Annotated in this window: 146 protein-coding genes, 3 tRNA genes, 1 pseudogene and 1 riboswitch; of the genes and pseudogenes, 93 read left to right on the top strand and 57 right to left on the bottom strand. The window is 63.8% G+C overall.

Going from position 1 to position 168898, the window contains the following annotated elements:
• Together FHP91_RS18230 and FHP91_RS18225 are read left to right on the top strand one after the other, a co-directional pair.
• Positions 1 to 5898: immunoglobulin-like domain-containing protein (locus tag FHP91_RS18230; RefSeq protein WP_144310926.1), on the top strand; the 5898-nt coding region annotated here is incomplete at its 5' end.
• A gap of 49 nt (positions 5899 to 5947) precedes the next feature.
• Positions 5948 to 6268: a hypothetical protein gene (locus FHP91_RS18225; protein ID WP_144179446.1), complete on the top strand. Its 321-nt coding sequence runs from the start codon at positions 5948 to 5950 to the stop codon at positions 6266 to 6268.
• A gap of 69 nt (positions 6269 to 6337) precedes the next feature.
• Here the strand turns inward: FHP91_RS18225 and FHP91_RS18220 are convergent, their stop codons facing one another.
• Together FHP91_RS18220 and FHP91_RS18215 are read right to left on the bottom strand one after the other, a co-directional pair.
• A complete protein-coding gene (locus tag FHP91_RS18220; protein ID WP_144310925.1) occupies positions 6338 to 8284 on the bottom strand; it encodes a bifunctional diguanylate cyclase/phosphodiesterase in 1947 nt (648 codons plus the stop codon).
• Between the two features lie 28 nt (positions 8285 to 8312).
• Positions 8313 to 9020 carry a transglutaminase-like cysteine peptidase gene (locus FHP91_RS18215; protein WP_186301623.1) on the bottom strand — a complete coding sequence of 236 codons (708 nt, stop codon included), beginning with the start codon at positions 9018 to 9020 and terminating at the stop codon, positions 8313 to 8315.
• 198 nt (positions 9021 to 9218) lie between these two features.
• On the opposite strand from FHP91_RS18215, the gene FHP91_RS18210 reads away from it, so the two are divergent.
• Together FHP91_RS18210 and fumC are read left to right on the top strand one after the other, a co-directional pair.
• Entirely contained in the window at positions 9219 to 11009 is a 1791-nt protein-coding gene (locus FHP91_RS18210; RefSeq protein WP_144310924.1) for a TolC family outer membrane protein, read from the top strand.
• A gap of 117 nt (positions 11010 to 11126) precedes the next feature.
• Positions 11127 to 12503: a class II fumarate hydratase gene (gene fumC / locus FHP91_RS18205; protein WP_144310923.1), complete on the top strand. Its 1377-nt coding sequence runs from the start codon at positions 11127 to 11129 to the stop codon at positions 12501 to 12503.
• 9 nt (positions 12504 to 12512) lie between these two features.
• On the opposite strand, the gene FHP91_RS18200 is transcribed toward fumC, so the two are convergent.
• Positions 12513 to 13775 (bottom strand): peptidase U32 family protein, encoded by a 1263-nt coding sequence (locus tag FHP91_RS18200; RefSeq protein ID WP_144310922.1) that lies wholly within the window; start codon positions 13773 to 13775, stop codon positions 12513 to 12515.
• Between the two features lie 146 nt (positions 13776 to 13921).
• Here FHP91_RS18200 and FHP91_RS18195 point away from each other — a divergent pair, with 146 nt between their 5' ends.
• The 10 genes from FHP91_RS18195 (at position 13922) to grxD (ending at position 22882) form a co-directional block, all read left to right on the top strand.
• Positions 13922 to 14224, top strand: a complete 303-nt coding sequence (locus FHP91_RS18195) for a hypothetical protein (RefSeq protein ID WP_144310921.1) — start codon at positions 13922 to 13924, stop codon at positions 14222 to 14224.
• Between the two features lie 261 nt (positions 14225 to 14485).
• Positions 14486 to 14776, top strand: coding sequence for a co-chaperone GroES (gene groES / locus FHP91_RS18190; protein ID WP_144179452.1), 291 nt, complete (start codon positions 14486 to 14488; stop codon positions 14774 to 14776).
• A 55-nt stretch (positions 14777 to 14831) separates the two neighbouring features.
• The gene (gene groL / locus FHP91_RS18185) at positions 14832 to 16478 is read left to right on the top strand and encodes a chaperonin GroEL (protein ID WP_144179453.1); all 1647 of its coding nucleotides are present in this window, start codon (positions 14832 to 14834) and stop codon (positions 16476 to 16478) included.
• Positions 16479 to 16782: 304 nt separating this feature from the next.
• Positions 16783 to 17457: a response regulator transcription factor gene (locus tag FHP91_RS18180; protein WP_144310920.1), complete on the top strand. Its 675-nt coding sequence runs from the start codon at positions 16783 to 16785 to the stop codon at positions 17455 to 17457.
• Between the two features lie 73 nt (positions 17458 to 17530).
• Positions 17531 to 18985: a sensor histidine kinase gene (locus FHP91_RS18175; protein ID WP_144310938.1), complete on the top strand. Its 1455-nt coding sequence runs from the start codon at positions 17531 to 17533 to the stop codon at positions 18983 to 18985.
• Positions 18986 to 19063: 78 nt separating this feature from the next.
• Positions 19064 to 19139: transfer RNA gene (locus FHP91_RS18170), tRNA-Phe, on the top strand.
• Positions 19140 to 19309: 170 nt separating this feature from the next.
• Positions 19310 to 20566 (top strand): glutamyl-tRNA reductase, encoded by a 1257-nt coding sequence (gene hemA / locus FHP91_RS18165; protein WP_144310919.1) that lies wholly within the window; start codon positions 19310 to 19312, stop codon positions 20564 to 20566.
• A 44-nt stretch (positions 20567 to 20610) separates the two neighbouring features.
• Positions 20611 to 21696 carry a peptide chain release factor 1 gene (prfA, locus tag FHP91_RS18160; RefSeq protein ID WP_144310918.1) on the top strand — a complete coding sequence of 362 codons (1086 nt, stop codon included), beginning with the start codon at positions 20611 to 20613 and terminating at the stop codon, positions 21694 to 21696.
• A complete protein-coding gene (gene prmC / locus FHP91_RS18155) occupies positions 21683 to 22528 on the top strand; it encodes a peptide chain release factor N(5)-glutamine methyltransferase (RefSeq protein ID WP_144310917.1) in 846 nt (281 codons plus the stop codon). Before prfA ends, prmC begins: the two co-directional genes overlap by 14 nt.
• Positions 22529 to 22567: 39 nt before the next feature.
• Positions 22568 to 22882 carry a Grx4 family monothiol glutaredoxin gene (gene grxD / locus FHP91_RS18150; RefSeq protein ID WP_144179458.1) on the top strand — a complete coding sequence of 105 codons (315 nt, stop codon included), beginning with the start codon at positions 22568 to 22570 and terminating at the stop codon, positions 22880 to 22882.
• Positions 22883 to 22919: 37 nt separating this feature from the next.
• On the opposite strand, the gene FHP91_RS18145 is transcribed toward grxD, so the two are convergent.
• The 5 genes from FHP91_RS18145 to argH form a co-directional block, all read right to left on the bottom strand.
• Positions 22920 to 24020: a nucleotidyltransferase domain-containing protein gene (locus tag FHP91_RS18145; RefSeq protein ID WP_144310916.1), complete on the bottom strand. Its 1101-nt coding sequence runs from the start codon at positions 24018 to 24020 to the stop codon at positions 22920 to 22922.
• A gap of 3 nt (positions 24021 to 24023) precedes the next feature.
• On the bottom strand, positions 24024 to 24884 hold the full coding sequence (locus FHP91_RS18140; RefSeq protein WP_144310915.1) for an HprK-related kinase A: 861 nt from the start codon (positions 24882 to 24884) through the stop codon (positions 24024 to 24026).
• Between the two features lie 317 nt (positions 24885 to 25201).
• A complete protein-coding gene (locus FHP91_RS18135) occupies positions 25202 to 25903 on the bottom strand; it encodes a hypothetical protein (RefSeq protein ID WP_144310914.1) in 702 nt (233 codons plus the stop codon).
• 287 nt (positions 25904 to 26190) lie between these two features.
• Positions 26191 to 27471 carry a serine/threonine-protein kinase gene (locus FHP91_RS18130; RefSeq protein ID WP_144310913.1) on the bottom strand — a complete coding sequence of 427 codons (1281 nt, stop codon included), beginning with the start codon at positions 27469 to 27471 and terminating at the stop codon, positions 26191 to 26193.
• A 13-nt stretch (positions 27472 to 27484) separates the two neighbouring features.
• Positions 27485 to 28888, bottom strand: a complete 1404-nt coding sequence (gene argH / locus FHP91_RS18125) for an argininosuccinate lyase (protein WP_144310912.1) — start codon at positions 28886 to 28888, stop codon at positions 27485 to 27487.
• A gap of 229 nt (positions 28889 to 29117) precedes the next feature.
• Between argH and FHP91_RS18120 the strand changes: the two genes are divergently transcribed.
• Together FHP91_RS18120 and FHP91_RS18115 are read left to right on the top strand one after the other, a co-directional pair.
• Complete coding sequence (locus tag FHP91_RS18120; RefSeq protein ID WP_246116363.1) at positions 29118 to 30023, top strand: sensor histidine kinase; 906 nt, start codon at positions 29118 to 29120, stop codon at positions 30021 to 30023.
• Complete coding sequence (locus tag FHP91_RS18115) at positions 30020 to 30763, top strand: LytR/AlgR family response regulator transcription factor (RefSeq protein WP_144310911.1); 744 nt, start codon at positions 30020 to 30022, stop codon at positions 30761 to 30763. Before FHP91_RS18120 ends, FHP91_RS18115 begins: the two co-directional genes overlap by 4 nt.
• Before the next feature lie 11 nt (positions 30764 to 30774).
• Here FHP91_RS18115 and FHP91_RS18110 read toward each other — a convergent pair whose 3' ends face one another.
• Positions 30775 to 31170: a hypothetical protein gene (locus FHP91_RS18110; protein WP_144310910.1), complete on the bottom strand. Its 396-nt coding sequence runs from the start codon at positions 31168 to 31170 to the stop codon at positions 30775 to 30777.
• A gap of 234 nt (positions 31171 to 31404) precedes the next feature.
• Positions 31405 to 34152: a phosphoenolpyruvate carboxylase gene (ppc, locus tag FHP91_RS18105; protein ID WP_144310909.1), complete on the bottom strand. Its 2748-nt coding sequence runs from the start codon at positions 34150 to 34152 to the stop codon at positions 31405 to 31407.
• Between the two features lie 185 nt (positions 34153 to 34337).
• Here ppc and hemC point away from each other — a divergent pair, with 185 nt between their 5' ends.
• From hemC to FHP91_RS18085, 4 genes are read left to right on the top strand one after another with little or no spacing between them, the layout of a single operon-like run.
• Positions 34338 to 35282, top strand: a complete 945-nt coding sequence (hemC, locus tag FHP91_RS18100; protein WP_246116362.1) for a hydroxymethylbilane synthase — start codon at positions 34338 to 34340, stop codon at positions 35280 to 35282.
• A 9-nt stretch (positions 35283 to 35291) separates the two neighbouring features.
• A complete protein-coding gene (locus tag FHP91_RS18095; protein WP_144310908.1) occupies positions 35292 to 36083 on the top strand; it encodes a uroporphyrinogen-III synthase in 792 nt (263 codons plus the stop codon).
• Positions 36084 to 36098: 15 nt separating this feature from the next.
• A complete protein-coding gene (locus tag FHP91_RS18090; RefSeq protein WP_144310907.1) occupies positions 36099 to 37367 on the top strand; it encodes a uroporphyrinogen-III C-methyltransferase in 1269 nt (422 codons plus the stop codon).
• Between the two features lie 5 nt (positions 37368 to 37372).
• Positions 37373 to 38587 (top strand): heme biosynthesis HemY N-terminal domain-containing protein, encoded by a 1215-nt coding sequence (locus FHP91_RS18085; RefSeq protein WP_144310906.1) that lies wholly within the window; start codon positions 37373 to 37375, stop codon positions 38585 to 38587.
• A gap of 53 nt (positions 38588 to 38640) precedes the next feature.
• Here the strand turns inward: FHP91_RS18085 and hemF are convergent, their stop codons facing one another.
• The 9 genes from hemF to FHP91_RS18040 all read right to left on the bottom strand — a co-directional run bounded on the left by hemF (position 38641) and on the right by FHP91_RS18040 (position 48711).
• Entirely contained in the window at positions 38641 to 39540 is a 900-nt protein-coding gene (gene hemF / locus FHP91_RS18080; protein WP_144310905.1) for an oxygen-dependent coproporphyrinogen oxidase, read from the bottom strand.
• On the bottom strand, positions 39537 to 40805 hold the full coding sequence (gene purD / locus FHP91_RS18075) for a phosphoribosylamine--glycine ligase (protein ID WP_144310904.1): 1269 nt from the start codon (positions 40803 to 40805) through the stop codon (positions 39537 to 39539). The genes hemF and purD overlap by 4 nt, the downstream gene beginning before the upstream one ends.
• A 58-nt stretch (positions 40806 to 40863) precedes the next feature.
• The gene (gene purH / locus FHP91_RS18070; protein WP_144310903.1) at positions 40864 to 42444 is read right to left on the bottom strand and encodes a bifunctional phosphoribosylaminoimidazolecarboxamide formyltransferase/IMP cyclohydrolase; all 1581 of its coding nucleotides are present in this window, start codon (positions 42442 to 42444) and stop codon (positions 40864 to 40866) included.
• A gap of 29 nt (positions 42445 to 42473) precedes the next feature.
• A complete protein-coding gene (locus FHP91_RS18065; RefSeq protein WP_144179473.1) occupies positions 42474 to 42710 on the bottom strand; it encodes a helix-turn-helix domain-containing protein in 237 nt (78 codons plus the stop codon).
• Positions 42707 to 43729 carry a tRNA dihydrouridine synthase DusB gene (dusB, locus tag FHP91_RS18060; protein ID WP_144310902.1) on the bottom strand — a complete coding sequence of 341 codons (1023 nt, stop codon included), beginning with the start codon at positions 43727 to 43729 and terminating at the stop codon, positions 42707 to 42709. The genes FHP91_RS18065 and dusB overlap by 4 nt, the downstream gene beginning before the upstream one ends.
• Before the next feature lie 792 nt (positions 43730 to 44521).
• The gene (locus FHP91_RS18055) at positions 44522 to 45661 is read right to left on the bottom strand and encodes an FAD-dependent monooxygenase (RefSeq protein ID WP_144310901.1); all 1140 of its coding nucleotides are present in this window, start codon (positions 45659 to 45661) and stop codon (positions 44522 to 44524) included.
• On the bottom strand, positions 45658 to 46980 hold the full coding sequence (locus tag FHP91_RS18050; protein WP_144310900.1) for an aminopeptidase P N-terminal domain-containing protein: 1323 nt from the start codon (positions 46978 to 46980) through the stop codon (positions 45658 to 45660). Before FHP91_RS18050 ends, FHP91_RS18055 begins: the two co-directional genes overlap by 4 nt.
• Before the next feature lie 25 nt (positions 46981 to 47005).
• Positions 47006 to 47695, bottom strand: a complete 690-nt coding sequence (gene murU, locus FHP91_RS18045) for an N-acetylmuramate alpha-1-phosphate uridylyltransferase MurU (protein ID WP_144310936.1) — start codon at positions 47693 to 47695, stop codon at positions 47006 to 47008.
• Between the two features lie 17 nt (positions 47696 to 47712).
• Positions 47713 to 48711 carry an aminoglycoside phosphotransferase family protein gene (locus FHP91_RS18040; protein ID WP_144310899.1) on the bottom strand — a complete coding sequence of 333 codons (999 nt, stop codon included), beginning with the start codon at positions 48709 to 48711 and terminating at the stop codon, positions 47713 to 47715.
• A gap of 109 nt (positions 48712 to 48820) precedes the next feature.
• On the opposite strand from FHP91_RS18040, the gene FHP91_RS18035 reads away from it, so the two are divergent.
• From FHP91_RS18035 to rsmA, 4 genes are read left to right on the top strand one after another with little or no spacing between them, the layout of a single operon-like run.
• Entirely contained in the window at positions 48821 to 51238 is a 2418-nt protein-coding gene (locus tag FHP91_RS18035; protein WP_246116361.1) for an LPS-assembly protein LptD, read from the top strand.
• A 34-nt stretch (positions 51239 to 51272) separates the two neighbouring features.
• Complete coding sequence (locus FHP91_RS18030) at positions 51273 to 52586, top strand: peptidylprolyl isomerase (RefSeq protein ID WP_144310898.1); 1314 nt, start codon at positions 51273 to 51275, stop codon at positions 52584 to 52586.
• Between the two features lie 11 nt (positions 52587 to 52597).
• Entirely contained in the window at positions 52598 to 53590 is a 993-nt protein-coding gene (gene pdxA / locus FHP91_RS18025) for a 4-hydroxythreonine-4-phosphate dehydrogenase PdxA (protein ID WP_144310897.1), read from the top strand.
• Positions 53587 to 54366: a 16S rRNA (adenine(1518)-N(6)/adenine(1519)-N(6))-dimethyltransferase RsmA gene (gene rsmA / locus FHP91_RS18020; protein WP_144310896.1), complete on the top strand. Its 780-nt coding sequence runs from the start codon at positions 53587 to 53589 to the stop codon at positions 54364 to 54366. Before pdxA ends, rsmA begins: the two co-directional genes overlap by 4 nt.
• 50 nt (positions 54367 to 54416) lie before the next feature.
• Here the strand turns inward: rsmA and FHP91_RS18015 are convergent, their stop codons facing one another.
• A complete protein-coding gene (locus FHP91_RS18015) occupies positions 54417 to 54608 on the bottom strand; it encodes a YgaP family membrane protein (protein WP_144310895.1) in 192 nt (63 codons plus the stop codon).
• 368 nt (positions 54609 to 54976) lie between these two features.
• Here FHP91_RS18015 and FHP91_RS18010 point away from each other — a divergent pair, with 368 nt between their 5' ends.
• The 3 genes from FHP91_RS18010 to FHP91_RS18000 all read left to right on the top strand — a co-directional run bounded on the left by FHP91_RS18010 (position 54977) and on the right by FHP91_RS18000 (position 60730).
• A complete protein-coding gene (locus FHP91_RS18010) occupies positions 54977 to 57970 on the top strand; it encodes an EAL domain-containing protein (protein WP_222105246.1) in 2994 nt (997 codons plus the stop codon).
• A 155-nt stretch (positions 57971 to 58125) separates the two neighbouring features.
• Positions 58126 to 59751: a methyl-accepting chemotaxis protein gene (locus FHP91_RS18005; protein ID WP_144310893.1), complete on the top strand. Its 1626-nt coding sequence runs from the start codon at positions 58126 to 58128 to the stop codon at positions 59749 to 59751.
• A 91-nt stretch (positions 59752 to 59842) separates the two neighbouring features.
• Positions 59843 to 60730 (top strand): toll/interleukin-1 receptor domain-containing protein, encoded by an 888-nt coding sequence (locus FHP91_RS18000; protein WP_144310892.1) that lies wholly within the window; start codon positions 59843 to 59845, stop codon positions 60728 to 60730.
• Positions 60731 to 60734: 4 nt separating this feature from the next.
• Here FHP91_RS18000 and FHP91_RS17995 read toward each other — a convergent pair whose 3' ends face one another.
• From FHP91_RS17995 to FHP91_RS17970, 6 genes and pseudogenes are all read right to left on the bottom strand, one after another.
• Positions 60735 to 61388 carry a Crp/Fnr family transcriptional regulator gene (locus FHP91_RS17995; protein WP_144179486.1) on the bottom strand — a complete coding sequence of 218 codons (654 nt, stop codon included), beginning with the start codon at positions 61386 to 61388 and terminating at the stop codon, positions 60735 to 60737.
• 7 nt (positions 61389 to 61395) lie between these two features.
• Positions 61396 to 62109 carry an alpha/beta fold hydrolase gene (locus FHP91_RS17990; protein ID WP_186301620.1) on the bottom strand — a complete coding sequence of 238 codons (714 nt, stop codon included), beginning with the start codon at positions 62107 to 62109 and terminating at the stop codon, positions 61396 to 61398.
• Complete coding sequence (gene xth / locus FHP91_RS17985) at positions 62106 to 62867, bottom strand: exodeoxyribonuclease III (RefSeq protein ID WP_144310890.1); 762 nt, start codon at positions 62865 to 62867, stop codon at positions 62106 to 62108. Before xth ends, FHP91_RS17990 begins: the two co-directional genes overlap by 4 nt.
• A 242-nt stretch (positions 62868 to 63109) precedes the next feature.
• Positions 63110 to 63640: a GGDEF domain-containing protein gene (locus FHP91_RS17980; protein ID WP_186301619.1), complete on the bottom strand. Its 531-nt coding sequence runs from the start codon at positions 63638 to 63640 to the stop codon at positions 63110 to 63112.
• A gap of 111 nt (positions 63641 to 63751) precedes the next feature.
• Positions 63752 to 64282, bottom strand: coding sequence for a cobalamin B12-binding domain-containing protein (locus tag FHP91_RS17975; protein WP_144310888.1), 531 nt, complete (start codon positions 64280 to 64282; stop codon positions 63752 to 63754).
• A gap of 8 nt (positions 64283 to 64290) precedes the next feature.
• Positions 64291 to 64527, bottom strand: a pseudogene (locus tag FHP91_RS17970) (antibiotic biosynthesis monooxygenase family protein); the annotation flags it as partial.
• A gap of 226 nt (positions 64528 to 64753) precedes the next feature.
• Here FHP91_RS17970 and FHP91_RS17965 point away from each other — a divergent pair.
• A complete protein-coding gene (locus FHP91_RS17965) occupies positions 64754 to 66550 on the top strand; it encodes an EAL domain-containing protein (protein WP_144310886.1) in 1797 nt (598 codons plus the stop codon).
• Between the two features lie 19 nt (positions 66551 to 66569).
• Here the strand turns inward: FHP91_RS17965 and FHP91_RS17960 are convergent, their stop codons facing one another.
• The 3 genes from FHP91_RS17960 to FHP91_RS17950 form a co-directional block, all read right to left on the bottom strand.
• On the bottom strand, positions 66570 to 68639 hold the full coding sequence (locus tag FHP91_RS17960) for a M3 family metallopeptidase (protein WP_144310885.1): 2070 nt from the start codon (positions 68637 to 68639) through the stop codon (positions 66570 to 66572).
• Positions 68640 to 68782: 143 nt separating this feature from the next.
• Positions 68783 to 69556, bottom strand: coding sequence for a DUF2189 domain-containing protein (locus tag FHP91_RS17955; RefSeq protein WP_144310884.1), 774 nt, complete (start codon positions 69554 to 69556; stop codon positions 68783 to 68785).
• 97 nt (positions 69557 to 69653) lie between these two features.
• Positions 69654 to 70589 (bottom strand): phosphoribosylaminoimidazolesuccinocarboxamide synthase, encoded by a 936-nt coding sequence (locus tag FHP91_RS17950; RefSeq protein WP_144310883.1) that lies wholly within the window; start codon positions 70587 to 70589, stop codon positions 69654 to 69656.
• Positions 70590 to 70852: 263 nt separating this feature from the next.
• Between FHP91_RS17950 and FHP91_RS17945 the strand changes: the two genes are divergently transcribed.
• Positions 70853 to 71071 carry a glycine zipper 2TM domain-containing protein gene (locus FHP91_RS17945; protein WP_144310882.1) on the top strand — a complete coding sequence of 73 codons (219 nt, stop codon included), beginning with the start codon at positions 70853 to 70855 and terminating at the stop codon, positions 71069 to 71071.
• A gap of 62 nt (positions 71072 to 71133) precedes the next feature.
• On the opposite strand, the gene FHP91_RS17940 is transcribed toward FHP91_RS17945, so the two are convergent.
• From FHP91_RS17940 to pyk, 5 genes are all read right to left on the bottom strand, one after another.
• Entirely contained in the window at positions 71134 to 72426 is a 1293-nt protein-coding gene (locus tag FHP91_RS17940) for a DUF3422 family protein (RefSeq protein WP_144310881.1), read from the bottom strand.
• Between the two features lie 93 nt (positions 72427 to 72519).
• Positions 72520 to 72948, bottom strand: a complete 429-nt coding sequence (locus tag FHP91_RS17935) for a gamma-glutamylcyclotransferase family protein (protein ID WP_144310880.1) — start codon at positions 72946 to 72948, stop codon at positions 72520 to 72522.
• Positions 72949 to 73009: 61 nt separating this feature from the next.
• A complete protein-coding gene (gene fba, locus FHP91_RS17930; protein ID WP_144179500.1) occupies positions 73010 to 74074 on the bottom strand; it encodes a class II fructose-bisphosphate aldolase in 1065 nt (354 codons plus the stop codon).
• A 98-nt stretch (positions 74075 to 74172) separates the two neighbouring features.
• Positions 74173 to 74925 carry a 5,6-dimethylbenzimidazole synthase gene (gene bluB / locus FHP91_RS17925; RefSeq protein ID WP_144310879.1) on the bottom strand — a complete coding sequence of 251 codons (753 nt, stop codon included), beginning with the start codon at positions 74923 to 74925 and terminating at the stop codon, positions 74173 to 74175.
• A gap of 48 nt (positions 74926 to 74973) precedes the next feature.
• Positions 74974 to 75181: riboswitch (cobalamin riboswitch) on the bottom strand.
• A 141-nt stretch (positions 75182 to 75322) separates the two neighbouring features.
• On the bottom strand, positions 75323 to 76768 hold the full coding sequence (gene pyk / locus FHP91_RS17920) for a pyruvate kinase (protein WP_144310878.1): 1446 nt from the start codon (positions 76766 to 76768) through the stop codon (positions 75323 to 75325).
• Positions 76769 to 77011: 243 nt separating this feature from the next.
• On the opposite strand from pyk, the gene FHP91_RS17915 reads away from it, so the two are divergent.
• The 11 genes from FHP91_RS17915 (at position 77012) to FHP91_RS17865 (ending at position 86654) form a co-directional block, all read left to right on the top strand.
• On the top strand, positions 77012 to 77779 hold the full coding sequence (locus tag FHP91_RS17915) for an SDR family NAD(P)-dependent oxidoreductase (protein WP_144310877.1): 768 nt from the start codon (positions 77012 to 77014) through the stop codon (positions 77777 to 77779).
• Positions 77780 to 77920: 141 nt separating this feature from the next.
• Entirely contained in the window at positions 77921 to 80389 is a 2469-nt protein-coding gene (locus FHP91_RS17910) for a heavy metal translocating P-type ATPase (RefSeq protein ID WP_144310876.1), read from the top strand.
• A 2-nt stretch (positions 80390 to 80391) separates the two neighbouring features.
• The gene (ccoS, locus tag FHP91_RS17905) at positions 80392 to 80607 is read left to right on the top strand and encodes a cbb3-type cytochrome oxidase assembly protein CcoS (protein WP_144310875.1); all 216 of its coding nucleotides are present in this window, start codon (positions 80392 to 80394) and stop codon (positions 80605 to 80607) included.
• Positions 80608 to 80970: 363 nt separating this feature from the next.
• Positions 80971 to 82395: a cytochrome-c oxidase, cbb3-type subunit I gene (ccoN, locus tag FHP91_RS17900; RefSeq protein ID WP_144310874.1), complete on the top strand. Its 1425-nt coding sequence runs from the start codon at positions 80971 to 80973 to the stop codon at positions 82393 to 82395.
• 15 nt (positions 82396 to 82410) lie between these two features.
• A complete protein-coding gene (gene ccoO, locus FHP91_RS17895) occupies positions 82411 to 83031 on the top strand; it encodes a cytochrome-c oxidase, cbb3-type subunit II (protein WP_144179507.1) in 621 nt (206 codons plus the stop codon).
• 17 nt (positions 83032 to 83048) lie between these two features.
• Positions 83049 to 83231, top strand: a complete 183-nt coding sequence (locus FHP91_RS17890) for a cbb3-type cytochrome oxidase subunit 3 (RefSeq protein ID WP_144179508.1) — start codon at positions 83049 to 83051, stop codon at positions 83229 to 83231.
• Between the two features lie 4 nt (positions 83232 to 83235).
• Entirely contained in the window at positions 83236 to 84156 is a 921-nt protein-coding gene (gene ccoP, locus FHP91_RS17885; RefSeq protein WP_144179509.1) for a cytochrome-c oxidase, cbb3-type subunit III, read from the top strand.
• 93 nt (positions 84157 to 84249) lie between these two features.
• On the top strand, positions 84250 to 85701 hold the full coding sequence (ccoG, locus tag FHP91_RS17880; protein ID WP_144310873.1) for a cytochrome c oxidase accessory protein CcoG: 1452 nt from the start codon (positions 84250 to 84252) through the stop codon (positions 85699 to 85701).
• An 8-nt stretch (positions 85702 to 85709) separates the two neighbouring features.
• Complete coding sequence (locus tag FHP91_RS17875; protein ID WP_186301618.1) at positions 85710 to 86213, top strand: FixH family protein; 504 nt, start codon at positions 85710 to 85712, stop codon at positions 86211 to 86213.
• A 12-nt stretch (positions 86214 to 86225) separates the two neighbouring features.
• The gene (locus FHP91_RS17870; RefSeq protein WP_144310871.1) at positions 86226 to 86372 is read left to right on the top strand and encodes a DUF3149 domain-containing protein; all 147 of its coding nucleotides are present in this window, start codon (positions 86226 to 86228) and stop codon (positions 86370 to 86372) included.
• 36 nt (positions 86373 to 86408) lie between these two features.
• On the top strand, positions 86409 to 86654 hold the full coding sequence (locus FHP91_RS17865; protein WP_144310870.1) for a hypothetical protein: 246 nt from the start codon (positions 86409 to 86411) through the stop codon (positions 86652 to 86654).
• A 133-nt stretch (positions 86655 to 86787) separates the two neighbouring features.
• Here FHP91_RS17865 and FHP91_RS17860 read toward each other — a convergent pair whose 3' ends face one another.
• On the bottom strand, positions 86788 to 87378 hold the full coding sequence (locus FHP91_RS17860) for a hemerythrin domain-containing protein (RefSeq protein WP_144310869.1): 591 nt from the start codon (positions 87376 to 87378) through the stop codon (positions 86788 to 86790).
• 16 nt (positions 87379 to 87394) lie between these two features.
• Complete coding sequence (locus FHP91_RS17855) at positions 87395 to 87838, bottom strand: universal stress protein (protein WP_144179515.1); 444 nt, start codon at positions 87836 to 87838, stop codon at positions 87395 to 87397.
• Positions 87839 to 88098: 260 nt separating this feature from the next.
• Between FHP91_RS17855 and FHP91_RS17850 the strand changes: the two genes are divergently transcribed.
• The 5 genes from FHP91_RS17850 (at position 88099) to FHP91_RS17830 (ending at position 92259) form a co-directional block, all read left to right on the top strand.
• On the top strand, positions 88099 to 89754 hold the full coding sequence (locus FHP91_RS17850; protein WP_246116368.1) for a PHA/PHB synthase family protein: 1656 nt from the start codon (positions 88099 to 88101) through the stop codon (positions 89752 to 89754).
• A 199-nt stretch (positions 89755 to 89953) separates the two neighbouring features.
• Positions 89954 to 90142, top strand: a complete 189-nt coding sequence (locus tag FHP91_RS17845; RefSeq protein ID WP_144310867.1) for a hypothetical protein — start codon at positions 89954 to 89956, stop codon at positions 90140 to 90142.
• Between the two features lie 118 nt (positions 90143 to 90260).
• Complete coding sequence (locus FHP91_RS17840) at positions 90261 to 90710, top strand: hemerythrin domain-containing protein (RefSeq protein ID WP_144310934.1); 450 nt, start codon at positions 90261 to 90263, stop codon at positions 90708 to 90710.
• Positions 90707 to 90946, top strand: a complete 240-nt coding sequence (locus FHP91_RS17835; protein ID WP_144179517.1) for a DUF2249 domain-containing protein — start codon at positions 90707 to 90709, stop codon at positions 90944 to 90946. Before FHP91_RS17840 ends, FHP91_RS17835 begins: the two co-directional genes overlap by 4 nt.
• A gap of 71 nt (positions 90947 to 91017) precedes the next feature.
• Positions 91018 to 92259: a hypothetical protein gene (locus FHP91_RS17830; RefSeq protein WP_144310866.1), complete on the top strand. Its 1242-nt coding sequence runs from the start codon at positions 91018 to 91020 to the stop codon at positions 92257 to 92259.
• Here the strand turns inward: FHP91_RS17830 and FHP91_RS17825 are convergent.
• Positions 92247 to 92939, bottom strand: coding sequence for a Crp/Fnr family transcriptional regulator (locus FHP91_RS17825; RefSeq protein WP_144179519.1), 693 nt, complete (start codon positions 92937 to 92939; stop codon positions 92247 to 92249). The genes FHP91_RS17830 and FHP91_RS17825 overlap by 13 nt on opposite strands.
• 81 nt (positions 92940 to 93020) lie before the next feature.
• Here FHP91_RS17825 and FHP91_RS17820 point away from each other — a divergent pair, with 81 nt between their 5' ends.
• From FHP91_RS17820 to FHP91_RS17810, 3 genes are read left to right on the top strand one after another with little or no spacing between them, the layout of a single operon-like run.
• A complete protein-coding gene (locus FHP91_RS17820; protein ID WP_144310865.1) occupies positions 93021 to 94238 on the top strand; it encodes an NnrS family protein in 1218 nt (405 codons plus the stop codon).
• A gap of 5 nt (positions 94239 to 94243) precedes the next feature.
• Entirely contained in the window at positions 94244 to 94630 is a 387-nt protein-coding gene (locus FHP91_RS17815) for a SirB2 family protein (RefSeq protein ID WP_144310864.1), read from the top strand.
• Positions 94631 to 94640: 10 nt separating this feature from the next.
• Positions 94641 to 95183 (top strand): hemerythrin domain-containing protein, encoded by a 543-nt coding sequence (locus FHP91_RS17810; RefSeq protein ID WP_144310863.1) that lies wholly within the window; start codon positions 94641 to 94643, stop codon positions 95181 to 95183.
• Here FHP91_RS17810 and fnr read toward each other — a convergent pair whose 3' ends face one another.
• Positions 95184 to 95927 carry a fumarate/nitrate reduction transcriptional regulator Fnr gene (fnr, locus tag FHP91_RS17805; RefSeq protein WP_144179523.1) on the bottom strand — a complete coding sequence of 248 codons (744 nt, stop codon included), beginning with the start codon at positions 95925 to 95927 and terminating at the stop codon, positions 95184 to 95186.
• Positions 95928 to 96041: 114 nt separating this feature from the next.
• Between fnr and hemN the strand changes: the two genes are divergently transcribed.
• The 3 genes from hemN (at position 96042) to FHP91_RS17790 (ending at position 98701) form a co-directional block, all read left to right on the top strand.
• A complete protein-coding gene (hemN, locus tag FHP91_RS17800; protein WP_144310862.1) occupies positions 96042 to 97433 on the top strand; it encodes an oxygen-independent coproporphyrinogen III oxidase in 1392 nt (463 codons plus the stop codon).
• Positions 97434 to 97533: 100 nt separating this feature from the next.
• On the top strand, positions 97534 to 98241 hold the full coding sequence (locus tag FHP91_RS17795; protein ID WP_144179525.1) for a sulfite exporter TauE/SafE family protein: 708 nt from the start codon (positions 97534 to 97536) through the stop codon (positions 98239 to 98241).
• Positions 98242 to 98317: 76 nt separating this feature from the next.
• Positions 98318 to 98701, top strand: coding sequence for a rhodanese-like domain-containing protein (locus FHP91_RS17790; protein ID WP_144310861.1), 384 nt, complete (start codon positions 98318 to 98320; stop codon positions 98699 to 98701).
• Here the strand turns inward: FHP91_RS17790 and FHP91_RS17785 are convergent.
• On the bottom strand, positions 98674 to 99114 hold the full coding sequence (locus tag FHP91_RS17785) for a MerR family transcriptional regulator (protein WP_144310860.1): 441 nt from the start codon (positions 99112 to 99114) through the stop codon (positions 98674 to 98676). The genes FHP91_RS17790 and FHP91_RS17785 overlap by 28 nt on opposite strands.
• A 62-nt stretch (positions 99115 to 99176) precedes the next feature.
• Between FHP91_RS17785 and FHP91_RS17780 the strand changes: the two genes are divergently transcribed.
• Positions 99177 to 101573: a heavy metal translocating P-type ATPase gene (locus tag FHP91_RS17780; protein WP_144310859.1), complete on the top strand. Its 2397-nt coding sequence runs from the start codon at positions 99177 to 99179 to the stop codon at positions 101571 to 101573.
• Positions 101574 to 101594: 21 nt separating this feature from the next.
• On the top strand, positions 101595 to 101801 hold the full coding sequence (locus tag FHP91_RS17775; RefSeq protein ID WP_144310858.1) for a heavy-metal-associated domain-containing protein: 207 nt from the start codon (positions 101595 to 101597) through the stop codon (positions 101799 to 101801).
• Here the strand turns inward: FHP91_RS17775 and FHP91_RS17770 are convergent.
• Positions 101765 to 104701: an EAL domain-containing protein gene (locus FHP91_RS17770; RefSeq protein WP_186301617.1), complete on the bottom strand. Its 2937-nt coding sequence runs from the start codon at positions 104699 to 104701 to the stop codon at positions 101765 to 101767. The two genes, FHP91_RS17775 and FHP91_RS17770, sit on opposite strands and share 37 nt — an antisense overlap.
• A 182-nt stretch (positions 104702 to 104883) precedes the next feature.
• On the opposite strand from FHP91_RS17770, the gene ppa reads away from it, so the two are divergent.
• Positions 104884 to 105408 (top strand): inorganic diphosphatase, encoded by a 525-nt coding sequence (gene ppa / locus FHP91_RS17765; RefSeq protein ID WP_144179531.1) that lies wholly within the window; start codon positions 104884 to 104886, stop codon positions 105406 to 105408.
• A 45-nt stretch (positions 105409 to 105453) separates the two neighbouring features.
• On the opposite strand, the gene FHP91_RS17760 is transcribed toward ppa, so the two are convergent.
• Positions 105454 to 106590, bottom strand: coding sequence for a GNAT family N-acetyltransferase (locus tag FHP91_RS17760; RefSeq protein WP_144310856.1), 1137 nt, complete (start codon positions 106588 to 106590; stop codon positions 105454 to 105456).
• Between the two features lie 214 nt (positions 106591 to 106804).
• Here FHP91_RS17760 and FHP91_RS17750 point away from each other — a divergent pair, with 214 nt between their 5' ends.
• On the top strand, positions 106805 to 108421 hold the full coding sequence (locus FHP91_RS17750) for an NAD+ synthase (RefSeq protein WP_144310854.1): 1617 nt from the start codon (positions 106805 to 106807) through the stop codon (positions 108419 to 108421).
• A 31-nt stretch (positions 108422 to 108452) separates the two neighbouring features.
• The gene (locus FHP91_RS17745; RefSeq protein WP_144310853.1) at positions 108453 to 108791 is read left to right on the top strand and encodes a P-II family nitrogen regulator; all 339 of its coding nucleotides are present in this window, start codon (positions 108453 to 108455) and stop codon (positions 108789 to 108791) included.
• Positions 108792 to 108846: 55 nt separating this feature from the next.
• Here the strand turns inward: FHP91_RS17745 and FHP91_RS17740 are convergent, their stop codons facing one another.
• Both FHP91_RS17740 and trxB read right to left on the bottom strand, forming a co-directional pair.
• Entirely contained in the window at positions 108847 to 109836 is a 990-nt protein-coding gene (locus FHP91_RS17740; RefSeq protein ID WP_144310852.1) for a Smr/MutS family protein, read from the bottom strand.
• Between the two features lie 4 nt (positions 109837 to 109840).
• Positions 109841 to 110800: a thioredoxin-disulfide reductase gene (trxB, locus tag FHP91_RS17735; RefSeq protein ID WP_144310851.1), complete on the bottom strand. Its 960-nt coding sequence runs from the start codon at positions 110798 to 110800 to the stop codon at positions 109841 to 109843.
• 226 nt (positions 110801 to 111026) lie between these two features.
• On the opposite strand from trxB, the gene FHP91_RS17730 reads away from it, so the two are divergent.
• From FHP91_RS17730 to FHP91_RS17715, 4 genes are all read left to right on the top strand, one after another.
• On the top strand, positions 111027 to 111698 hold the full coding sequence (locus tag FHP91_RS17730) for a Crp/Fnr family transcriptional regulator (RefSeq protein WP_144310850.1): 672 nt from the start codon (positions 111027 to 111029) through the stop codon (positions 111696 to 111698).
• Between the two features lie 132 nt (positions 111699 to 111830).
• On the top strand, positions 111831 to 114122 hold the full coding sequence (locus FHP91_RS17725; RefSeq protein ID WP_144310849.1) for a DNA translocase FtsK: 2292 nt from the start codon (positions 111831 to 111833) through the stop codon (positions 114120 to 114122).
• 9 nt (positions 114123 to 114131) lie between these two features.
• The gene (gene lolA, locus FHP91_RS17720) at positions 114132 to 114758 is read left to right on the top strand and encodes an outer membrane lipoprotein chaperone LolA (protein WP_246116367.1); all 627 of its coding nucleotides are present in this window, start codon (positions 114132 to 114134) and stop codon (positions 114756 to 114758) included.
• Between the two features lie 12 nt (positions 114759 to 114770).
• Positions 114771 to 116114, top strand: coding sequence for a replication-associated recombination protein A (locus tag FHP91_RS17715; RefSeq protein ID WP_186301616.1), 1344 nt, complete (start codon positions 114771 to 114773; stop codon positions 116112 to 116114).
• 21 nt (positions 116115 to 116135) lie between these two features.
• Here FHP91_RS17715 and FHP91_RS17710 read toward each other — a convergent pair whose 3' ends face one another.
• Complete coding sequence (locus FHP91_RS17710; RefSeq protein WP_144179540.1) at positions 116136 to 116399, bottom strand: hypothetical protein; 264 nt, start codon at positions 116397 to 116399, stop codon at positions 116136 to 116138.
• A 211-nt stretch (positions 116400 to 116610) separates the two neighbouring features.
• On the opposite strand from FHP91_RS17710, the gene serS reads away from it, so the two are divergent.
• On the top strand, positions 116611 to 117897 hold the full coding sequence (gene serS, locus FHP91_RS17705) for a serine--tRNA ligase (protein ID WP_144310848.1): 1287 nt from the start codon (positions 116611 to 116613) through the stop codon (positions 117895 to 117897).
• On the opposite strand, the gene mltF is transcribed toward serS, so the two are convergent.
• A complete protein-coding gene (gene mltF / locus FHP91_RS17700) occupies positions 117858 to 119297 on the bottom strand; it encodes a membrane-bound lytic murein transglycosylase MltF (RefSeq protein ID WP_144310847.1) in 1440 nt (479 codons plus the stop codon). The genes serS and mltF overlap by 40 nt on opposite strands.
• A gap of 147 nt (positions 119298 to 119444) precedes the next feature.
• Here mltF and FHP91_RS17695 point away from each other — a divergent pair, with 147 nt between their 5' ends.
• Positions 119445 to 119795 carry a carboxymuconolactone decarboxylase family protein gene (locus FHP91_RS17695; protein ID WP_186300392.1) on the top strand — a complete coding sequence of 117 codons (351 nt, stop codon included), beginning with the start codon at positions 119445 to 119447 and terminating at the stop codon, positions 119793 to 119795.
• A 55-nt stretch (positions 119796 to 119850) separates the two neighbouring features.
• Positions 119851 to 119940, top strand: a tRNA-Ser gene (locus tag FHP91_RS17690).
• A 74-nt stretch (positions 119941 to 120014) separates the two neighbouring features.
• Here the strand turns inward: FHP91_RS17690 and FHP91_RS17685 are convergent.
• Complete coding sequence (locus tag FHP91_RS17685; protein WP_144310845.1) at positions 120015 to 122084, bottom strand: 3-hydroxybutyrate oligomer hydrolase family protein; 2070 nt, start codon at positions 122082 to 122084, stop codon at positions 120015 to 120017.
• Between the two features lie 197 nt (positions 122085 to 122281).
• Here FHP91_RS17685 and FHP91_RS17680 point away from each other — a divergent pair, with 197 nt between their 5' ends.
• Positions 122282 to 122995: a helix-turn-helix transcriptional regulator gene (locus tag FHP91_RS17680; protein WP_186301615.1), complete on the top strand. Its 714-nt coding sequence runs from the start codon at positions 122282 to 122284 to the stop codon at positions 122993 to 122995.
• A 64-nt stretch (positions 122996 to 123059) separates the two neighbouring features.
• Here the strand turns inward: FHP91_RS17680 and FHP91_RS17675 are convergent, their stop codons facing one another.
• Positions 123060 to 124958, bottom strand: coding sequence for a PhoX family protein (locus tag FHP91_RS17675; RefSeq protein WP_144310843.1), 1899 nt, complete (start codon positions 124956 to 124958; stop codon positions 123060 to 123062).
• 436 nt (positions 124959 to 125394) lie between these two features.
• On the opposite strand from FHP91_RS17675, the gene FHP91_RS17670 reads away from it, so the two are divergent.
• The 4 genes from FHP91_RS17670 (at position 125395) to FHP91_RS17655 (ending at position 131974) form a co-directional block, all read left to right on the top strand.
• On the top strand, positions 125395 to 128172 hold the full coding sequence (locus FHP91_RS17670; RefSeq protein WP_186301614.1) for a two-partner secretion domain-containing protein: 2778 nt from the start codon (positions 125395 to 125397) through the stop codon (positions 128170 to 128172).
• 39 nt (positions 128173 to 128211) lie between these two features.
• Positions 128212 to 129873 (top strand): ShlB/FhaC/HecB family hemolysin secretion/activation protein, encoded by a 1662-nt coding sequence (locus FHP91_RS17665; protein WP_144310841.1) that lies wholly within the window; start codon positions 128212 to 128214, stop codon positions 129871 to 129873.
• A gap of 213 nt (positions 129874 to 130086) precedes the next feature.
• Entirely contained in the window at positions 130087 to 130920 is an 834-nt protein-coding gene (locus FHP91_RS17660) for a PhzF family phenazine biosynthesis protein (protein WP_144310840.1), read from the top strand.
• A gap of 151 nt (positions 130921 to 131071) precedes the next feature.
• Complete coding sequence (locus FHP91_RS17655; protein WP_144310839.1) at positions 131072 to 131974, top strand: NAD(P)-dependent oxidoreductase; 903 nt, start codon at positions 131072 to 131074, stop codon at positions 131972 to 131974.
• A 170-nt stretch (positions 131975 to 132144) separates the two neighbouring features.
• Here FHP91_RS17655 and ggt read toward each other — a convergent pair whose 3' ends face one another.
• The 4 genes from ggt to FHP91_RS17635 all read right to left on the bottom strand — a co-directional run bounded on the left by ggt (position 132145) and on the right by FHP91_RS17635 (position 136726).
• A complete protein-coding gene (gene ggt, locus FHP91_RS17650; RefSeq protein WP_144310838.1) occupies positions 132145 to 134019 on the bottom strand; it encodes a gamma-glutamyltransferase in 1875 nt (624 codons plus the stop codon).
• A 273-nt stretch (positions 134020 to 134292) separates the two neighbouring features.
• On the bottom strand, positions 134293 to 134523 hold the full coding sequence (locus tag FHP91_RS17645) for a thioredoxin family protein (protein ID WP_144310837.1): 231 nt from the start codon (positions 134521 to 134523) through the stop codon (positions 134293 to 134295).
• Between the two features lie 39 nt (positions 134524 to 134562).
• Entirely contained in the window at positions 134563 to 136122 is a 1560-nt protein-coding gene (locus tag FHP91_RS17640) for a permease (protein WP_246116366.1), read from the bottom strand.
• Positions 136013 to 136726 (bottom strand): transposase, encoded by a 714-nt coding sequence (locus FHP91_RS17635; protein WP_144310836.1) that lies wholly within the window; start codon positions 136724 to 136726, stop codon positions 136013 to 136015. The genes FHP91_RS17640 and FHP91_RS17635 overlap by 110 nt, the downstream gene beginning before the upstream one ends.
• A 137-nt stretch (positions 136727 to 136863) precedes the next feature.
• Between FHP91_RS17635 and FHP91_RS21755 the strand changes: the two genes are divergently transcribed.
• Positions 136864 to 137268 (top strand): hypothetical protein, encoded by a 405-nt coding sequence (locus tag FHP91_RS21755; RefSeq protein WP_246116356.1) that lies wholly within the window; start codon positions 136864 to 136866, stop codon positions 137266 to 137268.
• A gap of 222 nt (positions 137269 to 137490) precedes the next feature.
• On the opposite strand, the gene FHP91_RS17625 is transcribed toward FHP91_RS21755, so the two are convergent.
• A complete protein-coding gene (locus FHP91_RS17625) occupies positions 137491 to 138798 on the bottom strand; it encodes an RHS repeat-associated core domain-containing protein (protein ID WP_144310835.1) in 1308 nt (435 codons plus the stop codon).
• 183 nt (positions 138799 to 138981) lie between these two features.
• Between FHP91_RS17625 and FHP91_RS21740 the strand changes: the two genes are divergently transcribed.
• Positions 138982 to 139398, top strand: coding sequence for an HYD1 signature containing ADP-ribosyltransferase family protein (locus FHP91_RS21740; protein WP_222105248.1), 417 nt, complete (start codon positions 138982 to 138984; stop codon positions 139396 to 139398).
• 353 nt (positions 139399 to 139751) lie between these two features.
• Here FHP91_RS21740 and FHP91_RS17610 read toward each other — a convergent pair whose 3' ends face one another.
• Both FHP91_RS17610 and FHP91_RS21200 read right to left on the bottom strand, forming a co-directional pair.
• Complete coding sequence (locus tag FHP91_RS17610; RefSeq protein WP_246116355.1) at positions 139752 to 140384, bottom strand: lytic transglycosylase domain-containing protein; 633 nt, start codon at positions 140382 to 140384, stop codon at positions 139752 to 139754.
• Positions 140368 to 140541, bottom strand: coding sequence for a hypothetical protein (locus tag FHP91_RS21200; protein WP_186301613.1), 174 nt, complete (start codon positions 140539 to 140541; stop codon positions 140368 to 140370). Before FHP91_RS21200 ends, FHP91_RS17610 begins: the two co-directional genes overlap by 17 nt.
• Before the next feature lie 361 nt (positions 140542 to 140902).
• Between FHP91_RS21200 and gspG the strand changes: the two genes are divergently transcribed.
• From gspG to FHP91_RS17555, 11 genes are all read left to right on the top strand, one after another.
• Positions 140903 to 141343: a type II secretion system major pseudopilin GspG gene (gene gspG, locus FHP91_RS21370; RefSeq protein ID WP_391527581.1), complete on the top strand. Its 441-nt coding sequence runs from the start codon at positions 140903 to 140905 to the stop codon at positions 141341 to 141343.
• Positions 141343 to 142518: a type II secretion system F family protein gene (locus tag FHP91_RS17600; protein ID WP_144310832.1), complete on the top strand. Its 1176-nt coding sequence runs from the start codon at positions 141343 to 141345 to the stop codon at positions 142516 to 142518. Before gspG ends, FHP91_RS17600 begins: the two co-directional genes overlap by 1 nt.
• Positions 142515 to 144173, top strand: coding sequence for a GspE/PulE family protein (locus tag FHP91_RS17595; RefSeq protein WP_144310831.1), 1659 nt, complete (start codon positions 142515 to 142517; stop codon positions 144171 to 144173). Before FHP91_RS17600 ends, FHP91_RS17595 begins: the two co-directional genes overlap by 4 nt.
• Positions 144154 to 144849 (top strand): hypothetical protein, encoded by a 696-nt coding sequence (locus FHP91_RS17590; RefSeq protein ID WP_144310830.1) that lies wholly within the window; start codon positions 144154 to 144156, stop codon positions 144847 to 144849. Before FHP91_RS17595 ends, FHP91_RS17590 begins: the two co-directional genes overlap by 20 nt.
• A complete protein-coding gene (locus FHP91_RS17585) occupies positions 144846 to 145370 on the top strand; it encodes a hypothetical protein (RefSeq protein WP_144310829.1) in 525 nt (174 codons plus the stop codon). The genes FHP91_RS17590 and FHP91_RS17585 overlap by 4 nt, the downstream gene beginning before the upstream one ends.
• Positions 145367 to 145930: a hypothetical protein gene (locus FHP91_RS17580; protein ID WP_144310828.1), complete on the top strand. Its 564-nt coding sequence runs from the start codon at positions 145367 to 145369 to the stop codon at positions 145928 to 145930. Before FHP91_RS17585 ends, FHP91_RS17580 begins: the two co-directional genes overlap by 4 nt.
• Positions 145927 to 146421: a hypothetical protein gene (locus FHP91_RS17575; protein ID WP_144310827.1), complete on the top strand. Its 495-nt coding sequence runs from the start codon at positions 145927 to 145929 to the stop codon at positions 146419 to 146421. The genes FHP91_RS17580 and FHP91_RS17575 overlap by 4 nt, the downstream gene beginning before the upstream one ends.
• Positions 146418 to 148739: a secretin N-terminal domain-containing protein gene (locus FHP91_RS17570; RefSeq protein ID WP_246116354.1), complete on the top strand. Its 2322-nt coding sequence runs from the start codon at positions 146418 to 146420 to the stop codon at positions 148737 to 148739. Before FHP91_RS17575 ends, FHP91_RS17570 begins: the two co-directional genes overlap by 4 nt.
• 332 nt (positions 148740 to 149071) lie before the next feature.
• Positions 149072 to 149596, top strand: a complete 525-nt coding sequence (locus tag FHP91_RS21520; RefSeq protein WP_144310826.1) for a type II secretion system protein — start codon at positions 149072 to 149074, stop codon at positions 149594 to 149596.
• A gap of 5 nt (positions 149597 to 149601) precedes the next feature.
• Positions 149602 to 149970, top strand: a complete 369-nt coding sequence (locus tag FHP91_RS17560; RefSeq protein ID WP_391527580.1) for a type II secretion system protein — start codon at positions 149602 to 149604, stop codon at positions 149968 to 149970.
• 5 nt (positions 149971 to 149975) lie between these two features.
• Entirely contained in the window at positions 149976 to 150524 is a 549-nt protein-coding gene (locus FHP91_RS17555; RefSeq protein ID WP_144310824.1) for a type II secretion system protein, read from the top strand.
• 192 nt (positions 150525 to 150716) lie between these two features.
• Here the strand turns inward: FHP91_RS17555 and FHP91_RS17550 are convergent, their stop codons facing one another.
• Positions 150717 to 152249 (bottom strand): fumarate hydratase, encoded by a 1533-nt coding sequence (locus FHP91_RS17550; RefSeq protein ID WP_144310823.1) that lies wholly within the window; start codon positions 152247 to 152249, stop codon positions 150717 to 150719.
• A 306-nt stretch (positions 152250 to 152555) separates the two neighbouring features.
• On the opposite strand from FHP91_RS17550, the gene acs reads away from it, so the two are divergent.
• From acs to FHP91_RS17515, 7 genes are all read left to right on the top strand, one after another.
• Positions 152556 to 154517, top strand: a complete 1962-nt coding sequence (gene acs, locus FHP91_RS17545) for an acetate--CoA ligase (protein ID WP_144310822.1) — start codon at positions 152556 to 152558, stop codon at positions 154515 to 154517.
• A gap of 207 nt (positions 154518 to 154724) precedes the next feature.
• Positions 154725 to 154922: a hypothetical protein gene (locus tag FHP91_RS17540; RefSeq protein ID WP_144310821.1), complete on the top strand. Its 198-nt coding sequence runs from the start codon at positions 154725 to 154727 to the stop codon at positions 154920 to 154922.
• A 9-nt stretch (positions 154923 to 154931) separates the two neighbouring features.
• Positions 154932 to 157670 carry a sensor histidine kinase gene (locus FHP91_RS17535; RefSeq protein ID WP_144310820.1) on the top strand — a complete coding sequence of 913 codons (2739 nt, stop codon included), beginning with the start codon at positions 154932 to 154934 and terminating at the stop codon, positions 157668 to 157670.
• Between the two features lie 55 nt (positions 157671 to 157725).
• Complete coding sequence (locus tag FHP91_RS17530) at positions 157726 to 158106, top strand: response regulator transcription factor (protein WP_144310819.1); 381 nt, start codon at positions 157726 to 157728, stop codon at positions 158104 to 158106.
• Complete coding sequence (locus FHP91_RS17525; RefSeq protein ID WP_144310818.1) at positions 158103 to 160271, top strand: exonuclease domain-containing protein; 2169 nt, start codon at positions 158103 to 158105, stop codon at positions 160269 to 160271. The genes FHP91_RS17530 and FHP91_RS17525 overlap by 4 nt, the downstream gene beginning before the upstream one ends.
• A gap of 158 nt (positions 160272 to 160429) precedes the next feature.
• Positions 160430 to 162466 (top strand): sodium:solute symporter family protein, encoded by a 2037-nt coding sequence (locus FHP91_RS17520; RefSeq protein ID WP_144310817.1) that lies wholly within the window; start codon positions 160430 to 160432, stop codon positions 162464 to 162466.
• A gap of 76 nt (positions 162467 to 162542) precedes the next feature.
• A tRNA-Ser gene (locus FHP91_RS17515) sits at positions 162543 to 162633 on the top strand.
• 101 nt (positions 162634 to 162734) lie between these two features.
• Here the strand turns inward: FHP91_RS17515 and FHP91_RS17510 are convergent.
• On the bottom strand, positions 162735 to 164129 hold the full coding sequence (locus FHP91_RS17510; RefSeq protein WP_144310816.1) for a GTPase/DUF3482 domain-containing protein: 1395 nt from the start codon (positions 164127 to 164129) through the stop codon (positions 162735 to 162737).
• A complete protein-coding gene (locus FHP91_RS17505) occupies positions 164122 to 165456 on the bottom strand; it encodes a DUF2868 domain-containing protein (protein ID WP_186301611.1) in 1335 nt (444 codons plus the stop codon). The genes FHP91_RS17510 and FHP91_RS17505 overlap by 8 nt, the downstream gene beginning before the upstream one ends.
• A gap of 266 nt (positions 165457 to 165722) precedes the next feature.
• On the opposite strand from FHP91_RS17505, the gene rpsF reads away from it, so the two are divergent.
• The 5 genes from rpsF (at position 165723) to dnaB (ending at position 168713) form a co-directional block, all read left to right on the top strand.
• Positions 165723 to 166115, top strand: a complete 393-nt coding sequence (gene rpsF / locus FHP91_RS17500; protein ID WP_144310814.1) for a 30S ribosomal protein S6 — start codon at positions 165723 to 165725, stop codon at positions 166113 to 166115.
• 6 nt (positions 166116 to 166121) lie between these two features.
• Positions 166122 to 166454, top strand: coding sequence for a primosomal replication protein N (gene priB, locus FHP91_RS17495; RefSeq protein WP_281281806.1), 333 nt, complete (start codon positions 166122 to 166124; stop codon positions 166452 to 166454).
• A complete protein-coding gene (rpsR, locus tag FHP91_RS17490) occupies positions 166426 to 166695 on the top strand; it encodes a 30S ribosomal protein S18 (RefSeq protein WP_144180192.1) in 270 nt (89 codons plus the stop codon). The genes priB and rpsR overlap by 29 nt, the downstream gene beginning before the upstream one ends.
• A 15-nt stretch (positions 166696 to 166710) precedes the next feature.
• Positions 166711 to 167163, top strand: coding sequence for a 50S ribosomal protein L9 (gene rplI / locus FHP91_RS17485; RefSeq protein ID WP_144180188.1), 453 nt, complete (start codon positions 166711 to 166713; stop codon positions 167161 to 167163).
• Positions 167164 to 167345: 182 nt separating this feature from the next.
• Positions 167346 to 168713, top strand: a complete 1368-nt coding sequence (dnaB, locus tag FHP91_RS17480) for a replicative DNA helicase (protein ID WP_144180185.1) — start codon at positions 167346 to 167348, stop codon at positions 168711 to 168713.
• Positions 168714 to 168898: the final 185 nt, after the last annotated feature.

The raw sequence follows: 168898 nt of genomic DNA, 5'->3' as shown, positions 1-168898 counted from the left end.
GCCGGCGCCACCAGCGCAACCTTCACCGTATCGACGCTCGACGACGCCTACGCCGACAGCGGCGAGACCTTCACCGCCAGCATCGCCAGCACCTCGGGTGGTGGCTACGAGAACCTCGTGGTTGGCACCAGCAGCGTGACCACGACCATCCTCGACCAGGTCGGCAGCGACAACCCGCCGGGAGCCGAAGACACCGCCACGATCAGCATCGCCGGTGCCGCCAGCGTCGTCGAAGGCGAAGTTGCTACCTACACCGTGTCGGTCGACAAGGCCCCGGCCTCGGCGTTGACCGTGAATGTGGTGACGGGTCATGTCACCACCGACAACGGCGACCTGGTCCCGGTGACCACCGCCGTGACCATCGCCGCCGGCGCCACCAGCGCGAGCTTCACCCTCACGACGCTGGACGACGCCTACGCTGACAGCGGCGAGACCTTCACCGCCAGCATCGCCAGCACCACCGGCGGCGGCTACGAGAACCTCGTGGTTGGCACCAGCGGCGTGACCACCACCATCCTCGACCAGACCGGTAGCGACAATCCTCCGGGAGCCGAGGACACCGCGACCATCAGCATCGCTGGCGCCGCCAGCGTGGTCGAAGGCGAACAAACGATTTACACCGTGTCGGTCGACAAGGCCCCGGCCTCGGCGCTGACCGTGAATGTGGTGACGGGTCATGTCACCACCGACAACGGCGACCTCGTCCCGGTGACCCAGGCGGTGACCATCGCCGCCGGCGCCACCAGCGCGAGCTTCACCGTCACGACGCTCGACGACGCCTACGCCGACAGCGGCGAGACCTTCACCGCCAGCATCGCCAGCACCTCGGGTGGTGGCTACGAGAACCTGGTTGTTGGCACCAGCAGCGTGACTACGACCATCCTTGACCAGACCGGCTCGGACAATCCTCCGGGAGCCGAGGACACCGCCACGATCAGCATCGCCGGCGCCGCCAGCGTCGTCGAAGGCGAAGTGGCTACCTACACCGTCTCGGTCGACAAGACCCCGGCCTCGGCCCTGACGGTCAACGTCGTCACCGGCCACGTCACCACCGACAACGGCGACCTGGTCCCGGTGACCACCGCCGTGACCATCGCCGCCGGCGCCACCAGCGCGAGCTTCACCGTCACGACGCTCGACGACGCCTACGCCGACAGCGGCGAGACCTTCACCGCCAGCATCGCCAGCACCACCGGCGGCGGCTACGAAAACCTCGTCGTCGGCACCTCAAGTGTCACCACCACCATCCTCGACCAAACCGGCTCCGACGATCCTCCGGGAGCTGAAGACACCGCGACCATCAACCTCAGCGGTCCGGACGTTGTCGCTGAAGGGGCGAGCGCGACCTACACGGTGACTTTGGACAAGGCGCCGACGACGGCGGTGACCTTGAACGTGACGCTCACCCACGTCGATACGGTGTCGGGCGACATCACCAGCGTGCCGGCGACGGTGACGATCGTCGCAGGGGTGACCACAGCGACCTTCGATGTGAGCACCTTTGACGACGCGATTCAGGAGCCGGGCGAAAGCTACAGTGTTTCAATCGCGCTGCCTGGCGTGCCGGGTGGTGGTTTCGAGAACCTGGTGATCGGCACGGGCAGCAAGACGACCCAGATCCTCGATAACGATCCGGATGCAGTCAATGACGTGATCAGTACCAATGAAGATGTGCCGGTCGTGATCGCGGTCCGTGGTAACGATACCGACCCCAATGGCGATCCGCTGACGGTCACTGCGGTGACCCAAGGAACAAACGGGACGGTGGTGATCGATGGTGCCACGGGCAATCCGCTTTACACGCCGAACCCCAATTTCTTCGGCTCCGACACCTTTACCTACACCATCACCGACGGCAACGGAGGTTTTGACACGGCGACCGTGACGGTCAATGTGGTTTCGGTCAACGACGTGCCGATCGCAGTCGCCGACACCAACACGGTGAGCGAAGATGCGGTGAGCGTGTCGGGCGATGTCACGCCGGGGACGCCGACGCAAGACCGCGACATCGATGGTGATGTGCTGACGGTGGTTGGTGTGGCGGCGGGTACGCCGGGCACGCCGCCGTCGGGCAGTGTTGGAACCTCGGTCGCAGGCACTTATGGTGCGGTCACCATCAACGGCGACGGCAGCTATACCTATGTGCCGGGCGCCGGTGCGCAGGCGTTGTCGGCTGGACAGACGGCCAACGATGTCTTTACCTATCGCATCAGTGACGGCAATGGCGGCTTTGCGCAGACGACGCTGACCATCACGGTCACTGGCGTCAACGACGTGCCGCTCGGTCGTGACGAGACGGTGACGACGGCCGAGGATGTGGCTTACGTGTTTTCGCTGGCCAACTTCCAGATGAATGACGCGGAGGATGGCAACCCGAGCAACCCGACTTCGGTGCGGATTGATTCTCTGCCGGCGGATGGTTCGCTGACACTCAATGGGGTGGCAGTAACCGTTGGCCAGGTGCTGAGCGGCGCGAGCATCAGCGCGGGCCAGTTGGTCTTTACGCCGGCACCGCAGGCTAACGGCAACAACTACGCCAATTTCGACTTCAGTGTGCGTGATAGCTCCGGCTTGTTTGATCCGGCGCCGAACACCGTGACGGTCAACGTGACGCCGGTGGACGACGGCGCGCCGCTGGCGGCCAACGATGCGTTCATGACTACCGCGAATACGCCGATCATCATCACCACGGGCCAGTTGCTGGCCAACGACGTCTTGCGCGACCACGCCACCATCACCAGTGTGAGCCCGGTGAGCAGCGGTACGCTGACCGACAACGGCAACGGCACCTGGACTTATGTGTCGCCGACTGCCGGCCCGGCCATCTTCACCTACACACTCACTGACGACGACGGTCAGACCAGCACGGCCACGGTGAATCTGACCGTGGTGAGCGGACGCGATGATCTGGCGACCGTGTATGAAAGTGGTTTGGCGGCGGGCTCGGGCGGCGGTGCCACCATCGTGTCGGGCAACCTGTTTGCCAACGACGGCGGCGGCACGACGCTGTTCAGTATTGGTGGTGTGACGGATGGCGGTGCGGGCGATATGGACTCGCGCGCTGGCTATATTTCCATCGATACGGCGATCGGCAATCTGATCGTCGATACGGCGGGAGCAAATGCGGGTGACTACACCTACACCTTGCTCGACCGCGCCGACAACAGTGCGCCGGCCAATGACCTGAGCGTGACCGAGGTGTTCAACTACACCTCCAACGCCACCTCGGCCGCGCTGCGCATCAACGTGATTGACGATGCGCCGCTGTCCTTCGACCGTACGGTACAGGTGTCCGAAGACCAGGTGCCCAGCTACAACCTGGTGCTGGTGCTCGACGTGTCCGGTTCGATGGACATTGCGTCGGCTGCCGGTGAAGTTCGCCAGATCAATCCTGACGGAACCATCACCATCACCACCCGTCTGCAGATGGCCAAGGACGCCATGAAGGAACTGGTGGCGGAGTACTACAACCAGGCGCAGAGCGTCTCGGTAACGCTGATTACCTTTGATAGCTCGGCGACCATCGTCAACCCGGGTGCGCCGCTGACTGACAAGAACGCGACGCTGGCGGCAATTGATGGCCTGGATGGCTCCGGCGGTACCAACTACGAAAGCGCGCTGGGTGCCGTGCAAACCGCCTTTGGCACCATCGACCCGAGCCTGAAGAACACGCTGTACTTCATCTCGGATGGCGAGCCCTCCGTGGGCAACCTCACCGATCCGGCCGGTGCGTCGGGCTATACCACCTGGATTGCCAACAACTCGGTGGATGCCTATGCGGTCGGTATCGGTACCGGCATCGCCAACACCGGCCCGCTGAACTCGATCCACAACGTCGACGCCGATGGCGACGGCGTGGTCGACCCCGCGATCATCGTGCCCGACCTCAACGATCTGGACTCCGCGCTGTTGTCCACCGTGCCGACCGCTTACGGCGGCAACGTGGTGAGTAACGCCAACGTGGGCAACGTGCTGGGTGCCGACGGCGGCTACGTGCAGACCATCGAGATCATGCTCGACAGCAACAATGACGGCACGCCGGACCAGCTGGTCACCTTTACCTACAACGCGGTGTCGAACCAGGTCTCGCAGAACAGCAGCTTCTTGACGGGTTACCCGGTGGCGGGCGACCTGGTGACCTTGTCGACCGGCCAGGGTTTTGACTTGGGGACGCTGACCTTCAACTTCAAGACGGGCGACTACACTTTCTTTACCAATGGCTCGGCAACAGAAGGCGACAGCTTTGAGCTGCGCTTCGTGGCGCGCGACAACGACGGCGATGTTTCGCCATCGACGTTGTTGCGCGTTGAAGTCGTCGACGGTCAGCCGATTGCGCGGCCGGACTCCGACACGCTGCTGGCCAACCAGACGCATTTCGAAGGCAACGTGATCTCCGGGCTTGGCACTGACGGTGGTTTGCCGCAAGGGCAGCAAGTGGCCAGCTTCTCGGCCGGGGGCGGCGGGGTGGACAAGGCCGTCGATGGTGCGGAAGTTACCTCCGTAACCTTCAAGGGCGTGACCTACGACCTGACCACCAACGCCTCCGGCAGCGGGGCAGGCTTCACCTGGACGGTCAACAACGGTCAGCTGAGCTGGACCGCGACCAGTGGCGGTTCGTCTCTGGTGTTCAGCAAGACCGGCTTCTACGATTACACGCCGCCGACGGTTGATGTGCCCGTGACGCCGACCAGCGCACCGGTGACGACCTGGTTCAACACGTCGAGCAATGCCACGGCCAACGGTGTGTTGTTGTCGGGAGTGAGCCGCACGGGCGCTGCACAAACGCTGAGCTACAACAACGCGAGCGGGACTTCCAACGACGGTGTTGGTGTCAGTGGCGGCGGTTCCAGTAGCCGTCTCGACAACCTTGAGACCTTGGTGGTGCGCTTCAATCAGGGCATCCATACGCAAGGTGTTCAGGATGTGAGCTTTGTGGTGGCAACCAGTGCCAGTAACCTGGGCTCGACGAGCGGCACGGTGCGCGCGCTGACCTACAGTGTGTTCGATGTGGCCGGCAACTTGCTGGGCCGCTTCTACAGCACCAACGAAGGCGTCGTGACGCTGCCGTCCGAGTACAGCAATATCGGGTGGATCGAGATCGAGGCTAACAGTGCAGCCGAGGCCCGGATCACCAGCGTCAGCTTCGAGTCAGTGCAGCCCAGCGTTGCCGCGGCAGTCGCGCCGGTTGAAATCGGCTACACGCTGACTGATTCGGATGGCGATACCAGCAGTGCCGTGCTGACGACCCGCATCATTTCCAACAGCATCTTTGGCGATGACACGAATGACACCCTGACGGGCACGACGGGCAACGATCGTATCGTCGCTGGCGCCGGCAACGACGTTGTCAACGGTGGCGCGGGCCATGACATTCTCGAAGGGGGCGCTGGCAATGACACGCTCAACGGCGGCGATGGCAATGACGTGTTGCGCGGTGGTACGGGCAGCGACACGCTGGTCGGTGGCGCCGGCAACGATGTGTTGTCGGGCGGCGAGGGCAACGACGTGCTGACCGGCGGCCTCGGCGCCGATGTGTTCGAATGGACGCTGGCGGCTCGCGGCGTGTCGGGGACACCGTCAGTCGATCGTGTGACCGACTTCGATACCGCATCGGTGGCCTCTGGGGGCGACGCGCTGGATCTGCGTGACCTGCTGCAGGGCGAGCAACACCTTGGCAACGACGCAGGCTCGCTGCTCAACTACCTGCACTTCTCGCAAAGCGGTGGAAATACCATCGTGCATGTGAGCAGCAACGGCGGCTTTACCGGTGGCTACAGCGCCGGCAAGGAAGATGCCACCATCACGCTCGACGGGGTCAACCTGTTCAGCGGCGGTCTGAGCTCCGACCAGCAAGTCATTCAGGATCTGCTGTCGAAGGGCAAGCTGATTACCGACTGATAGGGTGCAGCCCGGCGGGTGCCGGGCTGCCGCCACCAAGGAGCCACCCATGGTTTTTGTCAAACGTGATGCAGAAGGGCACATCGTTTCGGCGAGTCTGACGCAGGATGCAGCGCATCCCGAGTTGGCCGATGCGAGCGATCCGGCCGTGGCCGGCTTTGCCCGCGCCCTGATGGGCGAAGATCCGTTGGCCGATTCGGACATGCGCCTGGTGCGGGTGCTCGAAGACGTGATTGATCTGCTGATCAGTCGCGACGTGATTCGCTTTACCGACCTGCCGCAAGCGGCGCAGTCCAAGCTCATGGAGCGCCGCTCGATGCGTCAGTCGCGCGGTGGTCTGGATTTGCTGGGGGGCGATGATTTCGTCTGAAGTACAGACCGAGCCTATATAAAGAAACACCCCCGCCGCGGCGGGGGTGTTTCTTTTCGGGGGTTGTACTCAGTTGCGGATGCCCGGCCCGGTGAGCCCGTCGAAACCGAGCGCGTCCAGCTGCTCCGCCTCGGTGTGCGTGGTGACCCCTTCGGCGATGACCTGCATGCCCATGGTGTGGGCGATGGTCGCCAGGCCGCGCAGGAAGGTCTGGTTTCCGGGGTTCTGATCGATGCCGCGGATGACGGCCGCGCTGATCTTGAGGTAGTCGAGCCCGACGTCGTGCAGCTCGCCGATGCGGCACACCTGCTGGCTCACATGCTCCAGGCCGATGTGACAGCCCAGCGGCTTGAGCCGCCGGCACAGCGCGCGGAACTCGATGCTGTGCCGGAAGGCCGCGCCTTCGGGCAGGTCAATCCACAGTTGCTGCGCTGCCGCAGGTTGGGCGCTCAGCAACTCGGCGATCCGGCTGATGGTCGGCGCGTGGCACATGGATTCGGCCGACAGGTTGATGCACACCCCGGTGCCTTGTTTGACGATCAGAGCCAGCGCCTGTTCAGCTACGGTTTCGTCGATGCGCGAGAGCAGGCCGCAACGCGTGGCCCAGGGCAGGACGTCGCCCGCGGTGAGCTCCAGGTCATCGGTCGGGTGCTGCATGCGCACCGGGGTCTCGATGTGAAGGAGCTCGCGGTGGCGGTTCATGACCGGGAACTGCGCCAAGTGGAAGCGACCGGTGTCCAGCGCTTGCGCGATCAGCGCACGCCAGCCGGCCAGATCCGTGGCCGGGCGGGTCGCCGGATTGACGTGCTCGATCTGCGGCTGCGTGTCGGGCAGCAGTTCGGAGCGATCGAGCGCGACGTCGGCGTGAGCGAGCAGTTGCGGCAGCGCGTCGCCGCGTTGATAGCACGCGATGCCGACAGGCAGGGCCCGGTAAGCGTCCGGCAGGCTGTTGCTGACGGCCAGTTCGAGCTGCTCGGTGAGTGTGCTGGCGAGCACGTCTGGCGTGTCGAGCGCCGGTGCGAGGATGGCGAAGTCAGTCCCGTTGAGGCGTCCGATGAGCCAGGCACCGTCGTCGGGGAGCATCGCTTTGAGGCTGTCGGCAAGCTTGCGCAGCAGCGCGTCGGTGGTCGCCCGGCCGAGTGATTCATTGAGCTGGATGAGGTGCGTCAGGCGCACGATCACCAATGCGCCGTGGCGGGGTGCGGTGTCGCTCTCAAGGGTGTGGGCCACCTGGGCCAGGAAGTGCTCGCGGTTGAGCAAGCCGCTCACCGCATCGTGCTGAACCGCTTGGCGCAGCCCTTCGAGTCGGGCGGATTCCTCTTCGAGCATGGTGCGCACGCGGTTGCTGAGGGTGTTCATGGCGGTGACCACAGTGGCAAACTCCGGTGTGTCGGGCGTGTCGGTGCTGATGAAGCGGCGCTCGCCGATGGCGCGTGCCTGATCAACCACGCGATCGAGCGGGCGGAGCAGTGTGCGCAGCAACACACTGCCCAGCGCGCAGATCAGCAGCGCGCCCGCGACGAACCAGGTCAGCAGTTGCAGCGTGCCCTGCCACAGGCTGCTGTAGGCAAAGGCCGGATCGCTCTTGAGTATCAAGGTGGCAAACGGTGTCCAGCCATCGCTGATCAGGCCCTTGGCCGGTTCCGAGCGAATCGGCACCAATGCCCGGAACCATGCGGGCGCTTGTGCGTCGGCTGAGCCGGGCGCGGCGCTGGCGATGGCCGCGGTGTCGATGCTGCGCTCCATGATCACGGTCTGATTGGCGGGCTCGACCAGTCGGATGAATTCGTAGTGGCTGTTGTCGAACTGCGCCGCCAGCAGCAACTCCAGCGTGGTCGGATCTTTGGGCAGCTGGGTCATGGCCAGCGCCAGCGCGTTGGCGTTGTCGAGGTTCTTGCGGTGCAACTCCTGCTGGAGGTAGTCGCGCGCCGACAAGGTGCTGACGACAAAGCTGACGCCGAGCGCGGTAAGCATCACCACCACAGTGGCGAGCCAGAGTTGTTTGATCAAAGACATGACCGGGTCCTTGTGAAAGCTGCGTACATCATTGTTCGAATCCTTCGTCGCGCAAGCGGGCGATCAGATCGCGCCAGCGCGACAGGCGCTCTGAGGGGCGGGCGGCCGCGCTGCTTGAACCCGCCACCCACAGACCACTGCTGTTGAAACTGAACACCGGGAACAGATCGGTGCGGCGAGAGGCCGGCTGAATGTCGCCGACCAGGTTGTCGAGCACCAGCGGTTCGCTGGTCGGCGTGTCGAAGTAGCCCAGCACCATGTGCGCCTGGGTCAGCGAACTGCGTTCGCCGCCGATTTTGGCGCGGACATAGATCAGACGCAATTTTTCGTCGGGCACGCCGAGCAGACGCAGTGACAGATACTTTGCAATCACGAAGTCTTCGCAGTCGCCGGCACGCTTGGCGAGGGTTTCGAGCGGCGTCGCCCAGTAGTCTTTTTGCTGCCAGACCACGATGTCGTCGAGGAACTGAACCTGACGGTTGAAGAAGGCGTTGGTCTCGCGCAACTGCTCGGCTTCGGGCTTGTCCTGCAGCTGCGCCATTGACGCGCGCCAGTGTTGAACGCGGCCGACAACCTGGTCGTCATAGCGCTGGCGCGCGGTCTGCTCGACCTTGTCGAGCCCGGGATTTGCGATCGCCAGCAGGCACACCGCCACGCCCGCCAGCGCGTGACAAAGCCCCCGCGCCAGCTTGCGGGTCCGCGGGCGAAGGCTGAAGCCTGCGGCCGGGTTGGTCACGTCAGAAGCGCTTTGTCATAACGGGGAGTCGGGCGCAGCAAATGAAAACAAAGGTGAATTAACGCGAAGTTTCAACGATTAGTGTCTGCCGAATCACAACTTTATTACGGTACTCATGAATTGGTTGGGCTAACATCGGCCGCTATCGCTTTCCTCCAATCCGTTGTTTAACGGACTGCCGACGCCATTTTTAAGACTATGAAAAAAATATCCCACCTGTCTGCCGTCGCTGCGCTCGCCTTGTTGCCCCTGACCTTGCAGGCCGTGCCCGCCGAATCACTCCGCGAAGCCGTGCAACGTGCGGTGGTCAGCAACCCTGAAGTTCAGGCGCGCTGGCATGCCTATCTGGCCGCCGAAGAGGAGCAGGATGTGGCACGCGGTGGTTATTTCCCGCGGGTTGACCTGACGGCCGGCATTGGCCGCGAGCGCCAGAGCGACCCAGGGATTGCCGATCGCAATTACACCCGGCGCGGTGCGACGCTCTCGCTGAACCAGATGGTCTATGACGGCTTTGCCACGCAGAGTGAAGTCGCCCGGCTGGGGCACGCCAAGCTCACCCGCTATTTTGAAATCCTTGATGCCTCCGAGTCCGTGGCAGGCGAAACCGTCCGCGCCTATGCTGACGTGCTGCGCTATCGCGATCTGGTGCAACTGGCGCAAGAGAACTTCCTGCGCCACAAGGAAGTGTTCGATCAGATTGAAGAGCGCGCCAGCGCCGGCGTGGGCCGCCGCGTCGACCTCGAGCAGGCTGGTGGTCGTCTGGCGCTGGCAGAGTCCAATCTGCTGACCGAAGCCTCCAACCTGCACGATGTGAGCTCCCGCTACCAGCGCCTTGTCGGCGAGTTGCCGGGCGATACGCTTCAGCCGATCGGCCGTCTGGCTGAGCAACTGCCGCCGTCGGTGGCTGACGCGCTGCGTCTGGCCTACGAGGGCCATCCGGCGTTTCATGCTGCGGTCGAAAGCGTGCGCGCGGCAACTGAAGAGGCCAAGGGCAAAGAGGCCGCCTACCAGCCGCGCGTCGATCTGCGTGCTCGTCAGAGCGTGGACTACAACACCGATGGCGTGGATGGTCGGCATGGTGACAGCGTCGTCGAGCTGGTAATGAACTTCAATTTGTTCAAGGGCGGCTCCGATCGCGCCACCGTGCGCCAGTTCGCGCAGCGTCTGAATCAGGCCAAGGATCTGCGCGACAAGTCCTGCCGTGACATTCGCCAGACCTTGTCGATTGCCTATAACGATGTGCAGCGCCTCGCCGAGCAGCTCAAGTATCTCAACCAGCATCAGCTGTCGATCTCCAAGGCGCGCGAGGCCTATCGCAAGCAGTTCGATATTGGCCAGCGGACGCTGCTCGATCTGCTCGATACCGAAAATGAATACTTCCAGGCGCGCCGCGCCTATGTGAATGGCGACTACGATCACAAAGTGGCCGAGGCCCGCACGCTGGGCGGCATGGGCAAGCTCCTGCCCAGTCTGCAGGTGGCGCGTGAAGACCTGCCTGCACTGAGCGATCTGGCCAAGGAACGCGAAGCTGTCGCACCGTCCGCTGCCTGCCCGGCCGAAGCGCCCGAGCCCAGCGCCGTGCTGAAACTGCTGGGTCAAGCCAAGCCGGCCGCCGTTGCTGCGCCTGCGCCTGAGCCGAAGGCCGAGAGCGTGGCCAGCGATCTGGCCGATGCGACCGCCAAGTGGGCCGCCGCGTGGGCTGCCAAAGACTACGATGCGTATCGCGCCTTCTATGGCAAAGACTTTGTGCCTGCTGAAGGTCAGTCGATGGCCGCCTGGGAGAAGCAGCGCCGGGTGCGTTTGGCCAAACAAGGCAACATCTCGGTGGGCGTGGCTGAACTGCGGGTCGAGAAGCTGGGCCCGGATGTGGCTGCGACGGTCTTCCGTCAAACTTATCGCGCCAACGACTATCAGGACGTGGTCGTCAAGCGCCTGGAATGGGCGCGGGTCGATGGCCAGTGGCGCATCCAGCGCGAAATCGCCGAATAAGCCACAGTAGCGTGTCATCGTCGGCGGGCCCTTCGGGGCCCGCTTTGTTTTTGTGCCGACTCGAACGAAGTCTTGTTTCGCGCCTCCAAGCTTCTACAAGAGATACGGGAGTACGTGATGGCACGCACCGAACACGACAGCCTTGGCCCGGTCGAGGTGGCCGATACGGCCTTGTGGGGCGCCCAGACCGAGCGGGCGCGAGCGCATTTTCAGATTGGTCATGGGCGCATGCCCTTGGCGTTGATTCGCGCGCTGGCGCAAGTCAAGGCGGCAGCAGCCGGTGCCAATGCCGAGCTTGGTCGGCTTGATGTATCACTGGCGGCGGCGATTGTCTCGGCAGCGGATGAGGTTATCGACGGCCAGCATGACGCGCATTTTCCGCTGCCGGTGTGGCAGACCGGCTCGGGCACCCAGACCCATATGAACATGAACGAGGTGCTGGCCAACCGGGCCTCCGAGTTGCTTGGTGGAGCGCGTGGGGCGGAGCGCCGGGTGCATCCGAACGACCATGTGAATCTGGGGCAATCATCAAACGATGTGTTTCCGACCGCCATGCATGTGGCGGTGTCGGTGGCAGTGGCCGAGGCGCTGCTGCCCGCGCTGACGCAGCTGCGTGTGTCGCTCGCGAGCCGGGTGGTCGAGTTTTCCGATATCGTCAAGATTGGCCGAACGCACTTGCAGGACGCCACGCCGCTGACGCTGGGTCAGGTGTTTTCGGGTTACGTGGCGCAGCTGGATCTGGCGGCGCTGGCGATTGCGCAGACGCAGCCTGCGGTGCTCGCGCTGGCGATCGGCGGTACCGCGGTGGGCACCGGGCTGAATACGCCGAAGGCCTTCGGCTCGGCGGTGGCCACGCGGCTGGCTGAAGTCACGGGACTCGCCTTTGTGTGTGCCGACAACCGCTTCGCCGCGCTGGCCGGGCATGAGCCGCTGGTGGCCTTGCATGGCGCGCTCAAGACCTTGGCCGCAGCGCTCTACAAGATTGCGAATGATTTGCGCTGGCTGGCCAGTGGCCCGCGCTGCGGTATCGGGGAGTTGAGTTTGCCGGCAAACGAGCCGGGCAGTTCGATCATGCCGGGCAAGGTGAACCCGACTCAGTGCGAGGCGCTGACCATGGTGTGCACCCGGGTTTTCGGCAACGATGTGACGGTGGGCATGGCTGGCGCCGCCGGTAATTTTGAGCTGAACGTGTTCAAACCGGTGATTGCGCAGGCCGTGCTTGAGAGCCTGGAACTGCTGGCCGACAGTATGCGTAGTTTCGAGCAGCACTGCGTGGCGGGGCTGACGGCCAACCGTGAGCGCATTGATGATCTGCTGGCGCGCTCCCTGATGCTGGTGACCGCGCTCACCCCGCATATTGGTTACGACGCAGCGGCGGCGATCGCCAAACAGGCGCATGCCGAGGGCTTGAGCCTGCGCGAGGCGGCGCTGCGCTCCGGCGCACTCAGCGGCGAGGACTTCGATCGCTGGGTGCGGCCGGCCGATATGGTCTAGCGCGTGGGCTTAAACGTAGCGCGCCACAAAGGCGCCGACGCTCTCGGCGGGCAGCGGCAGCCACACGCGATGGCCGCTGCCGGGGGCGACGTCGACGGCATCGCCCGTGGCGTTTTCCATCCGGGTGATCTGGATGTCGCGGTTGCCGCTGGGCAGGATCAGCTCGATGCGATCGCCGACGCTGAACTTGTTTTTGACGTTGATCTCGACCAGGCCGCGCGCCGCGTCGTAGGCGACGACATCGCCCACGTACTGGCTGCGCTCCGATTCCGAATGCCCGCGCAGGTAGTTCTGCGTGTCGGCCGGGGTGTGGCGCTGGTAGAAGCCGTCGGTATAGCCGCGGTTGGCCAGGCCTTCGAGCTGGCCGAGCAGAGCGGGGTCGAGGCTGCGGCCGGCGGCGGCGTCGTCGATGGCCTGGCGGTAGGTCTGGCAGGTGCGCGCCACGTAATAGGGGCTCTTGGTGCGGCCCTCGATCTTGAGCGAATCGACGCCGATCTCGACTAGCCGTTGCACATGCTCGATGGCGCGCAGATCCTTGGAGTTGAGGATGTAAGTGCCGTGCTCGTCTTCCTCGATGGGCATGTAGCTGCCCTGACGTTTCTCGCGTTCTTCAATCACGTACACATCGCCGCTGGCGTCTTCGGCCGCCGGCTTGACGTTGAAGTCCCAGCGGCAGGAGTTGGTGCAGGTGCCTTGGTTGGGGTCGCGGTGGTTGAAGTAACCCGATAGCAGGCAGCGGCCCGAGTAGGCGATGCACAGCGCGCCATGCACGAACACTTCCAGTTCGGTGTCCGGGCAGGCCTGACGGATCTCGGCGATCTGGTCGAGCGAGAGCTCGCGCGACAGAATCACCCGACTCACGCCGGCCTGCTTCCAGAAACGCACGGCGGCGGCATTGACCGTGTTGGCCTGCACCGACAGGTGGATCTCCATCTCCGGCCAGGTCTCGCGCACCAGCATGATCAGGCCGGGGTCAGACATGATCATGGCGTCGGGCTTGAGGGCGATGGCGGGGGCCATGTCGTCGAGATAGGTCTTCAGTTTTGCGCCGTGCGGAAAGATATTCGACACCAGAAAGAAGCGATGACCCCGCGCGTGAGTGCGGGCGATGCCCTGCGCCAGCACGTCGATGTCGCCAAAGTCGTTGTTGCGCACGCGTAGCGAGTAGCGCGGCTGGCCCGCGTAGATCGCCGTCGCGCCATAGGCGAAAGCGGTGTCGAGCATGGTCAGGGAACCCGCGGGGGCGAGCAGTTCGGGCGTGCGCAGCGACATTCGGGGGACTTCCTTTTGGGGGACTGCGATTATACCGGCACGGCCACGGCCTTCCGTCGCGATCCGTCGGGCGGAAGGTGGCGGGCAGGCCGGCGGGCAACTAAGGTAAAACTGCCACGGCATATCAGTCGTGGGGAGTGTTTGCCGTGTCTTGCCGTGTGCCTTTCCTGATACTGGTGTGTGTGCTTGCGCTGCCGATGGACGTTAGCGCGCGCGGGCGCTATGTGGTGGTCAATGGCCAAGTGCTTGGCCCGGCGGCCGTGGCCCGGCTCGACCGCGCGGCGTGTGCGCGCATCCCCGACGGGCGCTACTGGATCGATATGCGCTCCGGCGTCTGGGGCTATGAAGGCGGCGTGCCGCAAGGGCGCGTCGGTGACAATTGCCAGCAACGGCGCAAGAGCCTGTCGGAGCGCGGCCTGCTCTATAGTCCGGGCGAGTTGATGCGTTAGGCCGCATCGCCCGGCGCGACATGCCTGGCGTGCCGCGTCGCCGATCGGACGGGGCCGTACCATCAGGCGGGCACCGTGCTGCCACCAAGGCCGAAAAATTCTTTTCATGTCCCGACTTGAAATCACCCGGGGCCGTCCCTATTATTAGCACTCGTTGGCAGGGAGTGCTAACAACCGGGCTTGTAGATCGCCGGTTCTCTGTTTTCCCTAAGCGCGGCACTGAGCCGCAAGCAATCGAATTTGTTCCAAGGAGAGAACTCGATGAAAATTCGTCCTTTGCATGATCGCGTCATCGTCAAGCGTATTGAAGCCGAGCGCACCACGGCCAGTGGCATCGTGATTCCGGATTCCGCCGGCGAGAAGCCCGATCAGGGCGAAGTTCTGGCTGTCGGCAACGGCAAGATCCAGGACAACGGCGAAGTGCGTCCGATGGCCGTCAAGGTTGGTGACCGTGTGCTGTTCGGCAAGTATGCCGGCCAGGGCGTCAAGGTCGAAGGCGAGGAAGTCCTCGTCATGCGCGAAGAAGACATCATGGGCGTGATCGAGGCCTGAGGCCTGTCCGCTACCACGTTCAACGCAATTCACAGTATTCAGCTAGGAGTTAAATATGCCTGCTAAGGAAGTTAAATTCGGCGATTCCGCCCGTGCCCGTATGGTCGAAGGCGTCAATATTCTGGCCAACGCGGTCAAAGTGACGCTGGGCCCGAAAGGCCGCAACGTGGTGCTCGAGCGCTCTTACGGCGCCCCCACCGTGACCAAGGACGGTGTGTCGGTGGCCAAGGAAATCGAACTGAAAGACAAGTTCGAGAACATGGGCGCCCAGATGGTCAAGGAAGTCGCTTCCAAGACCTCCGACGTGGCCGGTGACGGCACCACGACGGCGACCGTGCTGGCCCAGGCCATCGTTCGCGAAGGCATGAAGTTCGTTGCCGCCGGCATGAACCCGATGGACCTCAAGCGCGGTATCGACAAGGCTGTGCTGGCCACGCTCGAAGAGCTGAAGAACCTGTCCAAGCCCTGCTCGACCACCAAGGAAATCGCTCAGGTCGGTTCGATCTCGGCAAACTCCGACGGCGACATCGGCGAGATCATCGCTACCGCCATGGAAAAAGTCGGCAAGGAAGGCGTGATCACCGTTGAAGACGGCAAGTCCCTGCAGAATGAGCTCGACGTTGTCGAAGGCATGCAGTTCGACCGCGGCTACCTGAGCCCGTACTTCATCAACAACCCGGACAAGCAAGTTGCTGTTCTGGAAGACCCGTTCATTCTGCTGTTTGACAAGAAGATCTCCAACATCCGCGATCTGCTGCCGGTGCTCGAGCAAGTCGCCAAGTCCAGCCGTCCGCTGCTGATCGTTGCCGAAGATGTCGAGGGCGAAGCCCTGGCCACCCTGGTGGTGAACAACATGCGCGGCATCCTCAAGACCTGCGCCGTCAAGGCCCCGGGCTTTGGTGACCGTCGCAAGGCCATGCTCGAAGACATCGCCATCCTGACCGGTGGTCAGGTGATCGCTGAAGAAGTCGGTCTGTCGCTGGAAAAAGCCACCCTGGAAGATCTGGGTCAGGCCAAGCGCATCGAAATCGGCAAGGAAAACACCATCCTGATCGACGGCGCCGGCAACACCGAAGCCATCGAAGCGCGCGTCAAGCAGATCCGTGTTCAGATCGAAGAAGCTTCATCTGACTACGACCGCGAGAAGCTGCAGGAGCGTGTGGCCAAGCTGGCTGGCGGCGTGGCCGTCATCAAGGTTGGCGCAGCGACCGAAGTCGAAATGAAAGAGAAGAAGGCACGCGTTGAAGACGCGCTGCACGCCACCCGTGCTGCCGTGGAAGAAGGCATTGTGGCCGGCGGTGGCGTTGCCCTGCTGCGTGCCCGCGCCAACCTGGCCGGCATGAAAGGCGACAACCATGACCAGGACGCTGGTATCACCATCGTGCTGCGCGCCATGGAAGAGCCGCTGCGCCAGATCGTGGCCAACGCCGGTGACGAGCCGTCTGTCGTTGTGAACAAGGTTGCTGAAGGTTCGGGCAACTTCGGTTACAACGCCGGTACTGGTGAGTACGGCGATCTGGTCGAGATGGGCGTGCTGGACCCGACCAAGGTGACCCGCACCGCACTGCAGAACGCCGCTTCGGTGGCCGGTCTGATGCTGACCACCGACTGCATGGTCGGCGAGCTGCCGGAAGACAAGCCCTCGATGCCCGACATGGGCGGCATGGGCGGTATGGGTGGAATGGGCGGCATGGGCATGTAATTGCCCAGGCGCCATTTGCCTCGAAAGCCCCGCTCCGGCGGGGCTTTTTCGTGGACCGCCGCGCCGTCGTAGAAGCGTCGTGCGGCATCAAGGCGTGCGCGTGCGAAGACGAACCGCCCGGGGACGCGCAAGCGTGGGATAATCGAGCGGAAAAAAGCGGCAGGGAGCGAACCGATGCTTATTCGCGGCAGCTCCCTGGAGCAAGAAATCCGGAAGATTTCTGGCTCCCGAAGACCGAGTAAAGGAGAACAGCGGGATCCAAGTTATCGATTTCCGCTTACGTCAAACTTACAGTCTATCCAGCATGCGAATACTTCTAGCGGAAGACGATCCGGTTATCGCCGATGGCCTGATCAGGGCGCTCAAGCGCGCGGGCTATGCCGTCGATCATGTGTCGGCCGGGTCGGAGGCGGATACCGCCCTGTTGGGGCAGTCTTACGACCTTGTCATTCTTGATCTCGGGCTGCCGAAGCTGCCGGGTATTGAGGTGCTGAAGCGCTTGCGCGGTCGGAAGTCCGCCACGCCGGTGCTGATTCTCACCGCCCAGGACGGTGTCGACGACCGCGTCCGAGGGCTGGACGCTGGGGCCGACGACTATCTCACCAAACCCTTTGCGCTTCCCGAGCTGGAGGCGCGCGTGCGTGCCTTGACCCGCCGGGGCACCGGCCAGCCGCGTTGCATTGAGCTCGGCTCCCTGAGTTACGACCAGGCGGACCGGGTGGTCAAGATTGCCGCGCAGGTGGTTGAGTTTTCGGCGCGCGAAATGGGCTTGCTGGAGATTTTCATCTTGCGCGCCGGGCGGCTCGTGAGCAAGGATCAACTCGTCGATCAGCTGTGCGGGTGGGGCGAAGAAGTGTCGAACAATGCCATCGAAGTGTATGTGCACCGCCTGCGCAAAAAACTCGAAGCCAGCGGCGTGCGCATCGTGACGGTGCGCGGCCTGGGCTATTGCCTGGAAAAACCCGAGGACGCCGCGTGACCGGTTCCGCCGGCAGCCTGGGAGGCGGTCGCCGAAGTGGGGTGGGGCGGTGATCTCCAAGGCCGCCCGCGCCATGCGCGCCGACAAGGCGGCGTCCAAGGAAGAGCGCAAGGGCGGGCAATTCAATTCGCTGTTTGGCGAGATTCTCGACTGGATGCTCGCGCCGCTGCTGTTTTTGTGGCCGATCTCCATCATCGTCACTCACAACGTCGCCGACAACATCGCCAACGAGCCCTACGACCGCGCCATGGCGGAGAGTGTTCGCACGCTGGCGCGTTTGGTCGTGCTGGACGACAAAGCGGTTCGCGTCGACTTCCCTGCGCCGCCACGGGTGTTGTTCCGTGCCGACCGCGACGATACCGTCTATTACCAGGTGGCCGATCATCAGGGCGAAGTCGTTGCCGGCGATTGGGAGATTCCCTGGGTACCGCCGCCGATCAGGCTGTTGCCGGATGATGTGCTCTATCGCGATGCGGTGATCCAGGGTGAAGAGGTGCGTGTGGCCTATCAGTTCATGCGCACTTATCCCGAGCCCAGCAGTCCGCTGGTGCTGGTGCAGATTGCCGAGACGCGCAATAAGCGGGCCGAACTCGCTTCGCGCGTGGTCACCGGGGTGTTGCTGCCGCAGTTCGCCATCATTCCATTAGCGGTCATTCTGGTGTGGGTGGGCCTGTCGCGGGGGATTTCGCCGCTGAATCGCTTGCAGGGCGTGATTCGTCGCCGTCGGCCCACCGATCTGGCGCCGATCTCGACCGCCGGTGTGCCTGAAGAATTGCGGCCGCTGATTGTCGCCTTCAACGACATGATGGCGCGCCTTGAAGAAAACCTGCAGGCGCAGCAACGCTTCATTGCCGACGCCGCGCACCAGATGCGAACCCCGCTCACCGGGCTGCGCATGCAGACCGAGCTGGCGCTGAACGAGTCCGACCCCGAGATGCTGCACGAAGCGCTGACCCGCATCGCGCTTAGTACGCAGCGCGCCAGCCACCTGATCAACCAGCTGCTCACGCTCGCCCGGGCCGAATCCAGTTCGGAAAAAATCTATGCGGTCGATCGTGTCGACCTCGAAATGCTGGTGCGTGAGGTGGCGCTCGACCTCTACCCCCGGGCGCAGATCAAGAATATCGACCTGGGCGTGGAAGACACGGGCTGGCCGCTGCTGATCGACGGCAACCCGGTTCTGTTGCGTGAAATGATCATGAACCTGATGGACAACGCCATCAAGTACACCCCCGTGGGGGGGCGGGTGACCGCACGCACCCAGGCGACGGAATTTGCCATTCTCGAGGTCGAGGATACTGGCGCCGGAATCCCCGAGGAAGATCGCGAGCGCGTCTTCGAACGTTTTTACCGGGTGCTTGGCAGTGGTGAGGATGGTTCGGGTCTCGGATTGCCGATCGTGCGTGAGATTGCCGAGTTGCATCGTGCCACGGTGACACTCAAGTCCAGTCCCACAGGCACGGGGACGCTGGCCCAGGTGATCTTCCCGCGCAGCTATACGCGGCGACTAACTGCCGACGCGTCATGAGACGGAATGCCGCCCACAAAAAACAGTGTCGGGGTGTTTGACGCGGCAAATTATTCAGCTATAATGCGCCCTCTTTTGGGCCAGTTAGCTCAGTTGGTAGAGCAGCGGATTGAAAATCCGCGTGTCCTTGGTTCGATTCCGAGACTGGCCACCAAAATACCAAAAACGCCGATCCGCTGGATCGGCGTTTTTCTTTTTGGTCGCGCGTTTTTCGCAACAAGGCGTGCGTCGCCGCCTTGGCCGACTCGGCTGACAATGCTCAAGCTTTGGCAGTAGGGCCGGGTGATATAATTCGCGCTCCGTTTGCCCCAGATCATCCGCTGCATGCCTCTTTTCGCGCTTGGCTTGAATCACCACACGGCACCGCTTGCCATTCGAGAGCGCGTGTCGTTTCAGCCTGAGCGTCTTCTGGGCGCGCTCAAGGATCTGACCTCGGTGCAGGTGCAGGAGGCTGCAATTCTGTCGACCTGTAATCGAACCGAGCTTTACTTCTCAACCGATACCCCTGAGTTCGCCGCTGACTGGTTGGCGCGCTACCACGACCTGCCGCTGGCAGACATGGCGCCCTATTTGTACACCTATCCCGCGCACGACGCCGTCCGCCATGTGTTTCGGGTGGCCAGCGGGTTGGATTCGATGGTGCTCGGCGAGCCGCAGATTCTCGGCCAGGTCAAAGATGCCGTTCGCCACGCCGAAGAGGCAGGCACGCTGGGCACCACGCTTCATCAGCTGTTTCAGCGCACCTTTTCGGTTGCCAAAGAGGTGCGCTCCAGCACGGCGATTGGCGCCAATGTGGTGTCGATGGCGGCGGCGTCGGTGCATCTGGCCGAGCGCATTTTTGAACGCATGGCGGATCAAAGGGTGCTGTTCATCGGCGCTGGTGAAATGATCGAGCTGTGCGCGGCGCACTTCGCCGGCACCAAGCCGCGCCGCTTGACCATTGCCAACCGCACCGAAGCGCGTGCGCAGGGGCTGGCCGATCGCTTTGGCGGTGACACCTTGCGCCTCGACCTGATCGGCGACGTGATGGCCCAGTACGACGTGATCGTGTCCTGTACGGCTGCGCCCTTGCCGATCATTGGCCTCGGCATGGTCGAGCGTGCGCTCAAGGCGCGTCGCCATCGGCCGATGGTGATGGTCGATCTGGCGGTGCCGCGCGACATCGAACGCGAGATCGGCGATCTGGACGACGTGTTTCTCTACACCGTTGATGATCTGGCCCAGCTCGTGGCCTCCGGCAAGGAGACGCGCCAGTCGGCCGTGGTAGAGGCCGAAGTCATCATCGACGAGCGTGTGCGCGGATTTTTCTCGTGGCTCGAAGGGCGTGACGCGGTCCCGGTGATCCGGGCGCTGCGCGAAGAGGCCGAGCGGGTGCGCCAGCAGGAGCTGATGCGTGCGGCCAAGCGCCTGGCCAAGGGCGACGACCCGCAGAAGGTGCTTGAGGCCTTGAGCCAGGGCATCACCAACAAGCTGATTCACGGCCCGTCGCGCTATCTCAACCAGGCCGAAGGCGACGCGCTGGCCGAAGCCGGGCGCGTGGTCAGCACCTTGTTCCAGCTCGATCGCGACGATCGTCACTAGCTGAACTCTTTTGAGGTGCGCCGGCGACGGCGTGCCGGACCCCTATGAAGCTATCCATTCGCGACAAACTCGAGCAGTTGGCGGTCCGCCTTGAAGAGCTGGATCGCCAGATGTCTGACGGCTCGGTGCCGCTCGATGGTGCCACCTTGCGCCGGCTTGGCCAGGAGCGCGCCGAACTTGAGCCGGCGGTGCAGGCTTACGCCGATTTTCGCCAGGCGGAGCAGGACGCCGCCGCGGCGCGCGAGATGCTCTCCGACCCCGAGATGGCCGCGCTGGCGCGAGAGGAGATTGACGCCTGCGAAGCGCGTCTTGAGGCGCTGGAGAAGTCGCTGCAGGCGGCGCTGCTGCCCAAGGACCCCGATGACGGCCGCAATCTGTTCCTCGAAGTGCGCGCCGGCACGGGCGGCGAAGAGGCGGCGCTGTTTGCCAGCGATTTGCTGCGCATGTATCTGCGCTATGCCGAGTCCCGGCGCTGGAAGGTTGAGTCCGTCTCGTTGTCCGAGTCGGAACTGGGGGGGGTCAAGGAAGCGGTGGTCCGCATTCTGGGCGATGGCGCCTACGCTCGGCTCAAGTTCGAATCGGGCGGCCATCGCGTGCAGCGCGTACCGGCGACGGAAACCCAGGGGCGGATTCATACCTCGGCGTGCACCGTGGCGGTGATGCCCGAGGCCGATGAAATCGAAGAGGTGGCGTTGAATCCGGCCGACCTGCGGATCGACACCTATCGCGCCAGCGGCGCGGGCGGCCAGCACATCAACAAGACCGATTCGGCGGTGCGCATCACCCACTTGCCGACGGGCATCGTCGTTGAGTGTCAGGACGACCGCTCCCAGCACCGCAACAAGGCGCAGGCCATGTCGGTGCTGGCGGCGCGGATTCGCGATGTGCAGCAGCGGGCGCGGCATGAGTCCGAAGCGGCGACCCGCAAGTCACTGGTGGGGAGCGGTGATCGCTCGGAGCGCATCCGCACCTACAATTTTCCGCAGGGCCGGGTCACCGACCATCGCATCAATCTCACGTTGTACAAGCTCGACGCCATTCTGGAAGGCGCGCTGGACGAAATCATTGATGCGCTGACGGCCGAGCATCAGGCCGACCAACTCGCCGCTCTGGCTGATGACGAGCGTTGAGAGCATCGGCAGCGCACTGGCCGCCTGTCGGGGCCGGATTGACCGCGTCGATGCCCGTATCCTGTTGGCCGAAGTCATCGGCCGGCCGGCCAGCTATTTGGTGGCCTATCCGGAAGTGCCGCTGACGGTCGAGCAGCAGCACCGCTTCGCCGGTTGGGTGGCGCGGCGCGAACACGGCGAACCGGTGGCCTATCTGGTGGGCTCGCGCGAATTCTACGGTCGGCGCTTTGAGGTCTCGCCGGCAGTGTTGATTCCGCGGCCGGAGACCGAAGGGCTGGTGGAGTTGGCGAAAGATGCGTTCCCGACAGCGCCGAGAGCGGTGCTCGACCTGGGCACCGGCAGCGGCGCGATTGCCATCACGCTGGCCTTGCTGTGGCCGGACGCCGAGGTGATGGCGGTGGACCGCTCAGCCGAAGCCTTGGCCGTGGCGACGCGCAATGCGCATCAACTGGGCGCCAGGGTCCGCTTTGCCGAAAGCGACTGGTTCTCAGCGGTACCGGCAGCCATGCGCTTTGATCTGATCGTTTCCAATCCACCTTATGTGGCCGCGGGCGACCCGCATCTGGCCGAAGGCGATGTACGTTTCGAACCCGCGTCTGCCCTGGCCGCCGGGCCGGACGGGCTCGATGATATCCGGCGAATTGCCGCGGAGAGTGGCCCGAGGCTTGCGCCGGACGCTTGTCTTTTTATCGAGCACGGCTACGATCAAGCGGAGGCGGTGAGTGCCATTCTGCGTCGGTCGGGCCTTAAGCGCGTGCAGAGTTGGCCGGACCTGGCGGGGATTCCTCGCGTCACCGGGGGCTGGCTTGACGCTTCGGCGGACGAGGCCTAAAATTTCCCGACTTATTAACTCAACTATTCGAGTATCCCCATGAGCGTCCAAGACCAGATCCGTGAGCAAGTCACCTCCAACCCGGTAGTCCTGTACATGAAGGGCACGCCGCAGTTCCCGCAGTGCGGCTTCTCCGCGACCGTGGCGCAGATCCTCAAGCTCTGTGGTCTGCAAGAGTACGCGTCGGTGAACGTGCTGGCCGATGAACAAATCCGTCAGGGCATCAAGGAATACGCCAACTGGCCGACCATTCCGCAGCTCTACATCAACGGCGAATTCGTTGGTGGTTGCGACATCCTGCGTGAGATGTACGAAAACGGCGAGTTGCAAGAGATGCTGAAGTCAGTGAAATAAACCGTTGAAGTCACTGATTTTTGTACAAACAGGGGGCTCAGGCCCCCTGTTCGTTTTTCGGGCCCGCTCCCGACGCAAGGCTCAGGCGTTGCCAGGCCTTGCGTGATAAATGCTGCACCAGAAGTCGCGGTGGCATGCGTAGCCAGTGTGAGCGAATGTAGATAAGCAATTGTGCGGCAAGGCTTCGCAGGGGCGGTCGGCCTTCTGGGTCTGGGACGATCGCCGCATCGTAGAGCCCTGCAAGTCGTCGAATCGCTGCGGCATCGGCATCGGCGCCTGCAAGTCGCAGGACGAGCGATTCGGGGACCGGTGTATCAAAGAACTGTCGCGCTAGCATCAGGCAGAGGGCCACGGGCGCGGCGAGGTCATGGAGCTGGGCCCGGTCGCCGAGCCGGTCCCAGAAGTCTGGTGAGTCGGCATGTTCGCGTAGCAGCGAGTCGATATCATCGAGGTCACGAAGCGCGTTGTGCAATTCGCCTTCATGGGCCAGGTGGCACATGCTGTGGATGATCAGGTCCTCGTCGCAGGGAATCCTGAGCGACCGGTGCCCGGGTAGCGGTTTCGAGTGTGCAATGATGGCGTCGGCATCGGGGTGGCTGCGTGCCGTCAGCGGCAGGATGGTGTGATGGACGTCGATGACCGTGCCCCGGCGGACGTGGATCATGGGTGGGAGCTCATGCATCCACTCCCGGTAGTAGCGCTGGTCATACGCCTCTGATTTCATCTGGGTCCAGCCGCCGGCCATCAGGCGAATCTCGACTTTGCCGAGACTGCCGGGCGGTACCAGGACGTCGATGTCGCCGAAGAGTCGTCCGACCCCGGCGGCCTTCCGACCCAGTACATATGCGGCACCTTTAAGCAGCACGACGGGTTCGCCAGTTTGAGCCAGCGTGGCATCGATGCATTGAGCTTCCCAGGCGACCGAGTGGTGCTGGCGCTCGCTCAGCAGGCGTGCGCCTTCGAGGTGACGCAAGGGGGCCGCGGGCACGGAAACGTTCGCTGCATGCAGGCGTTGTGCCAGTTTGCCGAGCAGGTTGGCGTTGCGGGCCGTGGCGATAAACTCGGTCCAGCCGCTCGGTGACAGTGCCGTGGTGCGTTGCGGATGCTTAAGTAGCTCAAGAAGAGATGCGCGGTTCATGCGTCAGTCCTGTTGCGTGACTTGTGCCACAAGTTCGAGCGCATCGGATGTTGATCCGTATTCGATCTGATGGCAGTCGACGTTGCCGAGCAGGGCGCACAGTGCGCGGAAACCGATTTCTCCCATCCGCTCTTGGTTGAAAGACTGCTCTCCGATAAGAACGAAGGCCTCGGCATGGCTAACGGGCGACACCTGGTGGCCCTCTCCTGGGGCGAACTGAGGGAAGATCAACCAGCGTGGTCGCGCTGGCTGGCAGGCGTTCTCGATTGCGTCGAGTTTGGGCGCCGCGTGAGCGACCGTACCCTTCCGTGTGTCCAGATAGCGTTTGCCGACGCGTGCGCCCGGAAATTGTCCGACGATGTCGATGGATGTGTTTTTGAGACTGATGGGGCGCGGGTTTGCGATCAGCATGCCGCTGGCTGGATCGAGTATGGCCAATTCATCCGATAGCAGTCGCCAGCCGCGCAGGTGACAAAGCGCCGCGCACAAGGTACTTTTTCCCGCGCCGGGAAACCCGGGGAGAATGATGGCGCTGCCATTTTTCTCGAGGACGGCGGCGTGAAAGACGACGAAACCGAGCGAGCGGCTCGCGATCGTCCAGTTCAGGCCCCACTCGAACATGGGGGCGGCCTGGTTGACCGGCAATGGCAGGAAAGGGTTTTGGTCGTCAACCAGAAAACGGGCTTGCGGTCGCCAAAACCGGTGAGCCCCTAGGCCTGGGAGCAGGCGGATGTCGAAGTCAACAAAGGCGTCCCGCGGCTTCTCGCAATCGCGGTAGAAAAATTCAAGATGTTCGAGCACGCTCGCAAAGGGAGAGCGAACCCGGACGACGAACGGGGCAATTCTCAGCGTGGTATCAAGCACACGCGACTCCGGATGGACCAATTTGGCATTGGATACTATCCCAGTGCCAAAATGCCAAGTGCGGAAAGTTCCTCCGTGAGCCGAAGTTTGGTGGCAGCATCGACGCCATCGACATCAAGCTGGTGCATTCTCATGGGGTGCTCTGCGCTGATAAGACGGCCTACGAGAGCCCGAGCGCTGGCCGTTACAACCCAGTAGTCACCGGAATTTCTGTCGAACAAGACTGAGGCGTCGTCGCCGGGCCATACGGGTGAAAGCATAAGGCTTCGCCCGCGGGCCAATGATACATAGTCGTCATTCGCCGAGGCGGTCATTGACTACGGATTCTTTTTACACATCTGCAATTCGACATCAGCGTTGATGTCGTACATTTGACTGACGTAGGCGACAAAGTCAGCGGGGAGCATTGCATTGCTTCCGCAACTCATTCCGGAGGGGCAATATACGCCGCCGGTAAGGAGCGTGTCTCCGATGTCGATAACTTGCTGGGGCGTCATTGCGTAGTCATTAAAAGCGAGGGAGTTCAGGTATACCGCGATCAGATGCCAAAGCAGGTCGCCCTCGTTAATGCCGGCGTCCTTGGGGAATGCCAGAACGCCCCAAAGCCCCCAATGACTTGGTACGGGCGCGCTCGGAAATATGTCGCGTACAAGGGTGCCCTGATCGGCAATATTTTCGGGGCCAATTTTTCCGAGGCCAGTTGGACAGGCGTCGACATCCTTGAGTATTGCGGGATTCGCGCTTTTCCAGGCCGAGAAGTGCTGCGGATTCCGCCAGAAGCCCGGTGAGCGACCACCAGAGCACATTTGGGGGTCGCCGGGGCGCGGACTGGTGTTGCCACTGATCATTGCTGATGGGCTTTTGCAGACACCGGTTCCGAGAGCCGTCTTTGCCTGAACGGACAGTAACACCCCGACCCCGCCAGCGGCTGCGCCCAAAATGCGGCGTCGCTTCAGCTGCGGCGTTTGCGCGACATCGGGTGTGTGTTCTTCGTGGGTGGTGTTCTCAATATTTTTCATGCTGGTTCCATTGGGTGGCATCCGTGTAGTGAGCACGAGTGATGCAACAGAGCGACCATTAGATTTGTAGTTAATCTAGCAAAATCCGAGCCTGCGCGATTTGTTGTTGTAGGTTGTTGATCCAATTGGATTTTCTGTTTTCTTTGTCTGCCAGCTCGATATTTGTGTAAAAACTGCCGACATGCCAGTTCAGATCTGATGCCCGGTGATTTGATCCTAGCATCGTGATGCCAGCGTTGTGACCGAGTTGTAGTGTCGGTGTGATGAATCGCACCGGACGGGCTCCATCAGATGTTGGCCACCCGCGCACTCGTCATCGACAGCCTCCCGGCGAGCACCTCGAGAAAGGCCTTGTAGAAGTGCATGCGGCAGGTGTCCGAGGCGCGCTGCAGGGCGCGAGCGCGGATGGTGATGACTTCGATCTCGGTGGTGGCTTCGACCGAGGCGGTGCGCAGGCCGCTGCCGGGGGCGAAGACGGCCATTTCGCCAAAGCAGTCGCCAGGGGTGAGCAGATGGAGGAGGCGGTCGTGTTTTTTGACGCGGGCTTCACCGCTGGCGAGGAAGCAGAAGTGGTCGCCGGGCTCGCCTTCCTTGAGCAGCGTGGTACCGGGTTCGGCAAAGCGCCATTCGGAGAAACGCACGATTTCCCAGAGTTCGACATCGGTGAATTCGCGAAAGAAGGGCAGGCGGCGCAGGGTCTGAAATTTCTGAGTGTCGGAGATGACGCGCTTGCGGTTGCCGAGGCCGATGTTGCGAAAGGCGTGGGCCAGATCGTGAGAGAACTCGACCCAGTTCTGGTAGCGGTCGTCGAGTGATTTTTGCATCGCACGGCGCACGATGGCATCGAGTTCGGCGGGCACGTCGGCGCGCAGGGCGATCGGTGAGGGCGGCGTCTCGTGGGCGATGCGGTAGAGCAGGCTGTAGTTGTTGGTGGCTTCAAAGGGCAGCCGGCCAGTCAGCAGTTGGTACATCACCACGCCGAGCGAGTAGATGTCGGTCTGGTGGTTGAGCGGCATCTCGCGCACTTGCTGTGGCGACATGTAGGCGGGCGAGCCGACGCCAGAGATTTGGGTGGTATCGGCGGCGTTGAGCAGCGCGGCGCCGAAGTCGGAGAGCTTGATGTCTTGCCCGTCAGGATCTTCGAGCAGGATGTTGGCCGGTTTGATGTCGCGGTGGGTGATGCCCTGGTGGTAGGCGTAGTCAAGGGCGCGAGTGGCCTTGAAGATGATCTCGATCACGCGATCAAAGGGCAGCAGCCGATCGGGCCGGCAGAAAGGCTCGAGCGTGCCGCCGGGCACGTATTCCATCACCACATAGCCATGATCGCCTTCGACGGTGGCGTCGTAGATTTGCGCGATGTGCGGGTGAAACAGGCGGCCGGCGAGCGAGGCTTCGTTGATCAGCAGGTGCCGATAGAGGCGGCCGCGCTCGGGGTCTTTGAGGACTTCGGGGTAGAACTGCTTGACGGCGACGTCGCGCTGGGTGAAGGCGTCGTAGGCCAGATAGACCGCACTGGTGGCACCTTCTCCCAGCAGTTGCCGGAGTTCGTACTTGCCAATGCGGTCCATGATCGGCCGCGGGTCAGCCGAGCGCAGCGCGGGCGCGTGCGATGGCGGCTCGCACCTGGGCGGGCGCGGTGCCGCCGATGTGGTTGCGGCTATCGAGTGCGCCTTCGACGGTGAGGACCTGGTAGATATCTTCGTCGATCAACTCGGAGAAGTTGCGCAGGTCGGGCAGCGGCAAGTCGGGCAGGTCGCAGCCACGCTCTTCGGCCGATCGCACCGCGCGGGCGACAACTTCGTGGGCGTCACGGAAGGGCAGACCTTTTTTGACGAGGTAGTCGGCCAGGTCGGTGGCGGTGGCAAAGCCCTGGGTGAGGGCGTCGCGCATGGCGTCGGCCTTGACGCGGATGCCGGTGATCATGTCGGCATAGATGCGCAGGGTGTCGATGAGCGTGTCGGCGGTGTCGAACAGTGGCTCCTTGTCTTCCTGGTTGTCCTTGTTGTAGGCCAGGGGCTGGCCTTTCATCAGGGTCAGCAGGCTGATCAGGCTGCCATTGACGCGGCCGGTCTTGCCACGCACCAGCTCGGGTACGTCGGGGTTTTTCTTCTGCGGCATGATCGAGCTGCCGGTGCAGAAGCGGTCGGCCAGGTCGATGAAGCCCACGCGCGGGCTCATCCACAGGATCAGCTCTTCGGAGAAGCGCGAGAGGTGGACCATCAGCAAGGCGGCGTTGGCGCAGAATTCGATGGCGAAGTCGCGATCCGAGACGGCATCGAGCGAGTTTTCGCACACGCCGTCGAACTCCAGTTCGCGGGCAACAAACTCGCGATCGATCGGGAAAGAGGTGCCGGCCAGTGCGGCGGCACCCAGTGGTAGACGGTTGACCCGCTTGCGGCAGTCGGCAAAGCGCTCGGCGTCGCGACGGCTCATTTCGTAATAGGCCATCAGATGGTGGCCAAAGGTGACCGGCTGGGCCACCTGCAGGTGGGTGAAGCCCGGCAGCGGCGTGGCGGCATGGGTTTCGGCCAGATCGAGCAGGGCGCGCTGGTAGTCGGTGAGCAGGGCAAGGATCTGGTCAATCGCGTCGCGCAGCCACAGGCGGATGTCGGTAGCGACCTGGTCGTTGCGGCTGCGGCCCGTGTGCAGGCGCTTGCCGGCATCGCCGATCAGGGCGGTGAGGCGTTTTTCGATATTGAGGTGGACGTCTTCGTCCTGCAGCGACCAGGCGAACTCGCCGCGCTCGATTTCATCGCGAACCTGGCTCAGCCCGCGCTCGATGTCGGCGAGGTCGTCGGTGCCGATGATGCCCTGACGCGCGAGCATCTTGGCATGCGCCAGCGAGCCGCGGATGTCTTGCGCAGCCATGCGCTGATCGAAGAAGACGGATGCGGTATACCGCATCACCAGTGCCGATACCGGTTCGGAAAATCGGCCGGACCACGCCTTGCTGACGTCATCCCGATTGGATTGCTGATCTGCCATAATGCCCAGAATACTTTATGAAAAGTGGTTCGATGGGATGTTGCCCGCCGGTTCGGCGGCGACCCTGCCGGCCCCTTGTCTCACATGAGAGCGCATGGCCGTGGTGTCCCCCGGAAAGACGCAAAGTATAAGTCAAAAGCCCAAGGCGCTTGCCATTCACGGCGCCTTGCCGGACTTTCGCAACATCGGCGTGATGCTCCGCGTGATTCTGCTCGTCAACGCCCTGGCGATGGCCACCGTGGTGCTGCACAGCCGTGCCGGGGCTGAAATCGTCCCCGCTGGCGTGGCCTGGGCGGGGTGGCTGGAGTTGCCGCTGTTCATCACCATATTGCTGCTCTACGTGATTCAGCCCGTGCTGGTGCGCCTCGCGCCGGGGCGCTTCTGGCCGGCGGTGATGGCGGTCATTGCCTTGGTGGCCGTATTCGCCTATCCGCCATTTGGCGCTCCGTCGGGCGTGGCCTTCTGGCGCTGGATGGGGTGGAGTATCTTGGCGTCATGCGCCGTGATGGGCTACTTTGATTATCGAGGGCGTCTGTATTCGCCGGCCCTGACCGAGGCGCGTCTGCATGCACTGACGGCGCGCATTCGGCCGCATTTTTTGTTTAACAGCCTGAATGCGGTGCTTGGCGTGATGCGTGAAGACCCTCGGCGGGCCGAGGTGGCGCTGGAAGAATTGGCGGACATGTTTCGGGTGCTGATGAAGGAGCACAAAGAGCTGGTGGCGCTCGATAGCGAAATCAGCCTCTGCGAGCGTTATCTCGACCTCGAACGTTTGCGCCTGGGGGAGCGACTGGTGGTGAACTGGGACTTGAGCTGCAAGCCGGCCCAGGCGCTGGTGCCGCCGCTCTTGCTTCAACCTTTGCTGGAAAATGCCGTCTACCACGGTATTGAACCATCGCAGCAGCCTGGTGATATTGCCGTGCGGGTTGCACGGCGCAGCAGTGAGGTACTGATCGAAGTGAGTAATCCGATCGTGGACACCCCGCGCGCGCAGAAAGGCAACCAGATTGCTCAGGCCAACATCCGTGAACGTCTGGCCCTGTTTTTTGATCTTGAGGCAGACATGCGAATTGACCGCAGCGGGGGCCGTTACAGTGTGCGGATCCGCTTGCCCTACCGGAGGCTCAATACATGACGCAAGCCGAACTCCGAGTCCTCATCGTTGATGACGAAGCGCCCGCACGTGCTCGTTTGCGCGATGTGCTGGGCGACGTCAGGCAGGAGCAGCCCACGCGGGTGGTGGGCTTTGCGGCGAATGGGGAGGAGGCGCTGAGACTGATTGATACCGAAGCGGTCGACGTGGTGCTTGCCGATATTCGCATGCCCGGCATGGATGGTGTGTCGCTGGCGCAGCACCTGAATGGCCGCGCCAATCCGCCGGTGGTGATTTTCACCACGGCTTACGATCAGTACGCGGTACAGGCTTTTGATCTGGCGGTAGCGGACTACCTGCTCAAACCGGTGCGGGCGTCGCGACTGGTCGAGGCACTCGAAAAGGCGCGCAAGCTGTGTCAGGGCGTCGAGGCGCGGTCCGAAGACGAAAAGCCCCTGAGCGTGACCGAGCGCGGCCGCATCCTGCTGGTCGACATCGGCCGTGTGTTGTATCTGCGGGCCGAGCAGAAATACGTCACCGCGCGCACCGTCGAGCGCGAGTATCTCCTTGATGATTCACTGGTGCACCTGGAGGAGAGCTACCCTGGCCGCTTCCTGCGCATTCATCGCAACTGCCTGGTGGCGCGCAAGGCGATCGCCGGCATTGAGCGCGAAGCCGGTGAGGGCGAGGGGCGCTGGCTGGTGGTGCTGGCGGGGTTGGACGAGCAACTGCCGATCAGTCGTCGTCAATGGCCCAGCGTCAAGGCGATCCTCGATATTTGAGGGCTGCGCGCCTAGATGTCAGCCAAATGCATGCCGTCTGTCGTGCGTCGCCCGCGCCGATCGCGGCGCTCTTCATTGCCCTGATAGACGTGCGAGTGGCTTTCCGGTCGATACGGATTGCGCCGATCACCGCGTCGCCGGTCCTTGTAGTGACTGAAGGTGCAGCGGCAACGTGTGGTGTCGCAACTGGCCAGCGGGAGCAGGGGCGCTTCGGCGGATAGAAAGCGGATGCCCTTGAGTGTCTGAGCCGTACGACAGGCACCCTGACCCGGATTGATGGTGACGCAGTGATAAGGGTGCGAGGTGTTTTCGGACTCATCCTCGTTTTCTGACGGCCGGCCGCGCATCACATACCAAGCGATCAGCGCCATGATGGCCAATACGATTGCAAACCATTCGATCGACATAAGCTTCGCTCGCTGTGGGTTTCCGTTCTTTCAGTATGGCTGTTGCTGACCGGCAGTGCAGCGGCTGTGCCGGCAAAGCACATTGGGATTTTGTATCAAAAGGTTAGAGGCGCTGCTGTGTCGATGGGGATGAGCGCAGGGCGCGGTTTTTCGCGAGGTGGTGCCCGGTGTGCTGCAAGGCGCCCGACTGACCTTCGACATAGACTTGGGAGGTCGGTCGGGCGCTTGACCGGCTTAGCCGCTGTTGCGCAGGCCTGCCGCGATGCCGTTGATGGCGATGTGAATGCCGCGGCGGATCCGTTCGTCCTCGGCGCCGTTGCGGTGGCGGCGCAGCAGCTCGACTTGCACATGGTTGAGCGGGTCGAGGTAGGGGAAGCGGTTGCGGATCGAGCGGGCGAGCAGCGGATTGCCGTCGAGTAGCGCTTGCTGACCGGTGATGGCGAGCAAGGCATTGATCGTTGCCGTGTGCTCGGTGCAGATGCGCGGGAAGATCGCGTCTCGCAGCGCCGCATCCGACACCAGCGCGGCGTAGCGGCCGGCGATGGCGGTGTCGGATTTGGCCAGCACCATGTCCATGTTCGAGAGCGTGGTCGAGAAGAAAGACCAGTCGCGGCACATGGCTTGCAGCAGCGCCAGCCCGTCGTCCGGGCGCTCGGCCAGAAAACGCTGCACGGCCGAGCCGAAGCCGTACCAGCCCGGCAGCATCAGCCGGCATTGCGCCCAGCTGAACACCCAGGGAATGGCGCGCAGGTCTTCGATGGCGGTGCTCTTTTTGCGCGAGGCCGGCCGCGAACCGATGTTCAGCGCGGCGATCTCGGTGATGACGGTGGACTCCCAGAAGTACTGTTCGAAACCGGGCGTTTCGTATACCAGGCCGCGATAGGCTTCAAAGGCATAGTCGGACAGCGCCTGCATGGCGTCCATGTATTCGGGGCGCGGCGCGGGTGAGGCGTCGGCCTGCAGGCTGGCTTGCAGCGTGGCGGCGACCAGCACTTCGAGGTTGCGCCTGCCCACATCGGCGTTACCGTACTTGGCGCCGATGACTTCGCCCTGCTCGGTGAGGCGAATCTGACCCTGCACTGCGCCGCCCGGTTGCGCCAGGATGGCTTCGTAGCTCGGCCCGCCGCCGCGGCCGACCGAGCCGCCGCGACCGTGAAACAGGCGCAGGCGGACGTCGTGTTTGCGGAATACTTCGACCAGCGTCACTTCCGCCTTGTAGAGCTCCCAGCCCGAGGTCAGGAAGCCGCCGTCCTTGTTGCTGTCCGAGTAACCGAGCATGACTTCCTGTGCGCGGCCACGGCTGTCGAGCAGGCGCTGGTAGGCCGTAAGGCTAAAGATCCGGTCCATGGTCGCGCCGCTGGCGCGCAGGTCGTCGATGGTTTCGAACAGTGGGATGATGTTCATGTCCAGCGCCTGCTCATGCGGGCGAAGGATGCCGGCCTCCTTGAGCAGCACCGCGACCTCGAGCAGGTCGGAAACTCCGTCGGTTTTCGAGATGATGTAGTTGGGCAGGGCGGCAATGTCGTAGCGCAGATGCGCGGCGCGGGCCGTGCGCAAGATGGCCAGCTCGCCCTCGGTCAGTTCGCTGTAGACGATGTGCGGCGAGCGCAGCGGCCGGGTGGACATCATCTCGGTCAGCAGCAGTGCGATGCGCGCGTCTTCATCGAGCGCGAGGTAGTCGACCTTGGGGTCGGCGGCCTGGAGCAGCTCGGCCACCACCTGTTCGTGCACATCCGAGTTCTGCCGCAGGTCGATCGGCGCCAGATGGAAGCCGAACACCTTGACCGCGCGGCGCAGCTGGCGTAGCCGGCCGCGGGTGAGCGGGGCGGAGTCATGGGCGAGCAGCGAGTCGTGGAGGATGTCGAGGTCGGCTGTCAGCGCGGCGGCATCCGGGTAGGCCGGCGCCTCACCGGCCGGCGGCGGGGTGGTGGCCTTGCCGAGCAGGGCCTGGTGCGTGGCCGCCAGGCGGGCGTACATGCCGGCAATGGCGCGGCGATAGGGCTCGTCGGCGCGGTGGGGGGAGCGGTCGACGCTGGCTTCGGCGAGTTGATGCAGCGCATCCGACGGGGTGACGAGGCCGTCGGCCAGCGACAGTTGCGAGCCCAGCGTGTGCAGCTCTTCCAGATAGAAGGACAGCGCCACCGTCGATTGCATCAGCTGTGCCTGCGCCAGCACCTCGGCGGTGACAAAGGGGTTGCCGTCGCGGTCGCCGCCGATCCAGTTGCCGATCTGCACGAAGGCCGGCCAGTCCTGCCCGGCGAAGGGGGCGTGCAGCCCGGCCAGGGTGTCTTCGACCTTGGCGTACAGGCGCGGCACCTCGCGCAGGAAGGTCGCGTCGAAGTAGGACAGGCCATTGGCGATTTCGTCGATGACTGACAGCTTGGCCGGGCGCAGCATGCGGGTCTGCCACAGGGTGAGCACCGCGCGGCGCAGGGCCGCGTCGGATTCCTCGGCTTCGTCGGGCGTGAGCGTCATGCGGTCGCGCTCGTCGAGCAGGCGGGCGATCGCCGTCTGGCAATTGAGGATGCTCTTGCGTTGCACCTCGGTGGGGTGGGCGGTGAGCACCGGGCTGACCAGCGCAGAATTGAAGAAGGCGCCGAGGTCGTCGGCGCTGGCGCCATCGCTGAACACCCGCTCGATGGCATGCGCCAGACTGCCGGCGCGCGGTGCCGAGCCGCCGATCAGGTGGGCGCGGGTACGCCGGATGTGGTGCTGGTCTTCGGCGATGTTGGCCAGATGCGAGAAATAGCTGAAGGCGCGGACCACATCAATGGTTTCCTCGCGTGACAGGGCGTCGAGTGTTGATTCCAGCCCGACTCGGGCCGCTTCGTCATCATCGCGATGGAAGCGCACCGACAGCTGGCGGATGCGTTCGACCAGTTCGAAGGCCGGCTCACCGCGCTGCTCGCGCACTGTGTCGCCGAGCAGTCGACCGAGTTGGCGGATGTCTTCGCGCAAGGGGAGGTCTTTATCCTGATCCATGGGGTGTCCGTTCTCTGTTATCTGTATTGGGAGCGTGGCTTGCCGTGGCACAAAAAGAGCGCCCGAGGCTCATGCTAGAATCGCCTCCGGCGCTGGCGCTATCGGGGGCATCCCGCATGCTGCCATGCAATATGCGCCGACGCCAACCACCCTTTTCAAGCCACTGTCCGAGCGAGTCGCCCACCGTGAACCCGACCCAACCCGCCGTCGCCGCCCCCGAGCGCATCGTTATTGCCACCCGTGAAAGCCGTCTTGCCCTGTGGCAGGCCGAGCATGTCAAGGCGCGTCTCGAAGCGCTGTATCCGGCCTGCGAAGTCGTACTGCTGGGCATGACCACCCGTGGCGACCAGATTCTGGATCGCCCGCTGGCCAAGATCGGCGGCAAGGGCTTGTTCGTCAAGGAACTCGAAACCGCCTTGCTCGACCGTCGTGCCGACATCGCCGTGCACTCCATGAAGGACGTGCCGATGGAAATGGGCGAAGAGTTTGCGTTGGTGACCATCTCCGAGCGCGAAGTGCCGCTCGACGCCTTTGTCTCCAACAAATACGACAGCCTCGACGACATGCCGCCGGGGGCTGTGGTCGGCACCTCCAGTCTGCGTCGCGAGTCGCAGCTGCACGCCAACTACCCGACGCTGGCCGTCACCAGCCTGCGCGGCAACCTCGACACCCGTTTGCGCAAGCTGGACGAGGGCCAGTACGACGCGATCATCCTCGCCGCAGCCGGCCTGACCCGCCTCGGCCTGTCCGAGCGCATTCGCGGCACCCTGGCGTCTGAAGTGTCGCTACCGGCCGCCGGACAGGGCGCGCTGGGTATCGAAGCCTTGTCCGACCGGCCCGAAGTCGCCGCCTGGATGGCGCCGCTCAATGACATCGACACCTCCGCCTGCGTGCGCGCTGAACGTGCTGTGGCCCGTGCGCTGGCCGGCAGCTGCGAAGTGCCGCTGGGTGCCTACGCCGTGGTCGAAAACGACGGCCTGTGGCTGCGCGGTTTCGTCGCCCGGCCCGACGGCAGCGAGATCGTGCGCGCCGAGCGCCGTGGTGCGCTGGTCGAGGCCGAGAGCCTGGGCAAGGCCCTGGCCGACGAGCTGCGCGCCGGTGGCGCGGCCGAGATCCTCGCCAGCCTCTGAGTCGCGGTCATGAGTCAAACGCCAGGCCAGCCCCTGGCCGGGAAGCGCATCGTCGTGACCCGGCCGCAGGCGCAGGCCGGCGGTTTGTGCGACGCCATTGCCGCTGCGGGGGGTGAGGCGCTGTGCATTCCGGTCATGAGCATCGATGCCGTGCCGGTCAGTGATGAATTCAGCGCGCTGATCGACACGCTTGACCAGTTTCACCTCGCCTTTTTTGTCAGCCCCAACGCCGCCGAGCATGGCGTGGCTGCGGTGCGCGCCCGTCGTACGTGGCCCGCCAGCCTCGCCGTGGCCACGGTGGGCAAGGGCAGTGAGCGCGCATTGCATGCGCTGGGTTTCGAACAGGTCATCGCGCCCGAGACCGGATTCGACAGCGAAGCCGTGCTGGCGCTGCCCGCGTTCTCGGCCCAGGCCGTGACGGGTAAGCGAATCATCATTTTTCGTGGCAACGGCGGACGCGATCTTCTGGGTGATACACTCACACGGCGAGGTGCGGCGGTCAGCTATGCCGCATGCTACGCACGACGGGTACCATCCGAGGGCGCGACCAGCTTGCTGGCCGAGGCCGACCGGATGGATGCTCTGATACTGACCAGTAGCGAGGGCGTCTCCAACCTGATGACCATGTTGGGAGCACAGATGAGCCGACTGGCCCGCATCCCGGTGTTTGCACCGCATCCGCGCATCTGCGCGCGGGCGACGGCCGCGGGCTTTGCCCGGGTCGTGGAGACCGCGCCCGGCGATGCCGGTGTGGTCGATGGCCTCGCACGCTACTTTCTCGGCGGTTGCCGCAACGCTTGATCCAGACAAGACGATATGAGCGAAGACACTCCTGCCCTTACCCGTGCGCAACCCGGCACGGACGCCCCTGAAACCACCGAGCCGATTCGTGACGATGCGGCAGTGGCCGACGAGACGCCGCCGGTGGCGGACGAATCCGAGCCACCCAAGCGCCGCGGCATCGTCGTGCCTGTGTTGCTGGTGATCTGCTTGCTGGCGATCGCCGGCCTCGGTTGGCAGTGGTGGGCCATGCGTGGTGAGCTGGCAAAGACTCAGGAAGAGCTGACCCGTCGTTTGAGCGAAAGCGACAACATGGCCCGCGAGGCGCGCGCCAGCGCACGCCAGTCCATCGATACCCTGACCTCCGTCCAGGGCAAGGTGGGTTTGCTCGAAGCCAAGGCAGAAGAGGCCGGCGGTCAGGCCGCGGCGCTTGATGCCTTGTATCAGGAGTTCTCCCGTACCCGCGACGAGCGGACCATGGCCGAAATCGAGCAAGCCGTCACCATTGCCGGTCAGCAGCTTCAGCTCGCCGGCAATGTCGAAGCGGCGCTGATTGCGCTTCAGGCCGCCGATGCCCGGTTGTCCGGTTTTGACGAGGCTCGCCTGGGCCCGCTGCGCCGCAGTCTCAAGCGCGACATCGAGCGCCTGCGGGCTGCGCCGCGTGTCGATATCGCCGGCATCACCTTGCGCCTCGAAGGCCTGCTCGACTCCGTCGATCGCTTGCCGCTGGCCTTTACCGGCGAGGCCGTTGGTGCCGAAGCACCCGAGAAAACCGCCACCGGCTCGCCAATGGACGACCCGCTCGGGTTTGCCCAGGCCGTGCTGCACGACTGGTGGGCCGAGATTCGCTCGCTGGTGCGGGTCGAGCGCCTCGATCGCTCCGCCGAGCCGGTGCTGCTGTCGCCCTCGCAATCGACCTATCTGCGCGAAAACCTCAAGATCCGCCTGCTGACCGCGCGTCTGGCACTGCTTGGCCGCGATCACCGCACCTTTGAAGCCGACATGCGTCAGGCCGCCGAGTGGCTCGGCAAGTACTTCGACCAGCGCGACGAGGGCGTCACCGAAACCCTCACTTCGCTCAAAACCCTGGCCGAAACGCAGATCGCGCCGACCCAGCCGGCACTGACCGAAACCCTGGCGGTCCTCAAGACCCTGCAAGGGAAGCCGGGCGTCAGTGGCGCCGAGCCGGCGCCCCAGGCACCGAAAGCGGCAGCGACACCCAAGGCCGCCAAGCCCGCCGACGCACCTGAGAGCAAGCCCGACGCCGCTGTGCCGGCCGTCGCGCCTGCCAAAGCGCCGGAGTAAGCGCCATGCGAGGATTGCTCTGGCTGATCGCCCTGTTCGCCGCGGCCGTCGGTGTGGCCATGCTGGCCCGGGCCAACGATGGTTACGCGCTCCTGGTGCTGTCGCCCTACCGGGTGCAGATTTCGCTGAATCTGCTGGTGCTGGCGCTGGCGGCGGTGTTTTTGTCGAGCTACTTTTTGCTGCGCGTGGTCACCCGAGCGGTGCGTCTGCCCGGGCAGGTCGTGGCCTACCGCGGTCGCCGTCGCAAGGAAAAGTCGGCACTCGCCTTGCGCGAGGCCTTCCGGTTGCACCTTGAAGGCCGCTATGCCCACGCCTTGAAGCAGGCCAAGAAAGCGTACGACCTGGCCGACGAAGACGGCGTTGCTGCGCTGATGGCGGCGCGCGCTGCGCATGCCCTGCGCGATGACACCCGCTATCGCGAGTGGCTGGGCAAGGCGGGCACCGATGACCGTCTGCGCGCCGCGCGCATCATGACCGAAGCCGAAATGGCGGTCGAAGGCCGCCGCTTCGATGAAGCGGCCGAGCGTATTCGCGCCCTCAAGGGCAGCGACAATCGCCCGGTGGCGACGCTCCGGCTGGCACTGAAAACGGCGCATGCGCTCGAAAAATGGGAAGAGCTGGTGCGCATTGCCCGCCAGCTACGCAAGCACAAGGCCCTGAGCAAAGAGCAGGCCGAGCCGTTGCTGCGCCGGGCGCATCTGGCGGCTCTGCGTGAGCGCGATGGTCAGCAGGACGCGATTGCCCGCTACTGGCAGGATATTCCGTCCGACGAGCAGCAGGATCGGCGTCTGGTCGAGAAAGCCGCGCCCCTGCTGGTCGCCAATGGCGAGGGTGCAACGGTACGTAAAATGCTCGAAAAACTGCTCGACGAGCAGTGGGAAAGCGAGCTGGCACGGCTCTACGGCTATTGCGGCGAGAATGATGCCGTGGCCTGCCTGAACCGCGGCGAGAAGTGGCTCAAGTTGCATCCGGATGATGGTGGCTTGCTGTATGCCTTGGGGCGGCTCTGTCTGTCGGCCCAGCTATGGGGCAAGGCGCAGAGTTATCTGGAAGCGTCGGTATCGGCTTCGCCGACGGTGGAGGCGCATCTGGCCCTGGCGCAGTTGTCGGAGCAGTTCGAGCGACCGGCAGAGGCCCAGACCCACTTCCGTCGCGCGGCGCAATTGACCGGTGCCGCGCAGGCCGGGCCGGCGTTGGTGCAACTGCCCGCGCCAGAGTGAGCCTGAACTGACGCAGCAAAAAGCGCGCCTCGGCGCGCTTTTTGTTTGAGGTGTCAGACCCAGTCGCGAGGCGGCAGGAAGTCGTCGTACAGCCTGGCTTCGGGGCTGCCCGGCTCGGGATGCCAGTCGTAGCGCCACTGCACCCGCGGCGGCATCGACATCAGGATGGATTCGGTGCGCCCGCCCGACTGCAGGCCGAATAGCGTGCCGCGGTCGAACACCAGGTTGAACTCGACATAGCGTCCGCGGCGGTAGGCCTGGAAGTCGCGTTCGCGCTCGCCATAGGGCATGTCGAGATGGCGTTCGACGAGCGGCACATAGGCGTCGACAAAGGCGTCGCCCACCGCGCGGGTGAGCGCAAAGCAGCGATCGAAACCGCCAGTGTTCAGGTCGTCGAAGAACACGCCGCCAACACCGCGCGCTTCATTGCGATGCTTGAGGTGGAAGTAGCGGTCGCACCAGGCTTTGTACTCGGCATGCACGTCCGCGCCAAAGGGCGTGAGGGCGTTCTTGCAGGTGCTGTGGAAGTGACGCACGTCGTCTTCAAACGGATAGTAGGGCGTCAGATCCATGCCGCCGCCGAACCACCAGACGGGCTCGGCGCCGGGCTTGCTGGCGATGAAGCAGCGCACGTTCATGTGCGCGGTCGGGCAGTAGGGGTTGCGCGGGTGCAGCACCAGCGACACGCCCATAGCCTCGAAGCTGCGGCCGGCCAGTTCTGGCCGGCTGGCGGTGGCCGAGGCCGGCAGGCTGTCGCCCATCACGTGCGAGAAATTGACCCCGCCGCGTTCAAACACCTGGCCTTCTTCAAGGACGCGGGTCAGTCCGCCGCCGCCCTGTTCGCGCGTCCAGCCGTCTGCGCGGAACGGGGTGCCGTCGAGCGCTTCGAGGCGCGTAACGATATCGCTTTGCAGGCCGGTGAAATAGGCCTTGATGGCGGCGGTATCGATCATCGCTTGATGGCGCGGTGGCCGATGTCGCGGCGGTACTGCTTGCCGGCAAATTCGATGCGGTCGGCGATGTCGTAAGCACGGGTTTGTGCGGTACGCACGTTGTCGCTCAGCGCGGTGACGCACAGCACGCGGCCGCCGCTGGTAAGCAGTTTGTCGCTATCGAGCATGGTGCCGGCATGGAAGACATGCGCGTCATCGCTCTCGTCAGGCAGTCCGGTGATGACATCGCCCTTGCGCGGGTTGGCCGGATAGCCTTCGGCGGCGAGCACCACGCCCAGCGCGATGCGGCGGTCCCACTCGGCTTCGGCGGTGTCGAGCTTGCCTTTGACGGCGGCGTCGAACAGTTCGACCAGGTCGGACTTGAGGCGCATCAGGATGGGTTGGGTTTCCGGGTCGCCCATGCGGCAGTTGAACTCGACCACGCGCGGATTGCCGTCGGTGTCGATCATCAGGCCAGCGTAGAGGAAGCCGGTGTAGGGCGAGCCTTCGGCGGTCATGCCGGCCAGGGTCGGGTGGATGATTTCACGCATGACCTTGGCGTGAATTTGCGGCGTGACGACCGGGGCGGGCGAGTAGGCGCCCATGCCGCCGGTGTTGGGGCCTTCGTCATTGTCCTTGAGGCGCTTGTGGTCCTGGCTGGTGGCCAGGGCGAGCGCGTGCTTGCCATCGGCCATGACGATGAAGCTGGCTTCTTCGCCCTGCATGAACTCTTCGATCACCACCCGGGCGCCGGCCTGGCCCATGCCCGCGTCGCGTAGCATCATGTCGATGGCGGCGTGGGCTTCGTCGAGCGTCATGGCGACGACCACGCCCTTGCCGGCGGCCAACCCGTCGGCCTTGATGACGATCGGCGCGCCTTCGGCCGTGACATAGGCATGCGCGGCATCGGCGTCGGTGAAGGTCTGGTACTTGGCGGTCGGGATCTTGTGGCGAATCAGGAACTGCTTGCAGAAATCCTTGGACGCTTCGAGCTGTGCGGCCTGCTGGGTGGGGCCGAAAATCGGCAGCCCGGCGGCGCGGAAAGCGTCGACCACGCCGGCAGCCAGTGGGGCCTCGGGACCAACCACGGTCAGGCCGATGTCTTCGTTGCGGGCGAAGGCCAGCAGGTCGTCGATGGCGGTGATGGCGACGTTGTCGACCATGGGTTCGTTGGCCGTGCCAGGGTTGCCGGGGGCGACGAAGACCTTGGTGATTCGCGGGGACTGGGCGATTTTCCAGGCCAGCGCGTGTTCGCGTCCGCCCGATCCGATGACGAGTACTTTCATGTGTATTGCCGTTGCCTAAGCGCCGGCGCGGAGTGTGCGCGCCGGCTAAAAAAGTGAGTTAGTGACGGAAGTGGCGGAAGCCGGTCAGGACCATGGCGATGCCGTGCTCGTTGGCGGCGGCGATTACCTCTTCGTCGCGCATCGAGCCGCCCGGCTGAATGACCGCCGTGGCACCGGCTTCGGCCAGCACGTCGAGGCCATCGCGGAAGGGGAAGAAGGCGTCGGAGGCGACCACGCTACCGGTAATGGAGAGGCCGGCATTTTCCGCCTTGATCTTGGCGATGCGGGCCGAGTCGACCCGACTCATCTGGCCGGCGCCCACGCCGACAGTCATGCCGCCTTTGCAGTAGACGATAGCGTTGGACTTGACGTACTTGGCGACACGCCAAGCGAAGAGGAGGTCGCCCATTTCTTCGGGCGACGGTGCGCGGGTGGTGACCAGCTTGAGGTCGTTTTCGGTGATGCGGGCGATGTCCGCCGACTGCACCAGCAGGCCGCCGGCCACGCGTTTGTAGTCGAGCGCGCTTTCATTGGTGCTCATCGGGCAGGTCAGCACGCGCACGTTCTTTTTGGCCACAAGCAAGGCCAGGGCTTCGTCGGTGTAGGCCGGGGCGATCAGCACTTCGAGGAACTGGGCGCTGACGGCTTCGGCCGCCGCGGCGTCGACCACGCTGTTAAAGGCGATGATGCCGCCGAAGGCCGAGGTCGGGTCGGTGGAGAAGGCCTTTTTGTAGGCTTCGAGCGGCGACAGGCCGAGGGCCACGCCACAGGGGTTGGCGTGCTTGACGATGACGCAGGCCGAAGCTCCGTGACCGCTGTCGAAGGCTTTGACACACTCCCAGGCCGCATCGGCGTCGGCGATGTTGTTGTAGGACAGCTCCTTGCCCTGCAACTGGGTGTAGCCGGCCACGCCGCCTTCGGCCGCATTGGGCTCGCGGTAGAACGCGGCGCTCTGATGCGGGTTCTCACCGTAGCGCAGGTCCTGCACCTTGTTGAAGGCCAGTTGCAGACGATCGGGGTAGGCCATGCGGCTGCCGTCGTCGGCCAGCGCGGTGAGGTAGTTGGAGATGGCGCTGTCGTAGCGGGCGGTGTGGGTGAAGGCTTTGACGGCCAGGGCGAAGCGGGTCTTGGCCGACAGCGCGCCATTGGCCTTGATCTCGGCCAGCACCGGGGCGTAGTCCTCGGCATCGGTCAGCACGCCGACACCGCCGGCTTCGTTGCCGTGGTTCTTGGCCGCCGCGCGGACCATGGTCGGGCCGCCGATGTCGATGTTCTCGATGGCGTCTTCGAGCGAGCAGTCGGGTTTGGCGACGGTCTGTGCGAAGGGGTAGAGATTGACCACCACCAGATCGATGCGCGCGATGCCGGCGCCGGCGATGGTGTCCATGTGCTCGGCCAGGTCGCGGCGGGCGAGGATGCCGCCGTGCACCGTCGGATGCAGCGTCTTGACCCGGCCGTCGAGCATTTCGGGGAAGCCGGTGTGGTCCGACACGTCGGTGACCGGCAGGCCGGCCTCGCGCAGCAGCTTGGCGGTGCCGCCAGTGGACAGCAGCTTGACGCCAAGCTGGTGCAGCTCGCGGGCGAAGGCTTCGACGCCGGTCTTGTCGGAAACGCTGATCAGGGCAGTGGAAATTTGCATGGTTGGGGGCGCGCCTTGCGGCGATTGGTTTAGAGAAGATCGTATTCGGTCAGCTTGCGTCGCAGGGTATTGCGATTGATGCCGAGCAGTTGGGCGGCGACGGTCTGGTTGCCGTCGGTCTGGCGCAGCACAAATTCCAGCATCGGGCGCTCGGCGCTGCGGATCACCAGATCGTGCAGGGCCACCGGGGACTCGCCGTCCAGGTCCTTGAAGTATTGGTCAAGCGTGCGCGTGACGGCGCTGGCGATTTCGTTATGTTGGCTCATGCGGCCAGTTCCTCGAAACAGGATGCCTGATAGTGCACGGTGACACCCTGATGACTGAGCTGAGTAAAGAAGTGATCGACGGCGGCCAGTTGCCCGGCCACGCTGTCTTCGGTGTTCATGGCTTGGCGGAACACATGGGCGCCGGCCAGGCCTTTGGTGTACCAGGCGATGTGCTTGCGTGCGATGCGTACGCCTGACCACTCGCCATAGAATGCGTACAAATCGTCGAGATGGCTGCGGCATATGTCGCGGATCTCGGCCACTGGCGGCGGTGCCAGGGTTTGCCCGGTTGCCAGATAGTGCGCAATTTCACGAAATATCCACGGCCGACCCTGCGCCGCGCGGCCGATCATCACCCCGTCGGCCCCAGTGTGGCGCAGCACGGCGGCGGCCTTTTCAGGTGAATCGATGTCGCCGTTGGCAATTACCGGAATGCCCACCGCCGTTTTGATGGCGGCAATGGTGTCGTACTCGGCGTTGCCCATGTACTTGTCGGCGCGGGTGCGGCCATGGATGGCCAGCGCGCGGATGCCGCAGTCTTCGGCGATGCGGGCCAGATGCGGCGCGTTACGATTGTCGCGATCCCAGCCGGTGCGCATCTTGAGCGTCACCGGCGTGTCCGGCACGGCGGCGACCACGGCGGCGAGAATTTGCGCGACCAGCGCCTCGTCACGCATCAGCGCTGAGCCGGCGGCCTTGTTGCAGACTTTTTTGGCCGGACAGCCCATGTTGATGTCGATGATCTGCGCGCCGTTGTCGGCGTTGAAGCGGGCCGCCTGCGCCATCTGCTCGGGGTCCGCACCGGCGATCTGGACCGAAATCGGCTCGGTCTCGCCGGCGTGGTCGGTGCGCCGCCGGGTCTTGTCGGTGGCGTAGAGCAGGGTGTTCGACGACACCATCTCCGACACTGCCAGCCCCGCCCCCAGCCGTTTGCACAACTGGCGGAATGGCCGGTCCGTCACCCCCGCCATGGGCGCGACAAACAGGTTGTTTGGCAGGGAAAAACCGGCGAACTGCATGGGGATTGGAGCGCGAGCGACAAAGCCGCCATTCTAACCGATGGGGGGGTGTCGGCGAAGCCTAAAAACGTAACGCCCATCGGAAAGTGGAGGGCGGTTTCGGCACCGCGTGGCCGGTTTTCTGGTGCCCGTCGGGGCGGTGCGTTGGCCGGGTCTCGCCCCGGCGGGCGACTTCCTTTCTTGTGGCGACAAGAAAGGAAGCAAAGAAACGCCCCCGCTGTGCCGCCGGCTTCGCCGGTGCCCTCTCTGCGCCCGGTGGCGGCGGGTCGTGTCGCAAACTCGCCCGTTCCGGGCTCAAACAGGCGACACGACAATTCCCGCCGTCCCCGGACTTCGTTCGGCGGCACAGAAGGGGATGGGCGCGCGGGCTCGGCTTCGCCATCGCCCGCTTTGGTGGCGCGTCGTAGGGCGGGTTTTAACCCGCCATCGGTATTCGTTCGCAGGTCATTGGCGGGTTGAAACCCACCCTGCAAAACCATCACGACTGGCCGATTCGGGCACAACCGATCCGCCCTCTGCCGCGCCAACCTAAGGCGGTGGCGGGCGGAAAAAGGGGCTTCGCTGTTTGAGCCCGCAGGGCGAGTTCGCGAAGCACCCCGCCCGACATTGCCGTAGGGCGGGCACCCCGAAGGGGCGCGAAAGCGGGCTGTGCTTCTTTGCTTAGCTTTCTTGCACAAGCAAGAAAGTAAGTCGCCCGCCGGGGCGAGACCCGGCCAACGTCCGCATGCACTCGGGAAAGCCGCCCAAAAGACCGGCCAATCTATTCAAAAGCGCGAACGCGCAACCCAATCCCTATGGCCAGGCCCGCGCCCCAAACATCATCCGTTTGGCCACGAAGTGGCGCAGTGGCGGTGCGAGATCAAGCGCCAGCAGGCCGAGGCCGCGCAGGCCGCGCAGGGGTGGCAGGTCGTTGCTGAACAGGCGGACCAGGGTGTCGGTGAAGCCGACGGTGCTGGCGCGGTCGAGGCGGCGGTCGCGCAGGTAGGCGGAGAGCACCTGCGCGTCGCCGGGGTCGGTGGCGGCATTGAGGCGTCGCGCCAGCGCCCAGACATCGCGCAGGGCGAGGTTGAGGCCCTGGCCGGCGACGGGGTGTAGCGTTTGCGCGGCGTTGCCGAGCCAGACCTGGCGATTGGCGACGGGGGTGTGTCGCACCCGAAGCTGGAGCGGAAAACGCTCGCGCGGGCTTACGCCGATGAGTTTGACGCGGTGGCCGAAGGCTTGCTGCAACTCGGCGAGGTAGGCCGTGTCGTCGAGCGCCAGCCAGGCCTCGGCTTGCTCGGGGGCGGCGGTGTGCACGACGGCGAAGTCGGTGCCGCAGGGCAGCAGGGCGACGGGGCCGTTGGGGGTGAAGCGCTCGTAAGCGGTGTTGCCATGAGCGACGGCAGGCGTGGCCATGCAGATGACGGCGTGCTGGCCGTAGTCGCGCACGCGAATGGCCGGGTCGTCGGCGCGCATGCCGCCTTCGGCGCAAACGACCAGTTGGCAGTCGAGGGTGTCGGTGGCGTCGGTGCGGCGCAGCTGCACGCGGCCGTGTAGCTCGGGGTCGACGTCGGCTTCGCTGTGGTCGATGACCGGGATGCTGGCGGCGGTGATGGCGTCGTCGAGTGCGGCGGCGAGATCGCCGGCACGCACGACATGGCCGAGGCCGTCGAGGGCGTAGTCGGATTCGTTAAGCTGGGTGCGGCCGAAGCCGTCTTGTTGCGAGATGTGGATGTGGCGGATCGGGGTGGTGGGCAGATGACCCCAGACGCCGAGGCGCTCGAGCGTGAGTCGGGTGCCGTGGGCCAGGGCGAGCACGCGCGGGTCTTTGCGCGAGGCGCCGCGGCCGCGGGCGTCGATGAGGGTGACGGTGTGCGGCCCGCCGTGCAGCGCGAGCGCCAGTGCCATGCCGACCGGGCCGGCGCCGATGATGGCGATGTCGGGCGTTTTCATGGGCGGGCGTCCCGCATCAGGGCTTCGATGTCGTCGATGGACTTTGGCGTGGCGGCGGAGAGGATGTCGCAGCCATCGGTGGTGACCAGCACGTCGTCTTCGATGCGGATGCCGATGTTCCAGAAGGCCTCGGGCACGTCGTCGGCGGGTCGGATGTAGCAGCCGGGTTCGACGGTGAGCGTCATGCCTTCGCGCAGCGGCCGCCAGTCGCCGTCGCGCTTGTAGTCGCCGGCGTCGTGCACGTCGAGCCCCAGCCAGTGACCGGTGCGGTGCATGTAGAAGCGGCGGTAGTCGCCGGATTCGAGCACGCCGTCGAGCGTGCCGGTGAGCAGGCCGAGGTCGAGCATGCCCTGGGCGAGGACGGCGACGGCGGTGTCGTGGGGAGCGTTCCAGCCCACGCCCGGGGCAGTGGCGTCGATGGCGGCTTGCTGGGCGGCGAGCACGAGTTGATAGACGTCGCGCTGCGGCCCGCTGAAGCGGCCATTGACCGGAAACGTGCGGGTGATGTCGGAGGCGTAGCCGTCGAGCTCGCAGCCGGCGTCGATCAATAGCAGCTCGCCGTCGGCCAGGCAGCCGGCGTTGCTCACATAGTGCAGTACGCAGGCGTTGGCGCCGCCGGCGACGATGGAGGGGTAAGCGGGCGATTGTGCGCCGCCCTGGCGGAACGCGTGCAGCAGTTCGGCTTCGACTTCGTATTCATGCAGTCCGGGGCGAGTGACCTGCATGGCGCGGCGGTGGCCGACATCGGAGATGGCGGCGGCGCGGCGCATGGTCAGCACCTCGTGCGCATCCTTGATCAGGCGCATCTCGTCGAGTACGGCGTGCAGATCCTGAACGCTGGCGGGGGCGGTGATGCCGGTGCGCACTTGCTCGCGCACCTGGTTGAGGGTGTCGACCAGGCGTTTGTCCCAGGCGGTGTCGTGGCCGAGGGCGAAGTACACCGCGGGCTGGTTGGCCAGCAGGGTGCTCAGCTGTGCGTCGAGTTCGCCGACAGGGAAGGCGTCGTCAAAGCCGAATTCGTCGGCGGCGGCGTCGGGGCCGTAGCGGAAACCGTCCCAGATTTCGCGTTCGATGCTTTTGTCGCGACAGAACAGCAGGCTGCGCGGCGTGTCGCCGGCGACCAGCACCAGCACGGCCTCGGGCTCGGGAAAGCCGCTCAGGTAGTGGAAGTAGCTGTCCGGGCGGAAGGGGTAGTGGGTGTCGCGATTGCGCGCGACCTCGACCGCCGTCGGGATGATGGCGACGCCGCCGCCGCGAGCGGTGAGGGTGTCCAGCAGGCGCTGGCGGCGGGCATGAAAGGGCGCGAAGAGGGGGTTCAAGGCGACGTTCCTGTTGGGTGTGTCGTTAAGACGGCGAGTCTGCCTGATGGTTCGGGGCGAGCAGCGCGTCCAATTCGGCCAGGCGCTCGGGCGTGCCGATGTCCATCCACAGGCCGTCGAAGCGCTCGGCGCTGACGCGCCCGGCGGCGATGGCCTGACGTAGCAGCGGGCCGAGCGGCGCGGGCTGGCCTGAGAGCAAGTGCGCAAACATGTCGGGATGATAGAGCCCAATGCCAGAGAATGTCAGCCGCTCGCCATTGCTCAGGCTGGCGTGATCGCCCTGCAGGTGAAAGTCGCCTGTCGGATGGTGAGGCGGATTCGGAATGAGCACAAGGTGGGCGAGATCGGTTTCCAGCCGGCGGGCGTGGTCGATCAGGGCGGTGATATCGAACGCGCAAAACACATCGCCATTGACCACCAGAAAGGGCGCGTCGCCGAGCAGCGGCAGGGCCTGACGGATGCCACCGGCGGTCTCCAGCGCGGCGGGCTCGGGCGAGTATTGAATGTGCACGCCGAAGGCGCTGCCGTCGCCCAGTGCGGCTTCGATCATCTGGCCGAGGTGCGCGTGGTTGACGACGATTTGCGTGATGTCGGCCGCCGCGAGTCGTCGCAGATGATGGACGATCAGCGGCACGCCGCCCGCGGCCAGCAGCGGCTTGGGGCAGGTGTCGGTGAGCGGGCGCATGCGTTCGCCGCGTCCGGCCGCCAGGATCATGGCGCGCATGGCGGCGCTCAGAAGGTGTAGCCGACGGTTTCGTCGACCGGATCGCAGCGGTTGAGGATGCGGATCAGCGGGCGCAGTTCGCTGTAGCGCTGGCAGGCCTTGCGCAGGTAGTGCGAGACGCGCGGCATGTCGTCGAGGTAGCCGGCCTTGCCGTCGCGGTGGCACAGACGGGCGAAGATGCCGAGCACCTTGAGGTGGCGTTGCACGCCCATCCATTCGAAGTCGCGGTGGAATTCGGCGAAATCGGCATGCACCGGCAGGCCGATCTGCCGGGCGGCTTCCCAGTAGCGGGCGAGCATGTCGAGCACGAAGGCTTCGCCCCAGTCGATATAGGCGTCCTTGAACAGTGAGGCCAGATCGTAGGTGATCGGGCCATACACCGCGTCCTGGAAGTCCAGCACGCCGGCGCCGTGCTCGGTGACCATCAGATTGCGGCTGTGGAAGTCGCGGTGCACGAAGACCTTGGGCTCGGCCAGATGCGCGTCGAGCAGTCGTTCGAACACGGTGTCGAGAATCTTGCGCTCGGCGTCGTCAAGCGTGATGTGCTTGTGGCGTGCCAGATACCAGTCGGGGAAGAGCTGCATCTCGGCCAGCAGGCGCTCGCGATCGTAGTTGGGCAGCACGTCGGGCACGCTGGCCTTCTGGATGCAGATCAGCGCGCCGAGGGCGTCGGCGTAGAGCGCATGGGCGCTGTCGGCGTCGAGCGCGCTCAGATAGGTGGTGTCGCCCAGGTCGGTGAGCAGCAAAAAGCCGGCGTCGGTGTCGGCGTCGAGCACGGTCGGCACCTGCGCGCCGCTGTCGCCGAACAGTTTGGCGATGCGGATGAACGGGGCGGTGTCTTCTTTTTCCGGCGGCGCGTCCATGGCGATGAAGGACGCGGGTTCGCCCTCGACATGCACCCGGAAGTAACGGCGGAAGCTGGCGTCGGCCGACGCGGGTGCCAGATCGATCTGGCGGCCCGGATATCGGGAGCCCAGCCAGTGCTTGAGTTGCGCGAGTCTTTCCACGGGTGCCGTCCGATGTTCGTGTAAAATCGCGAATTTTATCAAAGACCGCAGCCGGAACGCTGTTTGCCGGTGTGCAGCCGATCCGCCGCTATTCAAACGGAGACACGCATTGCCGACTGCCAAGCGTTGGACCTTGCGGGCCATCCCCTTGCTGCTGGCCGCTTTGCCGGCCGCCGGGACCGCTGCCGGCCTGCCGGCATTGGTGATCCCCGCCGATCTGATGGGCACGCCTGTGGCGGTGCCCAAACCCAAGCCCAAGCCCGCCGCACCTGCGGCGACCGAGCCGGTGCGGCGCACCAACACACCGTCGAACCGCGGTGCGGGGCGTACGCCACAGGCAGCACCCGTCATGGGCAAGCCGGCCGCGCCGCGGGCGACCGAGGTGGCGGACCCATCACCCGCGCTGGGCGTCACTACCATCGATGCCGATCGCATCGTTGGCCAGCAGGATGTCGAGCTGGTGGCCGAGGGCGGCGCGGTGCTGCGTCGCGACGGGGCCGTGCTGACGGCTGACCGCATCACGTATCGCGAGGCACTGGACGAAGTAGACGCCGAGGGCAATGTCGAGTTGCGCCGTGGCGAGGACCGCCTGTCGGGCCCGAAAGTGCGGATGCGCATGGACGAGCAGACGGGCGAGCTGCAGACGCCGTCCTATGAAATCCACCGTATTTCGCGCAAGGGCGGTATCGAACGCCCGGTGACCGGCAGCGGTCAGGCCAGCGTGATCCGTTTCGAGGGCGAGAATCAGTACCGCCTTGAAGACGCGACCTGGAGCACCTGTCAGCCACAGGATCCCGACTGGTACATCAAGGCCGGCGAGCTGGATCTGGATTACGACCGTGAAGTCGGCGTGGCGCGCGACAGCACGGTGGTATTCAAGGACACGCCGATCTTCTACATGCCGTGGGTCGAATTTCCGCTGGTGGCGCAGCGCAAATCGGGCTTTTTGCCGCCCACTTTTGGTACGTCCAACAAGAGCGGCGTCGAATTGACTGTGCCCTATTACTGGAACATCGCGCCTAACTACGATGCGACGCTGGTGCCGCGCTACATCAGCCGCCGCGGTCTGCAGCTGGGCGGCCAGTACCGTTATCTGACGGATGACATGCAGGGCACGATGTCAGCCGAATGGCTCAATGGCGACAGCGTGACCGGCCAGTCCAACCGGGCGGCCGGCTCGATCCGTCATCAGCAGACCTTTGGTTATGGCTTCAGCGGCTCGCTGGACCTCAATGGCGTGTCAGACAAGGAATATTTCGAAGACCTCAGCTCTCGATTGGCGGTCGCGGCGCAGACCAGCCTGTTGCGCCAGGCGGTCTTGAGTTACAGCTCGGGCGACTGGTGGTCGGCCTCGGCGATGGTGCAGAGCTTCCAGACCCTCTCGGGCGACGAGCCCTATCGCCGGCTGCCGCGCCTGGCGCTGGGCGGCGATCGTTCGGTGTGGGGGGGCGGTGAGTTCAACCTCAATACCGAATACGTGCGCTTTGCCCACCCCGATGCGGGCAAGCCTGAAGGCGACCGGATCACGCTGAATCCGACGATTCAGTGGCCCTTGGGCACGTCGGCTTACACGCTGACGCCGAAATTCGGGGTGCACTACACGCGCTACGATCTGAGCACGCCGCTGACGGTCGGCAAGGAGAGCGTCACTCGCGCCGTGCCGACCTTCTCGCTCGACAGCTCGGTGGTTTTCGAGCGCGACGCGACCTGGGGTGGTCGCGACATGATCCAGACCATGGAGCCGCGGCTTTACTACGCCTATGTGCCGTATCGCGACCAGTCCGACATCCCGAACTTCGACTCCGGCCTGTTTGACTTCAACTTCGCACAGATCTTCTCCGAGAACATCTTCAGCGGCGGTGACCGCATCGCCAACGCCAATCAGCTGACCGCGGCGGTCACCTCGCGCTTCATTGATGCCGAAACCGGTGCCGAGCGTTTGCGGATGGCGGTCGGCCAGCGTTTCTACTTTGAAGATCAGCGGGTCGCCCTGAACACGACGTCGGACGCCGGCGAGCGCACCAACCGACGCTCGGACTTCCTGGCTGCACTGGGCGGGCGCATCGGCGAGATCACCACGCTTGACACGGCCTGGCAGTACAACCCGGAAGACAGCCAGACCGAGCGTTTCAGTGCCGATTTGCGCTTCCAGCCCGGTTTCGCCAAAGTGGTCAATCTGGGCTATCGCTATACGCGCGATGTGCTGCGCGATATCGATATATCGGCGCAGTGGCCGATCAGCGGGCGCTGGTATGGCGTGGCCCGCTACAATCGTTCGCTGCGTGACCACCGCGTGACCGAGGCGCTCGGTGGCCTGGAGTACAACGCCGACTGTTGGGTGTTCCGAGTGGTTCTCCATCGCTTTGCGACCAACGCCGAAGACGTGACCCAGGCGATCTTCCTGCAGCTCGAGCTCAACGGCCTGGCCAGTGTTGGCTCCAGTCCGCTGGATCTGCTGCGCCGAACGGTGGGCGGTTATGGCACCATCAATCAACCCATGGCAGATCCGGTGTTTGGCCGAGAGTAATGCTGCGGCAGCCAATTATTGCAACAGGATATCTATGAAAACGGCGCTTTCCCGACTCCTTTCCACGCTGATCTTCTCTGCGCTGGCGGTTTCGCCGGCGGTTTCCAGTGCGGCCCGCACGGTCCTCGTCGATCGCATTGTTGCCGTCGTCAACAACGACGCCATCACCGAGTCGAGCCTGGCTGAGCGCACTGAGCAGATCAAACGGCAGTTTGGTCGTCAGGGTGGGCAGTTGCCGCCCGACGACGTGTTGCGCAAACAGGTGCTTGAACGTCTGGTGGTCGAGCGGGCCCAACTCCAACTGGCCGGCGAGACCGGGCTGCGTATTGACGACAATGCCCTGGGCGGCGCGATTGACCGTATCGCGTCCTCCAACAAGTTGAGCGCCGCCCAGTTTCGTGCTGCGCTGGAAAAGGACGGTATCGACTGGACAGAGTTTCGCGAGAACATCCGTCAGGAGATGCTGATCGCCCGTCTGCGTGAGCGTGAAGTCGACGCCCGCGTGGTGGTGACCGACGCCGAGATCGACAACTTCCTCAAAAATTCGCCCGATGCGGCCGATAGTCGTGAATACGATCTGTCGCACATCTTGCTGCGCGCCCCGGAGGGACCGAGCCCGGAGCAGCTCAACGCGCTGGCCCAGAAGGCCGAGGGCATTCGCGCCCGCGTGCTGGCGGGGGAGGATTTCGCGAAGCTGGCGGCCGAGTTCTCGAATGCGCCCGATGCCTTGCAAGGGGGCGCACTTGGCTGGCGGCCGTCCAGCAGCGTGCCTGCGTTGTTCATCGAGGCGCTGCAGGGCCTGAAGCCGGGCGAGGTGTCGCCGGTCATGCGCAGCCCCGCCGGTTTTCATCTGGTGAAGGTAAATGACGTGCGCGGCGCGAAGGCGACCGATGTGGTGGCGGTGCAGCAGACCCGGGTCAGCCATATTCTGGTGAAACCCACTGAACTGATCTCGGATACCGATGCGCGCCTGCGCCTGGAAACCCTGCGCACGCGGGTGCTCAATGGCGAAGATTTTGCGGCCTTGGCGCGAGCCAACAGTGCCGACCTGTCGGCCGCCAAAGGCGGCGAAATCGGTTGGGTTTACCCCGGTGACACGGTGCCAGAATTCGAACGCGCCATGGATGCCCTGAGCGTCGGTGAGCTGAGCGCACCGGTGAAGTCACCCTTTGGCTGGCACCTGATTCGTGTCGAAGAGCGTCGCACCCAGGACGTGTCCGAAGAGCGCAAACGCGCTGTGGCCCGCAACACCCTGCGTCAGCGTAAGGCCGACGAAGCCTACGAAGACTGGCTTCGCCAGTTGCGCGATGCGACCTTTGTCGACTATCGCCTCGATGACCTGAACTGACCCGCGCCGCCATGAACGCCACCCTTACGCCGGTACTGGCCGTCACCAGTGGCGAGCCGGCCGGCGTCGGCCCCGAATTATGCCTGCAGCTGGCCACCCGGCCCTGGCCGGGGCGTGTGGTCGTGCTCGCCGACACCGACCTGCTCGAAGCGCGCCTTGCCGCGCTTGGCCAGACCACCCTGCTGCAGGCCTACCAGCGCGACCTTGCACCCCCGCCGGGCGTGCTCGAAGTGCTCGATGTGCCCCTGGCCGCACCGGCCGTGGCCGGGCAGCTCGATACCGCCAATGCCCGGCCGGTGCTGAGCATGCTCGACCGCGCCATCGAAGGCTGTGTGAGCGGCGAATTCGCAGGTATGGTCACCGCGCCGGTGCACAAAGGCATCATTTGCGATGCCGGCGTACCGTTCTCCGGGCATACCGAATATCTCGCCGAGGCCACAGCCACCAGCCGGGTGGTGATGCTGCTGGTCGGTGGCGGCTTGCGGGTCGCGCTGGTCACCACCCATCTGCCACTGTCGGCCGTGCCGGGCGCCATCACGCCGGCGGCACTGGCCGAGACGCTGGCGATTCTCGACCAGGATTTGCGAACTCGCTTCGGGCTCGCATCGCCGCGCATTCTGGTGGCCGGGCTCAATCCGCATGCGGGCGAGGGCGGCCACATGGGGCGCGAAGAAATCGACGTCATCACGCCGGTGCTCGATCGCTTGCGCTCGACTGGCATGCAATTGATCGGCCCCCTGCCAGCCGATACGCTGTTTGTTCCTCATACCCTCGAGCAAGGCGATGCCGTGCTCGCGATGTACCACGATCAAGGACTGCCGGTGCTCAAACACGCCAGCTTTGGCGGCGGCGTGAACGTCACGCTCGGGCTGCCGATCATTCGAACCTCGGTCGACCACGGCACGGCGCTGGATCTGGCCGGCACTGGCGGAGCCGATCCCGGCAGCCTGTTTGCGGCCGTGAAACTGGCCTTCGACATGGCCGCCGGGGGCGCCCGGTCATGATCCATCAGGCGCGCAAACGCTTCGGTCAGAACTTTCTGTCCGACCCCAACATCATTCGCAAGATCGTCGACAGTATCGCCCCGCAGGCCGGGCAGCGCATGGTCGAGATCGGCCCCGGCCTGGCGGCCATGACCGATCCCTTGCTGGAACGCCTGGGCAAGATGGAGGTGGTCGAGATCGACCGCGACCTGATCGCGCTGCTCAAGGAGCGCTACAGTCCGGACGTGCTGACCATTCACGAGGGCGACGCGCTCAAGTTCGATTTCGGTGCGTTGGGGCCGGATCTGCGCATCGTTGGCAATCTGCCCTACAACATCTCGACGCCCATCCTGTTTCATCTGGCGGACTTTGCCGATCAGGTGCGCGACATGACCTTCATGCTGCAAAAAGAGGTCGTGATGCGCATGGTGGCCGATCCGGGCTCGAGCGAGTACGGCCGTTTGTCGGTCATGTTGCAGTACCGTTTCCGTATGGGGCGCTTGTTTGATGTGCCGCCGGGCGCATTCCGTCCGGCGCCCAAGGTGATGTCGAGCATCGTGCGGCTGGTGCCGCGCCCCACGGAATCGCTGGAGGCCAAGGACGACACCTTGCTGCGCAAGATTGTCACGGCCGCCTTCGGGCAGCGGCGCAAGACCCTGCGCAATACGCTGCGTGATTTTATCGATGAGGCGGGTTTGAGCGCACTGGGCATCGATTCCGGGCAGCGCGCAGAGCGGCTCTCGGTGGCGGACTACATCGCCATCACCAACGCCTGCCACGCGAAGCGGGCGGCATAAAAAGCAACACGCCGGGCATGCCCGGCGTGTTGCTTTTGAGCGGTGTGCGTTCAGCTCTTCTTCATCGGGCAGGTGTTCATGCCCAGCAGCGTGTAGGCCGGGCACCAGCCCAGCGCGCCGGTGGCCAGCGGCACAATGCCGATCCAGGCCCACACCGGCCCACCCATCAGCGCCCAGGCAATGAGTGCGATCCCTGCGACGATGCGCAGGACTTTGTCGATTCCACCAACGTTCAGTTTCATGGCCAGCTCCTTGATCCAGAATTGCGAAAGTGGGCCTATTAGACTCCGCCGCGATGTGGCGCGTCTGTAACCTTGGTTACACAGTGATCGTGGGTAAGGTTTGGGCGGGTAGCGCAAGCGGCGGGCTGCCCCGGTCGGGGGCGGTGTCGGCGACCGAAAAGGCAGAACGGGCAGCGCGACTGGCGGGGGCGTCGGGCGCGGCAGGCTGGTTCGTGACCGCGCTGGTCATGCCTTATTCATTTTCGCGGCTCAAGTGTGGGCGTGCGCGGTCGATAGTTGACTTGTGTTTTCGGGATTCTGCGCCGCTGCGCGCAGCGTGAGGATGCATGCGGATTCGCGCCTTCCTTTGTCGGCTGAGTGTCTGCGCGTTGTTCGCCTCAAGCGTCTTCGCGCTCAGCGGTGTACCTGACGCGCAGGCCGAAAGTGCGCCAGCACCATTGCAGCTCAGTCGCGCCGAGAAAGCCTGGCTGGCTGAGCACCCGGTGATTCGGCTGGGTATCGACCCCGCCTACGCGCCGTATTCCTTTGTGGATGCCAACGGCGAGTTCTCGGGGGTCGCGGCGGTGTTTTCCGCGCGGATTTCCGATGCGCTGGGCGTGCGGTTTGAACCGGTCGTCAATCTGAGCTGGCCGGAACTGGTCGAGGCACTCAAGGCGCGCCGCATCGATGCGATTGCCACGATGGTGCGCTTGCCCGAGCGCGAGGCCTATGCCGCTTTCACCGAGATCTATCTGCCGACCCCACTGGTGGTCATGACGCAGCACAGTGCCCCCCAGCTGGATTCCGTCAACGCGCTGGCCGAGTTGCGCCTGGCGCTGGTCAGAGAGTATTCGTCGAGCAAGCAGGTGATGAGCCGCTACCCATCGCTGAAGCCGTCCTTTGTCGAGACGCCGCTCAATGGGTTGCGCGCACTGTCGGCGGGCGAGGTGGATGCCTATGTGGGTGTGCTGGGCGTCAATACCTATCTCGCCGAACAGCACGGCATGTCGAATCTCAAGGTCAATGCCGCCTTTGACATGCACAACAACGGCCAGCGTTTCGCGGTGCGCCGTGATTGGGCCGTGCTGGCGAATCTGATCGACCGGGCGCTTGGCCGTATCGGTGCGCAAGCGCGCGCGGATATCTTCCGGCCGTGGATTTCGGTGTCCGCCGAGCGTGTGCTGGTGATTGACTACGCGCCTTTGCTGAAGCGCTACTTTCCGTGGGTTTTCGGCGCTGGTGCGCTCGCACTTCTTGCTGCGCTGGCGATGGTGCTGATGAACCGCCGATTGCAGTATGAGCTGGCACGACGCGAAGCCGCCTGGACCGAAAGCGAAGTGCGATTCCGGGCCACCTTCGATCAGGCGGCGGTGGGCATTGCGCACGTGGCGCCGGATGGCCGCTGGATCCGGGTGAATCGGCGCCTGAGCGAGATTGTCGGGTATTCGCCGGAGGTGTTGCTCACCAAAACCTTTCAGGACATCACCCATCCCGACGACCTCGACGCGGACCTTCAGCAACTCCAGCGCACCCTGGCCGGCGAGATCTCCGGCTACACCATGGAGAAGCGCTATTTTCATCGCGACGGGCATGTCATCTGGATCAGCCTGACGGTCTCTCTGGTGCGGCGTGCTGAGGGCGTGCCTGACTATTTCATTTCGGTGGTCGAGGACATCTCTGAGCGGCGGCGGGCGGCCGAGGCCCGCCGGCAAGCCGCAGCGGTGTTCGAGAGCACTCGGGAAGGCATCATCATCACCGATTTGAAGCGCCGGATTCTGGCGGTGAATCCTGCGTTTACCGATATCACGGGTTATGCCGCCGAGGAGGTGCTGGGCAAGTCGCCGGCCATTTTGCAGTCGGGGCACGAGAGTGAGGCGCTCTACCAGAGCATGTGGGCGAGCATTCATGCGCTGGGGCATTGGCAGGGCGAGGTCTTGAATCGGCGCAAGAACGGTGAGCTCTTCCCCGAATTGCTGACCGTCAGCACCGTACGCGATGCCGCAGGGCTGCCGTCGCAGTATGTGGCCTTACTAACCGATTTGAGCCGGCTTCGGCGCTCCGAAGCCCAGCTGGCGCATCTGGCGCACTACGATCCGCTCACCGATTTGCCCAATCGCTTGCTGGTGCAGTCCCGGCTTGATCATGCGCTGGATGCGGCGCAGCGCGAGAGCGGTCTGCTGGCAGTCATGTTCATCGATCTGGACCGCTTCAAGGACGTCAACGACAGCCTCGGTCATCCGGTGGGTGACGAATTGCTGGTGGCGATCGCCCAGCGCATGCGCTCGCGCTTGCGCGAGTCGGACACGCTCGCCCGCTTGGGGGGCGATGAGTTTCTGGTGGTGCTTGAAGACATCCACCGCCCCGAAGACGCGGCCGAGGTGGCGCAGGGCTTGATCCTTCTACAGGACGCCCCCATTCGTCTGCCCAGCGGTCACGAGGTGTATGTCGGGGTCAGCATCGGTATCAGCCTGTATCCGAATGATGGCGACACCACCACCGAGCTGATTCGCCAGGCGGACGCCGCCATGTATCAGGCCAAGAGTCAGGGGCGCAACACCTTTCGCTTCTATACCGCCGCGCTCACCGAGGCGGCCGATCAGCGCCTGGCCATGGAGGGGCGCTTGCGGCGCGCCTTGCTGGCGGGTGAATTCGTTGTCCACTATCAGCCCCAGTTCATCGCCGCCACGGGCGAGATTGTTGGCTGCGAGGCGCTGGTACGTTGGCAGGATCCGGACGGTAGTCTGGTTCCGCCTGCCAGTTTCATCCCCCTGGCCGAAGACACCGGGCTGATTGTGCCGCTGGGGCGCTGGGTGCTCGAAACCGCCTGCGCGCAAGCGCAAGCCTGGCGCGTGGCGGGGGTGGCCGATCTGGTGATGGCGGTCAATCTGTCGGCCCGCCAGTTGCAACAGCGCGATCTGGTGTCGGTGGTGGCTGACGTGCTTGAACGCACCGGTTTGCCGGCCGATCGGCTCAAGCTCGAGCTGACCGAAAGCATGATCATGGACCACGGCGAAGAGGCCATCGCCTTGCTGCGCTCGCTCAAGGCGCTCGGCGTGAGCCTGTCGATTGACGATTTTGGCACCGGCTACTCTTCCTTGGCGTATCTCAAGCGCTTTCCGATCGATGAAATGAAGATCGATCGCGGCTTTGTGCGTGAAACCCCCGATGACGCCAGCGATGCCGAGATCGTCGCCACCATCATCGCCATGGCGCGCAACCTCAAGCTGCGCGTGGTGGCCGAAGGCGTCGAGACACAGCGGCAGCTCGATTTCCTGATCAGACTCGGCTGCAGCGCCTGCCAGGGTTTCCTGGTCAGCCCCGGCCTGCCGGCCGATGAATTTGCGGCCTTTGTCTCGCGTGTGCGCACCGATGAGCTGAACTGATGCGGATCAAACCCCGGCGTGTTGCGGTGCGCCAAGCTGTTGCGGCGCATCCGGAGAGGCGTTCCTCGCCTTGATCAAAAAAATGTGCTTTTGCAATAAAGCACAGCGCGTTGATGCCGTTGATTTGCGTTGATAACAACGATGAGGGAACCGCCATGCGCAATTTGTCCGACACCCCGATCTGGCTGCGGTTGACCGCCGTAATCTGGGTCATGCTGATGTTTGCTTTCGGCGGCTTGATTGCCTGGGAGACACAGGTAAACCGGGAGACCGCCGTCGACCAGGCGCGTGCCTTCGCCCTGTCCGTCCACGACATGACCATGGCGAGCCTGACGGGGATGATGATCACCGGTACGGTCGGACAGCGCGATGTGTTTCTCGACCAGGTCAAGGAGCTGTCGTCGGTGCGTGGCTTGCGGGTCATTCGCGGCGAGGCGGTCCGCGCCCAGTTCGGGGCTGGCTCGGCGGGTGAGTCCGCCGACCTGGACGCGCTGGAGCAGACGGCGATGCGCCAGGGCAGCGCCCAGTTCGAGGTGCAGAATTCCGGCGAGGACGGGCAGGCGCTGCGCGTCGTCGTGCCGGCGCTGGCCTCGACCAACTATTTGGGCAAGAACTGCATCTCCTGCCATGTGGTCCCCGAGGGCACGCCGCTGGGTGCGGTGAGCATGCGCATCTCGCTTGACGAGGTCGATGCGGCAGTGAGCAGTTTTCGCAACAAGAGCATCCTGTTCGCAGCGCTGGTTTCGGTGCCCTTGATGCTCTGCGTCTTTCTTTTCATTCGTCGCTTTGTCACCACCCCGCTGGCGCACATGACCGCCGGGCTGGAAGAGATCGCCGCCGGCGGTGGCGACCTGACCCGTCGTCTGACGGTCGAGCACCAGGACGAGATCGGGCGCACGGCGGGCAGCTTCAACCGCATGCTGGGCACGGTGGGCGACCTGGTCCGCCAGGTCAGCACCTCGGCCGGGGAGGTCGCGTGTGCGGCCCGCGAGGTGTCGACGGGGGCCCGTCAGGTGGCCGGCGGTTCGCATCAGCAGCGGGTGCAGACCGACGCCGCCGCCACCGCGGTCGAGGGCTTGATGGAAAACATTGCCCATATTGCCGGCAGTGCGGAGGCGGTGCGCGCTCGCTCGCACGAGAGTCTCGAGCGTTCGCAGGCGGGGCAGAAAAGCCTGACCCGCCTGATCGGTGAGGTGACCGAGGTCGAATCGGCGGTCAGCGAGATGGCCGATACTGTCGAGGCCTTCGTGGCGTCGACTGCGGCGATTTCCCATATGACGCAGGAGGTGCGGGAGATTGCCGACCAGACCAACCTGCTCGCGCTCAATGCGGCCATCGAAGCGGCGCGGGCGGGCGAACAGGGGCGTGGCTTTGCCGTGGTCGCTGACGAGGTGCGCAAGCTGGCCGAGAAGTCGGCCCGCTCGGCCGGCGAGATCGATGCCATCACGCGTACCCTGTCGACGCAGTCCGGGTCGGTCAAACGCTCGCTGAGCGGTGGAATGGATCGGCTGGCCACCAGCCGGGCGGTGGCGCAGGAGGTGGCCAGCGGGCTTGATGCGGCGAATGCGTCGGTGGCCGAGGTGCGCGGCGGGCTGGATCAGATCGCCCAGACCACCGACGACCAGCGCACCGCGAGTCAGAGCGTGACCGACAGCATCGAGGCCATTGCCGAGATGGCGCGCAAGAATGATGCTGCGGTCAGCCAGACGGTGAGTTCGGCCGAGCAGATGGAGGGGCTCGCCGGCGAGTTGCAGGGGGCGGTCTCGCGCTTTACCGTTTGAAGGCGCGGGCCAGCCGGCGCTGGCCCGTTTGGCCTGGCATGGGGACTGTCGCTCCACTAAAGTGAAGGAGCGCGACCGCCGACCGGACCCCATGAGTCAGATCTTCATCTCCTATCGACGCGAAGACAGCGCCGGCCACGCCGGTCGGCTGGAAGAGGCGCTGGAGCGCCACTTTGGCGCGGGCAGCGTGTTTCGCGATGTCGAAGACCTGCCGCCGGGTCAGCCGTTTCCCGCCGCACTTCAAGCACGCCTGCACAGTGCCGATCTGGCGCTGGTGTTGATCGGTCCGCGCTGGCTCAGCGCCGAGCGTGACGGCGTGCAGCGCCTGAGTTTGCCGGACGACTATGTACGCATGGAGGTCTCGCGGGCGCTGGGCCGCGGCATCCCCGTGGTGCCGGTGCTGCTCGACGAAGCGACCCTCCCCACGAAAGACGAATTGCCGTCCGACTTGCAGCCCCTGGTGCAACGGCACGCGGTGCGAGTCTCGGATGCTGGCTGGGCCGACGATGTGGCGCGCTTGATCAGCGCGCTGACGGCCGAGCTGGGCGACCAGGGCCGGCCACCGTCGATGCATCGTCGCGTCGCGCTGGCGGGCGTGGTGGCGGCGCTGGCGGCCGGCGTGTGGTGGTGGCTGGGGCCGCAAGCGCCGCCGTTTCCGGCGGGCGCCTGGCAAGCCGAGGTGCGCTATCACTGGGGCGACACCTATCAGGAGCGCTTCGAGTTTGAATTGGCGGGCAATGCCGTGCTTGGCAGCGCCAGCTTTCTGGGGCGCCCCCGCGCCCTGGAAGAGGCCACCTGGACCGACGGGCAGCTCTCTTTTGTGACCCATTCCGAATCGACCATGGGCAGCGAAACCCGCACCAGCACGCATCGCTATTTCATGACGCGCGAGGGCGAACAGCTCAAGGTGCGCTACAGCACCGCTGGGGGTTTCGAGTCGCCGCCGCCCATGGTGTTTATGGCGTCGCCGGCAAACTAGGCGCTCAGCCGCTGGCCATGCGCCGCAGTCCGGCGGCGTCGACAATCTCGATCTGCTCGCGCGACAGCTTGACCAGCCCCTGCGCGGCAAAGCCTTTGAGCAAGCGGCTGACGATCTCGCGCACGCTGCCAAGCTCGTCGGCCAGTTGCTGATGCGTGGTGTGAAGCAAGCGGCCCTTGCCGAGCAGGAGCGCGGCCAGGCGCTGGTCGAGTTTGTGAAAGGCGACTTCTTCGATCAGGTGCATCAGGTCGGCGATGCGATCGGCAAACAGGTGGAAGACAAAGCCGCGAAAGGCCGGTTCGGCGAGCAATTCGTCGAAGACGGCCTTGGGCAGCAGTACCAGTTCGGTATCGGTTTCGGCGATGCCGCGGGCGTTGTAGTCCTCATGGCCGAGCAGGCAGGACGATGAGATCACGCAGGTCTCGCCCGGCGCGACCCGGTAGAGCGGCAGTTCGCGGCCACTGGCCGAGGCCTTGATCACGCGGATCGAGCCCTTCACCACAAACGGAAAACCCTCGCAGGCTTGGTGGTCGTCGAACAGCACCGTGCCGGCGGGCACCTGCATGGTGTGAAGCCGCGCCATGACCGTGTCGCGGACGGCGGGGGGCAGCTCGGAGAGGACGGGGTAGCGGTCGGCGAGTTCAGCGGTGGCGGTCATGATCGGATTACCCGTATTGAGGGGGTAGCCAGTCGAGCACGGTGTCGATGGCCTGTGCGGGCAGCGCGTGGTGAGTGGCGTCGACTTGCAGCCACCGACTCGCCGCATGCGCGCTCGCCTGCCGGAAAGCATAGTCGATTCCGGGGGGCGCTGCGCCATCGCCGCGCTCGACCAGCCACAGCATGGGCAGCGGCGCGGGGAGCCGTCGACAGTTGTCGGGCCAGGCGGCGGCGCCCTCCGGCGCGAAGTAGCTGAGGTAGTGGTCGGGGCGGATGCGCAGTTGGCGGGGGCGCCCCTGATGCACATCGATGAGCGGCATGCGCGTCTGGCCACGGCCATTCGCCAGGGCGTGTTTTGCGATGCTGAGTGAGGCGGCGGTGTGGCCGTCGGCGGCGAGCCGCTCGGGGAAATGGCCGGGGGCGAGCAGAATCAGGCCATCGACGCCGCCGCGATGCACGGCCGTGGCCAGTGCGGCGCAGGCGCCGAGGCTGTGTCCGCACAGGATGACGCGGCTGCAGCCGGCGTGGCGCAGGGCGGCGGCTTCGTCGGCGATCTGATCGAGCGCGGTGTCAAAAGAGGCGTCGTAGAGGCGGCGCAGCGCCCATGGCAGGGTCGGCAGGCGCCAACGGTGGCCGGCGGCGGTGAGCGCGTCGGTCAGTGCCGCGATGGCGAAGGGCGCTTGGTCCCACTTGCCATGGAGCAGGACGACGCCGGTTGTCACTTGGACAATTCGATCAATACCGGGGCGTGGTCGGATGGGCGCTCGAGCTTGCGCGGTGTGGTGTCTGTCCAGCAGCGGCGGCATTCGGCCACCAGCGGGTCGGAGATGAGCAGGTGGTCGATGCGCAGGCCGAAGTTTCGCTCGAAGGCGTTCATGCGGTAGTCCCACCACGAGAAGGCGTTGATCTCCTGATCGAACAGGCGGAAGGCGTCGGTGAGACCGAGCAGTTCGAGGGCGACGAAAGCCGCGCGCTCGGGGGCGGAGACATGGATCTCGTCTTTCCAGGCCGGGTGGGCGTCGCGGTCTTCGGGGGCGATGTTGAAGTCACCGGTGAGCACCAGCCGGGGGTGTTGGCGCAGCTCTTCGCGCACCCACTCGGTGAGGGCGGCGAGCCAGTCCAGCTTGTAGGCGAACTTGTCGGAGCCGACCGCCTGGCCGTTAGGAAAGTAGCCGCAAATGACGCGAACATCGTTGATTGTGGCGGCGATGATGCGCTTCTGCGGGTCATCAAACCCCGGGATGTCTTTGATGACATCGACCGGTGCGTGCCGGCTGAGAATCGCCACGCCGTTATAGGTTTTCTGACCGTTGAACACCGCCTGATAGCCGGCCGCTTCGATCTCGGCCAGCGGAAAGACGCTGTCTTCCATCTTCAATTCCTGCAGGCACAGCGCGTCGGGCTGTTCTGTGGCCAGCCAATCGAGCACATGCGGCAGGCGGACTTTGAGGGAGTTAACGTTCCAGGTGGCGATCTTCATGGCGGTGGGTCGGGAGAGGGAGCGGCCATTGTGCCAGCGACCTTGCCTTGCGACCAAGCCGCCGCGTCAGGGGGGCGTCTCGATGGCTGCGGTAGGGCTGTTGTTGGCGATCTCGACGCGGTTTCGGCCATTGGCTTTTACGCGGTAGAGCGCAGCGTCGGCGCGGGCAAAGTGGTCGCGCCCGGTTTCTCGCGCAAGGCGGCGGTCACTGCCGTGAGCGCCTGGTCGCCGGCGCCGTGGTCTCAGGTGTCATTGACGTGCTTGAAATGGTCGATGTCGGCAATGATCAGCCGCACCGGCGTGTCGTTCGCATCGCCATTGGCGAAGGTCTCTTGGGTGTGGGAGTCGAGCGCGCGTCGGTTGGCGATGCCGGTGAGCGGGTCGGTCAGGGAGAGGCGCCGGATGGTTGCTTCGCTGCGGGTGAGTTGGTGGTTGGCGCATGCCAGCTCGCGCTGGGTGGTGACCAGCGCCGTGTTCAAATCCATCAAGGTGTCGGTCGCGGTGAGGATGTTATCCAACTCGTAGCCCGCCATAACCCGCAGGCGTTGAGGGTCGGCCTTGATGCGCCCACGCAGCGAGCTCATCCGGTCACCGGGGCCATTCACCGTGATCAGTCCTTTGAAACAGACGCAGATGCTCTCGTCTGGCAGATCGAACCGGATGAGCATGGGCTCGGCGAACAGTTGCCAAGCGCTGATGTTTTCGTCGCTGAGCAGTCGGCGGAGGCCGGCATTGCCGTAGTGCAGGGTCATATTGGCGTCGAATTCAGCCACCAAAATCGATTCGAGAGCGTCAAGCGCATCGGGAAGTGAAGGCAGGCCCATGGCTCAGGGTGGCAGAAGCGCGCGTGCGGTGAGCGCTGCGTCTTCAGCGGTGGAGCCGAGTCATTGGGCGTCCAGGGTGTCGGCCAGCGATGGGAACGGGTTGAACACCAGGCCGCCGACGACGACCTTGGGGCAGGCGTCGCCAAGCTGCTGGTGCAATGCGGCCAGTATTGTCCTCAGTGCGCGCAGCGGGGTGTTGCCGCCGAGAAACTGGGCTTGCGAGCCGTCCATCTTGAAGGTGTCGGACACCATGCGCAGGCCTGCGTCGTGATGGTTGCCCTGCGTGCAGGCGAACAGCGCACGCCCGCCGTTGTCGTCGGTCGGCACGCCACGGCTGCGCAGCACCTCGGCGAGCCAGGCCAGATAGCTGAGAAAGGCCTCGGCCTGACCGCTCTCGAGTGCGGGTTCGAGAAAGTCCAGGTGGTAGGCAATGTCTTCGGCGCAGGCGGCCCGGCCACGCGGTCCGAAACGGGCAAAGACTGCCGGGTGCGCGGCTTCGCTGGCCGCTAGGGCGTGGGCAATGGCGGCATCCCGAAGCGCGGAAAACGCCGTGAGCTGCTCGGGGTCGAGGGGGGCGAAAATCGCGCTCATGATCCGATCTACTCCGCGACGCGCTCGAAGCGGGTGATGTGGTTTTCACCAGGCTTGAGGCGCAGGCCGGGTGGCATCCCCTTGTGCGCATCCTTGAAGGCGTGGCTGTGGTGCCAGGCGTCAAACGTCGCTTCGTCGTCCCACCAGGTCATCAACCAGAATTCGGCTGGCTCGCCCATTGGGCGTAGGACCTCCATGCGCTGAAAACCGGGGGCGCTGTCGACGCCATGCGGGCGGTGAACAAAGGCCGCCCTAACGGCCTATTCCATCCCGTTGGCAATGACGAATCGACTCACGGCGACAAACATGCGCGCTTCTCCGGCGGTTGTTCAGCTTCATCAGGGGCAACGGCGACGGCGCGGCACTCTTGAGCCCGGGCGCCTGTGCGTGTCATGAAAAGTTCATTCAAGGTCGGCGTGTTGTTGTCGATCACTCAGCCGAAAGCATTAGGTGTGGCGCACAAAGAAAACCATGACTCCGGCTCGTTTCAATCCCATCCACGCTAAGCGCATCCAGCCACTGATCGAGGGCGATGGGCTGCATTTCGTGTTTCAGCCGATTGTCGGCCTCAAGGCCGGTGACGTGTACGCCTACGAGGCGCTGGTGCGGGGGCCAGCAAACACGGCGTTTGCCACCCCTGACGCCTTGCTTTACGCGGCGCGCCAGGCCGGCATGACGGAACTCTTCGAGCAGCGTTGCTGCGAGCTGGCGATCGAGGCCTTTGCACGACAGCGCCTGAGCGGCAAGCTGTTTCTCAATGTCAGCGCGCCGACCCTGCAGCGCATTGCGGTCGGCGCCGGGGGGCATGTACTTCAGTTGGCGCGTGAGGTCGGTGTCGCGCCAGAGCGGCTGGTGTTCGAGCTGACAGAGCATGAGCGTGTCGAGGACATTGCGGCACTCGAGGCGGCAGTGGCGACGCTGCGTGCCGAGGGGCCGCAGTTGGCGATCGACGATTTTGGCGATGGGCGCTCCAGCCTGCGTCTGTGGTCGCAGCTTAATCCGGAAGTGGTCAAGATCGATCGCTATTTTGTCCACGAGGTGCACCGCGACAGCCGCAAGCTGGAGGTGTTGCGTACGGTGATGGGGCTGGCCAAGGCCTTTGGCACGCCGCTGGTGGTCGAGGGGGTCGAGACGGCCGAAGAGCTGGCGGTGGTGCGCGATCTGGGGTGCCGGTTTGCGCAGGGCTTCTTTCTCGCCCGCCCGCAGGCCGAACCGCCGCGCGTCTTGAGTGAGGCGGTGATGGCGGTGTTGCGTTCATCGAAGCTTGCGGTCTTGCCCAGCGCCCCCCAACATGCCGACCCCTTGCTGACCGTCGACGCGCTGCGCATTGCCGCGCCCACGGTCACGGCAAGCCAGACTTGCCAGGGGGTACTGCGTCTGTTTTCGGCGCATCCGGCGCTGCATGCGGTGGCCGTGCTGGAAGGCGAGACGCCAATCGGCCTGATTCATCGGCAGATGTTCGTCGACCAGCTGGCGCGGCCGTTTCATTCGGATCTGTTTGGCCGGCGCTCCTGCACGCTGTTCATGAACGCCGAGCCGCTGCGGGTGGACCGGGCGAGCACCATCGACTCGCTGGTGAGCGTTCTGATGGGTGAAAACCAGGGTTACCTGAGTGAGGGCTTCATCCTCACCGATGGCGGGCGTTACGCCGGGCTGGCGACCGGCGACGGCCTGGTGCGGGCGGTGACCGAGCGGCGCATCGAGGCGGCGCGCCTGGCCAATCCGCTGACCTGTCTGCCGGGCAACCTGCCGATTACCGCGCATATCCGGCGTTTGCTTGATGCTCGTGCCGACTTTGCCGCGGCCTATTTCGACCTCAACAATTTCAAACCTTACAACGACCGCTATGGCTACTGGCGGGGCGACGAGATGATCAAGCTGGCGGCCAGCGCCATCTCGGCGCAGTGCGACAAGACCTGTGACTTCCTCGGCCATGTCGGCGGGGACGATTTCGTGGTGCTGTTCCAGAGCGCAGACTGGGCGGCGCGCTGCCGGGCGGTGATCAGCAGTTTTGGCGAGAAGGCGCCGTCGTTGTACGACGATGCCGAGCGGGCGCAGGGCGGACTTGATGCCGAGGACCGGCGTGGCTTCAAGGCCTTCTTCCCGATTACATCCTTGTCCGTCGGGGTGGTGGTGATTCCGCGCGACTGTCAGCGCGACCCGGAGGCGATCGCCTCGGCGGCCGCGGCGGCGAAGAAGGTGGCCAAGGGGCGGCCGGACTACTTCCATGTGCTGCCGGCCGAGGTGTGCTGCGCCGAGGCGGCCTGAGCCGCCCCGGAGGCAGCCATTACGCCGCTTCGAGCATGCCGCTGTGGCGCAGCAGGGCGTCGACCTGTGGTTCGCGGCCACGGAAGGCGATAAAGGATTCGAGCGCCGGGCGGCTGCCGCCAACGGCGAGGATCTCGCGCCAGAAGCGCTGGCCTGTGGCGGCGTCGAGCAGGCTGCCACGGCCTTCGCCGGCTTCTTCGAAGGCGGCGAAGGCGTCGGCCGAGAGCACCTCGGCCCATTTGTAGCTGTAATAGCCGGCCGAATAGCCGCCAGCGAAGATGTGCGCGAAGCTCAAGGGGAAGCGGTGCCAGGCCGGTGTTTTGGTGACGGCCACTTCCTTGCGCACGTCTTCAAGCAGGCTCAGCACGGTGTCGATGGGCACCGGCTGAGTCGCGTCCACCTCGTGATACAGGCGCAGGTCGAAGAGGCTGAACTCGAGCTGACGCACCATCTGCATGCCGCTCTGGAAGTGGCGGGCGGCGAGCATCTTGTCGAATAGCTCGCGTGGCAGTGGCTCGCCCGTGTTCACATGCGCGCTCATTCCGCTGAGCACATCCCATTCCCAGCAGAAGTTCTCCATGAACTGGCTGGGCAGCTCGACGGCGTCCCACTCGACGCCGTGAATGCCGGAGACGGCAACTTCATCGACTTCGGTGAGCAGATGGTGCAGGGCGTGGCCGAACTCGTGGAAGAGCGTGACCACATCGTCATGGGTGAGCGTGGCGGGCTTGTCGCCGACCGGTGGCGAGAAGTTGCACACCACGTAGGCGACCGGCGTAAGCAGCCGGCTGCCGCTGCGCTGGCGGTTGCGCGCGGAGTCCATCCAGGCGCCGCCGCGCTTGGTGTCACGCGCATGCAGGTCGAGGTAGAGCTGGCCGATCAGCTGGCCGGTACGCTCGATGCGCAGCACCTTGACCGACGGGTCCCACACCGGCGCGGTGTCATGGCGCAGCTGCACGCCGTAGAGCGATTCGATGACGCCGAACAGGCCATCGAGCACGCGCGGCTCGGGGAAGTACTGGCGCACCTCGTTCTCGGAGAAGGCGTAGCGTGCCTGGCGCAGCTTTTCGCTGGCATAGCCCATGTCCCAGGGGTTCAGTTCGGCGATGCCCAGTTCCTTGGCCGCGAAGGCTTTGAGTTCGGCCAGATCGCGTTCGGCGTAGGGCTTGGCCTTGACGCCGAGTTCGCGCAAAAAACTGAGTGCGTGCTCGGGGCTGTCGGCCATCTTGGGCACCAGCGACAACTCGGCATAGCTGGCGTAGCCGAGCATCTTCGCCTCTTCGGCCGCGAGCGCGAGCAGGCGGCCGATGATCGGGCCGTTGTCCCACTCGGGCTTGCCATGCTCGGAGGCGCGGGTGCCGTTGGCGCGGTACATCACTTCGCGCAGGCGGGCGCTGTCGGCGTACTGCATCACTGGCACGTAAGAGGGCGCCTGCAAGGTGAACTTCCAGCCGGGGCGGTCTTCTTTCTCTGCCGCAGCGCGGGCGGCGGCGACCTCGTCCTCCGGCAGGCCGGCCAGTTCGGCTTCGTCGGTGACCCACTCGGCGAAGGCGTTGGTGGCGTCGAGCAGGTTTTCGGAGAACTTGGCGCCGAGGGCGGATTGTTCTTCGGAGATGGCCTTGAAGCGGGGTTTTTGTGCCTCGGGTAGTTCGGCGCCGGAGAGCCGGAAGTCACGCAGTTCGTGGTCGATGATGCGTTGGCGAACCGGTGACAGGTTGGCGTATTCGGCGCTGTCGTGCAGCGCGCGGTATTTGCCGTAGAGCGCTTCGTTTTGCCCCAGTTCGGCGTAAAAGCCGCTGATTTCTGGCAGCAAGTCGTTGTAGGCAGCACGCCACTGCGGCGTGTCCATCACGCTGTGCATGTGGCCGACCACGCCCCAGGCGCGGCCGAGGTGCTCGGTGGCTTCGGTCATGGGGATGACGAAATCGTCCCAGGTGGCCGGGGTGTCGGCGGCTTCGAGGGTGGCCAGCGTGGTGCTTGCGGTGTCGAGCAGATGGCGGATCGCCGGCTCGACATCGGCCGGGGTGATGCGGTCGAAATGCGTCAGGTCGGTGAAGTCGAGCAGGGGGTTGTCGGAGACAGCGGACATGGCGGTTCCAGAAAGGCGAATGGGCCGATTGTAGGCAAACTCGGCCGCGACTGCGCGGCGGCGGTCGGGCCGAAGGGAGTTGGGAAACAGATCGGGGCGTGGGGCGGGGAATCAAGCCCCCCGGCGCAGCGGCCGGGGGTAAGTTAATCCACCAGGTCGCGGTAGGCGTGCCAGGAGGCGTGGCCAAGCAGCGGCAGCAGGATCGCCATGCCGACCATCAGGGTGGCAAAGCCGAGCAGCATCAGCACGACGATGAGCACCGCCCAGACCAGCATGGGCAGCGGGTTGGTGGCGACGGCCCGGATGCTGGTGGCCATGGCCGTCATCATGTCGGTGTCGCGGCCCATCATCATCGGAATGGCGATGACCGTGGCGCTGAATACCACCGTGGCCAGGATGCCGCCGACGGCGATGTAGGCCAGCACCAGCAAGGTGTAGTCACCGGAGAAGAAGATCGACTGGAAGAAATTGCTCAGATCGGGCACGTTGTCGGCATAGAACAGTGCAAAGACCACGGCCGAGACGCGCTCCCAGACGATCAGCATCAGGGCCAGCAGGATGCCGAAATGAAACAGCACGTCGGCACGTTGGCGGAGGCCGGTGAGCGAAGCGCGCAGGCTGGTGCGTTCGCCGGCTTCATGGCGCCGCGAAATCTCATACAGCCCGGCAGCGGCGAGCGGGCCGATCAGCAAGAAGCCGGAAATGGCGGTGGAGAACAGATACGGCCGCGGCGCGGCGAACATCAGCAGCAGATAGCCGACGAGTGCAAAGAACAGCCCATAGGCGAGGCTGGCGCTAAGGTTTTCGCGCATGTCGGACCAGCCGCGCTGAAGCCAGTCGAGCGGTCGTTGCGGGGGGACTTCGCGGATGCGGGGGAGGTCGAAATGCTGCGACAGAAAGTCGGCATGTCTGTCCATGAATACGCTCCAGATCAGAAAGGGTATCCCCGTCAATCTAGAACGCATTCACGGCGAAGGAAAGCTGCACTGCGGCATGGTGCGCCGCAGGGCAGGTTCAGCCGAGCTGACGGCCGGTCAGGCGCTCGTAGGCTTCGACATACTTGGCACCGGTGCGGGCCGCCACATCGGTGGGCAGGCGCGGGCCGGGCGCGGTTTTGTTCCAGTCGAGTGTTTCGAGGTAGTCGCGCACGTACTGCTTGTCGTAGGACGGGGGGCTTATGCCCTCGCGGTACTGGTCGGCGGGCCAGAAACGGGAGGAGTCGGGCGTGAGCGCTTCGTCGATGAGGTGCAGCGTGCCGGCGGCGTCGACGCCGAATTCAAACTTGGTGTCGGCAATGATGATGCCGCGGCCGGCGGCGTAGTTGGCCGCCTCGGTGTAGAGCTGCAGGGCAGCCTTGCGGGCCTCTTCGACCAGTTGGGCGCCGTTCTTGCCGGTGCCGGCCAGCAGGCCGGAGAGTACGGCGGCGGTGCGGGTCTGGGCTTCGGCGAAGGAGATGTTCTCGTCGTGGTCGCCCACGTCGGCCTTGGAGGCGGGGGTGAAGATCGGCGACGGCAGCTTGGCCGCTTGCTTGAGGCCGGCCGGCAGGGTGATGCCGCAGATCGCGCCGGTTTGCTGATAGTCCTTCCAGCCCGAACCGATCACATAGCCGCGCACCACCGCCTCGATGGGCAGCGGCGTGAGGCGTTTGACCACCAGCGCGCGGCCGATGACCTGGTCGCGCTCGTTCGGTGCAACGACGGTTTCCGGCGCGATGCCGGTGAGCTGGTTGGGCACCACGTGGGCGAGCCGGTCGAACCAGAAGCCGGCCAGCGCGGTGAGCACTTCGCCTTTGCGTGGGATCGGGTCTGGCAGGATGACGTCGAAGGCGGACAGGCGGTCGGAGGTGACGATGAGCAGTTTTTCGTCATCGACGGCGTAGATGTCGCGCACTTTGCCGCGGGCGAGCAGGGGCAGGGAGGTAATGCTGGACTGGAACAGGGGCGTGGTCATGGAAGTCGGCCAGAACGGGTCAAAGCGGAATTATAGCGGGGCTGGGAGGCAGTCGTGGACTCGGCGGTGCGCGGTCGATTGACGGTAATCGGATGTAACAGGTTTGAACCCGCTGCGGGCGCGACATGCATGCGTTAACTGAGGTGCTCGCGCCGGTACGGCCAGGTGCTGACATGCGTGGATACAACTGTGGTGCAATCTCGCGCGATATCGCGGTCTACCGGGGACAAATGACGACATTGTCGTTCGTCCGAGGAGGTCGTATGAAAACGCAGATGATGGGTGTGTTGTTGGCCGGGGCCGTGTTGCTGGGTACGAGTGCATGCAGTACCTGGGACAACTTGTCCGCCCGCGAGCGCAGCGCCGCGATTGGCGCCGGCGTGGGTGGTGTGGCCGGCGCGGTCATGACCGATGGCGGGGTGCTTGGCACCATCGGCGGCGCGGCGGTTGGCGGGGTGATCGGGGATCAGGTCGGCAAGTGAGGGCGGCGCGTGTTTTGAGCCATGCTGGCGCATGCCGTGACCGCGACCCGCCGCTGCACAGTTCATGAGTGGTCGCCTTCCTCCGCCGCCAGCGCCTTGCGCATTCGCCGCATCCCCAGCGCGACGGCGGTGGCGCTGATTGGGATGGTGATGGCGGTGAGGATCTCGGGTGTGAGCGGTTCGATGGCGTGCTTGGCGCCCTTGGCCATGTAATTGACCAGTTGCGATGCGTAGTAGGTGATGGCGACCACCGACAGGCCTTCGACGGTCTCCTGCAGGCGTAGCTGAAGTTTGGCACGGCGGTTCATCTGGCCGAGCAGCTCTTGGTTTTGCTGTTGCAGGGCGATGTCGACACGGGTGCGGAGCAACTGGCTGCTGCGGGCGATGCGGGCGGAGAGTTCTTCTTGGCGGCGGGCGATGGCGGCGCAGGTGTTGACGGCCGGCGCGAGGCGGCGTTCGATGAAGTCGGTGATGTTCGGGTAGCCGGCGTGGCGTTGTTCGCGCAGTTCGGCGGTGCGTTGCTGGACGAGCCGGTAGTAGGCCGCGGCCGCGCCGAATCGGTAGGTAGTGCGGGCGACGGCGTGCTCGACCTCGGTGGCCAGCCGGGTGAGGCGGGTGAGGATGTCGCGCTCGTCGTTGGCGATGGCGGTCTGGCTCATGGCGTCCATCAGGTCGGCCAGTTCGTCTTCGGCGGCCTTGAGTGTCTTGCTGATGGCCTTGGCGACCGGGAAGGCCATGAGGGCCATCATTCGGTAGGTTTCAATTTCCAGAATGCGTTGTACGTTGCGGCCGGCCTGGCGGCGGTCGAGTCCGTCGTCGATGATCGTGAAGCGGGAGAAGCCGTCGTGGATCTGGAAATCGGTAAATAGCCAGCCGGCGCCATCGGCAAAACGCGTGACGATGATGGAGCGGTCTGGATCGGCCAGTTGGGCGGCGCGGGCTTCGGCGGGGTGTTTGCCGGCAGAGAGCACGGCCACATTCGAGGCGACCATCAATTTGCCGGGAATGGCCTTGCGCCAGGCGGCAGGCACGGCGAGCAGGGCGGCGCTGTCTTCGGGTTCGGCGTCGTCGACGTCGCGCAGAAAGGTGTAGCTGGAGAACTCGTTGTGGCGCTCCCACTTGAGGCGGAAGTCGCCGGCGTCCAGCAGGAGGTGGCCTTTGGCAGTTTCGGGCAGCGGAATCTGTAGCTGGCGAGCGAGTTGCTGAAGGTGATGGTGCTCTTGGTCGCTGCTGCCATTGTCGTGCACGAAGGCCAGGTAGCTGATGCGGGTCGGGCCCCGCAGCGGAATCGGCGGGCGGGCGTGGACTTCGTCGTTGAGGCTTTGCCGGAGCGGGTGTTCTTCAAACAGGGTCATGGGCGTAGGCACCGTGATGCGAGCGGCGTAGCGCCGGAAGCGGCCTACTTTAGCAGCCTGTTTTACGCCCGGGTAGGGCGGTGACGGCGCGGGTTACATGTCTGACCGGTCGGTCGGAAAATGTCGGCGTAGGAAGTGCGCTTTGTTGTGGCGCATGAAATGCTCGGCGTCCCAGTCGCCAGGCGCAAGCCGGTGGGCGTGGGCGGGGTGAAAGATAAAGGCCCAGGCGATGATGGTGATGCCATCGCGTGTCAGAGCCTCGACGGCTTCGCGCTGGTACTGCGCGCCTTCAAAGGCGTCGAGGCGCGCCAGCGCGGTGGCATCGCGCAGGTGATAGAGCACGCCGTCGACGCTCGAATCGCCGGCGGGGCGGATGCCGGGGTAGTCTTCGCCGCGCACCGGATGGCGGCGGTAGCCGTTCAGCCGAGCGGGTTCGGCGGGGCAGGATTGACCGGTGACGGCGCGAAAGATGTCGTCGCACATCAGCGAGCCGTAGGTGAAGCAGGCGGTCGGGGGTGTCATGGTGGGCCGGATGCGACAACGGCACCCGCAGGTGCCGTTGATGTCGCCAGCATCGTGTGGATCAGCGCACGACCTGGGTGAGCTCGCCAGCCTTGTAGCGGGCGGCGATCTTGTCGAGCGAGACCGGCTTGATCTTGCTGGCCTGGCCAGCGCAGCCGAAGGCTTCGAAGCGCGCCTTGACCACCAGCTTGGCGGCCTCGCGGGCGGGTTTGAGGTATTCGCGCGGGTCGAACTTGGATGGGTTCTCGAACATGAACTTGCGGATCGCGCCGGTCATGGCCAGGCGGATGTCGGTGTCGATGTTGATCTTGCGCACGCCGTACTTGATACCTTCGACGATTTCCTCGACCGGCACGCCGTAGGTTTCTTTCATGTCGCCGCCAAACTCGCGGATGATCGCCAGCAGCTCTTGCGGCACCGAACTGGAGCCGTGCATGACCAGGTGGGTGTTGGGGATGCGCTGGTGGATGGCCTTGATGCGGTCGATGGCGAGGATGTCGCCGGTGGGCTTGCGGGTGAATTTGTAGGCGCCGTGGCTGGTGCCGATGGCGATGGCCAGGGCGTCGCAGTCGGTCAGCTTGACGAAGTCGGCGGCCTGATCGGGGTCGGTGAGCAGTTGCGAGTGGTCCAGCTTGCCTTCGGCGCCGTGGCCGTCTTCCTCGCCGGCTTCACCGGTTTCGAGCGAGCCGAGGCAGCCCAGTTCGCCCTCGACCGTCACGCCGATGGCGTGGGACATCTCGACCACCTTGCGGGTGACTTCGACGTTGTAGTCGTAGGAGGCCGGAGTCTTGCCGTCTTCGAGCAGCGAGCCGTCCATCATCACCGACGAGAAACCGGAGCGGATGGCGGTGAGGCACACCGCCGGCGACTGGCCGTGGTCCTGGTGCATGACGACGGGGATGTGCGGGTAGGCTTCGACGGCGGCGTCGATCAGGTGGCGCAGAAAGGCTTCGCCGGCGTATTTGCGGGCACCGGCCGAGGCTTGCATGATCACCGGGCTGTCGAGTTCGGCGGCCGCTTCCATGATGGCCTGGACCTGCTCCAGGTTGTTGACGTTGAAGGCGGGCAGGCCATAGCTGTGCTCTGCTGCATGGTCGAGAAGCTGTCGCATGGATACGAGCGGCATGGGTGTCTCCTGATTGGGGTCGAAGCGTGCCGGCGCATCGGGCGCCGGCAAAACGCGATTATTTTACCGTGAGTGCCGCTGTTGCGGTGCGTCAGGCGTCACACGGGCGGAATGCCTTGCGAGGCCTTGGCCTGGCAGGCGCGGAGTTCGGCGTTCAGGCCATCGGCATTTTTGTCGGCGCCACCCCAGGTGTCGAAATGCAGCAGTTCTTCGAGCGGCAGGCGCTGGCGCCAACCGGCCGCTTCAAGTTCGGGCTTGTCGAAGAAATGGCTGACCTTGCCGATACACAGGTAGGCCACCGGCATGATGCGCTCGGGCAGCTGCAGAATCTCGCGAATGGCCGATTGCTTGAAGATGCTCACCCAGCCCACGCCAAGGCCTTCGGCGCGCGCGGCCAGCCACAGGTTTTGTACGGCGCAGACCGAGCTGTAGATGTCCATCGCCTTGATATGCGTGCGGCCGATCACCACCGGGCCGGCGCGGTCGCGGTCGCAGGTGATGCACAGGTTGATCGGGGCTTCGACGATGCCTTCGAGGCGCAGGGTTTTGTAGGTCTCGCGCTGCTCGCCTTCGAACATGTCGGCGGCTTCGGCATTGGCGGTGGTGAAGGCGTCATGTACCTGCCGCTTGATCGCCGCGTCGCGCACCAGCACAAAGCTCCACGGCTGCATGAAGCCCACCGAGGGCGCAAAGTGTGCTGCGGTGAGGATGCGCGCCAGCATGTCGTCCGGCACCGGGTCGGGCAGGAACTGGCCGCGCACATCGCGGCGGGCGAGGATGTTGCGGTAGATGACGGCGCGGTCGGCGTCGCTGAACTGATGGATGGTCTGATGACCTTGAGTCGCTTGCATGGAGTCCCCTTGATTCAAGCGTAGTGCACGGCGGCCGGGCCTGGCTGCCGATGAAAACGCTCTCCGGCCGGTCTTCTGACTCGGGTTCAGCGTCTGCCGCGCCTTCCCGCCCGTTTGGGCAGTGGCATGTTGCGGCAGACATCCCCCTCACAGCGTTGGGCACGTTGCGGAATCGGCGGCCGGGGCAGGCCCCGCCGCCTCACCGCATTCCCGATTCTCCCGTCTTGAGACGGGCACCGGAAAGCGACATGAAAACGGCCGCCAGTCTAGCAGAGCGGCGGCCGTCGGGATCTTGCAGCGGTGCAGCGTCAAGCTTGGGCCGTTCCCGCCCGGCGCAGGGCCGCCCCAAGCCGGGCTGCGCCCCTTTGGGCGGCAGCGCAGGGGCCGGTATTCTCTTTCAGTCGGCCGAGTTCGGTGCCGTGTGCTCGCCGACCCGCACGATCTTCAAGGTGTTGGTGCCGCCGGCGGTGCCGATTGGCTCGCCGATGGTGAGCACGATCAGGTCGCCGTAGGTGACCACGCCCTGGTCGATGAGGATGCGCTCGGCTTCCCACAACAGCATGTCGCGGTCCTGGTGTGGCTGCGACATGAGCAGCGGATACACCTCGCGGTACAGCGTCATCTGGTTGCGCGCGGCTTTTTCGGGCGTGAGAGCGTAGATCGGCACGCCGCTGTTGAGCCGGCTCATCCACAGCGCGGTGGAGCCGGTCTGGGTGAGGGCGGCGATGGCCTTGACCTTGAGGTGGTGGGCCGTCCAGATGGCGGCCATGGCGATGGACTGGTCGATGCGCGTGAAGGTGCGGTTGAGTACATCGCGGTCGAGCGTGACTTCGGATGATTTTTCGGCTTCCAGACACACCCGCGACATGGCTTCGACCACTTCGACCGGGAAACTGCCGGCGGCAGTCTCGGCCGACAGCATGACGGCGTCGGTGCCGTCGAGCACCGCGTTGGCCACGTCGGACACCTCGGCGCGGGTCGGCACCGGGCTGGTGATCATCGACTCCATCATCTGGGTGGCGGTGATGGTCAGCTTGTTCTTCTCGCGGGCGGCGCGAATCATCTTCTTTTGCAGCGCCGGTACGGCCGCGTCGCCCACTTCGACCGCCAGGTCGCCGCGCGCCACCATAATGCCGTCGGAGGCGTCGAGGATTTCTTCCAGGTTGGTGACCGCCTCTGTGCGCTCGATCTTGGCAATCAGCAGCGCCTTGCCGCCGGCGGCGCGCATCAGTTGGCGGGCCATGTACATGTCGGCCGCGCTCTTGGGGAAGGAGACGGCGATGAAGTCGACGCCGATCTTGGCCGCCGTGCGCACATCGTCCATGTCCTTGGCAGTCAGCGCCGGGGCCGAGAGACCGCCGCCCTGGCGGTTGATGCCCTTGTTGTTGGAGAGCAGGCCGCCGACGCGGACGGTGCAGTGAATGGCGGTGCCGATCACTTTCTCGACGCTGACCTTGAGCCGGCCGTCGTCGAGCAGCAGGATGTCGCCAGGGCCGACATCGCCGGGCAGGTCGGGATAGTCGAGGCCGACACGGGTTTCGTCACCCAGTTCGCAGGTGGCGTCGAGAATGAAGGCCGCGTCTTTTTTGAGCGTGACCTTGCCGTCGGCAAATTTGCCGACCCGGATCTTTGGTCCCTGCAAGTCGGCCAGAATGCCGACCGGCCGCCGGGTGCGTGCGCTCACCTCGCGAATGGCATTGGCGCGGGCGATGTGATCTTCAGGCGTGCCGTGCGAGAAGTTCATGCGCACCACATCCACCCCGGCATGCACCATGGCTTCGAGGACGGCGGGGTCGGAGGAGGCGGGGCCGAGTGTGGCGACGATCTTGGTGTGGCGAGACATGTGGCGTCCTGTTGTTGTGATGTGGGCGACGGTAGCGTTCTATTCTAGCGGCTGTGCTGGTCTTGGGCACGACAGGTGTCGTGACAGCGGCTATCTGGCACGTTCCTGCCGGTCGTCTCTTTGGCAGGACTGTGCGTGAGCCACGTGGCATGCTGCGCTGATCGACTGGCGAGCGGGAAGCATGTTGACGTTGACGTCAACGTCGCTTATTGTGTTCCGGATAACTTTTTCGAGGGCAGGGCGATGGATTTGAAAGGCAGTGTTTTTGTCGTAACCGGCGGCGGCTCAGGATTGGGCGCCGCGACGGCACAGATGGTGGTCGAGGCCGGCGGTAGCGTGGTGTTGGTGGATGTAAACGTCGAAGCCGGCGAAGCACGTGCAGCCGAACTGGGCGCTGCGGCACGCTTCGTAACAACTGACGTGACGGATGAAAGCAGTGCTCGCGCCGCTTTTGCCGCGGCAGCCGAAGCCTTTGGCTCGGTCACCGGCCTGGTGAACTGCGCGGGTGTGGCGCCGGCAGAGAAAGTGCTTGGGCGCGAAGGCGCGCACCGCCTGGCTTCCTTTGCCAAGGTGGTCGGGATCAACCTGATCGGCACCTTCAACATGATCCGTCTGGCCGCCGAAGCGATGAGCCAGAACACGCCCAACGCGATGGGTGAACGCGGTGTGATCGTCAGTACTGCGTCGGTGGCCGCCTTTGATGGCCAGATCGGTCAAGCGGCCTACGCGGCATCGAAAGGCGGCGTGGTGGCGCTGACCTTGCCGGTGGCGCGCGAGCTGGCGCGCTCGGGCATTCGCGTGATGACCATTGCCCCGGGCATCATGGAAACACCGATGCTGATGGGCATGCCGGCCGAAGTGCAGGACGCGCTGGGCAAGATGGTGCCCTTCCCCTCGCGCATGGGCAAGCCGTCGGAGTACGCGGCGCTGGTGCGTCACATCGCCGAGAACAGCTATCTGAATGGCGAGGTGATTCGTCTGGATGGCTCGATCCGCATGGCGCCGAAGTAATCTCGCGGTGTTGTCGGACAAAAAACGCGACCCGGGTGGTCGCGTTTTTCATGGGCGTGCGGTTTGGGGCGTTCGCGCAAGTGTGATACAAGGCGTCGGTTGGTGCGGCGCAATGTGCACCGAGGTTTTTCATCGAGGTTTATGGTGTCTGATCGATCCGACGCGGCGGTTGATGACAGCGGCGAGTGCTACCACTGCGGCCTGCCCGCGACTGACGGTGTCCGTTACGACGTGGTGATTGGCGGCGAGCGCCGTCACATGTGTTGTGCGGGGTGTCAGGCGGTGGCGCAGGCGATTGTGGATACCGGCCTGACCGACTACTACCGCCATCGCGACGCCTTGCCCGAGTCGCGCAAGGAAGCGCTGCCCGAGGCGCTCGGCGAGCTCGGGCTGTTTGATCATCCCGACTTCCAGAAGACCTTCGTCCGCCCCCTCAGCGAGCACAGTCGCGAGGCTTCGCTCTTGCTTGAGGGCATTACCTGCGCGGCCTGTGTGTGGCTGAATGAGCAGCATGTGGCGCGGCTGCCTGGCGTTGAAGCGATCGAGATCAACTACGCGACCCGGCGTGCCCGCGTCCGCTGGGACGCCGAGCGGGTCAAGCTGTCAGACATTCTCGGTGCCATCCAGGCCATCGGTTACCGCGCCTATCCCTATGATGAAGCCCGCTCGGAGGAGATCGCCCGGCGCGAGCGCCGCAGCGCCCTGTGGCGCCTGTTTGTGGCCGGTTTCGGGATGATGCAGGTGATGATGTACGCCATCCCCGCCTATGTGGCGGGCGAGGGCGACATCACCGCCGATATCGACCAGCTCTTGCGCTGGGCCAGCCTGGTGCTGACCGTGCCGGTGGTGCTGTACTCGGCCGCGCCCTTCTTTCAGCGGGCCTGGCGCGATGTACGTCTGATGCGCCTCGGCATGGATGTGCCGGTGGCGCTAGGGGTCGGCAGCGCCTTTGCGGCGAGTTGCTACGCCACGGTGATTGCGTCGGGCGAGGTGTATTTCGACTCGGTGGCGATGTTTGTGTTCTTCCTGCTGTGTGGTCGCTATTTAGAGATGATTGCGCGGCAGAAGGCCGTGCGCGGGGTCGAGGCCCTGGGCAAAGTCTTGCCGGCGTTTGCCGAGCGGGTGCTGGTCGATGGCAGCGATGAGCGCGTGCCCGTGTCGACGCTGGTGCCGGGTGACCGCGTGCGGGTGAAGCCGGGCGAGGCGATTCCTGCGGACGGGCGGGTGCTCGAGGGTGAAAGTGCGGCCGATGAATCCTTGCTGACCGGCGAGAGCCGGCCGGTGCCCAAGTCGGTCGGTGCGGTGGTGACGGGCGGCAGCTTGAACATCAGCAGCCCGGTGGTGGTGGAGGTCGAGCAAGTCGGCGACGCCACGCGCCTGGCCGCCATTTTGCGATTGATGGAGCGCGCTGCCACCGAGAAGCCGCAACTGGTGCGGCAGGCCGACCGCATCGCGGGCTATTTCATCGCGGCGCTGCTGGTGCTGGCGGTATCGGCCGGCATCGGCTGGTATCTGGTGGATGCTGATCGCGCGTTGTGGGTGTTTGTGTCGGTACTGGTGGTGAGCTGTCCCTGCGCCCTGTCGCTGGCCACGCCGGCAGCGCTCACGGTGGCGTCGGATGCACTGGCTCGGCGCGGCGTGCTGGTCACCCGCGGCCACGCGATTGAAGCACTGGCGAGCGCCGATACCATCATGTTCGACAAGACGGGCACGCTGACCGAGGGCGCGGTGCGTCTGGCGGACATACATACCGCCGACGGCGTGGATCGACAGATCGCGCTGGCTATCGCCGCGGCGCTCGAGCAGGGCTCGGAGCATGCCATCGCCTCCGGTGTCCGCGCGGCGTCGAAAGGCGTGCGCAAGCAGGCCATGGCCGTCATCGCGCAGACCGGGCGGGGCGTCGAAGGCGTGGTCGATGGGCAGCGTTATCGCATCGGACGCGAGGATTTTGTCGAAGAGTTGGCGCGCTCTCCGTTGCCGGTGGCGCTCCGTGCCGCCCCGGGCGACATTCGGACGCCAGTATTTTTGGGCGGCGACAAAGGCTGGCTGGCCATCTTGCTGCTGGAGGACGAGACCCGGCCGCAGGCGCGCGAGGCGCTGCAGTGGATGGCCGCTCACGGTCTGGCGCTCGGCATTCTGAGCGGCGATGCGTCGCAGACGGTCAAGGCCTTTGCGGAAAAGCTCGGTGTGGCGAATGCCTCTGGCGGGCTGTCACCGCAGGACAAGCATGCGGCCATCGAGACGCTTCAGGCGCAGGGGCGCGTGGTGGCGATGGTCGGTGATGGCGTCAATGACGCGCCGGTGCTCGCCAAGGCGCATGTGTCGATTGCGATGGGCGAGGGCACCGAGTTGGCCCGGACGCACGCTGATATCGTCCTGCTGGGCGGTCAGATGATGGCGCTGACCGAGGGCATTGTGCTGGCGCGGCGCACTATGAAGATCATCCGGCAAAACCTGTTCTGGTCATTCGGCTACAATTTTCTGGCCATTCCGCTGGCCGTGGCAGGGTGGGTGACGCCCTGGATGGCGGGTATCGGCATGTCAGCCAGCTCCCTTTTTGTCGTGCTCAACGCTTTGCGTTTGCAGCGTGGACGCTCGGCGCGTGAGTGATCATGGATAGCTTGTATTTGCTGATTCCACTTTCCGTCTTGCTGGTCTTTGTGATCGGCCTGCTGTTCTGGTGGTCGGTGCGCTCGGGGCAGTTCGACGACCTCGAGGGGCCCGCGTATAGAATGATGATGGACGACGATAAACCGCCGTCGGCGAAGGATGCCGACGGTCCGGCCGGAAATACCCCAAAAAAAACGGGCGGGACGTCGGCTGATTGATCGCATCTCGGCTGACTATTTTTCCAGATTGATCCATGTCAACGCCCCTATTTTGCGCATAGTCATACTACGCACATGGGTATTGGCATGTGCCGCGCCGACGCGGCGCTGGCGTGCCAGCCAAACGGTTTCAAGTCTCTCTGTTGGGGTTGGGGGTGCGTGCAAACGCACCCTTTTTTTTGCGCCTCGTATACCCTTAACCCCCATAGCGTCAAGGCTTTGCGCGCATCTTGCAGTGCAATACAATATTGACCTGTATCAAAAGCTCGACCCGGTCTAGGGGTATCCTTCGTCCGGTGCATATTCGGCAGCCATGCCAGTATGCAGGGGGGTTCCAGGTTTTAATTCTAAGAGGTGACTCACATGCAATCGCAAGCGACTTACAACTATAAAGTCGTGCGCCAGTTCGCCATCATGACGGTGGTGTGGGGGATCGTGGGCATGCTGGTCGGCGTGATCGTCGCAGCACAGCTCGTATGGCCCGAACTGAACTTCGCCGAGTGGTTCCACTTTGGTCGACTGCGCCCGTTACACACAAACGCCGTGATCTTTGCCTTTGGCGGCTGTGCGCTGTTTGCAACGTCTTACTATGTGGTGCAACGCACGAACCATGTGCCCTTGTTTGCACCCAAGTTGGCATCATTTACGTTCTGGGGATGGCAACTCGTCATCTTGCTCGCCGCGATCACCTTGCCGCTGGGGATTACCACCAGCAAGGAATACGCCGAGCTCGAGTGGCCGATCGATCTGTTGATTGCGGTCGTGTGGGTGTCTTACGCGATCGTCTTCTTCGGGACCATCGCCAAGCGCAAGACGTCGCACATTTATGTGGCCAACTGGTTCTACGGTGCATTCATCCTTGCGGTGGCTTTGCTGCATATCGTCAATAGCGCGGCGATTCCGGTCAGCCTGACCAAGTCCTACTCCGCCTATGCGGGTGTGCAGGATGCGATGATCCAGTGGTGGTACGGCCACAATGCGGTAGGCTTCTTCCTGACCGCTGGCTTCTTGGGCATGATGTATTACTTTGTGCCAAAGCAGGCCGACCGTCCGGTCTATTCCTATCGCCTGTCGGTGGTGCACTTTTGGGCGCTGATCTTCACTTACATGTGGGCCGGCCCTCACCACCTGCACTACACGGCGTTGCCGGACTGGACTCAGTCTGTGGGCATGGTTTTCTCGCTGATTCTGCTGGCACCGTCGTGGGGCGGCATGATCAACGGCATCATGACCTTGTCGGGCGCGTGGCATAAGCTCCGTACTGATCCGATTCTCAAATTCCTGATCACCTCGCTGTCCTTCTACGGCATGTCGACCTTCGAAGGTCCGATGATGTCGGTGAAAACCGTGAATGCGCTGTCGCATTACACCGACTGGACCGTCGGTCATGTGCACTCGGGCGCACTTGGCTGGGTGGCCATGGTGTCGATTGGTGCGATGTACTACCTGCTGCCGCGTATGTACGGCAAGACTGAAATGTATTCGACCAAGCTGATCACGACCCACTTCTGGATCGCGACCATCGGTGTCGTTTTGTACATTGCCTCGATGTGGATTGCCGGTGTTATGCAGGGCCTGATGTGGCGTGCCACCAACCCGGATGGCACATTGACCTACTCCTTCGTTGAGTCGGTCAAGGCCAGCTATCCGTTCTGGTCGATCCGTCTGCTCGGTGGTGTGCTCTTCCTAAGCGGCATGCTTCTCATGTTCTACAACATGATGAAGACGATCGCTGGTCAGAAAGCCTATAGCGCACCGGTGGTCGCGCCTCAGGCCGCACACGCCTAATCCGGAGAGACGAAAATGGCTCAATCGAAGCATGATTTTATCGAGCGCAGCGTCGGTTGGATGATCGTCCTGACGCTGTTGGTGATCAGTATTGGTGGTCTGGTGGAAATCGTTCCGCTGTTCTTCCAGAAATCGACGACGACGCCGACCAACGAAATAGTCAAACCCTACGATCCGGTCAGTCTGGTCGGGCGGGACGTGTATATCCGCGAAGGTTGCTACAACTGCCATTCGCAGATGATTCGTCCTTTCCGTGCCGAAACCGAGCGCTATGGCCACTATTCGGTCGCTGGTGAGTTTGTCTATGACCATCCTTTCCAGTGGGGGTCCAAGCGTACCGGGCCGGATCTGGCTCGTGTCGGCGGTCGTTATTCGGACGAATGGCATCGTATTCACCTGAACAACCCGCGCGACGTGGTGCCTGAGTCGAACATGCCGGCTTTTCCGTGGCTGGAGCGTCCGGTCTCGGTGAGCGACATCGAAGACAAGATGCGCGCGTTGAACATGGTTGGTCTGCACAAGTATTCGGACGAGGAGATTGCCGGCGCCAAGGCGGCCCTCGAAGGCAAGACCGAGATGGATGCCGTGATCGCGTACCTTCAGGGTATGGGTCTCGCGCTTCAGAACGTGCAGTGACAGGGTGAGGTGGCGTCGTGGAACTCAATGATCTGCGTTCAATCCTGACGGTGCTGGGTTTGGTGTGTTTCCTGGGGATTTGTTTCTGGGCGTACAGCAAGTCGGCAAAGCAGGGGTTTGACGAAGCGGCGCAACTGCCCTTCACCGATGACGATCTGCCGGTCCGGAAAGATCCGGGCCAGCAACGGAAGGAAGGATAAGAAAATGGCTGACTTTGTGAGCGGCTTCTGGAATGCTTACGTCATGGTTCTCGTGAGCCTGAGTATCGCGTTCTGTGTATTCATTCTGATGTCCAATATGGGCGAAGGAAAAGGCGCCCGGAAGGGCGAAAAGGTCGAACTGCACGGACACGTGTGGGACGAGACGCTGGCCGAGTACAATAATCCGCTGCCGCAGTGGTGGAAGTACCTGTACTGGATTACGGTGTTTTTTGCGATTTTCTACATGGCGGCCTATCCGGGCTTCGGTAACGTTAAAGGCTTCCTGAACTGGTCGTCCGCCGGTCAGTACGACGGAGAAATGACCAAAGCGGAGGCGACCTACGCACCGATCTTCAAAAAGTATGCGGAAATGGATCTGGCGGCTGTTGCGGCGGACCCGGAAGCCAAGGCCATGGGGCGTCGTCTGTTCCTGACCTACTGTGCGCAGTGTCATGGCGGTGATGCGCGGGGCGCCAAGGGCTTCCCGAACCTGGCCGACAATGATTGGCTGTATGGCGGCGAACCCGATGTGATCAAGACTACGATCCTTGGCGGCCGTCAGGGCATCATGCCACCGATGGGCGCAGCCCTGGGCGGCGACGGCACTGAAGATGTGGCCAACTATGTGCGCTCGCTCTCCGGTCTGGCCCATGACTCGCTGCGCGCAGGTCGCGGAAAGGAAATGTTCGAGCAGAACTGTGCGGCCTGCCACGGTGCGGATGGCAAGGGGATGCACGCCGTCGGCGCGCCGAACCTGACTGACGAAACCTGGCTGTATGGCTCGTCGAAGGCCACTATCATCGAGACCATTACCAAGGGTCGCAGCAACCGGATGCCAGCGTTCGAAGCCTTCTTGGGCAACGACAAAACGCATCTTCTGGCCGCCTATGTGTACGGGTTGTCGGACAAGGCGGGCGCCAAGTAAGACTGTCAGTCTGTCTTTTGAAAGCGCAGGTCTCCCCGGGTACGCCCGGGGATATTTGCGGCAACAAAATTAGAACATATTGATATTGCGATTATGACAAACCCCACTCCCCAGCCCATCAAAATCGTGCCTCCCAAAAAGAAAGCGGCCGCGTTGGAAGGCCAGGAGGGTTCGCTCTACGAGGCGCGCAAGAAAATCTATGTGCGGGCCATCAGTGGTGTGTTCACCAACTGGCGATGGATTCTGGTGTGGGTTACGCAGTTGCTGTATTACGGTCTGCCGTGGTTGCAGTGGAACGGTCGGCAGGCAGTACTGTTTCATCTGGTCGAGCGCAAGTTCTATATCTTTGGCTGGGTGTTCTGGCCGCAGGATGTGTTCTTTCTGGCGATCCTGCTGATCATTTCCGCTTACGCGCTGTTCTTCTTTACCGCCGTGGCGGGTCGATTGTGGTGTGGCTATGCTTGCCCGCAAACGGTCTACACCGAGATATTCCTCTGGATCGAGGAGAAGATCGAGGGCGACCGGAACAAGCGCATGAAGCTGGATAACGCGCCCATGAGCGCGCGCAAGTTCCGGCTCAAGGCAAGTAAGCATGCGGTCTGGGCGGCTGTCGCCTTGTGGACCGGCTTTACCTTTGTGGCCTACTTCACGCCGCTCAAGGAATTGCTGGCGTCCTTCTCGCCCTTTAGTTTTGGCGGGTGGGAGATTTTCTGGATTCTGTTCTACGGTGCTTTCACCTACTTCTTCGCCGGCATCATGCGCGAACAGGTGTGCAAGTACATGTGCCCGTATGCCCGCTTTCAAGGCGTGATGTTCGACCCGGATACCTTGGTCATCACGTATGACGAAGAGCGCGGCGAGCCGAGGGGGGCGCGCAAGAAGGGTGTCGATCCGGCCTCGGTCGGCAAGGGCGACTGCGTCGATTGCGGTATCTGTGTTCAGGTGTGCCCGACGGGCATCGACATCCGTGATGGCTTGCAGTACGAGTGTATTGGTTGTGCGGCATGTATCGATGCCTGCGACCAGGTCATGGACAAAATGGATTACCCGCGCGGCCTGATCCGTTACTCAACCGAGAACGCGATCAAGAAGCATTGGGGGCGCAAGGAAATCCTTGGTCATGTGATGCGGCCGAGAACCCTGATTTATGGTGGCATCCTGGCGGCGGTGTGCCTGGCCTTTGTCTGGGGCTTGGCGACGCGCGAGCCATTGCGAATGGACATCATCCGCGACCGTGCGACGCTGTCCCGCGAGGTGGCCGGGGGCTTCATCGAGAACGTCTATCAGCTTCAGATCATGAACATGACTGAGGCGCCGCGGAGTTTTGACGTGACCGTCGATGGGCTCGATGGTATCCGGATATCAGACTTTAGCGGCAAGATCGACGTCGCACCGGCAACGATGCAGGCTGTGACGGTGCGGGTTCAGGTGCCCGTCGATACGGGTGAGCCCGGGTCGTCGAACGTCATCCATTTTGAAATCAAGGCGAGCGATGACACCTCTGTGGGTGTGCGTGAAGCCTCCACTTTTCTGTTGCCCCGTTGAGTATGAGTATGGCTCTGAATAAATCTGCGTCGCCCTGGTTCCGCCAAGCCTGGCCCTGGTTTCTGGTGTCGCTGCCTGCGACGGCCGTGATTGCCGGGTTCATCACGCTCTGGTTGGCGGTCGAGTCCGACGATGGCTTGGTGGCTGACGACTACTACAAACAGGGACTCGCGCTGCAGCGATCGATTGTGCGCGATCACGAAGCCGCGCGCCTCGGACTGGCGGCCGAGCTTCGGTTCGACGGCGGCCAGATCGCCCTGAGCTTATCGAGTAACGACAGCGCTGCGCCGGCGACCGTCTTCCTGCGCCTAGTGCATCCGACCCGGCCAGACATGGATCGCGCCATTTCGCTGATTGGTGATAACGGAAACTACACGGCAAGCACTGACGCGCTGGATGGGCGTTGGCAAGTCTTGCTCGAAGACGAGTCCCGCGCATGGCGTTTGACCGGGACCATAGAGCTCCCCGCAGAGACAGAAGTGCGCCTGGCGGCGCAAAAACCTGTGAACTGAAGGAGAAGCATCATGGCTTTCAAGGAATTGTTCAGTACCGATATTGGTTTGCTGAGCGTCTTTACCATTGCGTTCATCATTGGCATGGCGATTTTTCTCGGGCGCTACGTCAAGCAGCATGTCGAGGAAGATGAGCGCACCCACGGTCAGGGGCAGTAAGCATCGCGACCGCTGCGGATCAGACAGGGATCAAGCATGAAACAGATTCTCGTATTTTGGCCGTCATTTCTCGTGGCCGGCATTGCTGAGATGGTGTTTTTTACAGTGATGGATCCGCAGCAGTTGTATCTGTTCGGACAGCCCGTCGAGTTCTCGCCGATCGCGACGTATTCGATCGGCTTCTTCGGCTTCTGGCTGGTATGTGCGGCCTCCAGTATGCTCACGGTGTTCTTTCAGCGTTCGGCAGATGATCTAAACCGGGGTGGTGGCTCATCGGGCTGACGCGCGCGTCGAAAAGGGCTGGTGATGGCGGCGATGGGCTGCGCACACTGAGCGTCAACAGTGTGCCGGGCGTGGCGCAGCCAATCCACGGACCGACGCCTGTCAGGTACGGAGGCACCGGATGCTTTTGGCGTCAGTTCCCGGGTGATGGGCCGACACCGATCGGTGGCGGCGCGAGTGTCACGATGCGTGAGAACAGGGCGCTGAATTCATCCTCGGCATCGGCGCTGAAGCGCGGATCACCATTTTCGCCGAAGGCTTCGGCGATCTCCACCCAGTCTGCGTCGGTCAAGTGCTTTTGGGCCAGCGGCAACAACACCTTCTCTTCGAGTGCCATGTGCTGCCACATGGCTTCGGTGAAGGCGTCAACCGCTTCGCCAAAGGCGGCCAGGCCGCCGGGCTCGCCGGCCTCGTAAGCATCCAGTTGCGTGTGGAGGGCGGTGACCAGTTGCCCGCCTTCCTGATGCTGCCTGGTCAGTTCCTCGACCACTTCATCGGCTTCGTGTGTCCGGGTCAGCAGGCGGGCAAAGACATAGACGTCTTCCTTGGGGTGGTGCAGCCGTTCGGGGAAGTTGTCGATGTAATGCAGCATCGCGCGCAGCACCTTGAAATTGGCGCGTGCGCCATTGCTGCGCGCGTCGTTGACGAGGTATTTCAGGCCATGAACGATCGCTGCCAGTGAGCGGTGTTCTTCTTGAATGATATTGATGGCGGTATTGAACATGGCTTGCCTCCCTCGCTTAGCGGAACACCAGCACCGGAATCTTGGTGTGAGTCAGCACTTTTTGTGTTTCGCTGCCTAGCAGCAGGCTGGCCAGGCCGCGACGGCCGTGCGACGCCATGAAAATGAGATCGCAGCCGTGGCGCTCGGCGGCGCTGATGATGGCCTCGTAGGGCACTTCATTGACGACGGTGTCGGTGTTGCAACTGACGCCCACCGCCTCGGTCTTGCTCCTTGCGCTGGCGAGAATTTTTTGGGCTTCTTCTTCTGCGCCCTTGGCGAACTGTTCCGGCGTGGTGGGGTCGATCAGTGCGCCTTCGCCATAGATTGGCATCGGAAAGTCGGGCTGGGCATAGAAAAACGTGATCTGCGCACCAGCGTCCTTGGCAAACGAGATGGCACGGTTGACGGTGGCTTCGGAAATATCGGAGCCGTCAGTAGGGACCAGCAGATGCTTGAACATGGTCTTGCTCCTTTTCGAATGGTCGTAATGATTATAGTCGTCGCATGGCGAAAACCGTGATTGACGCCGATCAAACACCGCAGGGGGTAGCAGCGCACAATGATCCCTCAGGCATGTCGACAGCACACGACAAACGATGTGCTTAAGAGGAGTTTCGTATGAACACGCGGCGACGCACCGATGCGGGGGCGAATCACAAACTGGCACCGGTTCAAGTAGCCGATCAGGCACTTCGCCAGCTTCATGTGCAGTGGGAGTCGATGGTTGACCCCATGGGCGTGTTCGCGCCCCTGGTGCACGCCCAGCTTGGCTGGTGGTCCCATCCGCAGGAGCTGGCTGAATCGATGGTCGGTTTTTCGGGGCATTTGTGGGCCTTGCAGTGGCATAGCCTGCGACGCATGATCGGTGCGCCCAGTGTTGACCCTGTGCGGCCTCACGAGGGCGATACGCGCTTTGATGACCCGGTCTGGCACGATTCGGCGACTTGGGATCTGGTCAAATCGTGGTACCTGATGACCACCCGGCACACGCAAGACATGCTCTACAGCACGCCGGGCCTGTCGAATGCTGAGCGCCGGCGCGCGGCGTTCTGGTGGCGGAATTGGCTGAACGCCGTGGCACCCACCAATTTTCTGATGACCAACCCGGTAGCGCTGCGCAAGGCTGCCGAGACTCTGGGCGGCAGCTTGCATGCCGGATACCGGAACTTTGTTGATGACATGCAGGCCGGCATGGTGCGCATGAGTGATCCGGACGGGTTCAAGGTCGGCGGCAACCTGGCGACGACGCCGGGCGAGGTGGTGTTTCGCAACGCCCTGGTCGAAGTCATCCACTACGCGCCCACCCGTGCCCGGGTCCGCGCCCGACCCGTGGTCATCATCACGCCCTGGATCAACAAGTTTTACATCCTTGATCTGAACGAGCGCAAAAGCATGGTGCGCTATCTGCTCGATCAGGGGCTGGATGTCTACATCACGAGCTGGAAGAACCCTGGCGCGGATCAGCGCGAGGTCAGCTTCGACGACTACATCGTCGATGGCGTGCACGCCACGATCGAGGCGGCGCGCACACAAAGCGGCCAAGCGACGGTTCATGCGGTCGGCTACTGCATTGGCGGCACTGCCTTGTCGACCTATATGGCCTGGGCCAATCGGCGCTTCGGTGCCGACGCGATGCCGGTGGCTGACTGGACCTTGCTCACCACGCTGGTCGATTTCCGCAAACCGGGTGATATCGAGGTGTTTGTCGATGAGGCGAGCGTCAATTTCATCACCACTGGCATGGCGCGCAAAGGCTATCTGGACGGTGGGCAGATGGCCTCCGCCTTTCGCTTGCTGCGCTCCAACTCGTTGATCTGGCACTTCGCGGTGCAAAGCTGGCTGTATGGTGAAAAACTGCCGGCTTTCGATGTGCTGTTCTGGAACATGGACACCACCCGCATGCCGTATCGGATGCATGCGTGGTACTTGCGAGAGCTCTATCTGCACAATCGCCTGATTGAGCCCAACGCCCTGACCGTCGCCGGTGAGCCGATCGATTTGAACCAGATCGCCCAACCCTTGTATGTGGTGTCGGCAGAGGATGACCACATCGCGCCCTGGCAGCAAACCTTCCGCATCATTCACTTCGTTACCGCGGAAAAACGGTTTGTGCTGTCGAGCTCCGGGCACATTCTGGGTATCGTCAATCCGCCCGCCAAACCGGCAAAGCGCCGGTACTGGGCCGAGACCGCCCATCGGGCTGACCGTTGGGAGGCGTGGCGCGAACGTGCGACATCGACCGACGGCAGCTGGTGGGAGGACTGGATGCGCTGGCTCAAGCCGCGTAGCGGCGCGCTCGTCCGGGCGCGGCCGGCGGTTGATGCCGAGCATCCCAGCCTCGCACCGGCGCCAGGCGTGTATGTGCACGAACACTGAGCGCGTCTGAGGCACCTGTCGGGGCGGCGCAACACAGGCATCGGGCGCCGATTCGCGGACGCGCGCGGCATGATCTCAAAGACTGTGCTTGCGCCAGCATTGTGCGTCCGTGGGCGCCAGGCGGGCGCGTTCCGGAGAGTCTTTCCATGATCCTGGAAACGGCAGCTGACCGCTTGTGCTCGCCAGCACGGATTTGAATATGCGCCAGATTTCCTGGTTGACGGCGATCACCGCGCGGGTGAGCGCGCTGCGCACCCAATTGCGCGGCTGGCGGGCCGCCGGGCCGTGCTGCTCCACCTTGCAACGTGCAGGTTGTGCGTCGTCACGCCTTGCCAGCCAGCCCGCCAACCGCACGCTCGGGTGCGTCCAACTGCCGTTTCCAGAATGATTTTACAAACCTGTTCGATATAGCCGAAATCATCGGTTGATGCGTGTCAATGCGGTGGGCTGTCGGTGCGAGACAATCAATCCCAGACATCGACAGCATTCACGGAGCATCGGACGGTATGGCAGTTCTATCCCAACAAATGGCAGCGCATCACACCCAATGTGATGACGTGTTTGCGCGCGCCGAGGCCGCCGCGGAGCGCGGAGACTGGGCCGCCTGTGCGCAGTCTGCGACTGCGTTTCGGGACGATGTGCTGGCGCATTTCGCGGTGGAAGAGGACACCATCTTTCCGGCATTTGAAGCCGCAACGGGCATGACCGAGGGGCCAACGCGAGTGATGCGTGGCGAGCATGTACAAATGCGAGACCTGATGGCCGCGTTGGTCGCCGCTGCCGACGCATCCGATGCCGAAGCCTTCTCGGATGTGGCCGAAACACTCTTGATCCTGATGCAGCAGCACAACATGAAAGAAGAGAACATTCTCTATCCGATGTGCGACCAGACGGTCGGAAACGACCTGGTCGTCGGCGCCGCGATTGAGGCGCTTGGTCAAAAGGGAGCCTCATGACGGATCGTCTTCCCCCCATCGTTGTCGATGCCCGCCGCCTGCTGCCACCCGAGCCCATGGAGCGCACGCTTGAAGCTCTGGACGAACTGCAGCCCGGGCAGGAAGTCTTGTTGATGATTCCCCGCCAACCGGCGCCGCTGTTCGACATGCTGCGCAACAACGGCTACGCCTACACCGTTGAACCGCAGCCGGACGGGGTGTTTCATATCACCATCCGTCAGGCCTCGGCTGACTGAGGTGAGGGTGTTCGGTCCTCGGGCGGTGCGCTCAGTGCGCCATCCGGCGACGCTGGCTTAGCGCGGCAATCATGCAGGCTCTGTCCTTCGAACAGGCGCCACCACCGTCGGTCCCGCTACGGTTTTTCCTGACGGCGCCGCTGTTTCTGCTGTTTGGCGGATTGCTCCTGCTGGTCGATGGCGAAGCGGTGATGGCGTCGCGGTGGACGCCTGCTGCGCTTGGCCTCACTCACCTGATGACCGCCGGCTTCATGCTCCAGGTCATGCTCGGCGCGCTGTTTCAACTCATGCCCGTTGCCGCCGGCGCCAATCTATGGCGTCCGCGGGCGCTGGCGCTGCCGGTGCATCTGCTGTCCGCCCTTGGGGCGGTGGTGCTGGTGGCCGCGTTTCATCATCAGATTGCCTGGGCGTATCAGGCCGGGGTGGTGGCGATCGGTGGCAGTGTGCTGGTGTTTTTTCCGGCAGGCATGCTCGCCTTGTGGCGCACGCCGGCCTCAAGCCATTCGCTGACCGCGTTCCGGATCGCGCTGCTGGCGTTCTTTCTGACAGTACTCGTCGGCGGCACGATGGCGCTTGCGCGCGCAGGCGTGCTTGATGCGCAGTGGCTGCGCCTGTCGTCCAGCCATGTGGCGCTCGGGCTCGCAGGGTGGGGCTGTGTGCTGGTGGCGGCGGTGGGGTATCTGGTCGTGCCCATGTTCCAGCTCACGCCAGCCTACCCGAAGTGGTTTACCCGCAGTTTTGCGCCAGTCATCGTGCTGGCGATCGGGGTTGGCATGTGGGTGTCGCATTCGGCCGCCTGGTTACCGTTGGTCGCGCTGATCGCACTGTTTGCCGGTGTGACGCTTGACCGGCAGCTGCGACGGCGTCGTGCCAAGCTGGACGCGACCTTTCACTTCTGGCGTTTTGCGATGGGCTGTGTACTGCTCGCCTGCGCCGGGGCGGCGCTGGTGATCTTCTCAGTCGGTGGTAACGCGCTGCCGCTCGCGGTGGGCGTGCTGGCGATTTTGGGCGGGTTTGTGTCGGTGATTTCCGGCATGCTATACAAGATTGTGCCCTTCATTCTCTGGCTTTATCTTCAGCCTCGGGTGAAGGGGGTGCCGCCGATGACGCGCATGCTCAATGAGCGTTGGGTGCTGTGGCACTTGCGCGTGCATGTGGCGACGGTCGGGGCCGGTGTGCTGGCGACGCTGTGGTGGCCCGCCGTGTATCTGGCGGGCGGCCTGATGGTGGTGTCGGCGGTCTTATTGGGGGGGCAGTTGCTACGTGTCGTGGGGCACGCTCGCAAGGCATTGCGCCTGGCTCAGCCTTCGTAATTGCGCAGTTTGTCGACGTTGTGCAGGGCGATGTGCTTGCCTTGCACGGTAATCAGGCCGGCATCGCTCAGGTCGTGGAAGATTCGCGACAGGGTCTCGGGCGTGAGGTTCAGGCGCGAGGCGATGATCTGCTTGCTGGTCGGTAGATCGACGTCAACCTGAGAATTGAGGCAGGGGGCGTCAGGCACTTGCTGGAGCAGATACCCGACGACACGCTGGGTACTTGAGCGCAGCGAGTAGGATTCGACGTCACGCACCATGCTGTGCAGGCGAATGGCCATGCCGGCGAGCATGCGACGGGCAAATCCTGAGTCTTGGTCGATCAGGTTGAAAACCGCGTCGCGGGTGATGTGCAGCAACAGGGTGTCGGCCAGGGATTCGGCGAAGACCGGGTACTGGCGATCCATGAACATCACGGCTTCACCAAAGCTTTGGTGAGGGCCGAGAATCTCGACCACCTTCTCGTTGCCGTTGGGCGAGGAGAAGGCCAGTTTGATCTGGCCAAAGATGACGTAGTAAAACCCTTTGGGTTGGTCGCCGCGCTGGAAAAGCATCTCGCCCTTCTGGATGCGTCTTTCGCGCGTGGCGTCGGCTACATGTTGCAAGTCGTCCGTCGACAGCGCGCTAAACAGCGGCATGCGGCCCAGTAATCCGTGGATATCGATTTTTTCTTGACTCATTTTGAGCAAACGTCACCAGTAGCGGCAGAATGTACCACGCTCCCAAGCCCAGCGTAATGGGTGGCCGCATATCAGAAACTTATGATGAATCAGCAATCACCGACAACTCACTTCCGATGGCTTTTGGCGGCGCCTCACCGCGCCATGTTTTTTGGCGGGGCCGTGCAGCTGTTGCTCGCCATGCTGCCGTGGGCGGCCGAAATGCTCGCGCGGCTGATCGGCGTGGCCCTGCCGTGGGCCTGGCCGCCGCTTTGGTGGCACGCGATGCTGGCGGTGTACGGCATCTTTCCGTTCTTTGTGTTCGGTTTTCTGCTGACGGCCATGCCGCGCTGGCAAGGCTATGGCGACCTGCCGCGTGAGGTGTTTCGGCGGCCATGGTATTTGCTGCTGCTCGGTTGGGGCTTGATCTACCTGAGCATGTTGTTGCCGGTGCTTCGCGTGTCTGGTGTGGCCTTGGTTTTTGTGGCTTGGGCCTGGCTTGTCATCGTGCTTGCGCCGATTGCATTTCGCGCCGGCAATGGCCGCTTGCACGCGGTGCCGGCCTGGGTGGCGACGGTGCTCGGTTTGACCGGCTGGGCGCTGTGGGGGCTGTTCGCCGTCACCGGAGACGGGGGCTGGGCGCGCGCCGGAATTGAGCTGGGTATCTGGTGCTTTTTGCTGCCGGTGTTTTTTACCGTCAGTCATCGGATGATTCCCTTCTTCTCCAGCGCCGTACTGCCTGACTACGATGCCTTTCGTCCGCCCTGGGCCTTGTTCATGATGCTCGGCGCAGCGCTTGGGCATGGCGCGCTGGTGCTGCTCGGTGCTGCGGCCATGACCTGGGTGATTGATCTGCCCGCCGCCGCGCTGGCGTTTTTTCTGACGATACGCTGGGGCTTGGTGCGGAGCTTTGCGGTGCAGTTGCTGGCCATGCTCCATCTCGGCTTCATGTGGCTGGGGATCGCGCTGGCCCTGTTTGGCGTACAGAGTTTCGCCGCCTGGCAAGGCGTTACCGTGTTGGGGCTGGCGCCGCTGCATGCGCTGGTGATCGGTATGTTTACTGTTGTGGCGATGAGTATGGTGTCGCGGGTGACGCTTGGTCATTCGGGGCAGGCGCTGTCGGCCGACGCGATGACCTGGCGGCTGTGCTGGGCGGTGCAGGGCGTCGCAGTACTGCGTATCGCGGCCGAATTGTGGCCTGCGGCGCACGGCCTCTTGCTGGTGCTCACCGTCGCGTGCTGGCTGGGAGTGTTTGGAATGTGGGCCAGGCGGTACGTGCTGATCTATCTGCGCCCACGCGTTGACGGTAAGGCGGGGTAGCGGTGATGTATCTGGCAATCAAACATATTCACATTACCTGCGTCGTGCTGAGTGGCCTGGGCTTTCTCTTGCGCGCCTGGTGGATGCTGAGTGCTTCGCCACGCTTGCAGCACCGGCTGACCCGCATCCTGCCGCATGTGATTGACACCCTCTTGCTCAGCACGGCGATTGCCCTGTCGGTCATGATGGCGCAGTATCCATTTGTGCATGGCTGGGTGAGCGCCAAGGTGCTCGGCCTGCTGGCGTACATCGGTTTTGGTACCGTGGCCTTGAAGCGCGGGCGCAGCGCGGGCGTGAGGCGCGTGGCGCTTCTCGCTGCGGTGCTGACATTTTGCTGGATTGTTTCGGTAGCGCTGACGAAGTCGCCTGCCGGGATTTTCAGTGTGATCTGAAGGGGGCTGGATGAGCGAATCCTTGTTGTCGAAACCACTGGCGCCGGGGCTGGATCAGCCGCTGGAAGTGCTGACCGCCTGCCATGGCCGGATGATGTCGCAATTGCAGACACTCGACCGGCTGGTGCGCTGGCTCCCCGATCATGGGGCCGATGCAGACGCTTGCCGCGCGGCAACGAACGTGGTTCGCTATTTCGACTCCGCCGCGGTGAATCATCATCAGGACGAAGAAGACAGTCTGTTCCCGATTCTGTTCGAGCGGGTGTCCACCGCCGGTCGGCCGCGTCTCAGGAAGCTGGTTGACTGGATTCATCAGGATCATGTCGAGATGACCGCCGCGTGGGGGAGTTTGCGACGTCAGTTGTTGGCGATTGCGGCGGGTGAGTCGACCGAACTGTGTGCTGACGAGGTGGCGAATTTTGCCTCGCGCTACCACAGCCATATCGATCGGGAAGACAACGAGTTGTTTCCCTATGCCGCCCAACTGCTCACCCCAGCCGATTTGACGGTCTTGAGCGAGCAGATGGTGGCGCGTCGGCGCCTGCCGCGCTGATCAGACGCTGGGCAGGTGGCTCAGCAGGGCCTTGAGGCCGCCGATGTTTACGATGCGGATGTGTTTTTGCTGCACCTTGATCAGACCGTTTTCCTGGAAGCGTGAAAAGGCCCGGGAGACCGTTTCAAGCTTGAGGCCCAGGTAAGAGCCAATTTCCTCGCGCGTCATGCGCAGGTGAAATTCGGCGGCCGAGAAACCGCGTGCGGTAAAGCGTTGCGACATGTTGATCAGGAAGGCGGCCAGTCGCTCTTCGGCGCGCATCGAGCCGAGCAGCATCATCACGCCATGGTCGCGCACGATTTCGCGGCTCATCACCTTGTGGAACTGGTGCTGCAGCGATTCAACCTCGCGCGACAGGGTTTCCAGATTGGCAAAGGGGATGATGCACACATCGCTGTCTTCGAGTGCGACCGCGTTGCAGGTGTGCGCGTCGGTGCTGATGCCGTCGAGCCCGATAATCTCACCCGACATCTGAAAACCGGTGACCTGCTCACGACCGTCTTCGAGCAGCACATCGGTCTTGAATGAGCCGGTGCGCACGGCAAAAATGGCTTCGAAGGTGTCGCCAACACGATACAGATGTTGGTGGCGCTTGACCTTTCGACGTGCGCCGACCAGCCCGTCGAGTTGGTCGATGTCGCCATCACTCATGCCGAAAGGTAAGCACAGCTCCTGCAGGTTGCATTGCGAACAGGCGGTCTTCAGCCCTTCAGCAGTAATTGGCACAACGGCCCGTTGAGGCATAACCTGCGTTCTCCTTGATTCGTTTTTTTGCGCTGCTTTGGGGCGTTTGATCCACGTCAACCCGCTTGGTTCGGCTTTTTGAGATCGTGACTGCTAATACGTTAAAGCCAGATTATGGATAACCAGAAAGAACTCGTTTTCGACCCGCAACTGATCCGCAGATTCGACGTCAATGGCCCGCGGTACACTTCGTACCCGACGGCTGACCGCTTCGTCGAGGCGTTTAATGCTGATGCGTTGGAGAGTTGGTTGGGGCAGCGCACTGTCGGCGGTTTTGGCCGGCCGCTGTCATTATACTTCCACATCCCCTTCTGCAACACGATCTGCTACTACTGCGCCTGCAACAAGATCATCACCAAGGATCACGGGCGGTCAGAAAAGTACCTCAAATACCTGGCCAAGGAAGTCGCCATGCAGGCGGCAAGCCTTGATGGCGGGCGAAACGTCATTCAGCTGCATCTTGGCGGTGGCACGCCAACCTTCCTGTCTCACGACGAAATGCGCCAGTTGATGGCCACGGTGCGTGAGCACTTCACGTTGCTGCCTGATGGAGAATATTCCATTGAGGTCGATCCACGCAAAGTAGATTTCGAAACCGTGGCGCTGTTGGCTGAGCTCGGCTTCAATCGCATGAGTATTGGCGTGCAGGATTTCAACATCGATGTGCAGCGTGCGGTCAATCGCGTGCAGAGCTACGAAGAGACCAAACTGGTGCAGGATGCCGCGCACCAGACCGGTTTCAAGTCGGTGAGCATGGACCTGATCTACGGCCTGCCCAAGCAGAACGTGATCAGCTTCAACAACACGCTGGAGCGTGTGCTTGAGCTGTCGCCCGATCGTATTTCGCTCTACAGCTACGCGCACTTGCCGGGCCTGTTCAAGCCCCAGCGCCGTATCCAGCCGAATGACATGCCATCGGCCGACACCAAGCTGCAGATTCTGCAGCTGGCCATTCGTCGGCTGACCGAGGCGGGCTATGTATATATCGGCATGGACCACTTCGCCAAGCCCGATGATGAACTCGCGGTGGCGCAGCGTCAGGGGCGGCTGCATCGCAACTTCCAGGGCTATTCGACCTACGCCGAGTGCGACCTGCTGGCCTTTGGCGTGTCGGCCATCGGCAAGGTCGGCCCGACCTACGCCCAGAACGTCAAGACGCTCGACGAGTACTACGACATCCTCGATCAGGACCGCTTGCCGGTGCTGCGGGGTATCGAACTCACGCCGGACGACATCCTGCGCCGCTCGATCATCCAGGCGTTGATGTGCCACTTCGAGTTGTCGATCGATGCGATCGAGGTTTCCCACATGGTGGATTTCAAGCGCTACTTTGCCGACGAGATCGCCGATTTGCGTACGATGGAGTCCGCCGGTCTGGTCAAGCTCGAAGACAAGTGGATCACCGTACTGCCCGCAGGGCGCATGCTGGTGCGCGGCATCGCCATGGTGTTCGACCGTTATCTGCGCTCCGACCGCGAGCGTGCCCGCTACTCGAAGGTGATTTGAGTCGGGCGGCATTCGGTGGGTGTCAGCAAAGCAGGCAAGGGGGCGGGCTGTGATAGGCTCGCCCCCTGTTTTTTTGTTCGCTGATTCCTTGAGCTGACACATGCCCGAAACCGGCTACATCGCTGTTTTCCTCATCGGCCTGCTTGGCGGCACGCACTGTGTCGGCATGTGCGGCGGTATTGTCAGCGCGCTGACGGTGCAGATTCCAGGTCAGGTCAAACGACAGTGGCCGATTCATCTGGCCTACAACCTTGGCCGGATCACCACTTACGCCATGCTCGGCGCGCTGTTTGGCGCGATCGGAACTCTGGGTCTGTTGTTCGAAGACTTCCTGCCGATCCAGATGGGCCTGTACATCATGGCCAATCTCATGTTGGTGGCCCTGGGCTTGTACCTGACCGGATTTACCCGGCTGCTGGCGCCGCTTGAGCGGGCGGGGCAATCATTGTGGCGACGCGTGCAACCCCTCACGCGCCGCTTTCTGCCGGTGCGCGGTTTGCGTCAGGCCTTGCCGCTGGGCCTGTTGTGGGGTTTTTTGCCCTGCGGGCTGGTGTATAGCGTGCTGGCCACAGCATTGGTGACCGGCTCGGCCGGCGGCGGTGCCAGCCTGATGCTTGCCTTTGGCCTGGGCACGCTGCCCAACCTGATGTTGGCCGGCATGCTGCTCAAACGGCTGCAGGGCGTGACCCGCCGGCCCTGGGTGCGGACCTTTGCCGGCGCGGTGGTGCTGGGGTTTGGTGTGTTCGGCTTGCTCAATGCCTCGACGCTGGGGAGTCGGCTGTGGAATGGCGTGCTGTGCGTGACATAGCGCCACCGCTGAATATCACGCTATTCTAATGTTCTTGCGGCGCCGAGTTGGCGCTGCATTGCATGTGGAGTTCGATATGAGTAAGTCCAGTCACGATCTGGTCGTCGAGGCAAAGCGCGCCATTCAGGAAGTCAGTCTGGCGGGCGCGCGTCAGTTGATTCAGGACGGCGCCGTGGTGCTTGATGTGCGCGAGCCTGAAGAATTTTCGGCCGGGCATGTGCCGGGCGCGATGAATATTCCGCGCGGCCTGCTCGAGTTCAAGCTGGCCTCGGTGCCTGAATTGAACGACCCGAATCGGCCGATCCTTGTGTATTGCAAAACCAGTGGTCGCGCGGCGTTGGCCACCGCCGTCATGCACGTGATGGGTGTGTCGAGCGCGGTGTCGCTGGCGGGGGGCTTCGACGCCTGGGTGGGCGGCGGCCTGCCGGTGGATCAACCCGCCGCGATCGATTTCGAATAAGCCGCGTTTTGGTCCTCGTCCGGATGGGCGAGGGTGTGCAAGATCGGGCAGGGCTGCGCCGCCGACGTGTGTTCGCAACAGCTCACCAGCTCGGACAGCGCGCTGCGCATCGCGTCCAGTTGCGCCATGCGCTCGTCGATCTGGGCGAGCTTTTCCTTGGCCAGGGCGCGGGCGGCGTTGCGGTCGGTGTGCTCATCCAGCCCCAGCAGATCGGCGATTTCATCCAGGCTGAAACCGAGTTGTTGCGCGCGGCGGATGAAGCGTAGCCGCGCTACGGCGTTCTCGCCGTAGTGGCGCACTTGTCCGTGCGTCGGCATGGGCACTGCGAGCAGGCCGCGACGCTGGTAGTAGCGGACCGTTTCGACGCCCACCCCGGCGGCAGCGGCGAGGCGGCCAATGGTCATTGATGTCATGCTTGACTCCGTACCTGACTACAGACTTTAGACTGCGCCTGTCAGACTCACAAGGTCAAATCATGAACACGCACAACCCCGCCCACCCCCGGCGCCTCGACTTGCCTATCCACGGCATGACGTGCGCCGCCTGTGCCAGTCGCATTGAGCGCGTCCTCCAACGCCTCCCCGGTGTCGAGGCCCAGGTCAATCTCGCCACCGAGCGCGCCACGGTCCGGCTGACCGGCCCGGACGCAGCGGGCGCCGACGCCGTGGTGGCGGCGATTCGAAAGGCGGGTTTCGAGGTGCCGGATACGCAGCTCGAATTCGCGATTTCCGGCATGACCTGTGCCGCCTGCGCTACCCGGCTGGAGAAGGTCTTGAATCGCCTGCCCGCCGTGAGCGCGACGGTGAATTTCGCCACTGAAACCGCGCAAATCCGTTTGCCGCCGGGTGGCACGACCGAGGCGGATCTGATTGCTGCCGTCGACCGGGCGGGCTTTGTCGCCCACCGTCGGGGCGCGGCAGCCCGTGCAGAAGAGAAGGCGCGCAAGGCAGCCGAGTGGCGTGCGGAGCGCAAGCGCTTCTTGATCTCACTGGTGCTGACCGCGCCTTTGCTTGCCCAGATGCCAGCCATGTTCTTCGGCTCGGGCGAGCATGAATTCATTCCGCGCTGGGTGCAGTGGGTGCTGGCGACGCCGGTGCAGTTCTGGATCGGCTGGCGCTTCTATCGCGGTGCCGGCTCGGCCTTGCGCGGCGGCGGTGCCAACATGGATGTGCTTGTGGCGCTGGGAACGTCGGTGGCGTATGGCTTCAGCCTGGTCGTGACCTTGCTCGGGCGGATGGACCTGCATGTGTATTTCGAGGCCTCGGCCACGATCATTACCCTGGTGCTGATGGGAAAACTGCTTGAGGCGCGGGCCAAGGCGCGGACCTCCGAGGCGCTCGAAGCGCTGGTGCGGCTCCAGCCCCGCAGCGCCTGGGTAGCGCGCGACGGCGTGTTGCAGGAGGTGCCGGTCGAGTCGCTGTCACCGGGCGACCGCTTTGTGGTGCGTGCTGGCGACAGCGTGCCAGTCGACGGGGTGGTGCGTGCCGGGCAGTCGGCGCTGGATGAATCCATGCTCACCGGCGAGAGCCTGCCCGTGGTCAAGGCCGAGGGCGACACGGTGTTTGCCGCGACGGTGAATAGCGATGGCGCCCTGCATTGTGAAGCGACCGGCGTGGGCAGTGAAACCATGCTGGCGAGCATCATCCGCCTGGTTGAACAGGCGCAGGGCAGCAAAGCGCCGGTGCAGCGTCTGGCTGATCAGGTGGCTGCGGTGTTTGTGCCGGTGGTGGTGGCGATTGCCGTGTTGACGTTTTTCGGCGGCTGGTGGTGGGGCGGTTCGGTGACCGAGGCCCTGGTCAATGCGGTCGCGGTGCTGGTGATTGCCTGTCCCTGTGCGCTTGGCCTGGCAACGCCGACGGCGATCATGGTGGGCACCGGTCTGGGGGCGAACCACGGCATTCTGGTGAAGAACGCCGAAGCCCTGGAGCGCGCGCAGAACCTGACGGTGCTGGCGGTCGACAAGACCGGCACGCTCACCGAGGGGCGCCCGGCGGTTACCGATGTGGTGCCGGCCGACGGCTTTTCGCGGGACGAGGTGCTTGGCTGGGCCGCGGCGCTGGAGTCGGCCAGTGGCCATCCGCTGGCGCGGGCGATCGTCGCAGCGGCCGGCCAGGTTGCCACCGCCGAAGCGGTCGACACCGTGTCCGGGCAGGGGGTGCGTGGAACGCTGGGCGGGCGGTTGGTGTTGGTGGGGAGTCCGGTCTTCTTGCGCAATAAGGGGGTGGATGTGCCGGATGGCAGTGTCGACGCTTTGGCCGCGCAGGGGCGCACGCTGGTGGCGGTGGCCGTCGATGGCCGCCTGGCGGGGGTGATCGGTGTGGCCGATCCGCTGCGCAGCAGCTCGGCGGGCGCGGTGGCGCGTTTGCAGCGCGCAGGCATCGACGTGGTGATGCTGACGGGCGACCATCCAGCGACGGCACGCGCGGTGGCCGAGGCGGTGGGGATTTCACGTTTCGAGGCCGGCGTGCTGCCGGCGGACAAGGCGAAGGCGGTGCAGGCCCTGGTGGCCAACGGCCATCGCGTCGGCATGGCGGGGGATGGCATCAATGACGCGCCCGCGCTGGCGGCGGCGGATGTGTCCTTTGCCATTGGCACCGGTGCCGATGTGGCGGTGGCGGCGGCGGACATCACCTTGATGCGGGGTGACCTGAATGGCGTGGCCGATGCGGTGGAGTTGTCGCGCGCGACTTTGGCCAAGATTCGTCAGAATCTGTTTTTTGCGTTTATCTACAACGTGCTCGGCATTCCGCTGGCCGCCTTCGGGTTTCTCAATCCGGTGGTGGCGGGGGCGGCAATGGCGCTCAGTTCGGTGTCGGTGGTGAGCAATTCGCTGCTGCTCAAGCGCTGGCGGCCGAGCAAGCCGGTTTTGTGAACAGACAGTCAGGAGAAAAACATGGAACAGGTGACGATCAAGGTGGGCGGCATGAGCTGCCAGGGTTGTGTCAAAGGCGTAACCGCTGCCTTGGGGGCGGTGGCCGGAGTGACGACGGTGAGCGTGGATCTGGGGGCGGGCGAGGCGCGTGTCGACTTCGATCCGACGCAGGTCACGCCGGCGGCGCTGAATCAGGCCGTTGAAGACGCGGGCTTTGAGGCCGGGTGATCGCCCAGCTTGATCAGTAACTGGCGGAAGGCCTCGGGCTTGAGCGGTTTGGCGTAGAGGTAGCCCTGCGCCAGATCACACTTGAGGTGTGTCAGGAAGGCCGCCTGGGCTTCGGTCTCGATACCTTCGGCGACGACGGCCATGCCCATGTGGTGGGCGATGCCGATGATGGCTTCGGTCAGGTGCGCGTCTTCGGCGTCCTCGGGGAGGCCGCGCACGAAGGTGCGGTCAATCTTGAGTTTGTCGAGCTTGAATCGTTTGAGATAGGCCAGCGATGAATAGCCGGTGCCGAAGTCGTCGATGGCAAGTTTGACGCCCAGGGTATGGATGGCCGCCAGCGTGCTGGTCGCCTCGTCCTGGTTTGCCATCAGCGCGCTTTCGGTGACTTCCAGCTCGAGCAGGTGGGCGGGCAGGCCGCTGTTGCCCAGCGCGTCGAGGACGGTGGTTTCGAGGATGTCGCGGCGCACCTGAAGCGCCGAGATATTTACGGCGATCGACATGTCCTGCAGGCCTTCATTGCGCCATGTTTGGGCGAGGCTGCAGGCGTGTCGCAACACCCAGGCCCCGATGGGCAGGATCAGGCCGGTTTCTTCGGCAATGGGAATGAACTGGTCGGGCGGGATCATGCCGCGATCAGGATGCTGCCAGCGCAGCAAGGCTTCGGCGCCCACCAGGCGACCGCTTGCCAGATCGAACTGGGGCTGGAAATGCAGCGAAAACTCGTCACGCAGCAGCGCGCGTCGCAACTCGGTTTCGAGCGTCAGGCGTGTCTGGGCGCGTTCATTCAGTTCCGGGGTGAAAAACTGATAGCTGTTGCGGCCGTTCTCTTTGGCCGAATACATCGCCGCGTCGGCGTTCTTCAGTAGTAGGTCGCGGTTGTCACCGTCCTCTGGTGAGACGGTGATGCCGATACTGGGGGTGATTGACAGCTCATGGCCGCTGACCTCGTAGGGCGTGGCGAGTGCTTTGAGGACCTTGCTGGCCACCGCCGCGGCGCGTCCGGCGGTGTCGAGGTCGGTGAGTAAGACGACGAATTCGTCACCGCCCAGACGGCTGACCGTGTCGGTGCCGCGAATGACGGCGCTGAGGCGGGCAGCGACCTGCTGCAGCAGACCGTCGCCGACCGCGTGGCCCAGCGAGTCGTTGATGTTCTTGAAGCGGTCGAGGTCGATGAACAGTACGCCGAGGTGCTTTTGATTGCGTCGGGCGCTTTCGAGCGCACTGCCCATGCGTTCAAGCAGCAGCGTGCGGTTGGGCAGCCCGGTCAGGGCGTCATATTCGGCCATGTGGCGCAGGCGCTGCTCGGTGAGCTTGCGCTCGGAGATGTCGGAAATCGATACCACGAAATGCGTCGAACGTCCGCCATCACCGGTGACCGCACCGAGCGAGATCCAGCCCGGGTAATGACTGCCGTCAGCCCGCAGCAACTGCGCTTCGCCCGCCCAGTGGCGGGTCGATCGCAGGCGGGCGACCGTGCTGCGCCAGCTCTCGCCGTCGGCCGCTTCGCCGATCAATTGTTCGGCGCAGTGGCGGCCGACAACATCGGATTGTCGATACCCACTGATACGCTCCAGCGCGGGGTTGACCGACACAATCCGGAAGCGGTGATCGAGAATCGCGATGGCTTCGTTGCTGGCGTCGAATACTTGTGCCGAGAGCTGCAATTCGCGCGCGCTCTCCTTGAGGGCGCGTTTGCGTTCGTCGATGTCCCGTTGGTAGTGCTGGAAGCGGCGGTCGATCCAGCGGTAGAAAATAATTGATGCGAGCAGTGCCAGCGCGGTGCCCATCAGCAGGGTGAATACCGTCACCGTGAAGTCTTCGTCCTTATTGGCCTCCATGCGCTCGCGCTCGCGGGCAATCATCGGGTTGGCATCGTCGAGCCGGGCGATGGCCGCCAGGGTCCAGCCCCACGGGTCCTGGCCGGCGACATAGGCCAGATGCTGCTCCTGGGTCTTTGACGAGCCCACCGCCGCGCCCGGTTCGAGCGCAAGCCGCAGGGTGCTGCCGCCCAGGCGCCCGGCGCGGGCGATTTTATGGACCCACTCGGGGGCCGAACCGTCGGCTGAGGGCGGCTTGGCGCTGGCGCTGCTGGCGAGAAGCTGACTGTGTTGATTCACCACCACGATGAGCCGGCCGTCGAGCGGGCTGTAGCGCGAGAGGGCGTCAAGAGCCTCAGCGCGTGCCGATATCTGTGCTTGCTGACTGAGCGTAGCCATACCCACAATCCAGTCAAAAGACGCAAAGCGGGTGGCGTGAGCGAAGTAGTCCTTCATGGTCTTGGCATCGCTTGTCGGGCGCCAGCGAAGCCGTGTCTGCCCATCGCCCAGGGTGGCTGCGTCGCTCAGGCGCGCCATCAAGTCTTGACCGATATCGTCGATGCGACCGGTCAGGGATTGCCCCTCCAGGCCGGGGTCAGAGGCAAACAGGCGGATTCTGCCGTCAGCTTCGATGATGAAGGGTGCAAGCCCCTGATTGGGGCGACCCATGGGGCGCAAGAGTTCGGTCAGGATGCGCCGTAGCTGCGCGTCGCTGACCGTGCCCTTCAGACCCCAATAGGTGCGTTCGATGGCCTCGATTGCGACCGTTGTTTCTTGCTGGAGCTGGGTTGCCAGATTGTGTTCAAAGCCTTTGCGGCGCTCGTCCAGACTGGTTGCCAGGTGGCGGATTTCTTCTTGAAGCGATTGTTCGAGGCGGGCGAAGGCTTGCGTGTTGATGTCGTTGATGCGGACCTGGAAGTTCTGTTCGTGGCGGTAGATGTAGTAGCTGCCCATGCTCACCAGCAAGCCCAGCACCAGCGCCAGCATGCCGCCGAGCATGACGCGCGGCAGCCAGCGCTCAGCGCGGGCTGAAGGGTTGCCAGCGGTGCGGGCGCGGGCGGCGCCGGTGGACGGCTCGGACATCGGCCGGTGTGTCTCCTTGTTTGCACCGGGGCATGGCCGGTACATCGGAATCGATCAATCGTTTGAATTAACGGCGGTGAGCGTCAAGGCTTGAGTCGAGTGGGCAATGATTTGGTCGTAAGGTTTTTGGCCATCCGCAAAAACCCCTATAATTGATCGAATTTTTTCAAGGGGAGGGTTGTATGGGATTCGATCAAGTCACCGCTGGCAAGGATGTGCCGAACGACGTCAATGTCATCATCGAGATCTCGGCGCAGGGCGAGCCGATCAAGTTTGAAGTCGACAAGGATAGCGGCTGCGTTTTCGTCGACCGTTTCATGGGTACGAGCATGCGCTACCCCTGCAACTACGGCTATGTGCCGCACACTGTCGCCGGCGATGGCGATCCGGTGGATGTGCTGGTCGTCACGCCCTTCCCGCTGCAGCCGGGCGTGGTCATCCGCTGCCGCCCGGTCGGCGTACTGAAGATGGAAGACGAGTCGGGTGAAGACGCCAAAGTGGTCGCCGTGCCGGTCTCCAAACTCACGCCGCTGTACAACAAGGTCGAAACCACCGACGACCTGCCCGAACTGCTGATGAAGCAGGTCGTTCATTTCTTTGAGCACTACAAGGATCTGGAGCCGGGCAAGTGGGTCAAGGTCACCGGCTGGGGCACCGTCGAAGACGCCCGCCAGGAAATCCTGACCGGCATCGCCAACGCGGGCTGATCCGCGCGCGGTTGTCTGGAAAAGCCCGCTTCGCGCGGGCTTTTTTCATGGCGCTGGCGGTTTGGGGCGGAAGGGGCTGCGCTCGTCCAGCTCGTCCAGATAGCCCGCGATGCCGTCGCGCTCGCGGCGCAGGTAGTCGGCAATCGCGTTGGCAAAGCGCGCATCGCGAATCCAGTGGGCCGAGGTGATCGGTGTTGATGCCAGGCCGCGTGAGAGCTTGTGTTCGCCTTGGGCGCCGCCTTCGAAGCGCGATAGTCCGTGCGTGATGGCGTAGTCGATGCCCTGGTAGTAGCAGGCTTCGAAGTGCAGGCAGGAGATGTCCTCCACTGCGCCCCAGTAGCGGCCATAGAGCGCTTGCGCGTCGGCCAAAAACCACGCGCAGGCCACCGCCCGGCTATCGCGATAGGCGATCAGCAGACGTACCGAGGCCGGTGCCGTGGCATTCAGCTGGGCGAAGAAGTCGCGCGTGAGGTAGGGCGTCGAGCGGCGCAGGGCGTAGGTGAGGCAGTAGCAGTGGTGAAAGAAATCGAGATCGGTCTCGTTGATTTCGTCCCCGGTCTTCCAGACGAAGTGCACGCCGGCCCTGGCCACCCGCTGGCGCTCCTGGCGGATTTTCTTGCGTTTGTCGCGGGTGAGGTGGTTCAGAAAGTCGGCGAAATCGGTGTAGTCGCGATTGCGCCAGTGAAACTGCACGCCATGGCGAATCTGCATCCCGGCGGCGGCGAGCAGCGCGGTGTCTTCTTCGCTGGGAAAGAGCACATGCAAGGAGCTGCCGTCGCCGGCGGCGATCCACGCCAGCGTGTCGTGCAGCAACCGGCTGCGTGTGGCGATATCGATGCCCAGCAGGCGGCGGCCTGGCAGTGGCGAGAAGGGGATGGCGCACAGCCATTTGGGGTAGTAGTCGAGGCCGTGCTGCTCGTAGGCCTGCGCCCAGGCCCAGTCAAAAACATATTCGCCCCAGGAGTGCGTTTTTCGGTAAAGCGGCATGGCAGCGACCAGCGTGTGGTCGCGCCATAGCGTGGCGTGGTGTGGCGTCCAGCCCGTATCAGCGCTGGCGCACTGGCTGGCTTCAAGCGCATGCAGGAAGGCATGCTGCAGTCCGGCGTGGTCGCCCGCCAGCGCGTTCCAGGCAGATGCCGGAATGTCTTCGATACGGCGGAAAAATCGGAGTGTGTCGCTCATCGGTTGGCATTCTTCACTGCGCTGGCCGCGCGCCGACGATTGTGGCCGGGGCAGCTGCTGCATGATGGGGCAGAGTGTTCCCGTCCGATGGGGTCTCCGGCCCCGTGGGGTTTATCCACGGCTTATCCACAGGCTTGTGCACCGGAATTGTGGATAGCTTGAAGTGCGCTGGACTCCGCACAAATCCGGGGGCAGACGGTATAGTTACACGCCTATGAAAACATCGCTTGCTATTGCCGTCGCCCAGTTCAACCCCGTGGTGGGCGACCTGTCCGGGAATGTGGCGCAAATTCGCGCGGCCATGGATGCTGCCGCGGCCGAGGGCGCGCGCCTGCTGCTGACGCCCGAGCTGTCGATCTGCGGCTATCCGCCGGAAGACCTGCTGCTGCGCCCCGATTTTTACGATCGCTGCCGCGAGGCCGTCGAGACGCTTGCCTTGCAGACCGATGAACTGGCGGTGGTGGTCGGTTACCCCGAGGCCGATGGCGACATCCGTTACAACGCGGCGGCGGTGCTGCATCGCGGTCGGATCGTGGCGCACTATCGCAAGCAGCGCCTGCCGAACTACGAAGTGTTCGACGAGCTTCGTTATTTCGACGAGGGTGACGCGGCCTGCATTTTTGAGATCGATGGCGTGCGCTGCGGGCTGCTGATCTGCGCCGACCTGTGGGGCGCCGCGCCAACCAAGGGGCTGATCGAGGCGGGTGCGGACGTGATCCTGGTGATCAACGCTTCGCCCTGTCATTTGAACAAACAGCAGGATCGCTACCGGGTGGCCGCCGACCGGGCCCGCGAAAGCGGTTTGCCGGTGCTCTACGCCAACATGGTCGGCGGTCAGGACGAGCTGGTATTTGATGGCGCCTCTTTCGCCATGCAGGCCGATGGGTCGATTGCCTGGCAGGCGCCGGCGTTTGCCGCGCACGCCAGTGTGGTGCGGCTCAATGGCTCGGCCTGGGTGCCGGCCACGGTCACGCCGCTGCCAGAGCTCGAAGAAGAGGCCTACACCGCGCTGGTGGTGGGCGTGCGCGACTATCTCGGCAAGAACGGATTCCCTGGCGCCATCATTGGCCTGTCGGGCGGTATCGATTCGGCGCTGACGCTGGCGGTGGCGGTCGACGCGCTGGGTGCCGACAAGGTGCGCGCGGTGATGATGCCTTCGCCCTATACGGCGCAGATGAGTCTGGATGACGCGGCCGAGATGGCGCGGATTCTGGGGGTGCGTTACGACGTGCTGCCGATCGAACCGGCGATGAAGGTGTTTGCCGGCATGCTCGAGGCGCAGTTCGCGGGCTTGCCCGAAGACACCACCGAGGAAAACCTGCAGAGCCGGATCCGTGGCATGTTGCTGATGGCCTTGTCGAACAAGACCGGCAGCATCGTGCTGACCACGGGCAACAAGAGCGAGATGGCCACCGGCTACGCCACGCTCTACGGCGATATGGCGGGCGGTTTCGCGGTGCTCAAGGATGTCTACAAGACGCTGGTGTATCGCTTGTCTGTGTGGCGCAATGCGCGCAGCGCGATCATTCCGGAGAACATCATTACCCGGCCGCCGTCGGCCGAGCTCAAGCCGGATCAGGTCGACCAGGACAGTCTGCCGCCGTATGCGGTGCTCGACGCGATCATCGAGGCCTACATGGAGCGCGACGAGTCCCCGCGGGAGATCGTTGCCCAAGGGTATGATGAGGCGGTGGTGCGACGCACCGTGGGCATGCTCAAACGCAATGAATACAAGCGTCGTCAGTCGCCGGTAGGCATTCGCCTGACTCGGCGGGCCTTCGGCAAGGACTGGCGCTTCCCGATTACGGCCCGGTATCAGGACCCGTACTAGACACAAGAACGATACGACACAGGAGCGATGCATGAAGAAGATCGAAGCGGTGATCAAGCCGTTCAAGCTGGATGAGGTGCGTGAGGCGTTGTCGGAGGTCGGCATCACCGGCCTGACGGTGAGCGAAGTCAAAGGCTTCGGCCGCCAGAAAGGGCATACCGAGCTGTATCGCGGCGCCGAGTACGTGGTGGATTTTCTCCCCAAGATCAAGATCGAGATCGTGGTCGGCGAGGACGTGGTCGAGCAGGCCATTGAGGCGATCATCAAGGCCGCGCGTACCGGCAAGATCGGCGACGGCAAGATTTTTGTCACGGCGGTGGAGCAGGTGGTGCGAATCCGCACCGGCGAACTGAACGAAGACGCGATCTGATCGATCGCTGATGCCGAATCATGCAGCGGCCGCCCTCGGGTGGCCGTTGTGTCGTTTACGGCGCGCGGATCTTGTCGGGCGCGCGCAGTAGCACGCGCAGGGCGCCGCTGCCGCCCTCGTTGGCGCGGGCCTGACAGAAGGCGAGGATCTCCTCGCGCTGAGACAGCCAGCCTTTGGAGAGCTGCTTGAGAATGCCGACCTTGCCCGGCGAGCGCAGGCCTTTGCCATGCACGACCCGCACGCAGCGGATACCACGGCGCAGTGCGCTGGCGAGGAACTCTGCCAGCGCGGCGCGGGCCTCGTCGCGGGTCAGACCGTGCAGATCGATTTCACCCTGCACCACCCAGCGGCCGCGGCGCAGATCGGTGAGCACCCGACGCGGCAGTCCGGCGCGTAAAAAAACGGCCTCGTCGCCCATGTCGAGCCGGTCTTCGAAGCTCAGCGGCGCTTCCATGCTCTCGCGCAAGGCGGCTTGCTCGTCGGCTTCACTCAGGCGGGGTGCGGCGACCGGCGGCGGGGTGGCGATGTCGGCGCGGTTGGCGGGTTTGAGCGGCTGCGTGCCGCTGGCCAGCCAGGACATGATGTCGTTGGGTTGAGGCGTGCGGGGCTGAACAATCTTGGCGGTTTCGGCGCGCGGCACCGGGCCGAGCCAACCGCGATCGTCCTGCGGCAGCGGGACCACGTCATGCATATGGTGTTGAAACCAGGCGCCTTCGTCGTGTTCCGGCGGCGGCGCATGACGGCGCGGCAGGTCGTCGTCGGCTTCGACCGGTCGGGCTTTGGGAACGGGCCGTGGACGCGGGGGGGTTATCTCGGCGCGGTTTGTGTCGGCGATGGGCTGGATGTCGCCCACGCTGGCGCGAAACAGATCGGGCGGCGGCAGTGTCTCGTCGACGGGCGGGGCGTCGGTGGCTGCCGGTGGGGCGGCATGTTCCGAGGCCTTGTTTTTGTTCGCCTTGATCCGCTTGAGCGAGGCGAAGCGGGTGTCGGGCAAGCGCGCCGGCGACGCCGCTTGCGCGGCGGCGGGGCGACGCTTGCGTGCCATGGCCTTAGCCAGCCTGGTTCAGGCTGTCGAGGTAGCGCTCAGCGTCGAGCGCGGCCATGCAGCCGGTGCCGGCGCTGGTCACCGCCTGGCGATAGATGTGGTCCTGCACGTCGCCGGCGGCAAACACGCCGGGCACGCTGGTGGCGGTGGCGTTACCTTCGCGGCCGCCGTGGGTGACGATGTAACCGCCTTCCATTTCGAGCTGGCCTTCGAAGATGTCGGTGTTCGGCTTGTGGCCGATGGCGATGAACACGCCCATCAGCTCGATATCTTCCTTGGCATCGGTCTGCACATTGCGCAGACGCATGCCGGTCACGCCCATGTTGTCGCCCAGCACCTCGTCGAGTGTGGCGAACAGCTTGAGCTCGATCTTGCCTTCGTCGACGCGGGCCATCAGCTTGTCGATCAGGATTTTCTCGGCGCGGAAGGTGTCGCGACGGTGCACCAGCGTGACCTTGCTGGCGATGTTGGCCAGATACAGCGCTTCTTCCACGGCGGTGTTGCCGCCGCCGACCACAGCCACCGGCTTGTTGCGGTAGAAAAAGCCGTCGCAGGTCGCGCAGGCGGACACGCCTTTGCCCATGAAGGCTTCTTCGGACGGCAGGCCGATGTACTTGGCAGTGGCGCCGGTGGAGATGATCAGCGCGTCGCAGGTGTACTCGCCCTGATCGCCGACCAGCCGGATCGGCTTCTCGTTGAGGTGCGTGGTGTGAATGTGGTCAAACACCATCTCGGTGTCGAAGCGCTCGGCATGCTTCTGGAAGCGCGCCATCAGGTCGGGGCCCATCACGCCATCGGCGTCGGCCGGCCAGTTGTCCACGTCGGTGGTGGTCATCAGCTGGCCGCCCTGGGCCATGCCGGTGATCAGGACCGGGTTGAGGTTGGCGCGCGCGGCATAGACGGCGGCGGTGTAGCCGGCCGGGCCGGAACCGAGGATGAGGAGTTTGTCGTGACGGGTGCTCATGGTGGTGGGTCTTCTCGATGGTGGAAGGACAGTAGCGGCAGATTATAACTGGAGCTGGCCTTGAGGCATTTCAAGCCGCCGATTTGTTGGGGTCTCGGGTTTTGGAGTGCTGGGGGGCGTTACGTTTCTATGAGAACGTGATAGTGTCGCAGTTGCCCGTTCGCAGTGAATCGCCCGTGGTCTCAGGGGCTTAGCGCCGGAGCAGCCTTACCGACAGGAGAGTTGTATGGTCCAGACGGCCGCGGTTTCCAACATCGCATTGCGTACTTTTCCGTTGTTTCAGGGGCTCAGTGATGAGCGCCTGGTGAGCGTGGCCCGTTGCGCCATGATGCGTCGTATTCCGCGAGGCCAAGCTGTTGTGCGCGCGGGCGATCCGCCTGATTACGTCTATTTCGTGCTCACGGGCAGCCTCAAGGTGCTGGTGAGCGATGAAGACGGACGCGAGGTGATTCTCACCATTCTCGGGCAGGGCGAGTTGTTCGGCGAGATGGGCATCTTTGAAGAGCAGCCGCGTTCGGCCTCGGTGGTGGCGGTGATGCCCTCCGATCTGGTGATGATCTCCAAGCACGATTTCAAGCAGCTCATGCGCGACGACTTCGACATCGCCTGGCGCATCATGAGCAATCTGGCTGACCGCCTGCGTAATGCCGACCGCAAGATCGAAAGTCTGGCGCTGATGGATGTCTATGGCCGCGTCGCCCATCTTTTGCTCGAAATGGGCGAAGAGCAGGACGGCGAGATGGTGGTGGTGCGCAAGATCTCGAAGCAGGATATCGCCAAGATGATCGGCGCTTCGCGCGAGATGGTCAGTCGCGTCATGAAGGATCTCGGGCTGCAAGGCTTGATCGAGGAAACCCCGAACGGGATCATTCTGCGCGACCGCATCCAGGATCTCTGATCGCCGGTCGCCGCATCGGGCTTACGCCCCGTTACGCTTCGTTTCGTGGCCCGCCGCATAAGGCGGGCCGTTTTCGTATAATGCGGCAGTGTCTTCTGGCCGCTGTGTCGCACAGCGTGTGTGTGCTCCCCCATGGCGTCTTCGTCTCAAACCCGTTCCCGCAATCAGCCGCTGCCTGAGCGTATTGCCCATCTGCTCCAGGAAACACGCTGGATTGTGCTGGGCGTTGTGTCCATTTATGTGGCGATGATCCTGCTCGGCTATAACAAGGCCGATCCGGGCTGGTCGCATGCCACCGAAGTGGCGCGGGTCACCAACCCTGGCGGGCGTTTTGGCGCCTGGCTGGCCGATGTGCTGCTGTATTTATTTGGCGGCTCGGCTTGGTGGCTGGTGATCTTTCTCGGCTATGGCATCGCCTGGGGCTTCCGCCGTTTCCGGCACGAGTTCAACACCGACAAGCGCTCATTTTTCATCGTGATGGCGGGCTTTCTCGTCGTTCTGCTCGCCAGCGCCGCGCTCGAAGCGCTGCGCTTTCATTCCACGGGCGCCGGCTTGCCACTGGCACCGGGGGGCTTGTTGGGTTCGGAGCTTGGCGCCGCCGCGCTTCGCTACCTCGGCTTTACCGGCGGCACGTTGGTGTTGCTGGCGCTGATCGCCGGTGGCTTGAGTCTGTTTACCGGTATTTCGTGGTTGTCAGCGACCGAGCGGCTCGGGCTGTGGCTTGAGCAGACCTGGCTGACCTTGCAGCGCGGCGGCCAGGCCTGGCGCGATCGTCGCGCCGGCCGCGAGCTGGCGCAAAAGCGCGAGGCGGTGGTCAAGACGCGCCGCGAAAAGGCCGAGCGTACGCCGGCGTCGCCTGTGCGTATCGAGCCCGCGGTGGCGGTGGTTGTGCCGTCCGAGCGGGTGCAAAAAGAGCGCCAGCAGAATTTGTTTGGCGCGGCCGGCGACGGTGCCTTGCCGCCAGTGTCCTTGCTGGACGAAGCCTCGCAGGATGTCACGCCGCCCAGCGCCGAAACGCTGGAATTCACCTCCCGCTTCATCGAGCAGAAGCTGGCGGATTTCGGTGTCGAGGTAAAGGTCATCGCGGCGTATCCCGGTCCGGTTATCACCCGTTACGAGTTCGAACCGGCCACTGGCGTCAAGGGCGCGCAGGTGGTCAATCTCGCGAAAGACCTGGCGCGTGCGCTGTCGCTGATCTCGATCCGCGTGGTTGAAACCGTGCCGGGCAAGTCATGCATGGCGCTCGAGTTGCCCAACCCCAAGCGTCAGACCGTGCGGCTATCGGAGATTCTTGGCTCCAAGGCCTATCACGACATGCACTCGCCGCTGACCATCGGCCTGGGCAAGGACATCTCCGGCAATCCGGTGGTAGCTGATCTGGGCAAGATGCCGCACTTGCTGGTGGCCGGCACGACCGGCTCGGGCAAGTCGGTGGGTATCAACGCCATGATCCTGTCGCTGCTCTACAAGAGCGAGCCCGACAAGGTGCGGCTGATCATGGTCGACCCGAAAATGCTGGAACTGTCGGTGTACGAGGGCATCCCGCACCTGCTGGCGCCCGTGGTCACCGATATGAAGCACGCCTCCAACGCGCTCAACTGGTGCGTGGCGGAGATGGAAAAACGCTACAAGCTGATGGCCGCCGTCGGCGTGCGCAATCTGGCCGGTTTCAACAAGCAGGTGAGCGAGGCGAAGAAGGCCGACAAGCCGCTGACCAACCCCTTCGCCATCAATCCCGACAACCCCGAGCCGCTCGAGACCCTGCCGCATATCGTGGTGGTGGTCGACGAGCTAGCCGACATGATGATGGTGGTCGGCAAAAAGGTCGAAGAGTTGATTGCACGTCTGGCGCAGAAAGCCCGGGCGGCCGGCATCCACCTGATTCTCGCCACCCAGCGCCCCTCGGTGGATGTGATCACCGGCCTGATCAAGGCCAACATCCCGACCCGCATGGCCTTCCAGGTGTCGTCCAAGATCGACTCGCGCACCATCCTCGACCAAATGGGCGCCGAAAGCCTGCTGGGCATGGGCGACATGCTCTACCTGCCGCCTGGCTCCGGCCTGCCGATGCGGGTGCATGGCGCCTTCGTGGCCGACGATGAAGTGCACACCGTGGTCGAATTCCTCAAGAAGCAGGGCGAGCCCGATTACATCGATGGCATCCTCGACGCCCAGGAAGAATCGGGCGACGGCATGAGCAGCGTCGATGGCGACGATGTCGAAGCGGATCCTTTGTACGATCAGGCGGTCGAAGTGGTGGTGAAAACTCGTCGCCCGTCGATTTCGTTGGTACAGCGTCACCTGCGTATCGGTTACAACCGGGCGGCCCGACTGATTGAACAAATGGAACGCGCCGGGCTGGTCTCCTCAATGGGGAGCAATGGCAACCGTGAAGTGCTCGCCCCGGCGCGCGAGGAGAATTGATTGAAGCAAGTGTGCAGAAGCGCGAGCCGCTGGCTCGTGGCAGCGATGGTCTTCGGGCTGTCGAGTGTGGCGCTGGCTGAGTCAGGCGTGGTGCTGCTCAAGCGGTTCGTGCAGCAGACCGAGCGCGCCGAGGGGCAGTTTGTGCAGTCGGTGTATCGGCAGAACGGCGGCCGTGGCGAACAGTCTGACGGCAGCTTTGCTTTCGAGCGGCCCGGCAAGTTTCGTTGGGAATACACCAAGCCTTATCCGCAGTTGCTGGTCGGCGATGGCAAGAAGATGTGGGTCTACGATCCCGAGCTTCAGCAAGTGACGATCAAGACGCTGGACGATGCGCTGGGTGCGACGCCTGCCGCGATCCTGGCCGGCAAGGATGAGCTCGACAAGAACTTTACGCTCGAAGACGGCGGCCGGATGAATGAACTCGACTGGGCCGTGGCCACGCCGCGTGCCGCCGACAGCAGCTTTGCGCGCATGAAAATGGGTTTTGCCAACGGCCAGCTGGTGGCGATGGAAATCCAGGACAACTTTGGCCAGACCACGCTGCTGCGCTTTACCGAGTTCAAGACCAATCCGGTGCTCAACGCCAGCCTGTTCAGCTTCACCCCGCCCAAGGGCGTGGATGTGGTTGGCGAGTAAGCGGCGCCCGCGGTGAGTTCCGGCGATCTGTTTTCCGCGGAGCCGGTCACGACGCCGCCGCCGACGGGCAGCATCCCGCTGGCCGAGCGGCTGCGCCCCGCGACGCTGGACGACGTGGTCGGCCAGGCGCATTTGCTGGGCGAGGGCAAGCCGCTGCGCCTCGCTTTTGCCTCGGGGCGGCTGCATTCGATGATCCTGTGGGGGCCGCCGGGCGTGGGCAAGACCACGCTCGCGCGCCTGATGGCCGAAGCCTTCGAGGCGGACTTCATCGCCTTGTCGGCGGTGTTTTCGGGCGTCAAGGACATCCGCGAAGCGGTGCAAAAAGCTCAGGTGGCGCGCGATCTCGGCCGCCACACGATTCTTTTTGTGGATGAGGTGCATCGCTTCAACAAGGCGCAGCAGGATGCGTTCCTGCCCTTTGTCGAGCAGGGGCTGCTGACCTTCATCGGCGCGACCACCGAAAACCCCTCTTTTGAAGTTAACGCTGCGCTGCTGTCGCGGGCGGCGGTATATGTGCTCAAGTCGCTCGACGAGGGCGAGCAAATGGTGTTGTTCGAGCGCGCCCGCCACACCGCGGATGCCGCGCTGGCGATCGAAGATGCCGCGCGCGACCGTCTGATCGGCTTCGCTGACGGCGACGGCAGGCGGCTGATTGGCCTGGTCGAGCAATTAGAGATTGCGGCGCAGACTGCCGCGGTCAATCCGGTGACCGCTGAATTTGTCGATCAGGCCTTGTCGCGCAATCTGCGTCGCTTCGACAAGGGCGGCGATGCCTTCTACGACCAGATATCGGCCATGCACAAATCGGTGCGCGGCTCGGACCCCGATGCCGCGCTCTACTGGCTGTGCCGCATGCTCGATGGCGGTGCCGATCCGCGTTATATCGGTCGACGCCTGGTGCGCATGGCCAGCGAAGACATCGGCCTGGCTGACCCGCGAGCGCTGGAGATGACCCTGCAAGCCTGTGCTGCCTATGAGCGGCTGGGTTCGCCGGAGGGCGAGCTGATGCTGGCGCAGGCAACAGTGTTTCTGGCCTGCGCAGCCAAATCGAACGCGGTATATACCGCCTACAAGGCGGTGCGGCGCTTTATTGCCGAAGACGGCTCACGGCCGGTGCCCATGCATCTGCGCAACGCCCCCACCAAGCTCATGAAAAGCATGGGCCATGGTGACGGCTATCGCTACGCGCATGACGAGGCCGATGGCTACGCCGCTGGCGAACACTATCTGCCCGATGGCGTCAATGCGCAGCCGTGGTACCAGCCCACCGACCGCGGCATGGAAGCGCGCATTCGCGAAAAGCTCGATCGCCTGCGCACGCTCGATCGCGGCGCAGGCAAGTCTGAGCGCGGTTGATCCGCGCCGCCGTGGCGAGGCTCAGTGCGTTGTCGGATGGTCGGCAATGAAGCGGGCGATCACGGCGCGGGCTCGCACTGCCTTGTCGACCTGGCCGGTGCGCTCGGCGCGATCCACCAGATCGGCCATATAGCGCGATAACAGCAAGACGCCTTCGGGGGTTTGCACCAGTCCGCAGGCGACCTGTGCCGCCGCAACGTCCGGGATGCCTTCGTGTTCGGCGATGAGGGCGACCTCATCGTCCGTGATATCGCAATAGTCCAAGCAGTCACGCATGGATAGCATGGCGTTCTCCTCCAGTCCTTTATTTGGGCACTCTGACCTGGCCCGTTCTTTATTGGTTCTTATCTACTCAGGATAAGCCACCGATAAGACTTGGCAAATTTCGAATTTCTCTCGGTTTGTTTCCTGCCATAGCACCCTTCAATGGTGCGTCGCAGCGGTTTAGAATAGACGTTTCCATTCCGGCGTCCTGCGCTTTGCGTGGGCTGAAGACATGCTCGACATCCAACAACTCCGTTCCGACATCGACACCGTGGCCACCGTGCTGGCGAGCCGCCGTGTGACGCTCGACACCGCCACCTTCAACACCCTGGAGGCCGAGCGCAAGCAGCTTCAGACCCGTACGCAAGAGCTGCAGGCCAAGCGGAACACGTTGTCCAAGCAGGTGGGCATGCTCAAGGGCAAGGGCGAAGATGCCTCCGCCGTGCTCGCCGAGGTCAGTGGGATTGGCGATGAACTCAAGGCCAATGAACTGGCGCTGGCCGACTTGCTGGCCCGGATCGACGCCTTCATGGCCGCGTTACCGAACTTGCCGGCCGACGATGTACCGGTCGGGGCGGACGAGTCGGCCAACGTGGAAGTGTCGCGTTGGGGCACGCCGCGCGAGTTCGACTTCGAAGTCAAAGACCATGTCGACATCGGCGCCGCCCTGGGGGGGCTGGATTTCGAAACCGCGGCCAAGATTTCCGGTGCGCGTTTCGCCATGATGCGCGGCGGCGTGGCGCGTCTTCACCGCGCGCTGGCGCAGTTCATGCTCAACACGCATATCGCCGACCACGGCTATACCGAGATCTACACGCCTTATCTGGTCAACGCCGACAGCATGTATGGCACCGGTCAGCTGCCCAAGTTTGAAGAAGACCTGTTCTCCGTGCCCAAGGCCGACGGTAGCAAGTTCTACCTGATCCCGACGTCCGAAGTGCCGGTCACCAACGTTGTGCGGGGCGAAATGGTCGCCGCCGAGACCTTGCCGCTCAAGTTCGTCTGCCACACCCCGTGCTTCCGTTCCGAAGCCGGCTCTTACGGGCGCGACACCCGCGGCATGATCCGCCAGCACCAGTTCGACAAAGTCGAGTTGCTGCGCATCGAACACCCGGACAACTCCGCCGCAGCGCTGGAGGAACTCTCAAGCCACGCCGAAACCATTTTGCTGAAGCTTGAGCTGCCGTACCGCAAGATCGTGCTGTGCACCGGCGACATGGGTTTTGCTGCCACCAAGACCTACGACCTGGAAGTGTGGCTGCCGGCCCAGCAGACCTATCGCGAAATCTCGTCCTGCTCCAACTGCGGTCCTTTCCAGGCGCGTCGCATGCAGGCGCGCTTCAAGGATGCGCAGGGCAAGAAAGGTCTGCTGCACACGCTCAACGGCTCGGGCCTCGCGGTGGGCCGCACGCTCGTGGCCGTGCTCGAAAACTACCAGCAAGCCGATGGTTCGGTGGTGGTGCCGGCGGTGCTGCGCCCCTACATGGGCGGGCTGGAGGTACTGACGCCCGCGGCCTGAGCGCCTCGGTTGGGCACTGGCGTGCTCGGCGGGAGTAAAGCCTCGGCGCCGGCCGGCGCCGTGTCCAGACGGCGCAGGATGTCGAAAAAGGCGCGCACGTTTTCCGTCATGTGCACGGCCTCGCCGCCGCGCGCCGGCCCGGCCTTCAGGCGACGCGCAAAGCTGGGCCGGGACATCAGCGGCAACAGCGTGCGCAGCGACACCCAGGTCAGGTTGTCGCGCCCCATGGTGTTGGCGATCTGGCGCGCGCCACGCAGGTGCCCAAGCCCCAGGTTGTAGGCCGCTACCGCCATCCAGGTGCGGTCGGGCGCCTGCACGTCAGCGTCAATCGAATCGAGCATCAGCTTGAAGTTCTTTGCGCCGCCCATGATGCTCTGCGCCGGGTCCAGCCGGTCGCGTACTTTCATGCGTGTCGCAGTCTCTTCGGTCAGCATCATCAGGCCGCGCACGCCGGTGGGCGAGATGGCAAACGGATCCCATTGGGACTCCTGGTAACCAATGGCGGCCAGCAGTCGCCAGTCGAGTCCGGTTTTCTCGCCGGCATCTTCGAACATGGCTTGATAGCGCGGTAGCCGGGTCTGGATGCGATCCACAAAGGCCGCGATGTCGATCGCGCTCAGGCGCTGAATATGGCCGAAATAACGATCTTCCAGCCGGCTAATCGTGTTGTCTTCGTGCGATCGAATAAGGAAGCGTCCGACGGTGTCGAACAGTTCGGCCGATGCCGCAGTGTCGGGCAGCGCCCAGGCCATCGCGGCCGTGCCCGGCAGGGCGCTCACCTGCTGCAACTCCGGGCGCAATTCGGCGGCCAGTGCCAGGTGTGCTTCATCCGTGGCCAGCAAGGCAATGCGCCCGTCGGCGACCGCGGCCAGCAAGACCTGATCCGGTTGGCCGGCGACAGTGTTGATGCGCATCGACGGCACCTCGTGCTGAAGCTCTCGCAGGCGGCGTGCCGCGAGCGTGCCTTTGCGGGCTGTCACCGTTTTGCCGGCGAGGTCCTGAATCGACTGAATGGTCGATGCGGCCTCGCCAGTGCCCGCGATCAGCAATTTGAGCTCTCGCACAATGGGCGACCACCGCACATGGCGGGCCTTGTCGTTTCGCCCCAGCGCGGCTGCCGCCATATGAGCATCGCCGCGTTGCACAGCCTCCAGCGCGCGGGCGGCACTGGGATAAATGATGAATTTCACCGGCACGCCCAATTCGCCGGCCAACTCTTCGAGCAGATCATGTTCAAATCCGCTCGCGCCGTCATCCGGTTCTTTCCGGTAGGTCACCGCGTCGATGCGTGTTGCCACTCGCAGCTCGCCCAGCGTTCTGAAGTCGACAATCACCGGCGCCTCGCCGCGCGGGCAGCCGGTAAGCAGGAAGGTGATCAACACAAGCAGCAGGGCGCGCATGGACAAACTCCCGTTCAGGGAGCCGATTGTCGCCGGAGAGTGTGGGAGTCGCAAATCGACTGGATCAAGGTAATCCATACGCGGTGGTATGTTTCTGAAAAATTCGATAAAATGAATATTCGAAAACGCTTATGAATGGGGTTGGCCGTGAGCAAGTCGTTCAAACAGATCACCAGTGATGTATCCAAAGGCCTCGAAGCCATGCACAAAGAGGTGCCCGACACCATGAAGGGCTTCTCCGCCATGGCCAAGGCGGCGCTGGCCGGGGGTAGCATCGACGCGCTTCACAAAGAGCTGATCGCGCTGGCCATCGGCGTGTCGTCGCGCTGCGACGCCTGCATCGGCTACCACATCAAGGCGCTGATCCGGCTGGGCGTGAGCCGCGAGCAACTGATGGAAACCCTCGCCATCTGCACCTATATGGGCGGCGGCCCGACCCTGATGTATGCCGCTGAAGCGGTCCGTGCCTACGACGAAATGCTGCCCCAGCACGCCTGACGCACGTCAGAGGTGCTTTTTTTTCAGAACCTTTCTATAATGCCGTCCTTCGAGCGGAGAGGTGGCAGAGTGGTCGAATGTACCTGACTCGAAATCAGGCGTACGTGCAAGCGTACCGAGGGTTCGAATCCCTCCCTCTCCGCCAGTGATGCAAACAAAAAGCGGCCTGCGGGCCGCTTTTTGTTTGTGGGTGCCTCCCGCGGAGGCGTGTTGATGATGTCAGTTCGGGATCATCACTGTGCCGTGGCTGACCGCGATCCGGTCGGCGGCAGCCGGGTGCATCTGGATCGGCGGCAGGTTGCCCAGGGTGATTGCCGGCGCGGCACCGGGTGAGCCGCCACGTGGCACGGTGCGGACGACCTGCGAGGGCGGCAGGGCGGCGCCTTCGGTGAGGTGTTTCCACATCAGGTCGAGCGCGACGCCACCGTAGTAGTGCAGCGGGATGAAGCGGCTGTCGTAGCCCGGGAAGGGCAGGAAGGCCTCGAAGTGCTGGGCGTTGGTGACTTCGATGTAGCTCAGCTGGCTGCGCTTGCCTTCGGCCAGGTTGTTGAGGCCGAGGTAGGGGCGCGAGGTGTGATTGACCGGCACCAGGGCGTCCGCCCGGCCATGGACGATCAGCGTCGGCTTGCCGTGCAGGCGGCCGTTGACCTCGGTTTGGGCGATGCTGTGGCGAACGCGTTTTTCGTCGAGCAGCTCACGCAGGCACAGTGCGCCGTCCCAGTAGTAGTCCGCCAGCCCGGTGCTGGCTGAAACCCCCAGCGCTTCGCGAATCGGGCCGTTGGCGGCGTCTTCGGCGATCAGGTTGATGCCGGTCGACGGCGGCACGCCGTTGTTCAGGCTCCACAGCGTGGGCATGGGGCTGGCGGCCGGTGCGGCGGGAAGGCCGGCGGCGTCGGTGGTGGCCATCGAGTAGCCGCACAGGTTGGCGGTGACCGGGGCGCGCATGAACGCATTGGCGTAGGTCAGGCTGACCGCGGTGCTTACTGCGAAGCCGAAGTGCGAGGCGTGCAGCAGATTGCTGTCAGCCTCCCAGCCATGGGCTTGCAGCTTGGCCAGTGCATTTTCGGATTGCTCGATTAGCGTGTTGCCGGAAATCTCGCCTGCAGCGACCAGTGCCGCGCAGCGGTTGGCGCCAAAGGCGGGCACGACGAAGCTGGCGAAGGGGCTGTCGGCCACCGAAGGCGCGAGCGCGGCGCAGGGCTGTACCAAGTTGGCGTAGGTGGTGTAGTCATACAGCGGCAAGCCGCTGGCGGGCACGGGCGTGCCGCCGCGCTTGACGGTGACGCCCCGGCGCATGTCGACGTTGATCTGCGGTTCCTGCGCGACCACAGCGTCGATCAGGCCGCGGCGGTCGGCCTCGGCGGCGGCAATGACCGCGCCCCCGCCGTTGGATACGCTGGCGGCGATCACCAGGGTGTTGTGCGGGCGATAGCCGGCGTGCTTGCCGCGGTGATGCTTGCCACGCTCGGGTTGGTGGTAGCGGTTGAGCACATCGAAGGCGAACTCGATGCCGGCCAGGGTGGCCTCTCCCCAGGCGCGCTCGGGGTTGTCCTGCGAGTGGGCGTGCTTCATGGCGTAGCGGTTGGGGTGCTGCGCGATGTAGGCCTGACGGGCCGGTTCGCTGATCTCGGCACGGAAGAGGGCGCTACGGCGGGCGTCCTGCGCGTCGGCCAGGGTGCCGTCGGGCAGGGTGACGGTGTTGGTGTCCAGCTCGTGGCCGCCGGCGCCGGTGCCCTTGTCGGTGTAGGCCACGGCGCAGCCGCGCTTGAGCGCCCATTCGCCAGTGGTGCCTATGGCGCCGTAGATGCCGCGCGAACCGCTCGACGGTGCGGCGACGATGCACGGCTGCTCGGGGTTGAAGTGCGCGGGCACCTGCACCAGCAGTGTCACGCTCTTGACGCCGCGCACGTTCTGGCTGGTGCGGTATTCGGTGCCGGGGATGAGGCCCTCGCCGAGGGTGTCATCCCCGTCGAGGTCGATGTTGGGGCCGAACAGACGGCCATAGCCGCCGTTGCTGGTGGTGTCGATAAGGGCGCGGTAGTTGGCCCAGATGTTGAGACGGCGCAGCTCGGCGGAGGTGGGTTCGAGCGGATCGGCAATGGCCGGCGCGACAGCCGAGGCGAGGCCGGTCTTGCCCAGTCCGGCGCTGAGCAGGTCGTCATTGCCGTCATGCGTGGTGATCGAGATGTCATGGCGGCCACTGCCTCCGGGTATACCCGAGTGTGCCGAGGTGATGCCCGGCGCGAGCAACAAAGCCCCGGCCAGACCGAACAACAGTTCGTGTTTCATGTTTCCTCCTTGCGTGGGTGTCCCGACATGTCATTGTGTTTTCTGTCGGTGCGCTACGTTAGCATGTGCGAAAGCGGTGCGATCGGGGAAACCCGCATTGAGCACCGCACTTGCCAGACTAAGCTACCCACAAACGCGGGCAGATTGAATCATGCAGATGCATGAGACGCGCCGTCCGCTGCAGGGAGAAAAGCGGCATGAACAGTCATGACAAGCGTCTGCTCTCGTTGATGGAGCTCGGACGAACCGGCAGTCGCACTGACTACCGGCGCGAGGCGCTCGCCTGGCTCGACCATGAGTTGGGCTTCGATGGCGTGGTGTGGGGCGAGGGGCGTCAGCATGCCGATGGCGTGGTGCATATTCACAGCGCCGAACTGCGCGGGCGCTCGGAGCGCATCCTGGCCGACTACGGCGCGGTGGCGCACCTCGACCCGGTGGCCCGGCGCTTTGCCCGCCAGCCGCGCAGCTTGCAGAACGTGGTGGTCGAGCGCGACCTGTCGGCGGGCGAGACCGTACCCGTGGGCGAGTGCCTGCGGGCGCATGACGTCGGCCAGCTGATGCTGTGCGGCGTGCGCAGCAGCGACGCCGGTGGCCTGCGCTGGCTCACGCTCTATCGCGAGGATCGCAGCCGGCCGTTCACGCGGGCGCAGACCGAGCAGGCGGCTTTCGCGATCCCCTTCGTGCTGCTGGCCGAACCTGATGCCCCGCCGGAGACCGCGCCGCAGGTGACCGACCTGCTCACTGCGCGCGAGCACGAGGTGGCCTGCGCTTATGCCGAGGGGGCCGATTACAAAACCATTGCTCGCCGGTTCAAGGTGTCGCCCGCCACGGTGCGCACGCATCTGCAAAGCAGCTTCCGCAAGCTTGAGGTGCACAACAAGATCGCGCTGCGGGCGCGCTTGCTGGGCTGAGGCTGAATGCAACAAAGCCCGGCAGGCGCAAACCTGCCGGGCTTTGTTGGACCGGCCTCAGGGCTCAGGAGCCGATGATGCCGCCGTTTTTGCGGGTGATGACGATGGTGCAGTCGCGCGGCACGGTGACGCCATCGAGTTCGGCCGGGAAGTTGGTGACCGTCGGGTCGCCCTCGCCGGGGTGCTGCATGTTGATGAACATGGTGCGACGATCCGGCGTCACGGTGATGCCGGTGATCTCGTCGCCGCTCACCCCGGTGAAGATCCGGCGCAGCTCGCCGGTCATCGTGTCGGCCACCAGCATCTGGTTGTTCAGGCCGTCCTTCTGGCCGCCGTCGGTCTGGATGAACAGGCGGCCGTCCGGGTCAGCCCAGATGCCGTCGGGCGAGGCGAAGCTGTCTTCCGTGCCGTGGGTGTCGGCGGCGATCAGGAAGATGTCCCAGGTGAAGGTGGTGCCCACGTGCTTGTCGGCATCGCGCCAGCGGATGATGTGGCCGTCCGGGTTGGGCGCCATCGGGTTGGCCGCGTCGGCCACGGTACGCCGGCTGTTGTTGGTCAGCGTGCAGTAGACATCGCCGTTGGGTGCCACGGTAGTCCATTCCGGGCGGTCCATCGGGGTGGCGCCGAGCACGTCAGCGGCCATGCGGGCGTAGGTCAGCACTTCGGCCTGGTCGGCAAAACGGGCGGCCAGTGCGGGGTTGTCGATGGTCAGTGCCAGCCACTCGCCGGTGCCGTCGTCATTGAATTTGGCGACATACAGCATGCCGTGGTCGAGCGGGCTCTTGCCGGCGCGGCGCATTTTCTTCCAGTTGTCTTCGGAGACGAACTTGTAGATGTAGTCGAAGCGTTCGTCGTCGCCCATGTAGGCCACCACACGCTTGCCGCGCCCTTCGGTAATCGCCACACCCTCGTGCTTGAAGCGGCCCAGCGCGGTGCGCTTGACCGGGGTTTGCGTGGCGTCGAAGGGATCGATCTCGACCACCCAGCCGAAGCGGTGCTCTTCGTTGCGGTAGTCCTCGTCCGACAGATCGAAGCGGCGGTCGAACAGGTGCCAGCCGTAGCCAAAGCCATTGCTCGAGAAGCCGTAGCGCTTTTGTGCGTCGGTTGCGCTCCAGCTACCGGCGGCGCCGAAGTAGCCGTTGAAATTTTCCTCACAGGTGAGGTAGGTGCCCCACGGCGTGTGGCCGTTCGAGCAGTTGTTGACCGTGCCCAGCGGGATGTTGCCGTTGGGCGTGTCGAGCAACGCGTGGCCGGCCACCGGGCCGCTGAAAGCCACCGGCGTGTTTACATGAATGCGGCGGGCGTTGTCGCTCTCGACCGCACGCCAGATGCGGCCTTTTTTCTGGATCTCGACCACCGCCACGCCATGGGCATGCTGCGATACGCGCACATCTTCCAGGCTCTCCGGTGCGGCCTTGCCGAGCACATGCATGTTCTCGCCGAATTCGTGGTTGATCGCCAGCAAGCCGTGGCGGTTTTCGCCACCGCGCCAGATGTCCTTGTGACGCCCCCAGTGGGCACGGTCGTCATCATCACGGCAGCCCTTGTCTTCGATCGGGAAGAACCACATGCCGTCATGGCCGATGCCGATCTGCCGCGCCTGGTCGGCGGCGGTTGGCGGCCACTGATAGGCTGGGCCGCTCGGCTCGAGCGGCTCGCCCCAGGGGATCAGCACATCGTAGTGGTAGTCGGACGAAATCGCCGGCCACGGCCCGTTGCCCTCGGCCACCGGTACCGGCGAGAAGCCGAGCAGACGGCTCGACCGGCGACCGCCGCGGTGTGCGGTGTCGTTGCGATCCTGCCCCCAGCCCTTCATGCCCGCCAGGGCCGGCGCAGAGAAAAAGCCCATGGCGGCGCCCGCCAGGCCGCCGGCCAGTACCTTGCGGCGTTGCATGTTCACTTCCAGTACGTCCTCAAACGGACGGTTGCCGGAATGGTTCGAAATCCCTTCGTCGTGTTCCATGGTCAAGCCCTCTTTCGTTGTTGGGTCGCCCCGTCGGGACGGGCGCAGGCCTGACGCTAGCGGTGAAACATTACGGGAATTTGTCCCGGCAGATGACAAAACGATGTTGGCCGGATTGTTGTGCTGGCCGTTTCTTGATTTGTGGCAAAAATATCTCGCCCCTCCTCCTTCAGAAGCCTTGAGCATTGTCGTAATACCGACATGAGTTAAGTCCCGCGGGGCCGCGCTCCGGTGTCCTGGGATCCGTTCCTTTCATCCGAGTCGAAACAGGACGGTGCGAATACGGTAGGTCTTGGTCTGGTCGAGGCCGCTGTCAGGGCGAAGGAGCGAAGGAAGTGAACATCGAATGGCTGTTTCAGCGGGCGGCGGGTGTGCCAGGTCGAGTGCGGAAGGCGCTGCGGCCTGCGGGCAATGCAACACGGACGGGGCGCAAATCATGAAATCACAAGGCTTGAATCACTGTTTTCGGGTTGTCTGGAACGCTGCGACCTCGGTATGGCAAGCCGTTAGCGAAGCCGGCTCGGCGCAGGGAAAAGGGCGTGCTGGCAGGGGCGCGCGCAGTCTGCGTCGTGCGGCTGCCGGTAGTGTTGCGCTTGGCGTGTGGTTGATCAGTCCCGCTGCCACCGCGGTGCCGGCGGCGACCGACTTGCCCACTGGCGGTACCGTGGTCGGCGGTCACGCCACGATCGCAAGCAGTGGGGCGCGCATGGATGTGACCCAGACCAGCGCTGGCGCGGCCATCGACTGGGCCACCTTCAACATTGGAAGTCAGGCGCATGTGCACTTCCAGCAGCCGGTCGGCGGCGCGACACTCAACCGGGTGCTGGACACCAACGCCAGCCAGATTTACGGGCGTCTGACGTCCACCGGCCAGGTCTTCCTGGTCAACCCGCAGGGCGTCTACTTCGCGCCAGGCGCGCAGGTTGACGTGGGCGGTCTGGTCGCTTCGACGCTCAACATCGCCAACACGGACTTCATGGCCGGCCGCTACGCCTTCGCCGGCGGCAGCTCCAACGCCATCATCAACCAGGCCAACATCACCGCCGCGCCGGGCGGCGTGATCGCGCTGATCGCCGCGCGCATCATCAACGACGGCACGCTCACCGCCCATGGTGGCGATGTGCTGCTTGGCGCTGGCGATACCGTGACGCTCGATCTGGGCGGTCCGGTCAAGCTGCAGGTGGCCAACGACACCGTCGACACCCTGATCCAGAATGGCGGCGCGATCCGCGCCGACGGCGGCCAGGTGCTGCTCACCTCGCAGGCCGCCGCCACGCTGGCCAGCAGCGTGATCAACCACACTGGGCTGATCGAGGCGCAGACGCTGACCACCGGTGAGACGGGCGAGATCGTGTTGTTTGCCCATGGGGGCGAAACGCGCGTGGACGGCTCAATCAAGGCCGAGGGCGGCTTTATCGAAACCTCGGGCGCGACCTTTGCGTTTTCTGACGGCGCCGTGATCAAGGCGGCGCAGTGGTTGATCGACCCGGTCAACATCACCATCGACACCGCGCTGGCCTCGGCCATCCAGGCGGCGTTGGGTGGCGGAAGCGTGACGATCTCGACGGATGGCGGCAATACGCCGGATACCGCCAGTGGCCAGAGCGGCAGTGATGGCGACATTACCGTCAATTCGGCCATCGCCTGGAGCGCGAACAAACTCACCTTGAATGCGGCGCGCAACATCAACGTCAATGCCACCCTCGACGCCACCGGCAGCAGCTCGCTGGCCTTCGAATACGGGCAGGGCTCGGCCGATGGCGCGGGCAGCGCGTATACCGTGGCCAATGGCGCGAAGATCTACATTCCGACCGCGACGGCCTTCACCTGGAAGAAGGGCTCGGGCGGCGCCACGCGCAACCTGGTTTTCGATAACGGCAACCTGCGCTTCGGCAACGGCACCCAGGCGTCCCTGAACAGCAATGGCCTGCTTGAGCAGCCCTGGTATTTCGACAACACCTCCGAGATTGGCGGCGTGACCCGCAATGCCTGGTACAAGCTGACCTTCAGCAACTACGCCCTGAACATGGAGGTCGGCGCTGGCGGGGACGGCACCAACAGCTGGAACCGCAACGGCAACTTGCTGGACAGCCAGAACAATCTGGCCGGCGCCATCTCCGATCGCCGCTTCGACATCTCCGGCTACCGGGAGGGCAGCGGCGTCATTGTGTCCAGCGCCACGCTGGGCTTCGTTGGCGGCGAGTCGGTCAAGGTGGACAACACCTACACCCTGGCGACGGGGTCCTCCTTCGTGAAGATCGACACGGCGCTGACCAACCTGGGCGGCGCGGCGGCGTCCAATCTGCGGCTGTGGGTCGGCACCCAGGACGACTATGTCGCCACGCGCGATTCGCAGTTCAAATACAAGGGCAACCTGACCGAGAACGGTTTCGAGCTGATCACTGCGCAGACCGACCAGGCCAAGGCGCTCAAGGTCACCGAGTTTGATAATGGAGAAGGCGCAGCCATTCTTTTCTATTCGACGTCGGATGGTGCTGACACGTCGATTTCTCGCTGCTGCAGCTTTACCAATGCCACGGGTATCGATCCGCGCACGTCGGCAATCTGGCGCGGTCCGGAAGACGGCTCTTACGCGCTCTTTATCCGCTTGGCCGATCTCGCGACCGGTCAGGCGGACGGCATGACCTGGTATTACGCTGCGGCGCCAGCGAATCAAATCAACAATGTCGTTGCTCAGGTGGCGCAGTCGGCGGGTGTCACACCGGCCCCCGCCGCTCCCGCGCCCAGCACCACTCAACTCGACACTGCGATCAAGACGGTCCAGAGCTTACCCTTGCAGCCGATGACCAATACCGGAACCGTGCTTGGCACGCCGTCGCCCACCGCGCCCCCGCCGGTCTCCGTCGTGACCAACCAGCAGGGTTCGCTGCCAGTCGTGGGCGTGTCCGGCGGTTTGGCGTTTGTTGAACTTTCGTCAGCAGGCGGCGGTGCGGCGGCAAGCACCAGCAACGCCGGCACGACGGACGCTACTGCTACCGTCGGTGCGACTGGCACCACCAGCAGCGCCGGCGCCACGGGAACCCAGGATGCGGGTGAATCCGCGGACGGGGCACCTGCTACCGCGTTGCCACCGGATCTGGGCGGGCGTGACCCACAAGGTTTCATGAACGTCTTTGTCGTCGCCGGCGGGGTGCATCTGCCTGGCGAGGCGAGGGCCGACGACGCGGAACAACCGCGCCAGCAGAGCAACTGATCGGCCCGCCGGATACACATGACCACAGGCATTCATTTCATGACGACGATTTTTCGTTTTTCGGCACTGACCCTGGTGCTGGCCGCGTCTTTTCCTGCGCTGGCGCAGGTCGCGCCTGACGCCGGTCAGACCTTGCAGCAGAACGCGCCGCCGCGCGAAGCACCGCAACCCGGGCCGGCTATTTCCATCGAAGCCCCACCGGCCGCCGCGCTGCAGCCGGGTGGCACGCAAGTCATGCTGCAGGCGGTCAGCTTCGGCGGCAATAGCCTGTTCAGCGAGGCCGAGCTGCGCGACATGCTCGGCCCCGTCACGGGAAAATCCTATGATCTGGCCGCTCTGCGCGAACTGGCTCAGCGTGTCCGCGCGCACTACGCCGCTGCCGGCTACCCCTTTGCCCGTGCCTATCTGCCACCCCAGTCGATGGCGGAGGGGCAGCTGCGCATCGAGGTGGTAGAGGGGCGCTACGGCACGGTGAGGGCCTTTGGCGATCCCACTCTGACCGGTGCCACCGAGCGCTTTCTCTCGCCGCTCCAGCCGGGCGAAGTCATTCGCAGTGATCTGCTTGAGCGCACCACGCTGGTTTTGGACGATCTGCCGGGCGTCAAGGTGGCGCCCATCATCCGCCCAGGCCAGGAAGTCGGCACCGGCGACCTCGACGTGCGTGTCGAGCGCACGCCGGGCTTTGCCGGTGAGGTCGGCATCGACAACCACGGCAACCGCTTCACCGGCGAGCACCGCCTGCGCGCCAACCTGCAGCTCGACAGCCCCTTCCTGCTCGGCGACCAGATCACCGCGCGGCTGATCTATTCCGACGAAGACCTGTGGCTGGGCAGCCTCGGCTACAGCCTGCCGCTGGGCGCCTCGGGCCTGCGCGGCAACATCGGCTATGCCCATACGTCCTACGAACTGGGCAAGAACTTCGCCAGTCTCGACGCCACCGGCACGGCCAAGGTCAGCAGCATCGGCGTGAGCTACCCGGTGATCCGCTCGCAGCGCACCAACCTCACCGTGGCGGCCACCTACCAACACAAGGCGCTCAACGACCGCCAGGGCCTGGCCGGCACCGACAACGACAAGTCCAGCGAATCGCTGCCGCTGGCGCTGCAGTTCGACCACCGCGACGGCTTTGGCGGCGGGGGCATCACCTACGGCGCCGTCAGCTACACTGCCGGCCGCCTCACGCTCGACGACACGCTCAAGGCCACCGATATTTCCAGCGGCACCGATGCGCGCGGCCATTTCGACAAGTGGAACCTCGACCTGGCCCGCGTCCAGGCGCTGCCGGCCGGCTTCACCCTGTTCGGCCGCGTGTCGGCACAGTGGGCGGGGCAGAATCTCGACTCGTCCGAGCGGCTCAGCCTAGGCGGCGCCAACGGCGTGCGTGCCTATCCCAACGGCGAGGGCAACGGCGACGAGGGCTGGCTGACGCAGATCGAACTGCGCTATGCGCTCGGGGCGTTCAGCCCCTACCTGTTCCATGATGCCGGCCGGGTCACGATCAACGCCGACCCCGGTGGCATCACCCCGGCGGTGACCGACAACCACCGCGCCATTGCCGGCTCGGGGGTGGGCGTGCGGTATCAAGCGAATGGCTGGCGCGTCGATGCCAACGTCGCCTGGCGCAGCCATGGCGGCGCGCCGCAGTCGGATTCGGCCGAGCGCGATCCGCGTGCCTGGGTGACCGTGGGCTACGCCTTCTGAGCCCCTGAAGCGGCAAAACCGGAAGGCCGCCCGTCGATGCGGGCGACCTTTACGATGGGCGGCGTTGGCAGCGCAGCCCTTGTTCCCCGTGCCATCCGTCTGAGCGGGGCGCCGAACGGTACATTTCAGCGTTTCGCGTCGGTGTTTGTACCGGGCAGGTTCTGCGCCAAGGTTCTATCCTGTGACAAGCTCACCCTTGCCGGAGACCTTTCGATGGATATTCTCAGGATTGCCGCTTTCTCCGATGGTGACACCGGCGGTAACCCAGCCGGGGTGTCGATCTCCCCGACCTTGCCGCCTGCCGACGAGATGCAGCGTATCGCTTCCGAGGTCGGCTATTCGGAAACCGCCTTCGCCGCGCCCGAGGACGGCGCCTGGCGGGTGCGCTATTTTTCCCCCGAATCCGAAGTGCCCTTCTGCGGCCATGCCACCATTGCGCTCGGCGCGGCATTGGCCATGCGGCAGGGCAACGGCGTATTCGAGCTGACCCTCAATCAGGCCAGGATCACCGTCGAGGGCGCGCGGCAGGGCAATTCCCTCAGCGCCGCGCTGCAATCGCCGCCGACGCGCAGTGCGCCGGTGGATCAAACGCTGATCGATGAAGCCCTGGCGGTGTTCGGCTATGGCCGGGATGAACTCGACCAAAGACTGCCCCCTGCCCGCATCCACGGCGGGGCTGACCACCTGCTGCTTGCCTTGGCAAGCCGCGAGGCGCTGTCGGGCATGCATTACGCGCTGGACGCCGGGCGGCGATTCATGAATGCACATGGCCTGGTGACGGTGTTGCTGGCCTGGGCCGAGGGCCCCCAGCGTTTCCATACCCGAAACCCCTTTGCCTCCGGCGGCGTGTATGAAGACCCGGCGACCGGTGCCGCCACGGCGGCGCTGGCTGGCTACCTGCGCGACCTGGCCTGGCCGCATCATGGCCATATCGAGGTGGTGCAGGGCGAAGACATGGGCAGGCGCTCGCTGCTGGCGGCTGACATCCCGTCGGCGCCGGGCAGTTCGATTCGGGTCTACGGAACGGCGCGACTGATGGCGGAGTGAGGCGCATCATCCAGGGGCAACGGCTGGCGTCGTGCTCACGAAGCCGGCGCGCTGCGCTAGGATGGCGTGTCAGCGCGAGACCGGCGCCGGTGGCTGAATGCGACCGGGCGACGCCTCGTTGTTTTTCCTTCATTCATTCGTGAGAACGCCCATGTCGTCCATCAACGCGAAACCCTATGAATCCGCCCCGGCCGCCCGCACGGCCTTCCTTGGCCTCGGCGTCATGGGCCTGCCCATGGCGGGCCATCTGGCCCAGGCCGGCCATACGGTGACGGTATATAACCGCAGTCCCGGCAAGGCAGCGGCCTGGGTGGCTGAGTTTGGTGGTACCTCGGCGCCTACGCCGGCTGACGCCGCCCGGGATGCCGATATCGTGTTCTGTTGCGTCGGCAACGACGACGACCTGCGCGGTGTCACGCTCGGGCCGGACGGCGCTTTTGCCGGCATGAAGCAGGGCGCGATCTTCGTCGACCACACGACGGCCTCGGCCGATGTGGCGCGGGAGTTGTCGGCCGCCGCCGAAGCGCTGGGTCTGAAGTTTATCGATGCACCGGTGTCCGGCGGACAGGCCGGCGCGCAGAACGGCATGCTCACCGTCATGTGCGGTGGTGACGCGGCCGCTTTCGACACCGTCAAGCCAGTGGCCATGGCTTTTGCCCGTGCCTTTACGCGCCTGGGCGAGAGCGGCGCCGGGCAGCTGGCCAAGATGGTCAACCAGATCGCCATCGCCGGGCTGGTGCAAGGCCTGGCCGAAGCCATTGCCTTTGGCCAGAAAGCCGGCCTGGACATGAAGCAGGTGCTGGACGTGATCGGTAAGGGCGCCGCGCAGAGCTGGCAGATGGACAACCGCGGCGTCACCATGGTGGACGACAAGTTCGATTTCGGCTTTGCGGTGGACTGGATGCGCAAGGATCTTGGTCTGGTGCTCGACGAAGCCCGCCGCAACGGCGCTCGTGTGCCGGTCACCGCGTTGGTCGACCAGTTTTATGCTGACGTGCAGGCCATGGGCGGCAATCGCTGGGATACCTCCAGCCTGATTCGGCGACTCAAGTAAGCAAGACATCCCGCGCGAGCTGTTGATGAAAAAAAGACCGGCAGGCGAACCTGCCGGTCTTTTTTACTTACGGTTCCCGTGTCGTCACCGCGTAAGGCGGGTTTCAACCCGCCATGGTCGTCTGAAGCCGACCCTGAACGGCGCACCGAGATTCATGGACACGCGCCCCCTCAGCGACCGGCCACCGTGCCGTCGCGGCGCTTGTCGGCACCGCCGATCAGCGTGACATCGCCTTTCTTGCCGTGATGCCAGGGTTTGCCGTGGTGGCCGTGCTTCCAGTGCCGGCCCTTGCCGTGATGGTGGCGGTCGTCGTCATGCACTACATGGATGATCGACAGGCCGCTCTCCAGCCGGTCGGCCACGTTCACCGGGTGGTTGCGCGCCTGTAGCTGGGCGGCCAGCGCGTCGGCATCGTACGGAATCGTGATGCCTGGAATCGTGCGCTCGATCTCCGTTGAACCGTTGCGGTTCTGGTAATGCGGCGTGTTGATCGATTCCTGCGGATCGAGCCCGAAGTCGATGTGATTGACGATCGACTGCGCCGTGTAACCAATGATGCGCGAGCCGCCCGGCGACCCGGTTACCAACTCGACCCGGCCCTGGTCGTCAAACACGATGCTCGGCGACATCGAGCTGCGTGGCCGCTTGTTGGGCTGCACCCGGTTGGCCACCGGCAGGCCATTGCTCACCGCGCTGAACGAAAAGTCCGTCAGCTCGTTGTTGAGCAAAAAGCCACGCACCATCACCCCGTTGCCGAAAGAACTTTCGACGGTGGTGGTCATCGACAGCGCGTTGCCGTAGCGGTCGACAATCGAGATATGGCTGGTGCCGCTCAGCTTGGCACGGTTGTCCGGCGCGCTGGGGTCGAAGTTCCCCGGCGGGGTGCCGGGTTGCGCGGTGCCCGTGTCCTGCTCGCCAATCAAGGCGGCGCGGCTGGCGAGGTAGGTCTTGTCGAGCATGCCCTCGACCGGCACGGTGACGAAGTCCGTATCGCCCACGTACAAGCCCCGGTCGGCAAAGGCCAGCCGCCCGGCTTCGGCAAACAGGTGCACATTGCGCTCATCGAGCGGATCGCCGGTCAGGTCGAAGCTCTCCAGAATGCCCAGGATCTGCCCCACCGCCAGCGCGCCGGAGGAGGGCGGCCCCATGCCGCACACATTGTGCCCGCGGTAGTCGAAACACACCGGTGCGCGCTCGATCACCTCGTAGTTGGCCAGGTCAGCCACCGTCATGTCGCCCGCAATGGCCGGGTCGCCTTGCACCGCAGCGGCAATGTCCGCTGCGATGTCGCCGGTGTAGAACGCGTCGGCGCCGTGGCGGGCCATCGCCTTGAGCGTGCGCGCGTAGTCCTTGTTCTTGACCTTGGTGCCCGCCGGCTTGGCCGTGCAGTCCGGGTTGGCAAAATAGGCAAAGGCCACCGGGTCGCGGAAGAACAGGCGATTGGTACACGACGGGTTGGCCGCCAGCAGCCCAGCCACCTGGCTGGAGGTGCGCCCGGTCAACTCGAAACCCTTCTGGGCCAGTGTGATCGCCGGTTGAAGCAGCTGGTGCCACTGCCGTCGGCCATAGCGCTCATGCACCACCTCCATGATGCGCGGCGTGCCCGGTACCCCCACCGACAGCCCGCTCTGCCAGGCCGTGGTAAAACCCAGGCCCGCAAACCGGTCCTCTGTGGCTGCCGCCGGCGCCTTCTCGCGGCCGTCAAAGGTCGTCGTCGTGCGCGTGGCCGCATCGTAATACACCACGAACGCACCCCCGCCAATCCCACTCGCCTGTGGTTCCACCAGCCCCAGCACCGCCTGCGCCGCCACCATCGCGTCCGCCGCCGTGCCGCCGTTCTTCAACACCTTGGCCCCCGCGGCGCTCGCCAGCGGGTTGGCCGTCACAATCATCTCGCGGTCTTTCTGCACTGCCTGTGCCAGCGCCTGCGCGCCGGCCGGCACCGCCGACACTAGCAAGCCCGCCGCGGCAATTGCGCCAAGCAGGCGGGCCTTCAATGGTGGCCGATTCGACACGGCTGTGGGGTTCAAGGGTGATCCGTGCATTGCGCATCTCCTCAATATGAAAAACAGGAATGAGAATGACGTTCATCTCACATGAGGAAACGTAGTCGAGCGTTCTGCCGGTGTCCACGAAGAATGTTGTGGCCCTGCTGCTGGCAGGGTTTTTTGCGCTGCAGTATCTGGTGGCCACGCCGGCGGCGCATCCGCCCCACGCCGGGGATGGATGCGCTGTGCGTGTGCACCGTGATCAGGGAGCGACCCGCTGGTGGCATGATCGGACTCCTGGCCTGTTCTCGGCGCCCGGGGCGCTTTCAATCAAGCCAGCAATTTCTGGATCTCGTCTGCATTGGCAACCTTGCCTTCAATGACGATTTCACCGTCAATCGCCAGCGCCGGGGTGCGCATGATGCCGGCATCAATGATGGCGTTGGTGTCAGTTACTTTCTCAATGTCATAGTCAATCCCTTTGGCCTTTGCCGCGTCTTCTGCATTTGCCGTCAGTTGTTTGCATTTGGCACAACCACTGCCGTAGATCGTGAATTTCATGGTTTTTCCTCACTCGTTACATAAATTCAGTGGGTTGAATTACCACCAGTTGCCATAGGCAAAGCCGGTAATGGTGGCCATCACCACAACCAACGCACAATAGACCACGGTTTTTTGCGTGCCCAGGATCGTGCGGATCACCAGCATGTTGGGCAAAGATAACGCGGGCCCCGCCAGCAGCAGTGCCAGTGCCGGCCCTTTGCCCATACCGGCGCCCATCAGCGCATCGACGATGGGCACCTCGGTCAGGGTAGAGAAATACATCAGCGCGCCCAATACTGAGGCGATGATGGTGGAGCTCAGTGTGTTGTCGCCCACGGCTGCCGCGACCCATTCCGAGGGAATGATTCCCTCATGGCCGGGCCGACCCAGCGCAAAGCCGGCAACGAAGACGCCACCCAGAAGCAAGGGCAGGATCTGTTTGGCAAAATCCCAGCTTTGCGCAGACCACTCGCGATCCTCGTCGCGCAATGCCGAGATGATCATCAGCCCGGCAATGCCGAGAGCAAAGGGCAACTCAGGTGCGCCGGGCACGATCACGGCGGCAGCCACCACCACAGCAGCCAGCATCAGCAGCTGACTTGCCGGCCAGTGCCAGCGCCAGACCAGCAGGCCCGCCAGCGCGGCGGAGAGCAGCGCCGTGATCTGCCACTTCCATGCGTAGATCTGCATCCAGATGTCGCTGTCGGCAGCCGCCCAGTTGGCAAACACCAGCACCCCGACCATCAGCGCAAAGAATGTCGCAATCGCGCTCATCGGCTTGTCGGTGTCATCGCCACCAAAGCCGCGCGTGTTCTTGACCGTTCGCTGCGCCTCCTCCTTGCGATAGAGCAGGTGCATGATCGTGCCGATGACCAGTGCAAACAGGATGGCGCCAACCGCGCGGGCAATGCCGATCTCCGCCCCCAGCACTTTTGCCGTGACCACGACCGCCATGATGTTGATGGCCGGCCCCGAATACAGAAAGGCGATTGCCGCCCCCAGGCCCGCGCCGCGCTTGTAGATGCCGCCGAACAAGGGCAGCACGGTGCAGGAACACACGGCCAACAGCGTGCCGGATACCGATGCCACGCTAAACGCCACCGGCTTGGACGCCTCGGGCCCCAGGTAGCGCATCACTGCCCCCTGGCTGATGTACGCCGACATCGCGCCGGCAATCAGGAAGGCCGGTAGCAGACACAGGATGACGTGCTCTCTGGCGTACCAGTTGGTCAGGCGAACCGCCTCCAAGACCGCGTTATCGAAGCGCGTCGTTCCGGCGGGAACAAAATAGATCAGCACAAAAGCAGCCAGCATGAAGAACAGCAAGTTGCCTTCACGAGCGTTGCTGGCGTACAGCTCGCGCAATCGCGTGGTCATCTGAACACTCCTTGGCGGGGCTATCGGTTGAAGCTGTTCGCCCATGGAGACGAACGCGCTCGCAAAAGGATGCAGAAAAAACAATCTGGTATCGAGCATCGACGCGGCGGGTCTGCTGGATGGATCAATGTCATTGACTTTTGCTTTCCCGAAACGCCATCGACTTTCGATCCCCGCCCCGCCCCAAAGGGGCAGGCCGACGTCCGGTCTTGGCCTCGATTTGTGCCTTGAACCGATCATCACCCAACGCCCATCCCTTGCTCGTTGCTTCCCGTATCGCCTCCAAGTCCCGATCCGGCATCCCGCCTCGAAACAGTGCTCGGTAAGCGCTCTGTCGCTCCACATCGGTTATTCCCAACTGGTGGTACAGCCGGTGCGGGGTCAGCAACTCAATCGCCTTGCCCAGCGCGTTGCTCTGGTAGCTGGACCAAGGGTATTCCGATGCGTGCGTCACCATCGCGGCCCGCACGGGATTGACCTCAATGTAGCGGTACACGGTCAGCAAATAGCTGTCGGCGTCCACCACTGTCGATTTAAACCGCCTCTCCCACAAGGTGCCGGTGCGGCCATGAGTGAAATTGAAGTACTGAACGTATCTGCGCCCCTGAGCTTGCATCATTCGACTCACACCCTGCTCGCTGCCGGGCGTCATCAACAAGTGGACATGATTGGTCATCAGCACATATGCATGGATGGCAACCTGGTACTTGATTGCCGCATTCTTCAGGAACGACAAGTAGGCCTTGTAATCCCCCTCGTCGTAAAAGCAGGCCTCCCGATTGTTACCGCGCTGGATCACATGTTGGGCGCAACCGGGAATATAGAGTCTGGGCAAGCGGGCCATGGCATCCTTTCCTGTGTATTCGAAATACGCTAACCCGCTTGACTCGTTAAATCAATGACTCTGACCCCATTGATCGACTCTGACCCCATTGATCGGGCGTAGCTGCTGAGGTTGCCCGCGGCGTCGGAGGCCATGGCTTGGGTGCCGACCTTGAGGATGCGGTTGCTGCCGGCCACATGGGTGATGCTGGTGATCATGGCGCCGAGGGTTTCGCTCGTGCGGTTGGCGTTGGCGTCGTAGGTGTAGGCGCGCAGCGCCGGGTGGCCGGTGTAGCTGGTGAGGCGGTCGGCGGCGTCGTAGCCGAAGCTCTGGTCGTAGGCGGTGCCGTTCTGGTCAAGGCCGGTGATGCGCCCGGCCAGATCGTAGCCGAAGTCGAGCGGCTGCTCGCCCAGGGTGTAGCCCTGCGGCCAGCCGTTGGTGTCTTGGCCGCGGTGGTGGATGACGAAAACCGTGCCTGTTCCCTATTTTTCGATAATATTTATCTCGGATCTGATCCCACAGACGCCATTTCAAAAAAAATGTCGTCATCTTCTTCCGGGTAGTGCAGGAATCCTAGTTCGGTCGTCTTGATCATGACTCCAGACTTTAGCGTGCCTCCGCCTACTAGGTCTTCCTTAGTTAGCCACGACTCATAGCCCCTAAGGGCCTCCCATTTGTCGAAATCACAAATAACCGTGCCGTGCAGCCCCCCTTCTACCAAAACTCGATCTCCCACGCTGATTTCTTTTCCGTCCGCTTTGTAGAGCATATATTCTCCGGAATTTCTAATTGGCAAAGTGTTCAATTGGGATCCAGTCCTGCTTGATCTCCCAGGGCTTTGCAACGTCTTTCAGCTTTTGCCAAAAGCAGTCGCATTTTGGATATGGGTACTGGTTTGCCTGAAAGAGATTGTGGTGAGATCCGTACACGCCGTGCTGCATCACGTCGTCCGGAATGACATCCAGAGGTCGGTACGCGATAGTGCCGACGGGAACGATTCTCCCGCTCACAGTCCTGCAAGGAGGGCACTGCCCATCAGGGGGGCAGAATTTGTCTCGAATCTCACTGAGCATTCGTGTCAGGTGCCGCGCAAGTTGGCGCTGCGCTTCCACCGAAGGATTCGGGAGTCCGACTGGAGGGCTGCCCGATTCCCCTCCGAGGAATCCTTCCTCTGCTAATCCGAAAGGGTCTATCCGCGATACCGGATTCCCCCCGACATACCCGTAAGTATTCCACCCGCCTTGCAGCCCAATCGGATCCGACTGCACATACCGCCCCGTCCCCGGATCGTAATACCGATTCCAGTTGTAATGCAGCCCCGTCTCCTTGTCGTAGTACTGCCCCGGAAACCGCAGATTGAAGGTGACAGCGCCCAGCCCCGACGGATCGTCCTCGGGCAACACCTCGCCAAACGGCGGGCTGGTCCAGCGCCAGCGGGGGGCGCGGGTGGCGTCGGTGAGCAGGCGCGGGGTGCCGAGGTGGTCGGTTTCGATGGCGTAGGCGGTGGTGGTGCTGTCGGGGTGGGTTTCGATCACCGCCACCGGCAGATCGCCGATCCACACGTATTCCTTGATGGGTGTGCCGTCGGTTTTGTATTCGCCGATGAGGTGGCGGGCGGTGTCGTATACGTAGCGCACAAAGCCGCCGGGCACGAGCGTGGTGGGGCCGGATTTTGAGATGCGCCGGCCGAGGCCGTCGTACTGGTAGGTGACGGTGCCGGCGCTGGTGGTGGAGCTGCGCAGGCGGCCGTCGGCGCCGTGGGTGAAGGTTTTGCCGGCGTAGCTGGTGAGGTTGCCCGCCGCGTCGAAGGCCATGGCTTGTGTGCCGACCTTGTGGATGCGGTTGGTGCCGGCCACATGGGTGATGCTGGTGATCATCGCCCCGAGGGTTTCGCTCGTGCGGTTGGCGTTGGCATCGTAGGTGTAGGCGCGCAGCGCCGGGTAGCCGGTGTAGCTGGTGAGGCGGTCGGCGGCGTCGTAGCCGAAGCCCTGGTCGTAGGCGGTGCCGTTCTGGTCGAGGCCGGTGATGCGCCCGGCCAGGTCTCGCGCGATGCCGACGATGATGCGGTGCTCGCTTGTGCCTTGGCGGCTCACGCTGATTTGATCGTGATGGGCGATGAGGATCTGCTGACGCTGGGGCGCTTCGAGGGGATCGAGATCGTCACCGCGAGGCAGGCCGTCGAGCGCTTCGGCGGATAGAAATGTGGCAATTCAAGGCCTGGTGCCGGTCTTTCTCTAAATCAATGACTCTGACCCCATTGATTCCAGGCGGACCCCATCGGCATTGCCGGCGGTGACAACCTCTACGCCTACGTCGATAGCAACCCGCTGGCCTATACTGATCCGCTGGGGCTGGCGAAGTGTGAAGGCACGACACGAGTCCGCCACTACACCAACCGAAAGGGTTCGAACGGCATCGAAGAAACTGGCGTTATCCGAGCGAAAGACAACAATCGGGTTTACCTCGAATCTGCAAGCAAAAAGCCCTTGAACCAGCAATCTGCGCAAGACAAGTATCAAATTGCCAAGGGGCACGGTCGAGACTTCGTGGAGACCGACGTGGAATCATCTCGCATCGAGATGATTCGGAATCCGCGACACGGCCGCGTGGAGATGACGGTCAAGGGTGACCTTCAACTGAAAAACGCGACAATAACAAGGAGAAAATGGTGCCGCTTCCAGCAAACTCCATAATCCAGCTTCCCTTCGACGACGCGATCGAAATTCTTGGGGAGATTGAGACAATATTGATTTCTCTTCACAAGATTGGATCACACTACCCAGAGGCGGGCCGTGATTATGAACGCGAGACCACACGATACATCGACGAATGGAGAGTCACCAGGCGTCTAGCCCACGCCCGAAGAATCCTGAGCGAAAAATTCGACACAACGCTTGGCAACGACGATATGGATGACATTGAACGAGCGCTCGAAGGGAGCCCATATTGGAGTTCCCCTGCCAGCGAACCAGTAGTACCTGAGTACGCATCTCGCGACGACGAAGAGTAGATCCGATGGTGCGTCAGGATGACAAAAAGTAGCCGTTTAGGGACTCTTCTGCGCGTTGGCTTGCCATCCATCCCGCACCACCGCATACCGCGCCAACACCCTAGGCACATACGCCCGAGTCTCCCGATACGGCGGAATCCGGTTGTCGTACCGCGTGACAGCGCTCTCCCCCGCGTTGTATGCCGCCAATGCCAGTTCGAGGTCGTCGTTGAACAGGCGGAGCAGGTCGCTCAGGTAGCGGGCGCCGCCGAGGAGGTTGGTGGCGGGGTCGAGGGGGTTGGTGACGCCGTAGCGTTCGGCGGTGGCGGGCATGAGCTGCATGAGGCCGAGGGCGCCTTTGGGGGACTGGGCGTTGGGGTTGAAGGCGCTTTCGACCTGGGCGACGGCCTGGATCAGTGCCGGGTCGAGGCCGGTCTGGCGGGCGGCGTGTTCGATGTGGGGGCGTAGCGCGGCGGGGGCGGGGCGGGGCTGGGGTTTACCCGTGGAGGGGGCGGCTTGAGGCGTGCCGGCGATGCGGCGGTAGCGGGTGTCGGTGACGGGGCTGTCGGAAAAGTGCATGACGCCGTGTTCGTCGACAAAGCTGTAGAGCGTGTCGGCGTGTACGGCCAGCGGTGCGCAAAGTGCCGCGCCGAGCAGGCTGGCGGCGATGTGCTTAGCTAAGCCAGTCACATGAGATGGGGCCGTCGTCGTCGAGCGGGTCGAGGTCGGCGTCGTCATAGGGCATGTCCCAATCGGTATCGGGAATGATGGTAGTGGATACTTCCTCCGAGACCCAAGCGCGGCGGATGCCGCTGAGGGCGAAGTGGAGGTCGAGATCGTCGATCATGGGGGCGCTCGCTGGCAGATGTGGCCGATGCGGATAGTCTGGCGCGGCGTGATGACGGGAGCGTTTCACCTGGGCGGGGGTTTGATGTACCGTTTGGCAGGTCAACGCGGTGTCACATTGCCCGCCTACTCTGATCGCCTTTATGGGGCAGCCTGTCTGCCCGGGAGTGTTCGAGTTCATGCGTTTCTTGCCCATCGGGTTTGTGTTTTCTTCCATGCGTGGTTTTGTTGCGGCGGTGCGTGCGCGGGGTCCGGGTGTGCCTTTGGGGGCACGGGGGGGCGACTGCGTGTCGGATGACGTAGGGCGGGTTTCAACCCGCCTCGCCGTGGATGGGGCGTCGGCCTTGCGGGCCGCGCCGCTGGTGTCGGCGCCGACGGTGCCGTTTGTGCGTGCGCGGGTGCGTCAGGCGGGTTTCACGCTGCTCGAACTGCTGGTGGTGATGGTGATCATCGGGTTGCTGGCGGGCTATGTGGGGCCAAGGTTTTTCTCGCAGATTGGCAAGTCGGAGGTGCAGACGGCGCGGGCGCAGATCAATGCGCTGGAGAAGGCGCTGGACCAGTTTCGGCTCGATGTGGGCCGTTATCCGATCACCGAAGAAGGTCTGGCCGCGCTGAACACGGCGCCGGCGGGCGAGCGCAAATGGCAGGGGCCGTATCTGCGCAAGGCGGTGCCGGATGATCCGTGGGAGAAGCCCTATCAGTACCGGTCGCCGGGCGAGCACAGTGAGTTCGACCTGTTTTCTTTCGGCAAGGATGGCCAGCCTGGTGGTGAGGGCGAGGCCGCAGACATCGTGAACTGGTAATGCGCTACCGGGTAAAGGCCATCGGGCAGGGCGCGGACGTGGTCGAGACGGCCTTTGAGGCGTCGACCGAGGCCGAGGCACGCCAGCTGGCCGGTGCGCGCGGGCTGACGGTGCTGGCGATGCGCGCCGAGCGCCAGGGCGGCCGGCGCGCGCGCTTTCCGCTGCTGCTGTTCAACCAGGAGATGCTGGCGCTGCTGGGCGCGGGCATTCCGCTGGCTGAGGCGGTGGACGCGCTGGCCGAAAAAGAGAGCCGCCCCGCGGTGCGCGGCGTGCTCGACGACATCCGCAAGGCGCTGCGCGAGGGGCGGCCGCTGTCGGCGGCGCTGGAGTCGGCGCCGCATGCGTTTCCCGATCTGTATGTGGCGATGATTCGTGCGGCCGAGCGCACCAGCGATCTGGTGCCGGCGGTGGCGCGCTTTATTGCTTATCGCCAGCAGGTGGAGGCGCTGCGCAGCAAGCTGGTGAGCGCGGCGATCTATCCGGTGCTGCTGCTCAGCGTGGGCGGCTTGGTGGTGTTGTTCTTGCTCGGCTACGTGGTGCCGCGTTTTTCGCACATTTATGAAGACGTGGGCGGCGATCTGCCTTTCATGTCGCGTCTGCTGATGCAGTGGGGGCAGTTTGTCGAGGCCAATGCGCTGATCGTGGCGGGTGGCGTGCTGGTGGCCATTGTCGGCATCGTGGCGCTGGTGCGTCAGCCGGCGACGGCGGCGGCAGCGGGGCGCTTGATGTGGCAGATGCCGATGATTGGCGAGCGGCTGAGAGTGTTTCAGCTGGCGCGTTTTTATCGCACGCTGGGCATGCTGTTGTCGGGCGGGATTCCGGTGGTGACGGCGCTTGGCATGGTCGCCGGCTTGCTGACGCCGACGCTACGCACGGCGCTGGAGAGCGCGATTGCCCGGGTGCGCGAAGGCGCCGGATTTGCCAATACCTTGGCCGCGCAGGGGCTGGCCACGCCGGTGGCGTTGCGCATGCTGCGGGTCGGCGAGCGCGCCGGCAATCTGGGCGAGATGCTGACTCGCGCGGCGGAGTTTCATGAAGAAGACACGGCGCGTCAGGTGGAGTGGCTCACTCGCCTGATTGGCCCGCTGCTGATGCTGTTCATTGGCGTGGCCATCGGCGGTATCGTGGTGCTCATGTATCTGCCCATCTTTCAACTGGCGGAGAGCGTGGGATGAACGCGCCGCGAGTTCACCCCTTTTCGCCCGACGAGCTGGCCGCCGCGCGCGCCGCCGGCGGGCGCATGCTCGATGCGCTGGCGGCCATCGAATCCGAGGCCGCACCGCGCCTGGCGCGCCTGGCGCGTACCTTCGATCTGCCGTTGATGGGCCACGCCGAATTGATGGTGCTGAGTCCGGATTTTGCGGCGATGCCCTTCGAGCAGGCGCTGCGCCGCGAGTGCATTGCGCTGCGCGGGCCCGACGGCGCGTTGCTGCTGGTGCTGGCCGACCCCTTTGACCGCGCGCTGGTCGATGGCCTCGGCGCCCGGCTGGCCGAGCCTTTTGCTGTGGCGCTGGCCGACCATGATGACATCGCTGCCTGTCTGGCACGGCATGAAGACGAAGTGCGCCGTGCGGCGGGCCTGTCGGAAACCCGAGGCGGTGAGAAGATCAACGGCGGTGCGGAAGACCTCTCGCTCAAGCGCATCAGCGAAGACGCCAGCCCGGTGGTCAAGCTGGTCAACTCCACGCTCTACGACGCGCTCAAGCAGGGCGCCAGCGACATCCACCTCGAATGCGTGCCGGCGGGGCTGGTGATCCAGTACCGCATCGACGGTGTGCTTTCGCGCGTGGGCAGCGTGCAGGGCAGCGAGCTGGCCGAGCAGGCGATCTCGCGCATTAAGGTGATGGCCGAGCTCGACATTGCCGAGCGTCGCGTGCCGCAGGATGGCCGCTTCAAGGCGCAGGCGGCGGGGCGGGAGATCGACTTTCGCGTCTCGATCATGCCCAGCATCCATGGCGAAGACGCCGTGTTGCGGGTGCTTGACAAAGAACACCTCACCCAGGAGTTGACCGGGCTGTCGCTCGAAACCCTGGGCTTCGATGACGCGGTGCGCGCCACCCTGCGCCGCCTCGCCAGCGAGCCCTACGGCATGCTGCTGGTCACCGGGCCGACCGGCTCGGGCAAGACCACCTCGCTCTACGCCACGCTGGCCGAAACCAATCACGGGCTGGACAAGATCATCACCATCGAGGACCCGGTTGAATACCAGTTGCCCGGCGTGCTGCAGATTCCGGTCAATGAAAAGAAGGGGCTCACGTTCGCCCGCGGCCTGCGTTCGATCCTGCGTCACGACCCGGACAAGATCATGGTCGGCGAGATCCGCGATGGTGAAACCGCCGAGATCGCGGTGCAGGCCGCGCTCACCGGCCACCTGGTGTTTACCACGGTGCATGCCAACAATGTGTTTGACGTTATCGGCCGCTTCACCCATATGGGCATCGACCCGCACAACCTCGTTGCCGCACTCAACGGCGTGGTCGCGCAGCGGCTGATCCGCATCAACTGTCCGCATTGTGCCGATGACATCACGCCCGATCCGGCGCAGGTGGTCGAATCGCGGCTCGACGATGTGAGCGCCTTCCGCTTCCGCGCCGGCCACGGCTGCGGCCAGTGCCGTGGTTCGGGCTACAAGGGGCGACGGGCGATTGCCGAGGTGTTGATTCTGGACGACGAGATTCGCGAACTGATCGTCACCCGCGCCCCGGTGCGCGCGCTCAAGGCGCTGGCTGCCTCGCGCGGTTTTGTGAGTCTGCGCGACGCCGCCACCGCGCTGGTGGCCGCGGGCGAAACCACTTTGCAGGAGCTGAACCGTGTCACGCTTTTGGGCTGAACCCGTTCGCCTGCACCTGCACGCCGAGGCCTGCGAGCTGGTTGTTGGTGGCAAAACGCATCGCTTGGCGCTGGCCGCCGATGCACCGCCCTGGCCGGCGGCGCTGGCCGAGTGGCTGCCGGTACGCGCCAAGGTGGACGTGTGCGTCGCTGACCACTGGCTGCGCTATCTGGTCACGCGTTGGCCCGCCGCGGTACGCGCGCCGCGCGAGCGCGATGCCTGGCTGGCGCATCAGTTCAAGACGGTGCACGGCATCGACATGACGGCCTGGACCGTGGCCATGGACACTGGCCCGGTCGACGATGCGCGCATTGTCTGCGCGGCACCGACCGCGCTGATCACCGGGCTGTACAGCCTGCTGGCGGCGCGCAAGGCGCGGCTGGTTGGCTTGACCGGCGCGTTTGTTGCCCAGTTCAACCGCCTGCGCCGGCAGTGTGCGGCAGCCGACGGCGCCTTGCTGTGCGCGGCCGAGGGGCGCCTCACGCTCGGTGTGTGGCGTGGCGGGCGGTGGTGCGCGCTGCGCTCGCAAGTGGTCGCGCCGGGTGATGAAAATGCAGCCCGCCGCATGCTGACTCAGTTGTGTGCCAGCGGCGAGGCGGCATCGAGCGGGGTGCTGTACACCGTGGGCACGCGTCAGAATGCGCCAGATGGCTGGCAGCCGGTGGCGCTGGCATGAGCCCGCAATCGATTGCTCTCGACTTTGCCCGCCGTCGCCGCGGGCCCGGTGCGCTGGGCTGGGTATTGCTGGCGCTGGGCTTGACCATGACCGCGCTGGAGGTGAATGACTTTCTGCTTCGCCGTGCCGATTTGCATGAGCGTGAGCAGATCGTCGAGCGCCTGCGCCACCAGCTGCAGCGCGAGCGACGCCATGTGGTGAGCACACCCGACGCGCCGGTGCGCGCCGAAGAGGCGAGCCCCGCACTCAAGCTGGCCGCTCAGCTAGGCCGCGACTGGCCGGCCCTGTTTGCCAGCGTGGAGTCAGCGGCCGCCGATGGCGTGGCCGTGCTGGCGGTGACGCCAGATGCCTTGCGCGGCACCTTCAGCCTTTCGGCCGAATCGCCCAGCCTGGATGGCATGTTTGAGTTTCTCGGCCGGCTCGAAGCTGCCGACACGTTCGCCGCGGTCGAGTTGGTGAGCTACGAGCACGCCGGTGGACGCTTTGTGTTCAATCTCCATGGTCAGTGGGTGAGCCGATGACAAAGATCGCGTCGCCCCGCCTCGACCGCCTGCGCGAACGGACACTGCGCGCCGTGATGCGTGCCGGTTGGGCCGGCGCCGTCGGTGTGGCCTTGCTGGCCTTTGCGCTGGCCTTTGGCGTGTCGACCGGCAGCGAGCAGGCGGCGCAGGCCGAGTCGCTGGCGGCGGAGCGCGCCGCCTTGCTCAAGGTGGCGGATGTGTCGGTGCAACCGGTGTTGAGTGATCGCGATCAGCTCGCAGCCTTTTATGCACGTTTTGCGCCGGCCTCGGAGCTGTCATCGGTGCTGGCGCAGATGCATGTTGCAGCGGCCGAACACGGTTTGCTGCCCGAGCGTGGTGACTACCGCAGCGCGCTGGTGTCGGGCACGCCGCTGGTGCGGGTAACGGCGACGTTGCCGATGCAGGGCAGTTTTGATGCGCTCTACGCCTGGCTCGGGCAGGTGCTGGCCGAGCAGCCGGGCGCGGCGGTGGAGCAGCTGTCGATCAAGCGCGAGCAGGCCACCGCCGGGCAGATCAGCGCCGATGTGCGGGTGTCGGTGTTTGTGCGGGGGGGCGTATGAACAAACGCCAACTCGGCCTGTGGGGCGCGCTGGCGGTAACGCTGGCGGCCACCTGGTGGGCCTCGACGGTGGACCCCGACGACGCGCCGACAACGGTGCGCGAGCTGCGCAGCGCCCCTACACGCACGACCCGGCCGATAGTGACGACCAAGGCAGATCTGTCTGCACTGGCGGCCGAGCGGCCGGCTTTTGCCGCTGAGGCACCTTCGGTGTTTGGTGTGCCGGCTCCGCCACCGTCGGCCCGCCAGACGGCGCGTGTGGCGCCCCCCAAGCTGCGCGCACCGACCATGCCCTACACCTACGCCGGCTCGCTGATCGACGCCGATGGCGCGCGAACGCTGTTCTTGCTGGACGGCGAGCGTCTGGTGATGGCGCGGGTGGGCGAGGTGGTGGGGCGCTATCGCATCGACGCCTTTGATGAGCACACCGTGACGCTGACCTACTTGCCGCTGAAAGAAATCCAACGAATCCATCTGGCGACTGCCCCATGACTCTGCCTGCCCGTATGCCCCGCGTGTTTTTGTTGTTGTCGTTCGTGTTGCTGGCCGGGTGCGCGAGCAACCCTTCGATGGAGCAGGCGCGCGCCGACCTGGCCACCGGTGATCAAGTGGCGGCGCTGGGCCGGCTTGCTGCCGAGGTGTCGGCCACGCCCGAGAATCGTGAGTTGCGCGCCTTTTATCTGCGTCAGCGCGAGCGGGTGGTGCTGCAACGGCTGGCGGCGGCCGAACGCGCGAATCGCGCCGGCCAGACGGAAGAGGCGGCCCGGCTGTATGACGACATCGAGCGCTTTGCGCCGGGCGACCCGCGGGCCGGGGCCGGGCAACTGGCGCTGGCGCGACAGGCGCGTCACGCGGCCATGCTGACCGCGGCCGAAACCGCGTTCAAGGCCGGCGACGCCAAAACCGCGCGGGCGGAGGTGGCGCGCGTGCTGGCCGAAGACCCAGAGCACGCTGCCGCGCGGGCGTTGGACGGGCATCTTCAGGCGGCCCTGGCCGAGGCCAACCCGGCACCCGACGTGGCCTTGCGCGGCCCCTTCGCCAAACCGGTAACGCTGGAATTCCGCGACGCACCGCTGCGCATTGTGTTCGAGGCGCTGTCGCGTGCGGCGGGGCTCAACTTTGTGTTCGACCGCGATGTGCGGCCCGAGGCCAAGGTCACGCTGTTTGTGCGCAACAGCACGGTCGATGAAGTGCTGCAGCTGCTCACCGCCACACAGAAAATCGAACGCAAGATCCTCAACGCCAACTCGGTGCTGATCTACCCCTCGACGCCGGCCAAGACCAAGGAGTATCGCGAGCTGGTGACGCGCAGCTTCTATTTGTCGAACGCCGACGTGAAGCAGGCGCAGGCGTTGGTGCGCACGCTGACCAAGAGTCGCGACGTGTTTGTGGACGAGAAGCTGCGGCTGCTGGTGATCAAGGACACGCCCGAAGCCGTCGCGCTGGCCGAACGCCTGCTCAGCTCGCTGGATGTGGCCGAGCCGGAAGTGATGCTCGAGGTTGAGGTGCTGGAGGTCAGCCGCAACAAGGTGATCGAACTCGGCCTCGACTTCCCCGACCAGATCGGTCTGGGTGCGCTAGATGGCACTGGCGTGGCGCGCACGCTGGCCAGCGGCGTGGTCGACCTGCGCAGCCGTGGCGATTTGCGCCCGTATGTTGCCAACCCGGCGCTGCTGCTCAATCTGCGTCAGGAGGACGGTGACACCAGCTTGCTGGCCAACCCGCGCATCCGCGTCAAGAACAATGAAGAGGCCAAGATCCACATTGGCGACAAACTGCCGGTGTTCACCACCACCGCCACCGCCAACGTTGGCGTGTCGGCCTCGGTCACCTATCTCGATGTGGGGCTCAAGCTCGACGTGAAGCCGCAGGTGCTGCTGTCGGGTGATGTCGAGATCAAGGTGGGGCTGGAGGTGAGCAATATCGTCAAGGAGGTGACCGGCCCGTCGGCCTCGCTGGCCTACCAGGTGGGCACCCGCACCGCCGCCACCGTGCTGCGCCTCAAGAATGGCGAAACCCAGATTCTTGCCGGGCTGTTGCAGGAAGAAGACCGGATGGTCGGTAACCGGGTGCCGGGGGTGGGCGACATCCCACTGATCGGGCGGCTGTTTTCGAGTCAGAAAGACACCAACAACCGTACCGAGATTGTGCTGCTGATCACCCCGCGGGTGATCCGCAACGTGGTGGTGCCGACGGTGGCGCGGGCCGAAATGTCGGCCGGCACCGAAACCAATATCGGCGCCGAGCCGCTCAGCCTGCGGCCTACCGCGCCGGGCAGTCTGAGCTTGTCGGGTGACAACTCGCCGGTGCTCGGTGGCAACGGGCCGGGCGCGCTGGCGGCGCGGATGGCGCAACGTCGGGCGCAAGCGCTCGCGGCGCGGGCCGCAGCGGCGCCCGAGGCGGTCAATCCGGGCGACGCAGCGCCGGACGAGGGCGAGTTTGAATCCGATCCCCCTGAACCGTCCGCCGGACCGCTCGCGGTGAGCGTCAGCGGCCCGTCCGAAGTCACCGCCGGCGGCTCGGTCGAAGTGAGCATCGCCATCAGCGGCGGCGGTGCCATTGCCGGCGGCGAGGTCACGCTGCAGTACGACCCGGGCCGCATCGAAGCGGCCGGCACCACGACCCCCGGCTCGGTGACCGTGACCATTCCGGCAGGGCAGGACACGGTGTCGACCAGCGCGTCGTTCAACACCCGTGCAGGCAGCATCGGCACGGTGCGCATCGCGCCGGTGTCCGCCCGCGTTGAGCGTGATGGGCGCATGGAGACCGTGTCGCCGTCGGGTAGCGTGAACCTGACGATCAAGCCATGAGTGAAGATAGGCCCCCACGCTCACTGCGTTCGCGGAGGGTCGGCTTTGCACAGCCGACCCGTTTGACGGGCGTGGCGCAGTGCGCCACGAAACCCCCGCCTCACCCCCCCGAGGGGGCGGCGACGCTTCTTGGGGCGGCCCGGCGAAGCGTCGGGCCCCCACGCTCACTACGTTCGCGGAGGGTCGGCTTTGCACAGCCGACCCGTTCGGTGGGCGCGGCGCAGTGCGCCACAAAACCCCCGCTTCACCCCCCCGAGGGGGCGGTGCGTCGTGATCCGCGCCGCCCTTGTAGGGCGGGTTGCAACCCGCCAGGGTCGGCGCAGGCCGGCCCCGTGCCCGACGGGCGCGTTGACGATTCGACCGCGCGGCGCGCTGCGGCGCGTCACGCGCGCTGCCGCGGCTTCACGCTGATCGAGCTGGTGGTGACGGTGGCGATTGTCGGCATTCTGGCGGCTACCGTGCTGCCACTGGCGCAGATCAGCGCGCAGCGGGCGAAGGAGTCGGAATTGCGGGTGTCGGTGCGCCAGATTCGCGATGCCATCGACGCTTACAAGGCGGCCGGCGATGCCGGGCAGATCGAGCGGCAGGCCGATGCCTCGGGCTACCCGCCGTCGCTGCGGGTGCTGGCCGGTGGGGTGGCGGACATCAAGTCGGCCGAGCCAAAACTGATCTACTTTTTGCGCCGTCTGCCGCGCGATCCGTTTTATCCCGACATCGACACGCCCGCCGAGGAGACCTGGGGGCTGCGCAGCTATGAAAGCCCGCCCGATGCCCCGGCGCCCGGTGACGATGTGTTCGACGTCTACTCGCTGAGCGAGAAAACCGGCCTCAACGGCCTGCCGTATCGGGAGTGGTGATGCGCGTGTTCAAGCCTCTCCGCCGCCCCCGAGGTTTCACCCTGATCGAACTGCTGGTGGTGATGGCGATCATCGCCACCTTGTTGTCGATTGCCGCGCCGCGCTATTTCGACCACCTCGACCGTGCCCGCGAAAACAGCCTGCGCCAGACGCTGGCGGTGATGCGCGATGCCATCGACAAATACAGCGCCGATGTCGGCCGCCCCCCCGAAACGCTCGACGAGTTGGTCGACAAGCGCTATCTGCGTTCCATTCCTGAAGACCCGATCACCGAGAGCGTGGCGACCTGGGTGGTGGAGCCGCCGCCAGATGATCCGCTCGGCGGCATCTGGAACATCCGCAGCGGGGCGGGCGAGCCCTACGGCGCCTGGTGACGGCGATGCGACGGGGCGAGGGCGGCTATACCTATTTGATGGTGCTGTTCCTGGTCGCCGGCGTTGGCCTGCTGATGGCCGGCATCGGGCAGACCTGGCAGGCGCGTGCCCAGCGCGAGAAGGAGGCCGAGCTGCTGGCCGTGGGCGTAGAGATGGCGCGCGCCCTGCGGCACTATCACGACGCCTCGCCCGAGGCCGCAAAAACCTGGCCGCCCGATCTCGCCGTGTTACTCGAAGACCGGCGTTTTCCCGAGCCGATGCGTCACTTGCGACGTATCTACCGCGACCCGATGACCGGCACAACCGAGTGGGGGCTGGAGCGCGAGGAGGGCCGTATCGTCGGCATCCACAGCCTGAGCGACAAACGGCCGTTTCGCCGCGCCAACTTGCCAGCTGAGCTTGGTGAACAGGCGGCAGAGGCCAAGACGGTGCGTGAGTGGGTGTTTCGCCCAAGCGCTGGTACCGGCGCGCCGGTACCCCCAACCAATGCCCTGGCGCCCGATGTACTCAGTGCGCGTGGGGCACGGCCGGGGGTTTTCGCCCACGACGATTGAGTCCGGTTTTCGGAATCGTCTCGGCGTATCGTCGGCGCTTTGCCCTGAATGATTAGGTGCGTCGCGTTATCTGGTTTGAGTTGGCATCGGACTTTGCCAACGGGTCGCCGTTGGGCGCTTCGGTGACGTGCGCCGCCAAAGAAAATGCCCGGCATATGCCGGGCATTTTCGTCTGCGTGTTGCCAGTCGTGATCAGCTGGTCACGACCGGGATCTTGCCGATCTTGGCCTGCCACAGCTTCGGGCCGGTTTTGTGAACCGACTCGCCCGAGGCGTCGACCGCGACGGTGACCGGCATGTCGACCACGTCAAATTCGTAGATAGCTTCCATGCCCAGATCAGCGAACCCGACCACCTTGGAGGCCTTGATGGCCTTGGAGACGAGGTAGGCGGAGCCGCCGACGGCCATGAGGTAGGCGGCCTTGTTGTCCTTGATGGCTTCGATGGCCACGGGGCCGCGTTCGGCTTTGCCGACCATGGCGATGAGGCCGGTTTTTTCGAGCATCATGCGGGTGAAGCCGTCCATGCGCGTGGCGGTGGTGGGGCCGGCCGGGCCGACGACTTCGTCGCGCACCGGGTCGACCGGGCCGACGTAGTAGATGACGCGGTTGGTGAAGTCGACCGGCAGCTTCTCGCCCTTGGCGAGCATGTCGGCGATGCGCTTGTGGGCGGCGTCGCGGCCGGTGAGCATCTTGCCGTTGAGGAGCAGGACCTGGCCCGGCTTCCACGAAGAGACTTGTTCGGTGGTGAGGGTGTTGAGGTCGACGCGGGTGGCGACTTCGGTATCTGCCTGCCAGGTGACGGCCGGCCAGTCTTCGAGGCGGGGTGCCTGGAGGTGGGCAGGGCCGGAGCCATCGAGCTCGAAATGCACATGACGAGTGGCGGCACAGTTGGGGATCATCGCGACCGGCAGCGAGGCGGCGTGGGTCGGGTAGTCGAGAATCTTGACGTCGAGCACGGTGGTGAGGCCGCCGAGGCCCTGGGCGCCGATGCCCAGCGCGTTGACCTTGTCGAAGAGTTCGAGGCGCAGTTCTTCGACGCGGCTCAGGGTGTCGCCCTTGGCGGCGCGGGCCTGGAGTTCCTGGATGTCCACATGGCCCATCAGCGATTCCTTGGCCAGCAGCATGGCTTTTTCAGGCGTGCCGCCGATGCCGATGCCGAGGATGCCCGGCGGGCACCAGCCGGCGCCCATGGTCGGGAGGGTTTTGAGCACCCAGTCGACGATGGAGTCGGAGGGGTTGAGCATGACCAGCTTCGATTTGTTTTCGGAGCCGCCGCCCTTGGCCGCACAGGTGATGTCGACGGTGTCGCCCGGCACGATCTCGTAGTGCACCACGGCCGGGGTGTTGTCCTTGCTGTTCTTGCGGGCGCCGGCGGGGTCTAGCAGCACCGAGGCGCGCAGCGTGTTGTCGGGGTCGGTGTAGGCACGGCGCACGCCTTCGTTGACCATCTCCTGGACGCTCAGCGTGCTGTCCCAGCGCACGTTCATGCCCACCTTGAGGAAGACCACCGCGATACCGGTGTCCTGGCAGATGGGGCGATGCCCTTCGGCGCACATGCGGCTGTTGGTGAGAATCTGCGCGATGGCGTCTTTCGCGGCGGGCGATTCTTCGCGCTCATAGGCTTCGCCCAGCGCCTGGATGTAGTCCAGCGGATGGTAGTAGCTGATGAACTGGAATGCGTCCGCGATGGACTGGATGAAGTCTTCCTGCTTGATTGTGCTCATGGTGGGCTCCCTCACAGAGAAAGGCAGGCGCCGCGGGCAAAGCAGCCCCTGCCATGATGCGTCCACGAATCGCTTGACTGGCGTTGTGGCGTCGGGCGAGATTCTAACACTGCGGAGTCAGCTGCTTTGTGTTGCAGTGCCACGAAGGTGTAAGTCCTGTGTAAGATAGATTTCATTTAATGCGGTCTGTTCTCAGTGGCCGGGTTTATTGAGTGTCGCCGCTGATGGTAATGTCTGTTGATTGTTCCGGCGCAGACTGGAGCAAGTAACCGAATTTCGATTCCGTGAATTGAGGAGAGGTGAGAGATGTCCGACAACGCCCAGAAGCTGTACTACCCCCCCGAGTCGCTGGCCAAGAATGCTGCCGTACCCGGCATGGAGGCCTATCAGGCCCTGGTCAAGCAGGCTGAGACCGATTACGAAGGTTACTGGGCGAACCACGCCCGCAAGCTCCTCGACTGGAAGAAGCCTTTCACCAAGGTGCTCGACGAGTCCAACGCTCCGTTCTTCAAATGGTTCGACGACGGCGAGCTGAACGTGTCGTACAACTGTATCGACCGTCAGGTTAACAATGGTCTGGGCGACAAGGTCGCGATCATTTTTGAAGCCGATGACGGCCAGGTCACCAAGGTGACCTACAAGGATCTGCTCTCCCGCGTCAGCAAGATGGCCAACGCGCTCAAGAGCGTCGGCGTCGCCAAGGGCGACCGCGTGGTGATCTATCTGCCGATGTCGATCGAAGGCATCGTGGCCATGCAGGCCTGCGCCCGCATCGGCGCAACCCACTCGGTGGTGTTCGGCGGTTTTTCTGCGCAATCCCTGCGTGATCGTATCGAAAGCTCCAGCGCGGCAGCCCTGATTACCTCCGACGGCCAGTTCCGTGGTGGCAAGGCGCTCCCGCTCAAGCCGATCGCCGACGAAGCGCTGGCCATGGGCGGCTGCGAGTCGATCAAGAAAGTGCTGGTGGTCAAGCGCACCGGCACTGAGGTCAACATGACGGCGGGCCGTGATGTGTGGCTGAATGACATTCTTGCCGAGCAGCCCGAGACCTGCGAGCCGGAGTGGGTGGGGGCCGAGCACCCGCTGTTCCTGCTCTACACCTCGGGTTCGACCGGCAAGCCGAAAGGCGTTCAGCATTCGAGCGGCGGCTACCTGCTGCACGCCATGCTGACCATGCAATACACCTTCGATATCAAGCCGGACGACGTGTTCTGGTGCACGGCTGACATCGGCTGGGTCACGGGTCACACCTACATCGCCTACGGCCCGCTGGCCTGCGGCGCCACCCAGGTGGTGTTCGAAGGCGTGCCGACCTATCCGGACGCCGGCCGTTTCTGGAAAATGATCCAGAACCACAAGGTCAGTGTTTTCTACACCGCACCGACAGCGATCCGCTCGCTGATCAAGGCGGCCGATGCCAACGAAGCCGTGCATCCGGATCGTTACGACATGTCGAGCCTGCGCATTCTGGGTTCGGTCGGTGAGCCGATCAATCCGGCGGCCTGGGAGTGGTACTACGAGAACATCGGCGGCAGCCGTTGCCCGATCGTTGATACCTTCTGGCAGACCGAAACCGGTGGTCACATGATCACCCCGCTGCCTGGCGCGACGCCGATGGTGCCGGGTTCGTGCACGCTGCCGTTCCCGGGCATTCAGGCCGCCGTGGTCGATGAAACCGGTCTTGAGCAGCCGTGGGGCCAGGGCGGTATTCTGGTCGTCAAGCGTCCGTGGCCGTCCATGATCCGCACCGTGTGGGGCGATCCTGAGCGCTTCAAGACGTCTTACTACCCAGCTGACTTCCAGGGCAAGTACTACCTGGCAGGCGATGGCGCGATCCGCGATATCGACACCGGCTACTTCACCATTACCGGTCGTATCGACGACGTGCTGAACGTCTCCGGTCACCGTATGGGCACGATGGAAATCGAGTCCGCGCTGGTCGCTCACGAAAAAGTCGCCGAAGCGGCGGTAGTGGGTCGTCCTGACGACACCACGGGTGAGGCGATTGTGGCCTTCGTGGTGCTCAAGGGCCCGCGTCCGTCCGAAGCGGATGCGCCGGCGGTCATCAAAGAGTTGTCAGCCTGGGTGGCCAAGGAGATCGGCCCGATCGCCAAGCCGAAAGACATCCGTTTTGGCGAGAACCTGCCCAAAACGCGTTCGGGCAAGATCATGCGCCGTCTGCTGCGTCAGCTGGCCAAGGGTGAGGAGATCACGCAAGACACCTCCACCCTCGAGAATCCGGCCATTCTGGATCAGCTCAAGGGATAAGCGCCTGACCTCCGTGGAGGCGCCGCCCTGACGGCGCCCCGCGAAAAGAATAACGAGGGGAGCCTGCCGTAGAGCGGGCCAATATACGAGGAGACGAAGGCGCGGTAACGCGCCTTCTTTTTTTGCTGGATCGAGCCGCCGAAGCAATCGGGGCGGGCGTTGGGGGCGGGCTATAATGATTTTCCGTTTTCCGAACGAGGTGCGGTGATGCGTAAAGCGCTCGCGCGGCAACGTCTGGTCGCCTGCACCCTGTTTGCGGCGGTGGCATTCAATGCGCCAATCCTCTGGTTGTTCGACGCCGCTGTCGCGCTGTTTGGCGTTCCGCTCGTATTCCTTTCCATGTTCGGCATCTGGGCCGCCGTGATTGCGGTGCTCGCCTGGATCGTCGAGTCCGGTTTTCGATAGGAGCGCGCCATGCTGTCGAGCAGTGTCATCGTTGGCGCCTCATTCGCCTATCTGGTGGTGCTGTTCGGTGTTGCGCTCTATGGCGATCGCCGCGCCGACGCGGGCCGCTCGCTGATCGCCAATCCCTGGGTCTATGCCCTGTCGCTGGCCGTGTATTGCACTGCCTGGACCTACTACGGCAGCGTGGGCCGCGCAGCGACGACCGGGCTGGGGTTCTTGCCGGTCTACCTGGGGCCGACGCTGGTCATGGGGGTGTCGTGGCTGGTGCTGCTGAAGATGGTGCGGATCAGCAAGGCCTACCGCATCACCTCGATCGCCGACTTCATCGCCTCGCGTTATGGCAAGAGCCGGCTGCTGGCGAGCATGGTCACCCTGGTGGCGGTGATCGGCATCGTTCCTTATATTGCGTTGCAACTCAAAGCCGTATCCAGTGAGTACGGCTTGCTGACCGGTGCCCATCCGGGCTCCAGCGGCGATTGGTATCGCGACACCGCGCTGTACATGGCGCTGGTGCTCGCCGCGTTTACGATGATTTTCGGCACGCGTCATCTTGATGCGACCGAGCGCCACGAGGGCATGGTGGCGGCCATCGCCTTCGAGTCCATCGTCAAGCTGATCGCCTTTCTGGCGGTGGGCGTCGTTGTCACCTATTTTATTTTCGATGGCTGGGAAGATCTGTTCGTGCGCGCGGCCATCTCGCCGGATCTTGCGCCCTTGTTGAGTCTGGATATGGCGGGCAGCAAGGCGGACTGGTTTGCGTTGACCGTGCTGTCGGCGCTGGCGTTCTTGATGTTGCCGAGACAGTTTCAGATTGCCGTGGTCGAGAACGTCGACGAGCGACATCTCAAGCGCGCCACCTGGCTGTTTCCGCTGTATCTGCTGCTGATCAATATCTTTGTGCTGCCGATTGCCTTGGGTGGCATGCTGCGTTTTCCGGCGAATGTGATCGACCCGGACTCCTTCGTGCTCACCTTGCCGCTTGCCGAGGGCTATTCCACGCTCACCTTGCTCGCTTTTATTGGCGGCTTGTCGGCCGCGACCAGCATGGTCATTGTGGAGACCATCGCGCTGTCGACCATGGTGTGCAACGACTTGGTGATGCCCCTGCTACTGTCGAATACGCGCTTTCGGCGTTGGGCGCCGCATGACCTGACCGGCCTGCTGCTGTTTATCCGGCGTGGCGCGATTGTGGTGATTCTGCTGCTGGGCTACCTCTATTTCCGGCTTGCCGGCCAAGCCTACGCGCTGGTGTCAATTGGCCTGATCAGTTTTGCCGCTGTGGTGCAGTTTGCCCCTGCGCTCCTCGGCGGCATGTATTGGCGTGGTGCCACGCGAAATGGCGCTGTGGCCGGTCTGGCGGCGGGATTCGGCGTCTGGCTGTATACCTTGCTGCTGCCCTCGTTTGCCAAGTCGGGCTGGTTGCCGATGGCTTTTGTCGAATCGGGCATGTTCGGCATTGAGTTGTTGATGCCCGAGCGGCTCTTTGGCTTTGGTGATGTCAACGCCACGACGCACGCCTTGTTCTGGAGCATGTTTGCCAATATCGGCGCCTTTGTGGCGGTCTCGCTGTGGCGGCCGCCCACCGCAGTGGAGGCCGGGCAGGCCAGCGTGTTTGTCGATATCCTCAAGCGTGAGTCGCGCGGCGCGGCGCGGTTCTGGCGCGGTCAGGCCAAGATTGACGACCTGCTTGCACTGCTTGCGCGATTCCTCGGTGCGGAGCGCGTCCGGGTGAATTTCTCGGCTTATGCGCACAGTCAGGGCGTTGAACATATCGAAGACCTGCAGGCCGACGGCGATCTGGTGCATTTCGCCGAAACACTGCTGGCCGGTGCGATTGGCAGTGTGTCGGCGCGGGTGATGATCGCCTCGGTGGTGCAGGAGGAGACGCTCGGCATCGAAGAGGTGATGAATATCCTCGACGAGGCCTCGCAGGTGCGCGCGTATTCGCGCGAACTCGAAGAAAAGTCGCAGGCCTTGCAGGCGGCCACCGAAGACTTGCGCGCGGCCAACGAGCGTTTGCAGGAGCTCGACCGGGTGAAGGACGATTTCATGTCTTCGGTCACGCACGAGTTGCGCACGCCGTTGACTTCTATCCGCGCCTTCTCCGAGATGCTGCTGGACGATCCAAAGATCGATCTGGCCGAACGAAAGCGCTTTCTGGGCATCATTGTCGAAGAAACCGAGCGCCTGACCCGGCTGGTGAATCAGGTGCTCGATCTCGCCAAGATTGAGTCCGGTCACGCGCAGTGGCACGACACCGATGTGGACCTGATCGAGCTGATCGAGCATGTGGCAACCACCGCTGGCCAGCTGGTACGGAATCGAAAAGCCGAACTGGTGCTGGCGCTGCCGCCGACGGTGACGGTGCTGCGGGTGGACCGCGATCGACTGATCCAGGTACTCACCAATCTGATCGGCAATGCGGCGCGTTTCGTGCCTGAGCATGGTGGGGTGGTGCGAGTCGCGATGAGCGAAAGCGAAGCCGGTGTGCGTGTTGATGTTTGCGACAACGGCCCGGGGATTCCGCAGGATGCCCAGAACGAGATTTTCGAGAAGTTTCGTCAGGCCAGCGGCAGTGGCGGCAAGCCCACCGGTACCGGCTTGGGGCTGCCGATCAGCCGCGAAATCATTGAGCACTTCGGGGGGGCCTTGTGGGTCACCAGCGAGCCCGGCAAGGGCGCGGTGTTTTCGTTCGAGTTGCCCCGAAAACTGGCGGTATCCGGCGGCGAAAACAAGGAATTAGCCTGATGCTTTGATGTCAGGGCAATGACTTAGAATGTGATGTAAGGGGGAGGGAAGCTACATGACACAATCAAAAAAAATACTGATCGCCGACGATGAGCCGAATATCGTCATCTCCTTGGAATTCCTGATGAAACGCGAGGGCTTCGACGTGTCCATCGCGGGTGACGGGGAAGAGGCGATTGCCAAGATCCGCAGCGATTCGCCGGACCTCGTGCTACTCGACGTGATGATGCCGAAGAAGAGTGGCTTCGATGTCTGCCAGGAGGTCAAGGCTGATCCGGCGCTCTCGTCGACGCGAATTTTGATGCTGACCGCCAAAGGTCGGGATACCGAAATGGCCAAGGGGCTGGCACTCGGCGCCGATGCCTACATGACCAAGCCGTTCTCCACCAAAGACCTGGTCGAACAGGTGCATCAACTGCTCGGGTCGAATGCATGAGCCCAAAGAATCGACTTCTTCTCAGCGTCGCCTTGGTATGCGCCTGGTTGCTGATTGTTGTCGGCGTCTGTGGCTGGGTCGTGTGGGCTGACCTTTCGCCCGATGAGCGTGAAGCCTTGGTACCCATCATTTCGCCGCGCGGCGCCTTGCTCGGCGCGATGCTGGTGATGGCCATGGCCGTCAGCGCGATCGTGTTGCGTGATCTGCATCGCCGCTACGTGGCGGTGCCCGCCCGCCTGGCCGAAGATGGCCGGACCTTGCTCAAGGCCGAACCCACACGTCGCCTGACCGCCGATGGCAATGCCGAAACCTGTGCGTTTGTCGACATCATCAACACCTTGGCCGATCAGCGTCAGAGTCTTCAGGACGACGTGGAAACCCGTGTGGCCGATGCGCGGCGCTCGGTGGAGGAAGAAAAAAACCGCCTCGGCGCGCTGATGTCGGAGCTCACCCAAAGCGTGGTCGTGTGCAATCTCGACGGCCGCATCCTGCTCTACAACAACCGCGCGCGGCTGCAGTTCCGCGCCATGTCGGACGCCCCCGGGGCAGCCGGCGGCGGCGAACTGATCGGCCTGGGACGGTCGATCTATGCCGTCATGGATCGTCATCTGATCGCCCATGCGCTCGAAAATATTCAACACCGTTTGCGCAAGAGCGCCGCGCAGCCGGTCACCAATTTTGTGACCACCACGCGCGCAGGCCAGCTGCTGCGCGTGCAGATGGCGCCGGTGCTTGGCGTGGCCACGACCGAGGGCGGCGATCGCCCCGTCTCCGGCTTTATTCTGATGCTGGACAACATCACGCGCACCATTGAAAACGAAGCGCGTCGCGACGAAATCCTGCACACCCTCACCGAGGGCAACCGTGCCTCGCTGGCCAATGTGCGTGCGGCGGCCGAGATGCTCGACTTCTCTGATCTGGATGACGAACTGCGCACCCGTTTCCGTGGCGTGATCCGCGACGAAGTCAAAGCCATGAGTGATCGCCTCGATCACAGCGCATCCGCGTTTGCCGACTCACTCAAGGCCCGTTGGCAGCTCGAAGACATGCTGGGGGCCGACCTGGTGGCTGCTGCACAGCGCCGAATCGAGAGCCGGCTGTCACTGCGCACCAAAATCGAGGAGATCGATGAGGCGCTATGGGTCAAGGTCGATAGCTTCTCGCTGCTGCAAGCGGTCACCTACCTGGCCAGCCGGTTGTCAGACGAGTTCGAAATCCGAGAGCTGCGCTTCCGCTTGGCGGCCGCGGGGCGACTGGTGCACCTTGATCTGATCTGGTCGGGTCAGGCGATGAGCACCGAAACCGTCATGAACTGGGAACTCGAGCCGATGCGTTTCGCCGGCGAGAACAGCCCATTGACCGTGCGCGACGTGATCGAACGACACGACGGTGAGATGTGGCTGGAGCGCGAGAAGGTCAAGCACCGCGCCTTCTTCCGGCTGGTGCTGCCATCTGCGACGCCCCAGGAGGAGGTGACCTCGGACGTCTATCTGAAGGGCGACAGCCGGCCGGAATACTACGATTTCGACCTGTTCAGCTGGTCAGAGCGGAACCACGAACATGATGATCAGCTGCTGTCCGAGCTCGCCTACACGGTGTTCGATACCGAAACCACCGGCCTGAATCCCTCGCAAGGCGACGAGATCATCCAGATCGGTGCGACGCGCATTCTGAACGGAAAGTTGCTGCAAGGCGACGCTTTCGAGCAACTGGTGGATCCCAAGCGAAGCCTGCCACCGGAGTCCACCAAGATTCACGGCATCACGCCCGAAATGCTGGTCGGTCAACCCGATATCACCAAAGTGCTACCAGCCTTGCATGCGTTTGCGGCGGATACCGTGCTGGTGGCTCACAACGCTGCCTTCGACATGCGCTTCCTGCAACTGAAGGAAGAAGTGACGGGGATGCAGTTCGATCACCCGGTGCTGGATACCTTGTTGCTGTCAGCCATCATCCACCCCAATCAGGACAGCCATCGGCTTGAAGCCATTGCCGAGCGGTTCGGGGTGACCGTGATCGGGCGTCACACTGCGATGGGTGACGCCATTGTCACCGCCGAGGTCTTCCTCAAAATGATTCCGCTGCTCGCCGAAAAAGGCGTGCGCACCCTCGGCGAAGCTCGTGAAGCCGCGCAAAAAACCTACTACGCGCGCTTGAAGTATTGAGGCGTGGCGAAGGCCCCGGCGCCTGAAACAGGTGTCGGGGCGTGGCCTGGCCTTGCGCTGTATTCGCAGGGGCACGGCACTCGCCCACTATCCCTCGGCGTTCAGCCGGATCACGCAGGCTATACTTGCGCGTCGGCAACAGGGCAGAGGCGGCACGCGTGGCGGATTCCGGGTTTTCGCAGCAACTGCGTCGGTACTACGGTTGGTATACCGGGTCGTTCGCTGTTTTTGTGCTGTTGCTGGCGGTCGGTGAGCAACTGGGCTTGTCAGAGCGCATCATCGGCCACGTATTTCTATTTGCCACCATCGCCATCTATGCCGCGATCGGCGTCATGAGTCGCACCGCCGACGTGGCGGAGTACTACGTCGCGGGACGGCGTGTGCCCGCGGTGTTCAACGGCATGGCGACCGCGGCCGACTGGATGAGCGCCGCGTCGTTCATCGGCCTGGCCGGCACGCTCTATTTCTCGGGCTTTCAGGGGCTGGCGTTTGTGACCGGCTGGACCGGTGGCTATGTGCTGGTGGCCTTGTTGCTGGCGCCCTATCTGCGCAAGTTTGGCCAATACACCATCCCCGATTTTCTCGGTGCCCGCTACGAGGGCAACACCGCACGGCTGGTGGGCCTCGCCGCCACCATCCTCGCCAGCTTTGTGTATGTCGTCGCGCAGATCTACGGCGTTGGCTTGATCGCCAGCCGGTTTCTCAGCGTCGAGTTCGAGATTGGCCTGTTTGTAGGGCTGGCAGGCATTCTGGTGTGCTCCTTCCTGGGCGGGATGCGCGCCGTGACCTGGACCCAGGTCGCGCAGTACGTGATTCTCATCATCGCTTACCTGGCCCCGGTGGTGCTGCTGTCCTGGAAAGTGACTGGCGTGCCAGTGCCGCAGATTGCCTACGGCACCGTGCTGCAGAAGATCAGCGAAAAAGAACACAAGCTGCTGACCGATCCGGTCGAAATTGATGTGCGCAATCAGTATCGCTTCCGGGCTCAAGCCTTCGAGCAGAAAATTGCGGATTTGCCCAATTCAATGGAGGCCGAACGCCTTGCCCTGGGCGAGCGGGTAAAGCAATTGCGTAACGAAGATGCGTCTGCGCGCGAAGTCGCCATGGCTGAGCGCGACATGCGTGATCTGCCCAGAACCGAGGCCGAAGCGCGTGTGCGGTGGGACACCGAGCGCGCCGCCGCCCTGGAGAAATCGCGTGCGCCACCGCGTCACGCCGACGCCTTTCCCGGTGACACGCCTGAAGAGGTCAATGCTTCGCGCCGAAATTTTCTCGCGCTCATGTTCGTGCTCATGGTCGGCACGGCCGCTTTGCCGCATGTATTGATGCGCTACTACACCACCCCCGGCGTCTCCGAAGCACGCCGATCGGTGATGTGGTCACTGTTCTTTATCTCCTTGCTCTACATCACCGCGCCGGCCTACGCCGTGTTTGCCAAGTGGGAGGTGTATAACAACCTCGTCGGCAGCAGCATCGCCTTTCTGCCCGACTGGGTCGCCTCCTGGGGCAAGATCGGCCTGGTCAGTGTTGAAGACCTCAATGGCGACGGCTTGCTCCAGCTCGCCGAGCTCACGCTCAATACCGACGTGATCGTGCTCGCCACGCCGGAAATTGCCGGGCTGCCCTACGTCGTCTCCGGGCTGGTCGCTGCGGGGGGACTCGCTGCGGCACTATCGACAGCAGACGGCTTGCTCCTCACCATTTCAAACGCGTTGTCGCATGACCTCTACTTCAAGGTCATCAACCCGCGCGCCACCACCCAGCGCCGGCTCGTCATCTCCAAGTCGCAACTCTTGTTGGTCGCTGCCATCGCGGCCTGGGTCGCCTCGATGCGCCCCGACAACATCCTGTTCATGGTGGGGCTGGCCTTCTCCATTGCCGCTGCGTCGTTTTTCCCGGCGCTTGTTCTCGGCATCTTCTGGAAACGGGCGAACAAATGGGGCGCCGTGTGCGGCATGGGAGCGGGGCTGGCGGTGACGCTTTACTACGTCACGGAAACCCATCCCTTTTTCAATGGGTCGATGGCGCATGCGTGGTTCGACATCGAACCGATCTCTGCAGGCATCTTTGGTGTCCCCCTCGGCTTCATCGTCACCATCGTCGTCAGCGTGCTGACACCGCCACCTTCAGTCGAGGTTCAGGCATTGGTCGATTTCGTTCGTTATCCCAGCATGACCGAGACACCAGACCGCTAAGAACAGGTCATCTGAAATTGTCGCCCGGCAGGGGTTTCATCGCGGCAGGATTCTGATAAACTTCCGCCTCTTCCACGGAGAGGTGGATGAGTGGTTTAAGTCGCACGCCTGGAAAGCGTGTTTGGGATAATATCCCAACGCGGGTTCGAATCCCGCCCTCTCCGCCAGTACATCTAAGTTAAGCCGCTGATTTTAGCGGCTTTTCTTTTGCCCCTCGCGAGCGCTTGATGGGCCCGCGTTCATGCCATGGCTGTGCGGCTGTGGTGCGCTATTGAGCAGCAGGGGTGTTGTTTTCGGCGGCCACTGAAGTCGCCAGGGCTGCAATCGCTTGTTGTCGATCGGGCATGTCGTCGCGCGGGCGGTTGACCAGGCCTGACCAGGCGGGGTGGGCGCGGGCGAGTTCCAGTGCGTCGGGTAGGGCAGCGTCGCGCCAGCGGCTGATCTCTTGTGTGCTGAGTTCGACCGGGGCGAGGGCGGCGTGACCGCGTCCGGCGAGGGCGCGCAGCAGGTGTTGCTGGCGAAGGGCGAGCAGGCGGAGGATGGCGTCGTCTACGGTGAGCTCCCGGCTGCCGGTGAGTTTGCCGAGGAGGCGGTCGCCGTAGTCGCTGAGGCTTTGCCAGGTGCCGCCGATGATGGCGCCGAGTGCGGCGGCAGCGCCGAGAGTGAGTCCGCCGGCGAGCAGGTCGATGCCGACGCCGGCGGCAGCGCCAGCGGCAGCGCCTTTGCCCAGGGAAATGCCCATCGACCGGAGACTTTCTGGGTTGAAGAGGTCATCTTCCCAGCGGCCGTCAAGCAGCGGAAGCGGCGCGCTGCTGACGTCTTTTTGCGAAAACCCATAGAGCGCGAGCAGGGCGTCGACGCAGCGCTGCTCGCGCGTGCGTACCGCTTGATGCAGGTTGTCGACGGCGTGCTGAATGGCGTTTTCGTCGGCGTCGACTTGCTGGCGGGTGGCGGCAATGTCGATCAGCAGTTCTGCGACCAGGCGCGCGGCAGCGATGTGGCGTGAGCGCGCATCGCGTTCGCGACTGGCGATGAGGTGTTCGAGTGCGTCGCGGCGGTTGGCGAGCAAGGTGGCGAGGGCTTCGTAGAGCCGGCGCTCGCCGCCAAGTTCGGGGGCGACGGTGTCGAAGCGGACCTGGGCGTGGAGCCCGACGCGCGCGAGTGCTTCGCGCCATTGGGCTTCGCGCGATTCGGGGGCGTGGACGAAATTGAGCACCGGCAGGAGAGGGCGGGCGCAGTCGGCCAACAGCGTGAGTTCGTCGCGGTGCTTTGGCAGCACGGGGTCGCGTACATCGACGACATAGAATGCGGCGTCGCTGTCGAGGAGTTGGCGCAGCACTTTGGCTTCTTGCTCGTAGCGGGCGTGAGCTTCAGCGCTGCCGAGAAATTGACGAATGCGCTCCGGCCCGTCGCTACGGGCATGGGCTGGTGCGAGCGTGTCGATGTAGTCGAGCAGGGCGATGGCGTCTTCCATGCCGGGTGTGTCGAAGAGGCTGAGGATGGGAGTGCCATCGGCGAGGAGTCGGGCGCCTTCGACATGGCGGGTGGTGCTCGGGCGGTCGGAGACGTCGCCAAAGCGGGTATCGCGTAGCAGCGTGCGCAGCAAGGATGTTTTGCCGGTATTGGTGTGGCCGACCACGGCGATTCGGATCGGATCAGCCATGGTTTGCCTCCACCCAAGCGCGGGCTAGATCAGCGCTGTCTACAATATGGTCGTCGGCGAGGCCGATCTGCTGCAGGCCGTCGCGCCAATGTGCCATGCGGGTTGTGTCTGCCGGTTGCCCGTAGAACCAGACGGCGGTGTCGTCGGCGTAGCGACTCAGTTCTGCAATCAGGGCCAGCGCGCCGCGATCGGGTGACAGGCGTGCGTCGATTGCAAGCAATAGTCGTTCGGCGCTGTGTTGTGCCAGATGGTCGAGTGCCTGATGGCGCGCGTCGCGGCTATCGATTCGGCCGGCGTCGAAGGCGCGGGAAAAGCCGGTTGGTGGCCAAGCGAGATCGTCCGCCAGTTCAAGCGCCATGAGGCAGCGCCCGTCGCCGGCACCCGTCGTGTGATGCGCTGCGTGAAACGAGGGCAGGCGGGCAGGGGCGGCACTGCTGATGCCTGAGTGTTCGACGTTGGGCATGAGTCGGGCTTGCAATGTGGCGTAGGCGGGCAGGTCGAGATCCAGTCGGAATGCGCGTTGCGCGCGGTGCCATCGGAACTGGCAAATGACGAGGGCGGCGGCTCTGGGTAGCGCACCGTACAACAGCACTGACGCGACAAGCCAGGCGGACCAGGCGTGGCGATCCGCGTCGATGCCACTGGTTTCGCCTGCATTCAGAACCATGGTCGCGTCGGGCATCGTGATGCCGAGCGCTGCGGGCAGTGCGCCGAGGATTTGTGTGAGTTGGACGAACACGTCGGCAGGGAGAATCGTGGTTTCCCACACAAAGCCGTAGCGCCGCGTAGCCAACAGGAAAACGAGCGTCAGTAGCGCAGCGCTCAGTGTGGCAAGCCAGAGGGCGTGGCTGACGCGGCCGAGCCACCAGTAGCTCGCGCCGGTTTGCTGCGCTATAGAGCTATGGGCCTGCAGGACCGATGTCAGCGCAGGGCCGGCGCCGAGTCGAGCCTGAAGTTGTAGCCAGAGTTGCCCCGCCAAGCTGCCAGACGCCCCCAGCGGCAACCAGCGGCCAATGAGCCAGAGCAACAAAGTGATGGCATGAAAGCCAAGCAGCCCGCTAATTGCCCAGATCACGTTGACAGGGTGAGTGCCGTCGCCGAGTACTGCGGAGGCGGCGCCCGCGCCGCCCATGATCGCGATGGTCATGGCGATCAGTGCGATGAGCCTGATATGTTGGCGACGGCTGTGTATCGCGGACATCAGGCCACTGCGCTCGCCGAGTGTGGCTGCACGGGCGAGAATCCGGTGCTCAAGGTCGCCCCCCGTAGCGCGCGCGCGCCGGACGGCCATGGTGTCGTCGGCCGGGCCGGTGACCTCCTCGCGCAATCGTGTCGCTTCGGCCAGCCAGCGTTGTTCGAATGCGGTGAGCGGGTCGTGCATTGCGGTATGAGTTGTCGTCAAGGGCATTGTAGAGAATGGTGGACGCGCGCTTAGGATACCGTTTGGCGCCTTGTTATGCCTCCACGCCGTTTGTGCATGGGGGATGCTATTGAAGCGCTGACTTAATCTTGCTAGACTAGCGAGCTTTCCTTTGCTCCACCGGGACCGCATGACCGGGGGGCTGCGCCTTAACGTAACCTTGAGGAGTGTGCATGCGCCACTATGAAATCGTATTTATCGTCCACCCTGACCAGTCCGAGCAGGTGCCCGCCATGGTCGAGCGCTACCGCGCGCTGGTGGAGACCAAGGGTGGCAAGATCCACCGTCTGGAAGACTGGGGCCGCCGTCAATTGGCTTACCCGATCCAGAAAATCCACAAAGCCCACTATGTTCTGATGAACATCGAAAGCGACCAGGAAACGCTGGTCGAGCTTGAGCACGCGTTCAAGTTCAACGACGCCGTCCTGCGCCACCTGACCGTTGTTGCCAGCAAAGCCATGACCGAGCCGTCCCCGATGATGAAGGACGAGAAGTCCCGCTCGCTGACCAGTGGCCCGGATGCTGACGGTGACGACGCCAAGGCGGAAGAGACCGCTGAAGATTAAGTCTGCGTGTACAACACGCTGCGTATCGTCGGATGCTTGATGGAACTGGCGCCGATGCGATACACGCCTGGTGGCGTACCGATGGTCGGCTTTGTGCTGGGGCATGAATCCCGTCAGGTCGAGAACGGAATCGAACGTAGTGTGCTGTGTGAGTTGCAGGGGGTAGCGTTGGGCGATATTGCCAAAACACTGTCCACTGCAGTCGCAGGAATGGAAATGGAAGCCATCGGGTTTCTCGCTGCTAAAAATCAACGCAGCAAAATGCCGGTGTTGCACCTAACGAATATCAAATTTGTAGAAGGAAACGAACATGGCCTTCAAGCCGAAGAAAAAGGGTGATCGTGGTAGCCGTGGTGGTGGTTTGTTCAAGCGCCGCAAGTTCTGCCGCTTCACTGCAGAGAAAATCGAAGAAGTGGATTACAAAGACGTCGACCTGCTCAAGGACTTCGTGACCGAAACCGGCAAAATCATGCCGGCACGTATCACTGGGACCAAGGCCGGTTATCAGCGTCAGCTGTCCACCGCGATCAAGCGCGCCCGTTTCCTGGCGCTGCTGTCCTACACCGACCTGCACAAGTAATCGAGGAGTCCAGACATGCAAATTATCCTTCTGGAAAAAGTCGGCAAGCTCGGCGCTCTGGGTGATGTCGTGAAGGTCAAGGATGGCTACGCTCGTAACTTCCTGATCCCGCAAGGCAAAGCCAAGCGCGCAACCGAAGCCAACATGGCTGAATTCGAAACGCGTCGCGCTGAACTTGAGGCGCTGCAGAACGAGAAGTTGGCAGGTGCGCAGGCGCTGGCTGAAAAGCTCGAGAGTCTGATGGTTCAGATCACGCGCAAGTCCGGTATGGACGGCCGTCTGTTCGGTTCTGTGACTAACGCCGACGTGGCTGATGCGCTGGCAGCTCAAGGCTTCGACATCGAGCGCAGCACCATTCGCATGCCGGATGGTCCGCTCAAGCAAGTGGGTGACGTTCAGCTGGAAGTTGGCCTGCACGCAGATGTCGTGACGACGATCACCGTGTCCGTGCTGGGTGACCAGACCTGATTTGGCGCGTTGCTGACTGAGCAAAAGGGCTGCGTGTGCAGCCCTTTTGTTTTTGGCAGAATGCTTTGTGGCGTGATGGCTGCGCCATGTCATGATGTTGCTCTTTTTTCGTCTCCAAGGTGCTTGACGCCGAGTGACGAAATTCGTCGATTTGACCCCGACGCCGCTGCCAGGATGTAACCATGCAATCAGACCCGCAAATGGCTGCCCTCAAGCTGCCGCCGCATTCGCTCGAGGCCGAGCAATCGCTGCTTGGCGGATTGCTGCTCGACAACAGCGCCTGGGATCGCATTGCCGATCTCGTAACAAGTACTGACTTCTATCGGGATGACCATCGGCGGATTTTTGCCCACATCTCTCGTCTGATTGAGCTGAACAAGCCGGCGGATGTGGTCACCGTCTTCGAATCGCTTGAAAAGAACGGCGAATCGGAACAGGCGGGGGGCTTGGCGTACTTGGGCGAAATCGCGAACAGTACGCCGTCCGCTGCCAATATCCGCCGGTATGGTGAGATCGTTCGCGAACGTGCGATTCTGCGCCGGCTTGTTTCGGTGGGCGACGAGATTTCCTCATCGGCACTGACGCCGTCGGGTAAAGACGCGAAGACCTTGCTCGATGAGGCGGAGGCCAAGGTGTTCGAAATTGCCGAAGCGGGCTCGCGTCACACCAGTGGCTTCGTGCCTATTCAGCCTATTCTCGGACAGCTCGTTGATCGCATCCAGGAGCTCTACGACCGCGATACGCCAACCGACATCACCGGCGTTCCAAGCGGTTTCACTGATCTCGATGAAATGACGTCGGGTCTCCAGCCAACCGACATGATGGTGATCGCCGGGCGTCCGGGTATGGGTAAAACGACCTTCGCGCTCAATGTTGCCGAGCACGTCGCGGTCGAGTGCGGGCTTCCGGTTGCCGTGTTTTCGATGGAAATGCCGGGCACCCAGTTGGCGATGCGCTTCATTTCCTCTGTTGGTCGCCTGGACCAGCACCGCCTCAAGACAGGCAAATTGAACGACGAAGAGTGGCAGCGGCTTACATTTGCGCTCGGCAAGTTGCATGAAGCGCCTATCTATATCGATGAGAGCCCTGGGCTGAACCCGACTGACTTGCGCGCGCGTGCGCGCCGCCTGTATCGGCAATGCGGCAAGTTGGGTTTGATTGTCATCGACTACATCCAGCTGATGACGTCGCTGCGCCAGAGCGACAACCGTGCGGCCGAGCTGTCAGAGATTTCGCGGTCGATCAAATCGCTTGCCAAGGAGTTGCATGTACCGATCATGGCGCTGTCGCAGCTCAATCGAAGTCTCGAACAGCGGCCGAACAAGCGCCCGGTCATGTCCGACCTTCGGGAGTCGGGTGCGATCGAACAAGATGCCGACATGATCATGTTCATTTATCGAGATGAGATCTACAACCCAGACTCGCCAGACAAAGGCGCCGCAGAGCTCATTATCGGCAAGCACAGGAATGGGCCGACGGGCACCGTCCGGATGACCTTTCTTGGTGAATACACGCGCTTTCAGAACTACGTAGGGTCGCCTGAGTACTAGTTGTGATGCGTGCTTTTGAGAAAATGCGGTTCTTGAGGAAAATAGTGTTGACAGGTTTTTTGTGGTGTCTATAATTCGCACCTCGCTTGAACGCAAACGCGTTTTGAGCGGCCCCCGAAGGAGTCGGAAACGAGCTTGAGGGGGTTGACGAGGCGGATTTGTTGCTACATAATTCCGCTTCTGCG

It is taken from the genome of Denitromonas halophila, from assembly GCF_007625155.1.
Taxonomy (GTDB): domain Bacteria; phylum Pseudomonadota; class Gammaproteobacteria; order Burkholderiales; family Rhodocyclaceae; genus Nitrogeniibacter; species Nitrogeniibacter halophilus.
The sequence above is the reverse complement of the archived record's forward strand: the minus strand, read 5'-3'. Positions and strand labels throughout refer to the sequence as shown.

Excerpts from the sequence above, each read along its gene's own strand:
- FHP91_RS18225 (WP_144179446.1), top strand. The coding sequence starts at position 5,948 with ATGGTTTTTGTCAAACGTGATGCAGAAGGGCACATCGTTTCGGCGAGT.
- FHP91_RS18220 (WP_144310925.1), bottom strand. The coding sequence starts at position 8,284 with ATGTCTTTGATCAAACAACTCTGGCTCGCCACTGTGGTGGTGATGCTT.
- FHP91_RS18210 (WP_144310924.1), top strand. The coding sequence starts at position 9,219 with ATGAAAAAAATATCCCACCTGTCTGCCGTCGCTGCGCTCGCCTTGTTG.
- fumC (WP_144310923.1), top strand. The coding sequence starts at position 11,127 with ATGGCACGCACCGAACACGACAGCCTTGGCCCGGTCGAGGTGGCCGAT.
- FHP91_RS18200 (WP_144310922.1), bottom strand. The coding sequence starts at position 13,775 with ATGTCGCTGCGCACGCCCGAACTGCTCGCCCCCGCGGGTTCCCTGACC.
- groES (WP_144179452.1), top strand. The coding sequence starts at position 14,486 with ATGAAAATTCGTCCTTTGCATGATCGCGTCATCGTCAAGCGTATTGAA.
- groL (WP_144179453.1), top strand. The coding sequence starts at position 14,832 with ATGCCTGCTAAGGAAGTTAAATTCGGCGATTCCGCCCGTGCCCGTATG.
- FHP91_RS18180 (WP_144310920.1), top strand. The coding sequence starts at position 16,783 with ATGCGAATACTTCTAGCGGAAGACGATCCGGTTATCGCCGATGGCCTG.
- FHP91_RS18175 (WP_144310938.1), top strand. The coding sequence starts at position 17,531 with ATGCGCGCCGACAAGGCGGCGTCCAAGGAAGAGCGCAAGGGCGGGCAA.
- hemA (WP_144310919.1), top strand. The coding sequence starts at position 19,310 with ATGCCTCTTTTCGCGCTTGGCTTGAATCACCACACGGCACCGCTTGCC.
- prfA (WP_144310918.1), top strand. The coding sequence starts at position 20,611 with ATGAAGCTATCCATTCGCGACAAACTCGAGCAGTTGGCGGTCCGCCTT.
- prmC (WP_144310917.1), top strand. The coding sequence starts at position 21,683 with ATGACGAGCGTTGAGAGCATCGGCAGCGCACTGGCCGCCTGTCGGGGC.
- grxD (WP_144179458.1), top strand. The coding sequence starts at position 22,568 with ATGAGCGTCCAAGACCAGATCCGTGAGCAAGTCACCTCCAACCCGGTA.
- FHP91_RS18145 (WP_144310916.1), bottom strand. The coding sequence starts at position 24,020 with ATGAACCGCGCATCTCTTCTTGAGCTACTTAAGCATCCGCAACGCACC.
- FHP91_RS18135 (WP_144310914.1), bottom strand. The coding sequence starts at position 25,903 with ATGAAAAATATTGAGAACACCACCCACGAAGAACACACACCCGATGTC.
- FHP91_RS18130 (WP_144310913.1), bottom strand. The coding sequence starts at position 27,471 with ATGGACCGCATTGGCAAGTACGAACTCCGGCAACTGCTGGGAGAAGGT.
- argH (WP_144310912.1), bottom strand. The coding sequence starts at position 28,888 with ATGGCAGATCAGCAATCCAATCGGGATGACGTCAGCAAGGCGTGGTCC.
- FHP91_RS18120 (WP_246116363.1), top strand. The coding sequence starts at position 29,118 with ATGGCCACCGTGGTGCTGCACAGCCGTGCCGGGGCTGAAATCGTCCCC.
- FHP91_RS18115 (WP_144310911.1), top strand. The coding sequence starts at position 30,020 with ATGACGCAAGCCGAACTCCGAGTCCTCATCGTTGATGACGAAGCGCCC.
- FHP91_RS18110 (WP_144310910.1), bottom strand. The coding sequence starts at position 31,170 with ATGTCGATCGAATGGTTTGCAATCGTATTGGCCATCATGGCGCTGATC.
- ppc (WP_144310909.1), bottom strand. The coding sequence starts at position 34,152 with ATGGATCAGGATAAAGACCTCCCCTTGCGCGAAGACATCCGCCAACTC.
- FHP91_RS18095 (WP_144310908.1), top strand. The coding sequence starts at position 35,292 with ATGAGTCAAACGCCAGGCCAGCCCCTGGCCGGGAAGCGCATCGTCGTG.
- FHP91_RS18090 (WP_144310907.1), top strand. The coding sequence starts at position 36,099 with ATGAGCGAAGACACTCCTGCCCTTACCCGTGCGCAACCCGGCACGGAC.
- FHP91_RS18085 (WP_144310906.1), top strand. The coding sequence starts at position 37,373 with ATGCGAGGATTGCTCTGGCTGATCGCCCTGTTCGCCGCGGCCGTCGGT.
- hemF (WP_144310905.1), bottom strand. The coding sequence starts at position 39,540 with ATGATCGATACCGCCGCCATCAAGGCCTATTTCACCGGCCTGCAAAGC.
- purD (WP_144310904.1), bottom strand. The coding sequence starts at position 40,805 with ATGAAAGTACTCGTCATCGGATCGGGCGGACGCGAACACGCGCTGGCC.
- purH (WP_144310903.1), bottom strand. The coding sequence starts at position 42,444 with ATGCAAATTTCCACTGCCCTGATCAGCGTTTCCGACAAGACCGGCGTC.
- FHP91_RS18065 (WP_144179473.1), bottom strand. The coding sequence starts at position 42,710 with ATGAGCCAACATAACGAAATCGCCAGCGCCGTCACGCGCACGCTTGAC.
- dusB (WP_144310902.1), bottom strand. The coding sequence starts at position 43,729 with ATGCAGTTCGCCGGTTTTTCCCTGCCAAACAACCTGTTTGTCGCGCCC.
- FHP91_RS18055 (WP_144310901.1), bottom strand. The coding sequence starts at position 45,661 with ATGAAAACGCCCGACATCGCCATCATCGGCGCCGGCCCGGTCGGCATG.
- murU (WP_144310936.1), bottom strand. The coding sequence starts at position 47,695 with ATGATCCTGGCGGCCGGACGCGGCGAACGCATGCGCCCGCTCACCGAC.
- FHP91_RS18030 (WP_144310898.1), top strand. The coding sequence starts at position 51,273 with ATGAAAACGGCGCTTTCCCGACTCCTTTCCACGCTGATCTTCTCTGCG.
- pdxA (WP_144310897.1), top strand. The coding sequence starts at position 52,598 with ATGAACGCCACCCTTACGCCGGTACTGGCCGTCACCAGTGGCGAGCCG.
- rsmA (WP_144310896.1), top strand. The coding sequence starts at position 53,587 with ATGATCCATCAGGCGCGCAAACGCTTCGGTCAGAACTTTCTGTCCGAC.
- FHP91_RS18015 (WP_144310895.1), bottom strand. The coding sequence starts at position 54,608 with ATGAAACTGAACGTTGGTGGAATCGACAAAGTCCTGCGCATCGTCGCA.
- FHP91_RS18005 (WP_144310893.1), top strand. The coding sequence starts at position 58,126 with ATGCGCAATTTGTCCGACACCCCGATCTGGCTGCGGTTGACCGCCGTA.
- FHP91_RS18000 (WP_144310892.1), top strand. The coding sequence starts at position 59,843 with ATGAGTCAGATCTTCATCTCCTATCGACGCGAAGACAGCGCCGGCCAC.
- FHP91_RS17995 (WP_144179486.1), bottom strand. The coding sequence starts at position 61,388 with ATGACCGCCACCGCTGAACTCGCCGACCGCTACCCCGTCCTCTCCGAG.
- xth (WP_144310890.1), bottom strand. The coding sequence starts at position 62,867 with ATGAAGATCGCCACCTGGAACGTTAACTCCCTCAAAGTCCGCCTGCCG.
- FHP91_RS17975 (WP_144310888.1), bottom strand. The coding sequence starts at position 64,282 with ATGAGCGCGATTTTCGCCCCCCTCGACCCCGAGCAGCTCACGGCGTTT.
- FHP91_RS17965 (WP_144310886.1), top strand. The coding sequence starts at position 64,754 with ATGACTCCGGCTCGTTTCAATCCCATCCACGCTAAGCGCATCCAGCCA.
- FHP91_RS17960 (WP_144310885.1), bottom strand. The coding sequence starts at position 68,639 with ATGTCCGCTGTCTCCGACAACCCCCTGCTCGACTTCACCGACCTGACG.
- FHP91_RS17955 (WP_144310884.1), bottom strand. The coding sequence starts at position 69,556 with ATGGACAGACATGCCGACTTTCTGTCGCAGCATTTCGACCTCCCCCGC.
- FHP91_RS17950 (WP_144310883.1), bottom strand. The coding sequence starts at position 70,589 with ATGACCACGCCCCTGTTCCAGTCCAGCATTACCTCCCTGCCCCTGCTC.
- FHP91_RS17945 (WP_144310882.1), top strand. The coding sequence starts at position 70,853 with ATGAAAACGCAGATGATGGGTGTGTTGTTGGCCGGGGCCGTGTTGCTG.
- FHP91_RS17940 (WP_144310881.1), bottom strand. The coding sequence starts at position 72,426 with ATGACCCTGTTTGAAGAACACCCGCTCCGGCAAAGCCTCAACGACGAA.
- FHP91_RS17935 (WP_144310880.1), bottom strand. The coding sequence starts at position 72,948 with ATGACACCCCCGACCGCCTGCTTCACCTACGGCTCGCTGATGTGCGAC.
- fba (WP_144179500.1), bottom strand. The coding sequence starts at position 74,074 with ATGCCGCTCGTATCCATGCGACAGCTTCTCGACCATGCAGCAGAGCAC.
- bluB (WP_144310879.1), bottom strand. The coding sequence starts at position 74,925 with ATGCAAGCGACTCAAGGTCATCAGACCATCCATCAGTTCAGCGACGCC.
- pyk (WP_144310878.1), bottom strand. The coding sequence starts at position 76,768 with ATGTCTCGCCACACCAAGATCGTCGCCACACTCGGCCCCGCCTCCTCC.
- FHP91_RS17915 (WP_144310877.1), top strand. The coding sequence starts at position 77,012 with ATGGATTTGAAAGGCAGTGTTTTTGTCGTAACCGGCGGCGGCTCAGGA.
- FHP91_RS17910 (WP_144310876.1), top strand. The coding sequence starts at position 77,921 with ATGGTGTCTGATCGATCCGACGCGGCGGTTGATGACAGCGGCGAGTGC.
- ccoS (WP_144310875.1), top strand. The coding sequence starts at position 80,392 with ATGGATAGCTTGTATTTGCTGATTCCACTTTCCGTCTTGCTGGTCTTT.
- ccoN (WP_144310874.1), top strand. The coding sequence starts at position 80,971 with ATGCAATCGCAAGCGACTTACAACTATAAAGTCGTGCGCCAGTTCGCC.
- ccoO (WP_144179507.1), top strand. The coding sequence starts at position 82,411 with ATGGCTCAATCGAAGCATGATTTTATCGAGCGCAGCGTCGGTTGGATG.
- ccoP (WP_144179509.1), top strand. The coding sequence starts at position 83,236 with ATGGCTGACTTTGTGAGCGGCTTCTGGAATGCTTACGTCATGGTTCTC.
- ccoG (WP_144310873.1), top strand. The coding sequence starts at position 84,250 with ATGACAAACCCCACTCCCCAGCCCATCAAAATCGTGCCTCCCAAAAAG.
- FHP91_RS17875 (WP_186301618.1), top strand. The coding sequence starts at position 85,710 with ATGGCTCTGAATAAATCTGCGTCGCCCTGGTTCCGCCAAGCCTGGCCC.
- FHP91_RS17870 (WP_144310871.1), top strand. The coding sequence starts at position 86,226 with ATGGCTTTCAAGGAATTGTTCAGTACCGATATTGGTTTGCTGAGCGTC.
- FHP91_RS17865 (WP_144310870.1), top strand. The coding sequence starts at position 86,409 with ATGAAACAGATTCTCGTATTTTGGCCGTCATTTCTCGTGGCCGGCATT.
- FHP91_RS17860 (WP_144310869.1), bottom strand. The coding sequence starts at position 87,378 with ATGTTCAATACCGCCATCAATATCATTCAAGAAGAACACCGCTCACTG.
- FHP91_RS17855 (WP_144179515.1), bottom strand. The coding sequence starts at position 87,838 with ATGTTCAAGCATCTGCTGGTCCCTACTGACGGCTCCGATATTTCCGAA.
- FHP91_RS17850 (WP_246116368.1), top strand. The coding sequence starts at position 88,099 with ATGGTTGACCCCATGGGCGTGTTCGCGCCCCTGGTGCACGCCCAGCTT.
- FHP91_RS17845 (WP_144310867.1), top strand. The coding sequence starts at position 89,954 with ATGCGCCAGATTTCCTGGTTGACGGCGATCACCGCGCGGGTGAGCGCG.
- FHP91_RS17840 (WP_144310934.1), top strand. The coding sequence starts at position 90,261 with ATGGCAGTTCTATCCCAACAAATGGCAGCGCATCACACCCAATGTGAT.
- FHP91_RS17835 (WP_144179517.1), top strand. The coding sequence starts at position 90,707 with ATGACGGATCGTCTTCCCCCCATCGTTGTCGATGCCCGCCGCCTGCTG.
- FHP91_RS17830 (WP_144310866.1), top strand. The coding sequence starts at position 91,018 with ATGCAGGCTCTGTCCTTCGAACAGGCGCCACCACCGTCGGTCCCGCTA.
- FHP91_RS17825 (WP_144179519.1), bottom strand. The coding sequence starts at position 92,939 with ATGAGTCAAGAAAAAATCGATATCCACGGATTACTGGGCCGCATGCCG.
- FHP91_RS17820 (WP_144310865.1), top strand. The coding sequence starts at position 93,021 with ATGATGAATCAGCAATCACCGACAACTCACTTCCGATGGCTTTTGGCG.
- FHP91_RS17815 (WP_144310864.1), top strand. The coding sequence starts at position 94,244 with ATGTATCTGGCAATCAAACATATTCACATTACCTGCGTCGTGCTGAGT.
- FHP91_RS17810 (WP_144310863.1), top strand. The coding sequence starts at position 94,641 with ATGAGCGAATCCTTGTTGTCGAAACCACTGGCGCCGGGGCTGGATCAG.
- fnr (WP_144179523.1), bottom strand. The coding sequence starts at position 95,927 with ATGCCTCAACGGGCCGTTGTGCCAATTACTGCTGAAGGGCTGAAGACC.
- hemN (WP_144310862.1), top strand. The coding sequence starts at position 96,042 with ATGGATAACCAGAAAGAACTCGTTTTCGACCCGCAACTGATCCGCAGA.
- FHP91_RS17795 (WP_144179525.1), top strand. The coding sequence starts at position 97,534 with ATGCCCGAAACCGGCTACATCGCTGTTTTCCTCATCGGCCTGCTTGGC.
- FHP91_RS17790 (WP_144310861.1), top strand. The coding sequence starts at position 98,318 with ATGAGTAAGTCCAGTCACGATCTGGTCGTCGAGGCAAAGCGCGCCATT.
- FHP91_RS17785 (WP_144310860.1), bottom strand. The coding sequence starts at position 99,114 with ATGACATCAATGACCATTGGCCGCCTCGCCGCTGCCGCCGGGGTGGGC.
- FHP91_RS17780 (WP_144310859.1), top strand. The coding sequence starts at position 99,177 with ATGAACACGCACAACCCCGCCCACCCCCGGCGCCTCGACTTGCCTATC.
- FHP91_RS17775 (WP_144310858.1), top strand. The coding sequence starts at position 101,595 with ATGGAACAGGTGACGATCAAGGTGGGCGGCATGAGCTGCCAGGGTTGT.
- FHP91_RS17770 (WP_186301617.1), bottom strand. The coding sequence starts at position 104,701 with ATGTCCGAGCCGTCCACCGGCGCCGCCCGCGCCCGCACCGCTGGCAAC.
- ppa (WP_144179531.1), top strand. The coding sequence starts at position 104,884 with ATGGGATTCGATCAAGTCACCGCTGGCAAGGATGTGCCGAACGACGTC.
- FHP91_RS17760 (WP_144310856.1), bottom strand. The coding sequence starts at position 106,590 with ATGAGCGACACACTCCGATTTTTCCGCCGTATCGAAGACATTCCGGCA.
- FHP91_RS17750 (WP_144310854.1), top strand. The coding sequence starts at position 106,805 with ATGAAAACATCGCTTGCTATTGCCGTCGCCCAGTTCAACCCCGTGGTG.
- FHP91_RS17745 (WP_144310853.1), top strand. The coding sequence starts at position 108,453 with ATGAAGAAGATCGAAGCGGTGATCAAGCCGTTCAAGCTGGATGAGGTG.
- FHP91_RS17740 (WP_144310852.1), bottom strand. The coding sequence starts at position 109,836 with ATGGCACGCAAGCGTCGCCCCGCCGCCGCGCAAGCGGCGTCGCCGGCG.
- trxB (WP_144310851.1), bottom strand. The coding sequence starts at position 110,800 with ATGAGCACCCGTCACGACAAACTCCTCATCCTCGGTTCCGGCCCGGCC.
- FHP91_RS17730 (WP_144310850.1), top strand. The coding sequence starts at position 111,027 with ATGGTCCAGACGGCCGCGGTTTCCAACATCGCATTGCGTACTTTTCCG.
- FHP91_RS17725 (WP_144310849.1), top strand. The coding sequence starts at position 111,831 with ATGGCGTCTTCGTCTCAAACCCGTTCCCGCAATCAGCCGCTGCCTGAG.
- FHP91_RS17710 (WP_144179540.1), bottom strand. The coding sequence starts at position 116,399 with ATGCTATCCATGCGTGACTGCTTGGACTATTGCGATATCACGGACGAT.
- serS (WP_144310848.1), top strand. The coding sequence starts at position 116,611 with ATGCTCGACATCCAACAACTCCGTTCCGACATCGACACCGTGGCCACC.
- mltF (WP_144310847.1), bottom strand. The coding sequence starts at position 119,297 with ATGCGCGCCCTGCTGCTTGTGTTGATCACCTTCCTGCTTACCGGCTGC.
- FHP91_RS17685 (WP_144310845.1), bottom strand. The coding sequence starts at position 122,084 with ATGAAACACGAACTGTTGTTCGGTCTGGCCGGGGCTTTGTTGCTCGCG.
- FHP91_RS17680 (WP_186301615.1), top strand. The coding sequence starts at position 122,282 with ATGAACAGTCATGACAAGCGTCTGCTCTCGTTGATGGAGCTCGGACGA.
- FHP91_RS17675 (WP_144310843.1), bottom strand. The coding sequence starts at position 124,958 with ATGGAACACGACGAAGGGATTTCGAACCATTCCGGCAACCGTCCGTTT.
- FHP91_RS17670 (WP_186301614.1), top strand. The coding sequence starts at position 125,395 with ATGAAATCACAAGGCTTGAATCACTGTTTTCGGGTTGTCTGGAACGCT.
- FHP91_RS17665 (WP_144310841.1), top strand. The coding sequence starts at position 128,212 with ATGACGACGATTTTTCGTTTTTCGGCACTGACCCTGGTGCTGGCCGCG.
- FHP91_RS17660 (WP_144310840.1), top strand. The coding sequence starts at position 130,087 with ATGGATATTCTCAGGATTGCCGCTTTCTCCGATGGTGACACCGGCGGT.
- FHP91_RS17655 (WP_144310839.1), top strand. The coding sequence starts at position 131,072 with ATGTCGTCCATCAACGCGAAACCCTATGAATCCGCCCCGGCCGCCCGC.
- ggt (WP_144310838.1), bottom strand. The coding sequence starts at position 134,019 with ATGCACGGATCACCCTTGAACCCCACAGCCGTGTCGAATCGGCCACCA.
- FHP91_RS17645 (WP_144310837.1), bottom strand. The coding sequence starts at position 134,523 with ATGAAATTCACGATCTACGGCAGTGGTTGTGCCAAATGCAAACAACTG.
- FHP91_RS17640 (WP_246116366.1), bottom strand. The coding sequence starts at position 136,122 with ATGATCGGTTCAAGGCACAAATCGAGGCCAAGACCGGACGTCGGCCTG.
- FHP91_RS17635 (WP_144310836.1), bottom strand. The coding sequence starts at position 136,726 with ATGGCCCGCTTGCCCAGACTCTATATTCCCGGTTGCGCCCAACATGTG.
- FHP91_RS21200 (WP_186301613.1), bottom strand. The coding sequence starts at position 140,541 with ATGATCGACGATCTCGACCTCCACTTCGCCCTCAGCGGCATCCGCCGC.
- FHP91_RS17600 (WP_144310832.1), top strand. The coding sequence starts at position 141,343 with ATGCGCTACCGGGTAAAGGCCATCGGGCAGGGCGCGGACGTGGTCGAG.
- FHP91_RS17595 (WP_144310831.1), top strand. The coding sequence starts at position 142,515 with ATGAACGCGCCGCGAGTTCACCCCTTTTCGCCCGACGAGCTGGCCGCC.
- FHP91_RS17585 (WP_144310829.1), top strand. The coding sequence starts at position 144,846 with ATGAGCCCGCAATCGATTGCTCTCGACTTTGCCCGCCGTCGCCGCGGG.
- FHP91_RS17580 (WP_144310828.1), top strand. The coding sequence starts at position 145,367 with ATGACAAAGATCGCGTCGCCCCGCCTCGACCGCCTGCGCGAACGGACA.
- FHP91_RS17575 (WP_144310827.1), top strand. The coding sequence starts at position 145,927 with ATGAACAAACGCCAACTCGGCCTGTGGGGCGCGCTGGCGGTAACGCTG.
- FHP91_RS17570 (WP_246116354.1), top strand. The coding sequence starts at position 146,418 with ATGACTCTGCCTGCCCGTATGCCCCGCGTGTTTTTGTTGTTGTCGTTC.
- FHP91_RS17555 (WP_144310824.1), top strand. The coding sequence starts at position 149,976 with ATGCGACGGGGCGAGGGCGGCTATACCTATTTGATGGTGCTGTTCCTG.
- FHP91_RS17550 (WP_144310823.1), bottom strand. The coding sequence starts at position 152,249 with ATGAGCACAATCAAGCAGGAAGACTTCATCCAGTCCATCGCGGACGCA.
- acs (WP_144310822.1), top strand. The coding sequence starts at position 152,556 with ATGTCCGACAACGCCCAGAAGCTGTACTACCCCCCCGAGTCGCTGGCC.
- FHP91_RS17540 (WP_144310821.1), top strand. The coding sequence starts at position 154,725 with ATGCGTAAAGCGCTCGCGCGGCAACGTCTGGTCGCCTGCACCCTGTTT.
- FHP91_RS17535 (WP_144310820.1), top strand. The coding sequence starts at position 154,932 with ATGCTGTCGAGCAGTGTCATCGTTGGCGCCTCATTCGCCTATCTGGTG.
- FHP91_RS17530 (WP_144310819.1), top strand. The coding sequence starts at position 157,726 with ATGACACAATCAAAAAAAATACTGATCGCCGACGATGAGCCGAATATC.
- FHP91_RS17525 (WP_144310818.1), top strand. The coding sequence starts at position 158,103 with ATGAGCCCAAAGAATCGACTTCTTCTCAGCGTCGCCTTGGTATGCGCC.
- FHP91_RS17510 (WP_144310816.1), bottom strand. The coding sequence starts at position 164,129 with ATGGCTGATCCGATCCGAATCGCCGTGGTCGGCCACACCAATACCGGC.
- rpsF (WP_144310814.1), top strand. The coding sequence starts at position 165,723 with ATGCGCCACTATGAAATCGTATTTATCGTCCACCCTGACCAGTCCGAG.
- rpsR (WP_144180192.1), top strand. The coding sequence starts at position 166,426 with ATGGCCTTCAAGCCGAAGAAAAAGGGTGATCGTGGTAGCCGTGGTGGT.
- rplI (WP_144180188.1), top strand. The coding sequence starts at position 166,711 with ATGCAAATTATCCTTCTGGAAAAAGTCGGCAAGCTCGGCGCTCTGGGT.
- dnaB (WP_144180185.1), top strand. The coding sequence starts at position 167,346 with ATGCAATCAGACCCGCAAATGGCTGCCCTCAAGCTGCCGCCGCATTCG.